This window comes from Streptomyces sp. NPDC001108, from assembly GCF_053598535.1.
Genome location: NZ_JBSFKL010000014.1, coordinates 1 through 180,028, shown reverse-complemented (window position 1 = coordinate 180,028; position 180,028 = coordinate 1). Strand labels below are relative to the sequence as shown.

166 protein-coding genes and 1 pseudogene are annotated in these 180,028 nt (G+C 72.5%); 99 read left to right on the top strand and 68 right to left on the bottom strand.

Annotation, left to right across the window (positions count from 1 at the left end):
• Positions 1-284 (bottom strand): hypothetical protein (locus ACWC97_RS27295; RefSeq protein ID WP_450652101.1); only part of this gene is annotated, 284 nt, incomplete at its 3' end.
• 143 nt (positions 285-427) lie between these two features.
• Here ACWC97_RS27295 and ACWC97_RS27290 point away from each other — a divergent pair.
• The 4 genes from ACWC97_RS27290 to ACWC97_RS27275 all read left to right on the top strand — a co-directional run bounded on the left by ACWC97_RS27290 (position 428) and on the right by ACWC97_RS27275 (position 3,612).
• Positions 428-1,051, top strand: coding sequence for an isochorismatase family protein (locus ACWC97_RS27290; RefSeq protein WP_450652099.1), 624 nt, complete (start codon positions 428-430; stop codon positions 1,049-1,051).
• 143 nt (positions 1,052-1,194) lie between these two features.
• Positions 1,195-1,839, top strand: coding sequence for an LppU/SCO3897 family protein (locus ACWC97_RS27285; protein WP_352275827.1), 645 nt, complete (start codon positions 1,195-1,197; stop codon positions 1,837-1,839).
• A 437-nt stretch (positions 1,840-2,276) separates the two neighbouring features.
• Entirely contained in the window at positions 2,277-2,867 is a 591-nt protein-coding gene (locus tag ACWC97_RS27280; RefSeq protein ID WP_352276152.1) for a TetR/AcrR family transcriptional regulator, read from the top strand.
• 76 nt (positions 2,868-2,943) lie between these two features.
• Positions 2,944-3,612 (top strand): helix-turn-helix domain-containing protein, encoded by a 669-nt coding sequence (locus tag ACWC97_RS27275; protein WP_352275828.1) that lies wholly within the window; start codon positions 2,944-2,946, stop codon positions 3,610-3,612.
• A 34-nt stretch (positions 3,613-3,646) separates the two neighbouring features.
• Here ACWC97_RS27275 and ACWC97_RS27270 read toward each other — a convergent pair whose 3' ends face one another.
• The gene (locus ACWC97_RS27270; RefSeq protein WP_352275830.1) at positions 3,647-4,333 is read right to left on the bottom strand and encodes a GDSL-type esterase/lipase family protein; all 687 of its coding nucleotides are present in this window, start codon (positions 4,331-4,333) and stop codon (positions 3,647-3,649) included.
• Positions 4,334-4,391: 58 nt separating this feature from the next.
• On the opposite strand from ACWC97_RS27270, the gene ACWC97_RS27265 reads away from it, so the two are divergent.
• A complete protein-coding gene (locus ACWC97_RS27265; protein WP_352275831.1) occupies positions 4,392-5,375 on the top strand; it encodes a WD40 repeat domain-containing protein in 984 nt (327 codons plus the stop codon).
• A gap of 142 nt (positions 5,376-5,517) precedes the next feature.
• A complete protein-coding gene (locus ACWC97_RS27260; RefSeq protein WP_352275832.1) occupies positions 5,518-5,928 on the top strand; it encodes a DUF4259 domain-containing protein in 411 nt (136 codons plus the stop codon).
• A 59-nt stretch (positions 5,929-5,987) separates the two neighbouring features.
• Here the strand turns inward: ACWC97_RS27260 and ACWC97_RS27255 are convergent, their stop codons facing one another.
• From ACWC97_RS27255 to ACWC97_RS27220, 8 genes are all read right to left on the bottom strand, one after another.
• A complete protein-coding gene (locus ACWC97_RS27255; protein WP_450652096.1) occupies positions 5,988-6,599 on the bottom strand; it encodes a Uma2 family endonuclease in 612 nt (203 codons plus the stop codon).
• Between the two features lie 147 nt (positions 6,600-6,746).
• Positions 6,747-7,865, bottom strand: a complete 1,119-nt coding sequence (gene serC, locus ACWC97_RS27250) for a phosphoserine transaminase (RefSeq protein WP_352275835.1) — start codon at positions 7,863-7,865, stop codon at positions 6,747-6,749.
• Positions 7,866-7,961: 96 nt separating this feature from the next.
• The gene (locus ACWC97_RS27245; RefSeq protein WP_352275837.1) at positions 7,962-9,170 is read right to left on the bottom strand and encodes a cytochrome P450 family protein; all 1,209 of its coding nucleotides are present in this window, start codon (positions 9,168-9,170) and stop codon (positions 7,962-7,964) included.
• A complete protein-coding gene (locus ACWC97_RS27240) occupies positions 9,167-10,465 on the bottom strand; it encodes a cytochrome P450 (protein WP_352275838.1) in 1,299 nt (432 codons plus the stop codon). Before ACWC97_RS27240 ends, ACWC97_RS27245 begins: the two co-directional genes overlap by 4 nt.
• Positions 10,462-11,127 carry a GTP-binding protein gene (locus tag ACWC97_RS27235; protein WP_385207699.1) on the bottom strand — a complete coding sequence of 222 codons (666 nt, stop codon included), beginning with the start codon at positions 11,125-11,127 and terminating at the stop codon, positions 10,462-10,464. The genes ACWC97_RS27240 and ACWC97_RS27235 overlap by 4 nt, the downstream gene beginning before the upstream one ends.
• On the bottom strand, positions 11,108-11,479 hold the full coding sequence (locus ACWC97_RS27230; protein ID WP_352275841.1) for a DUF742 domain-containing protein: 372 nt from the start codon (positions 11,477-11,479) through the stop codon (positions 11,108-11,110). Before ACWC97_RS27230 ends, ACWC97_RS27235 begins: the two co-directional genes overlap by 20 nt.
• On the bottom strand, positions 11,476-11,907 hold the full coding sequence (locus ACWC97_RS27225) for a roadblock/LC7 domain-containing protein (protein ID WP_352275842.1): 432 nt from the start codon (positions 11,905-11,907) through the stop codon (positions 11,476-11,478). The genes ACWC97_RS27230 and ACWC97_RS27225 overlap by 4 nt, the downstream gene beginning before the upstream one ends.
• Positions 11,904-13,493, bottom strand: a complete 1,590-nt coding sequence (locus ACWC97_RS27220) for an ATP-binding protein (RefSeq protein ID WP_450652092.1) — start codon at positions 13,491-13,493, stop codon at positions 11,904-11,906. The genes ACWC97_RS27225 and ACWC97_RS27220 overlap by 4 nt, the downstream gene beginning before the upstream one ends.
• A 314-nt stretch (positions 13,494-13,807) precedes the next feature.
• Here ACWC97_RS27220 and ACWC97_RS27215 point away from each other — a divergent pair, with 314 nt between their 5' ends.
• The gene (locus tag ACWC97_RS27215; protein ID WP_450652090.1) at positions 13,808-16,642 is read left to right on the top strand and encodes an FAD-binding and (Fe-S)-binding domain-containing protein; all 2,835 of its coding nucleotides are present in this window, start codon (positions 13,808-13,810) and stop codon (positions 16,640-16,642) included.
• A gap of 376 nt (positions 16,643-17,018) precedes the next feature.
• Positions 17,019-17,927, top strand: a pseudogene (locus tag ACWC97_RS27210) (MarR family transcriptional regulator); the annotation flags it as partial.
• Positions 17,928-17,949: 22 nt separating this feature from the next.
• Here the strand turns inward: ACWC97_RS27210 and ACWC97_RS27205 are convergent.
• Positions 17,950-18,378, bottom strand: coding sequence for a RidA family protein (locus tag ACWC97_RS27205; protein ID WP_450652088.1), 429 nt, complete (start codon positions 18,376-18,378; stop codon positions 17,950-17,952).
• 171 nt (positions 18,379-18,549) lie between these two features.
• The gene (locus ACWC97_RS27200; protein ID WP_352275851.1) at positions 18,550-19,455 is read right to left on the bottom strand and encodes a LysR family transcriptional regulator; all 906 of its coding nucleotides are present in this window, start codon (positions 19,453-19,455) and stop codon (positions 18,550-18,552) included.
• A gap of 171 nt (positions 19,456-19,626) precedes the next feature.
• Between ACWC97_RS27200 and ACWC97_RS27195 the strand changes: the two genes are divergently transcribed.
• From ACWC97_RS27195 to ACWC97_RS27150, 10 genes are all read left to right on the top strand, one after another.
• Positions 19,627-20,589, top strand: a complete 963-nt coding sequence (locus tag ACWC97_RS27195) for an EamA family transporter (RefSeq protein ID WP_450652086.1) — start codon at positions 19,627-19,629, stop codon at positions 20,587-20,589.
• Positions 20,590-20,686: 97 nt separating this feature from the next.
• Positions 20,687-21,121 (top strand): DUF3592 domain-containing protein, encoded by a 435-nt coding sequence (locus ACWC97_RS27190; protein WP_352275855.1) that lies wholly within the window; start codon positions 20,687-20,689, stop codon positions 21,119-21,121.
• Between the two features lie 434 nt (positions 21,122-21,555).
• A complete protein-coding gene (locus tag ACWC97_RS27185) occupies positions 21,556-21,777 on the top strand; it encodes a mersacidin/lichenicidin family type 2 lantibiotic (RefSeq protein ID WP_352275857.1) in 222 nt (73 codons plus the stop codon).
• A gap of 32 nt (positions 21,778-21,809) precedes the next feature.
• A complete protein-coding gene (locus ACWC97_RS27180) occupies positions 21,810-22,046 on the top strand; it encodes a mersacidin/lichenicidin family type 2 lantibiotic (protein ID WP_010071700.1) in 237 nt (78 codons plus the stop codon).
• An 88-nt stretch (positions 22,047-22,134) separates the two neighbouring features.
• The gene (locus tag ACWC97_RS27175) at positions 22,135-25,449 is read left to right on the top strand and encodes a type 2 lanthipeptide synthetase LanM family protein (RefSeq protein WP_450652083.1); all 3,315 of its coding nucleotides are present in this window, start codon (positions 22,135-22,137) and stop codon (positions 25,447-25,449) included.
• Positions 25,443-25,952, top strand: coding sequence for a hypothetical protein (locus ACWC97_RS27170; protein WP_352275860.1), 510 nt, complete (start codon positions 25,443-25,445; stop codon positions 25,950-25,952). The genes ACWC97_RS27175 and ACWC97_RS27170 overlap by 7 nt, the downstream gene beginning before the upstream one ends.
• A gap of 23 nt (positions 25,953-25,975) precedes the next feature.
• Complete coding sequence (locus tag ACWC97_RS27165) at positions 25,976-28,096, top strand: peptidase domain-containing ABC transporter (protein ID WP_450652080.1); 2,121 nt, start codon at positions 25,976-25,978, stop codon at positions 28,094-28,096.
• 52 nt (positions 28,097-28,148) lie between these two features.
• A complete protein-coding gene (locus ACWC97_RS27160) occupies positions 28,149-28,661 on the top strand; it encodes a multidrug transporter (RefSeq protein ID WP_450652078.1) in 513 nt (170 codons plus the stop codon).
• Positions 28,662-28,771: 110 nt separating this feature from the next.
• Positions 28,772-29,725 carry an ABC transporter ATP-binding protein gene (locus ACWC97_RS27155; protein WP_352275864.1) on the top strand — a complete coding sequence of 318 codons (954 nt, stop codon included), beginning with the start codon at positions 28,772-28,774 and terminating at the stop codon, positions 29,723-29,725.
• Positions 29,722-30,603 (top strand): ABC transporter permease subunit, encoded by an 882-nt coding sequence (locus ACWC97_RS27150; RefSeq protein WP_450652076.1) that lies wholly within the window; start codon positions 29,722-29,724, stop codon positions 30,601-30,603. Before ACWC97_RS27155 ends, ACWC97_RS27150 begins: the two co-directional genes overlap by 4 nt.
• 48 nt (positions 30,604-30,651) lie before the next feature.
• On the opposite strand, the gene ACWC97_RS27145 is transcribed toward ACWC97_RS27150, so the two are convergent.
• Positions 30,652-31,608, bottom strand: a complete 957-nt coding sequence (locus ACWC97_RS27145; RefSeq protein WP_450652075.1) for an AfsR/SARP family transcriptional regulator — start codon at positions 31,606-31,608, stop codon at positions 30,652-30,654.
• A 468-nt stretch (positions 31,609-32,076) separates the two neighbouring features.
• Between ACWC97_RS27145 and ACWC97_RS27140 the strand changes: the two genes are divergently transcribed.
• The 7 genes from ACWC97_RS27140 to ACWC97_RS27110 all read left to right on the top strand — a co-directional run bounded on the left by ACWC97_RS27140 (position 32,077) and on the right by ACWC97_RS27110 (position 42,801).
• Positions 32,077-32,892, top strand: a complete 816-nt coding sequence (locus tag ACWC97_RS27140; RefSeq protein ID WP_450652073.1) for a TIGR03084 family metal-binding protein — start codon at positions 32,077-32,079, stop codon at positions 32,890-32,892.
• Between the two features lie 59 nt (positions 32,893-32,951).
• A complete protein-coding gene (locus ACWC97_RS27135) occupies positions 32,952-34,706 on the top strand; it encodes an acyclic terpene utilization AtuA family protein (RefSeq protein WP_450652106.1) in 1,755 nt (584 codons plus the stop codon).
• Complete coding sequence (locus ACWC97_RS27130) at positions 34,703-36,301, top strand: acyl-CoA carboxylase subunit beta (protein ID WP_352275870.1); 1,599 nt, start codon at positions 34,703-34,705, stop codon at positions 36,299-36,301. Before ACWC97_RS27135 ends, ACWC97_RS27130 begins: the two co-directional genes overlap by 4 nt.
• 7 nt (positions 36,302-36,308) lie before the next feature.
• Positions 36,309-38,354 (top strand): ATP-binding protein, encoded by a 2,046-nt coding sequence (locus tag ACWC97_RS27125; RefSeq protein WP_450652072.1) that lies wholly within the window; start codon positions 36,309-36,311, stop codon positions 38,352-38,354.
• The gene (locus ACWC97_RS27120; RefSeq protein ID WP_450652070.1) at positions 38,351-39,568 is read left to right on the top strand and encodes an acyl-CoA dehydrogenase family protein; all 1,218 of its coding nucleotides are present in this window, start codon (positions 38,351-38,353) and stop codon (positions 39,566-39,568) included. Before ACWC97_RS27125 ends, ACWC97_RS27120 begins: the two co-directional genes overlap by 4 nt.
• A gap of 44 nt (positions 39,569-39,612) precedes the next feature.
• The gene (locus ACWC97_RS27115) at positions 39,613-41,187 is read left to right on the top strand and encodes a 4-coumarate--CoA ligase family protein (protein ID WP_450652069.1); all 1,575 of its coding nucleotides are present in this window, start codon (positions 39,613-39,615) and stop codon (positions 41,185-41,187) included.
• 255 nt (positions 41,188-41,442) lie between these two features.
• A complete protein-coding gene (locus ACWC97_RS27110; protein ID WP_450652067.1) occupies positions 41,443-42,801 on the top strand; it encodes an FAD-dependent oxidoreductase in 1,359 nt (452 codons plus the stop codon).
• A gap of 149 nt (positions 42,802-42,950) precedes the next feature.
• Here the strand turns inward: ACWC97_RS27110 and ACWC97_RS27105 are convergent, their stop codons facing one another.
• Complete coding sequence (locus tag ACWC97_RS27105) at positions 42,951-44,846, bottom strand: right-handed parallel beta-helix repeat-containing protein (RefSeq protein WP_450652066.1); 1,896 nt, start codon at positions 44,844-44,846, stop codon at positions 42,951-42,953.
• 244 nt (positions 44,847-45,090) lie between these two features.
• The gene (locus ACWC97_RS27100) at positions 45,091-45,756 is read right to left on the bottom strand and encodes a class I SAM-dependent methyltransferase (protein WP_352275879.1); all 666 of its coding nucleotides are present in this window, start codon (positions 45,754-45,756) and stop codon (positions 45,091-45,093) included.
• A gap of 80 nt (positions 45,757-45,836) precedes the next feature.
• On the opposite strand from ACWC97_RS27100, the gene ACWC97_RS27095 reads away from it, so the two are divergent.
• From ACWC97_RS27095 to ACWC97_RS27070, 6 genes are all read left to right on the top strand, one after another.
• Positions 45,837-46,181, top strand: a complete 345-nt coding sequence (locus ACWC97_RS27095; RefSeq protein ID WP_352275881.1) for a hypothetical protein — start codon at positions 45,837-45,839, stop codon at positions 46,179-46,181.
• A 67-nt stretch (positions 46,182-46,248) separates the two neighbouring features.
• A complete protein-coding gene (locus ACWC97_RS27090) occupies positions 46,249-46,566 on the top strand; it encodes a DUF4333 domain-containing protein (RefSeq protein ID WP_352275883.1) in 318 nt (105 codons plus the stop codon).
• A gap of 98 nt (positions 46,567-46,664) precedes the next feature.
• A complete protein-coding gene (locus ACWC97_RS27085) occupies positions 46,665-47,195 on the top strand; it encodes a GNAT family N-acetyltransferase (RefSeq protein WP_450652063.1) in 531 nt (176 codons plus the stop codon).
• A 239-nt stretch (positions 47,196-47,434) separates the two neighbouring features.
• Complete coding sequence (locus ACWC97_RS27080) at positions 47,435-48,175, top strand: enoyl-CoA hydratase family protein (protein ID WP_352275886.1); 741 nt, start codon at positions 47,435-47,437, stop codon at positions 48,173-48,175.
• Positions 48,163-48,801: a TetR/AcrR family transcriptional regulator gene (locus tag ACWC97_RS27075; RefSeq protein WP_450652061.1), complete on the top strand. Its 639-nt coding sequence runs from the start codon at positions 48,163-48,165 to the stop codon at positions 48,799-48,801. The genes ACWC97_RS27080 and ACWC97_RS27075 overlap by 13 nt, the downstream gene beginning before the upstream one ends.
• Positions 48,802-48,886: 85 nt before the next feature.
• A complete protein-coding gene (locus tag ACWC97_RS27070; protein WP_450652059.1) occupies positions 48,887-50,461 on the top strand; it encodes an alpha/beta hydrolase in 1,575 nt (524 codons plus the stop codon).
• A gap of 81 nt (positions 50,462-50,542) precedes the next feature.
• Here ACWC97_RS27070 and ACWC97_RS27065 read toward each other — a convergent pair whose 3' ends face one another.
• Positions 50,543-51,652, bottom strand: a complete 1,110-nt coding sequence (locus ACWC97_RS27065) for a citrate synthase 2 (RefSeq protein ID WP_450652057.1) — start codon at positions 51,650-51,652, stop codon at positions 50,543-50,545.
• Positions 51,653-51,884: 232 nt separating this feature from the next.
• Here ACWC97_RS27065 and pdxH point away from each other — a divergent pair, with 232 nt between their 5' ends.
• Positions 51,885-52,511, top strand: coding sequence for a pyridoxamine 5'-phosphate oxidase (gene pdxH, locus ACWC97_RS27060; RefSeq protein ID WP_385208642.1), 627 nt, complete (start codon positions 51,885-51,887; stop codon positions 52,509-52,511).
• Positions 52,512-52,888: 377 nt separating this feature from the next.
• A complete protein-coding gene (locus tag ACWC97_RS27055) occupies positions 52,889-54,244 on the top strand; it encodes a PAS domain-containing protein (RefSeq protein ID WP_450652055.1) in 1,356 nt (451 codons plus the stop codon).
• A gap of 18 nt (positions 54,245-54,262) precedes the next feature.
• Here ACWC97_RS27055 and ACWC97_RS27050 read toward each other — a convergent pair whose 3' ends face one another.
• Complete coding sequence (locus tag ACWC97_RS27050; protein WP_352275893.1) at positions 54,263-55,018, bottom strand: SIS domain-containing protein; 756 nt, start codon at positions 55,016-55,018, stop codon at positions 54,263-54,265.
• 217 nt (positions 55,019-55,235) lie between these two features.
• Here ACWC97_RS27050 and ACWC97_RS27045 point away from each other — a divergent pair, with 217 nt between their 5' ends.
• Together ACWC97_RS27045 and ACWC97_RS27040 are read left to right on the top strand one after the other, a co-directional pair.
• On the top strand, positions 55,236-55,928 hold the full coding sequence (locus ACWC97_RS27045) for a metal-dependent transcriptional regulator (protein WP_352275894.1): 693 nt from the start codon (positions 55,236-55,238) through the stop codon (positions 55,926-55,928).
• Positions 55,929-56,594: 666 nt separating this feature from the next.
• The gene (locus ACWC97_RS27040; RefSeq protein WP_352275896.1) at positions 56,595-57,488 is read left to right on the top strand and encodes an alpha/beta fold hydrolase; all 894 of its coding nucleotides are present in this window, start codon (positions 56,595-56,597) and stop codon (positions 57,486-57,488) included.
• A 32-nt stretch (positions 57,489-57,520) separates the two neighbouring features.
• Here the strand turns inward: ACWC97_RS27040 and ACWC97_RS27035 are convergent, their stop codons facing one another.
• The 3 genes from ACWC97_RS27035 to ACWC97_RS27025 form a co-directional block, all read right to left on the bottom strand.
• Complete coding sequence (locus ACWC97_RS27035) at positions 57,521-59,185, bottom strand: transporter (RefSeq protein ID WP_450652052.1); 1,665 nt, start codon at positions 59,183-59,185, stop codon at positions 57,521-57,523.
• A complete protein-coding gene (locus ACWC97_RS27030) occupies positions 59,182-60,024 on the bottom strand; it encodes an ABC transporter ATP-binding protein (protein WP_352275898.1) in 843 nt (280 codons plus the stop codon). Before ACWC97_RS27030 ends, ACWC97_RS27035 begins: the two co-directional genes overlap by 4 nt.
• Before the next feature lie 64 nt (positions 60,025-60,088).
• Positions 60,089-60,763, bottom strand: coding sequence for a bifunctional DNA primase/polymerase (locus ACWC97_RS27025; RefSeq protein ID WP_450652050.1), 675 nt, complete (start codon positions 60,761-60,763; stop codon positions 60,089-60,091).
• Between the two features lie 380 nt (positions 60,764-61,143).
• Here ACWC97_RS27025 and ACWC97_RS27020 point away from each other — a divergent pair, with 380 nt between their 5' ends.
• Together ACWC97_RS27020 and ACWC97_RS27015 are read left to right on the top strand one after the other, a co-directional pair.
• Entirely contained in the window at positions 61,144-62,526 is a 1,383-nt protein-coding gene (locus tag ACWC97_RS27020) for a transcriptional regulator (protein WP_352275900.1), read from the top strand.
• A gap of 198 nt (positions 62,527-62,724) precedes the next feature.
• Positions 62,725-64,263: a hypothetical protein gene (locus tag ACWC97_RS27015; RefSeq protein WP_450652048.1), complete on the top strand. Its 1,539-nt coding sequence runs from the start codon at positions 62,725-62,727 to the stop codon at positions 64,261-64,263.
• Positions 64,264-64,356: 93 nt separating this feature from the next.
• Here the strand turns inward: ACWC97_RS27015 and ACWC97_RS27010 are convergent, their stop codons facing one another.
• Positions 64,357-65,445 carry an ABC transporter substrate-binding protein gene (locus tag ACWC97_RS27010; RefSeq protein ID WP_450652046.1) on the bottom strand — a complete coding sequence of 363 codons (1,089 nt, stop codon included), beginning with the start codon at positions 65,443-65,445 and terminating at the stop codon, positions 64,357-64,359.
• Between ACWC97_RS27010 and ACWC97_RS27005 the strand changes: the two genes are divergently transcribed.
• The 3 genes from ACWC97_RS27005 (at position 65,435) to purU (ending at position 67,162) form a co-directional block, all read left to right on the top strand.
• Positions 65,435-65,695 carry a hypothetical protein gene (locus tag ACWC97_RS27005; RefSeq protein ID WP_450652045.1) on the top strand — a complete coding sequence of 87 codons (261 nt, stop codon included), beginning with the start codon at positions 65,435-65,437 and terminating at the stop codon, positions 65,693-65,695. The two genes, ACWC97_RS27010 and ACWC97_RS27005, sit on opposite strands and share 11 nt — an antisense overlap.
• 113 nt (positions 65,696-65,808) lie before the next feature.
• A complete protein-coding gene (locus ACWC97_RS27000) occupies positions 65,809-66,255 on the top strand; it encodes an SCO4402 family protein (protein WP_450652103.1) in 447 nt (148 codons plus the stop codon).
• 28 nt (positions 66,256-66,283) lie between these two features.
• Positions 66,284-67,162 (top strand): formyltetrahydrofolate deformylase, encoded by an 879-nt coding sequence (gene purU, locus ACWC97_RS26995; RefSeq protein WP_352275906.1) that lies wholly within the window; start codon positions 66,284-66,286, stop codon positions 67,160-67,162.
• A gap of 39 nt (positions 67,163-67,201) precedes the next feature.
• On the opposite strand, the gene ACWC97_RS26990 is transcribed toward purU, so the two are convergent.
• Positions 67,202-68,542 (bottom strand): zf-HC2 domain-containing protein, encoded by a 1,341-nt coding sequence (locus ACWC97_RS26990; protein ID WP_450652043.1) that lies wholly within the window; start codon positions 68,540-68,542, stop codon positions 67,202-67,204.
• The gene (locus tag ACWC97_RS26985) at positions 68,539-69,129 is read right to left on the bottom strand and encodes an RNA polymerase sigma factor (protein WP_352275909.1); all 591 of its coding nucleotides are present in this window, start codon (positions 69,127-69,129) and stop codon (positions 68,539-68,541) included. The genes ACWC97_RS26990 and ACWC97_RS26985 overlap by 4 nt, the downstream gene beginning before the upstream one ends.
• A gap of 340 nt (positions 69,130-69,469) precedes the next feature.
• Between ACWC97_RS26985 and ACWC97_RS26980 the strand changes: the two genes are divergently transcribed.
• Positions 69,470-69,844, top strand: coding sequence for an STAS domain-containing protein (locus ACWC97_RS26980; RefSeq protein WP_352275911.1), 375 nt, complete (start codon positions 69,470-69,472; stop codon positions 69,842-69,844).
• A gap of 153 nt (positions 69,845-69,997) precedes the next feature.
• The gene (locus ACWC97_RS26975; protein WP_352275913.1) at positions 69,998-70,168 is read left to right on the top strand and encodes a hypothetical protein; all 171 of its coding nucleotides are present in this window, start codon (positions 69,998-70,000) and stop codon (positions 70,166-70,168) included.
• A 60-nt stretch (positions 70,169-70,228) separates the two neighbouring features.
• Here the strand turns inward: ACWC97_RS26975 and ACWC97_RS26970 are convergent, their stop codons facing one another.
• Positions 70,229-70,774, bottom strand: coding sequence for a Rossmann-fold NAD(P)-binding domain-containing protein (locus tag ACWC97_RS26970; RefSeq protein ID WP_352275914.1), 546 nt, complete (start codon positions 70,772-70,774; stop codon positions 70,229-70,231).
• Between the two features lie 64 nt (positions 70,775-70,838).
• The gene (locus tag ACWC97_RS26965; protein ID WP_450652039.1) at positions 70,839-72,386 is read right to left on the bottom strand and encodes a class I adenylate-forming enzyme family protein; all 1,548 of its coding nucleotides are present in this window, start codon (positions 72,384-72,386) and stop codon (positions 70,839-70,841) included.
• Between the two features lie 147 nt (positions 72,387-72,533).
• Between ACWC97_RS26965 and ACWC97_RS26960 the strand changes: the two genes are divergently transcribed.
• The 4 genes from ACWC97_RS26960 to ACWC97_RS26945 all read left to right on the top strand — a co-directional run bounded on the left by ACWC97_RS26960 (position 72,534) and on the right by ACWC97_RS26945 (position 76,804).
• On the top strand, positions 72,534-73,727 hold the full coding sequence (locus ACWC97_RS26960) for an amidohydrolase family protein (RefSeq protein ID WP_450652038.1): 1,194 nt from the start codon (positions 72,534-72,536) through the stop codon (positions 73,725-73,727).
• A gap of 6 nt (positions 73,728-73,733) precedes the next feature.
• Entirely contained in the window at positions 73,734-74,885 is a 1,152-nt protein-coding gene (locus ACWC97_RS26955) for an acyl-CoA dehydrogenase family protein (RefSeq protein WP_352275920.1), read from the top strand.
• 5 nt (positions 74,886-74,890) lie between these two features.
• Positions 74,891-75,844, top strand: a complete 954-nt coding sequence (locus ACWC97_RS26950) for an acyl-CoA dehydrogenase family protein (protein ID WP_352275922.1) — start codon at positions 74,891-74,893, stop codon at positions 75,842-75,844.
• A gap of 453 nt (positions 75,845-76,297) precedes the next feature.
• Positions 76,298-76,804 carry an ATP-binding protein gene (locus tag ACWC97_RS26945; RefSeq protein WP_352275924.1) on the top strand — a complete coding sequence of 169 codons (507 nt, stop codon included), beginning with the start codon at positions 76,298-76,300 and terminating at the stop codon, positions 76,802-76,804.
• Positions 76,805-76,882: 78 nt separating this feature from the next.
• Here ACWC97_RS26945 and ACWC97_RS26940 read toward each other — a convergent pair whose 3' ends face one another.
• A complete protein-coding gene (locus ACWC97_RS26940; RefSeq protein WP_352275926.1) occupies positions 76,883-77,323 on the bottom strand; it encodes an NUDIX hydrolase in 441 nt (146 codons plus the stop codon).
• 97 nt (positions 77,324-77,420) lie between these two features.
• On the bottom strand, positions 77,421-78,347 hold the full coding sequence (locus ACWC97_RS26935) for a cyclase family protein (protein WP_352275928.1): 927 nt from the start codon (positions 78,345-78,347) through the stop codon (positions 77,421-77,423).
• A gap of 83 nt (positions 78,348-78,430) precedes the next feature.
• On the opposite strand from ACWC97_RS26935, the gene ACWC97_RS26930 reads away from it, so the two are divergent.
• Entirely contained in the window at positions 78,431-79,345 is a 915-nt protein-coding gene (locus ACWC97_RS26930; RefSeq protein WP_352275929.1) for an SDR family oxidoreductase, read from the top strand.
• Positions 79,346-79,418: 73 nt separating this feature from the next.
• Positions 79,419-80,468: a Zn-dependent alcohol dehydrogenase gene (locus ACWC97_RS26925; RefSeq protein WP_352275931.1), complete on the top strand. Its 1,050-nt coding sequence runs from the start codon at positions 79,419-79,421 to the stop codon at positions 80,466-80,468.
• A 48-nt stretch (positions 80,469-80,516) separates the two neighbouring features.
• Here ACWC97_RS26925 and ACWC97_RS26920 read toward each other — a convergent pair whose 3' ends face one another.
• Positions 80,517-81,509 carry a GlxA family transcriptional regulator gene (locus tag ACWC97_RS26920; protein ID WP_352276158.1) on the bottom strand — a complete coding sequence of 331 codons (993 nt, stop codon included), beginning with the start codon at positions 81,507-81,509 and terminating at the stop codon, positions 80,517-80,519.
• Positions 81,510-81,717: 208 nt separating this feature from the next.
• Between ACWC97_RS26920 and ACWC97_RS26915 the strand changes: the two genes are divergently transcribed.
• Genes ACWC97_RS26915 through ACWC97_RS26905 form a run of 3 tightly spaced genes read left to right on the top strand, consistent with a single transcriptional unit; the run spans position 81,718 to position 84,798 of the window.
• A complete protein-coding gene (locus ACWC97_RS26915; RefSeq protein ID WP_385207838.1) occupies positions 81,718-83,004 on the top strand; it encodes an MFS transporter in 1,287 nt (428 codons plus the stop codon).
• Positions 83,001-83,465 (top strand): ribosomal maturation YjgA family protein, encoded by a 465-nt coding sequence (locus ACWC97_RS26910; RefSeq protein WP_450652033.1) that lies wholly within the window; start codon positions 83,001-83,003, stop codon positions 83,463-83,465. Before ACWC97_RS26915 ends, ACWC97_RS26910 begins: the two co-directional genes overlap by 4 nt.
• A gap of 19 nt (positions 83,466-83,484) precedes the next feature.
• Entirely contained in the window at positions 83,485-84,798 is a 1,314-nt protein-coding gene (locus ACWC97_RS26905) for an MFS transporter (RefSeq protein WP_450652031.1), read from the top strand.
• Positions 84,799-84,809: 11 nt separating this feature from the next.
• Here the strand turns inward: ACWC97_RS26905 and ACWC97_RS26900 are convergent, their stop codons facing one another.
• Entirely contained in the window at positions 84,810-85,433 is a 624-nt protein-coding gene (locus ACWC97_RS26900; RefSeq protein ID WP_392280484.1) for a flavin reductase family protein, read from the bottom strand.
• Positions 85,434-85,604: 171 nt separating this feature from the next.
• The gene (locus tag ACWC97_RS26895; protein WP_352275934.1) at positions 85,605-85,973 is read right to left on the bottom strand and encodes an SH3 domain-containing protein; all 369 of its coding nucleotides are present in this window, start codon (positions 85,971-85,973) and stop codon (positions 85,605-85,607) included.
• Between the two features lie 241 nt (positions 85,974-86,214).
• On the opposite strand from ACWC97_RS26895, the gene ACWC97_RS26890 reads away from it, so the two are divergent.
• The gene (locus ACWC97_RS26890; RefSeq protein WP_450652029.1) at positions 86,215-87,204 is read left to right on the top strand and encodes an AraC-like ligand-binding domain-containing protein; all 990 of its coding nucleotides are present in this window, start codon (positions 86,215-86,217) and stop codon (positions 87,202-87,204) included.
• Here ACWC97_RS26890 and ACWC97_RS26885 read toward each other — a convergent pair.
• Genes ACWC97_RS26885 through ACWC97_RS26875 form a run of 3 tightly spaced genes read right to left on the bottom strand, consistent with a single transcriptional unit; the run spans position 87,176 to position 92,279 of the window.
• Positions 87,176-89,083, bottom strand: coding sequence for an SMI1/KNR4 family protein (locus tag ACWC97_RS26885; RefSeq protein ID WP_352275937.1), 1,908 nt, complete (start codon positions 89,081-89,083; stop codon positions 87,176-87,178). The two genes, ACWC97_RS26890 and ACWC97_RS26885, sit on opposite strands and share 29 nt — an antisense overlap.
• A 48-nt stretch (positions 89,084-89,131) precedes the next feature.
• Positions 89,132-89,992 carry an enoyl-CoA hydratase/isomerase family protein gene (locus tag ACWC97_RS26880; RefSeq protein ID WP_450652027.1) on the bottom strand — a complete coding sequence of 287 codons (861 nt, stop codon included), beginning with the start codon at positions 89,990-89,992 and terminating at the stop codon, positions 89,132-89,134.
• Between the two features lie 55 nt (positions 89,993-90,047).
• Positions 90,048-92,279 carry an acetate--CoA ligase family protein gene (locus ACWC97_RS26875; protein WP_392280417.1) on the bottom strand — a complete coding sequence of 744 codons (2,232 nt, stop codon included), beginning with the start codon at positions 92,277-92,279 and terminating at the stop codon, positions 90,048-90,050.
• 298 nt (positions 92,280-92,577) lie between these two features.
• Between ACWC97_RS26875 and ACWC97_RS26870 the strand changes: the two genes are divergently transcribed.
• Entirely contained in the window at positions 92,578-93,942 is a 1,365-nt protein-coding gene (locus ACWC97_RS26870) for a hypothetical protein (RefSeq protein WP_450652025.1), read from the top strand.
• 83 nt (positions 93,943-94,025) lie between these two features.
• On the opposite strand, the gene ACWC97_RS26865 is transcribed toward ACWC97_RS26870, so the two are convergent.
• Positions 94,026-95,225: a flavin-containing monooxygenase gene (locus tag ACWC97_RS26865; RefSeq protein ID WP_352275942.1), complete on the bottom strand. Its 1,200-nt coding sequence runs from the start codon at positions 95,223-95,225 to the stop codon at positions 94,026-94,028.
• 216 nt (positions 95,226-95,441) lie between these two features.
• Between ACWC97_RS26865 and ACWC97_RS26860 the strand changes: the two genes are divergently transcribed.
• Together ACWC97_RS26860 and ACWC97_RS26855 are read left to right on the top strand one after the other, a co-directional pair.
• Positions 95,442-95,894 carry a DoxX family protein gene (locus tag ACWC97_RS26860; RefSeq protein ID WP_352275943.1) on the top strand — a complete coding sequence of 151 codons (453 nt, stop codon included), beginning with the start codon at positions 95,442-95,444 and terminating at the stop codon, positions 95,892-95,894.
• Entirely contained in the window at positions 95,891-96,325 is a 435-nt protein-coding gene (locus tag ACWC97_RS26855) for a Zn-ribbon domain-containing OB-fold protein (RefSeq protein ID WP_352275945.1), read from the top strand. Before ACWC97_RS26860 ends, ACWC97_RS26855 begins: the two co-directional genes overlap by 4 nt.
• Before the next feature lie 71 nt (positions 96,326-96,396).
• On the opposite strand, the gene ACWC97_RS26850 is transcribed toward ACWC97_RS26855, so the two are convergent.
• The 3 genes from ACWC97_RS26850 to htpX form a co-directional block, all read right to left on the bottom strand.
• Complete coding sequence (locus tag ACWC97_RS26850) at positions 96,397-96,990, bottom strand: DUF1707 SHOCT-like domain-containing protein (protein ID WP_352275947.1); 594 nt, start codon at positions 96,988-96,990, stop codon at positions 96,397-96,399.
• Positions 96,991-97,108: 118 nt separating this feature from the next.
• Positions 97,109-97,693 carry a PspA-associated protein PspAB gene (gene pspAB / locus ACWC97_RS26845; protein WP_352275949.1) on the bottom strand — a complete coding sequence of 195 codons (585 nt, stop codon included), beginning with the start codon at positions 97,691-97,693 and terminating at the stop codon, positions 97,109-97,111.
• A gap of 32 nt (positions 97,694-97,725) precedes the next feature.
• Positions 97,726-98,661, bottom strand: a complete 936-nt coding sequence (gene htpX / locus ACWC97_RS26840; protein WP_352275950.1) for a zinc metalloprotease HtpX — start codon at positions 98,659-98,661, stop codon at positions 97,726-97,728.
• Between the two features lie 270 nt (positions 98,662-98,931).
• Between htpX and ACWC97_RS26835 the strand changes: the two genes are divergently transcribed.
• On the top strand, positions 98,932-100,128 hold the full coding sequence (locus tag ACWC97_RS26835) for a cytochrome P450 (protein WP_450652021.1): 1,197 nt from the start codon (positions 98,932-98,934) through the stop codon (positions 100,126-100,128).
• A 120-nt stretch (positions 100,129-100,248) separates the two neighbouring features.
• A complete protein-coding gene (locus ACWC97_RS26830) occupies positions 100,249-100,437 on the top strand; it encodes a ferredoxin (RefSeq protein WP_352275952.1) in 189 nt (62 codons plus the stop codon).
• A 35-nt stretch (positions 100,438-100,472) separates the two neighbouring features.
• Here the strand turns inward: ACWC97_RS26830 and ACWC97_RS26825 are convergent, their stop codons facing one another.
• On the bottom strand, positions 100,473-101,213 hold the full coding sequence (locus ACWC97_RS26825) for a pyridoxine/pyridoxamine 5'-phosphate oxidase (RefSeq protein ID WP_450652019.1): 741 nt from the start codon (positions 101,211-101,213) through the stop codon (positions 100,473-100,475).
• A gap of 36 nt (positions 101,214-101,249) precedes the next feature.
• Positions 101,250-102,419: a thiolase C-terminal domain-containing protein gene (locus ACWC97_RS26820; RefSeq protein WP_352275955.1), complete on the bottom strand. Its 1,170-nt coding sequence runs from the start codon at positions 102,417-102,419 to the stop codon at positions 101,250-101,252.
• 150 nt (positions 102,420-102,569) lie between these two features.
• On the opposite strand from ACWC97_RS26820, the gene ACWC97_RS26815 reads away from it, so the two are divergent.
• Together ACWC97_RS26815 and ACWC97_RS26810 are read left to right on the top strand one after the other, a co-directional pair.
• Positions 102,570-103,835 carry an acyl-CoA dehydrogenase family protein gene (locus tag ACWC97_RS26815; RefSeq protein WP_450652017.1) on the top strand — a complete coding sequence of 422 codons (1,266 nt, stop codon included), beginning with the start codon at positions 102,570-102,572 and terminating at the stop codon, positions 103,833-103,835.
• A complete protein-coding gene (locus ACWC97_RS26810) occupies positions 103,835-104,320 on the top strand; it encodes a nitroreductase family deazaflavin-dependent oxidoreductase (RefSeq protein WP_352275958.1) in 486 nt (161 codons plus the stop codon). Before ACWC97_RS26815 ends, ACWC97_RS26810 begins: the two co-directional genes overlap by 1 nt.
• Positions 104,321-104,488: 168 nt before the next feature.
• On the opposite strand, the gene ACWC97_RS26805 is transcribed toward ACWC97_RS26810, so the two are convergent.
• Positions 104,489-105,136, bottom strand: a complete 648-nt coding sequence (locus ACWC97_RS26805) for a TetR family transcriptional regulator (protein ID WP_352275959.1) — start codon at positions 105,134-105,136, stop codon at positions 104,489-104,491.
• A gap of 331 nt (positions 105,137-105,467) precedes the next feature.
• Here ACWC97_RS26805 and ACWC97_RS26800 point away from each other — a divergent pair, with 331 nt between their 5' ends.
• Together ACWC97_RS26800 and ACWC97_RS26795 are read left to right on the top strand one after the other, a co-directional pair.
• Positions 105,468-106,274, top strand: coding sequence for a VOC family protein (locus ACWC97_RS26800; RefSeq protein WP_450652015.1), 807 nt, complete (start codon positions 105,468-105,470; stop codon positions 106,272-106,274).
• A gap of 154 nt (positions 106,275-106,428) precedes the next feature.
• Positions 106,429-108,777: an outer membrane protein assembly factor BamB family protein gene (locus tag ACWC97_RS26795; protein ID WP_352275961.1), complete on the top strand. Its 2,349-nt coding sequence runs from the start codon at positions 106,429-106,431 to the stop codon at positions 108,775-108,777.
• A 22-nt stretch (positions 108,778-108,799) separates the two neighbouring features.
• Here the strand turns inward: ACWC97_RS26795 and ACWC97_RS26790 are convergent, their stop codons facing one another.
• Positions 108,800-109,438 (bottom strand): hypothetical protein, encoded by a 639-nt coding sequence (locus ACWC97_RS26790; protein ID WP_352275963.1) that lies wholly within the window; start codon positions 109,436-109,438, stop codon positions 108,800-108,802.
• A 177-nt stretch (positions 109,439-109,615) separates the two neighbouring features.
• On the opposite strand from ACWC97_RS26790, the gene ACWC97_RS26785 reads away from it, so the two are divergent.
• Positions 109,616-110,191 carry a hypothetical protein gene (locus tag ACWC97_RS26785; RefSeq protein ID WP_352275964.1) on the top strand — a complete coding sequence of 192 codons (576 nt, stop codon included), beginning with the start codon at positions 109,616-109,618 and terminating at the stop codon, positions 110,189-110,191.
• A gap of 90 nt (positions 110,192-110,281) precedes the next feature.
• Here ACWC97_RS26785 and ACWC97_RS26780 read toward each other — a convergent pair whose 3' ends face one another.
• From ACWC97_RS26780 to ACWC97_RS26770, 3 genes are read right to left on the bottom strand one after another with little or no spacing between them, the layout of a single operon-like run.
• Positions 110,282-111,085, bottom strand: a complete 804-nt coding sequence (locus ACWC97_RS26780; RefSeq protein ID WP_450652012.1) for an enoyl-CoA hydratase/isomerase family protein — start codon at positions 111,083-111,085, stop codon at positions 110,282-110,284.
• Between the two features lie 6 nt (positions 111,086-111,091).
• Positions 111,092-111,544 (bottom strand): Zn-ribbon domain-containing OB-fold protein, encoded by a 453-nt coding sequence (locus tag ACWC97_RS26775; RefSeq protein ID WP_352275968.1) that lies wholly within the window; start codon positions 111,542-111,544, stop codon positions 111,092-111,094.
• Positions 111,545-111,553: 9 nt separating this feature from the next.
• Positions 111,554-112,723: a lipid-transfer protein gene (locus tag ACWC97_RS26770; protein WP_352275970.1), complete on the bottom strand. Its 1,170-nt coding sequence runs from the start codon at positions 112,721-112,723 to the stop codon at positions 111,554-111,556.
• A gap of 71 nt (positions 112,724-112,794) precedes the next feature.
• Between ACWC97_RS26770 and ACWC97_RS26765 the strand changes: the two genes are divergently transcribed.
• The gene (locus ACWC97_RS26765; RefSeq protein WP_450652011.1) at positions 112,795-114,354 is read left to right on the top strand and encodes a FadD3 family acyl-CoA ligase; all 1,560 of its coding nucleotides are present in this window, start codon (positions 112,795-112,797) and stop codon (positions 114,352-114,354) included.
• A gap of 163 nt (positions 114,355-114,517) precedes the next feature.
• On the opposite strand, the gene ACWC97_RS26760 is transcribed toward ACWC97_RS26765, so the two are convergent.
• The gene (locus ACWC97_RS26760; protein WP_352275974.1) at positions 114,518-114,709 is read right to left on the bottom strand and encodes a hypothetical protein; all 192 of its coding nucleotides are present in this window, start codon (positions 114,707-114,709) and stop codon (positions 114,518-114,520) included.
• A 210-nt stretch (positions 114,710-114,919) separates the two neighbouring features.
• On the bottom strand, positions 114,920-117,886 hold the full coding sequence (locus ACWC97_RS26755; RefSeq protein WP_352275976.1) for an AfsR/SARP family transcriptional regulator: 2,967 nt from the start codon (positions 117,884-117,886) through the stop codon (positions 114,920-114,922).
• A 271-nt stretch (positions 117,887-118,157) separates the two neighbouring features.
• Here ACWC97_RS26755 and ACWC97_RS26750 point away from each other — a divergent pair, with 271 nt between their 5' ends.
• Entirely contained in the window at positions 118,158-119,390 is a 1,233-nt protein-coding gene (locus ACWC97_RS26750; protein WP_352275978.1) for an amidohydrolase family protein, read from the top strand.
• Between the two features lie 266 nt (positions 119,391-119,656).
• Positions 119,657-120,523, top strand: coding sequence for a hypothetical protein (locus tag ACWC97_RS26745; RefSeq protein ID WP_450652009.1), 867 nt, complete (start codon positions 119,657-119,659; stop codon positions 120,521-120,523).
• A 59-nt stretch (positions 120,524-120,582) separates the two neighbouring features.
• Here ACWC97_RS26745 and ACWC97_RS26740 read toward each other — a convergent pair whose 3' ends face one another.
• Positions 120,583-121,407 (bottom strand): MerR family transcriptional regulator, encoded by an 825-nt coding sequence (locus tag ACWC97_RS26740; RefSeq protein WP_450652007.1) that lies wholly within the window; start codon positions 121,405-121,407, stop codon positions 120,583-120,585.
• Positions 121,408-121,684: 277 nt separating this feature from the next.
• A complete protein-coding gene (locus ACWC97_RS26735; protein WP_003967102.1) occupies positions 121,685-121,888 on the bottom strand; it encodes a cold-shock protein in 204 nt (67 codons plus the stop codon).
• 376 nt (positions 121,889-122,264) lie between these two features.
• Here ACWC97_RS26735 and ACWC97_RS26730 point away from each other — a divergent pair, with 376 nt between their 5' ends.
• The 4 genes from ACWC97_RS26730 to ACWC97_RS26715 all read left to right on the top strand — a co-directional run bounded on the left by ACWC97_RS26730 (position 122,265) and on the right by ACWC97_RS26715 (position 127,446).
• On the top strand, positions 122,265-123,152 hold the full coding sequence (locus ACWC97_RS26730) for a menaquinone biosynthetic enzyme MqnA/MqnD family protein (protein WP_352275983.1): 888 nt from the start codon (positions 122,265-122,267) through the stop codon (positions 123,150-123,152).
• Between the two features lie 553 nt (positions 123,153-123,705).
• Entirely contained in the window at positions 123,706-125,526 is a 1,821-nt protein-coding gene (locus ACWC97_RS26725) for a serine/threonine-protein kinase (RefSeq protein WP_450652005.1), read from the top strand.
• Between the two features lie 71 nt (positions 125,527-125,597).
• The gene (mqnC, locus tag ACWC97_RS26720; protein ID WP_352275985.1) at positions 125,598-126,797 is read left to right on the top strand and encodes a cyclic dehypoxanthinyl futalosine synthase; all 1,200 of its coding nucleotides are present in this window, start codon (positions 125,598-125,600) and stop codon (positions 126,795-126,797) included.
• A gap of 10 nt (positions 126,798-126,807) precedes the next feature.
• Positions 126,808-127,446 (top strand): imidazolonepropionase-like domain-containing protein, encoded by a 639-nt coding sequence (locus tag ACWC97_RS26715; protein WP_450652004.1) that lies wholly within the window; start codon positions 126,808-126,810, stop codon positions 127,444-127,446.
• A 32-nt stretch (positions 127,447-127,478) separates the two neighbouring features.
• Here ACWC97_RS26715 and ACWC97_RS26710 read toward each other — a convergent pair whose 3' ends face one another.
• Positions 127,479-128,237, bottom strand: a complete 759-nt coding sequence (locus ACWC97_RS26710; protein ID WP_450652002.1) for a DUF3152 domain-containing protein — start codon at positions 128,235-128,237, stop codon at positions 127,479-127,481.
• 150 nt (positions 128,238-128,387) lie between these two features.
• Between ACWC97_RS26710 and ACWC97_RS26705 the strand changes: the two genes are divergently transcribed.
• Positions 128,388-129,080 (top strand): demethylmenaquinone methyltransferase, encoded by a 693-nt coding sequence (locus tag ACWC97_RS26705; protein ID WP_352275988.1) that lies wholly within the window; start codon positions 128,388-128,390, stop codon positions 129,078-129,080.
• 200 nt (positions 129,081-129,280) lie between these two features.
• Here ACWC97_RS26705 and ACWC97_RS26700 read toward each other — a convergent pair whose 3' ends face one another.
• On the bottom strand, positions 129,281-129,814 hold the full coding sequence (locus tag ACWC97_RS26700) for a GNAT family N-acetyltransferase (RefSeq protein ID WP_450652000.1): 534 nt from the start codon (positions 129,812-129,814) through the stop codon (positions 129,281-129,283).
• A gap of 97 nt (positions 129,815-129,911) precedes the next feature.
• Between ACWC97_RS26700 and ACWC97_RS26695 the strand changes: the two genes are divergently transcribed.
• The 4 genes from ACWC97_RS26695 (at position 129,912) to ACWC97_RS26680 (ending at position 134,190) form a co-directional block, all read left to right on the top strand.
• The gene (locus ACWC97_RS26695; protein WP_352275991.1) at positions 129,912-131,198 is read left to right on the top strand and encodes a geranylgeranyl reductase family protein; all 1,287 of its coding nucleotides are present in this window, start codon (positions 129,912-129,914) and stop codon (positions 131,196-131,198) included.
• Between the two features lie 86 nt (positions 131,199-131,284).
• Positions 131,285-131,692, top strand: a complete 408-nt coding sequence (locus ACWC97_RS26690; protein WP_450651998.1) for an amino acid ABC transporter permease — start codon at positions 131,285-131,287, stop codon at positions 131,690-131,692.
• 3 nt (positions 131,693-131,695) lie between these two features.
• Entirely contained in the window at positions 131,696-133,636 is a 1,941-nt protein-coding gene (locus ACWC97_RS26685) for an alpha/beta hydrolase (RefSeq protein WP_450651996.1), read from the top strand.
• The gene (locus ACWC97_RS26680) at positions 133,633-134,190 is read left to right on the top strand and encodes a hypothetical protein (protein ID WP_450651994.1); all 558 of its coding nucleotides are present in this window, start codon (positions 133,633-133,635) and stop codon (positions 134,188-134,190) included. Before ACWC97_RS26685 ends, ACWC97_RS26680 begins: the two co-directional genes overlap by 4 nt.
• A 24-nt stretch (positions 134,191-134,214) precedes the next feature.
• Here the strand turns inward: ACWC97_RS26680 and ACWC97_RS26675 are convergent, their stop codons facing one another.
• The 4 genes from ACWC97_RS26675 to ACWC97_RS26660 form a co-directional block, all read right to left on the bottom strand.
• On the bottom strand, positions 134,215-135,363 hold the full coding sequence (locus ACWC97_RS26675) for an abortive phage infection protein (protein ID WP_450651992.1): 1,149 nt from the start codon (positions 135,361-135,363) through the stop codon (positions 134,215-134,217).
• A 147-nt stretch (positions 135,364-135,510) separates the two neighbouring features.
• Positions 135,511-136,749 carry an MraY family glycosyltransferase gene (locus ACWC97_RS26670; RefSeq protein WP_450651991.1) on the bottom strand — a complete coding sequence of 413 codons (1,239 nt, stop codon included), beginning with the start codon at positions 136,747-136,749 and terminating at the stop codon, positions 135,511-135,513.
• A 99-nt stretch (positions 136,750-136,848) separates the two neighbouring features.
• Complete coding sequence (locus ACWC97_RS26665; protein WP_450651989.1) at positions 136,849-138,261, bottom strand: acyltransferase family protein; 1,413 nt, start codon at positions 138,259-138,261, stop codon at positions 136,849-136,851.
• Between the two features lie 240 nt (positions 138,262-138,501).
• The gene (locus ACWC97_RS26660; protein WP_385207961.1) at positions 138,502-139,323 is read right to left on the bottom strand and encodes a C40 family peptidase; all 822 of its coding nucleotides are present in this window, start codon (positions 139,321-139,323) and stop codon (positions 138,502-138,504) included.
• An 816-nt stretch (positions 139,324-140,139) separates the two neighbouring features.
• Here ACWC97_RS26660 and ACWC97_RS26655 point away from each other — a divergent pair.
• The 15 genes from ACWC97_RS26655 to recQ all read left to right on the top strand — a co-directional run bounded on the left by ACWC97_RS26655 (position 140,140) and on the right by recQ (position 158,343).
• Positions 140,140-140,499, top strand: coding sequence for an NADH-quinone oxidoreductase subunit A (locus ACWC97_RS26655; RefSeq protein WP_352276004.1), 360 nt, complete (start codon positions 140,140-140,142; stop codon positions 140,497-140,499).
• Positions 140,500-140,523: 24 nt separating this feature from the next.
• Positions 140,524-141,078: a NuoB/complex I 20 kDa subunit family protein gene (locus ACWC97_RS26650; protein ID WP_352276005.1), complete on the top strand. Its 555-nt coding sequence runs from the start codon at positions 140,524-140,526 to the stop codon at positions 141,076-141,078.
• Positions 141,075-141,800, top strand: a complete 726-nt coding sequence (locus ACWC97_RS26645; protein WP_352276006.1) for an NADH-quinone oxidoreductase subunit C — start codon at positions 141,075-141,077, stop codon at positions 141,798-141,800. Before ACWC97_RS26650 ends, ACWC97_RS26645 begins: the two co-directional genes overlap by 4 nt.
• Positions 141,800-143,122: an NADH-quinone oxidoreductase subunit D gene (locus ACWC97_RS26640; protein WP_352276008.1), complete on the top strand. Its 1,323-nt coding sequence runs from the start codon at positions 141,800-141,802 to the stop codon at positions 143,120-143,122. The genes ACWC97_RS26645 and ACWC97_RS26640 overlap by 1 nt, the downstream gene beginning before the upstream one ends.
• A gap of 29 nt (positions 143,123-143,151) precedes the next feature.
• Positions 143,152-143,880 (top strand): NADH-quinone oxidoreductase subunit NuoE, encoded by a 729-nt coding sequence (gene nuoE / locus ACWC97_RS26635; RefSeq protein ID WP_352276163.1) that lies wholly within the window; start codon positions 143,152-143,154, stop codon positions 143,878-143,880.
• Positions 143,880-145,256, top strand: a complete 1,377-nt coding sequence (gene nuoF / locus ACWC97_RS26630; protein WP_352276010.1) for an NADH-quinone oxidoreductase subunit NuoF — start codon at positions 143,880-143,882, stop codon at positions 145,254-145,256. The genes nuoE and nuoF overlap by 1 nt, the downstream gene beginning before the upstream one ends.
• Positions 145,253-147,784, top strand: coding sequence for an NADH-quinone oxidoreductase subunit G (locus ACWC97_RS26625; RefSeq protein ID WP_450651985.1), 2,532 nt, complete (start codon positions 145,253-145,255; stop codon positions 147,782-147,784). The genes nuoF and ACWC97_RS26625 overlap by 4 nt, the downstream gene beginning before the upstream one ends.
• Positions 147,781-149,184, top strand: coding sequence for an NADH-quinone oxidoreductase subunit NuoH (gene nuoH / locus ACWC97_RS26620; RefSeq protein ID WP_352276012.1), 1,404 nt, complete (start codon positions 147,781-147,783; stop codon positions 149,182-149,184). Before ACWC97_RS26625 ends, nuoH begins: the two co-directional genes overlap by 4 nt.
• The gene (nuoI, locus tag ACWC97_RS26615) at positions 149,177-149,854 is read left to right on the top strand and encodes an NADH-quinone oxidoreductase subunit NuoI (RefSeq protein WP_352276013.1); all 678 of its coding nucleotides are present in this window, start codon (positions 149,177-149,179) and stop codon (positions 149,852-149,854) included. Before nuoH ends, nuoI begins: the two co-directional genes overlap by 8 nt.
• Positions 149,851-150,678: an NADH-quinone oxidoreductase subunit J gene (locus ACWC97_RS26610; protein ID WP_352276015.1), complete on the top strand. Its 828-nt coding sequence runs from the start codon at positions 149,851-149,853 to the stop codon at positions 150,676-150,678. Before nuoI ends, ACWC97_RS26610 begins: the two co-directional genes overlap by 4 nt.
• Entirely contained in the window at positions 150,675-150,974 is a 300-nt protein-coding gene (gene nuoK, locus ACWC97_RS26605) for an NADH-quinone oxidoreductase subunit NuoK (protein WP_352276016.1), read from the top strand. The genes ACWC97_RS26610 and nuoK overlap by 4 nt, the downstream gene beginning before the upstream one ends.
• Before the next feature lie 14 nt (positions 150,975-150,988).
• Positions 150,989-152,884, top strand: coding sequence for an NADH-quinone oxidoreductase subunit L (gene nuoL / locus ACWC97_RS26600; RefSeq protein WP_352276017.1), 1,896 nt, complete (start codon positions 150,989-150,991; stop codon positions 152,882-152,884).
• 4 nt (positions 152,885-152,888) lie between these two features.
• Positions 152,889-154,499: an NADH-quinone oxidoreductase subunit M gene (locus tag ACWC97_RS26595; protein ID WP_352276018.1), complete on the top strand. Its 1,611-nt coding sequence runs from the start codon at positions 152,889-152,891 to the stop codon at positions 154,497-154,499.
• Positions 154,496-156,160, top strand: a complete 1,665-nt coding sequence (gene nuoN, locus ACWC97_RS26590; protein WP_352276020.1) for an NADH-quinone oxidoreductase subunit NuoN — start codon at positions 154,496-154,498, stop codon at positions 156,158-156,160. Before ACWC97_RS26595 ends, nuoN begins: the two co-directional genes overlap by 4 nt.
• Before the next feature lie 137 nt (positions 156,161-156,297).
• Positions 156,298-158,343 (top strand): DNA helicase RecQ, encoded by a 2,046-nt coding sequence (recQ, locus tag ACWC97_RS26585; protein ID WP_450651981.1) that lies wholly within the window; start codon positions 156,298-156,300, stop codon positions 158,341-158,343.
• Between the two features lie 28 nt (positions 158,344-158,371).
• On the opposite strand, the gene ACWC97_RS26580 is transcribed toward recQ, so the two are convergent.
• The 5 genes from ACWC97_RS26580 to ACWC97_RS26560 form a co-directional block, all read right to left on the bottom strand.
• Positions 158,372-158,977, bottom strand: coding sequence for a Uma2 family endonuclease (locus tag ACWC97_RS26580; RefSeq protein WP_450651979.1), 606 nt, complete (start codon positions 158,975-158,977; stop codon positions 158,372-158,374).
• A 129-nt stretch (positions 158,978-159,106) separates the two neighbouring features.
• Complete coding sequence (locus ACWC97_RS26575) at positions 159,107-159,775, bottom strand: GOLPH3/VPS74 family protein (protein ID WP_352276024.1); 669 nt, start codon at positions 159,773-159,775, stop codon at positions 159,107-159,109.
• Positions 159,772-161,001, bottom strand: coding sequence for a fumarylacetoacetase (fahA, locus tag ACWC97_RS26570; protein ID WP_450651977.1), 1,230 nt, complete (start codon positions 160,999-161,001; stop codon positions 159,772-159,774). Before fahA ends, ACWC97_RS26575 begins: the two co-directional genes overlap by 4 nt.
• 124 nt (positions 161,002-161,125) lie before the next feature.
• Entirely contained in the window at positions 161,126-163,120 is a 1,995-nt protein-coding gene (locus tag ACWC97_RS26565) for a CocE/NonD family hydrolase (protein ID WP_352276027.1), read from the bottom strand.
• Between the two features lie 9 nt (positions 163,121-163,129).
• The gene (locus ACWC97_RS26560; protein WP_352276029.1) at positions 163,130-164,629 is read right to left on the bottom strand and encodes a peptide MFS transporter; all 1,500 of its coding nucleotides are present in this window, start codon (positions 164,627-164,629) and stop codon (positions 163,130-163,132) included.
• A gap of 156 nt (positions 164,630-164,785) precedes the next feature.
• Between ACWC97_RS26560 and ACWC97_RS26555 the strand changes: the two genes are divergently transcribed.
• From ACWC97_RS26555 to ACWC97_RS26530, 6 genes are all read left to right on the top strand, one after another.
• A complete protein-coding gene (locus tag ACWC97_RS26555; protein ID WP_352276031.1) occupies positions 164,786-165,796 on the top strand; it encodes a polyprenyl synthetase family protein in 1,011 nt (336 codons plus the stop codon).
• A gap of 338 nt (positions 165,797-166,134) precedes the next feature.
• The gene (locus tag ACWC97_RS26550; RefSeq protein ID WP_450651975.1) at positions 166,135-167,412 is read left to right on the top strand and encodes a LolA family protein; all 1,278 of its coding nucleotides are present in this window, start codon (positions 166,135-166,137) and stop codon (positions 167,410-167,412) included.
• A gap of 108 nt (positions 167,413-167,520) precedes the next feature.
• Complete coding sequence (locus tag ACWC97_RS26545; protein WP_352276034.1) at positions 167,521-168,486, top strand: ABC transporter ATP-binding protein; 966 nt, start codon at positions 167,521-167,523, stop codon at positions 168,484-168,486.
• Positions 168,473-169,384: an ABC transporter permease gene (locus ACWC97_RS26540; RefSeq protein ID WP_352276036.1), complete on the top strand. Its 912-nt coding sequence runs from the start codon at positions 168,473-168,475 to the stop codon at positions 169,382-169,384. Before ACWC97_RS26545 ends, ACWC97_RS26540 begins: the two co-directional genes overlap by 14 nt.
• A gap of 207 nt (positions 169,385-169,591) precedes the next feature.
• Entirely contained in the window at positions 169,592-170,185 is a 594-nt protein-coding gene (locus tag ACWC97_RS26535) for a TetR/AcrR family transcriptional regulator (protein ID WP_352276037.1), read from the top strand.
• A gap of 61 nt (positions 170,186-170,246) precedes the next feature.
• Positions 170,247-170,693, top strand: a complete 447-nt coding sequence (locus ACWC97_RS26530) for a hypothetical protein (protein ID WP_352276038.1) — start codon at positions 170,247-170,249, stop codon at positions 170,691-170,693.
• A gap of 91 nt (positions 170,694-170,784) precedes the next feature.
• Here ACWC97_RS26530 and ACWC97_RS26525 read toward each other — a convergent pair whose 3' ends face one another.
• Entirely contained in the window at positions 170,785-171,591 is an 807-nt protein-coding gene (locus tag ACWC97_RS26525) for an HAD family hydrolase (RefSeq protein ID WP_450651972.1), read from the bottom strand.
• A 167-nt stretch (positions 171,592-171,758) separates the two neighbouring features.
• Here ACWC97_RS26525 and ACWC97_RS26520 point away from each other — a divergent pair, with 167 nt between their 5' ends.
• Complete coding sequence (locus ACWC97_RS26520; protein WP_352276040.1) at positions 171,759-172,403, top strand: dihydrofolate reductase family protein; 645 nt, start codon at positions 171,759-171,761, stop codon at positions 172,401-172,403.
• 91 nt (positions 172,404-172,494) lie between these two features.
• Complete coding sequence (locus tag ACWC97_RS26515; RefSeq protein ID WP_450651970.1) at positions 172,495-173,022, top strand: RICIN domain-containing protein; 528 nt, start codon at positions 172,495-172,497, stop codon at positions 173,020-173,022.
• A 54-nt stretch (positions 173,023-173,076) separates the two neighbouring features.
• Here ACWC97_RS26515 and ACWC97_RS26510 read toward each other — a convergent pair whose 3' ends face one another.
• The 4 genes from ACWC97_RS26510 to ACWC97_RS26495 all read right to left on the bottom strand — a co-directional run bounded on the left by ACWC97_RS26510 (position 173,077) and on the right by ACWC97_RS26495 (position 175,673).
• Complete coding sequence (locus ACWC97_RS26510; RefSeq protein ID WP_352276044.1) at positions 173,077-173,541, bottom strand: pyridoxamine 5'-phosphate oxidase family protein; 465 nt, start codon at positions 173,539-173,541, stop codon at positions 173,077-173,079.
• Positions 173,542-173,687: 146 nt separating this feature from the next.
• Entirely contained in the window at positions 173,688-174,158 is a 471-nt protein-coding gene (locus ACWC97_RS26505) for an arsenate reductase ArsC (protein ID WP_352276045.1), read from the bottom strand.
• Positions 174,151-175,197: an ACR3 family arsenite efflux transporter gene (gene arsB, locus ACWC97_RS26500; RefSeq protein WP_352276165.1), complete on the bottom strand. Its 1,047-nt coding sequence runs from the start codon at positions 175,195-175,197 to the stop codon at positions 174,151-174,153. The genes ACWC97_RS26505 and arsB overlap by 8 nt, the downstream gene beginning before the upstream one ends.
• Before the next feature lie 86 nt (positions 175,198-175,283).
• Positions 175,284-175,673: an ArsR/SmtB family transcription factor gene (locus ACWC97_RS26495; RefSeq protein ID WP_450651967.1), complete on the bottom strand. Its 390-nt coding sequence runs from the start codon at positions 175,671-175,673 to the stop codon at positions 175,284-175,286.
• A gap of 96 nt (positions 175,674-175,769) precedes the next feature.
• Here ACWC97_RS26495 and arsM point away from each other — a divergent pair, with 96 nt between their 5' ends.
• Both arsM and ACWC97_RS26485 read left to right on the top strand, forming a co-directional pair.
• Positions 175,770-176,603, top strand: coding sequence for an arsenite methyltransferase (gene arsM / locus ACWC97_RS26490; protein WP_450651965.1), 834 nt, complete (start codon positions 175,770-175,772; stop codon positions 176,601-176,603).
• A 205-nt stretch (positions 176,604-176,808) separates the two neighbouring features.
• Positions 176,809-177,321, top strand: coding sequence for a DinB family protein (locus ACWC97_RS26485; protein WP_385208040.1), 513 nt, complete (start codon positions 176,809-176,811; stop codon positions 177,319-177,321).
• A gap of 92 nt (positions 177,322-177,413) precedes the next feature.
• Here ACWC97_RS26485 and ACWC97_RS26480 read toward each other — a convergent pair whose 3' ends face one another.
• The 4 genes from ACWC97_RS26480 to ACWC97_RS26465 form a co-directional block, all read right to left on the bottom strand.
• The gene (locus ACWC97_RS26480; RefSeq protein WP_450651963.1) at positions 177,414-178,208 is read right to left on the bottom strand and encodes an NAD-dependent epimerase/dehydratase family protein; all 795 of its coding nucleotides are present in this window, start codon (positions 178,206-178,208) and stop codon (positions 177,414-177,416) included.
• Between the two features lie 114 nt (positions 178,209-178,322).
• Complete coding sequence (locus ACWC97_RS26475) at positions 178,323-178,538, bottom strand: DUF397 domain-containing protein (RefSeq protein WP_450651961.1); 216 nt, start codon at positions 178,536-178,538, stop codon at positions 178,323-178,325.
• Between the two features lie 164 nt (positions 178,539-178,702).
• The gene (locus ACWC97_RS26470) at positions 178,703-178,915 is read right to left on the bottom strand and encodes a DUF397 domain-containing protein (RefSeq protein WP_450651959.1); all 213 of its coding nucleotides are present in this window, start codon (positions 178,913-178,915) and stop codon (positions 178,703-178,705) included.
• Positions 178,912-179,754, bottom strand: coding sequence for a helix-turn-helix domain-containing protein (locus tag ACWC97_RS26465; protein WP_450651957.1), 843 nt, complete (start codon positions 179,752-179,754; stop codon positions 178,912-178,914). The genes ACWC97_RS26470 and ACWC97_RS26465 overlap by 4 nt, the downstream gene beginning before the upstream one ends.
• Positions 179,755-180,028 lie beyond the last annotated feature (274 nt).

Here is a 180,028-nt window from a genome sequence, read left to right as displayed (position 1 = left end):
TGCCGCGCGTTGTCACCCTGCTCCTGGTCACCCGAACCGAACGCCTGCTCCATCCCGGACTGACCGCCCAGCAGAGCCGACAACGAACCGTTCAATGCCGCCGTGATCTCGTCCGAACGACTCTTGAACGAATCGAACGCCACCCGGCCCGAACCGTGGAACTTCCCTTCCAACGGCGCTGCGGCCTGCACCAGCTGACGGATCAACGTCCCCAGGTCATCACTCGACCCACGCGACTTCGACGACAGCGTCGTCAGAACCTGCGACCCCATGTCGAACTTCATCCAGTCCCCCTGCCAACCCGATCGACAACCGATCAAACAAACGTCCCGACCATCCCTATCAATCCCGCCACGACCGAAGCAATCGGGTACCGGAGGCTGTGGACAGTCTGTGACATATGATCCCGCACCGACATGATGACGGTATGACCGACCATGAGACCCATCCGGTGCCCGCTGCCCCTCCCGCCACCCCGGCATCACCCGTGCACGCGCTGATCGTTGTGGATGTGCAGAAAGACGCCGTCGAGGGGGACCGGGCGGTGCCCGACGCGGCGAGGCTCGTCGACCGGACGGCGGAGCTGATCGCCCGCGCCCGTGCGGGCGGCGCGCTCGTCGTCCACGTACAGAACGACGGGCAGCCCGGGGCCGGGGACGAGCCGGGCACGCCCGGGTGGGCGCTGCACCACCCCGTGACGGAGTCGGCCACGGAGCACGCGATCCGCAAGACCCGGGACGACGGCTTCCACGAGACGCCCCTGCGCCGCCTGTTGACGGACGCCGGGGTGCGGGCGCTCGCCGTGTGCGGGGTGATGTCCGAGATGTGCGTGCAGGCCACCGCCCGTACGGCGTTGGAGCTGGGGTACCGGGTCGTCATGCCGCACGACGCCCACGCCACGCACGACATCCCGGCCGCGCCGGGGATCAGCGGGGTGGTTCCGGCCGCCGCGGTCTCCCGGGTCGCGGAGTGGGCCCTCGGCAGCGATCTGGAGGTCGTGCCGCACGCCGAGGACGTCTCCTTCACCGCCCCGGACGCCCCGGCCGGCTGATTCCGGAACTCCGGGAACCACGCCCCACGCTTATGCCGTCCTTACGCCCGCGCCATCCCGCGCGGCCCGTGCACCGGTGCCCGGTCCGGTGCCGTCCCCAGGGCCGCGCGGACCGCGCCACACCCGAGGAGTTGAGGAGCAGCATGAGAGTGAACGGCAGCACGCGCCCCCACGGCGGCAGCCGGTCCGGTACTGGTTCCGCACCGCGCCGCCGCTCCCGTACGGCTCTGCTGAACGGTTCGAAGGCAGTGCTGGCGGTCGCGCTCGTCCTGGGCGCGGCCAGCGCCTGCGACAAGGGGACGAGCGACGGGACGCATGCGGCCAAGGACTGGAAGGTCGGCGACTGCGCCGGTCCCGACAGCAGCGCGAAGGACGCCTACCAGCCGCTGGACTGCGGCGACTCCAAGGCGACCATCAAGGCCCTGGAGGTCAAGGACGGAGCGGTCTTCGCCGACTCCATCCAGTGCCCGGCCGGCACGGACGAGATCATCTCGGTGAAGGTCTCCTTCGGTTCCGGCGACGCCAAGGGCGGCATCCCCAGCAAGACCATCTGCGGCCGCAACCTGGCCGGTGAACACCCCGGTGACGCCGGTGCGGGCGGCGGCCAGCTGGTGAAGGGCGACTGTGTGACGGATCAGGCCAAGGAAGTGCCCTGCGCCGATGGCGGCGGGAGCAAGGTCCTCGACCTGACGAAGAAGGCGGAGGACTGCCCGTCCGGCAGCACGCCGCTGGAGCTGTTCCCGAGCCCGGGACGCCCGTACGACGCGATCTGCACCGGCAAGGCCTGACCGGCGGCCGGAACACCGCACCCCCGGACGCGCCGCAGGGCGGGTCCGGGGGTGTTTCGTACCCGGTGCGGCGCGGCGTTCCGTGCCCGGCGCCCGGCGCGCCGCGCGGGCGGTCCACCGGGCGCCGGGCAGCGACGCGGGGGCGTGAATGCGCAGGCTGCGCGCCCCCCTGGCGGGTGTTTCTTCGGGCGTCCGGGAGGCAAGGAGGCCCCGGAAGTGATGGAGTGCCAGAGCGCCGCGTGGAACTCCACACCGACAACGGTTCGACACGTCATCGGACATGGCTGGAAGCCACCCCGCGCGCACCGGAACCACGCGTGGCGAACCCACCACCGGCCGGGCGGAGCGGGGAGAGTGGGGGCAGCGGTACGGACGACGAAGGAGGACCGATGACGGGTGTCGTGGCGAGCCGGCGGAACGGGGCGGTCGGGCAGTCCATGGAGCTCCTGGGAGCCAGGGACCGACTGCTGCGCGCGGGGCGGGAGTTGTTCGGCGCGTACGGGTACGCGCATACGAGTGTCGAGGACCTGTGCGCCCGCGCGAAGGTGCCGGTCCACGTCTTCCAGCAGGAGTTCCTCTCCCGGGAGGTCCTGCTGATGGCGTTGTACGACGAGGTGGCGACGCTCGGGCTGCGCGCGGCCGAGAACGCCCTGATGGCGGAGGGCATGGAGGACTGCTCCACGGCGGTGCGGTGCCGGCTGCTCTTCGAGGCGTACGTGAAGGCGGTGACCGAGGACCCGTGCGCGGCGCGGGTGGCCTTCGTCGAGGTTCTCGGGGTCAGTTACGAGGTGGACAACCACCTGACGACCTGGCGGACGATGTGGCTGGAGTTCCTGACCTCGGAGGCCGAGCGCGCGGTGCGCCGGGGCGAGGCGGTGGAGAGCGACCACCAGGTGACCGTCACGGTGCTGACCCACGCGGTGGACGAGCTGATGGCCCACCACGGCCGCCGCCCCCGCCAGGTCGACGCCGAGTGGCTGACCGACGAGCTGACCCGGCTCTCGCTCTCCATGATCCTGTCGACCTGACATGGCCGGGGCCGGGCCGGGGCCGGGCCGGGGCCCGGACCGCGCCGGTTCGTCGGACGAGCCGAATAATGGACGCATGGCAGAAGGCGCGGACCACCCGGACCACCGGGAACGAGCAGGACGAGCGGAACGACCGGAACGACCGGAAGAACCGGGCGACGACGAGATCACGTCGGTCCTGACCGGTGTCGGCCCGCGCCTGCGTGTGCTGCGGCGGCAGCGCGGTACGACCCTCGCCCAGCTCAGCGAGACGACCGGGATCTCCCTCAGCACCCTCTCGCGGCTGGAGTCGGGCGGGCGCAAACCCACGCTCGAACTGCTGCTCCCGCTGGCCAAGGCGTACGGGGTGCAGCTCGACGAGCTGGTCGGAGCCCCCGCCACGGGAGATCCGCGCGTCCACTTCCGCCCCTTCACCCGCGACGGCATGACCTTCGTCCCGCTCACCCGGCACCTCGGCGGCCTCCAGGCGTACAAGCAGATCCTGCCCGGCGGCCGGGGCACCACCGGGCCGCTGGAACAGCGGGTGCACGAGGGGTACGAGTGGCTGTACGTCCTGGCGGGGCGGCTGCGGCTGTTGCTGGGGGAGCACGATCTGGTGCTCACGGCGGGCGAGGCCGCCGAGTTCGACACGCGCACCCCGCACGCCTGGGCCAGTGCCGGGCCGGAACCGGTCGAGTTCCTCAGTCTCTTCGGTCAGCAGGGCGAACGGATGCACGTACGGGCCCGGCCCGCCACGGAGCGGTGAGGGCCCCCACGGAGCGGATGGACCGCCCGGCCGGTCAGGGGCGCGGCACGTACGGGTCGCCCAGGCCCCACGCCTGGTGCATCGCGTCGGCGAAGGCGCCCGCCAGCGCGTGCTCGCCACTGGGGCCGGGGTGCGTGCCGTCGTACGTGTCCTCGTGGATGTCGTAGTCCGGCGGGCGGGAGGCCAGCAGCACCGGGGACGACGGCTCGTCGAGATCGGCCACGGCCTTCGCCAGCAGCTCGTTGAACCGGTCGCACTCGGCGGCGAACGGGGCGTCCGACTCGGCCCGTATGTTCGGGATCACCGGCAGCAGAACCATCCTGACGTGCGGATTCGCGGTGCGCGCCGCCGTGATGAACGCCCGTGCGTTCTCCGCGGTCTGCCCACTGTCGGTGTAGAACCCGAGGTCTATCAGGCCGAGCGAGACGAGCAGCACGTCACTGCGGTACGCGGTCACCACGTCCGCGATCACCGGGGCCATGTGCAGCCAGCCCTCGCCCCATCCGGCCAGGTGGGCGCGGGCCGCGGTGGGGAAGTCCGGCGCGCCGTACGCGTCCGAGACGGGGGCGCCCGCGTCGGTGTCGTACAGCTCGGTACGCGGGCCGACGATCGAGAACGGGCCGTCGAACGTGGCGTCGAGGTGCTGCCACATCCGGTAGCGCCAGGTGAAGTCGCCGCTCCGGCCTATCGTCATCGAATCGCCGACCGGCGTGAATCTCATGGCCTCATCATCGTGGATCGTTCCCACGGGCTGCGACGTGACGATGGACACTTGTCCCATGCCTTCGTACCTGACCGTGCTGCCAGCCGCCGCGCTGCTCCTCCTCGCCGGGGCGGCCCCGGCCGCGGCGGAGGGCGGGGCCGACCGGACCTTCACCATCGAGGACCCGCGGATCACCGAGTCCAGCGGCCTCGCCGCCAGCCGCACCCACCCGGGCATCTACTGGACGCACAACGACAGCGACGACGGCCCGTACGTCTACGCCGTCGACTCCCGGACCGGACGGACGGTGGCGACCATCACCATGAAGGGCGTCGGCAGCCCCCGCGACGTGGAGGCGATCTCGCTGGGCCCGGACGGCAACCTGTACGTCGGCGACATCGGCGACAACCTGAACGGAAGCTGGGACCACGTCTGGATCTACCGCTTCCCGGAGCCGAAGCGGCTGAAGGACGCGACGGTCACCGCCACCCAGTTCGACGTGAAGTACGCCGACGGTCCGCGCAACGCCGAGGCGCTGATGGTCCACCCGAAGACCGGGCGGGTCTACATCGCGTCGAAGAACGAGGGCGGCGGCGGGCTGTACGAGGGCCCGGCGAAGCTGACCACCTCCGCCACCAACGTCTTCCGGCGGGTGGGCGAGGTGCCGTGGGTGACGGACGGGGCGTTCTCCCCGGACGGCAAGGAGCTGGTGCTGCGATCCTACTTCAGCGCCCGCGCCTACGCCTTCGAGAACGGGAGGCTCGGCGCCGACCGCGCGGTCCAGGGACCGCTCCAGCCGCAGGCCGAGTCCGTGACGTTCACGCCGGACGGCTCGGCGCTGATGTTCGGCTCGGAGGGGAAGCGGAGCGAGGTGGTGCGGGTGGACGTGGACGGGGACGGCGGCGGGAAGTCCCCGTCCGGGAAGGGCGGGTCCCCGACCCCGCCCGCCGGGGCCGAGGGGGCCACCGGCGGCGGCAAGGGCCTCGGCACGACCGGCACGCTGGTGCTCCTGGGGGCGGCCGTCCTGGTCTTCCTGGGTGTGCGACGGAAGAAGGGGTGACGGAGGGCCGGGGCGCGGAGCGGGGCGTTGTCAGTGGTGGCTGCCAGAGTGAGGGACGTACGCACCGAATGGGCGTACGCACCGTGGACGGGTGCCTTGGGGCACCCGTGTGCGTGCACGACCTGCGCGAAGGGCAGTTCAGATGGGTACGTGGGACACCGGCCATTTCGACAGCGACAGCGCCGCGGACTTCTCCGGCCAGGTGGACGACACGCCGTGGGCGGAACGGGAAGCGGTGGTCCGCGAGGCGCTGGCTTTCGCGGCCGAAACGTCGGAGTACCTGGACAGTGACGAGGGAGCGGTCGCCGTCGCGGCGGCCGCGCTGGTGGCCGCCCAGTGCCCGGGCGGCGCGGCGGTGACCACCCCGTACGGTCCGAAGGAGGCGCTGCCGGTCTTCGCCCCGGAGCTGCGCCAGCTGGCGGTGCGGGCGCTCGACGCGGTCCTGGGGGAGGACTCGGAGCTGCGCGAGCTGTGGGACGAGTCGGGGGACAAGGCGTGGGCCGCGGGCATAGCCCGGCTGAAGGAGATCCTGACGGCGGCCCCCGCCGGCTGAGGCGGGCAGGGCGGGCGGCAAGCGGTTCGGCCGGACACGGGGGCGGCCGAACCGGATGATCAGGTACGGGGGCGGCCCGCCCTGACGAGCGCGTCGACATCGAGCGTCACGGGGGCGCCGAGGGAGCCGGGCAGCTCGGCCGTCTGACCGGGGGCGTACACCTGGTGGCTGTCGTAGCCGTCGCCCATGGGCTCGGTCAGGACGTGCACCCGGCCGTGCTTGCGGTCGACGATCACATAGACCGGGATCTTGGCCTCGGAGTACGCCGCGACCTTGTTGCGCAGGTCGTTGTTGTAGTTGCTGGAGGTGACCTCCAGCACGAGGCGGAAGACGGCGGGGTCGTAGCAGTTGTTCTCGATCAGGTGCTCGTCGAAGTCGGCGTCGACGAGTGCCAGGTCCGGGATGGCGTAATCCTCGGGGCCACCGGGGAGCCACAGGCCGATTCCCTGGATGATCTCCGTCTCGCCGCCGTCGAGCCCGGCCGCGATGAAGGGGAGCATGATCTTGGTCAGCGCTCGGCCGTGCGGTCCGTCCGGGGGTGGGGCCACGGTGATGACGCCTCCGATGATCTCGACGCGGGAACCCGGGTTCTGCTCCGCGAGCCTGTTGGCCAGCGTGAGCTGTGACTCCGGCTCACCGTCACAGGGGTGCTCGACTGCTGCTGCAGACACTGCGGGCCTCCTGAAGGGGTGTGGTCGAGGACATCATCGTAGGACGGATCGGGCGTTCGCGGACGGATGCGCGTGCGCCACTCGACCGGGTGAACGACGAGGGCCCCGCGCGTCGGCGCGGGGCCCCTCACCGGATGCCTGGTCCGGTTACAGCTTCTCGATCACGTAGTCGATGCAGGCGGTCAGGGCCTCGACGTCCGCCGGGTCGATCGCCGGGAACATCGCCACGCGCAGCTGGTTGCGGCCCAGCTTGCGGTAGGGCTCGGTGTCGACGATGCCGTTGGCGCGCAGCGCCTTGGCGACGGCGGCGGCGTCGATCTCGTCCGCGAAGTCGATCGTGCCGATGACCTGCGAGCGCTTCGCCGGGTCGGTGACGAACGGGGTCGCGTACTTGGACTCCTCGGCCCAGCCGTACAGGTTCCGCGCCGAGGTGGCCGTGCGGCCGGTGGTGAACTCCAGGCCGCCCTGGGTGTTCATCCAGGTCAGCTGCTCGTTGAGCAGGAAGAGCGTGGCCAGGGCGGGGGTGTTGTACGTCTGGTTCTTGAGGGAGTTGTCGATCGCGGTGGGCAGCGAGAAGAACTCCGGGACGTGCCGGCCCGAGGCGTGGACGCGCGCGGCGCGTTCCAGGGCGGCCGGGGAGAAGACGCCGATCCACAGGCCGCCGTCGGAGGCGAAGGACTTCTGCGGGGCGAAGTAGTAGACGTCCGTCTCGGTGATGTCGACGGGCAGGCCGCCCGCGCCGGAGGTGGCGTCCACCAGGACCAGGGCGCCCTCGTCGGCGCCCGCGACACGCCGGACGGGAGCGGCGACGCCGGTGGAGGTCTCGTTGTGGGTGAGCGCGTAGACGTCGACGCCCGCCTCGGCCTGCGGCTCCGGGTGGGTGCCCGGCTCGGAGGCGATCACGGTCGGGTCGTCGAGCCACGGGGCGAGCTTGGCGGCCTTCGCGAACTTCGACGAGAACTCGCCGAAGTTGAGGTGCTGGGACCTGGTCTCGATGAGCCCGTGCGTCGCGACGTCCCAGAAGGCGGTGGAGCCGCCGTTGCCCAGGATCACCTCGTACCCCTCGGGGAGGGAGAAGAGGTCGCGTACGCCCTGGCGCACGGAGCCGACCAGGTTCTTCACCGGGGCCTGGCGGTGCGACGTACCGAGGAGGGACGTGCCGGTGGCGGCCAGCGCGTCGAGCGCCTCCGTGCGCACCTTGGAGGGACCGGCGCCGAAGCGTCCGTCGGCGGGCTTGATGTCAGCGGGAATCTGGATATCGGCCACGAACCGGAGCGTAGTGCCTCACGGACACGGTCGAGCACCGTGTCCGTGAGATGAGATGCGCGCTCCGGTCCGTGGACGGCGGTCCGGCGGCGGGGATCAGCCCAGCGTGACCGGCAGGTCGTACAGGTCGTTCTGGGTGACGATCGGCTTGTTCCGCAGCTCGGAGGCGGGTACGGCGAGCTCCAGTCCGGGGAACCGCTCGTACAGCGCGGGCAGCGCCACGCCGGCCTCCAGCCGGGAGAGCGCCGCGCCCGGACAGACGTGCGGGCCGTGCCCGAACGCGATGTGGCGGTTGGGGGAGCGGGTGACGTCGAACTCGGCGGCGTTCGGCCCGTGCTGCGTCTCGTCGCGGCCGAGCGCGCCGAAGGAGACGATCAGGGCCTCGCCCTTCGGCAGGACCTTCTCGCCGACCTGGACGTCCTCGGTGGCGAACCGGATCAGGACGTGCGAGGTGGGGGAGGACCAGCGCAGGGTCTCCTCGATCACGTTCTCCCACGGCACCTCTCCGCTCAGCACCCGCTCGCGCTGCTCGGGGTGGGTCTGGAGGGCGACGACCGCGTTCACGACCAGGCTGATCGTGGTCTCGTGACCGGCCGCGATGATCAGCTGGAGGGTGTTGACGATCTCCTCGTCGGTGAGCTGGTCGCCGTCCTCGGAGGCGGCGATCAGGGCGCTGGTGAGGTCGTCGCCCGGGTTGTTCCGCTTGCCCTCGACGATCTTCGTGAAGTGCGCGGCGAGGTCCGCCATCATCTGCGGGACCTCCTCCGGCGGGGTCTGCGTCGAGAAGAACTTCTCGAACAGCTCCTTCAGCCGGGGGTGGTCGGCCTTGTCGACGCCCATCAGTTCGCTGATGACGTTCATCGGCAGCGGGTAGGCGAACTCGGCCTTCAGGTCGACCGGCTCGTCCGTGGGCAGGGCGGCCAGCCGGTCCAGGCTCGCGGTGGTCAGGGCCTCGATGCCCTCGCGCAGCCGCTCCACCCGCTTCACCGTGAGCGCCTGCGCGACCAGGGTGCGCAGCCGGCGGTGGTCCGCGCCGTCGACGGTCAGCATGGAGCGGCCCGGGTTGGCGAGGCCGATCAGCGGCCAGTCGAGGGGTATCTCGCCGCGCTGCCAGGCGTTCCAGACGTTGATGTCCTTCACGATCCGGCTGTCGGTGAGCAGCTGGCGGGCCTCGGCGTGGTGGGTGACCGCGTAGCAGTTCACCCCGCCGGGCAGCTCCACCTCGGCGAGCGGGCCGGCGGCCCGCAGCCGGGCGCTCTCGCCGTCGAGGTCGGTGACGAAGGGGTCGAGGGCGATGCGGGTCATCTCTGGCCTCCGGGTTCGGTGTGGTCTCCCGCGGCCGGTCCCGTGACGGGGCCCAGGGCGAGGGTGGGCGTGAAGGTCAACGGCAGGTCGGTCAGGCCCCGCAGCCACGGGGACGGGCGCCGGGTGAGTTCGGCGGCCGGGACGGCGAGGTCGATGTCCGGGAGCCGGTCGAGCAGGACCTCGATGCCGGTACGGGCGATGACCTCGGCGGTCTCCTGGGCCGGGAACGGGCAGCGGTGCTCGCCGTGGCCGAAGGAGAGGAAGGCGTTGTTGCCGCCGGTCATCGCGGAGCCGTCGGTGCGGATCTGCGGGTCGTAGTTGGCGGCGGCGATGCCCAGGAGGAGCAGGTCGCCGGTCTTGATGTGGCGTCCGCCGAGGTGGGTGTCGCGGGAGGCCCAGCGGCCCGCGACGTTCTGGGTCGGGGTGTCCTCCCACAGGACCTCGTTCATGGCCTCGGCGACGCTGTGCCGGCCGCCCGAGAGGGAGGCGGCGAACCGGTCGTCGGTGAGCATCAGCCGCAGCGAGTTGCCGATCCAGTCGGCGGTCGGCTGGTGGCCCGCGGCCATCATGACCATCAGGTCCTGCGCGATTTCCTCGTCGGTGAAGCCGCCGCGGTCGGCGAGCATCCGGGAGGCGACGTCGTCGCCGGGCTCGGCGTGCTTGTCGGCGAGGAGCTGGAACATGGACGTGGCCAGGTGCTGCTGGCCCGCCAGGGCCCGCTCCCGTCCGTCGATCATGTCGTTGAGCGAGCCGACCAGGGCCGCGCCGATGGTGTCGTCGAAGCCGTAGATCCGGGCGAGGACGAGGGCGGGCAGCAGCATCGCGTAGTCGGCGATGATGTCGGTGTTGCCGGTGGTGCAGAAGCGGTCGATGAGTCCGTCGGCGAAGCCCTCCGCGTACCGCTTGAGGGTGAACGGGTCGACGGCCTCCAGCGCGTTGCTGATCATCGCGGCGCGTTCGGTGTGCCGGGGGCCGACCGTGTAGAGGATCGACGGCTGCTTGCGGCCGATCATCGGCAGCAGGGGCCAGTCGTCGGGTATCCGCTCCCACTGGTTCCACAGGTCGGAGTCGCGGCTGAACAGCACCGGGTCGCCGGTGACCTGGTGCAGCTCGCGGTAGCCGAGGACCAGCCAGGCGGGCACGTCCCCGTCGAGGACGACCGGGGCCACGGCGCCGTGGTCGCGCCGCATCTCGCGGTAGAGCCGGGTCGGCTCGCTCTGGAAGCGGGGGCCGGAGAGCGGTACGCGGCCCTGGGACACGGGGCAGCCGGCGGGCGGCGCCGGGGGCTGGGTCACGGGGTGGGCTCCGGGGTCATCTCCGGCGCGGACGCCGGACGGACGGCGGCGGAGGACCGGGCCGGAGCCCCGTTCCCCGAGGACTTCGAGAGGGAGTGCAGGTACTCGACCAGGGTGATCAGCACGTACTTGCTGGACGAGCGGTCCCGCGCGTCGCACTCCACCAGCGGCACGTCGTCCGAGAGGGCGAGCGCCTCGCGTATCTGCTGTTCGGTGTGGAGCGGGCCGCCGAAGTCGTTGCAGGCGACGATGAACGGCGTGCCGTGGTGCTCCAGCCGGTCGATCGCGTACCAGGAGTCGGCGAGCCTGCGGGTGTCGACGAGGACGACGGCGCCGAGGGTGCCGGAGAACAGCCGGTCCCACAGGAACCAGAAGCGCTCCTGGCCGGGGGCGCCGAAGAGGTACAGCACGGACCGTTCGTCGAGCGATATTCGGCCGAAGTCGAAGGCGACCGTCGTGGACGTCTTCGAGTGCACCCCGTCGAGGCTGTCGACGGCCTCGCCCGCGCGGGTCATCGTCTCCTCCGTGTTCAGCGGACGGATCTCGCTGACGGAGCGGACCATGGTGGTCTTGCCGACCCCGAAGCCGCCGACGACGACGATCTTCAGTCCGTTGTCGGCGGTCGCCTGCAGGGCGGCACGGTCAGAGGTTGCGGAGTCCAACGAGCACCTGTTCCAGGATGTCGGGGTCGGGGAGCCGGTCCGCGACACGGGCAGTACGGGGGTGACGGGCGCTGATCCGTCCGGTGTCCAGCAGGTCGGAGAGCATGATGCGGACGATGCTGACGGGCAGTCCGAGGGCCGCGGAGATCTCCACGACCGCGGTGGGGGACTGGCACATCCGCAGGATCGTCACGTGCTCCGACTGCATGCCGGGGGACGGCTCGCACTCGGAGACCACCAGGGTCACCAGGTCGAACGCGTCCGAGTCGGACCGGCTGCGGCCACCGGTGAGGGTGTACAGCCGGTCCGGCGTGTCGTCCCGGCCGGGCCGGAGGGGGCGGGGCCGGTTCATACGGTCGCGTCGGCGTCGGCCGCGTCCGCGCGGGAGCGCGGCGGGGCGCTGAGGTGTTCGCCGAGCTGTTCGACGAGTTCGCTCATGTTGTGGCCGATGAGGCCGACGTCGGAGTCCTCGGAGGCGACGACCGCGAGGTGGGCGCCGTCGCCCGCCTCGACGATGAACAGCACCCCGCCGTAGAACTCGGCCATGGCGGACCGTACGCCGCCGCTTCCGTCACCGAACTCGACGGACGCGCCGTGCGACAGGCTCTGGATGCCGGCCGAGATCGCGGCCAGCTGGTCGGCCTGGTCCACGGAGAGCTCGGGGGTGCGGCACAGCTTGAGGCCGTCCCTGGACAGGACGAGGGCGTGACGAGTGCCGGGGGTGCGCTCCAGGAGCCCCTCCAGCAGCCAGTTGAGCTTCTCGTCGGTGGTGGCGGTCATCGGGTGTTGCCTTCTTCCGGGTGCGGGGAGTTGGAGCGGACGGCCCGGCGGAAGCTGCTGAAGCGGGCTGCCTGTTCCTTCGGGTCGGAGGTACGGGGCCGGGAGGCCGGGGTGCCTTCGGCGTGGGCCTGGGCGGCGCGGGCCTCGGCGGCGGCGAGGGTGCGGCCGCGGGGGCGCCGGGGCAGCCCGCTCTCGCCGAAGCGGGGGAGGCCGCCGGTGGTCTCGGACGCGGTGGCGTCGGTCGCGGCGGCCGGTTCCGGGCGGTCCGGAGTCTCCAGGGCCTCGGGGGTGTGCGCGGCCTCGGTGGTGCCGGTGTTCCGCGCGGTGCCGTGGACGGGCTCGGGCTCGGCCATCGGGGCCGGTGCCTGGGCCGGAACCGGCGCCTGGTTCTGGGTCTGCGTCCGGGACCGGGCCGGGAGCGCCGGGTTCGCGGCCGCCGGGGCCGGTGCGGGGGCGGCGGCCGGGGTCCGGGCGAGGAGCTCCTGCGGGATCATCATCAGGGCGCCGGTGCCGCCGCGCGCGGACGGCCGGAAGGACACGGTCAGCCCGTGCTTGCGGGCCAGCCGGCCGACGACGGCGAGGCCGAGCCGGGTGCCGGACAGGCCGGTCAGGTCCTGGTCGACGGCCGAGACGGCGCGCTCGGCGCGGCGCAGCTGCACATCGCTCATGACCAGGCCGCTGTCCTCGACGGTCAGGACGATGCCGGCCGGCACCTCCTCGACGTACACGTGGACCTCCGCCGTGGGCGGCGAGAAGTTGGCGGCGTTGTCGAGGAGCTCGGCGAGCGCGTGCATGACGCCCTCGGCGGCGTGACCGGCGACCGCGACATCGCTGGTCGAGTGGAGCCGTACGCGCTGGTACCCGCTGATCCGGCCCATCGCGCCGCGCAGGATCGACTCCATCACGATCGGCTTCGCCCAGCGCCGGCCGGAGCGGGCCCCGGTCAGTACGGCGATGGAGTCGGCGAGTCGGCCTGCCTGGGCGGTGCGGTGGTCGAGGTGGAGCAGGTCGCCGAGGACGTCCTCGGCGGAGTGCCGGTGCTCCATCTCGCGCAGGTCGGCGAGCATGCTGGTGGACAGGGCCTGCATCCGGCCGGCGGCGTTGGCGCAGGCGGCGACGGCGGCGGCGCGCTCGGTCTCGCTGCGGGTGGCGCGGGCCTTGAGCCGGGCGATGTCGGCGGTGAGCCGCTCGCTCTCGGCGGCGGCCCGCGCGGTGAGCCGGGCCGTCTCGGCCTCGGCCGCGGCCTTGAGCCGGGCCGTCTCGGCGGCCGCCGCGGCCTTGATCCGGGCGGTCTCGGCGGTGAACCGCTGACCGTCGGCCGCGGAGGCGGACACCAGACGGCTTATCTCACCGGTGAACCGCTGGGTCTCCGAGGCGAGCCGGGCACGCTGCCGCTTCACCTCGGCGCGGGCACGGACGGCGACGGCCACGGCGGTGGACAGCAGCACGGCGGCCCCGCCCAGACCCCAGGCGAGTTCGGTCCGCACCGATTCGGGGGCGGCGAGGACCGCCCACAGGCACAGGGAGCCGGTGACGACCAGCGATATCAGCAGGGCCGCTGCGGTTGGCCGGGATGAGGCGCTCAATGGGGGTCCTTGGGAGCGGACGAGGAACGGGCGGAGGGTGGATGGAACGGGCGGATCGGGTATAACGGGCGGGTCGAACAGCTTACGGGGGGTCAGTCCGGTACGTCAGCCGCAAAAGCGACAACTGGAGCTGACAATTCCAAGCTAAGTCCTGGTCACTATATGAGAATTGACGCTCTCTTTGGGAAGACCTTGTGGCGCTCTCTGTTGTGTATGTGACCACGCATCCGACCTATTCCGACGTATTGACGTACCTGGGGGAAACAGGAAGCGTCGTGGGGCCCAGTGACCCGATCAACGGCATCCTGGGTCCCATGGCCGCAGTACAGAATCCGACGGAACCCGACGAACTCGCACAGGCCCTGCGTGGCGCGATCCGTGGTGAGGTCGAATTCGGCCCCACCGCACGGGCGTTGAACACGATGGACGCATCCAACCACCGCAGGGTGCCGCTCGGCGTCGTCCGACCGTGTGACGCCGACGACGTGTCCGCCGCGCTTGCCGTCTGCCGCGCGCACGGCGCGCCGGTCGTACCGCGCGGCGGCGGCACCTCCATCGCGGGCCAGGCCACCGGCACCGGCGTCGTGGTCGACCTCACCCGCCACCTGGACCGGCTGGTCGCCCTGGACCCGGTGGCCCGCACCGCCGTCGTCCAGCCCGGCCTGGTCCTCGACGAGCTGCGCGCCGCCGCCGCCCCGTACGGCCTCACCTTCGGCCCGGACCCGTCCACCCACAGCCGCTGCACGCTCGGCGGCATGATCGGCAACAACTCCTGCGGCGCCCACTCGGTCGCCTGGGGCACCACCGCCGACCAGGTCCGCGAGCTGACGGTGGCCCGCTACGGCGGCGACGTCCTGCGCCTGGCCCCGGGCGCGGTCCCCGACCCGCTGGACGCCCTCACCGCCCTCGTCCGCGAGAACCTCGCCCTGCTGCGCACCGGCTACCCGGACCTCCCGCGCCGGATCTCCGGATACGCCCTCGACGCCCTGCTGCCCGAGCGCGGCACCGACCCGGCCCGCGCGTTCTGCGGCAGCGAGGGCACGCTCGGCATGGTGACGGAGGCGACCGTACGGCTGGTCGAGGCCCCGGCCGCCCGCGCCCTGGCCGTACTCGGCTACCCGGACGAGTCCGCCGCTGCCGAGGCCGCCCCCGGCCTGCTGCCGCACCACCCGCTCACCGTCGAGGGCATGGCCGCCGACCTCGTACGCGAACCCGCCGGGCTGCCGCGCGGCGCGGCCTGGCTCTTCGTCGAGACGGGCGGCGCCACCCCCGCCGAGGCGCGGGACCACGCCGAACGCGTCGTGCGCGCCGCCGACGCCCTGGATTCCGCCGTCGTCACCGACCCGGCCGCGCAGCGGGCCCTGTGGCGCATCCGGGAGCGCGCGGCGGGCACCGCGACCCGGATGCCCGACGGCACCGAGGCATGGCCCGGCTGGGAGGACTGCGCCGTACCGCCCGCCCGCCTCGGCCCCTACCTGAGCGACTTCCGCGCCCTGCTCGCCGCCCACGGCCTGCGCGGCACCCCGTACGGACACTTCGGCGAGGGCTGCGTCCATGTCCGGATCGACTTCGACCTGCTGGACCCGGCGGGCGTCGCCCGCTACCGCCGCTTCTCCGAGGAGCTGGCGGACCTGGTCGTCGCGCACGGCGGTTCGCTCAGCGGCGAGCACGGCGACGGCCTGGCCCGCGCCGAACTGCTGCCCCGCATGTACGGGGACGAACTGGTCGCCCTCTTCGCCCGCTTCAAGGACGTCTGGGACCCGGACGGCGGCATGAACCCCGGTGTCCTCGCCCGCCCCGCCCGTCTCGACGAGCACCTCCGCTTCGACGTGCTGCCGAAACGCCCGGTGGACGTCGCGTTCGGCTACCCGCACGACGGCGGCGACTTCTCGGCCGCGGTCCGCCGCTGCGTGGGCGTCGCCGCCTGCCGTACGGCGGTGCCGACGGCGGGTCCGGGCGTGATGTGCCCGTCGTTCCGGGTGACCGGCGAGGAGGCCCACTCCACCCGGGGCCGGGCCCGGCTGCTCCACGAGATGCTCGCCGGGGAGGTGATCACCGGCGGCTGGCGGTCGACGGAGGTCCGCGACGCGCTCGACCTCTGCCTGTCCTGCAAGGGCTGCCGGCACGACTGCCCGGTCGGCGTCGACATGGCCACGTACAAGGCGGAGTTCCTCCACCACCACTACCGGGGACGGCTCCGCCCCGCCGCGCACTACGCGATGGGCGGACTGCCCCGGTGGCTGCGGCTCGCCGCCCCCTTCGCACCGGTCCTGAACGCCCTGGCCCGCGTCCGCCCCCTGGCCGCCCTGGCCAAACGGCTGGCCGGGATCGCCCCCGAACGCACGATCCCCGTCCTCCCGCGCCACCCCTTCACCCACGGGCCCGCCCGGCGCGGAGGCGGGCGGACGGAGACCGTCTCCGACGAACGGACCGTCACCCTCTGGCCCGACACCTTCACCACCCACCTCTCGCCCGAGGTGGGCCGGGCGGCGGTCGAGGTCCTGGAAGCGGCGGGCCGTACCGTACTGCTCCCCGGCGGACGGGGCCTGTGCTGCGGCCTCACCTACGTGTCCACGGGCCGGCTCGACCGGGCCCGCGCGGTGATGCGCCGCACCCTGGACCGGATGGGCCCGTCCCTGGGCGACCCGCTCGTCGTCCTCGAACCGAGCTGCGCCGCCACCCTCCGCACCGACCTGCCCGAGCTCCTCCCCGACGACCCCCGGGCCGCCGAACTCGCCGCCTCCGTCAGAACACTGGCCCAGTACCTGGAGGAGTACGCCCTCGACTGGCAGCCGCCCCGTCTGGACCGCCCGGTCGCCGGTCAGACCCACTGCCACCAGCACGCGGTCCTGGGCGACGCGGCCGAACGCCGCCTGCGTGAACGGGCGGGCCTGACCGGCGAGCTGAGCGGCGGATGCTGCGGGCTGGCCGGGAACTTCGGCTTCGAACGCGGCCACTGGGACGTGTCGGTGGCCTGCGCGGAGGAGACCCTGCTCCCCTCGGTACGGGCGGCCGAACCGGGCACGGCCCTCCTCGCGGACGGCTTCTCGTGCCGCACCCAGCTCGCCCAGCTCGGCGGCGTACGCGCCCGCCACCTGGCCGAACTCCTGGCGGAGGCCCTGCGCCAGGAGAGCCTCCGGTCTCCCTGACCCCGCCCCGAATCCCGAGACCCGAGCTTCGGGCGCCGAGCTTCGGGAGGGGCCGGTTCACTCTTTCGTGGGCGCGGGGTGGGTCCTTGGTCCGGGGCTTGAGCTTCGGGATTCGGGGGTCGGGATCCGGGCTTCGGGATTCGAGCGGTGTGTTCCAAGTGGTTGGTTTCTTGGGCGGGTTGGGGAAACCCCGCCCGCCCTCCCGGACCCGTCACGGCCAGCAAGTATGACTAATCGTGATCGAGTTGCGGCGCAGAGTCGCGCCCGCTTACGGTGCGAACGAATCGACCCCGACGCGGTGTTAGAGCACCGGCCGGGGTCTGACCGCAAGATCGCACCCGATTAGAAAGACGATCCCGTGGCTGTTTCCGAGCTTATCTCCGACCCTTGTGCGCCCGCAGCTCCGCGCGTTGCCCCGCCGAAGGCCAGGCCGGGTTACGGGAAGCGTTCCGTCCCGCAGGAACGGCCGCCGTGCGAGGCCGACTTCGCGTCATTGCCAATGCGTGAACGGCACATCGCGGGTTATGTGGAGGCGTTGGCGGAGGGCGCGGCGATGGATATCAAGTCGCTTGCGAAGTCTCTGCCGTTGTACGGGCAGATGGCGGTGGGCAGTGCGTTACGGGCGCTGAGTGTGGCCGGTCATCTTCGTCGGGGGCGTTGCGTGAGCATCGAGGACGGTCAGGTCCGGTGGGTCACCCGGACGTTCTGGTCGCGGGTCGCCCACGACAACGAGTGGTGGAGCGCCTTCCTCGCCGCCGAGAACGACCGAGTCACCCGGCCCGGCCCCCAGGCCCCTGCCCCTGCTTCCGTCCCCGTGCCCGTACCCGCTTCCGTGCCCGCGCCCGCCGCGCAGGTCCCGCAGCAGCGTGTCGCGGAGCCGGAGGTACCGGTTCAGCCGCAGTCGCATGGTGGTGTTCCCTCGCCCGCGTTCGCGGCCCTGGCGCGGCTGGGGCGGGTGGACTCCCGTCTGGCGCTTTCGGCGGCGGACTGTGCGGGGTTGGAGGGGCTGGTGGCCGAGTGGTTCGCCCGGGGCGTGGACGCCGACTACCTGACCCGGGTCCTGACCGCCGGGCTTCCCGACGCGGTCGGCTCTCCCTTCGGCCTGGTCCGCCGCCGCCTTCAGGACAAGCTTCCGCCGAGTCTGCCCGCGACACCCGTCCCGCCCGCACCGGCGGAGACCCCGGTGCGCCGGGTGATGCCGGAGTGCACCGAGTGCGGCGTACCGGGAAGGCCCGAAGCCTTCCGCGACGGACTCTGCCGCCCCTGCCGCGAACCCGACCCCACCCCCTGAGCGAACGACGTGCGTCTCAGTCGTGTGTGGCGGGCGCGTCGGGGAGGGACGCGGTGAGGTCCAGCTCGATGAGCTGCCCGGTGAAGCCCAGTTGGGCGACGCCCAGCAGCGTGCTCGCGGTGGTGAACGCCGGTCCCAGGGCCGATTCGGTCAGGCGCTGCCAGACCGCCCCCAGGGCCGCGTCACCGTCGCTGACGACGTAGATCACCGAACGGACGACGTGTTCCGGCCGGGCGTCCACCGCGTCCAGGGCGGCGACGGAGTTGGCCACCACCTGGTCGATCTGGGCATCGAGATCGCCCGGCCCCACGACCTCCCCCGACGCGTCGAGCGGGCACTGACCCGTCAGGTACGCGGTCCGGCCGGCCTCCACCACGGTGATGTGGTGGTAGCCGGGGGTCGTGTGGAGGTGGGTGGGGTTGATGCGCGTGATCCTGGAATCCATGTGCCGAGTCTGGTGACCCGGCCCGCCGACCGCACTGGTTTTTCGGCGGACCGGATCCGGGCGCGGTCCGGCGGTTCGGCGGTCCGATGGCCTGGTGGCTCGACGGCCTGGCGGCTTGCGGGAGGGGCCGGGTACCAGAACGGAGGCGGGGGGTGCTCCCGGCCCCGTTGCTCAGCCGGTGGTGCCCCGGCCGTGCGCCACCACCTCGTGGGCCAGGGCGAGCAGGTCGGGCAGGGCGGGGTGGCCGGGGGCGTCGCGGCGGGCGAGGAGTACGGGTACGGGCGGGGCGTCGGTCAGCGGGCGGTAGGCGACGCCGGGGTGCGGGTGCATGGAAGCGGTGGAGGCGCCGGAGACCCCGACCCCCCGCCCGGCCGCGATGGCGGCGAGCCAGTCGTCGGTGTTGGCGACCGTCAGTGTCGCGGAGGGCCGCCCGCCCGGGGGCCACAGCTCGACCGTGGTGGTGCCGGACACGGTGTTGAGGACGACCGTCTCGCCCCTCAGATCGGCGAGCCGGAGCGTGGCACGGGCGGCGAGCGGACCGTCCGTGGCGACCGCCGCCACCCGGTCCTCCTCGAACAGCAACTCGGTGACGAGACCGGGCGCCTCGACCGGCCCCCGCAACAGCGCCGCGTCGACCTCTCCACGGGTCAGCCCGGCGGTGCGGTCGTCGATCCGCAGCAGCTCCAGCGGGGTCCGCGGATACCGCTCCTGCCAGCGGCGCAGCAGCGGAGTCGTGTACGGGCCGAACGCCGACCAGGCATGCCCGAGCCGCAGCGGCCACCGGCGCAGCCCGCCCGGATCCAGCGCCTCGTCGAAGGCGGCGACCGCGGCGGCGGCCCTGTCGCGGAAGACGACACCCTCCGGGGTGAGGGCGAGATGGTGGGTGGACCGGTCGACGAGCCGGGTGCCCAGGTGCCGCTCCAGCGCGGCCAGGGTGCGCGAGACCGCCGGCTGGGTGAGGCGCAGGCGGGTGGCGGCACGGGTGACATTGCCCTCGTCCGCCACGGCGAGGAAGGCGCGCAGATGCCGTACCTCGATGCCGCGGCCGGTGCTTTCCCCGGAACGTCCGATGCTCATGCGCGCGGAGCATAACCGGAGCCCTTTCGACATTTCACATGGCACGCGGAGGTACCTACCGTAAGAGGACGTACCGAACCAACGGCGGCCCGGCCGGGGTACGGGAAGGTGCAGTACCTTCGACCGGGTTGTCCACTGGAGTGGACTTCGGACTTGGGAGGGACACCGCAGGTGAACGACCAGCGCAGCGCGGCAGGAGCCGCGGCCGTCGCCGTACCCGAGGCGGTCGCCGCCCCGGTCGGTGCCACGGGCGGTGCTCCGGGCTCCCGGGGGCGGGGCGCGGCGCTAGCCCCGATCGCGTTGGTGGTCGCGAGCGGGCTCTCCGTGCAGTTCGGCTCCGCCGTCGCGGTGCTGCTGATGCCGAGGGCCGGGGCGCTCGGGGTCGTCACGCTGCGACTGGCCGTGGCCGCCGTGGTGATGCTGATCGTCTGCCGGCCGAAGGTGCGCGGCTACTCGCGTGCCGACTGGGGCACCGTCGTCGCCTTCGGCCTGGCCATGGGCGGCATGAACACGCTCTTCTACCAGGCCGTCGACCGCATCCCGCTGGGTGCGGCCGTCACCCTGGAGGTGCTGGGGCCGCTCGTCCTCTCCGTGGTGGCCTCCCGCCGGCTGGTCAACGTGGTGTGGGCGGGGCTCGCGCTGGGCGGTGTGGTGCTGCTGGGCGGCGGCGGGTTCGACCGCCTCGACCCGGTCGGCGCCGCCTGCGCACTGGGCGCGGGCGCCCTGTGGGCGACGTACATCGTCTTCAGTGCCCGTACCGGCCGCCGCTTCCCGCAGGCGGACGGGCTGGCCCTGGCCCTGGCCGTCGCCGCTCTCCTCGTCCTGCCCCTGGGCCTCGTCGAGTCCGGGCCGAAGCTGCTGGTCCCGGCCACGCTGGGGCTCGGCTCGCTGGTGGCGCTGCTGAGCTCGGTGCTCCCGTACACCCTGGAGTTCATGGCGCTGCGCCGGCTGCCCGCCCCCACCTTCGCGATCCTGATGAGCCTGGAGCCGGCGATCGCCGCCCTGGCCGGATTCCTGGTTCTCGACCAGGCCCTGTCGACCACCGACGCACTGGCGATCGCCCTCGTCATCGGGGCGAGCATGGGCGCGGTACGCAGCCAGGCGCGGCGCGTGAAGGCCCGCGAACGCACCTGACGGTCCGTCCGGAGCGGCCCCGGCGGGCCCTTGTCGGGCGCGATCCGCGCACGGGACAATGTCGGCCCGTCCCGCCCGATCCCGCCGGGGGAGCCCCATGGCCGTCGCCATCGCCGCCGTCTACGTCGTCCTTTCCCTCGGCGCGACCCTGATGTTCCGGAAGCAGGCGGACCGCCTCATGGACGGACCCCGGCTCCGGGCCATCTGGGCCGAGGGCCGCACCGCCGAGGCCCGCTGCACCGGCATACGTGTCGAGGAGGGGCAGGACGCCGAGGGCGGCTTCGTCGTCCACCGCCACCCCACCCTGGAGTTCCGTACCGAGGACGGGCGCACCGTCAGCTTCGAGGAGCGGCAGGCGCGCATCTCCCCGGCCGTGGGCGACTCGGTGACCGTCCACTACAGCGCCGCCGACCCGGAGGGCGCGACCACCCGGGGCCCGTCGTTCGCGATACTCCGTCTCAGGGGCCTGATCACCGGGGTGGGGGGCGCCTTCGCCCTGGTGGGGGCAGCCGTCATCGCCGTGGTCGCCTGAGCCGTCGGCCCCTCGCTGTCCGGCCTCCTACCCGGCCTGCCCGCCCGGCCCGCCGGGCCTCGCGTCCGGCGTACCGGCCCCCCTCGACCGTGTCCGCCCCGGCGGGGGCGGCCCGTCGCCGCGTAGAGGAAGTGCCGCTCCGCCGCCGTTACCCACCCGCCGTGCACCGTGTGCGTTCCCGCACCGGTCGCCACCTCGACCGGTGCGGGAACGCACCGGGACCGCCGCCGTCATGAACCCGATGACGGCGGCGGTCGCATGCGGGGCGTGAGGCCGGGCGGCCGTGGCGGAGCAACCCGCTCCGGCGTATGCGCCGGGTATGCGGCCGGGGCCGCCCGGGCGGTATTCCGGCTGCATGACGGCCGCTGAGGATGGCACTCGAACCGGGCCCCCGGGCCCGGTTCCCATCCCCAGCGAAAGGAGGTGACAGACACATGAACCTTGTTCGCGCATGGAAGGACCCCGAGTACCGGGCCACCCTCAGCGAGGCTCCCGCCAACCCGGCCGGCCTCGTCGAGCTGGCCGACGATCAGCTCGACGGCGTCGCGGGCGGGACCACGTGGGTGTGCGCCACGGTCACTCTGACCGTCACGGTGTGCTCCCCGACCGGGACCCTCTGCGGCAGCTGCAGCATGGGCACGCGCGGCTGTTGCTGAGCCTGCCCGATTCCTACAGGGAGTGATGATTCGTGGACATAGTCCGGTCCTGGAAGGACGCCGACTACCGGCTGTCCCTCGGGAGTGAGGCCCCCGCCCATCCGTCGGGCGAAGGCCTCACCGCAATCACCGACGAAGAGCTGACCGAGATCAACGGAGCCGGCTCCGGCGTTCTCGGCACTCTCGGGTGCTGCTCGTGCCTGCCGTGGTACTCGGGCTGGACCGTATGCGGTCTGGCCTGCAACCCCGGTAAGCCCTGCAAGAACTAGCAGCGTACCGAAGAAATGACGTGACCGGCAGGGGCGGGCGACCGTACGCCCCCGCCGGTCATGTTTATGCCCCAGGAGGAAGAGCGGAATGCCTGACGTCGCAAGCGAGCACCCCATCGGCGGGTCGGCGGGGGTCCACCTCCCCTGGCACCGGGCCGCCACCCTGACCGAAAGGCTCGGCGGTACCCCGTCGCGGATCGACCCGGTGCGGGGCGAGAAGCGCCTGGCCATGTGGAGGGAGCTGGCGCCCCTGACCGGTGAACGCGCCACCCTGGACGCACGGCTGGCACCGCTGGGCGTCACGGCCGACGAACTGACCGCCCTGCTCGGGGAGAGCGACGACTCCCTCGTCGCCCGCCTGACGGACGAACCCGACTGGCACCGGACCTTCCGGCGGTGGTGGGCCGAAGGCATGGCCACCACGGACGCCACCCGCCGCCTCGACCCGGACATGGGCCTCCTGGAAGTGATACGCCCGCTCGTGGAAGGCGCCGTCCACGAACTCGACGCGCTCGTCGAGGAACGGGTACGGGGCAGCGACGACCCCGTCCTCGCCGACCTCGGGCACGTTCTCGACGTCGTCCGCGCGACCGCCCCCGCCGCCGACCTCCTCGGCCATGTGCAGCGCACTCTCGTCCTCGAACTCAACATCGCCCGGGTCGAGGACCGCCTCGACGGCGAGACCCCCGAGGAACGCTTCTCCTCCTACGTCGAACTCCTCCGGTCGGAGGCCGACGCACTCGCCCTCTGGGACGAATACCCGGTCCTGGCACGGCTGATCGTGGCCCAGCTCCGGTTCTGGATCGACACCCGGGTCGAGCTGATCGACGCACTCGTGGCCGATCTGCCCGTGCTGCGCGGGAGCCTGCTCGCCGCCCAGGAGCCCCGGCGGCTGGTCCGCCTGGAGTTCGGCGCCGGCGACAAGCACCGGCGGGGCCGCTCCGTCGCCATGGTCGAGTTCGACACCGCCACCCTGGTCTTCAAACCCCGTCCGCTGGCCATGGACACCGCCTTCGACGGACTCCTGGACTGGGTCAACCAGCAGGAGACCCCGCACGACCTGGCCCGGATCGGCATCGTGGACCGGGGCGACCACGGATGGGTCGAACAGGTCGACACCACCGCGACCACCGACGCCGGGGGCGGCGACCGGTACGCCTGGCGGCTCGGCGCCCTGACCTCGCTCCTCTACCTCCTGCACGCCACCGACTTCCACTTCGAGAACGTGCTGGCCGCGGGCGAGTACCCGGTCCTCGTCGACCTGGAGGCGCTGCTGCACAACGACAAGACCGCGGCGGTCGTCAAGATCGACGGTGAGACGGACATCGCCGCGGTCACCCTCGCCGACTCCGTCCAGTCCGTGGGCATCCTCCCCAACCGCCTGCTGGTGCGCGGCGAGGACGGCACCTTCGGCCTCGACGTCAGCGGACTCGCGGGCCACGGCGGGCAGTTGACGCCCATGGCGGTGCCCATCTGGGAGGACAGCGGCACCGACCGCATGCGGCTGGTCAAGCGGCGGATGGAGATGGACGCCGAGCGCAACCACCCGATGACCGCCGACGGGGAGCCGATCGACCTGGTCGGCCGGGTCGACGCGTTCGTCGAGGGCTTCACCCACGTCTACCGGCTCCTGGAAGCGGGGCGGGACGAACTGCTCGCCCCCGGCGGAGCGCTGGCCGCCTTCGGACCCGTACGGACCCGGCTCATCGCCAGGCCGACCCACATCTACGGGCGGCTGCTGCTGGAGAGCACCCACCCGGACTTCATGCGCGACGGCCTCGACCACTCCCGCTCGCTCGCCCGGCTGGCCGGCGGCCACATCGAGATGCCGGAGTCCCGCACCGCGATGGTCCTGGACGAGGTCGCCGAACTCACCCTCGGGGACATCCCCATGTTCACCGTCGACGCGGAGGACGGGACCCTGCGCGGCGGGTTGGACGAGGCACCCATCGGCACCCGCTACCCGCCGCTCACCGCCGTGCGCGAACGCCTCCTCGCCCTCGGCGACGCCGACCTCGCCTTCCAGGAACGCGTCATCCGCTCGTGCGTCGCCGCCACCGCGATGGGGGAGAGCGACGCCCGCTGGCCCAACTGGCACCGGCCCCGCATGGACGGCGCCGCCGACCCCGGCGACTTCGCCGAGGAGGCGCTGCGGCTGGCGCGCCGCCTGTCCGACCTGTGCGTCCGCGACGAACACGGCCTGGGCTGGATCGGGCTGGACCTCGTCGACGAGAAGTACTGGCAGTACGCGCCCGCACCCATCGGCCTCTACACCGGGACCGCCGGCATCGCGCACGCCCTCGACGCCGTCGCGGCCGTCACCGGTGACGAGCGCACCGGCGAGCTGGCCCGAGCCGCCTTCGACCAGGTGGCGAAGCGGTCGCTGCTCATCGCCGAGACGCTGGCGGGACTCGCGAAGAAGCCCGGGGCCAACGAGTTCGGCATCGGCGCGTTCGGCCCGTTCGGCGGCGCCGTCTACGCCCTCGCCCACGCGGCCGTGCGTCACGACCGGCCCGAGTACGCCGAGGCCGCGGCCGCCCTGCTGCCCGCCGTCGACGAACTCGCCGACGACGACGGACTCCTGGACATCGTCTCCGGCTCGGCGGGCGCGATCCTCGCCCTCCTCGCCCTGGAAGCGGCCCGGCCGGGCACCGGAGCGGCCCGGATCGCGGTGCGCTGCGCCGACCGGCTGCTGGCCACCCGGCAGGAACACGGCGACGGATGGGGCTGGGCCACCCCGATCAACCCGGAGGAGCCGCTCGCGGGCTTCTCGCACGGGGCCTCCGGCATCGCGTACGCCCTCGCCCGGCTCGACCGGGTCGCCCCCCGGCCCGAGTACCGGGAGGCCGTCCGGCGCGCGCTCGCGTACGAGCGGACCGTCTTCGACCCGGAGCTGCGCACCTGGCGCGACCTGCGGCCGGCCAACCTCGGCGGGCGCACGGTCATGAACGCCTGGTGCCACGGCGCCCCGGGCATCGCGATGGCCCGCACCGCCCTCCACGGGCTGGGCACCGTCCCGGACCTCGCCGACCTGGTCGAGAACGAGCGGCACACGGCCGTGCTCGCCGCCATCTCGACGGGGCTCGACCTCGACCCGGTGTCCGGTCTCGGCAACCACAGCCTCTGCCACGGGGACATCGGCAACCTGCTCATCATCGACGGGAGCACCAGGGCCGACCAGGAACCCGAGGTGGCCGACCTGCTGCCCCGGGTGTGGAAGACCCTGCTGCACGAGGGGCGGGAGAACGGCTGGCTGTGCGGCGTCCCGAAGGGCGTGGAGACACCCGGCCTCATGACCGGACTGGCCGGCATCGCCTGGGGCCTGGCCCGCAAGGCCGCACCCGGGCAGGTACCGGACCTGCTGACGCTCGCCGCCCCCGAACCCCGGGGGGCGACGTGCTGAACGGCGTGTCCGCCCCCGAGGCCCCGGACGGCACGCTCGCCGACGGTGTCTACCGGCCGAGCATGGTGGCCGCCTACCGCGCCAACCCGCGCGGCGCCGCCCGCACCGGGTTCCACCCCGAACGGATGCGGCCCCGATGGCGCTGGGCCCTGGCCGCGACCCTGCTCCTCGTCCTCACCGCGGCGGCGGGCCTCGTGGTGCGGGTGCCGGTCGGGCCGACCGGCACCCTCGCCGGGGTCAACGGGCGCCAGGGCGTGCTGGCCTTCCCGGGCTTCAGCCCGCCGGCCAAGGGCAGCGACGTCCTGCTGCGGGTCGACGGCCGGGACATGGAGGGCCGGGTGAAGGACTTCCGGACCGGCCAGGGCGGCACCCAGGTCACCATGGTGCTCGTCGAACTCCCCGACGGTGTCGCCGACGGGCTGGAGGAGGGCGCGTCCGTCGTCCTCGACCAGGGCACCCGCCCCCTGCTCCTGGACCTCTGGAACGAAAGGGGCGACCAGTGAGTGCTGTCCGCCGCAGGGTACCCGTGCGACTGCAGTCGACCTCGGTCGAATGCGGTGTCGCCGCCCTCGCCATGGTGCTCGGCCACCACGGCCGCTCCACCACCGTCGCGGAGCTGCGCGACCGGATGGTGCTCTCGCGCGACGGGGCGAGCGCCGCCTCCATCGCCCGGCAGGCACGCGAACTCGGCATGAAGGTCAGGGCGTTCCGGGCGGAGCCGGACGCACTGCGCGGGCTCGCCCTGCCGCTGATCGTGCACTGGGGGATGAACCACTTCGTCGTCGTCGAGCGCTTCACCCGCCGCGGCGTCGACATCGTCGATCCGGCGTCCGGGCGGCGGCGCATCACCTACGCGGAACTCGACGCGTCCTTCACCGGGGTCGCGCTGGAGCTGGAGCCGACCGAGGAACTCGAACGCCGCGACGGCGCCGAGGCGGGGCTGTGGTCCTTCGTCCGGCCCTTCCTGCCCCGTTCCGTGCCCGTCGTCGCCGCGGTCGTCGGGGCCTCGGCCGCGCTCACCCTCCTCGGGCTGCTCCCGGCGTTCCTGACGGCGTACGTCGTCGACCGCGTCCTGCCGGGGCGCGGCGAGGACACCCTGCTCGTCCTGGCGGCCGGTCTCGTCGCGTACACCATCAGCCACGGGCTGATGACGCTGGCGAGGGCCGAACTGCTGCTGTGGCTGCAGACCCGGATGGACTGGTCGATGATGGGGACGTTCCTCAGACATCTGATGTCCCTGCCGTACAAGTTCTTCCAGCTCCGCACCGGGGGCGACCTGCTCGTCCGGGTGTCGAGCATGACGTACGTCCGGGACGCGATCTCCAGCCAGCTCCTGGCGGTCCTGCTCGACGTGGCGCTGCTCGGCGTCTACCTCGTGGTGATCGGCTTCACGTCGCTGCTGTTCGTCGCCGCGATCCTCGCCGTGGCCGCCGTGCAGCTCGCGGTCATGTTCGCCTCGGCCCGGACCGCCCAGCGGCTGACCGAGCGCGAACTCCAGGCGCTCGGGGAGGCGCAGAGCACGCTCCTGGAGGCGGTCACCGGTGCCGAGACGGTCAAGTCCTCCGGTGCCGAACACGTCGTGGTGCAGCGCTGGTCGGGGAAGTTCGCCGAGCAGCTGGAGTCCTCCGTGCGCCGGAGCAGGCTGGACAACACGATCGACGGCGTCCTCGGCATGCTGGGCACCGCGTCCCCGCTGCTCATGCTCGTCCTCGGCGCGTACCTCGTCTTCAGCGACAACATGTCGCTCGGGACGATGCTCGCACTCATCGCCCTGGCAGGCTCCGCGCTCGCCCCGGTGGCCCAACTCGGGCGCGGGATCAAGACGTTCCAGACCATCCGGGTCCACCTCGACCGGTTGCGCGACGTGCTCAACGAACCCCCGGAGTCCGTGGGTCAGGGCACCGGGAAGGTCGATCTGAACGAGCCGATCACCCTGACCGACGTGGGCTTCCGCTACTCCGGGGACGGGCCGGAGGCCCTGTCCGGGATCTCGCTCACCGTCCGGCCGGGCGAGAAGATCGCCATCGTCGGCAGCAGCGGATCGGGGAAGTCGACCCTGGCCCGGCTCATCCTCGGGCTCTACGACCCGACCGACGGGGAGATCACCTACGGGTCCACCCCGCTGACCGAACTGGACCTCGGCCATCTGCGCCGCCAGTGCGGTGTCGTCACCCAGGACGCGGACATCTTCAGCGGATCGGTGCTCACCAACATCGCGCTGGTCATGCCCGACGCCACCCTCGACGACGTCGTCGAGGCGGCCCGCCTCGCCGCCGTCCACGACGACATCACGCACATGCCGATGGGGTACGAGACGATCCTCGGCGAGGGCGGCAACGGCCTCTCCGGCGGGCAGCGGCAGCGGGTGGCGCTGGCCCGCGCCGTCGTGCACCGGCCGAGGGTCCTGCTGCTCGACGAGGCCACCAGCCACCTGGACGCCGCCACCGAGGCGACCGTGCACGAGAACCTCTCGGCACTCGACTGCACCCGCATCGTCATCGCGCACCGCCTGAGCACCGTGCGCGACGCGGACCGCATCCTGGTCATCGACCGCGGCCGGATCGTCGAGGACGGCAACCACGAGGAGCTGGTCGCACGGGGCGGCGCGTACGCGGCGCTCGTCGGACAGCAACTGGTCCATGACTGACCGGTTCTCGCGCACGGGCCCACGGCCCGGCCCCGCACGCGATGCTGGGAGCGTGACCCCTGCGACACGCTCCCGCACCGCGTTGCTGAACCGGCTGCGCACGCTGGCCCTGGTGGAGGCGGCGGATGCCGTACTGATCGGCTGGGTGGTGTTCGCCGCTTTCGGCGCGCCCGCCAACGCCGCGAACACGGTGGGCTTCGCCCTGACGGCCGGACTCCTGCTCACCGGGTCCGCCTACTGGGCGCTGAAACACCGGCAACTGCGGACCGGGGCGGCGCTGCCGCCGGCGATCGGGGCGTTCCGCCCGCTCCGGTCGCTGTGCGCCCTGGCCCTGCTGGCCGGCCCGTTCGTCATCGCGGTCCCGGCCGTCCAGGGCCGGACGCCGTCGCACTGGGCCCCCGGCCTCCTGCTGTACGGCCTGGCCCTGGCGGAGTACGTCAACTACTTCCACCGGCAGCTCATGCACGACACCCGGGCGGACTGGCGCCGGCTGCTGCGCACCCGCCGTCCGCGCCGGTCGCACCTGGCGGCGGATCTGCGCGCCCACCGCGACCGGCGGCGATGACACCCCGTCCCGCCCCGTACGACCTCGACGGCCCGACGACCCCAGCGGCCCCCGAGCGCCGTGCCGGGAGGCCCGGCACGGCCGCCGCGCGCACGTGAGGAGCAGAGTTCATGACCCCGACGGAAGCGGCGAACGCGCCGGACCCGGCAGGAGGCCGGCCCATCGAGTTCCGGGCCCTCTCGAAGCGGTACCGGGACAGATGGGCGGTGCGGGACCTGTCCTTCACCGTCGCGCCGGGACGCGTCACGGGCTTCCTCGGCCCCAACGGCGCGGGCAAGTCGACGACGCTCCGGATACTCCTCGGCCTGACCGCCCCGACGTCCGGCACCGCCACCGTCGGCGGACGGCCGTACCGGGACCTGGAGCAGCCGCTCGCGACGGTCGGGGCGATGCTCGACGAGTCCGGTACGCACCGCAGACGCACGGGCCGTGACCACCTGCGGGTGCAGTGCGCGGCGACGGGCCTGCCGGCCCGGCGGGCGGACGAGGTGCTCGACCGGGTCGGACTGGCCGCGGCCGGCGGTCGCCGCTACGAGGAGTACTCGCTCGGCATGCGCCAACGCCTCAACCTCGCCCAGGCGCTGCTCGGCGACCCGCCCGTCCTCGTGCTGGACGAGCCCGCCAACGGGCTCGACCCGGAGGGGATCGCCTGGATGCGGGCGCTGCTGCGGACCCTGGCGGCCGAGGGCCGCACCGTGCTCGTCTCCAGCCATCTGATCGCCGAGGTCGAGCAGACCGCCGACGACCTCGTGATCATCAGCCGGGGACGGCTGGTGGCGGAGGGGGCGAGCCGGGAGATCGCCGCCCGGGTGCGGGGCGAGGCCCGGGTGCGGGTCCGCGTGGCGCTCCCCGCCGAGCTGGCGTCGGCGCTCGTCCGGGCCGGAGCGTCCGTGGACCGCCCGCCCGCCGAGGAGGGCCTCCTGGTCGTGAGCGGCCTCGGGGCGGGCGCGGTGGCCGCGGCGGCGGCCGCCCACGGCGGGGAACTGTACGAACTGACCGAGGACACACCCGATCTGGAGCAGGCGTTCCTCCAGCTCACCCAGGGAGAGGCGGAGATCCGGTGAGGCGACTGATCGGCAGCGAACTGCTCAAGCTCCGCACGCTGCCCACCTGGTGGGTCACCGGTGCGGCGATGGCCGGTGCGGCGGTGCTCCTCGCGCTGTGGAACAGCTGGCAGGCCCATACGTTCATGCAGCCGTTCGAGGACTACCTGTCCGGGGCGATCCTGACCCCCCGCGAGGAGATGTCCGCCGAACAGGTCGGCACGATGCGGGAGTTGTGGGAGACCCAGAGCGCTCCGGGCCGTATCGCCGCGACCCTCTACACCTCCGGGCAGAGCTTCGGCCTGCTGCTGTCGGGTGTGGTGGCGGTCCTGCTGGTGACCAACGAGTACCACTACCGGACCCTGACGGCCACGTTCCTCGCGGCGCCGCGACGGGGCCGCGTCGTCGTCGCCAAACTCGTCGCGGTCGTGCTCTCCTCGGCCGGGCTGTGGCTGGTGGCGACCCTGGGAAGCGTCCTGGTGGGCGGGGTCTTCCTGACGACGCAAGGGGCCGGCCTCGGGCTCGGGCGCGGGGACGTGCTCGGCGCGGTCCTGATGAACCTGGCCGCCTACATGGTGTGGGGTGTGTTCGGGTTCGGACTCGGGGTGCTCATCCGCAGTCAGACCGCTGCCACCGTCACCGCGGTGGTGCTCTACTTCCTGTCCTCGGTGGTCGTCGCGTTCGCCTTCCAGGTTCTCCACGATCTCGTCCTGGAGAAGGACTGGGTGCTTCAGGCGCAGGTGCTGCTGCCCGGGGTGGCGTCGCAGATCATGACCACGCCCGGCGAGCTGTTCGCCGGGGCTCCGGCCTCCTGGACGGGCGCCGTCGTGCTCGTCGGCTACGGGCTGGTGGGCGGCTTCGCGGGAACGCTGCTCCTGCTCCGGCGGGACGTCGCCTGAGCCCGGTGGTTGGAGGAGGACCACCGGACCCTCATCGGGGCCTCCGCGTCACTGGGAAGGGGGACGCGGAGGTCTTCGGCACGCGCACGGATCGGTGGAGGCCCGGGCCCGGGAGGCGACGAGTCGCACGGCCTCCTCGCGGTCCCAGTTGAGTGCCGCCGTCCGCATCGCCTCGATGCCCGGGGGCAGATCGAGCCCCAGGTCTTCCGCGAACAGCTTCTGGCAGCGGTTGACCGCCGACAGGGTGCTCACGGTGTCGCCGTGCAGGCAGTGCACCGCCGCGAGGAGTTCCCACAGGTGCTGCCGGTAGGGAGCCTCGGCGATCAGGCTCTCGATGCGGTAGGCCAGCATGGTGGTCCGGTCGGCGAGGACGGACGCGGTGAAGAGATCCTGATAGGCGTCCAGCCGGGCGTTGTTGAGCCCGGCGACATGGGCGTTGAACCACCGGGTGGGCGGGAGATCCTGCCCGAAGGGGCCGTTCCAGAGGCTCACGGCCTGCTCCAGGGCGTCGGCCGCCGGCCCGGGCGCCCCGCCCAGCAGCCGTTTCCGGCCGCATTGGACCGCTGCGGTGAACCGCGGCAGATCGAATTCCGCGGCCTCGATCTGCAATCCGTATCCGCACTGGGCGCCCCGGTAGGTGCGCATCCGGTCGCCCAGTCCCGGTTCGATCTCGTCGAGATCCCTGCGTAACGCCGTGACGTGGCTGCGGAGGTTGGCCGTCGCCGACGCGGGCGGGTCGTCCCACAGGATCTCGCTGAACTCCGCGATCCCGATGGGTCTTCCGAACCGGAGGAGGCAGGCGGTGAGGACCGCGCGCCGGACGGGTGAGGTGACCGACATGGTCCTGCCGCGGACCGAGAGCCGCCCGAGGATGCCGAAGCACGGGTCCGGGCGCTCCCCAGGAGGGTCGGGCGCGGCCGCCGGGACGGGGGGCTCCGGCTCGTCGCCCGCTGTGCGGTCGGCGGGGTCGTCGGGGGCGTCCGGTTCCGGGTGACGGGTCAGCAAGTCTCCTCCCGCCCACGTCCGGCGGGGAGGGCGCCGGCCGCTGAAGGAGGGACCCCGGCTGTCCGATTCTCCCCGCCTCGCCAGGCCGGGGAAGAGCCTCTTCGTGCGGACTTCGGCGAGCTGCGACTCAAGCGCGTCATATTGTCTCCTGCTTGGTCAGGGCAGGGGGAATGCGCACAGGAGTTCCCCGTTCGTTCCCCCCGTTGGAACTGCGTTCACGCTCTCAGAGGGAGCGGGATTCGGCTAGCAACATCGGATAATTGATCCAAATTTCATGGCCGATAATCTTCCAGTCTTCGGTACTCGGGCGTAGCATCCGCCGCTTCCGTTCGTGGAGGTCCGACAGTCCCGCTCACTCTGCGCGCGCACGGCCGGGTCCGGACCGAAAAGCATGCAAGCGTGCTTGATTGTTTATGGCCCCGGTGCCATGCTCCTGGACACACCGCCACGCCCCGAGGGGAGCGCACCGTGTCCCAAGTCGCAGCCGTGCTCGGCGATCTGCGCGACGAGAGCGAGGAACTCGACCGGCTGGTCGGCGCCCTGGACCCCGGCAGGTGGTCCGCGCCGACCCCCGCGCCCGGCTGGGACATCGCCCGGCAGATCGCCCACCTCACCTGGACCGACGAGGTCGCGCTGCTGGCCGCGACCGACGCCGACGCCTTCGCCGGGGAGGTGGCCCGGGCCGCGGGGGCGCCCGACACCTTCGTGGACCGGGGCGCCGAGGAGATCGCCGCGGCCCACACCCCGCAGACCCTGCTCGCGCGCTGGCGCGAGGGGCGGGAGCGGCTGGCGGCGGTGCTGCGGGACGCGCCGGAGGGCACCCGCATCCCCTGGTACGGGCCGCCGATGAGCATCGCGTCCATGGCGACCGCCCGGCTCATGGAGACGTGGGCGCACGGCCAGGACATCGCCGACGCACTCGGAACAGTCCGCGCCCCCACCGACCGGCTCCGCCACATCGCCCGGATCGGGGTACGGGCCCGCGACTACGCCTACCTGGTCCGGGGGCTGACGGCGCCCGGCGAGGAGTTCCGCGTCGAACTGGAGGCCCCCGGCGGCGCCACCGTCGCCTTCGGCCCCGAGGACGCGGCGCAGCGCGTTACCGGGCCGCTCCTCGACTTCTGCCTGCTCGTCACGCAACGGGCCCACCGCGACGACCTCGCCGTCCGGGCGGTCGGGCCCGACGCCGACCAGTGGCTCGGCATCGCCCAGGCCTTCGCCGGACCCCCCGGACAGGGCCGGGAGCCCGGACAGGGCCGGACGCGGCGGGAGGGCGGCGCGTGACCGGCACACCGGACCCGGCCTCCGTACGGGACGCGGCCGGGGCACAGGGCGCGGCAGGCATACCGGGCGCGGCCGGGGTCCTGCGGATCGGGAATGCCTCCGGGTTCTACGGGGACCGCTTCGACGCCCTGCGCGAGATGCTCACCGGCGGCCCGCTCGACGTCCTCACCGGCGACTACCTGGCCGAGCTGACCATGCTCATCCTCGCCCGCAGCAGGCTCAAGAACCCCGACCGGGGCTATGCCACCACCTTCCTGCGCCAGCTGGAGGAGGGGCTCGGGCTCGCCCACGAGCGCGGGGTGCGGATCGTCACCAACGCGGGCGGGCTCAACCCGGCCGGACTGGCCACCGCCGTCCGGGAACTCGCGGAGAAGGTCGGCGTCCCGGTGCGCGTCGCCCACGTCGAGGGCGACAGCCTCCCCGTACCGGAGGGCTTCCTCACCGCCAACGCCTACCTCGGCGGCGCCGGGATCGCCGCCTGCCTCGACGCGGGCGCCGACATCGTCGTCACCGGGCGGGTCACCGACGCCGCGCTGGTCACCGGGCCCGCCGCCGCCCGCTTCGGCTGGGGCCCCGACGACCTGGACGCGCTCGCCGGGGCCGTCGTCGCCGGACACGTACTGGAGTGCGGCACCCAGGCCACCGGCGGGAACTACGCCTTCTTCCGGGGCCACGACCTGCGCCGCCCCGGCTTCCCCGTCGCCGAGATCCACGCCGACGGCTCGTCCGTCATCACCAAGCACGACGGCACCGGCGGCGTCGTCGACGTCGGCACCGTCACCGCCCAACTGCTCTACGAGACCGGCGGCGCCCGCTACGCCGGGCCGGACGTCACCGCCCGGCTCGACACCGTACGGCTGGACCAGGACGGGCCCGACCGGGTCAGGATCTCCGGGGTGCGCGGCGAGGCCCCGCCGCCCACCCTCAAGGTCGGGCTGAACCGGCTCGGCGGCTGGCGCAACGAGGTCGTCTTCGTCCTCACCGGCCTCGACATCGAGGAGAAGGCCCGGCTGGTGCGGGAGCAGTTCACCGACGCGCTCGACCGCTCCGGCACCCGCCCCGAGGAGGTGCGCTGGGAACTGGCCCGCACCGACCGGGCCGACGCCGCCACCGAGGAGACCGCCAGCGCCCTGCTCCGGCTCGTCGTCCGCGACCCCGACCCGGAGACCGTCGGCCGGGCCGTCTCCGGCACCGCGATCGAGCTGGCGCTCGGCAGCTACCCCGGCTTCCACGTCACCGCCCCGCCCGGGAAGGGCGCCCCGTACGGGGTGTTCGAGGCCCGGTACGTGCCGGCCGGCGAGGTCCCCCACCTGGCCGTCCTGCCCGACGGGCGGCGCGTGACCGTGCCGCCCCCGGCCACGACCCGGCCGCTGCGGGACGCCGACGAGCCCGCGCTCCCCGCCCCCCTCGCCGACCCCGGCCCCACCCGCCGCGCCCCGCTCGGCCGGATCGCGGGCGCCCGCAGCGGCGACAAGGGCGGCGACGCCAACGTGGGCGTCTGGGCCGTCGACGAGGACGCCTGGCGGTGGCTGGCCCACGAACTGACCGTCGACCGCTTCCGGGTACTCCTTCCGGAGACCGCCCCGCTCACCGTCGTACGCCATGTCCTGCCCCGCCTGCGCGCCCTTAACTTCACCGTGCACGGGCTGCTCGGCGAGGGCGTCGCCGCCCAGCACCGCTTCGACCCGCAGGCCAAGGCGGTGGGGGAGTGGCTGCGCTCCCGGCACCTGCCGATCCCCGTATCGCTGCTGGAAGCCGCCCGGGGACGGGAATCGGACCCGGCCGCCCACGTACCACCGGAGGCGCACGCATGACCGTCCTGCCCACCGCGCTCGACACCACGGGCCCCGAGTACACCGCCAACCGCACGGCGATGCTCGCCCGACTCGACGAACTCGCCGCCGAACACACCAGGGCGCAGGCGGGCGGCGGCGAGAAGTACGTGGCGCGGCACCGCGCCCGGGGCAAACTCCTGGCCCGGGAACGCATCGAGCTGCTGATCGACGAGGACACCCCGTTCCTCGAACTGTCGCCGCTCGCCGCCTGGGGCAGCGACTACGCCGTGGGCGCCTCGCTCGTCACCGGGATCGGGGTGATCGAGGGCGTGGAGTGCCTGATCACCGCCAACGACCCGACCGTACGCGGCGGCGCCTCCAACCCCTGGACCCTGAAGAAGGCGCTGCGCGCCAACGAGATCGCCTTCGCCAACCGGCTGCCCTGCGTCAGCCTCGTCGAGTCCGGCGGCGCCGACCTGCCGTCCCAGAAGGAGATCTTCATCCCCGGCGGGGCCCTCTTCCGCGACCTGACCCGGCTCTCCGCGGCCGGCATCCCCACCGTCGCCGTCGTCTTCGGGAACTCCACCGCGGGCGGCGCGTACGTCCCCGGCATGTCCGACCACACCGTCATGATCAAGGACCGGTCCAAGGTCTTCCTCGGCGGACCGCCCCTGGTCAAGATGGCCACCGGCGAGGAGAGCGACGACGAATCGCTCGGCGGCGCCGAGATGCACGCCCGCACCTCCGGCCTCGCCGACCACTACGCCGTCGACGAGCAGGACGCGCTGCGCCAGGCCCGCCGCATCGTCGCCCGCCTCAACTGGCGCAAGGCCCACCCCGACCCCGGCCCCGCCGCCCCGCCCGAGTACGACGAGGACGAACTCGTCGGCATCGTCCCCGGCGACCTCAAGGTGCCCTTCGACCCCCGCGAGGTCATCGCCCGCCTCGTCGACGGCTCCGACTTCGACGCGTTCAAACCGCTCTACGGGACCAGCCTGGTCACCGGCTGGGCCACCCTCCACGGATACCCGGTCGGCATCCTCGCCAACGCGCAGGGCGTGCTGTTCAGCGAGGAGTCGCAGAAGGCCGCCCAGTTCATCCAGCTCGCCAACCAGCGCGACATCCCGCTGCTCTTCCTCCACAACACCACCGGCTACATGGTCGGCAAGGAGTACGAACAGGGCGGCATCATCAAGCACGGCGCCATGATGATCAACGCGGTGTCCAACTCGAAGGTCCCCCACCTCTCCGTGCTGATGGGCGCCTCCTACGGGGCCGGGCACTACGGCATGTGCGGCCGCGCCTACGACCCGCGGTTCCTCTTCGCCTGGCCCGGCAGCAAGTCCGCCGTCATGGGCCCGCAGCAGCTCGCCGGGGTGCTCTCCATCGTCGCCCGCGCCTCCGCCGCCGCCAAGGGACAGCCCTACGACGACGAGGCCGACGCGGCGCTGCGCGCCATGGTCGAGCAGCAGATCGAGTCCGAGTCCCTGCCGATGTTCCTCTCCGGGCGGCTGTACGACGACGGGGTCATCGACCCCCGCGACACCAGGACCGTCCTCGGGATGTGCCTGTCCGCGATCCACACCGCCCCGGTCGAAGGCGCCCGCGGCGGCTTCGGCGTCTTCCGGATGTGAGGCCCTGATGATCTCCACGCTGCTCGTCGCCAACCGGGGCGAGATCGCCTGCCGGATTTTCCGGACCTGCCGCGAACTCGGCATCGCCACCGTCGCCGTGTACTCCGACGCGGACGCCGACGCCCTCCACGTACGGGAGGCCGACACCGCCGTACGGCTGCCCGGCGCCGCCCCCGCCGACACCTACCTGCGCGGCGGACTCGTCGTGCGCGCCGCGCTCGCCGCCGGGGCCGACGCCGTCCACCCCGGCTACGGCTTCCTCTCCGAGAACGCCGGATTCGCCCGCGACGTCCAGGACGCCGGGCTCCTCTGGGTGGGCCCGCCCCCCAAGGCCATCGAGCTGATGGCCTCCAAGACCCGCGCCAAGGAACTCATGGCCGAAGCCGGGGTGCCGCTGCTCGCCCCCGTCGACCCGGACCGGGCCGCCGCCGAGGACCTGCCCCTGCTCCTCAAGGCGGCGGCGGGCGGCGGCGGCCGGGGCATGCGCATCGTCCGTGAACTGGCCAAATTGCAAGGCGAGTTGACGGCGGCGACGGCCGAGGCGACCGCCGCGTTCGGGGACGGCGAGGTCTTCGCCGAGCCGTACGTCGAACGCGGCCGCCATGTCGAGGTCCAGATCATGGCCGACGCGCACGGCGGGGTCTGGGCGCTCGGCACCCGCGACTGCTCCCTCCAGCGCCGCCACCAGAAGGTCGTCGAGGAAGCTCCCGCCCCCGGCCTCGACGACGCCGTACGCACCCGGCTGCACGACGCCGCCACCGCCGCCGCCCACGCGGTCGGCTACCGGGGCGCGGGCACCGTCGAATTCCTCCTCGCCGCCGACGGGCGCCCGTACTTCCTGGAGATGAACACCCGCCTCCAGGTCGAACACCCCGTCACCGAGGCCGTCTTCGGGATCGACCTCGTCGCCCTGCAACTCCGCGTCGCCGAGGGCGACGCCCTCCCGTCCCCGACGCCCCCGGAGCCGCGCGGCCACGCCGTCGAGGCCCGCCTCTACGCCGAGGACCCGGCCCGCGACTGGCAGCCCCAGACCGGCACCCTGCACACCCTGGACGTACCCGGCGGGCCCGGCGTCCGGCTCGACACCGGGTACACGGACGGCGACACCATCGGCGTCCACTACGACCCGATGATCGCCAAGGTCGTCGCCCACGCCGCCACCCGCGCCGAGGCCGTACGCCTGCTCGCCCGCACCCTGGAACGTGCCCGGGTCCACGGCCCGGTCACCAACCGCGACCTGCTCGTACGGTCCCTGCGCCACCCCGACTTCCGCGCCGCCCGCCTCGACACCGGCTTCTACGACCGCCACCTCACCGCCCTCACGGCGGCCCCCGAAACCGCGGCCCCCGAATCGGAGGCCCCCGAAACCACCGGGCCGGAAGCCGCGGAAGCCGCCCCTCCGGAAGCGCCCCGCACCCCCGTGCACCGCGCCGCCCTCGCCGCCGCCCTCGCCGACGCCGCCGCCCGCCGCGCCGGCCCCGGACCCGGCCCCGTACGCCTGGGCGCCTGGCGGAACCTCCCCGCGCCGCCCCACGTCAAGCGCTACCGCGCCGAACCGGACGGCACCGAGTACGAGGCCGCCTACCGCACCACCCGCACCGGCCCCGTCCCCGTGACCGGCGAACGCGTCGTCGCCACCGCCCCCGACCGCGTCACCCTCGAAACCCCGGACGGCCTCACCCACCACTACGACATCGCCGTCCACCAGGGCACCGCCTACGTGGACACCGCCACCGGCTCGTACACCCTCACCCCCCTGCCCCGCTTCACCGACCCCACCGACCGCACCGAACCCGGCTCCCTGCTCGCCCCCATGCCCGGCACCGTCGTCCGCCTCGCCGACGGCCTGGCCCCCGGCGCCCGGGTCGAGGCCGGGCAGGCCCTCATCTGGCTGGAGGCGATGAAGATGGAACACCGCGTCCTCGCCCCCGCCTCCGGCACCCTCGCCGCCCTCCACGCCACCCCCGGCCGGCAGGTCGAGGTGGGCACCCTGCTCGCAGTCGTCACCGAATCCGCGGACACGCGGTCCGCACAGACTGGGGAGAACGCATGACCGCCGCCAGCAGCACGTCGAGCACCGTCCTCGAAACCGAGGAACAGCAGGCCCTCCGCGCCGCCGTCGCCGCCCTCGGCAAGCGCTACGGACGCGACTACATGACCTCCGTCGTCCGTGACGGCGCCCACCCCCGCGAACTCTGGGCCGACGCAGCCAAGCTCGGCTACCTCGGCGTGAACCTGCCCGAGGAGTACGGCGGCGGGGGCGGCGGAATGGCCGAACTCTCCATAGTCCTCGAAGAGTTGGGAGCGGCCGGAAGTCCGCTGCTCATGATGGTGGTCTCCCCGGCGATCTGCGGCACCGTCATCGCCCGGTTCGGCACCGAGGACCAGAAGCGCGCCTGGCTCCCCGGCCTCGCCGACGGCAGCCTCACCATGGCCTTCGGCATCACCGAACCCGACGCCGGGTCCAACTCCCACCGCATCACCACCACCGCCCGCAGGGACGGCGACGACTGGCTGCTCACCGGCCGCAAGGTCTTCGTCTCCGGCGTCGACATCGCCGATGCCACCCTCATCGTCGGCCGCACCGAGGACGCCCGGACCGGCCGGCTCAAGCCCTGCCTCTTCATCGTCCCGCGCGAGGCCCCCGGCTTCGGCCGCACCCCGATCGACATGGAACTCCAGGCCCCGGAGAAGCAGTTCGAACTCGTCCTGGACGACGTACGCCTGCCCGCCGACGCGCTGGTGGGAGGGGGTATCTCCCGGTCGAGCGAATTCGAGAGTGGGGGAGAGGACGCCGGACTCCTCCAACTCTTCGCCGGACTCAACCCCGAGCGCATCATGACCGCCGCGTTCGGCATCGGCATGGGCCGCTACGCCCTGGACCGGGCCGTCGACTACGCCAGGACCCGCCAGGTCTGGAAGGAGCCCATCGGCGCCCACCAGGCCATCGCCCACCCCCTGGCCCAGGCCCACATCGAGCTGGAGCTGGCCCGCCTGATGATGCAGAAGGCCGCCCGGCTCTACGACGACGGCGACGACATCGGCGCGGGCGAGGCCGCCAACATGGCGAAGTACGCGGCCGGCGAGGCCTGCGTCAAGGCCGTCGACCAGGCCGTCCACACCCTCGGCGGCAACGGCCTCACCCGCGAGTACGGCCTCGCCTCCCTGATCACCGCCGCCCGGGTCGCCCGGATCGCCCCCGTCAGCCGGGAAATGATCCTGAACTACGTCTCCCACCAGTCCCTGGGCCTGCCCAAGTCCTACTGACCCCGCACCCCCGTCGATCCGTCGTCCTCCCGGAAGGGCCCGCCATGGCGCACGTGTTCCGCAGCGACCACCCCGACGTACCGCCGCTCGACCAGCCCCTCCACGACGCGGTCCTGGGCCGGGCCACCGCCGACCACGGCGACACCGTGGCCCTGATCGACGGGACGGACGACACCTCCGCCCTCACCTACCGGCAGCTCGACACCTTCCACCGCCGTATCGCCGCCGGACTCGCCGAGGCCGGACTCCGCAAGGGCGACGTGCTCGCCCTGCACAGCCCCAACACCATCGCCTACCCGGTGGTCTTCCTCGGCGCGACCCGGGCCGGGGCCACCGTCACCACCGTCCACCCGCTCGCCACGGCGGCGGAGTTCGCCAAGCAGCTCGCCGACTCCGCCGCCCGCTGGATCGTCACCGTCTCCCCGCTCCTGCCCACCGCCCTGGACGCCGCTGCCCGCGCCGGGGGCATCGAGCGGATCTACGTCTGCGACCGGGCCGAGGGCCACCCCTCCGTACTCGACCTGCTCACCACCACCGCCCCCGAACCCACCCCCGCCATCGACCCCGCCGAGGACATCGCGGCCCTCCCGTACTCCTCCGGCACCACCGGCGCCCCCAAGGGCGTCATGCTCACCCACCGCTCCATGGCCACCAACCTGGAGCAGCTGCGCCCCTTCATCCCCATGGGCCCGGGCGCCAGAATCCTAGCCGTTCTTCCGTTTTTTCACATTTATGGCCTTACGGCTCTGATGAACGCCCCACTGCGGATGGGCGCCACCGTCGTCGTCCTGCCGCGCTTCGACCTCGACCAGTTCCTCGCCGCCGTGGAGAAGCACCGGATCACCGGCCTCTACGTGGCCCCGCCGATCGTCCTGGCCCTCGCCAAGCACCCCGCCGTCGAGCGGTACGACCTCTCCTCGCTGGAGTACGTCGTCAGCGCCGCCGCCCCGCTCGACGCGGCCCTCGCCGCCGCCTGCTCCGAGCGGCTGGGCCTGCCGCCGGTCCGCCAGGCGTACGGGATGACGGAGCTGTCGCCCGGCACCCACGTCGTCCCGCTCTCCGCCGAGAACCCGCCGCCCGGCGCGGTCGGCAGGCTGCTGCCCAGCACGGAGATGCGCCTCGTCCCGCTCTCCGACCCCTCGGACCCCGCCCCCTGCGCCGAGGGCGAGATCCTCATCCGGGGCCCCCAGGTGATGAAGGGCTACCTGGGCCGCCCCGAGGCCACCGCCGCCATGATCGACGCCGACGGCTGGCTGCACACCGGGGACGTGGGACGCGTCGACGAGGACGGCTGGCTCTTCGTCGTCGACCGGGTGAAGGAACTGATCAAGTACAAGGGTTACCAGGTCGCCCCCGCCGAACTCGAAGCCCTCCTCCTCACCCACCCGTCCATCGCCGACGCCGCCGTCATCGGCGTAACCGACGACGAGGGCAACGAGATCCCCCAGGCGTACGTGGTTCGCCGCCCCGACGCCCCCGGGCTCACCGCCGACGACGTCATGGCCTACGTCGCCGAGCGCGTCGCCCCGTACAAGAAGATCCGCCGCACCGAGTTCATCGACGCCGTCCCCCGCGCCGCCTCCGGCAAGATCCTGCGCCGCGAACTCCGGGCCCCGTGATCCCGATGGGTCACCACTGAGCGGCCAGGGATCCCCGGCGCGATGACCCGACACTTGGGCGTGCAGGGCAACTGCTGCCGATGGAAGCCGGGTTGGCCGATATCCGCGAGGGAGTCGTCGGCATTTCCGCGTGACCACGGCGCCGCTCGGTCGTTGGTCCGCGTGGACCGCGTACCTCGATAGGGGGCCGATGCCGCGCCGCCGACGTGAGGCCCACGGCTGTGCGGCCCGGCCCTGTCGCCACGGGAGGCACAGGTGGAATCAGCTCGAAGCAGCCGAGGCGCGGGAGCGGGCCACGCCGTGGTCGTCGGCGCGGGCGTCGGCGGGCTCTGCGCGGTCCGCGCGCTCAGCGAGTCCTTCACACACGTCACCCTCGTCGAACGGGACACCGTGACAACGAACGGAACCCCCAGGCGCGGGGTGCCGCAGGGAGCGCACGTGCATTCCCTGACGTCCCGCGGCGCCACGGTCCTGGAGGAGTTCTTCCCCGGCTTCATCGACGAGCTCGCCGCGGAGGGAGCCACCGTCGCAGAGGCCCTCGGTGAACTCGACATCGTGTTCTTCGGCTCCCGGCTGCGGCGGGTGCCCCTGGACAGGGTGGTCCAGGTAAGCCGGCCGTTCCTGGAGGACAGGCTGCGCGACAAGGTCCGCGCCCTGCCCAACGTCACCTTCCGGCACGGAATGGAGGCGGTCGGCCCGGTCGCCGGGGACGGCACCCGCGTCACGGGCGTGCGGCTGTCCCGTCCTGGCGTGCCGGAGTCCGGCGAGGTACTCGACGCAGACCTGGTCGTGGATGCCATGGGCCGGGCGGGACGCGGTGCGACCTGGCTCAAGTCCCTCGGTTACCAGAAGCCCTCCGAAACGCGCCTGGGCGTTGACGTCGGCTACGCCAGCCGCCGCTTCCGCGTCGCCGCGGACGCGGTCCGCACGGACAAGGGCGTGCTGATCGGTGCGACCCCCGCCCGCCCGCGGGGCTTGGTCCTCACCCGGCAGGAGAACGACCTGTGGGTGCTGTCCCAGTACGGGTTCGGCAGACGGAACCACCCGCCCGCCACCCATGAGGAGTTCCTCCCTTACGCCCAGGAGCTGCTGCCGGTCGGCGCCTGGGAGACCCTTCAGGACGCCGAGCCGGTCACGGACGTCACCGCTTTCACGTACCCGGCGTCCGTAAGGCGCGACTTCCACCGGCTCCGCGAACTTCCCGACGGGCTCCTCTCCACCGGCGACGCGTTGTGCAGCCTCAACCCGATCTACGGTGCGGGTATGACGGTCGCCGCTCTGGAGGCCGTCGCGCTCCGGGCCTGTCTGGCGGACGGCACGCGGGACCTGCCACGACGTTTCTACAAGGCGGCCGCCCGGGCCTCGTACCTGCCCTGGTTGTTCTCCACCATGGCCGATAGGGCGCTGCCCTTCGTGCCCGGTACCCGCCCGGTCGTAGCCCGTACTCTGGCCGCTTCCTTCCGGGCCACCATGCGGGCCGCCTCAGCCGACGCCCACGTCGCCGCCGCCGTCTGGAACGCCGTCAGCCTGACCGGTTCCCCATCGGCCTTGGCCCGGCCACGCGTTCTGGCCTCGGTACTGCGGGAGTGGTCACCACGGACCGGCAGCAGGTAACCGCGGACGCCGCGGCCCTGACCTGCGCGCCCGAGGGGTGGCGGACCTTCATCGGGAGCGTGGCCGAAGGCGGGCTGTAGGACCTGCCCCGGGTGCTGGGCCTGTCCGGGCCGTACGGGGGACCGTGCGGCCCGGGTGGCGGGTTCGGGTCAGACGCGGTTCTGGCCGGGGACGGTGGTGGAGCCGGTCCAGTCGAGGGCGGCGCCGGAATCGGTGACGGCCAGGGCGGTCGCGGGTGTCCAGGCGTTCCCGCTCAGGTCGTTGCCCGCGATGAGGGCGCCGGTGGCGGTGGTCGCGGTGGTGATCCCGCTCGCCGTCGTCCCGTCGCCTCTGCGGACCTTGTTGTGGGTGACGGTGCAGCGGACCGCGCCGTCCGAGAGCCGGATGCCGGCCGAGGCCGCGCCCACGATCTGGTTGCCGGTGATCAGGGCGTCGCCCAGGGTGCCCACGAAGATCCCGTGGTTGGTCGCCGTGGTGTCGACGCTGTTGCCGCCGACCGTGGCCCCGGTGTGGTTCGAGATGTTGATGCCGTTCGACCCGGTGGACCGGACGGTGTTGTTCGCGACGGTCGCCCCGCTTCCGGCCTGGACGAGGATGCCGGTGCCGCCGGCCGTGTCGACGCTGTTGCCGGTGATGCTCGGGGACGTGCAGGAGGAGACGCGGATGCCGGTGCCGCCCGAGCCCCGTACGACGTTGTCCGCGATCTTGACGCCGGAGACCTGCGCGGTCGGGTAGCCGAGGACGGTGATCCCGGCGTCGGCGGCCGGGGCGTCGATGGTGTTGCCGGTAATGACCAGGGAGTGCGGGGTGAGCGAGAAACCGGCGCCGACCGGATTCGGGTGCGTCAGCCGGATACCGGCCGCGCCCGTACCGCTGATCACGTTGTTCGCGATGACCGCGCGCCGCCAGCCGTACCCGTGGATTCCCTCGGCGGCGGTGCCCTCGATCCGGTTGCCGGTGATCTGGATCCCGTCGAAGTACCGGTCGGGGGCGGCGGCGTGCGAGCCGACCGCGCGGCCGAACGGGCCGAGCCGGTCGGACGGGCCGAAGAAGCAGCCGGACACGACGATGTTGTTCGCCGTGGTGTCGTCGAAGTCGCCGATCGAGCTGGACCCGGGCTTGGCGATGTCGATCTGGATCGCTTCGGACGTGCCCCGGTTCTTCTCGTCCGTCGTGTCCCTGAAGCCGAGGAAGCGGCAGCCGACCGCCCGGCCGCCGTCGACGGAGTTGAACTCCAGCGCGTGCGCCGCGCTGACGTCGGTCACCGTCACGTCCCGCACGGTGATGTCCCGGGCGTGGATGAAGTTCATGACGTCGGTCAGCGCGGTGACGGTGCCGGACGTGCCATCGGCCGCGTTGCCGTCCCAGGTGCCGCCCAGGACGTTGATGTGGGAGTGACCGCCGTAGCCCGCGAACGTCTCGTCGGGCAGGAAGTTGCGCAGGATGCCGGAGTTCCCGATCGCGCGGAGCGTCGCCCCGTAGGCGTAGATCGTGGTGTTGTCGAAGACGACCAGGAACGTGCCGATGCCGTACGTGCGCCCGGCGGGGACGATGACGGTGCCGCCCCCGGCGCTGTGTGCGGCGTCGAGGGCGACCTGGATCGGCAGCCGGTCGTCCGCGACGCCGTCGCCCACCGCCCCCTGGACCACGAACAGCCGGGCGGCGTCGGAGTCGGCCGGCCCGGGGGAGAGGTCCGGCCGCGTCACCGGGGCGCCCGGGTATGGCACGGCGGACTGCGCCGGCACGCCCGCCGCCAGCTCCCTGCCGTCCTGGCGCCACCGCACCGGGTTCCCGGCCGCGTCCGTGTACTCGTACTCGATCGCGGGGACCGCGCAGGCGAACGGGGGGATCGTCCCCGGCGAGGCGTGGCCGGCCGGGTTGCTGCGGAGTTGGCCGAGCGGGGTGACTCCGTCCGACTGGTAGAGCACGGTGACGAGTTCACCTGTATCGGCGATACGGACGAGCAGCGGGTGATCGGGGACGACGTCGCCCGTTCGGGTGGTGAGGACGTCGGTGGGGGCGCCGCCGAAGGTGTACAGGGACATGAGGGACCTCCTGGATCGGGCGGGCGGGGGCAGGCGTTGGCGGCCCGCAGAGTGCCGGTGCCGTCCTGCGGATACCACATACCCGGAGGCGCCCCGGGCCGCTCGTGCCGATCCGGCCGGATTCCCCGCTGCGGGACCGGCCGACAGGGAGGGCTACGACCCAAAGATGCGGACGGCAAGAACCCGGACGCCTGATCGCCTGACCGCCTGACCTCGGCTCCGTGGGCGCGCCCGGCCGGTCTCCTCAGCCCCGCTCGGGCTTACGGGCGAGGAGCGTGGCGTAGCTCCGTTCGGCTCCCTCGGCGGGCTCCTCCACCAGGCGCGCGGTGAGAGTGAGCCCGGCCTGTTGGAGCAGCTCGGCGAGCCGGTCGGGCGGCAGCAGATGGGACTCGTACGAGACCGGGCGGCCGCCGTACGCCTGTGTCGGGCGCAGGTGCTGGCCGTGCCCCACGTGCCCGGCGAGCATCAGCCGGCCGCCGGGCGCCAGGACACGTTGGAACTCTCCGAACACCAGCGGCAGCAGCTCCGGCGGGGTGTGGTGGGTGGAGTAGTAGGCGAGAACGCCTCCAAGGACGCCGCCCCGGACCGGGAGCGCCGTCATCGAGCCGACGCAGAAGCCCAGGTCGGGGAAGGCGCCACGGGCCAGCCCGACCATGGCTGGCGACAGGTCCACGCCGAACATCGGCACCCCTCGCGCCGCGAGGTGGGCGGTGACCTTCCCCGGCCCGCACCCCAGATCGGCCACCGGCCCGATCCCGTCCGCCCGTACCGTCTCCGCGAAGACGTCCAGCATCCCGCGCGACAACGGGTCCAGCTCCGCCGGAGACTTGACTCGTTCGACGTAGGCGGTGGCGACGGTGTCGTACGACTCCCGGACGGCGGCGAGGTGGGAACGGGAGAGGTCGGTCACGCGGGCGTCTCCAAACGATCGCTTCGGTGTCGGCGGGCGAGTCGGCTGTCGGGAAGTGGCCGACGGAGCCGCCGTACTGCGTGACGGTTGTGAGTGCCTCGACCTCCAGCACGGTCGCGGTCGTCACGAAGGCCAGCCGCACCCCCGACGACAACGGGGCGATCCGCTCGACCACTTCGCCCGGGAACTGCGCGCGTGCCGCCGTGGGCAACCGCCAGGGCAACACTCCGGCCCCGGTTCGCTCCACGTCCAGCGTGCTGCGGAACCTCACTGGACCGCTGATGAGCGGGGGTCTCGTGTACTCCGCCGGTCATGTCCGCTCTTCTCGCCGCCGCATCGACGACCAGCCGGACGCCGCCGTCCCGTGCAGCGTACTCATGGGCTGGAGCGCCCAGTGGCGCGGTGTGGTCGAACACCACATGTAGTAACGGTAGTTGGCGCCTGCGAAGACTGCTCTTGCCGCGGCTTCGGCAGGAGCGGTAGGAAACCGTTGTGACTGAACAAGGGAAATTCTTCCGTGCCCTCGTAGGGCTCTCGGCCGTGGTCGTCGCCGTCTGCGCGATCTTCGTGACCGTCAAGGTGGTGGGTAGTGAGCCGCAACGCCTGTTGGATCAGGAAGCGGTGGAGCGGCAGGCGTCAGCGACCGTGCGCTCCGGGAAGATGTCCCGGGACGGCGTGTTCTGCCCTGCGGCGATAGAAGCGAGGAAGGGCAACACATTCGAGTGCGACGTCTATGTGGCGCCCGGTGAGTCCCAGAGCGTCGAGGCCGAGGTCGTCGATGACCAGGGCAAGATCAGAATGTCCTCCTGATCGTTTCGGAACGCGGCCGGGTCGGGGCCGGAGCGGGATGCGAGTCGGGCGCGGGGGCACCGGGGCCACCGGGGACCGTATGTGCCTACTCTTCCACCATGGACGACAACGCGCACGGCATGCGGATCAGACCGGGCGGCCCGGCCGACGCACCCGCCATCCTCACCATGCTCGACTCGGCGGTGGCCTGGATGAACGCCCGTGGAAACACCGAGCAGTGGGGCACGACGCCGTATTCCCGGATACCCGGCGGGGTGGCTCGGATCGACCAGTACACGACCGAGATGTCGCCGTTCGTCGCGGAGTTGGACGGAACGCCGGTCGGAGCTCTGGTGCTGGACACCGGCCCCAGCCCGAAGATGCCGATACCGCCGGCCGACGAACCGGAGCTGTACATCAGGCTGTTGGTCTCGGACCGGGCCCACGCCGGCCTGGGCATCGGTGCGGCGCTGCTGGCCCGTGCCGTGGCGGAGACCCGGCGGGCCGGTGTGGAACTGCTCCGGGTGGACTGCTGGGCGGGCGGCGGCGGCGAACTGGTCGCCTACTACGAGCGCAACGGCTTCACCCCCACCGACCGCTTCCTGTCCGGGACCTGGCCGGGGCAGGTGCTGGCCCGGAGGGCGGGCTGACGGCTGTCGGCGGATCGGCCTGCGGGGACCCGGACGGACGAGCGGATGGAACGCCGTACGACCGGCCCGCCGCGTGACCGTCCGACGGGCCCGCCGCGTGACCACTCTCCGTACGGCCGCCCCGGCACACTACGGGGAGCAAATCATGCAAGCGTGCTTGATTGTTCTCGGTCCCGCTGCCACCCTCGACGCGACGGCCCCGCAGGAGGCGGGGCGGGTCCACAGGAGGAGAGTGACCGATGAGCCGGCTCGCCGCGCCCGTCCACGACCGGGGCATCACCACCCTCGCCCTCGACGCGCCCGCCCACCGCAACGCGCTCTCCGCGGAACTCGTCGACGAGCTCACCGCCGCCCTCGACACCTGCGCGGACGACGAAACCGTACGGGCCGTCGTCCTCACCCACACCGGCAACACCTTCTGCGCGGGCGCCGACCTCACCGCCCCGCCCGAACCGTCGGCCCTCGTCGCCCTGATGCGGCGGATCGTGGCCCTGCCCAAGCCCGTCGTCGCCCGGGTCACCGGCCACGTCCGGGCGGGCGGGCTCGGCCTGCTCGCCGCCTGCGACATCTCCGCCGCCGGGGACGGCGCCTCCTTCGCCCTCACCGAATCCCGGCTCGGGCTCGCCCCCGCCGTGATCTCGCTGCCGCTGCTGCCCCGCACCGATCCGCGCGCCCTCGCCCGCTACTACCTCACCGGCGAGCGCTTCGACGCCGCCGAGGCCGCCCGGATCGGCCTGGTCACCCTCGCCGCCGACGACGACGTGGACCAGGCGCTCGCCCCCGTACTGGACGGGCTGCGCCGGGCCTCCCCGCAGGGGCTGGCGGCGTCGAAGGAGCTGGTCACGGCTACTGTGCTGGAGAGTTTCGACCAGCACGCCGAAGACCTCATCGCCCGCTCGGCGGCCCTCTTCGCCTCCGCCGAGGCCCGGGAGGGGATGACGGCCTTCCTCGAACGACGGGAGCCCGCATGGGTGCTGTGACACCCCCCAACGGACGCGCCCCCAACGGACGCGCCCCCCACGACCGCGTCCCCGCCGACCGAAGCCCCAAGCAGGACCGCAGCCGTGCCACCCGCAAGCGCCTCCTCGAAGCCGCCGTCGCCTGCCTCGCCGAACACGGCTGGGCCGGCTCCACGGTCTCCGTCGTCGCCGAACGCGCCGGAGTCTCGCGCGGCGCGGCCCAGCACCACTTCCCGACCCGCGAGGACCTGTTCACCGCGGCCGTCGAGTACGTCGCCGAGGAACGCTCCGCCGCCCTGCGCGCCCTGCCCGTCCAGGGCCGCGCCGAGGTCGTCGCCGCACTCGTCGACCTGTACACCGGACCGCTCTTCCGCGCCGCGCTCCAGCTCTGGGTCGCCGCCTCCAACGAACCGCAGCTCCGCCCCCGCGTCACCGAACTCGAAGCCCGCGTCGGCCGCGAGACCCACCGCATCGCCGTCGAACTCCTCGCCGCCGACGAGACGAGGCCCGGCGTACGCGAAACGGTCCAGGGCCTCCTGGACATGGCCCGGGGCCTCGGCCTCGCCAACGTCCTCACCGACGACACGGCCCGGCGGCGCGGGGTCGTCGCGCAGTGGGCGGCCCTCCTGGAACGCGAACTGGGCTGAGCGGCGACAAGTAGGGCTGGCACCAACAGGGTTGGGGTGCTGGCCGCAGTGATCACCGACGTGCCGCGCGGCTAGCGTCGACCGCGTGAGACACGGACAGAGCAGAGCGAACAGACCACTCCTCACCCGCACCGCCGTCCTGGCCGCGGCCACGGCCCTGCTGGCCGCGGCCTCCGTACCGGCGTCCGCGAACGCGGCCGCCGCCGGGGCCACCGCCCCCGGCCTCGACCGCTACTACCACCAGCGCCTCGACTGGGGCGGCTGCGCCACCGGCCCCGACGACACCGTCGGCCACGACCTCGACGAGGCCGGGGTCCAGTGCGCGGACGCCACCGTCCCCCTCGACTACGCCGACCCCGGCGGCCGCACCCTCACCGTCGCCGTCTCCCGGCTCCGCGCCACCGACACCCGCCACCGCATCGGCGCCATCCTGCTCAACAACGGCGGCCCCGGCGGCACCGCCGTCGAGTCCCCGCCGCACGTCCGCGACGTCATGAAGGGCGTCGGGGCGCGCTACGACATCATCGGCTTCGACCCCCGCTTCGTCGGCCGCAGCACCCCCCTGGACTGCTCCTGGCCCACCGGCATCTTCTTCCGCTCGGCCGGACCCGACCGGGCCGGCTTCGACCGCCAGGTCGCCTTCCAGAAGAGCCTCGCCGACAAGTGCCGCGCCACCAACGCCGACGTCCTCCCGTACGTCACCACCCGCAACACCGCCCGCGACATGGACGTCATCCGGGGCGCACTCGGCGAACGGAAGATCTCCTACCTTGGCTACTCGTACGGCAGTTACCTGGGCACCGTCTACAGCCAGATGTTCCCCGGCCGCTACGACCGGATGGTGCTCGACGGGGTGATCGACCCCGACGACTACGGCCCCCTGCTGCTGCGGGACGCGGTGCGGGAGAACGAACAGGCGCTCACCGCCTGGGCCGGCTGGGCCGCCGACCGCCACGACACCTACCGCCTCGGCCGCACCCGTGCGCGGGTCCTCGCCACCGTCGACCGCGTCGCGGAGGCCGCCGCCCGCAAGCCGCTGACCCTCGGCACCGGGGCCGACACCTTCCGGGTCGACGCCTCCCACGTACCGCTGCTGCTCTTCATGTCGCTCGCCGACGACCACGACGAGACCCGCGCCGTTCTCGGCGAGACCGTCTCCGCGCTCGCCGAGGCCGCGAAGGGCCGCTCGACCACCCTGTCGCCCGGGTTGGCCGAGGCCCTCCGGTTCACTCTGACCGGCGCGGGCTCGCCGACCGGCAGCGTGCAGCTCGCGATCATCTGCGGCGACCGGGCCGCGCCCCGCGACCCCGAGAGCTACTGGCAGGACATCGAACGCGACCGCGCCGCCCACCCGCTCTTCGCCCCCATGACCGACAGCATCACGCCGTGCTCCTTCTGGGACCGGCCCGCCGAGCCGCCGACCCGGGTCGACAAGGACGCCCCCGCACTCCTCGTCGCCGCCACCGGCGACCCCCGCACCACCTACCGCGGCACGCTCGCCCTGCACGCCAAGCTCCCCGGCTCCCGCCTGGTCACCCTCCCCGGAGCCCTGCGCCACGCCCTCTACGGCGAGTACGGCAACGCCTGCGTCGACGCCCGCGTCAACAGCTACCTCGCCACCGGGAAACTGCCCGCCAAGGACCTGACCTGCGCCAAGTGACGGAGACGGAAAGGGGCGGGAGGTGCCCGGGCACCACCCGCCCCGCCGTCGGTCCGTTGCCGGTCCGCCGTCGGTCCGCCGTCAGTTCCCCAGGTCCGCGAGCTGCTCGTACCCCTCGATCTCACGCGGGTCGCGCGGCCCCGGACCCATGTACCGCGCCGAGGGCCGCACCAGCCGCCCGGTCCGCTTCTGCTCCAGGATGTGCGCCGACCAACCCGCCGTACGGGCACAGGTGAACATCGACGTGAACATGTGCGCCGGGACCTCCGCGAAGTCCAGCACGATCGCCGCCCAGAACTCCACGTTCGTCGCCAGCACCCGGTCCGGGCGCCGCGCGTGCAGCTCCTCCAGCGCGGCCTTCTCCAGCGCCCGCGCCACCTCGTAGCGAGGCGTCCCCAGCTCCTCGGCGGTACGCCGCAGCACCCGCGCCCGGGGGTCCTCCGCCCGGTACACCCGGTGCCCGAAGCCCATCAGCCGCTCGCCCCGGTCCAGGGCCTGCTTCACGTACGCGGTGGCGTCGCCGGTCCGCTCGATCTCCTCGATCATGCCGAGCACCCGCGACGGCGCACCGCCGTGCAGCGGCCCCGACATCGCGCCCACCGCCCCCGACAGCGCGGCGGCCACGTCGGCACCGGTGGAGGCGATGACCCGGGCGGTGAACGTCGAGGCGTTCATCCCGTGCTCGGCGGCGGACGTCCAGTACGCGTCCACGGCCTTCACATGCCGGGGGTCCGGCTCCCCGCGCCACCGGATCATGAACCGCTCGACCACCGAACCGGCCTTGTCGATCTCGCTCTGCGGCACCATCGGCAGCCCCTGCCCGCGCGCCGACTGGGCCACGTACGACAGCGCCATCACGGCGGCCCGCGCCAGGTCGTCGCGGGCGGTCTCCGCGTCGATGTCGAGCAGCGGGCGCAGCCCCCACACCGGTGCGAGCATCGCCAGCGCGGACTGCACGTCCACCCGGATGTCCCCGGAGTGCACCGGGATCGGGAACGGCTCGGCAGGCGGCAGCCCCGGGTTGAACGCCCCGTCCACCAGCAGGCCCCAGACGTTCCCGAAGGACACATGGCCGACCAGATCCTCGATGTCGACGCCCCGGTAGCGGAGCGAACCGCCTTCCTTGTCCGGTTCGGCGATCTCCGTCTCGAACGCGACGACTCCCTCTAGACCCGGTACGAAGTCGGACATGGCGGCTCCCTCGGTCGGCGGCTCTGCGGAGGCCTCAACGGCCTGCCTCAAGATACTGGCGGGATTCCCCCGGTACGGGGAAGCGTGACGTCCGGCACAGGCGTGCGCGAAAGGTGCGCGTGGCACCCTCCTTGCCGGGCCGCGCGGACCACTGCGGCAGGATGACCCCGTGCCCACCGCAGACTCCTCCTCCTCAGACTCCTCCTCCGATTCCACCACCGATCCGGCCGCGATGCGCGAGCAGTACCGTTCCGAGGCCTTCACCGAGGACACGCTGGCCGACGACCCGATGCGGCAGTTCGCCCACTGGTTCCGGCAGGTCGCCGTCGGCGGTCTGCTCCACGAGCCCAACGCCATGGTGGTCTCCACCGCCACCCCGGACGGCCGCCCGTCCTCCCGCACCGTGCTGCTGAAGAAGTACGACCAGCGCGGCTTCGTCTTCTTCACCAACTACGAGTCCCGCAAGGGCCGCGAGCTGACCGCCAACCCCTACGTCTCGCTGCTCTTCCCCTGGCACCCGATGGCCCGCCAGGTCGTCGTCACCGGCCGTGCCGACCGGACCGGCCGGGACGAGACCGTCGCCTACTTCCGCAGCCGCCCGCACGGCTCCCAGCTCGGTGCGTGGGCCAGCGCCCAGTCGACGGTGATCGGCTCCCGGGAGGAGCTGCTCGCCCGCTACGAGGAGCTGGCGGCCCGCTACCCGGAGGGCGAGCAGGTCCCCGCGCCCCCGCACTGGGGCGGTTTCCGCGTCGTCCCCGACACCATCGAGTTCTGGCAGGGCCACGAGAACCGCCTGCACGACCGGCTGCGGTACGTGCGCGAGGGCGAGCAGTGGCGCGTCGAGCGCCTCTGTCCGTGACCGCGGTGCCGGAGAGGGCCGCACACGCAGAAACCCGCAGGCTCTGGTCCCTCCTCACGGAGGGGCCGGCCGGACTTACCGGCGAGCCTGCGGGTCGGTGACTGCTTGGGATTGGCCGACGGACCGGCCTGCACTGCAAAGAGCGCGACGACGGGCGTCAGCCCGCAGCCACCTCACGAGTCCGAGAAGAAATCACTTCTGGAACACCTCCTTTCTTCGCTGGTCCCAGCCTAGGAACCGCCCCCGCACCGCACAAGGGAATTAAATCCGGCGCGCGGCGGCAGCCGATTTCCGGGAAGTCGGTGTGGGCCGGGTCGCCTTCGAGTTCAATGGTCTGACGTGCGGAAATACCGAATGCGTCCTGCGGGGGGTACGGGGTGAACGCGTCCACGAGCAGTGGAACGACCGAGGCGCTCGGGCCCGACGAGCAGCCGGGGCCCGGGGCCGAACTGCTGGCGGCCCTGCTCGACGGGATGGACGCCGCGTTCTGCGCGTTCGACGCGAAGGGCACCATCACCCACTGGAACCGTGAGGCCGTCCGCATCCTGGGCTGGTCCGCCGAGGAGGCCGTGGGGCGGGCCGGTTTCGCCGGGTGGGCGGTGCGGCGGGCGGACGCCGGGGAGGTGCAGGCCCGGCTGATGGCGGCCATGGACGGGGCCGGGCGCCGGGTCCACGAGTTCGCGCTGCTGCGCAAGGACGGCGGGCGGGTGCTCGTGCGGACCCAGGCGGCCGGGGTCCGGGGCGCGGACGGCCGGCCGGCCGGGGTGTACTGCGCGTTCACCGAGGTGCACGCGCAGATCGGCCTGGAGCGGTCCATCGCGCTGAGCGAGGCCCTGTTCGAGGACGCGTCCTGGGGCGTGGTCGTCGTCGACGCGGACCTGCGCCCGGCGGTCGTCAACGCGTACGCGGCCCGCGCGCTGGGCGTCGGCCGTACGACGATGCTGGGGCGCCCGCTGGGCGAGCTGATCGTGCAGGGCGTCGAGGACCTGGAGGGCGCGTTGCAGCACGTGCTCGCCGAGGGCGCGCCACCGGCGCCCGCCGAGCAGTGGGTGACGCTGCGGACGCCGGAGGGGGAGCGGCGCCGGTGCTGGCGCAGCGGTTTCATGCGGCTGGCGTCGCCGCTGGCCGAGGAGCCGGTGCCGCTGGGGGTCGGCTGGGTGTTCCAGGACGTGACGGCGGAGCGGCTGGCGGCGGCGGAGGCGGACCGGACGCGGTTCCGGTCGAACCAGCTGCACCGGGCGTCGCGGGCGGCCTGCGAGTGCGAGGACCCGATGGAGGCGGCGACGTCGTACCTGGACTTCGCGCTCGCGGGCTTCGCCGACCACGCGCTGGTGGACCTGGTGTCGGGGGAGCGGCTGGTGCGGGTGGCGGCGACGCCGTCCGGGGAGCCGGGGCCGTGCCTGCCGGTGGCCGGTGGCGGTGTTCCGCTGCGGTACGCGCCGGGGCATCCGGCGCTCCAGGCGGTGGACCGTACGGGGTCGGTGCGGGCCAGCGCGGGGAGCGGGGCGGAGGCCGCGGCGTGGGCGGCGGACCGGCAGTGGCCCGCGGACGCGGTGCACGCGCTGTGCGCGGTGCTGCGGAGCCGGGGGCGCACGCTGGGCGTGGTGACCTTCCTGCGCTCCGCCCACCGCACCGCCTTCGAACGGCCCGACGCGGTGTACGCGGAGAGCGTGGCGGTGCGGGTGGCGGCGGCGGTCGACCTCCGGCAGGCGCTGGCGGCCCGGGGCGTCTGACCGCGACGGCCCGGCGGGCTACTGGCGGTAGAAGATCCGGTCGCGGTACTCCGTCATGACCCGGCCGTTCCACTCGTGGCCGCCGTCGACGTTCCCCGAGCGCAGCATCGGCGGCTCCACACCGCGCGCCACCAGCTGTTCGGCCGCGGCGGCCATCATGGCCTGCATCAGGGCGCTGGTGACCACGGTGGAGGCGGGGGCGAACGGGGCCTCGATCCCTTCGAGGGTCAGCTCCGCGTCGCCGATGGCGATCTTGCTGTCGAGCACGATGTCGCAGTGGTCGCGGAGGAAGCCGCCGGAGCTGTGCCGGGAGCGGGTGGTGTCGGCGTACGCCACCGAGGTCACGCCGATGACCTTGAGGCCGAGCGCCCGGGCGTTCACCGCCATCTCGATCGGCAGGGCGTTGCGCCCGGAGAGCGAGATGATGACGAGGACGTCGCCGGCCCGGGCGGGGCTGGAGTCCAGCACGGCACCGGCCAGCCCGTCGACCCGTTCCAGCGCGGAGCCGAGCGTCGCGGGCATCACGTCGACCCCGACCGTTCCCGGTACGGCCAGCAGGTTCATCAGGGCGAGGCCGCCCGCCCGGTAGACGACGTCCTGGGCGGCGAGCGAGGAGTGCCCGGCGCCGAAGGCGAAGAGCCGGCCGCCCGCGGCGACGGTGTCGGCGATCGCGGCACCGGCGGCGGCGATGTTGCCGGACTCCTCGTCGCGTACCCGTTCCAGCAGGCCGATCGCTGCGTCGAAGAACTGACCGGCCAGCTTGCTGTCGCTCATCGAGGAGCCCTTTCCGGCGGTGGGGAGGGGGAGGAGACGTTCGGGGTGTCCGTGCCGCCGATCACGTTGCGGTCTGGACCAGTGACCTGTCAATACCGCCCGGGCGGCTCCAGCGCACGGCGTTCGGCAGGGGAGGCACGGTTGTCGGTGGTATGCGTCAGAATTGGTGGCAGGGCCAGCACACGACTTCTTCCTGTCACAGCACCGAGGGGCACGAATGTCCGGACTGATCGACACAACGGAGATGTATCTCCGCACCATCCTCGAACTTGAGGAGGAAGGCGTGGTCCCCATGCGCGCCCGGATCGCGGAGCGGCTCGACCAGAGCGGCCCGACGGTCAGCCAGACGGTGGCGCGCATGGAGCGCGACGGGCTGGTGCAGGTCGCGGGCGACCGGCATCTGGAGCTGACGGACGAGGGGCGCCGCCTCGCGACGCGCGTGATGCGCAAGCACCGGCTCGCGGAGTGCCTGCTCGTCGACGTGATCGGCCTGGAGTGGGAGCAGGTCCACGCCGAGGCGTGCCGCTGGGAGCACGTGATGAGCGAGGCCGTGGAGCGGCGGGTGCTGGAGCTGCTGCGCCACCCGACGGAGTCGCCGTACGGGAATCCGATCCCGGGCCTGGAGGAGCTGGGCGAGAAGGCCGAGGCCGACCCGTTCCTCGACGAGGGCATGGTGAGCCTGTCGGAGCTGGACCCGGGCGCGGACGGCAAGACGGTGGTCGTGCGCCGGATCGGGGAGCCGATCCAGACGGACGCCCAGCTGATGTACACGCTGCGGCGGGCGGGCGTGCAGCCCGGTTCGGTGGTCAGCGTGACGGAGTCGGCCGGCGGGGTGCTGGTCGGCAGCAGTGGTGAGGCCGCCGAGCTGGGGCCCGACATCGCCTCGCACGTCTTCGTGGGCAAGCGCTGATCCCCGTCGGCGCGAGCTGATCCCCGCTCCGGTTCCCGGGGCCGCTCCCGCTCCGGTCCCCGGGGCCCGTTCCCGCTCCGGTCCCCGGGCGGGAGGGACTGTCCCCGGCGTAACCGAGGGTGCCCTTACTGTCCCCTTTTCTTTTTCTCTGTCCCGAACCGCAGCGCTCCGACGGATTGCGTGCCAGGCTGTCGCTGAGGCATACCTGGGGGTGTCGGCCGCTGGGCCGCGCGGTCGGGAGGGGGCACAGGCGCATGCACCCGTCGCAGTCGCACGCGCGTGTCCGGCAGGTCCGGCGCGCGAACGGCGCGCGCGGCCGCAGCGTGCCGCCGCGAGCGGCCTCCCGTACAGCGAAGGGCCCCGGCGCCGTGCGGCGCCGGGGCCTGCCCTCCCCTGCTTCGACCTGGAGCCCCGAGCTCTCTAGGTCGTTCCCAGCGGGCCCTCATCCCCGAGTGGCCCGCCTCCCGCTGAAGATCTCCCCTCCGCCACCGGCATCAATCCCTCGAAGCCGTCACTCGAACGAGCGGTGTTGCGTGGCAGAACCCTATTTTCGAACGTGAGTTCGATACTCTGCGCGGTGTGTACGGCGCGTGCGGTGTGGCCGGGAGCGTGGTGCGGCCCGGTGGTCGAACGGTGATCGAGGACCAGAAGGGGGTGCCAGGACATATGGTGCGACGCACCGACGTGACCGGGACCGGGGGCGTGCGCCTCGCGGCCTGGGAGTTCGCCGAGCCGCCCAAGGGGCGCGCGGAGGGCGACCGCGCCCCCGGCGTCCTCCTGCTCCACGGCCTGATGGGCCGGGCCGCGCACTGGGCCCCGACCGCCCGCTGGCTCGCCGAGCGGCACCGGGCCGTCGCGCTCGACCAGCGCGGCCACGGCCGCAGCGACAAGCCCGCCGACGGCCCCTACACCCGCGAGGTGTACGTCGCCGACGCCGAGGCCGCGATCGAACAGCTCGACCTCGCCCCCGTCACCCTCGTCGGGCATGCGATGGGGGCGCTGATCGCCTGGCAGCTCGCCGCGAAGCGGCCCGACCTCGTGCGGGCCCTGGTCGTCTGCGACATGCGGGCCTCCGCGCTGGGCGCGGCCTCGCAGCGCGAGTGGGACGACTGGTTCCGGACCTGGCCGGTGCCGTTCGCGACGCTCTCCGACGTACGGAAGTGGTTCGGCGAGGACGATCCCTGGGTGGAGCGGCCCAACCCGGCCCGGGGCGAGTACTTCGCCGAGGTGATGGCCGAGCGGGCCGACGGCTGGCGCCCGGTCTTCTCCCGCCGCCAGATGCTCCAGTCCCGCGCCACCTGGGTGTTCGACGCGCACTGGGAGGAGCTGGCGCAGGTCGACTGCCCGACCCTGGTGCTGCGCGGCCTCGACGGCGAGCTGGGCCGGGCCGAGGCCCAGGAGATGGTCCGCGTACTGCCGCGGGGGCAGTACGCGGAGGTGGCCGACGCCGGCCATCTCGTCCACTACGACCAGCCCGAGGGCTGGCGCGCGGCGGTCGAGCCCTTCCTGGAGCAGTTCGCCGAGGAGACCCCCGGCGACCGCGAGGCCGTTCCGACGTAACCGCTCCGGCGCGACCCGGCCCGGCCCGGCGGTCAGCCCTTGCTGACCGCCGCCAGGATCTCCGGGAGCCGGTCCGCCGTGCGCGGCGCCGCGATCCGCAGCCCCGCCCAGACGACCAGCGCCCCGTACACGATCCCGCCGGGCAGCAGCGTCCACAGCCACGGCTGGTGGTCCGCGACGTGCAGCCAGATCGTCACCCCGACCAGGGGCAGGCAGAGCAGCCCCGCCGAGAACATCCCGCCGAACATGGAGATCCAGGCGAGGCCGGCCTGCCCCGGTGCCACGTTCTTGAACGCCCCGTCCTGCGGGATCGAGTACGGGAAGAGCGCCGACGTCACCGCGCCCGTCGCCAGCATCCCGCCGAGGATGCCGATCGACAGCCCCAGCGCCGAGGGCAGCGTCCCCCAGTCACCGAGCACCGCCGCCGTGACCACCGTCACCACGACCGTGTAGGGCAGGGTGACCAGCAGCAGCGTCAGCGCCCGCGCCCGCAGCTCCAGATAGGCGTCCCGGGGGGAGGAGATCGTCAGCGACACCATCCAGAACGCGGAGGTGTCCTGGCCGAACTGGTTGTACATCTGGACGCCGATCATCCCGGCGGCGAAAGTGGCGAAGTAGACCGAGCCGTTGCCCTGGAGCGCGTTGAACAGCGGTACGAGCAGCCCGACCGCCAGCGCCGTGACCCAGGCGGACTTGGTCTTCGGATCGCGGACGATGTACCGCAGACCCCGCTCCATCACCGGGCCCGTGCGCCCCGCGGGCAGCAGCCCGGAGAGCCGGGAGCCGTCCTTACCGGTCTTCTCGCGGGCCGCACCGGCGGCGGCCAGGGTCGACCCGTCCGGCGCCGTCATCAGCTTCACCAGACTCCGCTGCCACAGCCACAACAGCGCCAGCAGCGCCGCCACCGACAGCAGCAGCTGCCCGGCGGCCTGCCCGTACGCGCCGCGCGACGCCGAGTCCACCGCCCCGATCGCGGAGGCGGGCGGCAGCCAGCGCACCACGTCCGCGACCGGGTCGAGCGTGGACAGCCCGCCCGCCTCGCTGAGCCGCTGCGCACCGAAGTTGACCACCTGGAAGCCCACCGCGATCACCAGCCCGCTGAGCACCGCCAGGTCGCGGCCCTTGCGGGAGGTGAGCAGCCGGGTGTTGGCCGTGGCCACCGTACGGGCCAGCGCCACGCACAGCAGCAGCGCGAGCGGCGCGCAGACCACCGCGAAGGCGGCCCCGGCCGCCCCGTACGCCACCGCCGCCACCGAACCGGCCGTCAGGCAGAGCGTGAACAGCGGGCCGATCCCGACCAGCGAGGCGGTCAGCAGCGCCGCGACCAGCGGGCGCGGGCGCAGCGGCAGCATCACCAGCCGGCTCGGGTCCAGGGTCTCGTCACCGCTCGGGAAGAAGAGCGGCATCACGGCCCAGCCGACCGCCAGCACGCCCGTCAGCAGGACGGTGACGGCGGCGACATGGGCGTTGCCGCGCAGCGCGACCAGCCCGATGAGCTGGCCGACGGCGAACAGCAGGGCGAAGACGACGGAGGCGATGTACGCGGCCCGCCGCTTGACCGACTGCCGCAGCCCGTTGCGGAGCAGGGCCAGCTTCAGCCCGACGAAGACGCCGACGAGCCCCTCGCCGCCGGCCGCCGGCGCGGTCGCCCGACCGGGAGCGGGGGCGGTTCCCGCCGGGGTGTCGAGGGCGCTCATCGCCGGCCGCCCAGCCAGTCCAGGGACTCGCCGGTGGCGCGGGTACCGGCCCCGACGAGTTCGAGGAAGGCGTTCTGCAGCGAGGGCGCCCCGCCGCGGACCTGCTCCAGGGTGCCCTGGGCGCGGATCGTCCCGGCGGCCATGACGGCCACCCAGTCGCAGAGGGACTCGACGAGCTCCATCACATGGCTGGAGAAGACGACGGTCGCGCCGGAGCGGGTGTAGCGCTCCAGGACCTCGCGGATGGTCTGCGCCGAGACCGGGTCGACGCCCTCGAACGGCTCGTCGAGGAAGAGCACTTCGGGGTTGTGGAGCAGCGCGGCCGCGAGCCCGATCTTCTTCCGCATGCCGGTCGAGTAGTCGACCACCAGTTTGTGCTGGGCGCCCGCCAGACCGAGCACGTCCAGGAGCTGGGTGGCCCGCTTGTCCACCTCGGCGCCCGGCAGCCCGCGCAACCGGCCGTTGTACGCGAGGAGTTCCCGCCCGGAGAGCCGCTCGAAGAGGCGCAGCCCCTCGGGGAGCACGCCGATCCGGCGCTTGACCTCGACCGGGTCGCTCCATACGTCGTGCCCGGCGACCTCGACGCGCCCCTGGTCGGGCCGGAGGAGCCCGGTGACCATCGACAACGTGGTGGTCTTGCCGGCGCCGTTGGGTCCGACCAGGCCGATGAACCGGCCCGCGGGCAGCTCCAGGTCGATCCCCGCCACCGCGGTCTGTTCCCCGAACCGCTTCCACAGGCCCTGTACGCGGACGGCGGGAGGCGGAGTGGTCGGTCCGCCCGTGCCGTTCGCCGTCGTGCTGCCGGTCCCCGTCTGTTCGGGCCGTTCCCGGTCCGTCATGTCCTGCTGCCTTTCTTGTGGCCCCGTTTACCCCGTTTACGGGACCACCCTACGAAAGGCCGTTCTACCGGGGGCGGTCGCGTGCGTCGGCGGCCTCCCGGGCACAGGCGTACGCGAGCGGACTCAGCAGCTCCTCCGCGTCCGGCAGCCAGCGGTTGGCGGCGGTCGGGCGGCGGACCCACTGGACCGTCCCGTAGCCGCCGATCCGGGTCGGCGGGGCCATGACGTACGTGCCGTCGCCGCGGGCGGTCAGGTCGATGGCCTCGGCCTGCCAGCCCAACTTCCGTACCAGGCCCGTCACCTTGGCGGCGGCGCCGGGCAGGACGAAGAAGTGGATCCGCCGGTCGGGACTGTGGGTGACCGGGCCGAGCGGCAGGCCCATGCGCTCCATCCGGGCCAGCGCCATGAAGCCCGCGGACTCGGGGACGTCGATCGTGTCGAAGGCGTGCCCGGTGGGCAGCAGGATCGACGCCTTCGGCTGCCGGCTCCACATCCGGCGGGCCGCGGCCCCGCTCCCGGTCGCCCGGCCCGCCCAGTCGGCCGCCGTGGGATGGCCGCCGGGGAACGCGCAGGCGGCGTCCCCGCAGGAGCACCGCTCGGCCCCCTCCACCGCCTCCAGCCACGTCCCCGGGCACACGTCCCAGTGCCGTTCCTCCGCGTACCGCACCGCCGCGTCGAGCAGATGCCCCTCCCTCTGCCGGGGGACCTTCGCGGCTTCCCTGACGCCTGCTTCCGTCACTTCCGCTGCTTCCGCCGCCACTCCCGTGACGACGACGGACTCTTCGGTCCGGATGCGCTCTTCCACGCTGAGCACAACTACGGCCAATGACCGGGGTTACGGGGGTGAAAGGTGCGCTCACGGCGCTCGATTCCGCATCCGGGGCGCATGGGTGCATGGGCGGGGGCGCGCAGTAGGCAGGGCGGGGACGAGTGGGTAAGCACTTACGGGCAAACCGGCGGGCGGCCGTCGGGCGGATCCGGAACGGTCGGCCTCTGTCATATGCCGACAGGAATGGCACCAAAGACGACGCCCGTGATGAACACGATGATTCCGTGCATTTTCCGCGTATTCGCCGGGCAGTGATCGGCTCAATCATCACTGCGGCCTCAGGGGGAAACATGGCAGCCAGGCCTCTCGTAGCCCGCCAGCCGAACGAACGGCTCCAGGCACTCATTCAGGAAGCCGGATGCTCCAACGCCGGACTGGCCCGTCGGGTCAACATGGTCGGTGCGGAGCGCGGGCTCGACCTCCGGTACGACAAGACGTCCGTGGCCCGTTGGCTGCGGGGACAGCAACCACGTGGGAGGGCACCGGGGATCATCGCGGAAGCACTCGGCCGCAAGCTCGGCCGTACGGTCACGATCGACGAGATCGGCATGGCCAACGGAAAGAACCTGGCGTCCGGCGTCGGCCTCCAGTTCGCCCCGACCGTGATCGGCGCGATCGAGCAGGTCTGCGAGCTGTGGCGGAGCGACGTGGGCCGGCGGGACTTCCTGTCCGGTTCGGCGGTCGCCTCCTCCGCGCTCGTCGAGCCCAGCCGCGACTGGCTGATCACCGGCGCGGACCCGCAGGTGGCCCGGTCCGCCGGGGCCCGGGTCGGGATGTCGGACGTGGCGGCGGTGCGGTCGATGACGGCCGCGCTGGTCGACCTCGACCACCGCTTCGGCAGCGGGCACGTACGGCCGGTCCTGGTGCACTACCTCAACAGCGTGGTGTCCGGGCTGCTCTCCGGGGCCTACCGGGAATCGGTCGGCCGCCAGTTGTTCGCGGCCGTCGCCCGACTCACCGAACTGGGCGGGTACATGGCGGTGGACACCGGCCAGCCGGGGCTCGCCCAGCGCTACTACATCCAGGCGCTGCGGCTCGCACAGGCCGCGGACGACCGGGCGTACGGCGGTTACGTGCTGGCCGCCTCGATGAGCCACCTCGCCGCCCAGCTCGGCAACCCCCGGGAGATCGCCCAACTCGCCCGCGCCGCGCAGGAGGGCGCGCGCGGACACGTCACACCGCGGGCGGAGGCGATGTTCTACGCGGCGGAGGCGCGCGGCCACGCGCTGCTCGGCGACGCCCGCACCTGCCAGGAGGTCACCGGCCACGCGCTGGCGTGCCTGGAGAAGGCCGAGCCGGAGACGGGCGACGACCCCGACTGGATCGCCCACTTCGACCACGCCTATCTCGCGGACGAACTGGCTCACTGCCACCGCGACCTGGGCCAGGCGGAGGCGGCCGCCCGCAGGGCCAAGGAGGCCCTGGCCGCTCTCCCGGAGTCCCGGGCCCGCCGCCGGGGAATCGGGCTGGTGCTGCTGGCCACGGCCCAGGTCCAGATGCGCGAGGTGGAACAGGCGTGCCACACCGGTACGCAGGCGATGGAGCTGCTGGGCTCGGTGCGCTCCAGCCGGGGCGCGGAGTATCTCGACGATCTCCAGCAGCGGTTGCTGCCGTACGGGGACGAGTCCGCGGTCCGGGAGTTCGGCGCCCGCCTGGAGCTCCAGGCGGCGTAGGACGTGCCGGGGTCGGACACGGCCTGCCCGGAGGGCGGCCGGGGGGTGTCCGACCGTCCCGATTCACCGCGCCGCACGGGCGCGGAGCGTCGCACCGCCTGTGAAGGGGTGGTGAGCGACCACACACGCTTGGCGGACCGCGCCGACCACCCGATAGCGTGAGCCGACGATTCCGTAGGTTTACACGTAGGAGTCCCGGTGACGCAGAGCGGCGGACACGGCGGCGAGCAGCAGTTCCCTGCTGAACGGCCCGCGCACGAAGGTGTCGTGCTGCCCGCGGGCGGCAGCGAGCCCTGGATATCAGGGCCCGCGGATCAGGCCGCTCCGGCGGGCGGACAACCGTGGGGCGGTTCCTGGGGGCCACAGGCCGCGCACCAGCCTCCGCCCCAGCAGCCGGGGCAGGGCCAGGGGCAGGGGCAGTACGGCGGGCAGGCACCGTACGGCCAGGACCAGTACGGCCAGGGTGCGTACGACCCGGGTCGGTACGGCCAGAGCCAGGGGCACGGCCAGGCCTACGCGCAGCCGGGGCAGGGGTACGGATACCCGCCGGCCCAGCAGCCCCCGCACTCCCAGCAGCAGCCGCCGCAGCAGGCCCATCAGCCCCCGCAGGCCCTTCCCCCGCAGCAGCCCCCGCAGTCGTTCGCGCAGCCGTTGCCGCCCGAGGCCGTGCCCGGCGCGGCCCCCGCGGCCGGTGCGGGCGGGGACGCGGACGCCACGCAGTACATCGCACCGGTGCCCGGTGGGCTGCCGCCGGAGAACCCCGCCGAGTCGACCGCGTTCCTCGGCCGCACCGGGGCACAGCCCCCGCAGCAGGCGTACCAGCAGCCCGGTCAGGGCCAGGGCGGGGACGCGGACGCCACCCAGTACATCGCGCCGGTGCCCACCGGGGCCCCGTACGACGTCCGCCCCGGCGCCCCGGGCGACCGGCAGCCGCCCGCCGAGTTCGACAACCTGTTCCGCAGCGACGAGCCGGCCGGCGCCACCCAGCAGATGCCCCAGCTCAATCACGCCCCCGCGTACCAGGGCGCCCCGCCGGCCCACCAGCCTCCGCCCCCGCCCCCGTCCGCGTACCGGCCGGGGGACGAGGAGCCGCCCGCGCGCCGTAAGCGTCCGCACGTCACGCTGATCGCGGCGGTCGTGGCCGGCTGCGCCGTCGTCGGTCTCGGCGCGGGCGCGCTGCTCAGCGGCAACGGCGACGACAAGGCCAAGGACGACAAGCAGCCGATCGCCTCGGCGAGCCGGCCCGCCGAGAAGCCCAGCCAGGAGGCCCCCGCCGACCCGGCGAAACCGCAGGCCGAGGAGCTGGACAAGCTGCTGGCGGACAGCAACAACAGCCGGGCCGCGGTCATCGGCGCCGTCGAGAAGACCAAGAACTGCACCGACCTGGACCAGGCCGTGACGGCCCTGAAGGACGCCGCGAAGCAGCGCCGCGACCTGGTGACCCGGCTCGGCGGCCTCACCGTCGACCAGTTGCCCGAGAACGAGCGGCTGACCGGCGCCCTCACCCGGGCGTGGCAGGCGTCCGCCTCCGCCGACGACCACTACGCGGCCTGGGCCGAGCAGGCCAAGCACGGCCGGAAGGTGTGCAAGCACGGCAAGGCCCGTACGACCTCCGAGACGCAGCAGGCCAACGCGCAGAGCGGCGAGGCGAGCAAGGCGAAGCAGGAGGCGTCGAAGCTCTGGAACTCGATCGCGGCGAAGTACGGCCTGACCCGCCGGGCGGCGACGGAGCTCTGAACCCCGGCCGGTGGTCCGGGCGCTCCGGCGGCCCGGACCGGCCGGAGGCCCGGTCGGCGGTCCGGGCAGGGGGCCGGTCGGCGGTCCGCCCGGTCAGCTCCTGGTGCTGGCGTCCGAGAGCGTCTCCGCGACGTCCACGAACCCCTTCCGGTCCGCGACGAGCCGCCCGCCGCGGACCACCTGGAACGTCACCCTGGTGTTGACGATCCGCGGATAGGCGGTGGAGCCCAGCACGTCGTCGAATCCCCAGCGCAGCACCGGCGTGAGGCCGCCGGTCCCGACCGAGGTGCCGGTGTTGAGGGCGGAGGTGATCCGCCACGGGGTGATCCGCGGGGCGTCGACCGCCTCCACCAGCCCCTTCAGCACGGTGTACGCGATCCAGGTGGTCTGCACCCCGGTGTCGTCCGGGTCGATCCGGTTGTCGCCGAAGGCGTACTTCCGGATCACCTGCCGCATCCCGTCCCAGCGGGTGTCGCCCGAGTCCGGGTACCAGCCGGTGATGTACGCCCCCTCGAACGGGCTGTTGCGGCCGCCGGTGCTGTCGATCAGCGGCTGGTCGACGCTGCCGAGCACCGAGGAGATCCGCACCTTGCCGTACGACGGCTCCATCCTCCGGAACGAGTCGAAGAAGGTCTCCGTCCGCCGGCCGAGCACCGCCGTCGCGCAGCCGCCGGCCGGGCCCGCCGCCCGGAGCGCCGCCCCGGCCGCGTCGTCGTACGAGGTCGCCGTCTCCGGTGCCCGGATGTCGGCCGGCGCGGACCGCCCGGCGGAGGTCAGGCCGGTCCGCAGCAGCCATGCCTGGCCGTCGCCGCCGAGCGTGTCCGGCCGGACCACCGACACCCGCTCGCAGGAGCGGGCCAGCTGCCGGGCGTTGCCCGCGAGCAGGGCGGCCTGGCCGCCGTTGACCGGGAAGGAGAGGTAGCTGGAGAACTCCTCGTCGGTGGCGCCGTAGCCCCCGATGAAGGGGATGTTGGAGCCCTCCAGCACCGGCATGAACGCCGACCCGTGCCGGCTGTACGAGCCGACGACCGCGACCGCCTTCTCCTTGACGGCCCGCCGGGCGCAGCCGGCCGCTCCGGCGGAGGTGTCCTGCTCGTCGCAGGTGAGGACGCGCAGACGGTGGCCGTTCAGACCGCCGTTGTCGTTGACCCAGCGGGCGTAGGCGCGTGCCATGGCGGTCATCCCCGCCATGTTCACCGTGTCCGGCCCGGCGACGCCGCTCGGCGCCCAGGTCATGACGGTGACGGACTCCCTGGAGCCCCCCGTGGCCCCAGGGAGGGCGCCGCAACCGCTGATCAGCGATGCCCCGAGCACCGCGCTCGTCAGGATTCTGGAGAAGCGCGGGGAAATGTGGCGTCGCCATCCGGTCATGGGCATGAACATTTCCGGACTCGGGGTAACGGCGCCGTGTGCACCGGTCAACGCGGAGTGACGTCCGGGTGAATTCCGGGGGCCCGGACGGCGGGCCCGTGAAGGAACGTACGATCGATGACCGTGCAGCAAGGTTCGGAGAACTCTTCCCGTCGCGGCCGTCGCTCCTCCACCATGGGCGGCATGCCGCTGAATGACATGCCGTGGTGGCGCTGGCGCAGCAACGTGCGCTCGGCGCTGCACATGCTCTCCGACCCCGTCTTCCACCATGAGTGCTGGCTGGCCGGCCGGGAGGGGTACGGCGACGTCACCGACGCCGTCTACCGCCTGGTCGAGGACACCTGGCTGGACAACTGGTCCGCCGAGAAATACATAGGCACGATCTTCCGCGACGCGGGCGAGGCGGCCCTCGTCGACGTCGCCGTCCTGCGGGTGCTGCGCATCATGCACCAGGTCGGGGCGGACGCCCCCGTCTCCGCTTACCTGGAGCACCAGGGCTGGCCGGAGGCCGTGCGGGCCGCCCGCGAGGCGCATGTGCTGCTCGCCGGGAACGACGGCGAGGACCCCGACACGCCGCCGCGCTCCCTCGACGTCCTCCACATTCTGACCGGTTCGGCCTGACGGCTCCCCGGTGTGGCACGCTACGGGAATGACCGAGCCGCAGCCCGCCGGGGACGCCCCCGAGCAGTACGTCCTCACCCTGTCCTGCCCCGACAAGCAGGGCATCGTGCACGCCGTGTCGAGCTATCTCTTCATGACCGGCTGCAACATCGAGGACAGCCAGCAGTTCGGTGACCACGACACCGGTCTCTTCTTCATGCGGGTCCACTTCTCGGCGGAGGCCCCGGTGACCGTGGAGAAGCTGCGGGCCAGCTTCGCCGCGGTCGGCGACTCCTTCCGGATGGACTGGCAGATCCACCGCTCCTCGGAGCGGATGCGGATCGTGCTGATGGTCAGCCGGTTCGGGCACTGCCTCAACGACCTGCTGTTCCGCTCGCGGATCGGGGCGCTGCCGGTCGAGATCGCCGCCGTCGTCTCCAACCACACGGACTTCGCCGAGCTGGTCGCCTCGTACAACGTGCCGTTCCGGCACATTCCGGTGACCAGGGAGACCAAGGCCGACGCGGAGGCGCAGCTCCTGGAGCTGGTCCGCGAGGAGAACGTCGAGCTGGTCGTGCTCGCCCGCTACATGCAGGTCCTCTCGGACGATCTGTGCAAGCAGCTCAGCGGCCGGATCATCAACATCCACCACTCCTTCCTGCCGAGCTTCAAGGGCGCGAAGCCGTACCACCAGGCGCACGCCCGCGGGGTCAAGCTGATCGGCGCCACGGCGCACTACGTGACGGCCGATCTCGACGAGGGGCCGATCATCGAGCAGGAGGTCGAGCGGGTGGGCCACGGCGTCACCCCCGACCAGCTGGTCGCCGTCGGGCGCGACGTGGAGTGCCAGGCGCTGGCGCGGGCCGTGAAGTGGCACGCGGAGCACCGCATCCTGCTCAACGGCCACCGCACGGTCGTCTTCGCCTGACGCCCGGCGGCGGCCTGGGGCCCCGCCCGGTCCCGGTTCCTACAGGCGGCTCAGCGAGGCCGCGGCGAAGAGGACGTCCCGGATGGCCTCGCGGTCGCCCTGCTGACCGGCCGCGGCCTCCTCCGGCGAGACGTGCCCGGCGACCAGCCGGCAGAACTCCACCCCGTCCAGCGCGACCTGCGCCACGGTGTGCGCGGGCGAGCCGAGCGCGGCCGGCGAGTCCAGCGGCACGTACCAGTCGCCGCCGCCCGAACCCTCGACCTCCAGGTGGAGCGAACGGCCCGGTGAACCGGCCGTCACCAGATGCCGGGCGGGTCCGGCCAGCCCGGACCGGCGGCGTGCGGCGAGGGTGGCGGGCAGCAGCCGGGCCGCCAGGTCGATCATCCGGTTGAGATGCGGGGCGGACGGGGTCTCGTACGGGTAGTCCACCGCGTCCGCGATGTCGCCGCCGTGCATCCAGCACTCGAAGGCCCGGTCCAGCAGCGCGTCGTGCATCGGCAGGGCGAAGTCCCCGTACGAAACGGACAGCTCCGAGACCCTGCGGCCGACGAGGGACACCGTGCGGATGAGGGTGTGGGTCTGGGCCCGCCACGGCTCGTGGACCTCCCGGGTGGGCGGCAGCCGGGACGCCGACCAGTACGCCTCGGTGCGCGCGGTGGGGGAGAGCGGCCAGTCGGCGCCGGGCCCGAAGCGGTGGTCGCCGAGCGGTACGTCGAGATCGAGGGCGGTGCCGATCAGTCCGTCGACGGCCGTCAGATGGCCGATGACGCCCGCGACGGTGGTCCGGCGGCCGGTCTCCTGCTCGTCCTCGAACCACTTCAGCCGCACCGGGGCGTGCCACTCCGCGCTGCCGATGTCCCGGAGCAGCGCGTCGAGCCGGGCGGTCTCCGCCTCGTACGGCGCGGCCCAGTCCGGCACCGGGATGGCGGCCGGGCGGCGGCTCAGGCAGGCGTCGATCACCCGGCCGCGCAGCGTCGGGTCGAGGTCCAGGCTGCAGTCGGTGTGCAGCAGCCCGACCGCGTCCCGCAGCCGCAGCGCCTCGTCCGCGCAGGCGGCGCACTCGGTCAGATGCGCCTCGACCGCCTCGGTCTCCTCCGTGGAGCAGGCGGACAGGGCCCAGGCGCCGAGCAGCGCCCGCAGGAGCCGGTGCGGTGGTTCCGGTGGGGCCACGGTGGTTTCCGGTTCCGGTCGGGGCATCGGTGGGGGAGGGCCCGGGGACGGCTCCCCGGTCGGTGGGACGGGGTCGGGCGGCGGAGTGGGGGCGGGAGCGAGGTCGTCGGCCGCGGGCCGCTGCGCCGGTATCCGCCGGATGTCCCGGAGCCTGTCGGGACGTCCGGCGGCGGGCCCTCCGTTCTCGGGCCCGTTCGCGTCGTCGGTCACCGGGAGGTCCCGTATCCGGGCGGCGAGGCCCCGTCCAGGGGGCGGGAGTGGGCGCTGGAGAGGAGCTGGAGCCCGAGCCGGAGACGGCGGCGGGCCTCGTCCTCGGTCACCCCGAGATCGGCCGCGGCCTGCCGGTAGTCCCGGCGCTGTACGTACGCGAGCTCCAGTGCGGCCCACAGCGGGGCGGGCATGGACTCGACGATGTAATCGGCCCGCGCGGCGGCCGTGGCCCGGCTCACCCGCTCCTCCAGCGCGTCGAGCCCTTCGGCCTCCGCCCCGTCCGCCCCGCCCGCGCCGTCCGTACCCGCCTCGCGGAGCCTGCGCACCGCGTGGCGGTGGGCGAGCCGGGCCACCCAGGCCCGCATCGGCCCCTGCCGGGGGTCGTACGCGTCCGGGTTCTCCCACATGTAGCCGAAGACCTCGCGGGTCACGTGGTCGGCGGCGGTGTCGTCGTCGAGTATCCGCTGGGCCTGGCTGTGCACCAGGGCGGCGAAGCGGTCGTAGAGCTCACCGAGCGCGGCCTCCTCGCCGCGTGCCAGTCGCTGCTGCATCCTGCGGTCCCAGCGGGGTGGTGCGTTTTTAGCCATGCGTCCCCCAGCCACTTCCCCTCGTGGGACCGAATGTAGTCGCCGCTGTCGATGATGTACGTACCTTTCGGGCAAGTGCGCCCCTGAAACGGCCCGGGGTGGTAGGGGGTGTCCGGTGCCGCGGGATGGCGGAATCCGACCCTGGGTGATCGTTTCGGTCGGGATGCTGTGACGTTCTGGCGGAGCGGCCGGTGTTTCGAGGGGCTGTGACGGGGCAGCGGCGAGAAGGAGGGAAAACTTCCGGATCGTCGGAATATCCGGAATCAGCCGAAGCATTGGAATCCCTGGGATCCCTGAAGCCCTGGAATCCCTGGAGTTCCCGGAACGAGAGGCCCGTCGCGTGACACTCACTGTGGCCGAGACCGTGCAGGCCGAATGGACCGTGCTGCGTATCCGCGGCGAGCTGGACCTGCTGACGTCGTCCTCCGTGCGCCAGTCCGTGCACGACGCGGTCGCCGCCGGCCGTCACGACGTGGTGCTCGACCTCTCCGGGGTGCTGTTCTGCGACTCCAGCGGTGTCGGCGTACTGATAGCCGCCCGCCGTCTGATGCGCTCCTGCGGCGGCCGCCTGCGCCTGGTCCTCCCGGCGCGGGGCGCGGAGGAGGGCTCCCATGTGAACCGGGTCCTCGCCGCCCTCGGAGTGCGCCGCCTCTTCGACGTCTACCCGGACCCGGCCACCGCCGTCGCCCCCGAGACCCGCCCGCTCTCCGCCTGAGCGGCGGCCGGGGGCCGGGTCGGCGCCGATCCACAAGCCGCCCGGCACGGATTCCGAAGCCGCCGCCCGCCCCCGGTGGGACCGTGAGCCGTACCGTGCGGCGCGCCCTGTCGGGCGTCCCTCCGGTCTTGAGGCAGAGGGCGAGGGGGAGCCATGTCCTGGTACGGCGGCAAGGAGCGGGAAGCCTACGAACGGGGCCGGAGCGACGAGCGCGACCGGATCCGACGCGCGGTCGACGGTGACGACGAGGGCTGCGGCGCCCTCGGCTGTCTGATCTTCCTCATCTTCGTGTTGCCCTGGATCCTGCATTCCTGCCGGGGCTGACGGGCGGGGGCGTCCCGGATGCCCGTGCCGCCCGCCCGCGTGACCGGGGCCGGAACGGGGTCACGGCCGGTCGTGCCAGGGGCGCACGCGGCCGATGACCCGGGCCGGTCCGTCGTCGGTGGCGCTGGTGGCGGCCGGTGCGGGGGCGCGCGCCGCGGCCAGGACGCCGTCGGCGATCTCCTGATGGGTGAGCCAGCGGGTGCCGTCCGGGCCGTCGGCGAAGCCGAGGACGACCGGGCGGTGGTCGCAGCCGGCCAGGTCCGGTGGCGGCAGCGGCCGGGCGCGGCCCGGGGCGGCGGCCGCGCTGCCGCGTACGTCGACGACGACCGCGCCGGCCGCCAGTACGTCCGCGACGACGGGGAGGGCGGTGTCGCGGCTGGGGGTGCGGATCCACAGGACGACCGTCCGGAACGGGCCCAGTTCGTCGCGGGCCCGTTCCAGCGCCGAGCGGAACCCCCTGGTGTCGGTGTAGTCCGTGGCCAGGGCCAGCGTCCTGGCGGGGTGGGCGGTGCTCCGTACCAGCGCGCGGAGGGCCGCCTCGCCCCGGGCGGCGACGGCGGTGCGCAGCCCGTCGGCCACCAGTCCGCGGACGGTGCCGGAGAGCATGCCCGTACCGCCCACGACGAGCGCCGGTCCCGCGGCCCGTACCGGCCCGGCCGCCGGCCCGGCCTCAGGCGAACTGCTCCCGGAGGCGGTACTTGAGGACCTTGCGGAGGGTGTCGTTGCGGGGAAGGGCATCCAGGACCTCCAGGCGTTCGGGGAGCTTGTGCACGGCGAGGCCCTCGGCGCGGAGGTGGCCGGTGATCCCGGCCAGGGTCAGCGGGGCGGCGCCGGGCGGCTGTTCGACGACCGCGCAGACCAGTTCGCCGCGCTCCGGGTCGGGGAGGCCGATCACCGCCGCGTCGGCGACGTCCGGGTGGCGGTGGAGCAGGTCCTCTATCTCCTTGGCGGAGATGTTCTCACCCTTGCGGATGATGATGTCCTTGAGGCGCCCGGTGAGCACCAGATGGCCGCTCTCGCGGAGATGGCCGACGTCGCCGGTGATCAGGAAGCCCTCGGCGTCGAAGGCCGCGGCGGAGGCCGCCGGGTCCAGATAGCCCGCGCAGACGGCCTCGCCGCGCAGCCTGACCTCGCCGTCGGTGCCGTACGGCAGGGGCTCGCCCCGCTCGTCGGTGATCCGGATCTCCATGCCCCCGGGCGGGCGGCCCTCCGTCCCGGCCAGGTGCTCCGGGGTGTCGTCGGGGTCGCCCATGGTGATCATCGGGACCTCGGTCATGCCGTACCCGTGGGTGAGCTGGACGCCCATCTCCCGCACCACCGCGTGGTAGAGCTCCGGCGGCTTGGGGGCGCCGCCGCCCGCCAGCAGCCGGAGGGTGGGGACGGGCCGGGTGTCCGGGGCCTTGCGCTGTTCGGCCAGGAACATCGAGTAGAACGCGGTGGACCCGCCCGCGACCGTCACCCCGTGGCGCCGGTACTCCGCCAGCGCGTCCGGCAGCGCGAAGTGCTCGAACAGCACCGCGGGGAACCCGTACAGCAGCAGCATCACCGAGTAGTCCGGCCCGGCGACATGGGCGAACGGGAAGGCCATCGAGCCGACGTCGTCCGGGGTCAGCCGCAGCGCGTGGGCCAGGCAGGCGCCCGCCGAGATCAGGGACCGGTCGGTGTGCAGGACGCCCTTCGGGTCGGAGGTGGTGCCCGAGGTCCAGTAGATCCAGCGCACCGCCGTACCGTCGGCAGGCGGCGGCGGCAGCACCGCCGGGTCGCCGTCCGGGAGCGTGTCGTACGCCTCGAAGACCTCCGGCGCCCGCCGTCCGGCCTCCCCGGCCAGCCGCTTGGCCATCGCCGTGTGGTCGAACCCCCGCCAGGTGCCCGGCACGGCGAAGAACTCCGCCCGCGACTCGCGCAGCGCGAACCCCGTCTCGCGGTCCCGGTAGAAGGGGATGACGGGCGACTGGACGGCCCCGATCCGGGCCAGTGCGAAGGAGAGCAGCACCGTCTCGATCCGGGTCGGGAGCTGCCAGGCGACGACGGTCCCGGGGCGCACCCCCGTCCCCCACAGCCCGGCCGCCACCCGCTCGCCGCGTTCCCGCAGTCCGCCGAAGGTCAGGACGCGGTCGCCCTGGAGGAGGAAGGGGCGGTCCGGGGTCAGGGCGGCCCGGCGTTCGACGAGTTCCCAGAAGGTGCGCGAGGCGTCCAGGGCGTGCGCGGTCCCCATCATGGCCGACCCCTCTCCGAAGCTGACGGATAGTCAGATAGTGCGGAGAGCGTAGAGCGCCGCGCCTTGTCGGTCCAGGGGTGCGGGGCTAGCCTGAGGGCGACATCGATCTGACGGGTCATCAGAAATGCGTTCGCCGGAGGGGACACCATGACGGAACTGCCTCGGATCGTCAGCGTCGACGACCATGTGATCGAGCCGCCGCACCTCTTCTCGACCTGGCTGCCCGCGAAGTACCGCGAACGCGGCCCGCAGCCGCTCACCGCGGGCATCGGCGAGCTGGCGTACACCGGCGGCAAGTACGTCATCACGATGGACCCGGACGGGCCGCCCACCGACTGGTGGATCTACGAAGACCTGAAGTTCCCGTACAAGCGGAACATCGCCGCCGTCGGCTTCGACCGCGACGAGATGACGCTGGAGGGCATCACCCGCGCCGAGATGCGGCCCGGCTGCTGGGACCCGGCCGAGCGGCTCAAGGACATGGACCTCAACCACGTCGAGGCCAGCCTCTGCTTCCCGACCTTCCCGCGCTTCTGCGGCCAGACCTTCGCGGAGGCGCGGGACAAGGAGGTCGCGCTCGCCTGCGTCCGCGCCTACAACGACTGGATGGTCGAGGAGTGGTGCGGCCACAGCGGCGGCCGGCTGATCCCGCTCTGCATCATCCCGCTCTGGGACATCGACCTGGCCGTCGCCGAGATCCGGCGGAACGCGGCACGCGGGGTGCGGGCGGTGACTTTCTCGGAGATCCCCACCCACCTCGGGCTCCCCTCCATCCACACCGGCTACTGGGACCCCTTCTTCGCCGTCTGCGAGGAGACCGGCACGGTCGTCAACATGCACATCGGGTCCAGCTCGCAGATGCCCGCCGCCTCCCCGGACGCCCCGCCCGCCGTGCAGGCCAGCCTCTCCTTCAACAACGCCATGGCCTCGATGATGGACTTCCTCTTCAGCGGGGTCCTGGTGCGGTTCCCGCGGCTCAAGCTCGCCTACAGCGAGGGCCAGATGGGCTGGATCCCGTACGCCCTGGAGCGCGCCGACGACGTCTGGGAGGAGCACCGCGCCTGGGGTGGGGTGCGCGATCTGATCCCCGAGCCGCCGTCCACGTACTACTACCGGCAGATCTTCTGCTGCTTCTTCCGCGACAAGCACGGCATCGCCTCGCTCGACGTCGTCGGCCGCGACAACGCCACCTTCGAGACCGACTACCCGCACGTGGACTCGACCTTCCCGCACACCAAGGAGGTCGCCCTCGAACACGTCAAGGGACTGGACGACGAGACCATCTACAAACTGATGCGCGGAAACGCCATCCGGATGCTCGATCTGGACCTGGACAAGTAGGCGGCCGTGGACCTCGCGTACACGGAGGAGGAAGAGGAGTTCCGGGCGCGGCTGCGGGCCTGGCTGGCCGCCGCGCTCCCGTCGCTGCCCGCGAAACCCGCCCCCGAGGACTGGCCGGGACGGCGCGCGTACGACACGGCCTGGCAGCGGGCGCTGTACGACGCCGGGTACGCCGGTCTGCACTGGCCGCTCGACGCGGGCGGCCGGGGCGCCACCCCGACCCAGCACCTGATCTTCCTGGAGGAGACCGAGCTGGCCGGGGCCCCGTACGTCGGCGCCAACTTCGTCGGGCTGCTGCACGCCGGACCGACCATCGCCGCCGAGGGCACCGCCGAGCAGCGGGCCCGCTGGCTGCCGCCGGTGCTGCGCGGCGACGAGATCTGGTGCCAGGGGTTCAGCGAGCCCGACGCCGGATCGGACCTCGCCGCGCTGCGGACCCGGGCGGTGCGCGACGGGGACGACTACGTGGTCAGCGGCAGCAAGATCTGGACCTCGCACGCCGAGGTCGCCGACTGGTGCGAACTGCTGGTCCGCACCGACCCGGCGGCCCCCCGGCACCGCGGCATCACCTGGCTCGCCCTGGCGATGGACGCCCCCGGCGTCACCGTCCGCCCGCTGCGCACCCTCGCCGGATCGACCGAGTTCGCCGAGGTCTTCCTCGACGAGGTACGGGTGCCGGCCGTCAACCGGGTCGGCGCCGAGAACGACGGCTGGCGGGTCACCATGGTCACCCTCTCCTTCGAGCGCGGCACCGCCTTCGTCGGCGAGGTCGTCGCCTGCCGCCGCACCCTGGCCGCGCTCGCCGCCGAGGCCCGGCGCCGGGGCTCCTGGGACGATCCGGTGCTCCGCCGCCGGCTCGGCAGGCTCAACGCCGAGTTCCGGGCGCTGTGGCGGCTCACCCAGTGGAACGTCAGCGAGGCCGGGCGGGGCGGTGTCGTCGGCACCGGCGGCTCCGTCTTCAAGCTGCGCTACTCGCACGCCCGCCAGGAGCTGTACGAGGCGGCGGCCGAGGTGCTCGGCGCCGACGCCGCCGACCTGGACCGGGAGTGGGTGCTCGACCGGCTCTCCTCCCTCTCGTACACCATCGCCGCGGGCACCTCGCAGATCCAGCGGAACATCGTCGCCGAACGCGTGCTCGGCCTGCCGAAGGGGCGCTGACGCTCATGGACTTCCAGCTCTCGGACGACCAACGGGCCCTGCGGGCAGGGGTACGGGACCTGCTCGCCGGGCGGTTCGACAGGGACCGGATGCGGGCCGCGCTGGAGAACGGCACGGCCGTGGACCCGGCCCTGTGGCGGGAGCTCGGCGACGCCGGGTTCTTCGCGCTGCGGCTGCCCGAGGCGGAGGGCGGCGTCGGCCTGGGACTGCCCGAGGCCGTCCTGCTCTTCGAGGAGGCGGGCCGGGTGCTGCTGCCCGGCCCGCTCGTCGCCACCCACCTCGCCGCCGGGGCCGTGAAGGGCGCGGCGCGGGGCGAGGCGGTGGTGGCGGTGGCCGAGGCGGGGCAGCCGGTGGCCCACCTGGGCGGGGCCGACGCGCTCCTGGTCCTCGGCCCCGGGGACCTCCCCGGCGGCCTGGTCCGGGACGCCGGTCCGGTGCGGGAGGCGGCCGCGCCGATACGCTCCACCGACCCGTTCACCCCGCTGTGGCGCCCCGCGCGACCGGTGACCGCCGACGAACCGCTGCCGCTGCCGCCCGGCGCCCGGCACCTCCGCGACGAGGGGGCCCTGCTCACCGCAGCAGAACAGCTCGGCAGCGCCGCCCGCACCACCGAGCTGGCCGTCGAGTACGCCGGTACGCGCGAGCAGTTCGGCGCCCCGATCGGCTCCTTCCAGGCGGTCAAACACCTGTGCGCCGGGATGCTGGTCCGCGCCGAACTGGCCCGCTGCGCGGTCTACGCGGCGGCCGTGACCGGGGACCGGGTCGAGATCGCGGGCGCCAAGCTCCTGGCCGACGACGCGGCGGTCCGCAACGCGCGCGACTGCCTCCAGGTCCACGGCGGCATGGGCTTCACCTGGGAGTCCGACGTCCACCTGCACCTCAAGCGGGCCTGGCTGCGCGCCGGGTGGTGGCAGACCGCGGCGGCGGCCGAGGAGAGGCTCGCGGCGGACCTGCGCTGACGCCCGGCACGTCCCGGACCGCCGACCGCCCACCCCACGGAATCACGCAACGTGAGGCAGCGGCCCCGGGCCCCGATCCGTGTCCGGCACATCTTTCGTCACGGGGCGGAGTCGGCTCCCGGCTCGGGTACGCTCCGTGGAGTGCGACAGGAACTGGAACCGGGCAGTCCGGTGATGGCCGGTGCGGTGGCTCCGGCCCGCAAGCGGTTTCCTGCTCGCGGTCCAGGCAGCGGCGCCGGGCGCGCCCGGGAAGCGGTCCGCGCGGGCCGCTGTTCGACTCCCCGCGAAGTGCGTCGCACAGTATGGAGTACAGGTACTCCTTCGCGCTGGAGTATGCCCGAAGCGCTTGTTGCGGTGACTGTACGTCAACCATGCTGTCTCGTAGGGGAATCACGTTCCGTGACCCCGAGGAGGCGCGAGGCGATGTGTCCGCCGGTTCGGATGGTGTGAGCGGTGCAGGTGCTTCAGGTTCAGCTGGAAGTCGGGGCCGACCCCGCGGAGGTCGGCCGGGCCCGTAGATGGGCGCGATCGAGGCTGGTCGGGTCCGGGATAAGTGACGACGAGCCCCTGGCCGAGACGCTGATCCTGCTGATTTCGGAGCTGGTCACCAACGCGGTGGTGCACACCGGCTGCCCGGCCGTGCTGCGCATGCTGTTCGGCCCGACCGGCGTCTCCGGCTGCCCCGGGACGGTCCGGGTCGAGGTGGCCGACGCCAGCTGCCGTCCGCCCCTCCAACGGCACGCGGCGGGCGAGGACACCAACGGCCGCGGCCTGGAGCTGGTGGACGGCCTCGCCGACCGCTGGGGCTGGCAGCCGGAGGGCGCGGGCAAGCGGATCTGGTGCGAGGTCGACCGGAGCGCCCCACTGATCCAGCTCCCACCGCACCCCGGCGCGACGGGCACGCCCGTACCGGACCTCGTGAAGCACCCGGTGTCGCGGGCCGTCACACATCTCGCGTGAGGCCTCGGCTCCTCGGGAATCTGCATAAAGGTTAAAGCAGTTGGACCGGGCTGCCCCGGTCCGGCCGTCCCCGGACGGTCAGAGCCTGTCGGCGAGGAAGAGCGCGAGGGGTCCGGCCGGGAGGAGGAAGCGTCCGTTCCCGGCGGCTGCCAGGGCGTCGGCCATCCGCCACCAGGACAGCGTGAAGTCCGTCTCCGTCGCGGTCGGTTCCTGGGGCCCGAGGGCCAGGCCGCGGGCCTCGTAGAGATGGATGCGGGCGGTGGAGTCCAGCGTGATCGCGTACGCACCGAGCGGGCGCCAGCGGTCGGCGGTGATCCCGGCCTCCTCGCGAAGCTCGCGCCGTGCGCATTCCTCCGGGGTCTCACCGTCCTCCCGCCGTCCGCCGGGGAGGAACAGGTGCTCACCGTCGTGGCGGGGGAAGTCGGCGGACAGCAGCGCGACCATGCCGTCGGCGTCGCGGGCCACGACGACGGACGCGTCCCGGACCGGTCCGCGCGCGGGTGCCTGGTTTCCGGTCATGGCGGCCGAGCATAGCCACGGGTCCTGCCGTGTTCGGGCGGCACCGGGCACGTTCACCACATCGGGGTTCGCCGCAGCCGAGTAGCCGCCCCGCCCCTCAGAGCACCGCGACCGGGGCGACCGGGGTGCCGGTGGCGCCGGTGAAGGGTTCGGGCATCGCGGAGAGCAGGAAGGCGTAGCGGTTCTCCTGCGCACAGGCTGTGGACAGCGCCTCCAGGTTCCAGTTCTGGCCCTGGAGCATGCCCATCTCGACCAGGTCCAGCGCGTGCACGCCCAGCCACAGGTTCTCGATCTCCGGCGGGAAGATCTCGAAGGTCAGGGTGTCGTTGGCGACCGCCGCGACGTCGCGGGCGTGGAACCACTCGGGCGTCCGGACCGAGAGTCCGGGCGAGGGGTAGGCGTACGCGTGGGTGTCGCCCGCCAGGTACACCTGTATCTGCCCGGTCCGTACGAGGACGATGTCGCCGGAGCGGACCCGTACCCCTGCCAGTTCCTCGGCGGCTTCCAGGTCCTCGGGGGTGACGGCGTGGTCGCCGGGCAGCCGGTCCGTGCCGAGCGCGCGGGCCACATCGAGGAGTACCCCGCGCGAGACGAGGTGCGGGACCTTGTCGATGCCGCTGAACTGCGCGCCGCCGTGGGCGGTGATCGTGGCGGCGGGGCGGCCGTTGTAGATGCGTCCCGAGTGCGAGGCGTGGGTGAGGGCGTCCCAGTGGGTGGCCGTCTGGAGGCTCAGTACGGCCATGTCGTCGCTGGTGGCGACGGTGCCGGGGCCGAACAACTCCTGGTTGATCTGGACCATGGTGTGCGTCGGGTTGATCCGCCCGGGGACCAGCCCGCTCTGGACGCCGTCCTGCCGCAGGGGCAGCGCCAGTGGGACGCGCAGCCCGCTGCGCACGGTCGCGGCGGCCTCGCGGACCACGGCGTCGGTGATCAGGTTGAGGGTGCCGATCTCGTCGTCGGCGCCCCAACGGCCCCAGTTGTTGACCCGCTTCGCGATGTCGTGGAACTCGGCCGGCAGTGACATGGCGCCTCCCGGGGCTTGTGCTCGTGGACCTGATGGCCCATAAAATCTAACGGTCCGTCAGAAACCGCGGGAAGGGGCCGGGCATGGGGAACTTCTTGGCAGGCAAGGTGGTGGCCGTGACCGGTGCCGGACGCGGCATCGGCCGGGCGGTGGCGCTCGCGGCGGCCGCCGAGGGCGCGAAGGTCGTCGTCAACGACTACGGGGTCTCCATCGAGGGCGGCGAGCCGAGCAGCGAGGTCGCCGAGTCGGTCGTCAAGGAGATCGAGGCGGCGGGCGGCGAGGCGGTGGCGGTCGCCGACGACATCTCCACGATGGCGGGCGGACAGCGCATCGTCGACACGGCGCTCGCCCGGTTCGGCCGGATCGACGGGGTGGTCTGCGTGGCGGGCATCCTGCGCGAGCGGATGCTCTTCAACATGTCCGAGGAGGAGTGGGACCCGGTGGTCGCCACCCACCTGAAGGGCACGTTCACCGTCTTCCGGGCCGCCTCGGCGGTGATGCGGAAGCAGGACGGCGGCGGCACCCTGATCGGCTTCACCAGCGGCAACCACCAGGGCAGCGTCGCCCAGGCCAACTACAGCGCGGCGAAGGGCGGCATCATCTCGCTGGTCCGGAGCGCGGCGCTCGGCCTGCACAAGTACGGCGTCACGGCCAACGCGGTCGCCCCGGTGGCCCGTACCCGGATGTCCGCCAATGTGCCGATGGAGCTGAAGGAGATCGGCGAACCCGAGGACGTGGCGGCGCTCGTGGTCTACCTGCTTAGCGAGCGGGCCCGCGCCGAGGGGATCACCGGCCAGGTGTACACCGTCGCGGGGCCGAAGATCGCGGTCTGGGCCCAGCCGAGGGAGCTGCGGGCCGGATACGTCGAGGGGGCGTGGACGCCCGAGCGGATCGCGGACTTCCTGCCGGGGACGGTGGGCACCGACCCGATGCCGATGCTGGCGAGGCTGGAGGAGATGGCGGCCGCCGCGGCGGCGAAGGCCCGGCCGAACGCGTAACCCTTCCGTCTCGGACGGATCGGATCATCTTCGCCGGGCGGCCGAGACCGTCCGGCCTACCGAGGGAGACGGGATGAGAGGCGTCGTCTTCGACGGCGAGCGTACCGAGGTCGTCGACGATCTGGAGATCCGTGATCCGGGGCCGGGCGAGGTGCTGGTGCGGGTGGCCGCGGCCGGGCTGTGCCACAGCGACCTCTCGGTGATCGACGGGACGATTCCGTTCCCGGCGCCGGTGGTACTCGGGCACGAGGGCGCGGGCGTGGTGGAGGCGGTCGGGGCGGGCGTCGGCCATGTGGCGCCCGGCGACCACGTCGCGCTGTCCACGCTGGCCAACTGCGGGGCGTGCGCCCAGTGCGACCGGGGGCGCCCCACGATGTGCCGCAAGGCGATCGGGATGCCCAGGAAGCCGTTCAGCCGGCGCGGTGAGCGGCTGTACCAGTTCGCCGCCAACTCGGCCTTCGCCGAGCGGACGCTGGTCAAGGCCGTGCAGGCGGTGAAGATCCCGGCGGACGTCCCGCTGACCTCGGCGGCCCTGATCGGCTGCGGGGTGCTGACGGGTGTCGGGGCCGTCCTCAACCGGGCGAAGGTCGACCGCGGCGACACCGTCGTGGTCATCGGCACCGGCGGCATCGGGCTCAACGTCATCCAGGGCGCCCGGATCGCGGGCGCGCTGACGATCGTCGCGGTGGACGCCAACCCGGCGAAGGAGGCCGTGGCCCGGCGGTTCGGCGCGACCCACTTCCTGACCTCGGCGGACGGGGTGCGCGGCATCCTGCCGGACGGCGCCGACCACGCCTTCGAGTGCGTGGGCCGCACCGAGCTGATCCGTACCGCGATCGACCTGCTGGACCGGCACGGCCAGGCGGTCCTGCTGGGCGTCCCGCCCGCGTCGGCGGAGGCGTCGTTCCGGGTCTCGACGATGTACCTGGACAAGTCGATCCTGGGCTGCCGGTACGGCTCCTCGCGCCCGCAGCGGGACATCGCGCTCTACGCGGAGCTGTACCGGGAGGGCCGGCTGCTGCTCGACGAACTCGTCACCGCCACCTACCCGGTGGAGGACTTCGCCAAGGCCGCCGAGGACGCGCACCAGGGCCGGGTGGCCCGCGGGGTGCTGGTGTTCTGAGCCGGGCACGGGGGCGGCTCCTCGGCGCCGTGCGGTGCTGGGGGTTCCTCAGCCCACCGACGGCCTACCGGCGCGGAAGGTGCGCCGGTAGGCCGTCGGGGAGACCCCCAGCGCCGCCTGGAGGTGCTGGCGCAGTGACGTGGGCGTGCCGAAGCCCGCGTCCCGGGCCACCTGGTCGACCGACAGGTCCGTAGTCTCCAGCAGGTGCCGGGCCCGCTCGATCCGCTGCTGGGTCAGCCACTGCACCGGGCTGACCCCGACCTCCTCCCGGAACCGCCGGGTGAAGGTCCGTACGCTCATCGACTCCTGCTGCGCCATGTCGCGCAGCAGGATCGGCCGCTCCAGCCTTCCCAGCGCCCAGGTCCGCGCGGTCGTCGTGGCCGCGAGCCGGGACTCCGGCACCGGGCGCCGGATGTACTGCGCCTGCCCGCCGTCCCTGTGCGGCGGCACCACCGTGCGGCGGGCGACGTCGTTGGCGACGGCGGTGCCGTGGTCGCGGCGCACGATGTGCAGGCAGAGGTCGATCCCGGCGGCCACCCCGGCCGAGGTCAGCACGTCCCCGTCGTCGATGAACAGGACGTCCGGGTCGACCCGGACGGCGGGGAACAGCCGCTGGAAGTGGTCGGCGTGCCACCAGTGGGTGGTGGCGGGGCGCCCGTCCAGCCGGCCGGACGCGGCCAGTACGTAACTGCCCGTGCAGATCGAGACCATCCGGGTGCCCGGCCTGATCAGGGCGAAGGCGGCGGCCAGTTCGCCGGTGAGCCGTCCCTCGGAGTGGACCGGGCCCAGCTCGTAACTGGCCGGGATCACCACCGTGTCGGCCGTGGCCAGCGCCTCGGGGCCGTGCTCGACACCGATCGTGAAGTCCGCGTCGGTGCGGACCGGGCCCGGCGGGCGGACCGAACAGGTCACGACTTGGTAGAGGCGGCGGCCCGCGTTGTGCGCCTCGACGCCGAACGCGCGGCCGAAAATCCGCTGGGGGATGCCGAGTTCGAAGGGGAGCAGCCCGTCGAGGGCCAGGACGACGACCCGGTGCGGCACACGTGGCATACGCAGGACTCCCTTCACCTCAGGGGGTGACTCACACATGCCTGCGGCGTCGCGGGGTCCGGCACGCACGCTCGCGGCGTTGCCGAACCGCCCACGTGGCTCCGCCACGCGGACGCCCCGGACCCCGCTCCTTCTCCCGCACTCATGTGTGAGTCACCCCCTAGTGGTATAGACCTCAACCCTGATACATGTCACTCCCGTGAAGGCAAAGTCAGCGCGGCCCCCGCGCATTCCCGCCGTGGAGGGCGAGGGCGCGCGGTCCCTCCCGTCCCTCCCGTCCGACCCGTCCCTGGGCGAAGGGCTGTGGAACCGTAACTTCCGGCTCTTCTTCGTCGCCCGTACCGCCGCCCTCTTCGGGGACGGCATGATTCCGGTGGCGCTCACCGCCGGGCTGCTCGGGGCCGGCCGGCCGCACTCCTCCGTGGGGTACGCGCTGGCCGCCTGGATGGGGCCGCTGGCGCTCTTCGTGCTCTTCGGCGGCGTGCTCGCGGACCGGTTCACGCCCCGCCGGATGATGGTCGTGGCGGACGCGCTGCGGCTGGTCGGCGCCTCGGTGCTGGCCGTCACCTTCGCCACCGGGAACCCGCCGCTGTGGGCGGTGTACGTGCTCAGCTCGGTGGCCGGGGTGGGTGCCGCGCTCTTCCAGCCGGGCGTCGCCTCGACCGTGCCCCGGGTCGCCCCGGACGTCCAGCGGGCCAACGCGGTGCTCCGGGTCTCCGAGGCGCTGATGACCATGGCGGGCCCTGCCTTCGCGGGCATGCTCGTCGGGCTGGCCAGCGCCGGGGCGGTCTACGCGGCGAACGCCTCGACGTTCCTGGTCTCCGGGATCTGCCTCTTCCTGATGCGGCTCGCCCCGGCCGCCGGGGACGACGCCGTGCGCGGCGGATTCGTCGCCGAACTGGTCGACGGCTGGCGGGAGTTCCGGGCCCGCAGCTGGCTGTGGGGGGTGATCGCGATCTGGACGGTCTACGGCTTCACCGTGCTCGGCCCGATGCTGCCGCTCACCGCGATCGAGGTCACCGAGGCGCACGGCTCGGGAACGTACGGCGTGATGATGGCGGTGAACGGCGCGGGCAGCGTCGTCGGCGGGCTGCTCGCCCTGCGGCTGCGGCCCCGCCGTCCGCTCGCGGCGGGGGCGGTCGCGCTCACCGGGGTCTGCGTGAACCTGGTGGCGCTGGGGCTCGGGCTGCCGGTGCCCGCGCTCGCGGCCGGGCAGCTCGTGGCGGGCGCGGCGTTCGCGTTCTGGCTGGTCATGTGGTCGACGACGGTGCAGACCCATGTGCCGCCCGAGGCGCTGAACCGGCTGCACGCCTACGACGTGGCGGGCTCGCTGCTGATGCTGGCGGCGGGCCGGGCCCTGGCCGGTCCGGTCGCGGACCGGTTGGGTGCGCCGGAGGTACTGCTCGCCGGAGCGGTGATCAACCTGCTGGTGGTGGCGGTCCTGCTGGTGGCCCGGCCGATCAGCCGGCTGGAGCGGATCGCGTGACAGGACGGGGCGGGTGCGGCGGGTGCGGCGGGGGCTTCACGGCCTCCGGGCGGCGCGCCCGCGCGGTCGCGGCCGGGGCCGCCGTGGTGACCGTGCTCGCCGGGCTCGGCGTCCGGGCGGTCCTGGACGGCGACCTGGCCAAGTACGCCGGGGACGCGCTCTACACCGTACTGATCTGCGCGCTGGTCGCCGTGGTCGCGCCCGGGTCCCGGCCGGCCGTCGTGGCCGGGACCGGGCTGGCGGTCAGCTGGGCGGTGGAGCTGCTGCAACTGACCGGGGTGCCCGCCGATCTCGCCCGGCACAGCACGGTGGCGCGGCTGGTGCTCGGCTCGACCTTCAACGCCCCCGACCTGCTCTGGTACGCGGTGGGGGCGGGGTGCGCGTGGGCGGCGGCGGCCCGGTGGCACCGGGTGCGGCGGTGGCCCGATTCCTGCGAAGGGTGTCCCTCCGGCCACTCGTGAGGAGGCGCGCCCCGCTCCGATGCTGGGTGACGTGACCCAGACAACCGACACCGCCACCCGGGGTGCGTCCGAGGCTCCCGGACGGCCGTCCCGCCCCCGCGTCCGGCGCGTCCACCGCGCCTGGATCGTCGCCGCCGTCACCTTCGTGACGATCATCGGCGGCGCCGCCTTCAACTCGCTGCCCGGCCTCCTCATCGACCCGCTCAACCGGGAGTTCGGCTGGTCGCGCGGGGAGATCGGACTCGCCGTCTCCGTCGACATGGCGCTGTACGGGCTGACCGCGCCGTTCGCCGCCGCGCTGATGGACCGCTTCGGGATCCGCCGGGTCGTCGCCGTCGCCCTCGGCGCGGTGGCGGCCGGGGCGCTGGGCAGCGTATGGATGACCGCGTCCTGGCAGCTGATGATCTACTGGGGCGTGCTCGTCGGCCTCGGCACCGGCTCCATGGCGCTGGCCTTCTCCGCCACGGTCACCAACCGCTGGTTCGTCGCCCGGCGCGGCCTGGTCACCGGCATCCTCACGGCCGCGGGCGCCTCCGGCCAGCTGGTCTTCCTGCCGCTCTGCGCCTGGATCGTCGCCCACCACGGCTGGCGCCCCGCCTCGGTGACGGTGGCGCTCGCGGCCCTGGCCGTCGTCCCGTTCGTCTGGTTCCTGCTCCGCGACCACCCGGCCGACGTGGGCCTCACCCCGTACGGCGGCACGTACGAGGAGAAGCCCGCGCCCGCGCGCGGGGCGGCGCGGCGGACCCTGCGGGTGCTCGCCGACGCGGCGCGCACCGGGCCGTTCTGGCTGCTGGCCGGCACGTTCGCGATCTGCGGGGCCTCCACCAACGGCCTGATCCGCACGCACTTCGTGCCCTCGGCCCACGACCACGGCATGCCGATCACCGCCGCGGCCTCGCTGCTCGCCGTCATCGGGGTCTTCGACATCATCGGCACCGTCTTCTCCGGCTGGCTCACCGACCGCTTCGACGCCCGCCGGCTCCTCGCCGCCTACTACGCGCTGCGCGGCGTCTCGCTGCTCTTCCTGCCGATGCTGATGGCCCCCGAGGTCCACCCGCCGATGGTGTTCTTCATCGTCTTCTACGGCCTGGACTGGGTGGCCACCGTCCCGCCGACGCTGGCCCTGTGCCGCGAGCACTACGGCGACGACAGCGCCATCGTCTTCGGCTGGGTGCTCGCCTCCCACCAGGTGGGCGCGGCCCTGGTCGCCTTCCTGGGCGGCGTGGCGCGCGACACCTTCGGCACGTACGACGTGGTCTGGTACGCCTCGGGCGCCCTGTGCGCGACGGCGGCCCTGATGGCCCTGGTCATCCGCCGGGTCCGCACGCCCTGAAGGCGCGGCGGTCAGCCGTCGAGGGGGGCGAAGCGGCCGAAGGCGCCCCGGTGGAACAGGAGCGGAACGGCCCCGTCCGTCGCACCCAGGGCCGCCACCCGGCCGACCACGATCAGATGGTCGCCCCCGGTGTGGACGGCCTGGATGTGGCAGTCGATCCAGGCGGCCACCGAGTCGAGCCGGGGCGAACCGGTCACCGGGGCGGGCCCGTACGCCACCCCCGCGAACTTGTCCGCGCCGCTCACCGCGAAGCCCCGGCACAGCGCGCCCTGGTCCGCGCCGAGCACATTGACGCAGAAGGCCCCGGCGCGGGCGATCCGCGGCCAGGTCGTCGACGTACGCGCCACCATGAACGTGACCAGCGGCGGATCCAGCGAGAGCGAGGCGAACGACTGGCAGGCGAAGCCCGCCGGGCCCGCCGGGTCGTCCGGATCGTGGGCCGTGACGATCGTGACGCCGCTGGCGAAGCTCCCCAGCACCCGGCGGAACTCGCCCGGTTCGACCGGCGGCCGCTCCCCTTCCGCGACGGCGCGCAGATGCGGGCGCGGCAGCGGCTCGACCGGCGCCTCCTGTGCGTCGGCGGCGGTGGTGGCGGTGCCGACGGACCCGAGGTACCGGACGGCTATGGCGGCCATGCCTGCGTGTCCCATCACCCTTCGATTAGAACTGACACCTCATCAGATGGGAAGGCGCGCGGACCGGCAGCTTGCAAGTGCCGGTCGGGCCCCGCCCCGGCGGTCGTCGGGGCGGGGCCCTTCGCCCGGCCCTGCTCGCGGGTACCCGCAGGGCGGGCACCCGCGCCCCCGTCAGCAGGTCTTGCTGGTCCCCTTCGGGCTGAGGTTCTCGTTGTAGATCCAGCCGCCCTCGGCGCCGGGGATGCGTACCCAGGTCCACTTGCTGCCCAGGTCGTTCGTGGTCGTGCAGTGGTAGACGAGCGTGACGCTGTCGGCCACGTACCCGTCGATCGAGCAGTCCGCGTAGGGGCCCGCGCTGCGGAGCGGGACGCTGGACTTGGACGGCTTGCCGCGGGTCACGTTGTCCTTGGCCGAGTGGGCGTGGGCCCGGCAGTTCCCGGCCTTGGCCGCCGGGGCGGTCGCCTGGGCGGTGGCCGGGACCGTCAGGCCCGCGGCGGTGACCCCGGCGGCGAGCAGTACGCCCAGGTAGCGCTTGTTCATCGATCGGCTCCTCTGGCTGGTGTCCGGTTCGTGATGACGGCCCCAGCATGTCGAGTTGGCCGGCCGAAGTCCTTGACGATGCCCGCACGCCCCTTGCCGGTCCGCGCACGGCCAGGCAAGGGGCGTGCGGGCCGGGGCATCCCGTCCGCGAGGAAACGGCCGGTCTCCCTCTCGCCCTCCGCCCGCCCGTCCGGGCACGCTCGGACCGGGCGTGCGCCGGGGCGACGTGGCTGGGGGCGGGATGCTGGTGTCGGAGTTCACGACGGAGACGGTGGCCGCTCCCGAGCGGTTCGCCCTGTGGGAGGAGATCGCGTGCCGTTCCCATCTGCGCAATGTGCTGCGCAGCGAGATGCGGGACGACTTCAGGGCCAGGATGCGGCTGCTGGCCCTGGGCGAGGCCCAGATCTCCGCCCTCGCCCTGCCGCACCTGGACGTGGTGCGCACCCCGCGGCTGATCCGGAGCTACGACCCGGAGGTCTACCAGGTGCAGTACGTGATCTCCGGGACCGGGCGGCTCACGCACGCCGACGGCGTCCGCGCGTACGGTCCCGGCCACCTCGTGCTGGCGGACAGCAGCCGGCCCCTCGACGTCACCATCCGGGCCAGCCCGGACACATGGTCCTCCGTCGTCGCCACGGTTCCCCGCACCCTGCTGCCGCTGCCGGAGCGACTCGTGCGCCCACTGATCGGCGTGCCGATTCCCGGTGGCACGGGCCTGGAGGCCGTCCTCGGCCGCTGGATCACCGATCTGCACCGCCGCGCACACGAGTTCACCCCCCGGGACGTGCCCACCCTGGCGTCGGTCACGACCGATCTCCTGACCTCCGTGATCGGCCGCTGCCTGGACGCCGAACGCGCCGTGCCGCCGGAGACCCGCAACAGCACCCTGCGCATGGAGATCCGCACGTTCGTGGAGCGGAACCTCGCCGACACCCGGCTGACCCCGCAGGCCGTCGCGGACGCCCACCACATCTCGCTGCGCCTGCTCCAGCAGCTGTTCGCGCGGGACGGCACCTCGCCCGCCGCCTGGATACGCCACCGACGCCTCGAACGCTGCCGCGCGGACCTGACCGACCCGCGCCTGGCCGACTGCTCGATCCAGACGATCGCCGCCCGCCGGGGGCTCGCCGCGCCCGCCCACTTCAGCCGGCTGTTCCGTGCCGCGTACGGGATGACGCCGAGCGACTACCGGCACGCGTCGGTCAGTACGGGGCCTCCCGGCGGAGCCTGATCACGGCGTATCCCTCCCCTTCCCCCGGCGGGCGCGTCCACGAGCGGGTGGTGAAGGTGTGCAGCCGCCCGGTCGTGAGCGCGTGACGGGGCAGCCGGACGCCGAACTCCTCGGACACGGCCTCCAGCAGCGCCCGCTCCCCGGCGGTGCCGCTTCCGGGGCCGAAGAGCCGGTCGGGGTCCAGGGAGCGGGGTATCTCCCCGGTGCGGTGCGTCTCCCCGTCCGCGTGGGTGAAGGCGTACTGCTCGACGCCGTCCCGGGCCACGGACAGGTGGAGGAACGGCTCCCCGTGTCCGGGGCGCGGGGAGCCGCACCACACGACCACCGCGCGGGTGCCGGTGCTCGCGGCGACGGCCGGGGAGACGAACCGGTCCGTGTCGAACCGCGCGGGGTCGCCGTCGAAGGCGAAGCTCCAGAGGTCCCCGGCCCGGCCGACCGCCACGAGGGCCCGGTCGTCGTAGGACGAGAACTCCCACCTTCCGTGGAACGCGTGCCGACGCGTCTCGGCGGACGTCATGGGGGCCTCCAGGCCCGCTCCCTCCCCGTCCGCGAGGCGCCCCGGGAGATCCGCCGGCGCCACGCCCTCCAGCAGGACGAACCGGTAGGAGGACGGACGGTCGTGGGAGTCCGGGTCCGCGAGCCAGGCCAGGCCCTCCGGGTCGAGGCCGGCGGTCCGGGCCGGGGACGCGCCCCGCTGACCGCCCCGGGGCGTGGACAGCAGCTCGCGGCCCCGCTCCGGAGTCAGCAGGGGGCCGAGCAGGGGATCGGCCAGCCACCCCAGCGGCGCCAGGTGGTCCGGGCCCAGCGGCAGCCAGTCCGGCAGGGCGTCCGCCAGCGTCCGCCACGCGGCGTCGCAGTCGCCCCACCGCGCCAGCTCCCGCGCCCGCCCGACCGCCGCCCCGAACGGCCCGGCCGGCGCGTACCGGTAGGTGCCGGCCCGCATCTCCTCCAGCATCGCGCGGGCCGAGGCCACCACCTCCTCACCGGCGCCCCGCATGTGGAACGTCAGCGTGGAGTCGTTCCGGAGAGGGTGCGCCGCGTGCTCGGCGACCAGTGCGGGCAGCAGGTCCGGTGCGTACCGGAGGTCGGCCGCCACGTCGTCGAGACGTACCGTGCCGGTCTCCCCGAGCAGGCGGCGTATCTGGTCGCCCAGGCAGACCGCCCGCGGCCTGCCGTACTCCTTCGCCTCGTCCAGCAGCGGCAGCGCCCCTTCCCAGTCGCCGCGCAGCGCCGCCTGCCGGGCCCGCTCCATCCGGGCGTCCTGCTCCCGTGTGGTGTCGTTGACGAACTCCGGCTCCCCGTCGGCCGGATGTGCCCGCAGGCTGTGGAACTCCCGGTGCATCTCCCGCATGAACGCGGCGAAGTCCGCGTAGCGTTCGGGCGGCGCGGCCCGCCAGCTCGCCCAGCTGTACACGGCCCATTCGCCGTTCTCGTCCACGTCCTCCGGGTCCAGGACGACGTACATGGCGTCGGCCTCGACGTCGATCCGGAGCCCGCGCCGCCAGACGCCCGCCTCCCGCCACTCCTCGGGATCGGAGTCCTCGTCCAGGTACTCCTCGAAGATGTCCGCGAGCCCGGACTCGTCGTCGTGCCAGTGGACCTCGGCGCTTCCCGCCAGCAGCCAGACGAAACCGCCCGCGTGCTGCCATCCGTCGCTGACCTGCAGGAACTCCCGGTACGACGGAGGCAGTCGGCGGCCGAGGCGCTTCTCCACGGCCGCGATCCGCTCCTCGGACGCGGGTGGGAACCCGAGCCACCGCGCCCGCCGCGCGGCTTCGTCGTCCGCGCTCCGCGTCTCGTCGTCGGTCAGGGAGTCCGCCCACTCCGCACTCCACCTGAGCAGGAACGGCTGCCAGTCGAACGGTGTCGTCTCCGTCATGGGCCCGATGCTGCCACCCGCCACTGACAGCGCCCGGTCTTGGAAGCGCTACCGTCCCCGGAACTCCGGCTTCCGGCGCTCGACGAAGCTCGCCACCCCCTCCTGGGCGTCCCGCGTCGTCATGTTGATCTCCTGGGCGGCCGCCTCGGCGGCGAAGGCGGTCGCGCGGTCGGCGTCCAGGGAGGCGTTGACGAGCTGTTTGGCGAGGACGATCGCCCGGGTCGGGCCCTCGGCCAGCCGCCGCGCCCACTCCGTCGCCGTCGCCGCCAGCTCCGCGTCCGGCACGACACGGTTGACCAGCCCGAGCCGTTCCGCCTCCGCCGCCGGGAGCGCGTCGCCGAAGAACATCAGCTCCTTCGCGCGCTGCGGGCCGATCAGCCGGGGCAGCAGATACGCCCCGCCGCCGTCCGGGACCAGACCGCGGCGCACGAACACCTCGATGAACCGGGCCGATTCGGCGGCCAGCACCAGATCGCAGGCGAACGCGAGATGGGCGCCGATCCCGGCCGCCGTGCCGTTGACCGCCGCGATCACCGGCTTCTCGCAGTCCAGGACCGCGCCGATCAGCCGCTGCGCGCCGAGCCGGATCGTCCGGGCCACGTCGCCCGGCACCCGCTCGCCGGAGGCCGGGGACGAGCCGCGCAGATCGGCGCCCGCGCAGAAGCCGCGCCCGGTGGCGGTGAGGACGACGGCCCGTACGGCCGGGTCGGCCGAGGCGTCCGCGAGCAGGGCGATCACACGTTCCCGCTGCTCCCAGGTGACGGCGTTCATCGCCTCGGGCCGGTTGAGGGTGATCCGCAGGACGCCGTTGTCAGTGGTGTGCAGTACCAAGGGAGCGAGCGGATCGGCGGGGCCCGTGGCCCGGGTGGATCCGGTGGACTCGGTGGTGTCTTCGGGGGAGGACGGCATGGGCGGGCTCCTGGGTGGAGGTCGGTGGTTCGCGCGGCGGGGCGGCGGTGGTCGGTCAGCGGCAGACGGCGAGCGCGTCGAGCGCCACCGCGCCCTGCCCCCGCCCCAGCACCATCAGCGGGTTGATGTCCAGCTCGGTGAGGTCGTCGCCCAGTTCCAGCGCCATCCGCTGCACCCGCAGCACGACCTCGACGAGCGCGTCCACGTCCACCGGCGGCCCGCCCCGGACGCCCTCCAGCAGGGCCCGGCCGCGCAGTTCGGCCAGCATCGAGCGGGCCTGGTCCTCACCGAAGGGCGGCACCCGCACCGCCGTGTCGTGCAGCACCTCGACCAGGACGCCGCCGAGCCCGACCGTCACCGTCGGGCCGAACAGCGCGTCCTGGGTGACGCCGACCATCATCTCGACGCCCCGCTCCACCATCTGGCAGACCAGGATCCCGTCGAGCTCGATGCCCTCGTACCGGGCGATGTCGGTCAGCTCGCGGTAGGCGTCGCGCACCTGGCTCGCGGAGGTGAGCCCGACCTTGACCAGACCCAGTTCGGTCTTGTGGGCGAGCTGCGCGCCCGACGCCTTCATGACCACCGGGTAGCCGACCAGCCCCGCGGCCCGGACGGACGCCGCGGCGCTGGTCACCAACTGCTCGCGCGGTACGCGGATGCCGTACGCCCGCAGCAGCTGCTTCGCCGCGTGCTCGCTCAGCCGGCGGCCCGGCCGCATCAGGGCCTGCGCCTTGCGGAAGGACGGCGAGGGGGTGCGGGGCGCCTCGTCGAAGGGGGAGCGGTACGACGCGGTGAACCGGTGGTGGTCCAGGTACGCCTTCACGGCGGTGACGCAGTTGCCGAAGGTGCGGAAGGTGGCGACGCGGGACGAGCCCAGCAGCGTCGTGCGGTAGGCGTCCTCCGTACCGACGGGCGAGCCCCACACCACGCACACCAGCTTGTCCGTGGTCTCCGCCGCGTCCACCAGGTCCTGGGCGAGCTTGTCGCTCATCGGCGGGAACGGGCCGGTGATCGGACAGATCAGCACGCCGACCGCGGGGTCGGCGAGGATCGCGTCGATGATCTTCCGGCCGCGCCAGTCGCCGACCGGATGGCCGCCGTTGTCGACCGGGTTCGCCACGTTCAGGTACGCGGGAATCCACTCGTGCAGTTCGCGCTGCTTCGCCTCGGACAGGGTGGGCAGGTCCAGCCCGGCGCCGGTCGCCAGGTCCGCGAAGTGCGCCCCGGTGCCGCCCGAGATCGAGTAGACGACGACGCCCTCGGCCCGGGGCGCGCGGGCGCGGGCGAGGAGGGTCGCGGTGTCCTGGAGTTCGTCGAGCCCGTCCACCCGGATCACGCCGAACTGCCGCATCGCCGCGTCCACCACCTGGTCGGCGCCGGTCAGCTTGCCGGTGTGCGAGGCGGCCGTGCGGGCCCCGGTCTCCGTGCGCCCCACCTTGACCGCCACCACGGGCACCCCGGCCCGCGCCGCCCGGTCCGCTGCCAGCAGGAAGGACCGCCCGTCCTTCAGCCCCTCCACGTAGCAGGCGATGGCCCCGACCTCCGGGTGCTGCGAGAAGTACGCGATGAAGTCGGCGGTCTCCAGATCGGCCTCGTTGCCCGTGGGCGCCCAGTGCGAGAGCCGTACGCCCAGCTCCTGGAGGGTGAACAGGGGGCGGCCCTGGTGACCGGACTGGGTGATCAGCGCGATGGCCGGGCCCTCCAGGTCGTCCCGGAACCGCTCGAAGGCGTTGAGGTTGGTGTTCGGTCCGAGCAGCCGCAGCCCGGACCGCTCCACCGCCTCGGCCAGCCGGGCCTGCGCGGCGGCACCCTCCTCGCCGGTCTCGGCGAACCCGGAGGCGAAGGCGACGGCGAACCGTACCTTGGCCTGCGCCAGTTCCTCGATCACCGGGAGCGGGTCGGCGACCAGGAGCACGGCCAGATCGACCTGCTCCGGCAGCTCCCCGACCGACGGCGAGCAGGCCAGCCCGAACACCGACTTTCGCGTCGGATGCACCGGATACAGCCGCGCCCCGACCCGCTCGGCCCAGCCGATCAGCTGCCGGGTGATGCCGGTGTTGGGGCGGCCCTCGGCGTCGGAGGCGCCGATGACGGCCACGGACTCGGGCCGGAAGAAGCGGTCCAGGTCCGGCACGGGAGCGTACAGCGGCCGGCCGCTGACGTCCGGTACGCGTTCCTCGGTGGCCTCGACCGTCACGCTGTGGACGGCCGCGTGCGGCTCCTCGCCGCAGGCCACCACCCTGGCGCGGAAGTCGGTGGTGAAGGTGCCGTGAGTCGATCCAAGCATCGTTCGCCCACTCCTGCCTGAGGTCCGTCGGGGTTCCTGTACGGCCAACAAAAGCTGACACTCTGTCAGGTTACTGAACTGACGGCTCGTCAGGAATGGTCGTGCAGGCAAAGACCGGCGGGAATCCGGGCCGTGGCGGAGCGCGGGGCGGAGCCGTACGGGCTCCAGGGGGCGCGCGGGGTGCCGTACAACCTCCTGATGATCTTGGGTGTCCAACGGTCGGCCGGGCCCGCCCGCCGGCCGTCGTCCGAGGTCCAGGGGGTCTGCCGGCCCCCGGGCCCACTTCGTTGGGGGAAACATGAGATCCACCTCCGTCCGGCGCACCGCGCGCCTCGGAGCCCGCGCCACCGCTGGCGTCGCCGGTCTGCTGACCGCCGGTCTGGCGGTCCCCGCCGCGGCGCAGGACCTGCCGCAGACCGACCGGCTCTGGATCCAGGCGCCCTCCGGGCAGAGCCTTCCGCTCGGGGCCGACCTGCCGGACCGCCCGCTCGACATCGGGCTCCACCACGACAACGACAACTTCGCGGTCACCGACGGACTGCTCTCGGTCGACGCCTCCGGCCTGGCCGGGGTGGCGCAGGTGCAGTGGCCCTCGAACTGCGCCCCGAGCGGGGCCACGGCCGTGTGCGCCGTCGACGAGGTCCCGGTCGGCGGTGACGACTACAGCCCCCAGGTGCGGCTCGGGCTCAAGGCCGCCGCCGGTGCCGGCGTCGGCGCCCATGGCCGGATCAGCTACGAGGCCGTCGCCACCGGTGGTCCGGACGGCACTTTGGAGGCCCCGCACGGTTCCTTCGAAACCGAGGTCACCGTCGGCGCGGGCCCGGACCTGGCGGTCAGCGGGCTCAACCCGGTGAAGGGCGCCCGGCCGGGCGACGTGCTGACGGTGCCGTTCACGGTGACGAACCGGGGCGGCGAGCGCTCCGAGGGCCTGCGCGCGGTCGTCACCACCACGTACGGGGTCACGTTCCCCGAGGAGTACGCCGAGTGCGTGTACGGGACGACGACGGGCGGTGACGACGTCCCGATGCACACGGCCACGTGCGACTTCGACCAGGTCGTCGAGGCGGGCGGCACGTTCACGCTGCCCCGGCCGCTGCGGGTGGCCCTCGCCGGCCACGCCTACCGCGAGCGGGTGGAGGTCGTGGTCCGGCCCGGCAACGGCGCCACCGACCTCGCGGAGGAGGACAACTACGACGCCGCCGGTATCCAGGCGGAGAACACGGCGGACTTCGAGGCGCGCGGGGCCCGGGTCGAGGGCGCGGCCGGGGAGACGGTCGCCGCCGCGCTCGCCTTCCGCAACAATGGGCCCGCCTGGATCGGCAACCTCGGCTCCGGCGACTCCGTCGCCGCCGTCGACCTCACTGTTCCCGAGGGCGTCACCGTCACCTCCGCCCCGGCCGGCTGCGAGCCGCGCACCTTGAGCGGCGGCTACCACCCGAACCCGGTCGGCGCCCCGCGCTACAGCTGCGAGATGCCGATCTGGACCCTGCCGGACACCGAGCGCGCCTTCCCGTTCGAGCTGCGCATCGACCGGGTGGTCCCGGACGCGGCCGGGCGCGTGGTGCTCACCACCGGCGGCGCCAACCCGGTGACCTTCCCGTTCGATCCGCAGCCCGCCAACAACACGGCGTGGCTGGTGGTCAACCCCACGTCCGCGTCCTGACCGGACCCGACGAGGGAGCGGGGCGCGGCCGGATCCCCGGTCGCGCCCCGCGCCTCCCGGCCAGGGGGAGTGCGGACAGGCCGTCAGCGGGAGGTGTGGTGGCGGCGGGCGATGCGCTTGGCTATCTTCCGCGCGTCCAGGGCCAGTTCGCGGAGCATGCCGCTGATCGGGTTGGTGAATCCGGTGAAGTGGAGGCCGGGGGCCTGCTTGGGGGAGCGGGCGCCGTGGACCGTCGGGCGGCCCCGGGCGTCCAGCACCCCGAGGTGGCCGACCAGCCCCTCCAGCCCCCGCCGGTAGCCGGTCGCCGCGATCACCGCGTCCGGGGTGATCCGCTCGCCGTCGGCCAGCACCACCGCGTCCCCGTCGAACGACTCGACGGCCGCCACCGGCACCACGAGGCCGCGCTTCACGGCGTCGATCAGCCCCACGTCCTGCACCGGGATGGCCCCGTCCCTGACCCGCGAGTACAGCCCCGTGTCCGGGCGCGGCAGCCCGTACGCGGCGAGGTCCGGCACGGAGATCCGACCCATCAGCCGCGCGGCCCGGTCCACCAGCCGCACCGGCAGCCTGCGCACCAGTACGGCGGTCGACTGCGCGGGCCAGCCGGCCGTGGAGCGGCGCACGATGTGCGGCACGGTGCGCACCGCGATCCGGACCCGCTCCGCCCCGCCCTCGACGAGGTCGACCGCGATCTCCGCCCCCGTGTTGCCGATGCCGACGACCAGGACGTCCTTGCCCGCGTACGGGGCCGGGTCGCGGTACTCCGAGGCGTGGATCAGGTCGCCGTCGAAGGTGTCGAGGCCGGGCCATTCCGGAACGCGCGGCGTGTGGTTGAAGCCGGTGGCGACGACGACGGCCCGGCCGGTCAGCACCCGGCCGCCGGTCGCGGTGAGCTGCCAGTCGCGGCCGTCCGGGGCGCGGTCGATCCGGGACACCTCGACTCCCGTCACGACTTCCAGCTCGTGGTGGTCGGCGTATTTGTCCAGGTAGCGCACCATGTCGTCCCGGGACACCCAACGCCCGAACCGGCGCGGCATCGCGAGCCCCGGCAGCGCGGACCGGCGCCGGGTGGTGTGGAGGTGGAGCCGGTCGTAGTGGCCCCGCCAGGAGGAACCCACCCGGCCGGCCTTCTCCAGCACGACCGCCCGTACGCCCAGTTCGCGAAGGGACGCCGCGACGGCGAGACCACCCGGCCCGCCGCCGACGACGTAGACGGGGCGGTCCTCGGTGAGGTCGGTCCGTGCGGAGCGGGAGCTTCCGGCGGTACCTGCGCTGTCGGACATGGTTCGGAGCGTAATCGCGCACCTGGTTGATGGGTCTCGGTCAAGACCGGAATCGATTGCGAATTGATCACGGGGGTGCGGGCGATGCGCGGGTGCGCCCGCGCATCGCCCCTGAACCGCCCGTGAGTTGTCCGTGCGCTTCCGCATGCCTCTTGCGGGAGTCGCCCGCCATCAGGTGAACTGACGTACCGTCAGATTTTTTGAGTGGGAGGCACCGTGCAGACGATCTGGCTCGGCGGAGCCGAGTGGCTCGCCGTACTGCGGATAGGGCTCGGCCTGTGGTGGCTGGAGAGCTGGCGGCACAAGGACAAGAAGGGCTGGTTCGAGCGCGGTACGGGCATCGCCTGGGCCGCCGACGTGGCGGAGAAGCACCGCTGGGCCGCCGTGCGCACCGGCTTCCGCCGGATCGTCGCCCCGCGTCCCCGGCTGATGGCCCACATCGTCGTCTACGCCGAACTGGCCCTGGGGCTCGGTCTGGTGGTCGGCCTGCTCACCCCGGTGGCACTGGTCGGGGGTCTCCTGCTCAACCTTCTCTACCTCGTGCTGATGATCCACGACTGGGCCGAGCAGGGGCAGAACGCGATGATGGCGCTGATCTCGCTGGTCGCGCTCTTCGCGATGGCCTGGCAGACCTGGTCCCTCGACGCGCAGATCGGACTCTTCCCGTGACCTCGGCCGCCGTACGCTTCGACCTGCCCGAGCCCGACGCCTTCACCCGCCCGTACTGGGACGCCGCCGCCGAGGGGCGCCTGCTACTGCGCCGCTGCCGCGCCTGCGGGCGCGCCCATCACTACCCGCGCGAGTTCTGCCCGCACTGCTGGAGCGAGGACGTCGACTGGGAGACGGCGAGCGGCGACGCCACGCTCTACACCTGGTCCGTCGTCCACCGCAACGACCTGCCGCCGTTCGGCACCCGCGTCCCGTACGTCGCCGCCGTGGTCGAGCTGGCCGAGGGGCCGCGGATGATGACGGAGGTGGTGGAGTGCGCGGAGTCCGCGCTCGCCGTCGGCATGGCGCTGCGGGTCGCCTTCCGGCGCGAGGGGGGCGAGGAAGGTGCGGAGGGCGCGGAGGCCGTCGCGGTCTTCCGGCCGGGGGACTGACGGAGCCGCCGGGGACTGGCGGGGCCGGCTCGGGCACTGACGGGGCCGGGCGGGGGCCCGAGGAGTGCCGGTCAGGATTCGAGGGCGCGCAGCTTGCGGCGCTCGATGAAGTTCGGGTGGCGCAGGTACACCCCGCCCATGCCGCTGGAGCCCGTCAGGCGCAGCACCGGGGCGCCGGGGGTCCGCTCGTGCGTGGTCCGGTCCTTCAGCGCGCCGAGGCCCTGGTCCACCCGGTCGACGTCGACGCCCCAGCCCTCCGGGACCACGATCCGTACGCCGCCCATCTCGCCGCGCACCTCCACCTCGACCTCGCGCAGCCGGCACTCGGCGCGGGTGAAGTCGATCCGCACGCCGCCCATGCCGCCCTGCGCGACGATCACCGCCGGCACCTTCCAGGCACCCGCGCGCTTCGCGCCGTACATCCCGCCCTTGAGGACCAGCGGTTCGCCCGCGGCCACCTCGATCGGGACCAGGTCCTCGGTGAGGGGAGCCAGGTCGGCGTAGGTCTTGGCCGCGAGCGCCTGCCCGAGCCGGGTGTCCAGCTCGTCCAGGTCGATCCGGCCCTCGGCGGCCGCCTCCCGCAACTGCTCGACCACCGCCTCCCGGTCGGCGTCCGAGGCGCGCATGCGGGCGGCGGAGGCGGGACGGGGCGGCTCGGCAGTCATGGCAGTGATCATACGGGCGTACGAGCACCGAATCCCAGTGCCGGAAGGGCGTCCGGGACGGCTTCCGGAAGAGTCCTGGATCGGGCCCCGGGCCCCGGTGCTCGCGCTGCCCTCCCCGTCACAGCCCCGGGGCGCCCCACACCGGGAACCATCGGGCCAGGTCCTGTTCCATCCGGAGGTCGTCCCCGAGCACCGCCCGCACCTCCAGCTCCAGCTGGTTGTCCCGCTTCTCGGCGCCGCCGGGCACCGGGGCGAACGGGTAGAAGGTGCCGCGCTTGTAGAGGTAGACCAGGGCCAGCGGGCGGCCCCGCCCGTCGCGGAAGCCGATCAGCGAGCAGAGGAGCTGCGGCCCGAAGCCGCCGTCCTGGAGCAGGGTATTGACCGCGTGCAGGTCGTTGACCAGGGTCGCGGTGTCGTCGGCGGGGTGGCGGGAGAGCAGCCAGGTGTACCCGTAACCGTCCTGGTGGAACTCCACGGGGATGCCGCCGCGCCCGGTGTCGGCGTCGAGCAGTTCGCGTACGTCCTCCTGGAGCCGGGCGAAGGCGCCGCCCTCGACCCCCGCGAAGCAGACCGAGCCGAGGCCGGTCGGCGCGAAGCCCGCGCCCGCCTCCAGGGTGAGGGCGGCGGAGGGGACGGCGAAGAGCGCGTCGAGATCGGGGCGGACCGGCTTGCTCCGGCCCAGGATCGCGTCGAGCAGACCCATGGACGGTCACCTCCGGGCGGTGGGGCGGGGGCTCACGGGCGGCCGAGCTCGGCGGAGATACGGGCCAGTTGGTCGAGCCGCTTCTCCAGCGTCGGGTGCGAGGAGAGCAGCCGGCTCAGGCTCTCCCTGGACGAGAACGCGGGCACGAAGTAGAAGGCGTTGTACGGCTCCGCCTTCCGCAGGTCCTCGGTCGGGATGCGGGCCATCTGGCCGCTCACCTTGGTGAGCGCCGAGGCCAGCGCGGAGGGGCGGCCGGTGAGCAGGGCGGCGGCGCGGTCGGCGGAGAGCTCGCGGTACCGGGAGAGCAGCCGGGTCAGCAGGAAGCTCAGGCAGTACACCCCCGCGCTGATCAGCGGGATCAGCATGATCGCGACGCCCACCGGGTCGTTGCTCCGGGAGCCCCGGGAGAGCCCGCCCCACAGCGCGACCCGGGTGATGATCCCGGCGAGCACGCCGAGGAAGGAGGCGATCGTCATGACGGCGACGTCCCGGTGCGCCACGTGCGACATCTCGTGCGCGAGCACCCCCTCCAGCTCCCCCGGCTCCAGTCTGCGCAGCAGTCCGGTGGTGGCACAGACGAGCGCCGTCTTCTCGCTGCGGCCGGTCGCGAAGGCGTTCGGCACGTCGCTCTGCGCGATGGCCACGCGCGGTTTCGGCATATCCGCAAGAGCGCAGATCCGGTCGATCGCACCGTGCAGTTCGGGTGCCTGCTCCGGGGTGACCTCGCGGGCGCCCATGCTGAACGCCGCGATCCGGTCGCTGAACCAGAACTGCGCGACGAACATGCCGCCGACGAGGATCAGGATGATCGGCCAGGCGCCGCGCAACACGGCGAGCAGCACCCCGACCAGCACCACGTACAGCAGGCCGATCAGGAACATGGTGCCGACCATGCGGGTCGTCAACCCGTTGTCCGGGGCGTAGCGGGAACGGGGACGGGCGCGGGATCGGGTACGGGTTCGGCTCATCGTCGCCTCCGCATTCCATCTTGCTCCTCGCTCCTCGTGGACGGAAAACGAGGAGCCCCGCTTCCCGCGGGCGGGCCGAGCGCCTCTGAACGGGGTGTTCCGGTACGGCGGCGGGGAAAACGCGGCCGGGCGTGCCCGGGCGGTGCCGGCGGCGGACAATGGAGAACACCGAGGACAAATGGCCGAACATCACCTGGACCCATTAGGTGCCTGAGGCATCTAGTGGGCGGAGATCGGTAGGACACCCCCCTCTCTTCTGCGAGGTCCGCCATGGCAGACGCCGAGACCATCTCCTTTCCCCAGAACCGCACCTGCCCCTACGACCCGCCCGCCGGATACCGGGGCACCGCACCGGAACGGCGCCCCGTGGCCCCGGCCCGCCTCTACGACGGCCGTACGGTGTGGCTGGTCACCGGGCACGCCGAGGCGCGCGCCCTCCTGACCGACCAGCGGCTCTCGTCGAACCGGGAGAACCCGGAGTTCCCGCTCTTCGCCCGGCGACTGGCCGAGACCTCGGTGCGCCGTGTCGAACTGCTCGGCGTCGACGACCCGGAACACAACGTCCAGCGCCGGATGCTGATCCCGAGCTTCACGGTCCGGCGGACCGCCGCGCTCCGGCCGCGCATCCAGGAGATCGTGGACGGCCTGCTCGACGCGATGGTGCGGCAGGGCCCGCCGACCGACCTCATCGAGGCGTTCGCCCTGCCCGTGCCCTCCATGGTCATCTGCGCGCTGCTCGGGGTGCCCTACGAGGACCACGAGTTCTTCGAGGCGCAGTCCCGCAGGCTGCTGCGCGGCCCGGAGGCGTCGGACGTCGAGGAGGCGCGGGAGGCGCTCGACGCGTACTTCCGCGAACTGATCGCCCGGAAGCGGGCCACCCCCGGCGACGGGCTGCTCGACGAGCTCATCGCCGACCGGTTGGAGACCGGGGAGATCGACGGCGAGCAGTTGGTGCGGCTGGCGGAGATCCTGCTCGTCGCCGGACACGAGACGACCGCGAACATGATCTCGCTCGGCACCTTCACCCTGCTCCGCCACCCCGACCAGCTCGCCCGGCTGCGCGGCTCGAAGGGGCTGGTGCCCTCGGCGGTCGAGGAGCTGCTCCGCTTCCTGTCGATCGCGGACGGGATCTCCCGGGTGGCCGTGGAGGACATCGAGGTGGCGGGGGTGACGATCCGGGCGGGGGACGGCGTCGTGCTGTCCGTCGCGACGAGCAACCGGGACGAGGCCGCCTACCCCTCGCCCGACGAGCTGGACCTCGGCCGGAACGCGCGCAACCACGTCGCGTTCGGCTTCGGCATCCACCAGTGCCTGGGCCAGAACCTCGCCCGCGCCGAGATGGAGATCGCGCTGCCCGCGCTCTTCGACCGGCTCCCCGGGCTGCGGCTCGCGGTGCCCGCCGAGGAGATCCCCTTCAAGCCCGGCGACACCATCCAGGGGCTGCTCGAACTGCCCGTGGCCTGGTGAACCGGTGACCGCCCGCCCGGCCGACCGGCCGGGTCGGGGGCGGCGCGTACGGCGACGGCACAGCAACGGCACAGTGATCGGAACGTGGTGATCGACATGCGACCGGAAGGATCTGCCGGAATGCGGATCAGTATCGACCAGGGCCGGTGCATCGGCGCGGGCCAGTGCGCGCTGACCGCGCCGAAGGTCTTCACCCAGGACGACGACGGGTTCAGCGAGCTGCTGCCCGACTACGAGGAGGCGCTGGACGGACCCACGGTGCGGGAAGCCGCCCGGGTCTGCCCGGTACAGGCGATCAGCGTCGACTGACCGGCCTCGGGCGACGGCACTTCGAAGGACGGGACCTACGGCCAGAGGAGGTCCCGCTCCCACCCCGCGTCCCGCCGCCGGTACCGCAGCCGAACGTGCCGGCGGCGGGCGTCGCCCTGGAAGAACTCGGCCTCCCGGGCCTCCACCACGTACCGCGTCCAGCTCGCGACCTCCGTGTCCGGCGCGGTGCGGGCCCGCTCCCAGGCGGCGTCGGACGCCCGCTCCAGTTCCTCCGACGAGCCCAGCACCTCGCTCTGCGCCCCGGTGAGCGCCGCCGCGAGCGCCCCCGTGGACCGGGCGCGCAGATCGGCCCGGCTCTCGGCGGTCGGGCAGACGGCGACCGGGCCCCGCAGCCGCACCTGGCGGCCCTGCGCCGGCCAGTAGAAGCCGAGCGCCGCGTACGGGCGGGCGGCGAGCTGGCGGCCCTTCGCGCTGGTGCGGTGGGTGGCGAAGTGCCAGCCGCGCCCGTCCGCGTCGTGGAGCATCACCGTCCGTACGTCGGGGTGGCCGTCCGCGTCCGTGGTGGCCAGCGACATCGTGTGCGGCTCGGGCTGTCCGGCGGCCACCGCCTCGGCGAACCAGCGGTGGAAGAGCGCCAGCGGGTCCGGGGGAGCGGCGGCCGGGTCGAAGGAGGGCAGCTCCACGTCCCAGACGCGCTGGGCGTGCAGCAGGCCGAGGAAGCTCCGGTGCGCCTCGTGCGCGTCGTACGGCTCCGGGGAGCCGGGTGCGCCGGGTGCTTCGTGGGCGTCCTGCGGGCCGTGTGCGTCGGTCGTCATGGACCCATTGCACCGCACGCCCGGCTCGTTTCCCCGTCACCCCCGCCCCAGCACCACCGTCCCCGAGGAGCAGAACCAGCCACCCGTGCCCGAGGCCACCGCCAGCTCCGGAAGCGCGCCGTCCGCCCGGCGGACCTGGCGTTCGCCCGCCTCGCCGCGCAGTTGGCGCACCGCCTCCACCAGCAGGAACAGCCCGCGCATCCCGGGGTGGCAGGCGGACAGGCCGCCGCCGTCCGTGTTGACCGGCAGTTCGCCCCGCAGCCCGGTCCGGCCCTTCTCCACGAACGGGCCGCCCTCGCCCTTCGCGCAGAACCCCAGGTCCTCCAGGGTCACCAGGGTCATGTACGTGAACGCGTCGTAGATCTCGGCGAGATCGATCTCCTCGGGCCGCACCCCGGCCCGTTCGAAGGCCAGCCGCCCGGAGACCGCCGCCGGGGAGACCGTGAAGTCCTCCCACTCGGACATCGTGGAGTGCGAGACGTGCTCGCCCGTGCCCAGGATCCACACCGGGTCCGTGGCGGTGTCCGGTACGTACTCCTCGGCGGCCAGCAGCACCGCGCAGCCGCCGTCGCTGCGGATGCAGCAGTGCAGCTTGGTGAACGGGTCCGCGATCATCGGCCCGGACAGCACGTCGTCGACCGTGATCGGCTCCCGGAACATCGCGTCCGGATTGGCCGCCGCGTTGGCCCGCGCCCGCACCGCCACCTCGGCGAGCTGCTCCAGCGTGGTGCCGTACTCGTGCATGTGGCGGCGGGCTGCCATCGCGTACTTGGCGATCAGCGAATGCCCGTACGGCACCTCGAACTGGAGCGGGCCGCGCGCCCCGAAGGAGAGGTTGGAGGTCCGCCGCCCCGCCCGGATGTCCGCCCGCGCCGTCGACCCGTACACCAGCAGGACGGCGTTGGCGCGCCCCGCGGCGATGGCGTCCGCCGCGTGGGCCGCCATCACCTCCCAGGTCGAGCCGCCGACCGAGGTGGAGTCCACCCAGGTCGGCTTCAGGCCCAGGTACTCGGCGACCTCGACCGGGGCGAGCGTGCCGAGCCCGGCGGAGCCGAACCCGTCGACGACGGACCGGTCCAGCCCCGAGTCGGCCAGCGCCCGGCGGGCGGCCTGGGCGTGCAGGGCGTACGGCGTGGCCGTGTCGACCCGCCCGCAGTCGGCGAGGGATATCCCGACGACGGCGACCTTGCGCTGGGAGGAATCCATGGATCTGACGGTACATCAGATCCGGGGTGCGGGGCAGACCCCCGCCCCCGGCCCCTTCCGTGCGCGACCCTGTGCATCTCGCTGATCCCCACCTAATATGACGCTCCGTCAGATGAGGGGTTACGGACCCCTCGGCGGAAGGAGCCCGAGATGGATGCCGCCTTCACCGCGGAACAGGACGGGATACGCCGCGCCCTCGCCGGACTCCCGGCCGCGCGCCCCGCACCCGGCACCGGCACCGGCACCGGCGCCGGAGACGATGACGACGACACCGCCCCACCGCCCGTCGACGGCTACGACCCCGGCGTGTGGCGGCGGCTCGCCCGCGACCCCGGTCTGCCCGGACTGGCCCTGCCGACGGAGTACGGCGGCACCGGCCACGGACCCACCGGGCTCGCCGTCGCCTGCGAGGAGACCGGCCGCGTCCTGCTGCCCTCGCCCCTGATCGCGACCGCCGTGCTGGCCGCGCCGCTCGTCGCCGCGCTCGGCACCGACGCCCAGCGCACCGCGCTGCTGCCGCGCATCGCGTCCGGCGAGCTGACCGCGACCCTCGCCGTCCCCGGCGGATCGCTCGCCACCGCCCTCGGCCTCACCGGCGACCCGGCGGGCGCCACCTGGTCGGGCGGCGGCCGGGCGGGCGGCATCCAGGCCAGGCCCGCCGCCGACGACGGCCCGGACCGCTGGCGGCTGTACGGGGAGGCCGACCGGGTCCTCGACGGGCACACCGCCGACGTGCTGCTGGTCGCGGCCCACACCGGCGGCTTCCCGCGCAGCCGTACGCTCCTCTTCCTCGTCCGGCCGGACGGGGCGACCGGACTCGTCCGCGCCGCCCGCACCCCGCTGGACCGGACCCGCCCGCAGGCCCGGCTCGAACTCCGGGACACCGGGGCCGAACTCCTCGGCGCCGACCCCGCCACCGACGTGACCGGCGCCCTCGCCGAGGCCGGGCGGACCGCCGCCGCGCTGCTCGCCGCGGAGGCGGTGGGCTCGGCGGCGGGCGCGCTGGAACGGACGCTCGGCCGGCTCCGTGCACCGGGCGCCCACCGCGCGACGGCGGACGGGCGCGGGGCCGCCGAACACCGCCTCGCCGACCTCTACGTACGGGTGCAGGAGGCCCGCTCCGCGGCGTACTGCGCGGCCTGGAACCCGGCCGCGGCCGGCGGGCTCGCCCTCGCCCAGGCCCTGGAGGCGCTGCGGACCACCGCCGCCGAGGCCGTGCAGCTGCCCGGCGGGGGCGGCCCCGGCCGGGAGCGCGAGGCGCGGCTGTACTTCGGGCGGGCGGCCGCCGCCGAACTGCTCTTCGGCCCCGTGCACCGGCTCCGCGACCACGCGGCACGGCGCGCCGGGCTGCTCGCCGAAGGGGTGCCGGGAGCGGCGACGGGGCCGGGGCCGGCCGAGCGGGTGGGGGCGGTCTGATGGCACCCGGCGTCCGGCTCGTCCAGAAGGTCTCCGCCACCCGTACGTTCGCGAGGATCGCCCCGCACGTGGTGCCCGCCATGGACCGCGCGGTGCACCGGCTCACCCGGGGCCGGGTGCTGCTCAGCTCCCGGATGCTGCCGGGGCTGGTGCTCACGGTGCCGGGGGCGCGCAGCGGAGTGCCGAGGACCACCCCGCTGGCCTGCATGCCGGAGGGCGGCGAGCGGAGCTGGATCCTGGTCGGCAGCAACTTCGGCCGCACCGGGCATCCGGCCTGGACCGCGAACCTGCTGGCCGGTCCGGACCGCGCGGTGGTCAACTGGCGGGGCCGGGACATCCCGGTGCACGCCACGCTGCTGAAGGGCGCCGAGCGCGAAGAGGCGTGGGCGGCCGCGCTGAGGTTCTGGCCGCCGTACGCGGCGTACCAGGCGAGGATCGACCGGGAGATCCGGCTCTTCCGGCTGCGTCCCCGCGAGGACTCCTGAGCCGCGGCTGCGGGGGCTCCTGAAATCCCGGAGGGCCGGGAGGCGGGGCGGCCCCGGGTGCACCGACGGCGGACCACATGCGTGGCCCGCCGCCGGTGTGACAGGACCTGGAGTGCGCCCGGGGCGGCCGCACGCTCCCCGGTGGGGAGGGGGCCGTCGGCGCCGGGGCTACTTCGGGGGCTTCTTGCCGGTGATGCCCAGATGCACCAACAGCGCGAGGTTCGGCTTCAGTTCGGCCTGCTTCACGCCCCAGGTGGTGAACCCCTTCTGGTGCGAGGCGACGGCGGCCAGCATCGCCACCAGCGAACCGGCCATCGCGGCGGCGCTGACCTCCTGGTCGACCCTGCCCTTGGCCTGGAGCTCCTTGACCGAATCGGTGAGGGAGTTGGTGACCGAATTCAGGATCTTCATACGGATCTTGTAGAACCGCTTGTCGCCCTCGGCGGCACCCAGGTCGACCACGCGGAGGATCGCGTCATGGCGGCGCCAGAAGTCCAGGAACCCGTCGACGAGTTCCTCGGCGGTCTGGCGGCCGGCCTTGCCGACCCAGGACCGCCCGGCGACCAGTTCGGTCAACCCGGCGCCCTCCTTGGCCATTTCCTCCGCGATTTCGAGGACCGCGCCCTCGACGTCGGGGAAGTACTGGTAGAACGTCGCGGGGGAAGTCCCCGCCTTCCGGGCCACGTCGATGACTTTGACGTCCCGGTACGGCGAGGAGCTGAGCATCTCGCTGAGGCAGTCGAGCAGTTTCTGCCGCGTCGCCTGCCCGCGCCGACCAGCCACGCGGCCGTCGACGGTACGCACTTGTCCTGTCATGCCGTCAGCTTACCGAGGGGTGATCGGAGCGCGATTCGGCCGACTGCAAATGGGGTTCGCCGCAGTTGTGGCGGGGGGAGTGGCCGGATTTCGCCGGATGCGCACCACGGAGTGACAAGTCTTATCAACAGCCTGTGGATAACTTCCGTGGATAACTTTCCGTGACGGTGTGGGCGGGGATCCCTTTCGGCGAGGGTATGCCGGGCATTTTCGAAGATATGTCCGATGTGGCCAGGTCGGTGCGCGCGCCACGCGCACTCCCGCTACGTTGACTGTGACGAGCGTCACTGGTGCGCGTCGCGCGTGACGGATCACGGAAGGACCCGGACCCATGGCCGTATTCGCACCATCCGTGCCCTGCTGGGTGGATGCGCGCCTTCCCGACCTGGAGGCGGGCAAGCGCTTCTACGGCGAGCTGTTCGGCTGGACCTTCCGGGCGGGCGAGGGCCCGTACGCGGACGCCTACAGCGGCGGCCGGCTCGTCGGCGCGCTCTCCGCCAAGCGGGACGGGCGGATGCCGACCGGCTGGGAGATCTACTTCGCCACCGACGACATCGCGGCCGACACCGCCCGGATCAGGGCGGCGGGCGGCCAGATGGTCACCGAGCCCGTCCCGGCGGGCCGGGCCGGGGTGCTCGCCCAGGCGGCCGACCCCGGCGGCGCGGTCTTCGGGCTCTGGCAGGCCGGTGACCGCGCGGGCTTCGAGAAGCGGAACGAGCCCGGCTCCTTCTGCTGGACCGAGGTCTACACCCGCCGCAGGGACGAGGTGGACGCCTTCTACGAGTCCGTCTTCGGCTACCGGGGTACGGATATGGACGACCCCGGAACGGCCGAATCGGGTCTCGACTTCCGCATGTGGTCCCCGGCAGGCACCGAACCCGGCCCGGACACCGCGATCGGCGGCCGCAGCGTCATCACCGACGCCTTCCCCGCGGAGATGCCCAGCTACTTCCTCACCTACTTCGCCGTCGAGGACTGCAACCGCACGGCCGGGCACACCGTCCGTCTCGGTGGCCGGATCTCCGCGCCGCCCTTCGACATCCCGCACGGGCGGACGGCGGTGCTCCAGGACGACCAGGGGGCTGTTTTCGCCGTACTTCAGCCCCCTGTGTCCGAGAAGGGGCAGAGTGAGCTGTGACACCCCGATCCGCCCCCGGGTTCGCAACCACGGCCTCAGCCAGGAAGAATCGGGGGAGCGCACCGCCGGGTGGTGCCCAGTGGTGAGACGCCGTACAGGGCGGGTGTTCGCGGGCTTCTTCACTTGAGGCCCGTACGGGGAGGTGGCAGGGCAAGTGGTGGAGCAGCTGACGCAGCACGACCCGAGGCGGATCGGCCCGTTCGAGGTGCTGGGCCGGCTCGGTGCCGGCGGCATGGGCCTGGTCTATCTCGCCCGCTCGGCTTCCGGCCGACGGGTGGCGATCAAGACGGTCCGCACCGAGCTCGCCGAGGACCAGCTGTTCCGGGTCCGGTTCACGCGCGAGGTGGAGGCCGCCCGCGCCGTCAGCGGTTTCTACACGGCCGCGGTCGTGGACGCCGACCCGCGCGCCGCCGTGCCGTGGCTGGCCACCGCCTACGTACCGGCGCCCTCGCTGGAAGAGATAGTGACCGAGTGCGGCCCCATGCCCGCCCAGGCGGTCCGCTGGCTGGCCGCCGGGATCGCCGAGGCCCTCCAGTCGATCCACGGCGCCGGGCTCGTCCACCGCGACATGAAGCCGTCGAACGTGCTCGTCGTCGAGGACGGCCCCCGGGTGATCGACTTCGGGATCGCCTCCGGCGTCTCCAACACCCGGCTGACCATGACCAACGTCGCCGTGGGCACCCCCGCCTACATGTCGCCCGAACAGGCCAGGGACTCGCGCAGCGTCACCGGCGCCAGCGACATCTTCTCGCTCGGCTCCACGCTCGCCTTCGCCGCCACCGGCCACGCCCCGTACCACGGCGGCAACCCCGTCGAGACGGTCTTCATGCTGCTGCGCGAGGGCCCCGACCTGACGGGGCTGCCCGAGGAGCTGCGGCCCCTCATCGAGTCCTGCATGCAGATGGACGCCGGGCTGCGCCCCACCCCCGCCGACCTCCAGGCCCAGCTGGCCCCGCACCTCTTCGCCGCCGGCGGCGACGACAGCGGCACGGCCTCGGCCTGGCTGCCGGGCTCCGCCACGGCGATGATCGAGCAGCGCCGGGGCGGCCGGAAGCCCGCCCCGCCGGCCCCGCCCGCGGCGCCCGCCCCGGTCCCGCCGCCGCCCCAGGCGCCGCCGCGCGTCGACCCGCGCCCCTCCGTCGCCGTCGCGGCGCACCGCCCCGATCCGGGCGGCCCGGTCCGGCTGCCCGGCGCCAAGGTGCCGATCGGCCCCGGCCCGCGCGCCCAGGACGTCCGGGCCGCCGCCCCCGGCGAGGCGGGGCACGCGACCGGCTGGGTCCGCCCGCCCGCCGGGGTGACGGCCGCCGCCCCGGCCGCCGCCCCCGTGCCCGCCCCCGGCCGTCCGGTCGAGCCCCCGCCGGGCCCGGACCGCTGGCGCCCCTGGCGGTTCCGGATGTCCAACGACGTCTGGGGCACCCCGGTCGTCTCCGGCGACCTCCTCTACGTCACGTCCTTCGAGGTGCACGCCCTGGACGTCGGCAACGGGCGGCGCCAGTTCAAGACCCGGGACGTGGCCTGGGTGATGGCCGTCGAGGGCGGCCGCATCCACGCCTCCGACGGGCCCTCGCTCTACGCCCTGGACGCGGCGACCGGCACCGAGCGCTGGCGGCTCCAGACGGACGCCTGGGTCTACGCCCTCAAGGCCGACCGGGGCACCGTCGTCACCGGCACCCGGGGCGGCGGCGTCCAGGCATGGGAGGCCGCCACCGGCGAGAAGCTGTGGGAGGCCACCGGCGTACAGACCGACTTCGAGACGCCCGAGGCCGGGCCGGTCATCCACGACGGCACGGTCTTCCTCTGGCAGGATGCCCGACTGCGCGCCGTCGACGCCCGCACCGGCATCGAGCGCTGGTCCTACCCGATCGGCGACGCCGCCTCCTGCGGCGGGGTGCCGGTCCGGCTGACCCCGGCGCCGGACGGTTTCGTCTACGTCAGCGCGGGGGCCCGGGTCCTCGCCGTGGACACCGTCTCCGGGCATGTGCGCTGGCACTTCGAGTCGCCCGCGGTCTTCCTCTCGCCGCCCGCGTTCGCCCCCGGACCGGCCGTCACCGGCGGTGGCGTCTACCTCGCCGACTACCTGGGCACGGTGTACGCGCTCGACGCCTCGACCGGCAAGGACCGCTGGCGGATCGCCACGGAGGCCCGCCAGTCGGCCGAGCCGGTCCTGGTCGCCGCCGGGAACGTCCACGTCGGCAGCGGCAGCGCCCTCTACACCCTCGACGCGGTCACCGGCACCCCGAAGTGGCGGTTCGCGGCGGGCGGCGAGGTGGTCGGCTCCCCGGTGGTCGCCGACGGCCGGGTCCACTTCGGCTCCGCCGACCACGTCCTCTACACCCTGGACGCGGTGGGCGGCCAGCTCCGCTGGAAACTGGCGACCGGCGGCGAGATCACCGGCTCGCCCGTGGCACAGGGCGGTGTCGTGTACGCGTGCAGCAAGGACCGCTGCGTGTACGCGCTGGACGCGCTGAAGGGCACGGGCACCGGCAACCGGGCCAGGGTGTGACACCACCTCCCGGGGCGTGCTCCTACGCCCCGGGACGGCGCTCGTCCTCCGGGCCCGGGGTCTCCGGCCCGTCGTCCGGTGGGGTGCGGGGCCCGTCCCGCGGGTCCGGCCCCGTGTACGGCTCCGGCTCGGGCTCCGGCAGCGTGCTCGTCTGCACCGAGGGCCCCGGCTCCTGCGTCGGCGGCCAGGTGTCCGGATGTCGCGCGTCCGGCGCCGTGAACGGCTTCCCGGCCACCGCACCCGCAGACCTCCGCCGCCCCGGCATCACCACCGCTCCCACCACCATCAACACCCCGCCCACCAGCGCCCCGGCCACGCCCCACCCCAGCCCCGAGCCGTCCCCCGCGACCGCGAGACTGCCCGCCGCCTGCCCCTGACGCACCATCCACAGCACGGTGAACCCCAGCACCAGGATCCCCGCCGCACCCACCGTCCATCGCGAGCGCACCGCCACCCCCAGTACCGCCAGCAGAGCGGCGCAGAGGAACACGAGCAGCATCGACCCCAGCGGCTCCGGCCGCCCGGCGGTGACATGGGTGAACAGCTCGCCGACCCGGTAGTCCCGCCCGGGGCGACCGTCGTACCAGTCACGGAAGGGGCTCAGCACGGCGGCCGCCGCTCCGGCGAGAGCGATGAGCGGGCCGAGGACTGCGCGGATCATCTCGGCCTCCCGAGGGCACGGACCGGTGCCACGTCTGCACGGACCGGTGTCACGACACTGCACCGCTCTCGGCACGACGCTACGCCCGCCCGCCCCACCCCGCCACCGTGCGCTAGCGTGACGCACGGTCGTTCGACAAGTGCACATCAGGGCAACAGCGCAAGGGGGGCTGCATCGATGATGCGGCATGTCAAGCTGTCCGCGGTACTCATCGCGGTCGTACTCGCACTCACCGGTTTCTCCACGTCCGGCCACGGACGCGGCGGTTCGGGGAAGAGCAAGAGCAAGAGCCATGGTTCGAGCAGCAGTGGTGGCGGCTGCTCCAACTCCAAGAAGAGCAACAACGGCTACCGCAGCGGCTACGACGACGATGACGACTACGGATCGTCGAGCGGGTCCTCGGACAACACCGGCTACGCGACGGAGACCCCGAGCCCCACCACCACCGACGAACCCCTGGTCTCCGTCGTCCGCTGCGCCGGCCCCGGCAAGAGCGGGGGCAGGAGCAAGCGCAAGGGCAAGGGCAAGGCGGTCACCTTCTCCACCGTCAGTCTCACGGCCGGCACCACCGGTTCGCACAGCTACGAGATCGAGGTGGAGTTCCTCGACGCCGGGGGCCGGATCGTCGACACCGGCACCGCGTACCAGGACGCCCAGGGCGGCGACGTCGTCGAGATCGACGTACGGATGGACCACCCGGGCAAGGCCGCCCAGGTGAGGAAGTGCCGGGCCGACGCCGAGATGACGTACTGATCCGTCGGCCCGGTCCGTTCACGGCCCCGGCTCGTTCCGTCCCCGCCCGGTCAGCGGGGGCGGGACGGGCCTTCGCCGTCGCGGCCCCGGTCAGCGGATCCGGAACGGACCGGTGCCCCGGCCCTCACCGCGCTCCCGGCCCCGGTCCCGGCCCCGGAAGAGCTCGGCCTGCCGGTCCGGCGGCAGGTTCCCGAGCGCGATCAGGTGCGGGGCGTGCGCCATGGCCTGCGTCCGGGCCGCCTCCCGCGCGGACCACACCGCCCGCACCGTCCCCTGCACCGCCTCCGTCGGGTACCCGGCGATCACCCCGGCCGCCCGCAGCGCCGCCTCCACCGCGCCGCCCGGCTCCGTCACCTCGCTGACCAGCCCGGTCTCGTACGCCCGCCGGGCCGAGACCCGTTCGGCCGTCCCCATCAGCGCCATCCGGGCCACCTCCCCGAACGGCATCCGCTGCGCCATCGCGATCGACTCGTACGCGCTGACCATGCCGTACGCGGTGTGCGGGTCGAAGAACGTCGCGTCCTGCGAGGCGATCACGAACTCCGCCTCGCCCAGCAGGTAGAACGCCCCGCCGCAGGCCATCCCCTCCACCGCCGCGACCACCGGCTTCCACAGGTCGTTCGCCTTCGGCCCGACCGTCAGCAGCGGATCGTCGATCGTGTACGGGGAGGAGGGCTGTGGCACCTCGGTGTCCCGGTCGATCCCGGTGCAGAAGGCCCGGCCGCCCGCCCCGGTCAGGACCACCGCCCGCACCGTGTCGTCGTGCCGGAAGGCCCGCCAGGTCGCGGCCAGCTCACCCGCCGTGGCCAGGTCGATCGCGTTCAGCCGCTCCGGCCGGTCCAGGGTGACGAGCGCGACCCCGGTCGCCTTGTCCGTCTCGGTGCGCAGCGCCATCGACGCTCACCGCTCCAGCAGCCAGCGCACCAGCGTCCGGCCGGAGGCGTCCGGGCAGAACACCGCCCGCACCGTCGCGCCGATCCGCAGCCGCGTCGGGTCGACCGAGTCCAGCGGGGCGTCCGGCCCGCTCACCACGTTCCCGACCAGCCGGATCGACGGGGCCTCCGCCAGCTCCACCACCACCGCGTTGTACGGGGCCTGGGCCGCGTAGGCGGGCAGCAGCGGCGGATGCGGCAGCACGTACGACCAGATCCGGCCCCGCCCGCTCATCCGCCGCCACTCGCTGTCGAAGGACTGGCAGTGCGGGCAACAGGGCCGGGGCGGGAACCGGAGCTTGCGGCACCCCTCTTCGGCACAGGCCTGCACCCGCAGCTCGCTGCGGGCCGCGTACTCCCAGAACGGCGCGCCGTCCTCGTCCACCACGGGCGTCAGCAGCCCGTCCGTCTCCGTTGCCATGACGACTCCTCAGCTCCTCAGCAGTACGGCGGAGGTGGGCACACCCTCACCGGCGGTGACCAGGCACGTCCCGGCGTCCGGGACCTGGGCGGTGGAGACGCCGCGCAGCTGCTTCACGCCCTCGGTGATCAGGTTGAAGCCGTGCACGTACGCCTCGCTCAGCCCGCCGCCCCCGGTGTTGATGGGCAGCCGCCCGCCGCTCTCCAGCGCCCCGCCTTCGGTGAACGCCGCGCCCTCGCCGCGCCCGCAGAAGCCGTACCCCTCCAGGGAGAGCGGGATGAGCGGGGTGAACGCGTCGTAGATCTGCGCCACGTCCACGTCCCCGGGCCCGAAGTCGGCCTGCTTCCACAGCTGCCGGGCGGCCGTCCAGGCGGGGCCGGAGAGCGGGTCGTCGTTCCAGTAGTTGACCATCCCGTGGTGCTGGGCGGGCAGCCCCTGCGCGACGGAGTGGATGTACACGGGCTTCTGCCGGCAGTCCCGGGCCCGCTCGGCCGAGACGATCACGCAGGCCAGCGCGCCGTCCGTCTCCAGACAGTTGTCGAAGAGGCAGAGCGGCTCACTGATCCAGCGCGAGGTCATATACATGTCGCGGGTCAGCGGCCGTTCGTACATCATCGCGGCCGGGTTCTGGTTGGCGCGGTTGCGGCAGGCGAGGGCGACGTTGAAGAGGTGGTCGCGGGTGGCCCCGTACTCGTGCATGTACCGGCGGGCCAGCATCCCGATCTCGTCAGCCGGCCGCAGCAGCCCGTACGGGCGGGTCCACTGCGCCGGGGTGGGCAGTTGCGCGGTGGTGTTCTTCCAGGGCCGGGGCCCCGAGCCCCGCTTCCTCGACCGCCAGGCGACGCCCACGCTCGCCTGCCCGGTCGCCACCGCGGCGGCCAGATGGGCGATGGTCGCGCAGGAGCCGCCGCCCCCGTACCCCACCTTGCTGAAGAAGGTCACGTCGCCGGCGCCGATGGCCTTGGCGATCTCGACCTCGTCGGTCTCCTCCATCGTGTACGAGGCGAACCCGTCCACCTCGGACGCGGGGATGCCCGCGTCGTCGAGCGCCGCGACGATGGCCCTGCAGGCCAAGGTCTTCTCGGATTCCGGCAGTTGTTTCGCGAAGGCCGTCTGCCCTATTCCGGCTATCGCCGTCGCGTCCTTGAGCGCCGCCACCGCCACCTCCCAGGCCGTCATGACTGCTGACAGCGGCAGAGGCTACAGCTAATCTGACGGATAGTCAGCTACTGCGTCAGGGAGGGCGAGCGATGCGCGGCGACGAGGAGTGGGGCACCATCCCGGAGCTGGTTCGGGCGGCGGCGCGCCGGTACGGGGACCGGGAGGCGGTCGTCGAGGGCCGCGTCCGGGTCTCCTACGCCGAACTGGGCGAGCGGGTGGAGCGGGCCGCCGCCGCGTGCCTGGCCTCGGGCGTCGAGCCGGGGGACCGGGTCGCGATCTGGGCCCCCAACACCCTGGACTGGATCGTCTCCGCGCTCGGCGCCGTCACCGCGGGCGCGGTCCTCGTCCCCCTCAACACCCGCTTCAAGGGCACGGAGGCGGCGTACGTCCTCGACCGCAGCCGGGCGAAGCTCCTCTTCGTCACGGGCACCTTCCTCGGCACCTCGTACGTGGCCTCACTGCGCCGGGCCGAGGCCGAACTCCCGCACCTGGAGAAGGTGGTGGTGCTGGCCGACACCGCCCCCGACGACTACCTCACCTGGAAGGACTTCCTGGCCGCGGGGGAGTCCGTGCCGACCGGGGCGGTCCGGGCCAGGGCCGCGAGCCTCGCACCCTCGGACCTCTCCGACATCATCTACACCTCGGGCACCACGGGCCGCCCCAAGGGCGCGGCCATCACCCACGCCCAGACGCTCCGCTGCTACGCGATCTGGAGCGAACTGGCGGGCCTGCGCGAGGGCGACCGCTATCTGATCGTGAACCCCTTCTTCCACACCTTCGGCTACAAGGCGGGCGTCCTCGCCTGCCTGATGCGGGGCGCCACGATGGTCCCGCAGCCGGTGTTCAACGTGGACACCGCCCTGGCCAACATCGCCGCCGAACGGATCTCGGTGCTGCCCGGCCCGCCCACCCTCCACCAGTCGCTGCTGGACCACCCGGCCCGGGACGCGCACGACCTCTCCGCCCTCCGCCTGGTGGTGACGGGCGCGGCGGTCGTCCCGCTGCGGCTGGTGGAACGGCTCCGCACGGAGCTGCGGGTCTCCACGGTCCTCACCGCGTACGGCCTCTCCGAGGCGAGCGGCATCGTCACCATGTGCCGGCGCGGCGACCCGGCGGAGACCATCGCCGCCACCTCGGGCCGGGCGATCCCGGGCACGGAGGTCCGGGTACTGGCCGAACCGGGCCGACCCGGCGAGATCCTGGTCCGGGGCTTCCACGTGATGGGCGGCTACTTCGAGGACCCGGAGACCACGGCCGCCGCGATCACCCCGGACGGCTGGCTGCGCACCGGCGACGTCGGCGTGCTCGACGAGCACGGCAACCTGAGGATCACCGACCGGATCAAGGACATGTTCATCGTCGGCGGCTTCAACGCGTACCCGGCCGAGATCGAGCAGCTCCTCGGCCTCCACCCGGACGTGGCCGACGTCGCCGTCATCGGCGTCCCGGACCCCCGCCTGGGCGAGGTCGGCAAGGCGTACGCGGTCCGCCGGCCCGGCGCCACGCTCACCGCCGACGACCTGATCGCCTGGTCCCGCCGCGAGATGGCGAACTACAAGGTCCCGCGCGCCGTCGAGTTCGTCCCCGACCTCCCCCGCAACGCCAGCGGCAAGGTCCTGAAGGGCGAACTCCGCGCGCGCCGCGCCTGAACCGGGCGGCCCGTGCGAAGAGGGGTACGGGCCCCCCAGCCCGTACCCCTCTTCCGGTGCGCGGTGCGCCCACGTCCCCCGTGGCGCGCCCGCGCTGTGCGGCGATCGCGACGGCTCCCCCTCCGCGCCGCCGCGGCCGCTCCCCCGTGCCCCTGAAGTGGCTCTAGTTGGCCGGCTCGCTCGTGGCGTGGGTGTCCATCAGCTTCATTTCGCCGCCGGTGGCGTGGGTGTCCGCGAGCTTGATGTCGCCGCCGGTGGCGTGCGTGTCCTGGGTCGTCACGGATCCGGTCTCCGCGCCGGTGGCGTGGGTGTCCTGAGGCTTGACGATCGGGTCGGTCTTCTTCTTCTCGCCCATGAAGGTCATCTCCGTTGTGGCTGGGGTGCTGCGTTGGAGGGCCTCGCCCGGCTGTTCCCCCGTGGACTGCCGGGCGGGGCCCTGTCAGGGCCGTTCACCCTAATGGTTCGGCCGCTCGTCGCCCCGTCTGCCCCCCGACGCGACGGATCGACAGGCCCGAGCTTGCCGCCCGGCGATAAACGAACGATGAACGACCGGGCGGAGCCGGTGTCAGGCCTGACCGGAGGAGACCCGCACGAGGAGGTCACGAACCCCCGCCGCCTCGTCGGAGCCGAGGTCGTCGTAGATCGTGAGAGCCTCGCGCCAGCAGACGAGGGCACGTCCCGACTGGCCTATCCCGTCGAGGGCGTGCCCGAGGACGGTGAGGACATTGCCCCGGCGCCATTCCCCGCCGATGCCACGCAGGACGGTCAGCGCCATTTCCGCCTTGGAGGCGGCCTGGGCCGGGTTGTCCCCCGCCAGATCGGTCTCCGCGAGGCGGAACAGGGTCATGCCTTCCCAGAGCCGTTGGCGGCTGTCCCGGAAGACCGTCAAGGCTTCCAGGAAACTGTCGGTCGCCTCCGTCAGCTCTCCGCTCCGGGTCAACGCGATCCCCAGGGCGTACCGGGCGTTGGCTCCCCGGAGGGAGTGCCCCATGCTGTCGTAGATCCCGATCCCCTTGCGGGCCAGTGCGACAGCGCTCGCCGTCCGGCCCATGGCCAGGTGGACCCGGGACAGGTTGCACAGTGCGGACGCCTCTCCCGGGAGGTTCTCGCCACTGCGGAAGTCCTCTATCGCCCGAGTCAGGTACTTTTCGCCGTCCTCGTGGCGGCTTTGATAGATGGCGATTACTCCGAGGTGGTTGAGCGCCCAGCAGTTGGGAAGCGGATCGCGCTCGTCGTGCGAGAGCTCCACCACGTGGAGGGCCTCCTGATCGGCCTGGTCGAATCGGCCGGCGACCAGGTGTGCATTGCTGAGAGTGACCAGGGCGCGCCGTTCGGCATGGACATCGCCGCAGGTCCGGGCAGCACCGAGGAGGAATGACGCGGCTGCTTCGTACTGCTTGGAGTTCGCACCGGACTCGGCGAGATCCAGAGCGGCCCACAGCAGGTCGATCGCCCGACGAAGCACGTCCGGTCCGGAGGACTGGCGTACGCATGCCAACAACGGGCCGGCTTCCGAGTAGAGCCAGTCCTGGGCGTCGTGCCGGTCGCTGAACGTCAGGCCCTCGTGCCCCGTCGGCTCCAGGTGGTCCACCAGCCGGTCACCCGGCCGCTCCAGCGCGTACACGCCCGTCGCCGTCGCCAGGTAGAAGTCCAGCAGCCGGGAGAGCGCCGACTCGCGCTCGTCCGGGCCCTGTTCGTCCCGTTCCGCGCAGGAGCGCGCGTAGAGGCGCACCAGGTCGTGGTAGCGGTACCGGCCCGGTGCCGCGGACTCCAGGAGGCTGGTGTCGACCAGGGCCTCCAGGAGGTCCTCCGTGGTGTGGGGCTCCAGGTCGAGCAGGGCGGCCGCGGCGGCCAGCGAGATGTCCGGGCCGTCCGCCAGGCCCAGGAGCCGGAAGGCGCGGGCCTGGGCGGGCTCCAGCTGGCCGTAGCCCAGCTCGAAGGTGGCCTTCACCGCGAGGTCGCCCGCCTGGAGTTCGTCCAGGCGGCGCCGCTCGTCCGCGAGCTTGGCGGCCAGCACGGAGACCGTCCAGGTGCGGCGGGCGGCCAGGCGGGAGGCGGCGATGCGGATGGCCAGCGGGAGGAAGCCGCAGGCGGCGACCACGTCGAGGGCGGCCTCGCGCTCCGAGGTGATGCGCTCCTCGCCCACGATCCGGGTGAAGAGCTGGAGCGCCTCCTCCGGTGACATCACGTCCAGGTCGACCAGATGCGAACCGGCCAGGTCGACCATCCGCACCCGGCTGGTGATCAGCGCCGCGCACCCCGCGGTACCCGGCAGCAGCGGGCGGACCTGGGCCGCGTCGTGCGCGTTGTCGAGGAGGATCAGGACGCGGCGGCCGTCGAGCGTGGAGCGGTACAGCGCGGCGCGCTCGTCCAGCGAGTCGGGGATCGCCGAGTCCGCGGTGCCCAGGGCGCGCAGGAACGCGCCGAGCACGGTCTCCGGCTCTGCGGCCCGCGCCCCGGCGCCCTGGAGGTCCACGTACAGCTGGCCGTCCGGGAAGTGCTGGCGGGCCTGGTGGGCGACGTGCACGGCGAGGGTCGTCTTGCCGACGCCCCCGATGCCGGCCAGCGCCGAGACGGCCATCACGGAGCCCTCGGCGGTCGCCAGCCGGTCTCCCAGTTCGCGGACGAACGAGGCCCGGCCGGTGAAGTCCGGCACGGTGGCCGGGAGCTGGGCGGGCCGCACCGGCGCGCCGGCCGGGGCCGGTGCGGCGGCGGAGCGGGCCAGCTCCTCGTCGGCGCGCAGGATGCGCTGCTGGAGCTGGGCCAGCTCGGGGCGCGGGTCCACGCCCAGTTCCTCGGAGAGCAGTCGCCGGGTGTCGGCGTAGACGGCGAGGGCCTCGGCCTGCCGGCCGCTGCGGTACAGGGCGATCATCAGGAGCTCGCGCAGCCGCTCCCGCAGCGGGTGCGCGGCCGTCAGCGCGGTCAGCTCGGAGACCGCCTCCGCGTGGTGGCCGACCTCCAGGTCCAGGTCCAGGCGGGTCTCGGTGAGCTGGAGCCGCCACTCCTCCAGCCGGGTGCGCTGGTTCTCCGCGTACGGGCCGGGCACGGAGGCGAGCGCCTCGCCGTCCCACAGCCCGAGCGCCTTGTCGAGCAGGGCCCGGGCCCCGTCGCGGTCCCCGCCCGCGGCGGCCTTCTCCGCCTCGGCCGCCAGGTCGCGCACGACGTCGACGTCGAGACCGTCCCGACCGGCCCGGATCGCGTACCCGCCGGCATCACTGATCAGCGTCTCCGGGTCGAGGACCTTGCGGAGCCGGGAGGCGTACGTCCGTATCGCGGCGAGCGCCTGCGAGGGCGGCTCCTCGCCCCAGATCGCGTCGATCAGCTCGGCGGCGGTGGCCGTGCGGCCGCCGCGCAGCAGCAGCGCCGCCAGCAGGGCCCGCTGCTGCGGCGAACCCGAGGACAGGGCCTCGCCGCCGCGCCAGGCCCGTACCGGACCGAGCACGGCGAACCGCAGACCGGCGCCGCGCGCCTCCCGCTGTTGCGGAACGCGTTGTTCCGGAACACGCGTGTGCGGTTCGTTGTCACGGTCCATTGCCGCCCCCTGCCCTGCTCGCCCCGCCGGTGCTGCCCTTCGCGCTGACGCGGTCCGCCTGGATGTGCCCGCCCGTGCGCCGGTCGGGGGCGGGTGGATCCGGATTGGCCGGTACCGCTGGTATCGCGCTCAACAGTCTGCCTTGTCCGGGGCGGGCGCGTCAGCAGTGGGTGGCTCTCTGCACAAGCCCTACAAGCCCTCGGCGACGTTTCCGGACGGGGTCCGGTCCAGGGAGCTGACGGTTCGTCAGATCAACGCTACCGTGGAAAGCATGGAGACCTTCCCGAAGATCATCTCGGTGGACGACCACACGGTGGAGCCCGCTCATGTCTGGCGGGACCGGCTCCCGTCCAAGTACCTCGACCGCGGTCCGCGGATCGTTCGTGCCCCGCTGAAGGAAATGACCTTCATGGGCGGAAAGTTCGCGCCCGTGATGGGGGAGAAGGGCGACGACGGGCCGGTCGGCGACTGGTGGGTGTACGAGGACCTGCACCGCCCGCTCACCCGCCTCGACACCGCGGTCGGCTACGACCGGGACGAGATCAAGCTGGAGATCATCACCTACGAGCAGATGCGTCCCGGTTCGTTCTCGGTGCCGGAGCGGCTCGCCGACATGGACGTCAACCACGTGCAGTCCGCGCTCTGTTTCCCCACCTTCCCGCGCTTCTGCGGCCAGACCTTCACCGAAGCGAACGACCGCGAGCTGGGGCTGCTCGGGGTGCGGGCGTACAACGACTGGATGGTCGAGGAGTGGTGCGGCCCCGAGGCGCGGGGCCGGCTGATCCCGCTCACCCTGATCCCGCTCTGGGACGCGGAGCTGGCCGCCGCGGAGGTCCGGCGCAACGCGGCACGGGGGGTGCGCGCCGTGGCGTTCTCCGAGATACCCCCGCATCTGGGGCTCCCGTCGATTCACACGGACGAGTGGGACCCCTTCCTGCGGGCCTGTGACGAGACGGGGACGGTGATCGCGATGCACATCGGCTCGTCCTCGAAGATGCCGTCCACCTCGGCCGACGCCCCGCCCGCGGTCGGTTCCACGATCACCTTCGCCAACTGCTGCTTCTCCATGGTCGACTGGCTGATGAGCGGCAAGTTCGAACGGTTCCCCAACCTCCGGATCATGTACGCGGAAGGACAGATCGGCTGGATCCCGTACATCCTGGAACGCGCCGACGTGGTCTGGGAGGAGAACCGGGGCTGGGGCGGCGTCGCCGACAAGGTGCACCGTCCGCCGTCGGAGCTGTTCGCCGACCACGTCTACGGATGTTTCTTCGACGACGCCTTCGGGCTGCGGAACCTGGACGCGATCGGCGTCGGCAACGTCCTGTACGAGACGGACTACCCGCACTCCGACTCCACCTGGCCCAAGTCGCGCGAGGTGGGCGAGGCGCAGATGGGGCACCTGGACGCGGACGTGGTCGACCGGATCGTCCGGCGGAACGCGATCGACCTGCTGGGACTCACGGACGACGGTCTGTGGCCGGGCCCCGGCGGCGGGCGGTAGCGGGGCAGAGGCAGGGGGAAAGATGTGACACTTTCAGGGGAAGTGTCACATCTTTTTTCCGGTACACCCTCCCGGCCGCCCGCCGGGAGCCCGGTGAGGCACCTGGCCGTCAACTCTTCCGACGGGATCATCGGTTCGGGTGAATTCCGCCCGTCGCCGCCGACGCCGATGTCCGAACGGACGACCGCGTCCCACCCCCTCGGCGGCGCCCCGGACCCGGTTCCGGGACGGCCCGACGCCGCGTCGGCTCTGACAGGATCCCGGGCATGCCCCACCACCAGCCCCCGACAGCCGGCCCCGACGACGCTCCGTGGAGCGCCCTGTACGAGCAAGCCGCCGACCGGTACAGCGACCTCGTCACGGAGGTGCGCGACACGGTCGAGCACGGTGTGCACGACCCCGAAGGATCGACGGAGATGGCCTGCGCGGCCGCCGAGACCGCCGGAGCCGCGGTCCGGGCCCTGTCGGATCCCTGGTCCCTCTACACCACGCGGGACGCCGCGACGGTCGCCTCGGCACTCTTCGTCCAGCTCCGGCACGGCGCCGACGCGCTCCGGGAACTCGCCCTCGCCACCGGCCGGATCGCCGAACGCGGCGAGGCCGGACCGTCGGCGGACCTGGACGACGCCTTGGAAGCGCTGCGGTCGGCGTCCGAGACGGTCCACGGACTGGTCGCCCGGCACGCCGCCACCACGGTGCGCGCCCTGCACGCGACTCCCTGCTCGGCCCCGGTGCCCGCCGACGTCCACCGGACCGTGGTCGCCGTGGCGGCCCTGCTCGACGCAGGGCACGACGGGGCCGTGACGCTGAACACCCGCCACGAGGACGGCGCGTACGACCCGGACGACGACGAGGGGTTCGGGTGCGGTTGCGACATCGCGATCGTCGCCGACCACGACACGTACACCTTCCACCGCGGCGACTCGGAGTGGTCGGTCGTCAAGGAGTCGGACGGTGTGGCGGGCCCGGGAGGATCCGTCCACTACTCCACCTGGATCGGCCTGAGCACGCGCCTGGAGACCGCCCACCCGCAGCAGCTCGCCGACGAGATCCTGAGCATCGTCGCGTACGACCGCGACGAGGCCCGGAGCACCGACGGCGCTCCGGTCCCCGCCCCGGCCGGCACCTTTTAGAACAGTGCCCGGCGGTACGGGGCGGAAGGGAAAGCGGCCCCCCGCCCCGACCCTCCGCGTCACGCCCCGGTGATCGGCTCCTGGAGCTCCGTCACCCACTTGCTCCGGTCCTCGGGGCACTCCAGGCTGACCTCCCGGCTGTACCCCCGGGACCGGTAACCGTTCGCGTCGATCCAGTGGGCCAGGGCCTGGGAGGTCGGCAGCACGCCGTCCATCGAGCCGTGGTGGACGATGGTCGCCGCCTCGATCGCGGGCAGCTCGACCACCGTGATCCCGGTGTCGCCCACCGGGCCCACCGGGGCGGACACCGTGACCCCCGCGTGGACGACGACCGCGCCGCCCTCCGGGGCGTCCTCGTAGTACGCGATCCCCGGACCGCTCGGGCGGACGCCCGAGCCGCCGAGCAGCGGGAACAGCCGCTCGTACAGCGGCCCGATCACGGGCGTGATGTGCTCCGGCCCGTAGCTCGCCGCGATGCCGGACAACTCGGCGACCCGTACCGCCGGAACCTGCTTGACGACGACGTCGTTCGTGGACATGCGTCCCTCGCTCTCGATCGACCGGAGCCTCGCCTCGACCTGCGCCAGCCGTGCGGCCGCCGCCCGCATGGCCTCCTCCAACTCGGCCCGGCGCAGCCGCAGCATCCCGCGCAGCTCCTCCGGCCCCACCTGCTCGTCGAGGATGGCCTGCACCTGCTGAAGGGTGAAGCCGAGATCCTTGAGAGCGATGACGCGATTGAGGCGCGAGAGCTGGCCGGCTCCGTAGAAGCGGTAGCCGGTGGCGGGGTCGGTGCGGTCGGGGTGCAGCAGCCCGATGGCGTCGTAATGACGCAGCATCCGGGCCGATACCCGCCCGTACCTGGCGAAGTCTCCGATGGTGAACATGACGTCTCCGAGTCCACCGCTTCACACGGTGTCAAGGTCAAGCACCGCCCTCGCACGCCCGGCGGCGGAAGAAAGGAACGCGGTGGAAAGGGGGCGGAGAAAGGCGCACGGAACGCCGGCCGGTCGACGCGTGAACGGCGGGAGAAATGCGCCGGGAAGGCGGGAGGGCGGGCGGTGGAACTGGGCGGGAAAAGGCAGGAGCCCCGTTCCCCGCCGAAGCGGAGGAGCGGGGCTCCTTGGGTACTACTAGCCGGCCGCGATCGGCCGACCCGGGCAACTAGGCCGGGGTGACGTTCTCAGCCTGCGGACCCTTGGGTCCCTGAGTGACGTCGAAGTTCACGACCTGGTTCTCCTCGAGGGAGCGGAACCCGGACGCGTTGATCGCGGAGTAGTGGACGAAGACATCCGGGCCGCCGCCGTCCTGGGCGATGAAGCCGAAGCCCTTTTCAGCGTTGAACCACTTGACGGTTCCGGTAGCCATAAGCCCTCCTTGGGCCAAAGGGTTGCCCTGCTCCAGAACCTGCATAGAAGTCTGAAAACTACAAAAGCCTGCGGGTTACATGCTCCGCAGGCTCTGTACTGCAAGGGAAACCAAACTGCAACTTGCGTCGAGCCTAGCACGCAGCGTGTATCGAACGGTAGAGGGAAAGATCACTTCACCCGGATGTTTGATTGGCCCCTCCATCCGCCACTTGAAGTGGGCGTACGGGAGGGTGTCGCACGGGTTACTTCGCGGCGTACGAAGTGCCCCTTCCGGGTGGCTTCCGGCCGGTCCCGGAACGTCTTCGGGGGTGGTGCGGGGCGCGTCCCGAGCCCCCGGTGGCGTCGGTTTCGGGTCACAGGTCTAGCCTCGCGATGTGGACAATTCAACCGTCTCAACCGTCTCGGCCGTCGAAGGCGACGACCGCCGCAGCCGGCCGCGCGTCGGCCACATCCAGTTCCTGAACTGCCTTCCCCTCTACTGGGGCCTGGCGCGGACCGGAACCCTGCTCGACCTGGAGCTGTCGAAGGACACCCCGGAGAAGCTCAGCGAGCAGCTGGTCAAGGGCGATCTGGACATCGGCCCCGTCACGCTGGTCGAGTTCCTGCGCAACGCCGACGACCTGGTCGCCTTCCCCGACATCGCGGTGGGCTGCGACGGGCCCGTCATGTCGTGCGTGATCGTGTCGCAGGTGCCGCTGGACCAGCTGGACCGGGCCCGGGTGGCGCTCGGCTCGACGTCGCGGACCTCCGTGCGCCTGGCCCAGCTGCTGCTGGCCGAGCGGTACGGGGTCACCCCCGACTACTACACCTGCCCGCCGGACCTCGGCCTGATGATGCAGGAGGCGGACGCCGCGGTGCTCATCGGCGACGCCGCGCTGCGCGCCAATCTGCACGACGCGCCCCGGCTCGGCCTCCAGGTCCACGACCTGGGCCAGATGTGGAAGGACTGGACGGGGCTGCCGTTCGTCTTCGCGGTCTGGGCGGCCCGCAAGGACTTCCTGGCGCGCGAGCCCGAGCAGGTGGCCAAGGTGCACGAGGCGTTCCTGGCCTCGCGGGACCTCTCGCTGGAGGAGGTCACCAAGGTCGCGGAGCAGGCGGCGCGCTGGGAGGCGTTCGACTCCGAGGTGCTGGAGCGGTACTTCACCACCCTCGACTTCCGCTTCGGCCCGGACCAGCTGGCGGGCGTGCGGGAGTTCGCCCGCCGGGTCGGCCCCACGACCGGCTTCCCGGCCGATGTGAACGTGGAGCTGCTCGGCGGCTGACCCGGCGCGGAGCGCGCGCCGCGCGCCGCGCGCTGCGCGCCCCCGCCATGGGCCCCTGCCCGGGCCGGTCCCGTTCCGGTCCGGCCGGGACAGGGGGCCCCGAGGCATGCCTCCGGGCAGGGGTCCGGGGCATGCCCCAAAGGCGCGGCATGGATGAATGTCGTACTTTCCCGGCCGCTTATCCGGGGCCGTCCTTCCGGTGTTCTCCCGGGCGTTCTTCCCGGTGTTCTCCCCGGCGTTCCTTCTGCCGCCCGCCCGGTCGTCCGGTGTTCCTTCCGTCGCGCCCCGCGCTCCGCGGTGTTCCTTCCGTCGGTCCGCCTGGATTCGGACGAATAAGCGATGAATAACCGATTCCCGGACGGGTCTGGACCAGGTCCGGACCCTGGCTCGGAATCGCTCGGGTGAACGACTCATTCGCGCCTTTTGTTGTGCCGAAAGTTGTTCTTCGTTCCCTTGGGGGCGAAATAGGCGGATGGTTTCCCCTGGGACCTGATGACCTTCGCCCCCTAGGCTTCGGTCGGAGGTCGGGCCGGTACAGCAGGGGAGTCCACATATGCAGCCGCTGGAAGCCGGCGAACCGCTGACCGTCGGTTCCTACCGATTGCTCGGCAGACTCGGTGCGGGCGGCATGGGACGGGTCTATCTGGGGCGCAGCGCGGGCGGACGCACCGTCGCGGTCAAGGTCGTGCACCCGCATTTCGCGCTCGACGAGCAGTTCCGCGCCCGGTTCCGGCGCGAGGTGGACGCGGCGCGGCGGATCGGTGCGCAGTGGACGGCCCCCGTGCTGGACGCGGACCCGGACGCGCCCATCCCGTGGGTCGCCACCGGCTACGTGGCGGGTCCGCCGCTCTCCGACGCGATCCAGGAGCACGGCCCGCTGCCCGAGAGCGCGGTGCGGACCCTGGGGGCGGGGCTCGGCGAGGCGCTGGCCGCCGTCCACGAGCAGGGCGTCATCCACCGCGACGTGAAGCCGTCCAACGTACTGCTGGCCGTGGACGGGCCCCGGCTGATCGACTTCGGGATCGCCCGCGCGCTCGATGCCACCGCCTCGCTCACCTCGACCGGGGTCTCGGTCGGCTCGCCCGGCTACATGGCGCCGGAACAGATCCGGGGCACCGACATCTCGGGCGCGGCCGACGTCTTCTCGCTCGGCGCGGTACTCGCGTACGCGGCGACCGGCAGCGCCCCCTTCCTCGGCGACTCCTCGGCGGTGCTCCTCTACAAGGTGGTGCACGAGGAGCCGGAGCTGGGGGAGCTGACCGGGGACCTGCTGGAGGTCGTCGCCGGGTGCCTGGAGAAGGAGCCCGGGGACCGGCCCACGCCCCGGGAGCTGGCCCGGCGGCTGGCGCCGGACGGCGCCGCCGCGCTGGTGACGGCGGGCTGGCTGCCCGGCCCGGTGGAGCGCGAGGTCAGCCGGACCGCGGTGGCGCTGCTGAACCTGGAGCCGCAGGACACGCCGGAGCAGTCGGGGCCGGTGCCGTTCAGCGGCGCGGCCTGGGGGCCGGGCACCACGCAGGGCGACGCGGGCGGAGCGACCGGGACCAGCGGTGTGGGCGGCGGGTTCGGCTCGCCTGCCAGGCCGTTCCCCACCCACGACCCGACCCGGCTGACCCACCCGGGCGTGCTCCCCTCATGGCCGGCGGAGCCCGGCACGGGCGGCGGGCCGGGCGGGACGACGAGCGGCTACGGCACGTCGGGGAGCCTCCGCGCTGCGCCGCGCGGCGGTGCGTCCGGGTTGCCCGGACCGCGCGGGCGCGAGGTCCACGGCGCCCTCACCGCCGGGGTGGGCCGGGACCGGGACGGGGACGGGGGCCCGGACCGGCGCCGGAGGGTGAGCTGCACCGTCGCCCTCGCCGTGGCGGGCGCGCTCGCGGCGGTGACCGTGGGCGGCGCGTTCCTCCTCGACCTGTTCCCGGGCGGCACCACCCACTCCGACGCGGGGCACGGCGGGGAGGCCGCCAGCCCGCCCGCCGCGACCGCGGGCCCGGAGGAGATCGACGAGCTGCCGAAGGAGTTCGTCGGCACCTGGAAGGGGCCGGTCACCGAGAAGACCACCGGTCAGGCGCACGGCACGCTCACCGCCGTCTTCACCGCGGGGAAGCGGGGCACGGACGTGGTCCGCATGACCACCGAGATCAGCAGCCTCGGCCTCACGGTCCGCTGCAACAGCGTCGCCAGCCTCACCTCCGGCACCGCCCGGGAGCTGAAGCTCCGCGAGCGCGTCGACCCGGACCGGCCCAGCACCCCGGCCCTGTGCACCGCCACCACCACCGACGTCCACTTCACCCGGGCCGCCGACGGCACCCTGCGCTTCCAGTCCGACGAACGCGACGCCGGACTCCCGTACGCCACGCTCAGCAGGTCCGACGACTGAGCCCGAAGACGGCTGGCGTACGCTGACCCGGTCCGTGGATCCGCTCAAAAACCGCCGAAAGGTGACGCCCGGTGACCGAGAAGGCCGACCTCCAGCCCATCCTCGACCGAGCCGCCGAGGGCGGCCGGATCACCCCCGAGGAGGCGCTCGACCTCTACCGCTCGGCGCCGCTGCACGCGCTGGGCGCGGCCGCCGACGCCGTGCGCCGCCGCCGCTACGCCGGTACGGAGCACATCGCGACGTACATCATCGAGCGCAACATCAACTACACGAACGTGTGCGTCACGGCCTGCAAGTTCTGCGCCTTCTATGCCGCGCCGAAGGACACCGCCAAGGGCTGGACCCGCGACCTGGACGACATCCTGCGCCGCTGCGCGGAGACCGTCGAGCTGGGCGGCACGCAGATCATGTTCCAGGGCGGACACCACCCGGACTACGGCGTCGAGTACTACGAGAAGCACTTCTCCGCGATCAAGAAGGCGTTCCCGCAGCTGGTGATCCACTCGCTGGGCGCCTCCGAGGTCGAGCACATGGCCCGGATCTCCAAGGTCTCCGTCGAGGAGGCCGTCCAGCGGATCCACGCCGCCGGCCTCGACTCCTTCGCCGGTGCCGGTGCCGAGCTGCTGCCCGCCCGGCCGCGCACCGCGATCGCCCCGCTGAAGGAGTCCGGCGAGCGCTGGCTGGAGATCATGGAGATCGCCCACCGGCTCGGTGTCGAGTCCACCTCCACCATGCTCATGGGCACCGGCGAGACCAACGCCGAACGCATCGAGCACCTGCGGATGATCCGCGACGTGCAGGACCGCACCGGCGGCTTCCGCGCCTTCATCCCGTACACGTACCAGCCGGAGAACAACAAGCTGAAGGGGCAGACGCAGGCCACGCTCTTCGAGTACCTGCGGATGATCGCCATCGCCCGGATCTTCCTGGACAACGTCGCCCACATCCAGGGCTCCTGGCTGACCACCGGCAAGGAGGTCGGCCAGCTGTCGCTGCACTACGGCGCCGACGACCTCGGCTCGATCATGCTGGAGGAGAACGTCGTCTCCTCCGCCGGGGCCAAGCACCGCTCCAACCGGCTGGAGATCATCGACCTGATCCGCCGGGCGGACCGCGTCCCGGCCCAGCGCGCCACCACGTACGAGCACCTCGTCGTGCACGACGACCCGGCCAACGACCCGGTCGACGACCGGGTGGTCTCGCACATCTCCTCCACCGCGCTGGAGGGCGGCACCGCCCACCCGGAGCTGAAGCTCCTCGACGCCAACTGAGGCGGCGGCCGTGCTGACGGTGCACGCCGCCGACGCGGTGCACGGCGGGCCGGGCGGCGACGTACCGGCGGACGCGGACGCCGTGGTCGTGGAGGGCTCCGCGGTCCTGGCCGTCGGCACGTTCCGGGAGCTGACCGCCGCGCACCCGGGGGCCCGGGTCCGGCGGTGGTCCGGACTGATCACCCCGGGGCTGCTCAACGCGGCCGCCCCGGCGCTGCTGGAGGCCGCCTACCACCCCGACCCGCGCGAGGCCGGTGAACTCGGCACCGAACCGATCACCGGCACCGCCCTCGCCGCGCTCGGGATGGACGACAACCGCTGGGGTGCCAGTGCCCGGCGCGGCCTGCAACGGATGCTGCGGCACGGCACGACCGCCGTGCGCGGCCCCTTCACCCGCCCCGCCGTGCGCACCGCAGTCGCCCGCTCGGGGCTGCGCACGTACCCGCCCGGTCCGGCCGCCGCACCGGCCCTCCTCGACCCGCTGGCCGCCGGTACGGGGGACGAGGTCTTCGCGTCGGGCCTCACCGCGGGCGGCCCCGCCGACCTCGCGGTGTTCGGCGTACCGGACCTGGCCGCGCTGTACGCCGGGGGCGCCGGGAGCTGTGTGGCGACGGTGCTCGGCGGGCGGCTGGTCTTCCGCCGGGGCTGACACCCCGGGTGCGTCCGGCTCCGGCCCGCCGACTACGGAACTGCGGGGCCGCCGAGGTACCGGCCGTCGGCACCGTACGGCCAGGCGTTGGCGACGCACCCCTTCAGCCCGTAGATCTGCTGCATCATCGCGGGGGCGGGGCGTCCGGGGCCCGGGCACGTCTCGTGGCCGTGGCCCAGCCAGTGGCCGACCTCGTGGTTGACGATCAGCGCCCGGTACTCGGCGAGCGGCCCGTGGAACTCGGGCGAACCCTGCCGCCAGCGCTTCAGGTTGACCATGACGTCGGTGCCGACCCGGCAGTTGACCTCGCCGTGGGTGTCGAGGCCGCTCTTCCCGCAGACGGCGTCGGTGGTCGCCGGGGTGGCGATGCGGATGACGAGCCCGGCCGGGCCCGAGGAGACCCGGTGGAAGCGGTGCTCGCCGTGGTGCGCCCAGCCCCGGGGCGCGGCCAGGATCCCGGCGATCTCGGCGGCGGCCCCGTCCGGGTCCACGCCCGAACCGTCCTCCACCTCGACCCGGTACGCCTTGCTCCCGCGCCCGCCGGAGCCGTCCGGGCCGCCCCGGGCGACGGTGAACGTACCGGTGGCCGCCGGGCCCGCGGACGAGGGGGGCGCCGCGGACGCGCCCGACGCGCCGGAGGCCGCCGCCCGGTCGTCGGCGTCCGTGTTCCACCGGGGACCCAGCAGGACGGCGGCACAGATCACCGCGACCGGCACGGCGGCACCCAGCAGCCGTCGTCGACGTCCACCCGGCCCCTGCCCGGCCCCCGTGCGTGCACCTCGTGCGGACATCTGGGCTCCCCCCGGCTCCGGGCGGCGGCGCGCCCCCCTGCCTGTACTGACCGTCGGCGCGGGCGATCGGTTCAGTCCGCCCGGGTACCGGTCCGGGCCGGACCCACCACCGGGGCCGGGCGCCGGGGAGCGGGCTGCTTGAATGGGTGGGTGACCCGAGCTTCCCTGGACAAGCAGCCGCACGAAGTCGCCGAGATGTTCGACGGCGTGGCGGCGAACTACGACCTGACCAACGACGTGCTGTCCCTCGGCCAGGCCAGGCTGTGGCGCAAGGAGGTCGCGAAGGCGGTGCACGCCCGCCCCGCGGAGAAGATCCTCGACCTGGCCGCGGGCACGGCCACCTCCTCGCTGCCCTTCGCCGCGACGGGCGCGTACGTCGTGCCCTGCGACTTCTCCCTCGGCATGCTCCAGGAGGGCAAGAAGCGCAACTCCTGGCTGCCGTTCACCGCGGGCGACGCGACCCGGCTGCCGTTCCGCGACGAGACCTTCGACGCGGTGACGATCTCCTTCGGGCTGCGCAACGTCCAGGACACCGAGGCGGCGCTGCGCGAGCTGTACCGGGTGACCAGGCCGGGCGGACGGGTGGTGATCTGCGAGTTCTCGCAGCCGACCTGGGCGCCGTTCCGCACCGTCTACACCGAGTACCTGATGCGGGCGCTGCCGCCGGTCGCGCGCGCCGTGTCGTCCAACCCGGACGCGTACGTCTACCTCGCCGAGTCCATCCGCGCCTGGCCCGACCAGCCGGGGCTCGCGGCCGCGCTCCAGCGGGCCGGCTGGTCGAAGGTCGCCTGGCGCAACCTCACCGGCGGCGTGGTGGCCCTGCACCGGGGCGTACGCCCCTGAGGCACAGGTCCGGCGGCTTCCGCCGCGCGGAACCGGACGGCCGGAAGGACGGGTCGGTGGAGCAGCACGGGCTCCACCGACCGTCGCGGACACAGGCCCGCTCCGGCTCCCGCCACCCAAGCGAAGTCCGGAAGGCCGCACGAAGGCCGTAGGAAGGCTTCGTACAAAGGCTGGGCGAAGCCGGCTGACGCCGTGAACGCCTAAGCCCCTGCCTCGTCCGTCAACGTCAGCCGGTAGCAGACCGCTTCCTGGCCCGGCCGCGCCGTGGCGAAGGTTTCCGCCCGCTCCATGCCCAGGCGCCGGGCCACCGCGATCGACCGCTCGTTGGCCACGTCGATCACCGCCACCACCCGCTCCACCCCGGCCGCCCGCAGCCGCTCCAGCGTGAGGCGGGCCGCGGCGGTGGCGTACCCCCGGCCCCAGGCGGAGCGGGCCAGCCGCCAGCCGATCTCGATCTCGCCGACCGGGCCGAAGTCCCGGGGCCAGGGCTGGGCACCGGCGAACCCGGCGACCTCCCCGTCCTCGCCCAGGACCGTCCACAGGCAGTAGCCGAGTTCGGCGTCGAAGCGGCGCTGCCGGGCCGTCAACTCCTCGTACAGCGAGATCTCCTCCGGTACACCGCCGAAGAACTTCATCACCTCGGGGTCGTCGAAGGCACGGTGCCAGGCCAGCGCGTCCTCGTCGGTCGGGACACGCAGTTGCAGGGCGGGAGCGCCGGGAAGCACGGTCGACATCGGGGAGCCCTTCGGGAAGTCGATCAGCCAACCCCCCTAGACTGCATGGGACAGGTGCCGCGCGGCACGCGATTTCGAGTCTTCGGGAGATCCGACCGTGACCGAGCAGCTCCTCTCCGAGCACAGCGCGGATGTGATCGTCGTCGGTGCGGGCCCGGCCGGCTCCACCACGGCGTACTACCTCGCCAAGGCCGGGCTGGACGTCCTCCTCCTGGAGAAGACGGCCTTCCCCCGCGAAAAGGTCTGCGGCGACGGCCTCACCCCGCGCGCCACCAAGCAGCTCGTGTCGATGGGCATCGACATCTCCGAGGAAGCCGGCTGGCTGCGCAACCGGGGCCTGCGCATCATCGGCGGCGGCGTCCGCCTCGAACTGGACTGGCCCGACCTCGCCGCGTACCCCAACTACGGACTGGTCCGCAAGCGCGACGACTTCGACGAGCAGCTGGCCCGCCAGGCGCAGAAGGCGGGCGCCCGGCTGTACGAGCGCTGCAACGTCGGCGCCCCCGTCGTCGACGACCGCACCGGCCGCATCACCGGCGTCCACGCCAAGCTCGGCGAGGAGAAGACCCCGGTCACCTTCCACGCCCCGCTCGTCGTCGCCGCCGACGGCAACTCCACCCGGCTGTCCCTCGCCATGGGCCTGCACCGCCGTGAGGACCGCCCGATGGGCGTGGCCGTGCGTACGTACTTCACCTCGCCCCGCCACGACGACGACTACCTGGAGTCCTGGCTGGAGCTGTGGGACCGCCGCGGCCCCCAGGACCGCCTGCTGCCCGGCTACGGCTGGATCTTCCCGATGGGCGACGGCACGTCCAACGTCGGCCTCGGCATCCTCAACTCCTCCTCCGCGTTCAAGGAGCTGGACTGGCGCGAGGTCCTCAAGGCGTGGTGCGCCTCGATGCCGGAGGACTGGGGCTACACCCCGGAGAACATGACGCAGCCGATCCGCGGCGCCGCCCTCCCGATGGCCTTCAACCGCCAGCCGCACTACACCCGGGGCCTGCTGCTCGTCGGCGACGCGGGCGGCATGGTCAACCCGTTCAACGGCGAAGGCATCGCATACGCCATGGAGTCGGGCCAGATCGCCGCCGACGTCATCGTCCAGGCGCACGCCCGCTCCACCCCCGCCCAGCGAGAACTGGCGCTGAACAACTACCCGAAGGTCCTCAAGGAGACCTACGGCGGCTACTACACGATGGGCCGCGCCTTCGTGAAGCTGATCGGCAACCCGAAGGTGATGAAGATCGCCACCCAGCGCGGGCTCACGCACCCCCTCCTGATGAAGTTCACCCTCAAGATGCTCGCCAACCTCACCGACCCCACCGGCGGCGACGCGATGGACCGCATCATCAACGGCCTCTCCAAGGTCGCCCCGAGGGCCTGAACCGACCCACCCGCCCGAACCCTCCGCGACGCGGCGCACCTGTTCCGTAACGTACGGTAGTGACGGTACGAACGGGGGAGGCCCTTATGGCATGGGACGAGTGGGAGCGGCTGAAGTCGGAGGCCGCCGCACGGCGCACGGATCCACCCGGCGGCGGCGGCGACGGCGGCGGCGCAACGCTGAGGCACACGCGTGGCCCGTGGACGAAGGCGGCCGCCACCGCCGACGAACTCCAGACCCGCACGATCACGGCCGGGACCGATCTGCGAGGGGCCCACGACGGCACGGCGGACGGCCTGGCCGGGCTGTCCTGCCGGCGGACGCTCGGCACCGTTCTCACCTCGTGGGACGAGCGTCTCGGCCGGGTCCGCGACGAGTGCGGGAGCCTGGAGCCGAAACTGCGGCGGGTGGCCGTGGAGCTCGGCGAGGCGGACGCGGAGGCGGGCAGGAGCGTCGGGGCCGTCGTGGTGCCGGGTACGAGGAGGGGCGAGTAGCCCATGACTACCGCACCCGGGCTGAGCTGGCAGCAGCTCCGCGACCTCGAACTGACCCGGCTCACCGGCGCCGCCGACGGCTGGCGTGCCGCCTCCGCGTTCGCCGACGACGCCCGTGAGCGCGTCGACAGGGACATGGCCGGCAGGCTCGCCGGGACCCAGGACAGCGAATCCGCCCGCGCGGCGGTCGAGCGGTTGAAGCGGCTGAGCGAGAACTACCACTACGTCCACACCGAAACCGCCCTGGTCCGGGGTGTCCTGGACGGCCTCGCCGGTGAACTCGGCGCCCCACAGCGCCGATTACGCGACGCGCTCGCGGACGCCGCCTCCCTCGGATACTCCGTCAACGACAACGGAAGCGTCGGCTTCCCGGCCGGCGGCCGGAACGAGCTGACCGGAGATCCGCTGCCCGGCGGCTCGGCCGTGGGTGACAACGGGCTGATCGGCGCCGGGAACCCCGGGCTGTACTTCGACGCCAACGGGATGTACGACCCGGCCAGGGCATCGGGCGCACCGGCCCTGAAGAGCCCCAACCCGCACCGCGCCAAGGCCCAGGACATCGCGGACCGCGTCGCCCACGCGTTACGGGAGGCGCGCGAGATCGACGCGCGGTACGACACCGCCCTCGCCAGGCTCAAGGCGACCCCCGGCCTCACGGTGGACACCGGAACGTGGGCGGACGCGGCGGCGGACGCCGACTCGGTGAGCGGCGCCGCCCAGCAGTACCTGGAGAAGAACATTCCGCTCGACGCCTCGCCCGCGGAGCGCAAGGACTGGTGGGACCGCCTCGGCGAGCAACAGCGCGAGGAGTACATCTCCGCCTTTCCCGGGCTGATCGGGAACCTGGACGGAATTCCGGCGCTGGCACGGGACGAGGCGAACCGGGAGAACCTCCACCTCCTCATCGGAGAACTCGGCGCGAGGCACGACGAAGCCTCCCGGGACATGCTGGGCGGCCTGAAGGGCATCCAGGAGAAGCTGGAACAGGGCGGCGAACCGCCGATGTACCTGCTGGGCATCGGCGACGAGGGCAACGGCCGGGCGATCATCGCCTACGGCAACCCCGACACCGCCGACAACGTCTCGGCGTACGTACCCGGCCTCGGCACCAAGTTGGACGCGGATTTCGCCGACGGAACGGTGAACCGCGCGCTGCAGACGGCTCTTGGCGCCAGCCGCTTCGATCCGTTCCACACGACCTCGTCGATCGTCTGGCTCGGCTACGACGCGCCGCAGCTGACACCGGGCGATCTGACCAGTGGCAAAAGCGTGATGTTCGCCCACGATGCCGTGGCGGGAGCCCCCGACTACAACACCTTCATGGAGGGGATCTCCGCCACGCACGAAGGACAATCACCCCACGTCACGGCGATCGGCCATTCCTACGGGTCCCTCACCGTGGGGCTGGAGGCTCAGGCGGAAGGGGGAATTCCCGGTGCCGACGACATCATCCTGGTCGGAAGCCCCGGCACCGGCGCGGACAACGTCGGGGAGCTCAACGTGGGCAAGGGGCATGTGTTCGTGGGTGCGGCTGACAACGACGTCGTCACCAAGCTCCCGAGTCATGCGGAAGCGACCGGAATGGCCTCGGGCGCGGTCGGCGGGGGATCGACGGGGCTCGTTCTGGGTGCGGGTATCGCAGGGCCGCCCGGAGCTTTGATCGGCGGCGCTTCCGGAGCCGTCGTAGGAGGCGTGAGCGGCTACATGGCGCAGGACGCGCAGACCGACCCCAGTGAGCGCTGGTTCGGCACCGACCCCGCGAGCAGGGATTTCGGCGCGACACGGTTCCTGGTCTCGGACGGGGCAACTGTTTTGGAGGACCGCGGGGCAATGTCGGCACACTCGAATTACTTCGACCCGGCCAAGGATCAGAAATCGGCTGACAACATCGCCAGGATCGTCGTCGGCAAGTCGGGGCAGGTCGTCCCGGAGGTGCCTCGATGAGGATCTTCAAATATGCGATTCTGGTTGTGTCTGTTCTTTTGATGACCGGGTGCGGAGTACTGGATCGCTCTCATCAAGCAGAGGTGAAGATGGACATGCAGGGGGCGGCGGACAGGGCGGACGAGATCCTCGATGGGACTTTCGCCGCGATCGAGCCACCGGTGCACTGGACCCATGAGCGGGCGACCGAAGGCAGCTGCGACGTGCAAAGAAGTCGAGCGGTCATGACGATCATCTCCAAGGAACGGCGGGGCAGCTTCTTGGGAGTGATCGAGCGCTATTGGAAGGGGCAGGGGTACAAGCTGCTCTCCGTGAATACGTCGGACATGCCTGCCATGTATTACAGGACGCCTGACCAATTCAATGTGCGGGTGCTCATCGGCGGCGCGGGCCAGGCGTTCTTCGAAGTCGCCTCGCCTTGTGTGAACCGTTCCAAGGTCGCGTTGCCGAAGGCGAAGACAGTGGGGCCGAACTATGCCGAGGGAAAGACCCCCATCCCGAATGTCGAGTCGGACTTCTGGTCCGCGAAGAGCCCGCTTCCTTCACGGACCTGACCCAAGAGGCGTCCGGCGCGCTCGTCAGTGGCGGCTTGCTCGGGCGTAGCAGCGGGACAGGGCGTGGAACGCCTGCTTCGGCTCCCAGTGCCAGTCGGAAGCCGGGTCGTCGAACCGGTTCTTGACCGGCTTCACCACGGCGTAGCTCGCCATGTCCAGGTCGTAGCGCGGGTCGGGGGAGTACGGGGCGTCCGGGGTGAGGAACTCGAAGGCCATCGCGGCGTAGAGGCCCAGCTCCTCGAAGACGCCGAGGAGTTCGGTGAGGTAGGCGGCCTGGGTGCGTTCGCTGCGGACCAGGTCGCCCTTGATCTCGGGCGGCTGCTTCGTGTAGTCGACGGTGTCCCAGCCCATGCCGCCCAGTTCGGGCGCTCCCCGGTACGCGCACGTGCCGAACTCGGTGATCGCCAGCGGCTTGCCCCAGCGCAGGTAGCGGCGGAGTTCGCGGGCGTACTGGGCCCGTTCGGGGAAGTACGAGTAGTAGTCGATGCCGACGATGTCGAAGAGGTTCCAGTCCACTTCGTCGTCCTGGGCGGCCGCGTACGACAGCTTGCCGCCGAAGACCGACCGGCCGACCGCCGCGGCCCGTTCCGTGAACGCGGCCAGGCGCCGCATCATCAGCTCCGGGTCGAAGTTCCCGTCCATCAGGTTGCGGATGCGTTCCTGCGCGTTGTCGCCGGGCACGATGCCCGGTACGAAGAGCCAGAACTCGCATCCCACGCTCAGGTCGGCGCGCGCCCCCTGGCGGCGGAGCCGTTCCAGGTGGCGGCCGGTCTCCGCGAGGTGGTCGAGGATCTCCTCGGCGGGACGGTCGCCCAGGGTCGGCTGGAGCCAGATGTGGAGGCCGAGCTCGGCGGCTTCGGACGCGGTGGCGTTGAGGCGGTCGACGCCGTCGCCGGTCACCTCGATCGACGTTGCGTGCAGGTCCTCCTTGATGGCGCGGAGGTCCGCGCGCATACGGGTGGTGCTCCAGGCGGTGCCGGGGGTCTCGCCGGCGCCGATCGTGTAGCAGACCCCGCGATGGGTGAGGCCTCGACCGGTCTTCGGGGCCGGGATCGCCGCGGCGGGGGCGCTGGTCAGGAGGGGGCCGGCGGCCACGGCGGCTCCGATCGCCCCGGCCCCGGCCAGGAACCCGGCTCGGCTGATCCCCGCGTTGGGCTTGCTGTGGTGACGCACTTCGGCTCCCGGATGGTCGGCTGCTCGGGCGGTACCGTCAGCATGCCGAGCGGGTCCGGGCGGGGGCGTCCGCCGAAAGTCCACGAGGGCCCGACCAAAGGATGAACCGGCCGCATGGGGGAAGCGGCCCCGGGGCCGCCGGGCCCGTCAGGCGGCTCGGTGCCCGGTGTCCACGGAGGCGCGGGGGGCGTCGGCCGGGGTGCTGCCACCGGCGATGACGCGGCCCTTGCGGCGGCGGGCGAACAGGCGCCTGGGGAACCGGCCGCGGGGGAACAGACGGCGGGTGAGGCGGGCCTCGTAACGCGGCTGGAGCAGCAGGAACAGGCCCAGCGCGCAGACGCCCGCGATCCCGTACAGCATCCAGGACTTGGCGCCCCGCGCCGAGTAGGCCACGATCCCGAACGAGAAGAGCGCCGACCAGAAGTACATGAGCAGCACGGCCCGGCGGTGCGAGTGGCCGAGCTGGAGCAGCCGGTGGTGGAGGTGGCCCTTGTCGGCGGCGAACGGGGACATCCCGTTCCAGGTGCGCCGGACGACGGCCAGCACCAGGTCCGCGACGGGCAGCGCGATGACGGAGAGCGGAAGCAGCAGCGGAATGTAGACCGGCACCATCGCGGCCGAGCCGGACGTGCCGTCCACCGACTGGTTGAGGAGGCTCGGGTCGACGTCCCCGGTGACGGAGACGGCGCATCCGGCGATGAGCAGGCCGAGCAGCATGGAGCCCGAGTCGCCCATGAAGATGCGCGCCGGGTGGGAGTTGTGGATGAGGAAGCCGAGGCACATGCCCGCGAGAATCGCGGAGACGAGCGTGGTGGACGCGGCGGCCTCGATCCCGTAGCCGTACCAGAGCCGGTACGCGTACAGGAAGAACGCCGTCGCCGCGATGCCCATCGTGCCCGCGGCCAGTCCGTCGAGTCCGTCGACGAAGTTGACCGCGTTGATGGAGACGACGACGAGTCCGACGGTCAGCAGGGTGCTCTGCCAGTCGGAGAGGTAGATGCCGTCCGTGCCCGGCACCGGGAGCCAGGGGATGGTCAGACCCTGGAAGACCATCACTCCGGCGGCGAGGACCTGCCCGCCGAGCTTGACCAGCGCGTCGACGCCCCATTTGTCGTCGAGCACACCGAGGAGGCAGATCAGCGTCGCCCCGGACAGCAGGGCCCGGGGCGTGGAGCTCTGGGTGAAGATCTCTTCCAGCTGCGGGAGGTGCGAGGCGACCAGCAGTCCGGCCAGCAGTCCGCCGAACATGGCCATGCCGCCCAGGCGCGGGGTGGGCTCGCGGTGCACGTCACGCGCCCGGACCTCGGGGACCACCCCGATCGCGATGGCGAACTTCCGTACCGGCGCGGTCAGGAGATGCGTCACCGCAGCCGTGACGAACAGCATCAGCACATAGTCCCGCACGGGCCGCCTCACATCCTGGCCCAACAGGCCGGTACCTGCACAGGCGCCCGGTCCGGGGCCCCTGATCGCACCCCGGCGAGCCTAGCTCATACGGATTCCCGCGCTGCGGGGAGCGGGGAGCGGGGCGGTCAGGGCGGGCTTCCTGGGCACGGCCTTCCCGGGTACGGGGTTCTCGCGTACGGGCTTCCCGGGCACGGGCCTCTCGGCCACGCGCCTCTCGGCCACGCGCCTCTCCTGCGCGGCGAACAGGGCCGCCAGCACCAGCAGCACCCACAGCACCGGAGTCGGTGTCCCGTCGGGGGCGACGAAACCCTGGGCGGCGAGGCCGAGGAGACCGGCGGCGGCGAGCACCGCGGCGGCGGCGACCCGGCCGGGGCCCGTCCGTACCACCGCACCGGAACCGGCGGAACGGCGCCGGAATTCGAAGCGGCCGAATATCCGGGTGAAACACACCAGGAAGAATCCCGCGGTGGAGATCCAAATCGGTACCATCGCGAACCACAACGCGCTGCCGGGGGCCGGAGTGGCGAAACCGAATCCGACGACGAATATTCCGGCCGTCATGACAAGAGCGGGCATGTGCCAGAGATACAGGGTCATGAACCGGGCCCCGCACCAGCCCAGTACGGCCGTGACACGGGGGCGTCCCGCACATCGGACGATCAGCGGCTTGAGCGTCAGCCAGAGGCCGAGTTGTCCCGCCGTCAGCGTGAGCATCACCGCGGTCGGCGGGCTCATGTTGGAGACCGGTGCCCCGGGCATTCCGATCATCGACGCCGGATACGGGCCGAGGACCACGGCGACGGCGGTGAGTCCGAAACCGGCAACGGCCAGGGCCGGGGCCGTCCAGCCGCTCCGCATGCGCAGCCCGCCGTCGGCGTAGTGGAAGCCGAGCTGATGGGCGGCCAGCCAGACGAACAGGGCGTTCAGGAAGCCGACCGCCGGGCCGATCTGGAACCGCAGCACGTCGATGACCAGGGCGGACGCGGCGAGCACGCCGAGCACCCGCCAGCCGTGGCGGCGGTACCACCGGTACATCAGCGGGGTGACCGCGACGACGAGCACGTACACCGCGAGGAACCAGAGCAGTTGTCCCGCGATCTTCCCCGCCATCAGCACCGGCTGCCGGGGCACGCCCGCGCCGATCAGGAGGTGGGGCAGCAGCAGCCATACGCCGGCCAGGGGCACGACCGGCACCAGGAGACGCGCGATCCTGCCCCGGAGCCATTCGGGAACCGAATCCACCGAACGGAACGAGAAGAAATTCGCCGCGCCACCGGCGAAGAAGACCATCGGCATCACCTGGGTCAGCCAGGTGACGATCCACCAACCGGGACTGGCGAGTGCGTTCCCGGTATTCAGCCGGCCGTTCTCATAGGTCAGTACCGGCATGAGCCAGTGCTGGGAAATGACCGCCAGAACGCACAGGGCTCTGATGATGTCTATGAAGGGATCACGGGCGCGACCGGGTGAATGCGCGGGCGTTGACTGCATGTATTCATCGTGCTGTCGGCAGTCGGAACAGGCAGTAAAGCGGCCCCCCGAATAGTTCGGGGGGCCAGCACCGAGCCCATGGTGGGGGCAGCACCACCCCGGCCGGGAACGGCGAAGGGCCGTCGCTCCCGAGCGGGGGAGGCGACGGCCCTTCCACGGCGTACGGCCAGTCGGCGTCGGCGTACCGACGTATCGGCCAACGGACGCGCCGACGTACCGGCGTGCCGGTGCGCCGGTGGATCAGAGAACGCGGACCGCGCCCGACGGCGGGTCGTAGGAGAGCGGACGCTGGACCACACCGGTGCTGGAGTTCTGCGCACCGACGAACTGGCCGCCGCCCACGTAGACGCCGACGTGGTACGCGCTGCCCGCGCCGCCCCAGTACAGGATGTCGCCCGGCTGGAGGTTGCTCAGCGAGACCTGGGTGCCCGCGGTGGACTGGGCCTGAGAGACGCGCGGCAGGTCGACGCCGACCGTACGGAACGCGGCCTGGACCAGACCGGAGCAGTCCCACGAGTTGGGGCCGGTGCCGCCGGACACGTACGCGTCGCCGACCTGGGCCTTCACGAAGGCGATGACGGACGCGGCGGAGCCGGTCGCGTTCGACGAGACGGACGGGGCGCCGGCGGTGCTCGTGGAGCCGGCGGACGCGCTGAGCGTCGTACGCGTGGCGGTGCGGGAGGCGCGCTCGGCGGCCTCGGCCTTCGCCTTGGCGGCGGCCTCCGCCTTCTTCTTGGCCTCGGCCTTGCGGACCGCCTCGGCCTTGGCCTTCTTGGCGGCCTTCGCCGCGGTGGTCGCGGCGGCGTCCTGCTGGGCCTGCGTCTGCAGGTCCTGGGCGACCTGCTGGGTGGCCTCGGCGGACGCGGCGACGGCGGTGGAGAGCCCGGAGGTGAGGGTGGGCATCTCGATGGTCTGGGTCACCGGCTCGGCCTGGGCCGAACCGGCGGTGCCCGCCACGGCGATGGTGCTGAGGACGCCACCGGCAACTCCGGCACGCAGCGCCGTCTTCGGGGCGTTCCGGCGGGGCTTCCGGTGGCTGGGTATGTGAGCGGTGTGGGACATGGGTACTAGCGCTATCAGGGCTCCGGGCCTCCCATCAAGAAACGTGTGTTGCGACACAGTTACGTTCGGAATCTGCGAATCCGCTTCCTGGAGGGCTTTATTGACGCCGTAACGGGCAAAACGGGCATGCCTGATCACCGCTGTGATCACGGACTTTCGGTAATACGCCCGAATTGCCCGGCGCTTACCATCCGCCCACGCTGATGGCCAAGCCCGCTTTTGCCGCGCCCCTTGGTGAGTGACGCAGGTCACAGCGTGATCGGCGCACGAGGGGCGGTTATGCGCCATGCGCCCAAGGTGGCGCCTCGCGGGGGGGATGCTCCATTCGTCCGTAAAGGCGCACATGTTCGCATGGGTCCACTTTGCTCTCCGGGCTGCCACGCGCGGGTGAGTTCCAGTGGCGCGGGCGGAGGGGGCGCCGCCCTCGGGGTGCGGCCGGGGCGTCCGGGGGCCGGGTTCGGGGCGGGGGTCTCTATCACCCCGTGACGTCCATCGCCAATTTGCTTGGTAGGGCCATCTCTTGATAGGGCGACAGCCGTTTGACCAGCGGTAACAACCTCGGATGTCACGTCTCGTGATCACTCGACCGCTTCACGTGTGAAGATCACCGCTCATCCGACTTCATGATCCTTCGTCAGGTGGTGGAGATCACAAAGACGTTGCTGCACCCCGTGTCGCAGATCACAGGATGGCGGGCATAGGATGCGGGGCAGTCGGGCTTGTGAACTGCCTCACATGAGCACGATCTTGGTGAGGCGGTGAGCCGGTCGCCCGATGCGGTCCAACGGTCAAGGACGACTGGAAGGAGCGAGGAGCGTGAATGCCTACGCGCCCATCCTCGTGCTCGGCGCCCTCGGGGCAGGGTTTGCGATCTTCTCCGTGGTCATGGCCACGCTTATCGGCCCCAAGCGGTACAACCGGGCAAAGCTCGAAGCGTACGAGTGCGGGATCGAACCCACCCCCACTCCGGCCGGAGGCGGCCGCTTTCCCATCAAGTACTACCTGACGGCGATGCTCTTCATCGTCTTCGACATCGAGATCGTCTTCCTCTATCCCTGGGCCGTCTCCTTCGACGCCCTGGGGATCTTCGGGCTCGTGGAGATGCTGCTCTTCGTGCTCACCGTCTTTGTCGCCTACGCCTATGTGTGGCGTCGCGGCGGCCTGGACTGGGACTGAGGACTAGGGGCTGAGGAGCACACCATGGGACTCGAAGAGAAGCTGCCCAGCGGCTTCGTACTGACCACTGTCGAACAGGCCGCCGGCTGGGTGCGGAAGTCCTCCGTCTTCCCCGCCACCTTCGGCCTCGCCTGTTGCGCCATCGAGATGATGACGACCGGGGCCGGGCGGTACGACCTGGCCCGGTTCGGGATGGAGGTCTTCCGTGGATCGCCGCGGCAGGCGGATCTGATGATCGTCGCAGGACGGGTCAGCCAGAAGATGGCTCCCGTCCTGCGGCAGGTCTACGACCAGATGCCCAATCCCAAGTGGGTCATCTCGATGGGCGTTTGCGCGTCATCGGGCGGAATGTTCAACAATTACGCCATTGTTCAGGGTGTTGATCATATTGTCCCGGTCGATATCTATCTGCCGGGCTGTCCGCCCCGGCCCGAGATGCTGATGGACGCGATCCTCAAGCTCCACCAGAAGATCCAGGGCTCCAAGCTCGGGGTCAACGCGCAGGAGGCCGCCCGCGAGGCGGAGGACGCCGCGCTCAAGGCACTGCCCCTGATCGAGATGAAGGGGCTGCTGCGGTGAGCGAGAGCCGTAACCAGGACGAGCAGAACCCGAACGCCGTGCCCGCCCCCCGCGCGGACACCGGCGAGGTCATCGGCGTACGCAAGGGCATGTTCGGCGCCGAGAACGGCGGCGACACCTCCGGCTACGGCGGCCTCGTCCGCACCGTGACCCTGCCCGGCGCGGCCTCCCGCCCCTACGGCGGCTGGTTCGACGAGGTCGCCGACGAACTCGAAGGCGCCCTGGAGGAGCAGGACCTCCTCCCGGAGAACGCCATCGAGAAGACCGTCGTCGACCGGGGCGAGCTCACCTTCCACATCGCCCGCGAACACCTGCCCCGGGTCGCCCGCACCCTGCGCGACGACCCGGCGCTGCGCTTCGAGCTCTGCACGGGGGTGAGCGGTGTCCACTTCCCCGGCGACAAGGGCCGCGAGCTGCACGCCGTCTACCACCTGCGCTCGCTCACGCACGGCCGGCTGATCCGCCTGGAGGTGTCGGCCCCGGACGAGGACCCGCACATCCCGTCCCTCGTCGCGGTCTACCCGACCAACGACTGGCACGAGCGCGAGGTCTACGACTTCTTCGGGCTGGTCTTCGACGGGCACCCCGCCCTCACCCGGATCATGATGCCGGACGACTGGCAGGGCTTCCCGCAGCGCAAGGACTACCCGCTCGGCGGCATCGCCGTCGAGTACAAGGGCGCCCAGATTCCGGCTCCGGACCAGCGGAGGTCGTACTCCTGATGACCACTCCCCACGCAACCCCGCGCGCGACGACCGAGGGCACCGTATACACGGTCACCGGCGGCGACTGGGACGAGGTCGTCGACTCCGCGGTCAAGTCCGACGACGAGCGCATCATCGTCAACATGGGCCCCCAGCACCCCTCCACCCACGGCGTGCTGCGGCTGATCCTGGAGATCGACGGCGAGACCGTCACCGAGGCCCGCTGCGGCATCGGCTACCTCCACACCGGCATCGAGAAGAACCTCGAATACCGGAGCTGGACCCAGGGCACCACCTTCGTCACGCGCATGGACTACCTGACGCCGTTCTTCAACGAGACGGCGTACTGCCTCGGCGTCGAGAAGCTCCTCGGCATCGAGGACCAGATCCCCGACCGGGCCAGCGTCCTGCGCGTGCTCCTGATGGAGCTCAACCGGCTCTCCTCGCATCTGGTGTGCATCGCCACCGGCGGCATGGAGCTCGGCGCCACCACGATCATGATCTACGGATTCCGCGACCGTGAGCTGGTGCTCGACCTCTTCGAGCTGATCACCGGCCTGCGCATGAACCACGCGTTCGTCCGCCCCGGCGGGCTCGCCCAGGACCTGCCGCCCGGCGCGGTCGACCAGCTCCGCGAGTTCGTGAAGACCATGAAGAAGAACCTGCCGGAGTACGACAAGCTCGCCACCGGCAACCCCATCTTCAAGGCCCGCATGCAGGACGTCGGCTACCTCGACCTGACCGGCTGCATGGCGCTGGGCGCCACCGGCCCGATCCTGCGCTCCGCCGGGCTCCCGCACGACCTGCGCAAGACCGACCCGTACTGCGGGTACGAGACCTACGACTTCGACGTCCCGACCGCCGACAGCTGCGACGCCTACGGCCGCTTCCTCGTCCGCCTGGAAGAGATGCGCCAGTCGCTGCGGATCATCGAGCAGTGCATCGACCGGCTCGCCCCCGGACCGGTGATGGTCGCCGACAAGAAGATCGCCTGGCCGGCCCAGCTCGCGCTCGGACCGGACGGACTGGGCAACTCGCTCGACCACATCAAGAAGATCATGGGCACCTCCATGGAGGCCCTGATCCACCACTTCAAGCTGGTGACCGAGGGCTTCCGGGTCCCGGCCGGGCAGGCGTACACCGCCGTCGAATCGCCCAAGGGCGAGCTCGGCGTGCACGTCGTCTCGGACGGCGGCACCCGCCCCTACCGGGTCCACTTCCGCGACCCCTCCTTCACCAACCTCCAGGCCATGGCGGCGATGTGCGAGGGCGGCCAGGTCGCCGACGTCATCGTCGCCGTCGCGTCCATCGACCCCGTGATGGGAGGCGTCGACCGGTGACCGAAGCACCCAAGGAAGTCAGTCTGGGGATGCCGCAGCTCCCCGCCCCCGCCTACCCGGCCGAGGTGCGCGCCAGGCTCGAAGCGGACGCGAAGGAGGTGATCGCCCGCTACCCCGGCAGCCGCTCCGCCCTGCTGCCCCTGCTCCACCTGGTGCAGTCCGAGGAGGGCTACGTCTCCCGCACCGGCATGGCGTTCTGCGCCGACATGCTCGGCCTCACCACCGCCGAGGTCACCGCCGTCGCCACCTTCTACACGATGTACCGGCGCCGCCCCAGCGGCGACTACCAGGTCGGCGTCTGCACCAACACGCTGTGCGCGGTGATGGGCGGCGACGCCATCTTCGAACGGCTCCAGGAACACCTCGGCGTCGGCAACGACGGTACGGACATGACCACGGTCGACGGGAAGATCACCCTCGAACACATCGAGTGCAACGCGGCCTGCGACTTCGCCCCCGTGGTGATGGTCAACTGGGAGTTCTTCGACAACCAGACGCCCGAGAGCGCGACCCGACTGGTCGACGACCTCATCGCCGGGCGCACCGTCGAACCCACCCGCGGCGCCCCGCTCTGCTCGTACAAGGAGACCGCCCGCATCCTGGCCGGATTCCCCGACGAGCGACCCGGCGCCGTCGAGGCAACCGGCGGCGCGGGCCCCGCCTCGCTGGTCGGCCTCCGGCTCGCCAAGGGCGAGGAGCCGCACGCGCGCGTCGTCGCCCCGCGCGGTGAACGCCCGACCGACGAGGAGGGGGAGTGATGACGTTGACGACCGAACTCGACGACAACGGAGGCGGGAACGGGGACAGCCCCGAGAAGCTCCTCTCCCCCGTCCTCTCCGCGTTCTGGGACGCACCGGAGTCCTGGACGCTGGAGACCTACCGGCGCCACGACGGGTACGAGGGGCTGCGCAAGGCCCTCGCCATGACGCCGGACGACCTCATCGCCTACGTCAAGGACTCCGGCCTGCGCGGCCGGGGCGGCGCGGGCTTCCCCACCGGGATGAAGTGGCAGTTCATCCCCCAGGGCGACGGCAAGCCGCACTACCTGGTGGTCAACGCCGACGAGTCGGAGCCGGGCACCTGCAAGGACATCCCGCTCCTCTTCGCCAACCCGCACAGCCTCATCGAGGGCATCGTGATCGCCTGCTACGCGATCCGCTCCTCGCACGCCTTCATCTACCTGCGCGGCGAGGTCGTCCCCGTACTGCGCAGGCTCCACGAAGCCGTGCGCGAGGCGTACGAGGCGGGCTACCTCGGCAAGGACGTCCTGGGCTCCGGGCTCGACCTGGAACTCACCGTGCACGCGGGCGCCGGCGCGTACATCTGCGGTGAGGAGACCGCACTGCTCGACTCGCTGGAAGGACGACGCGGCCAGCCCCGGCTGCGGCCCCCCTTCCCCGCCGTCGAGGGCCTGTACGCCTGCCCCACCGTGGTGAACAACGTCGAGTCCATCGCCTCGGTTCCCGCGATCCTGAACCGGGGCAAGGACTGGTTCCGGTCGATGGGCAGCGAGAAGTCCCCCGGCTTCACCCTGTACTCGCTCAGCGGGCACGTCGCGACCCCCGGCCAGTACGAGGCGCCGCTCGGCATCACGCTGCGCCAGCTGCTCGACATGAGCGGCGGCATGCGCCCCGGCCACCGGCTGAAGTTCTGGACCCCGGGCGGCTCGTCCACCCCGATGTTCACCGACGAACACCTCGACGTGCCGCTCGACTACGAGGGCGTCGGCGCCGCCGGATCCATGCTCGGCACCAAGGCGCTCCAGTGCTTCGACGAGACCACCTGCGTCGTACGCGCCGTCACCCGCTGGACCGAGTTCTACGCCCACGAGTCCTGCGGCAAGTGCACACCCTGCCGCGAGGGCACGTACTGGCTCGTCCAGCTGCTCCGCGACATCGAGGCGGGCAAGGGGCGGATGTCCGACCTCGACAAGCTCAACGACATCGCCGACAACATCAACGGCAAGTCCTTCTGCGCCCTCGGCGACGGCGCCGCCTCGCCGATCTTCTCCTCGCTGAAGTACTTCCGCGAGGAGTACGAGCAGCACATCACGGGCAAGGGCTGCCCCTTCGATCCCGCCCGGTCCACCGCCTGGGCCGACGACAAGAACGCTCACCAGGGGGTGAACGCATGACAGTCACCACGAGTGCGCCCTCCGGGGGCGGCGAGGCGGCGATCCCGCCCGAGGACCTGGTCACGCTGACCATCGACGGCATCGAGATCAGCGTGCCCAAGGGCACCCTGGTCATCCGGGCCGCCGAACTCCTCGGCATCGAGATCCCACGCTTCTGCGACCACCCGCTCCTCGACCCGGTCGGTGCCTGCCGCCAGTGCATCGTCGAGGTCGAGGGCCAGCGCAAGCCGATGGCCTCCTGCACCATCACCTGCACCGAGGGCATGGTGGTCAGGTCGCAGCTCACCTCGCCCGTCGCCGAGAAGGCCCAGAAGGGTGTGATGGAGCTGCTGCTCATCAACCACCCGCTGGACTGCCCGGTCTGCGACAAGGGCGGCGAGTGCCCGCTGCAGAACCAGGCGATGTCGCACGGCGAGGCCGACTCCCGCTTCGAGGGGAAGAAGCGGACGTACGAGAAGCCCGTCCCGATCTCCACCCAGGTCCTGCTGGACCGCGAACGGTGCGTGCTCTGCGCGCGCTGCACCCGGTTCTCCAACCAGGTGGCGGGCGACCCGATGATCGAGCTGGTCGAGCGCGGCGCGCTCCAGCAGGTCGGCACCGGCGAGGGCGACCCCTTCGAGTCGTACTTCTCCGGGAACACCATCCAGATCTGCCCGGTCGGCGCGCTGACCTCGTCGGCGTACCGGTTCCGCTCCCGCCCCTTCGACCTGGTCTCCTCGCCGTCGGTCTGCGAGCACTGCTCGGGCGGCTGCGCCACCCGTACCGACCACCGGCGCGGCAAGGTCATGCGGCGGCTCGCCGCCAACGACCCCGAGGTCAACGAGGAGTGGGTCTGCGACAAGGGCCGCTTCGGCTTCCGCTACGCCCAGCAGCGCGACCGGCTCACCACCCCGCTGGTCCGCAACGCCGAGGGCGTCCTGGAACCGGCGAGCTGGCCCGAGGCGCTGGCCGCCGCCGCGACCGGACTGGCCGCCGCGCGCGGCCGCACGGGCGTGCTCACCGGCGGTCGGCTGACCGTCGAGGACGCCTACGCGTACAGCAAGTTCGCCCGGGTCGCCCTGGACACCAACGACATCGACTTCCGGGCCCGCGTGCACAGCGGCGAGGAGGCCGACTTCCTGGCCGCCCGGGTCGCCGGCCGCGGCCGGGACCTCGACAACACGGGCGTCACGTACGGCTCGCTGGAGAAGGCGCCGACGGTGCTGCTGGTCGGCTTCGAGTCGGAGGAGGAGGCCCCCGGCGTCTTCCTGCGGCTGCGCAAGGCCCACCGCAAGCACAAGCAGCGCACGTACGCGGTCGCCTCGCACGCCACCCGGGGCCTCACCAAGGCCGGCGGCACGCTGCTGCCCGCCGCCCCCGGCACCGAGACCGAGTGGCTGGACGCCCTCGCGGGCGGCGTCGGACTCGACGGCGAGGGCGCGGCGGCCGCCGAGGCCCTGCGCGCCGAGGGCTCCGTGATCATGGTCGGCGAGCGGCTGGCCGGAGTGCCGGGCGGGTTCACCGCCGCGCTGCGGACGGCCACCGCGACCGGGGCGGCGCTGGTGTGGATCCCGCGCCGGGCCGGGGAACGCGGTGCGGTGGAGGCGGGCGCGCTCCCGTCGCTGCTGCCCGGCGGCCGTCCGGCGACCGACCCGCGGGCCCGCGGCGAGGTGGCCTCCATCTGGGGCGTCGGCGAACTCCCCGGCCGCTTCGGCCGCGACACCGGCCAGATCATCGAGGCCGCCGCCACCGGCGAACTGGCAGCGCTGCTGGTCGCCGGGGTCGGGACCGAGGACCTGCCGGACCCGGCCCGCGCCCTGGAGGCCCTGGACCGGGTCGGATTCCTGGTCTCGCTGGAGCTGCGGCCGAGCGAGGTCACCGACCGCGCCGACGTGGTGCTCCCGGTCGCCGCGGTGGCCGAGAAGCCCGGCACGTTCCTCAACTGGGAGGGCCGGGTGCGGATGTTCGACGCCGCGCTGAAGCCCGAGCAGATGACCCGCACGCTCGCCCCGGCCGACGCCCGGGTGCTGCACATGCTGGCCGACGCCATGGCCCGTACCGGGAACGTGACGGCCGCCGCCCGCTTCGCGCTGCCCGACCTGAAGTCCGTACGCCGCGAACTGGACCGGTTCGGCGGCTGGACCGGGGCGCACGGCGCCGAGCCGAACGAGGCGGCGCGCCCGCTGCCCCGGCCCGGCGACGGCGAGGCCGTCCTCGCGGGCCACCGGATGCTGCTCGACCTGGGCCGGCTCCAGGAGGGCGACGAGGCGCTGGCCGGCACCCGGCACGCCGCGGTCGCCCGGCTCTCCCCGGCCACCGCCGCCGAGACCGGTGTGAAGGACGGCGACCTGCTGGCCGTCACCGGCCCCACGGGCAGCGTCACCTTCCCGCTGCGGGTCACCGACATGCCGGACCGGGTGGTCTGGGTGCCGCTGAACTCCGCCGGGCGGGGCGTGCCGGCCGACACCGGTGCCCTCCCCGGCGGCCTGGTCCGGATCGGCCCCGCCACGCCGGGGACCCCCGACGTCACACCGGAGGTGGGGGCGTGAGCGCCTTCGCGCAACTGGCCGCGGCACCGCACAGCGTCGTGCTCGCCGCCGAGGACCTGTCGATGTTCGGCACCGACCCGTGGTGGCTCGTCGTCATCAAGGCGGTGTTCTGCTTCGCGTTCCTGATGGTGACCGTGCTCTTCTCGATCGTGTGGGAGCGCAAGGTCGTCGCCTGGATGCAGCTGCGCATCGGCCCCAACCGGCACGGTCCCTGGGGCATGCTCCAGTCGCTCGCCGACGGCATCAAGCTGATGCTGAAGGAGGACGTGATCGTCAAGCGCGCGGACAAGGTGGTCTACGTCCTCGCGCCGATCATCGCCGCCATCCCGGCGTTCATGGCGATCGCGGTCATCCCCTTCGGCCCGTCCGGCAACGAGGTCTCGATCTTCGGGCACCGCACCACGATGCAGCTCACCGACCTGCCGATCGCGATGCTCTACATCCTCGCCGTCGCCTCGGTCGGGATCTACGGCATCGTCCTGGCCGGCTGGTCGTCCGGATCGACGTACCCGCTCCTGGGCGGTCTGCGCTCCTGCGCCCAGATGATCAGCTACGAGATCGCGATGGGCGCCGCGTTCGCCTCGGTCTTCCTCTACTCCGGGTCGATGTCGACCTCGAAGATCGTGGAGGCGCAGCAGGACCGGTGGTTCATCCTCCTGCTGCCGGTCTCGTTCATCATCTACATCGTCACGATGGTCGGTGAGACCAACCGGGCCCCGTTCGACATGCCGGAGTCCGAGGGCGACCTGGTCGGCGGCTTCAACACCGAGTACTCGTCCATCAAGTTCGCGATGTTCATGCTCGCCGAGTACGTCAACATGGTCACCGTCTCCGCCGTCTCCACGACCCTGTTCCTGGGCGGCTGGCGGGCCCCGTACCCGATCAGCACCTTCTGGGAGGGCGCGAACCACGGCTGGTGGCCGATGCTCTGGTTCGTCATCAAGGTCCAGTTGCTCCTCTTCTTCTTCATCTGGCTGCGCGGCACGCTGCCCCGGGTCCGCTACGACCAGCTGATGAAGCTCGGCTGGAAGGTCCTCATCCCGGTCTCGGTGGTCTGGCTGATGCTGGTCGCCACCGTGCGGGCGCTGCGCAACGAGGGGTACGACTTCTCGGGGATCGTGCTGTACGTGGCCGGGGCGGTGCTCGCGATCCTGCTGCTCTCCTTCGTCGCCGACCTCTTCCGCGACAAGAAGGAGCGGGCCGCCGACGCGGCCGCCGGACCGGAGCCGGCCTTCGACCCGATGGCGGGCGGATTCCCGGTGCCGCCCCTGCCCGGACAGACCCTGCCGCCGGTGCCGCGCCGCAGGCCGCGGGGCGAGCGGGAGCTCGTTGTCAGTGGCGGGGCGGATACTCAGAGTGACGGAAACGCGAGTGACGGAAAGGAGGCCGACGGTGTCTGAGTCGCCCAACTCCCCGGGGACTCCGGGGTCCGAGGGATCCTCGGGATCTTCCGGATCCTCCGGAGAGAAGTTCCTGAACCCCGTCGCCGGCTTCGGCGTGACCTTCAAGGCCATGTTCAAGAAGCGGCTGACCGAGCAGTATCCGGAGACGCCGAAGGTGACGGCGCCGCGCTTCCACGGCCGGCACCAGCTCAACCGCCACCCGGACGGGCTGGAGAAGTGCGTCGGCTGCGAGCTGTGCGCCTGGGCCTGCCCGGCCGACGCGATCTACGTCGAGGGCGCGGACAACACCGACGAGGAGCGCTACTCCCCGGGCGAGCGCTACGGCCGCGTCTACCAGATCAACTACGCCCGCTGCATCCTGTGCGGACTGTGCATCGAGGCCTGCCCGACCCGGGCGCTGACGATGACCAACGAGTTCGAGCTGGCCAACACCACCCGCGAAAGCCTCATCTACACCAAGGACGAGCTGCTCGCGGGCCTGGAGGAGGGCATGGTCGACACCCCGCACGCGATCTTCCCGGGGATGGACGAGCAGGACTACTACCGGGGTCTGGTCACCGAGGCCGCCCCCGGCACGGAGCGCCAGACCGCCGTCTCCAAGGGCGAGAAGCCGGACGACGACGCCCACCACGAGAACAACGGCTCGGCGCAGGGGGTGGGCGCATGACCGCCCTGGCCGCCGCGGCCTCCCAGACCTCGACCGGCGAGGCCGTCCAGTTCTGGGTGCTCGCCGTCGTCGCCGTGATCGGCGCGCTGTCCACCATCCTCATGAAGAAGGCCGTGCACAGTGCGCTGAGCCTCGCCGGGACCATGATCGTCCTGGCGGTGTTCTACCTCGCCAACGGCGCGTACTTCCTGGGCATCGTCCAGATCGTCGTCTACACCGGCGCGATCATGATGCTCTTCCTCTTCGTGGTCATGCTGGTCGGCGTCACCGCGGCCGACTCGCTGAAGGAGACCCTGAAGGGCCAGCGCTGGCTGGCCGCAGGCTGCGGCCTCGGCTTCGGGGTCCTGCTGATCGCGGGCATCGGCAACGCCTCGCTGAGCAGCTTCAACGGGCTCGGTACCGCCAACACCGAGCACGGCGGAAACGTGGAGGGGCTGGCCAGCCTCATCTTCACCAAGTACGTCTTCGCCTTCGAGATCACCGGCGCCCTGCTGATCACCGCGACGGTCGGCGCGATGGTGCTCACCCACCGGGAGCGCACCGAGCGCGCGAAGACCCAGCGCGAGCTGTCCGAGGAGCGGGTGCGCGGTACGCAGCTCCCGCCGCTGCCCGCCCCCGGCGTCTACGCCCGGCACAACGCGGTGGACATCCCGGGCCTGCTCCCCGACGGCACGCCCTCCGAGCTCACCGTCATGGGCACCCTGCGCGACCGCGGCCAGATCCGCGACGTCTCGCACGAATCGCTGGACCGGCTCCGGGCGCTGGAGCAGCGCTCCGAGGAGCGGCTCGGCCGGGACAACGAAGAAGAGGAGGTCGCCAAGTGAATCCGGTCAACTACCTCTATCTCGCTGCCCTGCTGTTCACCATCGGTGCGGCCGGTGTGCTGATCCGGCGGAACGCGATCGTGCTGTTCATGTGTGTGGAGCTGATGCTCAACGCCTGCAACCTCGCGTTCGTGACCTTCTCCCGGATGCACGGCAATCTCGACGGCCAGATCATCGCCTTCTTCACGATGGTCGTCGCCGCCGCGGAGGTCGTGGTCGGGCTCGCGATCATCGTGTCGGTGTTCCGTTCCCGCCACTCGGCCTCGGTCGACGACGCCAGCCTGATGAAGCTGTAAGGGGACGTTGAATCGTGGAGAACCTGATCGCGCTGCTCGTGGCGGCGCCCCTGCTCGGAGCGGCGGTCCTGCTCTGCGGCGGACGACGGCTGGACCGCGCCGGGCACTGGCTCGGCACCCTGCTCGCCGCCGCCTCCTTCGTCATCGGCGTCGTGCTCTTCCTCGACATGCTGGGGAAGGGCGCGGAGGACCGGGCCCTGCACCAGAAGCTGTTCAGCTGGGTACCGGTCGAGGGCTTCCAGGCCGACGTGGCCTTCCAGCTCGACCAGCTGTCGATGACGTTCGTCCTGCTGATCACCGGTGTGGGCACCCTGATCCACATCTACTCGATCGGCTACATGGAGCACGACGAACGCCGCCGTCGCTTCTTCGCCTATCTGAACCTGTTCCTCGCGGCGATGCTCCTGCTGGTCCTCGCCGACAACTACCTGCTGCTGTACGCCGGGTGGGAGGGCGTCGGCCTGGCGTCGTACCTGCTCATCGGCTTCTGGCAGCACAAGCCCAGCGCGGCCACCGCCGCCAAGAAGGCGTTCCTGGTCAACCGGGTCGGCGACATGGGCCTGTCGATCGCGATCATGCTGATGTTCACCACCTTCGGCACCTTCGCCTTCGGCCCGGTCCTCGAAGCGACCGGGGAGACGAGCGAGGGCAAGCTGACGGCGATCGGCCTGATGCTGCTCCTCGCGGCCTGCGGCAAGTCGGCCCAGGTGCCGCTCCAGTCCTGGCTCGGTGACGCGATGGAGGGTCCGACCCCGGTCTCGGCCCTCATCCACGCCGCGACCATGGTCACCGCGGGCGTCTACCTCATCGTCCGCTCCGGCGCGATCTTCAACGGGGCGCCGGACGCCCAGCTGGTCGTCGTGGTCGTCGGCGCGGTCACCCTGCTCTTCGGGGCGATCGTCGGTTGCGCGAAGGACGACATCAAGAAGGCCCTCGCCGGTTCGACGATGTCGCAGATCGGCTACATGATCCTGGCCGCCGGGCTCGGCCCGATCGGCTACGTCTTCGCGATCATGCACCTGGTGACGCACGGCTTCTTCAAGGCCGGGCTCTTCCTCGGCGCCGGTTCGGTCATGCACGGCATGAACGACGAGGTCGACATGCGGAAGTTCGGCGGCCTGCGGAAGTACATGCCGGTCACCTTCATCACCTTCGGCCTCGGCTATCTGGCTATCATCGGATTCCCCGGACTGTCCGGCTTCTTCTCCAAGGACAAGATCATCGAGGCGGCGTTCGCCAAGGGCGGCACCGAGGGCTGGATCCTCGGCTCCGTGGCCCTGCTGGGCGCCGCGATCACCGCGTTCTACATGACGCGCGTGATGCTGATGACGTTCTTCGGCGAGAAGCGCTGGCAGCCCGACGCGGACGGCAACGAGCCGCACCCGCACGAGTCCCCGAAGTCGATGACCATCCCCATGATCGTCCTCGCCTTCGGCTCGGTCTTCGCCGGCGGGCTGTTCTCCATCGGCGACCGCTTCCTGAACTGGCTGGAGCCGGTCACCCAGCACAGCCACGGACACGCGCCCGTCAGCGCCACGACGGTCACCGCCGCCACCATGGTGGTCCTCGTCGTCGGCGTCGCCCTCGCCTGGGCGATGTACGGACGCAAGCCCGTGCCGGTCACCGCCCCGCGCGGCTCGCTGCTCACCCGGGCCGCCCGCCGCGACCTCCTCCAGGACGACTTCAACCACGTGGTCCTGGTCCGCGGCGGCGAGCACCTCACCCGCTCCCTGGTCTACGTCGACCACACCCTGGTCGACGGCGTCGTCAACGGCACGGCGGCCTCGATGGGCGGTCTCTCCGGCCGGCTGCGCAAGCTGCAGAACGGCTACGCCCGCTCCTACGCGGTCTCGATGTTCGGCGGTACGGCGGTCCTCATCGCCGTGACCCTGCTGATGAGGGCGGTCTGATCACATGTCCTTTCCCCTCCTGACAGCGACCGCGGCGCTCCCGGCGATCGGGGCGGTCGCCACCGCCGCCGTCCCGGCCGCGAAGCGCACCGCCGCGAAATGGACGGCGCTGGTCTTCTCGCTGGCCACGCTCGTCCTGGCGGGCCTCGCGCTCGCCCGCTTCGAGCCCGGCGGCGAGCGCTACCAGCTCACCGAATCGCACGCCTGGATCAAGGACTTCGGCGTCCGCTACGAACTGGGCGTGGACGGCATCGGCGTCGCGCTCATGGCGCTCACCGCCCTGCTGATCCCCTTCGTCATCCTGGCCGGCTGGAACGACGCCGATCCGTCCCCAAGCTCTCAACTCCGTTCGAGCGGGGGAGGCCCCAACGAGACGAAGCCGTATCGATGGCGCCCGACCCAGGGCTTCTTCGCCCTGATCCTCATGGTCGAGGCGATGGTGATCCTCTCCTTCGAGGCCACCGACGTCTTCCTCTTCTACATCCTCTTCGAAGCCATGCTCATCCCGATGTACTTCCTCATCGGCGGCTTCGGGGACCGGGCGCACTCCGGGAGCGACGAGAACGCGGCGGCGCAGCGCTCGTACGCCGCGGTCAAGTTCCTCCTCTACAACCTGGCCGGCGGGCTCATCATGCTGGCCGCCGTGATCGGCCTCTACGTCGTCGCGGGGACGTTCTCGCTCTCCGAGATCGCCGAGGCCCGCGCCAACGGCTCGCTCTCCATGGCGACCGGCACCGAGCGCTGGCTCTTCCTCGGGTTCTTCTTCGCCTTCGCGGTGAAGGCCCCGCTGTGGCCGCTGCACACCTGGCTGCCCAACGCGATGGGCGAGGCGACCTCCCCGGTGGCCGTCCTGATCACCGCGGTCGTCGACAAGGTCGGCACCTTCGCGATGCTCCGCTTCTGCCTCCAGCTCTTCCCGGAGGCCAGCAAGTGGGCGACGCCGGTGATCGTCGTCCTGGCGCTGATCAGCATCGTCTACGGGGCGCTGCTCGCCGTCGGCCAGCGCGACATCAAGCGCCTGATCGCCTACGCGTCGATCTCGCACTTCGGCTTCATCATCCTGGGCATCTTCGCGATGACCAGCCAGGGCCAGTCCGGCGCCACGCTCTACATGGTCAACCACGGGATCTCGACCGCCGCCCTGATGCTGGTGGCGGGCTTCCTGATCACCCGGCGCGGCTCCCGGCTCATCGCCGACTACGGCGGGGTCCAGAAGGTGGCGCCGATCCTGGCCGGCACCTTCCTGATCGGCGGTCTGGCGACCCTGTCGCTGCCCGGGCTCGCCCCGTTCGTCAGCGAGTTCCTGGTCCTGGTCGGCGCGTTCAGCGCCTACCCGGCGGCGGGCATCGTCGCCACCACCGGCATCGTGCTCGCCGCGCTCTACGTGCTCGTCCTCTACCAGCGGACGATGACGGGCCCGGTGAAGGCCGAGGTCCAGGGCATGGCGGACCTCAAGGTCCGGGAGCTGGCGGTGGTCGTCCCGCTGATCGCGCTGCTGCTCTTCCTGGGCGTCTATCCGAAACCGCTGACCGAGATCGTCAACCCGGCGGTGCAGCACACCATGTCGGACGTCCAGAAGAAGGACCCCCAGCCTGAGGTGGAGGCCGCCAAGTGAGCGCAACAGCTGTCCACGGTCTGTGGACGACGGCGGGCGGGGTGACGGCGGCCGCCCCCGTCGAGAGGTTCAAGGCGCCGGTCATCGAGTACACCCAGCTCATGCCGGTCCTCATCGTGATCGGTGTCGCCGTGGTGGGCGTGCTCGTCGAGGCGTTCGTGCCGCGCCGGGCCCGCTACTACACGCAGGTCTTCCTCACGGTCGTCGCGCTGGCCGCCGCGTTCGCCTCGGTGGTCGGCCTGGCGGCCAGCGGCTACGCGACGACGAAGGCGCACATCGCCGCGATGGGCGCCATCGCGATCGACGGGCCGACGCTCTTCCTGCAGGGCACCATCCTGCTGACCTCGCTGGTCGCCGTCTTCACCTTCGCCGAGCGCAGGCTCGACCCCGCCTCGCACGGCAACCACGTCGACTCCTTCGCCGCCCAGGCCGCCTCGGTCCCCGGCAGCGACAGCGAGAAGGCCGCGGTCAAGGCCGGGTTCACCACCACCGAGGTCTTCCCTCTGGTGCTGTTCTCGGTGGCCGGGATGCTGGTCTTCCCGGCCGCCAACGACCTGCTGACGCTCTTCGTGGCCCTGGAGGTCTTCTCCCTCCCGCTCTACCTGCTCTGCGCCGTCGCCCGCCGCAAGCGGCTGATGTCGCAGGAGGCCGCGGTGAAGTACTTCCTGCTCGGCGCGTTCTCCTCGGCCTTCCTGCTCTTCGGGATCGCCCTGCTCTACGGGTACGCGGGCTCCGTCTCGTACGCCCGGATCGCCCAGGTCGTCGACGGCTCGGTCACCCAGATCGACCCGGCGCTCGCCGCCACCATGGGCAACGACGCGCTGCTGCTGATCGGCGGCGCGATGATCCTCACCGGCCTGCTCTTCAAGGTCGGCGCCGTGCCCTTCCACATGTGGACCCCGGACGTCTACCAGGGCGCCCCGACCCCGGTCACGGGCTTCATGGCCGCGGCCACCAAGGTCGCCGCGTTCGGCGCGCTGCTGCGGCTGCTGTACGTGGTGCTGCCGGGCCTCGCCTGGGACTGGCGCCCGGTGATGTGGGCCGTCGCGATCGTCACGATGCTGGGCGGGGCGATCGTCGCGATCACCCAGACCGACATCAAGCGGCTGCTGGCCTACTCCTCGATCGCGCACGCCGGGTTCATCCTCGCCGGTGTGATCGCGACGACCCCGGACGGCATCTCGTCGGTCCTCTTCTACCTCGGCGCGTACTCCTTCGTGACGGTCGGCGCCTTCGCCGTCGTCACCCTGGTGCGCGACGCGGGCGGCGAGGCCACGCACCTGTCGAAGTGGGCCGGGCTCGGCCGCCGCTCGCCGCTGGTCGCCGCGGTCTTCGCGGTGTTCCTGCTGGCCTTCGCCGGTATCCCGCTCACCTCCGGCTTCTCCGGGAAGTTCGCCGTGTTCAAGGCGGCGGCGGACGGCGGCGCGGGCGGACTGGTCGTGGTCGGTGTGATCTCCTCCGCGATCGCCGCGTTCTTCTACATCCGGGTCATCGTGCTGATGTTCTTCAGCGAGCCGAAGGCGGACGGCCCCACGGTCGCCGTCCCGTCGCCGCTGACGATGACGACGATCGGGGTGGGCGTCGCGGTCACGCTGGTGCTGGGCCTGGCCCCGCAGTACTTCCTGGACCTGGCGAGCCAGGCGGGGATCTTCGTGCGGTAGCCCACCGCGCACGTCACGAACAGCGCCGGACGGGGCCTTGCCGAGTCAAGCCCGTCCGGCGCTGTCGTATGCGGCGCCTATCGTGGCAGGGAGACGGCAACACGGAGCAGGGCAGAGCGATGGGCGCGGGCGGAACGATGGATGTGACCGAGAGCGACGCACGGCGGACGCTGCACAAGGTGTTCGGCTACGAGGCGTTCCGCGGTGAGCAGGAAGCGATCGTCGACCATGTGGTGGCCGGCGGCGACGCCGTCGTGCTCATGCCCACGGGCGGCGGAAAGTCCCTCTGCTACCAGATCCCGGCCCTGGTCAGAGCCGGTACGGGCGTAGTGGTCTCCCCGCTGATCGCCCTCATGCAGGACCAGGTCGACGCGTTGCGGGCGCTCGGCGTGCGCGCCGGGTTCGTCAACTCGACGCAGGACTTCGACGAGCGCCGCTCGATGGAGGCGCAGTTCCTCGCCGGTGAGCTCGATCTGCTCTACCTGGCCCCGGAGCGGCTCCGGCTCGACTCCACGCTCGACCTGCTCGCGCGCGGCGAAATCTCCGTCTTCGCGATCGACGAGGCGCACTGCGTCGCCCAGTGGGGCCACGACTTCCGCCCCGACTACCTGGCCCTCTCGGTCCTCGGCGAGCGCTGGCCCGACGTACCGCGCATCGCGCTGACCGCGACCGCCACCGACGCCACGCACCAGGAGATCACCCGGCGCCTCGGCATGCCCGACGCCAAGCACTTCGTCGCCAGCTTCGACCGCCCCAACATCCAGTACCGGATCGTGTCCAAGGCCGACCCGAAGAAGCAGCTCCTCACCTTCCTCAAGGAGGAGCACGCCGGGGACGCGGGCATCGTCTACTGCCTCTCGCGCAATTCGACGGAGAAGACCGCCGAGTACCTCTCCCGCAACGGCATCGAGGCCGTCCCGTACCACGCGGGGCTCGACGCGGGCACCCGCGCCGCCCACCAGTCCCGGTTCCTGCGCGAGGAGGGGCTGGTCGTCGTCGCGACGATCGCCTTTGGCATGGGCATCGACAAGCCGGACGTACGGTTCGTCGCCCACCTCGACCTGCCGAAGTCGGTCGAGGGCTACTACCAGGAGACCGGCCGCGCCGGCCGCGACGGGCAGCCGTCCACGGCCTGGATGGCGTACGGCCTCCAGGACGTGGTCCAGCAGCGCAAGCTCATCCAGGGCGGCGAGGGCGACGAGGCGTTCCGCCGCCGCGCCGCCTCCCACCTCGACGCGATGCTGGCCCTGTGCGAGACGGTCCGCTGCCGCCGGGCGCAGCTCCTGACGTACTTCGGCCAGGTGCCCACCACGACGGACTGCGGCAACTGCGACACCTGCCTGACCCCGCCGGAGAGCTGGGACGGCACGGTGGCCGCGCAGAAGCTGCTGTCGACGGTGGTGCGGCTGAAGCGGGAGCGCGGGCAGAAGTTCGGCGCGGGCCAGATCATCGACATCCTGCTCGGCCGCCGCACCGCGAAGGTCATCCAGTTCGACCACGACCAGCTCTCCGTCTTCGGCATCGGCGAGGAGCTGAGCGAGGCCGAATGGCGCGGTGCCGTAAGGCAGTTGCTCGCGCAGGGGCTGCTCGCCGTCGAGGGCGAGTACGGGACGCTGGTGCTGACCGAGGAGAGCGGCTCGGTCCTCGGGCGGCAGCGCGAGGTCCACCTGCGCAAGGAGGCGCCGAAGCCCGCGTCCCGGTCCACCAAGGCCGAGCGCAGGACGAAGTCGCAGGCGGCCGCCGCCGAGCTGCCCCCGGAGGCCGTTCCGGTCTTCGAGGCGCTGCGGGCCTGGCGCGCCGCACAGGCGAAGGAGCAGGGCGTCCCGGCGTACGTCATCTTCCACGACGCGACCCTGCGCGAGATCGCCGCGGCCCGGCCGGACTCGGTCGCCGCGCTCGGCGGCATCAGCGGCCTGGGCGAGAAGAAGCTGGCGACGTACGGGGAGGGCGTGCTGGAAGTCCTGGCGGAGCTCGCCGAGGGGGCGCCCCTGGAGTCCCCGGCGCCCCAGGAGTCCTTGGCGGCTCCGGAGCCCCGGACGGCTCCGGAGCCCCGGGCGCCCGAGGCGACCCCGGCGGCCCAGGAACCCGCCAAGTCCCCGGCGCCCCGCGCCCAGGCCCAGGCCCCGGCGCCCTACGACGACGCGGAGTTCGGCTGGGACGAGGAGCCGCCCGAGTACGCGTGAGCGCGCGGGCCGGGCGCCGGGCGGTCCGCTACCGCTCCGCCGCCCGGCGCCGCGCGGTGATCTCCGTGAGGTCGAGATCGACGGGGAAGGGGACGGAGACCTTCATCCGGTCGTGGAAGATCCCGGTGGAGGTGTAGGCCCCGGTCGACGGCTCCAGCTCGAAGACGTAGACCACGGCCCGGTCGTCGTGGTTCTCCACCCGCCAGTAGTGCGGGATCCTCGCCCGCGCGTACTTCACGGGCTTGGTCTCGCGGTCCCGGGTGAGGGACTCCGGGGAGGCGACCTCGATGGCCAGGAGCACGGACCCGGCGGGGAAGCGGGTCTGGCTGGCCTCATGGACGACCTCGCCGTCCACGACGATCACATCGGGCTCGGGCCGGTTGTAGCGGTCGATGTCGATGGTGAACTCGCGCACGACCTCAAGGTCAGGAGGCAGCAGTGACTGCAACCGCCACTCGAAGAAACTCACTGCCCTTGAGTGGAACAAGGTCTGCGGACTCACGAAAACGAGGCTCCCGTCGATCAGCTCCGTGTGTGGAGGCAGATTCGGGAGTGTGTCCAGGTCATCGGCGGTCCAGCCGCCCACGGGCGGAACCGCCCACCGCGGCTCGTTGGCCTCGGGTCCGACGCTCATCAGTGCTCCCATGACGTGGAGTCTCGCGGGGGCTTTTCAGCGTATCCGCCGGGAACGGGACATGGCTCCCCCGAACGCGTGAACGCCTGGTGCGTGGCTGACCAGGAGTTTCCAGGGGAGCCGGGTCCGTCAGTCGTCGCCGGAGGAGGTCTTCGAGGTGAAGGACGGGGCGCGGTGGGACGACCGGTCCCGGCGGACGTTGTGGTGGACGGCGCGGGCGGCCCAGTCGTCGTCGATCAGGCCGTGCATCGTCCAGCTGGACCGCAGCCCGCCCCGCCCCACCTCCGACGCCAGGCCGACCGCCGCGACCAGGGCGGCCAGCGCCCGGCCGCGCGGTTCCGGGAAGCCCGCGGCCTGTGCGGCGGCGAAGCGGTCGCGGACCGCGAGCGGCAGGCCCGGGTCCTCGGCCAGATGGCGGTGGAACGGCAGCAGGCCCAGCAGGCGGCCGGTCTCCCGGCGCAGCACCGCGCGGCGCACCAGGTGCTCCAGGCAGAGTTCCCCGGTGTACTGCCCGGCCTGCCGCACCCAGCCCCGCGCGCCGAGTCCGCGCGCCCGCGGGGTCGCCAGGCTCTCCAGCACCTGCCCGAGGAAGGGGTCCGGGGGAGCGGGCAGGCCGGTCACCCCGACCCGGCCGCGCTCCTCGGTGATCCGCCCCTGGAGCTCCAGCTCCCGCAGGGCCGCGCCGGCCGTCCCGTACTCCAGGGACCGGGCGCGGCACAGCGGCCGGCCGCGCAGCGGGTGGTGTGCGAGCAGCAGCAGTTCCTCGGGGAGCGTGAGCTCCGGGGCGGGCTGGGTCATGACGCGGGGACGATCCGGCCGGTGACCTCGCCGATGCCGATCCGGGTGGAGTCCGGCCCCGGCGCCCAGGCGGTCAGCGTCACCGTGTCGCCGTCCTCCAGGAAGGTGCGCTTGCCGTCCGCGAGTTCCAGCGGCTCGGTGCCGTTCCAGGTCAGCTCCAGCAGGGAGCCGCGCTGTCCGGGCTCGGCGCCGCTGACGGTGCCGGAGCCGTACAGGTCGCCGGTGCGCAGCGAGGCGCCGTTCACCGTCATCTGGGCCAGCATCTGGGCGGCGGTCCAGTACATGGTGGAGAACGGCGGCTCCGCGACCGTCTCGCCGTTGATCGCGACGGAGATCCGCAGGTCGAGGCCGCCGGGCTCGTCCGCGTCGGCGTCGTCCAGGTAGGGCAGGAGCGGGAAGGCGCGGGCCGGGGGTGCGATCCGGGCCGCCTCCAGGGCCTCCAGCGGGGTCACCCAGGCCGACACGGAGGTGGCGAAGGACTTGCCGAGGAACGGGCCGAGCGGGACGTACTCCCACGCCTGGATGTCCCGCGCCGACCAGTCGTTGAGCAGGCAGAGCCCGAAGACGTGGTCCCGGAAGGAGCCCAGCGGGACCGGGGTGCCCTGCGCGGAGCCGACGCCGACGACGAAGCCGACCTCGGCCTCGATGTCCAGCTTGACGGAGGGGCCGAAGACCGGGGCCGGGTCGGCCGGGGCCTTGCGCTGGCCGGACGGGCGGACCACGTCCGTGCCGGAGACGACGACGGTGCCGGAGCGGCCGTGGTAACCGATCGGCAGGTGCTTCCAGTTGGGCGTCAGCGCCTCGGCGTTCGGGCGGAAGATCTTCCCGACGTTGGTGGCGTGGTTCTCGCTCGCGTAGAAGTCGACGTAGTCGCCCACCTGGTACGGCAGGTGGAGCGTCACGGCGTCCAGCGGGTGGAGCAGCGGCTCGATGTCCGCGCGGTGCGCCGGGACGGTGACCCAGGCGGTGAGGGCCCGCCGGACGTCCCGCCAGGCGGTGCGGCCCGCCGCCAGCAGGGCGGTCAGGTCGGGCTGGGCGAGGAGGCGCGCGTAGGGCGAGCCCAGCGCGTGCGCCGCGGCCCCGGCGTCCAGGACGTGGTCGCCGATGCGGACGCCGACCCGGCGGTCCTCGGGGTGGTCGGGGGTGGAGAACACACCGTAGGGAAGGTTGTGCGGGCCGAAGGGGTCGCCCTCGGCCAGATCGAGCGGGCTGCTCTGCTCGGGCATGTGTTGCTGCCTCGCTTTCCAGGTCGCTTGGGGGACACGTTACGTCGGCGCCGCCCCGTCGCGGGAGTGTCCCAACTGGGGCCGATGCCCGGAAAGTTCCATGGTGTCCGGGCACCGGCCCGGCTCACCCCGCCGTGCGCGGGATGCGCCGCTCCCAGGTGCGGTGGAAGACGACCTCGCCGCCCTCCGTGCAGACGACCTCGTCGGAGGTGACGAAGTCGTCCGCGTCCGCGGTGATCTCCGAGCGGGTCGTGATCCGCACGTCCCAGGCCAGTTCGGGCCGGTGCAGCCGGACCGTCCAGTCGGAGCGGGTGCGGGCGGAGAGCGGGTCGTCCTCCTGGATCGTGTACGTCTCCAGGGCGTCCTCGGTGAACTCCAGGCCGTCCGGGTAGACCCGGGTGCCGCCGTAGCGGGGGTCGACCTCCAGCCGCCACTCGCCCTTGGCGACGTCCCGGACCACCAGCCGCTCCGGGCGCTGCTCGTCGAGGGTCGCCGGGTACACCACGCCGAGCGGCTCCGACTGCTCCGGTTCCTCGAACCGGATCTCCGGCTCCGCGGCGGCGCGGCGCACCGGCAGCTCGACCCGGCTGCCGTCGGCGTCGAGGGTGAAGCCCACCGAGCCGGCCTGCGGCCAGATCCACGGCCAGTACGCGGAGGAGACCGCGAGCCGGATGCGGTGGCCGGGCGGGAAGGTGTGCCCGATCCCGTTCAGCTCGAAGGTGACGTCCTCGGTGGCGCCGGGCGGCCACTCCACCACCCGGTCGCGGCCGTGCCGGGCGGAGAGGTTCAGCGCGCCGCGGGTGACCAGGGTGGAGGAGCCGTCCGGGGCCACGTCGCAGAGCCGGGCGATCGCCTGGCCGCGCGGTACGTCCATCCGGATGCGCAGCGTCACCCGGGGGCGGCCGAGGATCTCGATCGGGGCGCCCTCGACCGGGAACTCGAAGCAGACCGACTTGGCGTCCTCGTCGCGCTGGTCGGGCGGCAGGTCGGCGTCGTTGCCGAACGGGAAGAAGCGCCCGGCGTCCAGCCCGGTGCGCTGCGGCGAATCGACGGTCTGCGGGCCGCCGCCCAGCGCGTACGCGACGGGGGAGACGTTCGGGGACGGCCAGGCGTCGTCCCCGACCCAGCGCCCCGGCAGCGTCTCGTAGACCGTGGCGGGGCGGTGCGAGGCGCTGATCCAGGACCGCAGCAGCGGCTCGGCCATCACGCCGGTGTCCTCGTCCTTCAGATGCTGGTCCCACCAGCGCAGCGTCTCCTGGAGGAAGCCGATCGACGGCCCCGGCGGCAGCCCCCGGTCCGGGTACTGGTGCGACCAGGGCCCGATCAGCCCGCGCACCCGGTCCGCCGGGAGGTGCTCGACGAGCCGGAGCACGGTGTCGCGGTACGGGTCGTGCCAGCCGCCCACCGCGAGGACCTTCGCCCGGATCGCGGAGTAGTCCTCGCAGACGCTGCCGTGCTTCCAGTACGCGTCGCGGGTCTGGTGGGCCAGCCAGGTGTGGATGAACGGCTCGACCTTCTCCAGCCGCTCCAGCCACATGTCCTTCCAGCCCGCGCCGACGTGCGCCGGGTCCGGTGGGCGGGAGACGAAGGCCAGCATGGTGGCCGCCCAGGCGTGCATGTCGACGCCGAGGACCGAGCCGCCCATGTAGTGGACGTCGTTGTCGTAGCGGTCGTCGGTGGAGCAGACGGTGACGACCGCCTTCAGCGGCTCGGGGGCCAGCGCGGCGATCTGGAGCGAGTTGAAGCCGCCCCAGGAGATGCCGAACATGCCGACCCGGCCCGAGCACCACTCCTGCTCGGCCAGCCAGTGGACGACGGCGACGCCGTCCGCCAGTTCCGTCGCGTCGTACTCGTCGCCCGGCATCCCCTCGCTGTTGCCGTGGCCGCGCACGTCGACGCGGACGGAGGCGTAGCCGTGGCCGGCGTACCAGGGGTGGCGCTGCCAGTCGCGCGGAGCCGTCCAGTCGGTCAGCCGGTACGGCAGGTACTCCAGGAGCGCGGGCACCGGCTCCTCGGTGACCGGGCGCCAGACCCGGGCGTACAGCAGGGTGCCGTCCGGCAGCGGGATGCGGACGTCCTCGCGGACGGTCTCGTACGGGAACGTGGTGCGGATGTGCATGGTGGTACCTCAGTGGACGGGGTGCATGGTGCGCCTGAGCCAGGGGGCGGCGGCGACGACGGCCAGGCCGCCCACCACCGCGATCGCGCCGTTGATGCCGAAGTAGAGGGGGTTGGAGACCTCGCCGTAGACCTTCACGACCTGGGCCTGGATGCCGTTGGCGAGCGCCAGCGAGAGGAACCAGAGCGCCATCGTCTGGCTGGTGAACGCCTTGGGGGCGAGCTTGGTGGTCGCGGACATGCCGGAGGTCTCCAGCAGGATGTCGCCGAGGCCGAGCAGCAGGTAGGAGCCGACGATCCACCAGGCGGCCATCTTGTACGTGTCGCCGGTGTGGCCCGAGGTGGGCAGGACCATCAGCAGGAACGACAGCCCGCCGAGGATCACCCCGATCGCGATCTTGTTGGAGGCGTGCGGCTGGCGCGGCCCCATCCGTGCCCAGACGGCGGCGACCACCGGGGCGAGCGCCACCTCGAAGGCGCCGAGCGCGGAGGCGTACCAGCTAGCCGGGAAGTGGAAACCGAGGATCTCGGTGCGGGCGTTGGTCGACGCGAGCAGCATCATCGTCGAGTACGCCTGGAACAGGATGAAGTTGAACACCACCGAGGCCAGGAAGAGCACCACGTACGGGCGCAGCCTGCCGCGTTCCTCGGCCGTGACCCGGGGGCTGCGGAACATCACCGCGAAGTACACCACCGGCGCGATCACCGAGATCAGGGTGAGCAGGTCGACGAGGCGGCCCATGGTGAGCCACCCCGCCAGGGACAGGGCGGTGGCGAGGACGGCGACGACCACGGCCCCGGCCACGATGAGCCGTACGGCCCGCCGCATCGCCTCCGGGGCGAGGGCGAATTCGGCCGAGTGCTTTCGCCCGGCCAGGTGACGGCGGCCCAGTACGTACTGGATCAGGCCGAGGGTCATGCCGAAGGCGGCGGCCGAGAAGCCCCAGTGCCAGCTCGCGTGGTCGCCGAGCCAGCCGGTGACCAGCGGGCCGAGGAACGCGCCGATGTTGATGCCCATGTAGTAGAGCGCGAATCCGGCGTCCCGGCGCTCGTCGTCGGTGCGGTAGAGCTTGCCGACCATGGTGGCCACATTGGGCTTGAGCAGGCCCGTTCCCGCGCTGATCAGCCCGAGGCCGGTCCAGGTCATCGCGTCGGTGGGCACCGCCATGGCGTAGTGCCCGCAGGCGATGAGGACGCCGCCGTAGAGCACCGCGCGGTACGAGCCGAGCATCCGGTCGGCGAGCCAGCCGCCCGCGACGGACACCAGGTAGACGAGTGTGCCGTAGGCGGCCGAGACCGAGGCGGCGGTGCCGGGCGACATGCCCATGCCGCCGCGGGACACCGTGTCGGCGAAGTAGAGGACCAGAATCGCCTGCATGCCCAGGAACGAGAACCGCTCCCAGACCTCCAGGCCCGACAGGGTCATCAGACCCCGTGGCTGGCCGAAAAAGGCATGGTCGTCCGTGCGGGGCGGTTTGGTCGGCTGGGTGTCGGAGGCCGTGGGGGACAAAGGGAGAACTCCTGATCGTATGAGCTGATCCCGAACATACCGGCGGTGGCGGGAAGGCGCCCACGGTGATCCAAAGGGGACCGGATACGCTGACTTGAGTGATGGCAGCGACACATCGACATTCCGTGTGATCGACAGCAGACAGGAGAACCCCTCGTGACCGTCGTCGGGCCGTTCGGGCTGAGCGTGCGGGACCAGGCGCTTGAGGCCGGTGTCCAGGCCGGGTTGGCCGCTGTCGAGTCCGGGCTGCTCGATGCCACCAAGAGCAGCGTGCCCTTCATCACGGAGGCCGCGCAGCATCTGGTCCGTGCCGGGGGCAAGCGCTTCCGGCCGCTGCTCGGGATACTGGCCGCCCAGTTCGGTGACCCGGACGCGCCGGGCGTGGTGCCCGCCGCCGTCGTCGTCGAGCTGACGCACCTCGCGACGCTGTACCACGACGACGTGATGGACGAGGCGGAGGTGCGCCGCGGCGTGCCCAGCGCCAACACCCGCTGGAGCAACTCGGTGGCCGTGCTGACCGGCGACTTCCTCTTCTCCCGGGCCTCGCACATACTGGCCGACCTCGGCCCGGAGGCCGTGCGCGTCCAGGCGGAGGCGTTCGAGCGGCTGGTCACCGGCCAGATCCTGGAGACCGCCGGCCCGGCCGAGGGCGCCGACCCGGTGGAGCACTACCTGGAGGTGCTGCGCGGCAAGACCGGCTCGCTGATCGCGGTGGCCTGCCGCTTCGGCGCGATGACGGCCGGCGCGGACGATGCGGCGGTCGACGTGCTGACCCAGTACGGGGAGCGGCTCGGCGTCGCCTTCCAGCTCGCCGACGACGTGCTCGACATCGCCTCCGACTCCCACGAGTCCGGGAAGACCCCGGGCACCGACCTCCGCGAGGGCATCCCGACGCTCCCCGTGCTCCATCTGCGGGCCCGGGCCGCGGCCGAGGGCAGGCCCGAGGACGTGGAGCTCGTCGAGCTGCTCGACGGCGACCTCGGCGACGACGCCCGGCACGCCGAGGCGCTGCGCAGGCTGCGCGCCCACCCGGCGCTGGAGCAGGCCCGGCGGGACACCGTGCGGTACGCGGAGGAGGCGCGCGCCACGCTGGCGCCGCTGCCCGACGGCTACGCGAAGGCCGCGCTGTACGAGCTGTGCGACGCGGTGGTCCACCGCGCGGGCTGAGAGCCTGTCGGGCGGCCTCCGGCCGAGCCGCCACGTCCTGTCCGCCCATCGGCCGAAGGCCACCCGGCACAGGCCCTGAGCCCCTGTCACCCCCTTGCGGGGCCCCTGCGGCCGGTGGGGTGTCAGGGACATCCCCGACGCGGTTCGCGGTACGGCGGGGCGCGGTGTCATCCCGTAGAGGTAGGCGGAGTTGCTTCCGCGGGCTGACGTTCCGGGGCCGCCGATTTGGTCAGATGGAGAACAACCACTCCTGACCGAACCGGGTGAGAATGGCGGCGCGGAGTGGGCACGGAACGGGCAACCGGACGGAAGCCGCCGACCACGGAGGTAGGGCACAGATGGCACCGAACGACAGCGCAGCGACCGGCACCACGGCCGACGGCGGCGTCGGACGCCGCAAGGCGGCGCGCTACATCGTCCCGGTCGCGGTGGCCGGGGTGGCCGCCGCGACGATCGGGCTCGTCCCGGCGCTCGCGAGCTCCGGCGACCCCGAACTGCCGAAGATCGGCGCGCAGGAACTCATCGAGAAGATCGCCGCCTCGGACACGCAGCGGCTCTCCGGCACGATGCGGATCAGCACGGACCTCGGCATCCCCTCGCTCGGCGGCCTGGCCGGCGCCTTCACCGGCGGCGAGGACGGGCCGGGCGGCCGGGGCGGCGCGAGCGCCGACCCGAAGGACCGGATGACGGAGCTGGTGTCGGGCACGCACACGCTCCGGCTGGCCGCCGACGGCCCCGACAAGCAGCGGCTGTCCATCCTGGACGACGCCGCCGAGTACAGCCTGATCCGCAACGGCGACCAGGTCTGGGCGTACGACAGCAAGTCCGACACGGCCTACCACGCCACCGCGGACGAGGCGGGGAAGGACGCCGGGCACCGCGCCGGGAAGCGGTCCGTGCCCGAGGGCGTGCCCACCACCCCGCAGGCCCTGGCCGAGCAGGTGCTGGAGGCCGCCGGACCGACCACCTCGGTGACGGTCGACGGCACCGCGCGGGTCGCCGGGCGCGACGCGTACCGGCTGGTGGTCAAGCCGAAGCAGAGCGGCTCCACGATCGGCTCGGCCACCATCGCGGTCGACGCGGAGAACGGCGTACCGCTCAAGTTCACCCTGCTGCCGAGCTCGGGCGGCAAGGCGATCGTCGACGCCGGGTTCACCAAGGTGGACTTCGCGAAGCCGGACGCCTCCCTGTTCACCTTCACCCCGGCCAAGGGCACCGAGGTGACCGAGGCCCAGGAGGACGAGGGCGGCGGGAAGGCCGGCCGGTCCGACGCGAAGGGGCTGGAGGGCCTGGAGGGCCTGGTCCCGGGCGCCGGGCAGCTCGGCGCGGGGGACCAGGGTGTGAAGGGGGCCCGGGTCATCGGCGAGGGCTGGAGCGCCGTCGCCGAGTTCAAGGTCCCGGGCGCCGCCGGGCTCCCCGACAAGGCGTCGCAGGAGGCCCCGGCCGAGGCCCGGCAGTTCCTGGATGCGCTGGGTGACAAGGTCAGCGGGAAGTTCGGCTCGGGCACCGTCTTCCAGACCCGCGTCGTCAACACGCTGATGACCGACGACGGCCGCGTCTACGTCGGCGCCGTCACCAAGGAGAAGCTGGTCGAGGTCGCGAACGGCGCCTCCTGACGGTACGGGCGCGGGCCCGTACAGCGCACCGCACCACGCACCGCCCGGCCGCCCCGTCGTACGCTCCGTACGGCGGGGCGGTCCCGTCCGACCCCTGGGGGAGTACGTATGACACAGCCCGCGACGGCCGCCGCCCCCGGCCCCGTGATCGAGACCCGGGGCCTCACCAAGCGGTACCGGGGCGGCCAGCTCGCCGTCGACGGCCTCGACCTCACGGTCCCCGGCGGCAGCGTCTTCGGCTTCCTCGGCCCCAACGGCTCGGGCAAGACCACCACCATCCGGATGCTGATGGGCCTGATCACCCCGACCTCCGGCACCGCACGGCTCCTCGGCCACCCGGTGCCCGACGCCGCCCGCACCGTGCTCCCGCAGGTCGGCACGTTGATCGAGGGCCCCGCCCCGTACGGCTTCCTCAGCGGCCGGGACAACCTCCTGCGGTACGACTCCGCCGACCCGACCGCCGATCCGCGCACCCGCCGGGCCCGGGTGGCCGAGGCCCTGGACCGGGTCGGCCTCGCCGCCGCGTCCGGGAAGAAGGCCAAGGCGTACTCGCTCGGCATGAAGCAGCGCCTCGGCCTCGCCGCCGCCCTGCTCCGCCCGCGCCGCCTGCTGGTCCTCGACGAACCGACCAACGGCCTGGACCCGCAGGGCATGCGGGAGATCCGCACCCTGGTCCGGGAGCTGGCGGCGGACGGCACCACGGTCTTCCTCTCCTCGCACCTCCTCGACGAGATCGAGCAGGTCTGCACGCACGCGGCGGTGATGGCCCGGGGCCGCCTCCTCACCCAGGGCCCGGTCGCCGAGCTGGCGGCGGGCGCCCGGGGCCGGCTGGCCGTCACCACCCCCGACCCGGGCGACGCCGCCCGCGTCCTGGGGGAGCTGGGCGTCACCGGGATCACCGTCGACGGCGACCGGGTCGACGCCGAGGCCCCGCCACCCGGCACCGAACTCGCCGACCTCAGCGCCGCCCTGGTCCACGCCGGCGTACGCCTGCGGTCCTTCGGGATCGAACGGGCCTCGCTGGAGGACGCCTTCGTCGCACTCACCGGAGAGGGTTTCGATGTCGCAGGCTGAAACCGCCCCTTCCCCCGCCCCCGCCTCCGTTTCCGGGCGGGTGTCCCGCAACCCGCTGTGGACCTTCGGCATCCTCCGCTCCGAGCTGTCCCTGACCCTCCGCCGCTGGCGCACCCTGGCCCTGCTCGGGCTGCTGGCCGCGGTGCCCGTGCTGATCGGCATCGCGGTACGGATCGAGACCGGGCACGGCTCCTCGCCCGGCCCGGACGGGGGAGGCGACGCGGCGGGACCGGCCTTCCTCTCCCAGGTCACCAACAACGGCCTCTTCCTGGTCTTCGCCGCCCTCGCCGTCACCCTCCCGATCTTCCTGCCGATGGCCGTCGGGGTCGTCGCGGGCGACGCGGTCGCGGGCGAGGCCGCGGCCGGAACGCTGCGCTACCTGCTGGTAGCCCCGGCCGGCCGGACCCGGCTGCTGCTGACGAAGTACGCCTCGGTGCTGGTGTTCTGCCTGCTCGCCACCCTGGTCGTGGCGGTGTCGGCCCTGGCCGTGGGCCTGCTGCTCTTCCCGGCCGGCGACGTCACCACCATCTCGGGCACCCGGATCGGCTTCGGCGAGGGACTGCTGCGGGCCGGACTGATCGCGGTCGTCGTCGCGGCCTCGCTGGTCGGCTTCGCCGCCGTCGGCCTGTTCGTCTCGACGCTCACCGGCAGCGGCGTCGCCGCCATGGCCGCCACCGTCGGCCTGCTGATCACCGTGCAGATCGTCGACGGCATCCCGCAGCTGAGCGCGGTCCACCCCTACCTCTTCCCGCACTACTGGATGTCGTACGCGGACCTGCTGCGCGCCCCCGTCTACTGGGACGAGGTGGTCAAGAACCTCGGGCTCCAGGGGCTGTACGCGGCGGTGTTCGGCTCGGCGGCCTGGGCCCGGTTCACGGCGAAGGACATCACCGCGTGAACGGCGGTGGCGGGCGGGGCACCTGCCCGTCGCACCGTCGGCCGGGCGAGCCGTCCCCCGATCGGCTCGTCGCGGCACGAACGGCACGAACGGTGCGGATCACCGGAACGACACGACACGGCACGTTCCGTTTCCGCCTCGATATTGTTCGACCTGTGACGACAGGCTGTCAACAAGGCCCTGTTCAAACACCCCTATGCTCACCGAATGATCACATCGCCGTTTTCAGAGCGCCGTAGCGAGCGATCACGGAGGGCCACGCTGACGGCGGCCCTCGAACTGTGCACGGAGAAGGGGTACGGCCGGGTCACCGTCGAGGCCATCGCGGCCCGGGCCGGTGTCAGCAAGAAGACGATCTACCGCTGGTGGCCGTCGAAGAGCGCGGTGCTCCTCGAAGCGTTCGCCGAGGGCCTGGTCGACACGATGACGTACCAGGACACCGGGGACGTCGTCGCCGATCTCCGGGCCACGCTGGAGAGCGCGTCCCGGCTGGTCTCCACCCCGCCGCTGGGCCCCGCGTTCGCCGGAATCCTCTCCGAGATGCACCACGACGAGGAACTCACCCGCACGGTCCGCGGCAAGCTGCTCGACCCCCGCTTCGAAGAGGCGGTCGACCGGCTGCGACGGGCCCAGGAGCAGGGCCAGATACCGCCGGACGCCGATCTGCGACTGGCGGTGGAGATGCTGATCGGACCGCTGTACTTCCGCCATGTGCTGCGCAGACCGATGCAGGACGAGAAGGAGATCGCCGACCTGGTCGCGCATGTGCTCCGCTCGATCGGGGCGACACCCACCCCCTGAGCCGGGGCCCATGCACCGCCGGACCGGACGGATTGTCAGACCCGCGTGCCAGCATGCGGGCATGGGGATCTTCTACGACTACTTCAGCGCGCCGGACGACGCGGCGGCGCTGGCCGCCTTCGAGCGCGGCATCGAGGAGTCCGGCCACCCGCTGCTCCCGGTCAAGGGGATCGAACCGTACGTGCAGCTGGGCCAGGCCGAGAGCGGGCTGACCGGCACGCCGTACGAGGACGTCAGGTCGCTCCCGCGCTTCAACCGGCTCCTCAGCTCCCCGGAGGACGACTCCCGCTGGCTGGTCACGCTCACCGACGAGCTGCGCGACGCGCTCACGGCGGCGAGACCCGGCGGCTTCGCGGCGGTGGCCGAGGCGTGGTCGGGGATCGAGGAGTTCGGGGGAGACGCCGAGCCCGAGGAGCTGGCCGGCTTCCTGGACGATCTGGCGGAGCTGGCCGAGGAGGCACGGGCCCACCCCGAGCCGCACCGGCTCTACTGCGTCATGACGCTCTGACGGCCGGCGCGCCCGTGTCGCCCCCGTCGCCCGTGCCTTCGCCGTCCGGGCCCCCGTCGCCCGTTTCCTCGTCGCCCCTCGGGCCCGCCCGTCAGCCGTACAGCCGCTCCAGCACCTGCGCGACCCCGTCCCGGTCGTTCGACCCGGTCACCTCGTCCGCGGCGGCCCGCAGCTCCGGATGGGCGTCGGCCATGGCCACGCCGTGCCCGGCGGTGCGGAACAGCGGCAGGTCGTTGGGCATGTCCCCGAACGCGATCGAGGCCCCGGGGTCCACGCCGAGATACGCGGCGGCCAGCGCCAGCCCGGTGCCCTTGTCGACGCCGTACGGCTGGAGTTCGACCGTGCCGGGGCCGGAGAGGGTGACGGTGGCGAGTTCGCCGACGGCCGCGCGGGCCGCCGCGGCCAGCGCGTCGTCGGTGAGCCTCGGATGACGGACGAGCACCTTCAGTACGGGAGCGGACCACAACTCGGCCCGCTTCTCGATCCGTTGGGCGGGGAGCCTCGGATGGGGCATCCGGAAGCCCGGCTCGATCAGGGTCCGCCCCTCGGTCCCTTCCTGGTCCACGGCGGCGAAGACCGGCCCCACCTGGGCCTCGATCTTGCCCAGTGCCGTCTCGGCCGCCTCCCGGTCCAGGGTGAGCGCGTGCAGCAGCCGCCCGGACCCGGCGTCGTACAGCTGGGCCCCCTGCCCGCACACGGCGGGCCCCCGGTAGCCGAGCCCGTCCAGGAGTCCGCGTATCGCGGGCACCGGCCGTCCCGTCACCACGATATGCCGGGTGCCCGCGCGCGCGGCCAGCGCGAGCGCCGCCCGGGTCCGGAGGCTCACGGTGTCGTCGCTGCGCAGCAGGGTGCCGTCCAGGTCGGTGGCGACGAGGGCGTACGCGGAAGGGCTGACCATGGCGATAAGCGTAGGAGACCGCTCCGGTTATCGGTCCTGGGGCGCGGGCCGCGTCCCAGGACCCGATGAGTTCTCCGGCTCGGAACAGTCCTCACCTGCACGGAAGATCCACAGTCCGAACCGGTGCGGCAGGCCTGCCGCACCGGGCCACACATGGGAAGAGAGACATGGGACAGCTGCTGAAGGTCCAGAACTTCTGCGTGTCGAGCGACGGTTTCGGGGCGGGGGAGGGCCAGAGCCTGGAGACGCCCTTCGGGCACGCCGACCCCGGGGCCCTGGTCTCCTGGGCCGGGGCCACCGCGAGCTGGCCGAACCGGACCGACCCCGGCGGCAGCCGGGGCCTCGACGACTACCTCACCCGGGACTTCCACCACAACATCGGCGCGGAGATCATGGGCCGCCGCAAGTTCGGCCCCCAGGTGGGCCCTTGGCAGAATCACGACTGGCTCGGCTGGTGGGGCGACACGCCCCCGTTCCACACCCCGGTGTTCGTGATGACGCACCACCCGCGCCCGTCGTTCACGCTCTCCGACACCACGTTCCACTTCGTCGACGACACCCCGGCGGCGGTGCTCGAACGGGCGAAGGAGGCGGCGCGGGGCAAGGACGTGCGCCTGGGCGGCGGGGCCACCCTCATCCGGGCGTTCCTCGAAGCCGACCTGGTGGACACGTTGCACGTGGCGGTGGCGCCGGTGGAGCTGGGGGCCGGTTCGCGGCTCTGGGAGTCCCCGGACGAGCTGCGCGACCGCTTCCACCTGGATGTCGTCCCCAGCCCGAGCGGAGTGACGCACCACCTGTTCTGGCGGAAGTGACCCGGCGCACGCGCCGCCCCGCGCCCCGTTCCGCGTCCCCCGGATCGCGTACCGGGGCGTGACCCGGGCCGGAGGCGTTCGTTCCTCCGGCATGAAGACGATTCCGGCCGCCGCGGCGGCGCTCGCCGTGCTGAGCCTCACCGCCACCGTGCCCACCCATGCGGCGACCCCCGCCGCCCCGGCCCCGGCCGCCCCCGTCCCGGGCGTCTACGTGATCCACAACGTGGCCTCCGAGCCGGGGTCCGGCCTGGGCATCGGCCCCGTCCCGATGATCTATCCACCGATCGACGTTCCGCTGCGGTACTTCGGCGGCCGGCTCGTCGAGAAGTGGACGGTGGAGGAGGTCGCCCCCGACCGGTACACGATCAGCGCGGGCCCGGCCCGGTTCGGCCACTACGCCTTCGTCCCTCGGGAGGACGCGGTCTCCCTCTCGGCGACGAAGAAGCCCGGCGAGTGGACCATCGAGTCGGCGGGCAACCGCAGGTTCACCATCGGGCTCCCCGGCGCCGACCGGATCGCCACGCTGGACCGGGACGACGTCCCGCAGGTCAAGCTGGACGGGCGCAGTGGATCGCCCACCCAGCTGTGGGAGTTCGACCGCGTCGACATCGACGACTGATCCGGCGCTCCGACGCGCGAGTGGGGAGCCCCGCCGCCCCGGGGCGGGAGCGCCCTACTCCACCCACGCCCCGCCGCGCATGACGACCCGGCCGCGCAGTTCGGGCACGCCGCGCCAGGCGCGTACGGTCCGGGGCGCGACACGCACGTACAGGTGGGAAGCCTCCTCCGTCCGCGGGTCCCAGCCGAACTTCGCGGTGTACGCGTCCGCCACCTCCCCCGGCACCTCCCGGTCCGAGAAGCACTCCGCCTCGCCCTGGAGGAGCACCACGTCCATGGTGTCCTGGAGCGCCAGCCGTACGCGGGGCTCCGCCCGGACGTTCCGCGCGGTCGCGGAGGCGGCGGTGGTGCACATCCAGACGGCCTGCCCGTCCCACAGGAACCACAGGGGCACCTGATGCGGCCCGTGCTCGGGGTGCGCCGTCGACACCCAGATGTCGCGTTCACCGCCGAGCCGCTCCAGCGTGTCGCGCCTGCGTTCTTCCGTCCGGCGCCGGACGTTCCCGGTGGTCGTCTCCATGAGCGCCGACCCTAGAGCCCGGCCCCCGTGGCGCGCATGGGGCGCGGGCCCTACTCCCCGTGACCGACCCCGGCCTCCACCTCGATGGACCGGGCGGCCTTCGTCCGGGGCCGCACGCTGATCCACCGGGGATTGCGGGACAGCCCTCAGGGCGATTCTTCGGCCTGGGCGGCGCGGACGGCCGGTTCCCCGCCGCCGGCAGGCACGAGTTCGGCGATCAGCTCCTCCACCAGGGCCCTGATCCGGTCCCGGACGGCGCGGACGGTGTCGATGCCCTGGCCCGCCGGGTCGTCGAGCACCCAGTCCAGGTAGCGCTTGCCCGGGAAGACGGGGCAGGTGTCCCCGCAGCCCATCGTGACGACGGCGTCGGCGGCGCGGACGGCGTCGGTGGTCAGGACCTTGGGCACTTCGGCGGAGATGTCGACCCCGGCCTCGGCCATGGCGGCGACGGCGACCGGGTTGACGGCCCCGGCCGGCGCGGAGCCGGCGGAGCGGACCTCGATCCGGTCCCCGGCGAGGTGGCTGAGCCAGGCCGCGGCCATCTGCGAACGGCCCGCGTTGTGGACGCAGACGAACAGCACCGAGGGCTTCCGCCCGGCGCCGGGGGCCTCAGTCACGTACGGTCCCTTCGGGGGTGCCGGCCGGGAAGAACCGGCGGGCGGCGAGAGCGACATGGACCAGCCCGATGAGGACCGGCACTTCGATGAGCGGGCCGACCACTCCGGCGAGCGCCTGGCCCGACGAGGCGCCGAAGGTGGCGATGGCGACCGCGATGGCCAGCTCGAAGTTGTTGCCCGCCGCGGTGAACGCGAGGGTCGTGGCACGCGGGTGGTCCAGGCCGACCAAGCGCCCCAGCGCCATGGAACCCGTCCACATGACCGCGAAGTACACCAGCAGCGGCAGCGCGATCCGGGCCACGTCGAGCGGCCGGGAGGTGATGGCGTCGCCCTGGAGCGCGAAGAGCACCACGATGGTGAACAGCAGCCCGTACAGGGCGAACGGCCCGATCCGAGGGATCAGCTTCGACTCGTACCAGGTGCGGCCCCGGGCCCGTTCGCCCAGGCGGCGGGTGAGGAACCCGGCGAGCAGCGGGATGCCGAGGAAGATCAGTACGGAGCGGGCGATCTCCCACACCGACACGTCCAGCACGGTCTGCTCCAGCCCGAGCCACCCCGGCAGGACGGACAGGTAGAACCAGCCGAGACCGGCGAAGGCGATGACTTGGAAGACGCTGTTGAGCGCGACCAGCACGGCGGCGGCCTCCCGGTCCCCGCACGCCAGGTCGTTCCAGATGATGACCATGGCGATGCAGCGGGCGAGGCCCACGATGATCAGCCCGGTCCGGTACTCGGGCAGGTCCGGCAGGAGGAGCCAGGCCAGCGCGAACATCAGCGCCGGGCCGACGATCCAGTTCAGCAGCAGCGAGGGCAGCAGCAGGCGCCGGTCGCGGGTGACGGTGCCCACCCGGTCGTAGCGGACCTTCGCGAGCACCGGATACATCATCACCAGCAGGCCGAGCGCGATCGGCAGCGAGACGCCCGTGACGGTCACCTTCGCGAGCGCGTCACCCAGCCCCGGCACCAGCCGTCCCAGGCCGAGTCCGGCCCCCATCGCCACCAGGATCCACACGGCGAGGAACCGGTCGACGAACGACAGCCGCCCCGCGACCCGACCCGCCCCGGGCTCCGAAGCCGACGCCGAAGCCGACCCCGATGCGGACGCGGATGCGGTCTCCGTCCCGGTCACGAGGCGTCCGCCACGGTCTCGTCCGGCCGGGCCAGTGCGGCGGCGAGCCGGTCGGTGGTCTCGGGGACGAGCCGGTAGTAGACCCAGGTGCCCCGGCGCTCGGAGGCGATCAGCCCGGCCTGCTTCAGCAGCTTCAGGTGGTGGGAGACGGTCGGCTGCGACAGGTCGAAGGCCGGGGTCAGGTCGCAGACGCAGATCTCGCCGCCGGCCCGCGAGGCGATCATCGACAGCAGCCGCAGCCGGACCGGGTCGCCGAGTGCCTTGAACAGCTTCGCGAGCTCGGTGGCCCGGTCCTCGTCCATGGGGGCGGTCAGCAGCGTCGGACAGCAGCCCTCGGAGCCCGTTTCCTCGTCCTGGCCGAGCACGACCAGTTCTTGATTCGACATCCTTCTATGTTGACGAACTTCGATCCAGAGCGCAAGCTTGCATCGATGAACGTCAATGCAGAGCATGTGTCCCGTGCGACGAACCGAGGAGCGGCCATGACCGACCCCACCGAACTCCGTGAGACCGTCCGCCGCCGTTACGCGGCCTCCGCGCTCCAGGTCACCGAGGGTGCCGGGGGCGCCGAGGGTGCGGAGGGCGTCGGCGCGGGCTGTTGCGGCGCCGAGCCGGTGGAGGTCGACGAGAACTTCGGCTCGGCCCTGTACGCCGACGACGAGCGCGGGGCGCTGCCCACCGAGGCCGTCGCCGCCTCCCTCGGCTGCGGCAACCCCACCGCCGTCGCCGATCTCCGCGAGGGCGAGCGGGTCCTGGACCTCGGGTCCGGCGGCGGTATCGACGTTCTGCTGTCCGCCCGCCGCGTCGGCCCCACCGGCAAGGCGTACGGGCTCGACATGACCGAGGAGATGCTGGCGCTGGCCCTCGCCAACGCGGCGAAGGCGGGTGCGCGGAACGTCGAATTCCTCAAGGGCACGATCGAGGCTGTCCCGCTTCCGGCGGCCACGATCGACGTCGTCATCTCCAACTGCGTGATCAATCTGTCCACCGACAAGCCGGCCGTGTTCGCCGAGATGCTCCGCGTTCTGCGGCCGGGGGGCCGGATCGGGATCTCCGACGTCGTTGCCGACGATGCCCTCACCCCCGCCCAGCGGGCCGAGCGCGGCGACTACGTGGGATGCATCGCCGGGGCCCTCTCGTTCGCCGAGTACCGGTCCGGTCTGGCGGCCGCCGGGTTCACGGACATCGAGATCGTGCCCACCCACGCGGTGGCCGACGGCATGCACGCGGCGATCGTCCGCGCCGTCAAGCCGTCCACGGCGCCGGCCCCGGCCCCGGCGGCGGCCGCGTCGGGGGCCGGGGGCTGCTGCGGCTGAGGCGCGTCCCGGGAATGCCGCGTCGGCGAGCGGCCGTGCTCGCCGGCGCGACGGACGGAGGGGGAAGGCGGCATGCCGGAGACCTGCGTCGGGGGGTGCTCGGAAAAGAATGTGACGATCGACCGGTGAAGGGGTGTCACATCTTTTTCCAGGGGGTACAGGTCCTGCCCGCGGGCGGGGTTCGGACACTGGCGATAATCGACCGATGAGCGCCATCGACCGACCCATGCCGCCCCTGAACGCCGACGAGCGCACGACGCTCGAAGGCTGGCTCGACTTCCACCGCACCACCCTGGCCATGAAGTGCGAGGGACTGGACGACGAGCAGGCCGCCACGGCCTCCGTACCACCGTCCGGCTTCACGCTGACCGGCCTGGTCCAGCACATGGCGGAGGTCGAACGGAACTGGTTCCGCCGCGTCTTCGCCGGTGAGCAGGCCCCGCCCATCCACGACCCGCAGGCCGACCCGGACGGCCCCGACGGAGGCTTCGACGTGGCCGCCGACGCCACCCTGGGCGCCGCCCTCGCCACCTGGCACGCGGAGATCGCCCACGCCCGCGAGCACTGCGCCGGGCGCCCACTGACCGACACCGGCCGCTTCATGGGGCAGGAGGTCAGCCTCCGCTGGATCTACGTCCACATGATCGAGGAGTACGCCCGCCACAACGGCCACGCCGACCTGGTCCGCGAACGCGTCGACGGCGCCACCGGCGTGTAGCCGCCCCCGGGCCGACGTCCCTTCGGTGCGGAGGAGGAGCACAGCGATCGGACGCGGTGGCTGGCCTGCCTGGCCACCGCGTTCAGCCGGCTTCACACATGCCGAAGCGTGTACTCCGCATCGGCATAGGCGCCGCCCTGCAAGCTGCTCGCCGCGTCCCCGCCCGGTGGGAGACCCGGCGCATGCGCTTCCGCGTCGTCCATGGGCACGTATCCCAAGGCCGCTCCGGCTTCGATGTCCCAGAACCGGCGGGCATTGGCGGAAACGGCATAGACGGTCTCGAAGTGGACGTCGCGGGCGTGGAGGGCTGCACGAATGAAACCGAGGCAGTCGCGGGGGCTCAGCCACGTCGCCAGGTGACGATGCTCGGTTGGTACGTCCTCGAAGCTCCCGATGCGCAGACACACCACGGACAGGCCGAACTTGTCCGCATACAGGCGTCCCAGGGCCTCGACCGCGACCTTGCTCACCCCATAGAGACCATCCGGTCGTGGAGGCATCTCGGCAGTCACTGTCTGCGACGCCGAATAGAAGCCGGTGAGACGGTTGCTGCTGGCGAGCAGCACCCGCCCGACCCCTTGCCGCCGTGCCCCCTCCAGCACGTTGTGCGTCCCCAGAACGTTGCCGTCCAGCAGGTCCGGCAAGGGCGCTTCATCCGGGACCCCGCCCAGATGCACCACCGCGTCGGCACCCGCCAAAGCCGCCGTCACCGCCTCGGCGTCACGCAGGTCGAACTGCCGCACATCCTCGACCGCGTCCTGCACGGCGAGACCAACACGATCGACAAGCACCAGGCGCTCGACGTCACCGCGCAAGCCGACCCGCACCGCCGACCCAACTCGCCCGGCCGCACCGGTGATTACCACAGTCCCCAGACTTGTTCCCATACGGCCACTCTGCCGCACTCCACCGTCAGCCCGAGCACGAAAACCCGCATCGGCCTGTCTGCCCCGATCTGCTGGGCTTTGTGGCGACCGCTGAATCCGAGAGCCCGCCAGTACCTAGGCCGGGCTCCCGCCGAAGTCTCCGCTCTTGACGCCTGTGACGAAGGCGGTGAAGGCGGTGGGGGTGGTGCGGAGTACGGGTCCGTGCGGGTTCTTGGAGTCGCGTACGGGGACGATGCCGTGCGGGGCGGCGAGGTTGGTGGCGACCTCGACGCAGGAGCCGCCACCGCCGCTGTAGGAGGACGTGAACCAGAGGGGGGCCTTGACCGACATGGGAACCCTTTCGTGTCTGTCCGGGGTGCGAACGCGAAAGCCGTGCCGCGTTCCAGGTGCCCTTCGGGCCGAGGGGGCAAACAGGCGGGAACGGAGAGCGCGAAGGCCCCACCGTGCAGCGCACGGTGGGGCCTTGCGGATGAGAAGTGCGGGATGCCCGTTGGTCAGGCGGCTCCGAACTCTCCGCTCTTGACGTTTGCGACGAAGGTCGCGAAGGCGGTGGAAGAGGCGTGCAGCACGGGGCCACCCGGGTTCTTGGAGTCGCGTACGGGGACGACGCCGGTGGTGGGCACCTGGGCCGGGGCCCACTCGACGCAGGTCCCGCCGTTGCCGCTGTAAGAGGACTTGATCCAGAGGGGGGAGGGGGAATCAGTCATCGGGGGGTGCCCTTTCGTGCCTCGTCGAACATGGCCACGGAGGCCGCCTGGGAGTGCGCCTCGGCTTGAAGCTGATGGTAGTACCTCACCAACGGCAGCACAGACGTCAATTCCCTGTCCAAGTACCCGTTGGTTTCGGACTCCACGTAGGACATCACCGAGCGGTCGGGCATGGTCAGCAGGTTCACCTGTCGGCCGAACGGGCGGCGCTCGCCCATGGTGAAGGGGGCCACCTGGATCATGGTGTTGGGTCGTTCGGCGAACTCGATCAGATGGGTCATCTGGCGCTCCATGACAGCGGGGCTGCCGATCACGCGGCGGATGCAGCTCTCGTCCAGCACCACGATCAGGATCGGCGGGTTGCGCCGCGTCAGAATGGACTGTCGGTCCATCAGTGCCTCGACCCGCTCGGCGGCCTGGTCCGGAGTGATGGTGCCCCGTCGCACGTTGCCCTCTTCCAGGACCGTTGCGTACTCCGGCGTCTGGAGCAACCCCGGCACCACGCCGATGTCGAACAATCGGATCTCAGCCGCGCGGTTCTCCTGGCTCAGGTACTCGGGGAAGCCCTCCAGCAGGCTGCCGTTCCGCAGCTCTGTCCACGCGCGTTCGAACGATTCGGCGGTACTGGTGAATCCGAAGACAGTATCCATGCTCCGCGAGAACGGGAGCGTTGGCGGTTTGCGGCCAGTTTCCACCGCAGAGATGTGCCTGCCCGAGTACCCTCCCAGGCCAGCGAGTTCATCCTGCGTCCAGCCGCGCGACTCGCGCGAACTGCGTAAGCGGGCCCCATAAGCGGCCCTCGGGCTTGCTTCCGGGTTCAACGGCTTGATGTTGACCAACGTGCCCTCCCTTTCCGGAACGTTGAAGACGGCCCGACTCTAGGCCACTCTGAAGCCTCTTGGTAGTGGGACAACTACGGAGCGGAGTTGACGTGTGCGAGAACGCGGGTGTGCCGAACGGTCAGGGGCCCTCGGAGAGGTGCTCGGAGGGGCCTTCGGGTGAGCCCGAAGTGCCGCCTCCTGGGGCGTTGTTCCGGGATGAGGGGCGTGGGGGTCGGGTGGGGGAGTTTCGTGGGGTGGTGGGGCCGTACTGGTCGTTGCGGCCGGTGGGGGG

Excerpts from the sequence above, each read along its gene's own strand:
- ACWC97_RS27065 (WP_450652057.1), bottom strand. The coding sequence starts at position 51,652 with ATGTCCGACTTCGTACCGGGTCTAGAGGGAGTCGTCGCGTTCGAGACG.
- ACWC97_RS26510 (WP_352276044.1), bottom strand. The coding sequence starts at position 173,541 with ATGGAGACGACCACCGGGAACGTCCGGCGCCGGACGGAAGAACGCAGG.
- ACWC97_RS27265 (WP_352275831.1), top strand. The coding sequence starts at position 4,392 with ATGCCTTCGTACCTGACCGTGCTGCCAGCCGCCGCGCTGCTCCTCCTC.
- ACWC97_RS26540 (WP_352276036.1), top strand. The coding sequence starts at position 168,473 with ATGTCGCAGGCTGAAACCGCCCCTTCCCCCGCCCCCGCCTCCGTTTCC.
- ACWC97_RS26710 (WP_450652002.1), bottom strand. The coding sequence starts at position 128,237 with ATGTCCGCACGAGGTGCACGCACGGGGGCCGGGCAGGGGCCGGGTGGA.
- ACWC97_RS26750 (WP_352275978.1), top strand. The coding sequence starts at position 118,158 with ATGGAGACCTTCCCGAAGATCATCTCGGTGGACGACCACACGGTGGAG.
- ACWC97_RS26475 (WP_450651961.1), bottom strand. The coding sequence starts at position 178,538 with ATGTCGGTCAAGGCCCCCCTCTGGTTCACGTCCTCCTACAGCGGCGGT.
- ACWC97_RS26480 (WP_450651963.1), bottom strand. The coding sequence starts at position 178,208 with ATGGGAACAAGTCTGGGGACTGTGGTAATCACCGGTGCGGCCGGGCGA.
- ACWC97_RS27230 (WP_352275841.1), bottom strand. The coding sequence starts at position 11,479 with ATGAACCGGCCCCGCCCCCTCCGGCCCGGCCGGGACGACACGCCGGAC.
- ACWC97_RS26685 (WP_450651996.1), top strand. The coding sequence starts at position 131,696 with ATGACTACCGCACCCGGGCTGAGCTGGCAGCAGCTCCGCGACCTCGAA.
- ACWC97_RS26550 (WP_450651975.1), top strand. The coding sequence starts at position 166,135 with ATGGCACCGAACGACAGCGCAGCGACCGGCACCACGGCCGACGGCGGC.
- ACWC97_RS27120 (WP_450652070.1), top strand. The coding sequence starts at position 38,351 with ATGACCGCCGCCAGCAGCACGTCGAGCACCGTCCTCGAAACCGAGGAA.
- ACWC97_RS26520 (WP_352276040.1), top strand. The coding sequence starts at position 171,759 with ATGGGACAGCTGCTGAAGGTCCAGAACTTCTGCGTGTCGAGCGACGGT.
- ACWC97_RS27035 (WP_450652052.1), bottom strand. The coding sequence starts at position 59,185 with ATGAGCGCCCTCGACACCCCGGCGGGAACCGCCCCCGCTCCCGGTCGG.
- ACWC97_RS26950 (WP_352275922.1), top strand. The coding sequence starts at position 74,891 with ATGGACTTCCAGCTCTCGGACGACCAACGGGCCCTGCGGGCAGGGGTA.
- ACWC97_RS26765 (WP_450652011.1), top strand. The coding sequence starts at position 112,795 with ATGCGCGGCGACGAGGAGTGGGGCACCATCCCGGAGCTGGTTCGGGCG.
- ACWC97_RS26935 (WP_352275928.1), bottom strand. The coding sequence starts at position 78,347 with ATGTCACTGCCGGCCGAGTTCCACGACATCGCGAAGCGGGTCAACAAC.
- ACWC97_RS26760 (WP_352275974.1), bottom strand. The coding sequence starts at position 114,709 with ATGGGCGAGAAGAAGAAGACCGACCCGATCGTCAAGCCTCAGGACACC.
- ACWC97_RS26815 (WP_450652017.1), top strand. The coding sequence starts at position 102,570 with ATGGATGCCGCCTTCACCGCGGAACAGGACGGGATACGCCGCGCCCTC.
- ACWC97_RS27075 (WP_450652061.1), top strand. The coding sequence starts at position 48,163 with ATGGGTGCTGTGACACCCCCCAACGGACGCGCCCCCAACGGACGCGCC.
- ACWC97_RS26880 (WP_450652027.1), bottom strand. The coding sequence starts at position 89,992 with ATGCCGTCCTCCCCCGAAGACACCACCGAGTCCACCGGATCCACCCGG.
- ACWC97_RS26940 (WP_352275926.1), bottom strand. The coding sequence starts at position 77,323 with ATGACCGGAAACCAGGCACCCGCGCGCGGACCGGTCCGGGACGCGTCC.
- ACWC97_RS26690 (WP_450651998.1), top strand. The coding sequence starts at position 131,285 with ATGGCATGGGACGAGTGGGAGCGGCTGAAGTCGGAGGCCGCCGCACGG.
- ACWC97_RS27085 (WP_450652063.1), top strand. The coding sequence starts at position 46,665 with ATGGACGACAACGCGCACGGCATGCGGATCAGACCGGGCGGCCCGGCC.
- ACWC97_RS26745 (WP_450652009.1), top strand. The coding sequence starts at position 119,657 with ATGCCCCACCACCAGCCCCCGACAGCCGGCCCCGACGACGCTCCGTGG.
- ACWC97_RS26565 (WP_352276027.1), bottom strand. The coding sequence starts at position 163,120 with ATGCACATCCGCACCACGTTCCCGTACGAGACCGTCCGCGAGGACGTC.
- ACWC97_RS27030 (WP_352275898.1), bottom strand. The coding sequence starts at position 60,024 with ATGACGGACCGGGAACGGCCCGAACAGACGGGGACCGGCAGCACGACG.
- pspAB (WP_352275949.1), bottom strand. The coding sequence starts at position 97,693 with ATGGGTCTGCTCGACGCGATCCTGGGCCGGAGCAAGCCGGTCCGCCCC.
- ACWC97_RS27010 (WP_450652046.1), bottom strand. The coding sequence starts at position 65,445 with ATGACCGCCATGGCACGCGCCTACGCCCGCTGGGTCAACGACAACGGC.
- ACWC97_RS26770 (WP_352275970.1), bottom strand. The coding sequence starts at position 112,723 with ATGACGGCCTGGGAGGTGGCGGTGGCGGCGCTCAAGGACGCGACGGCG.
- ACWC97_RS26535 (WP_352276037.1), top strand. The coding sequence starts at position 169,592 with ATGATCACATCGCCGTTTTCAGAGCGCCGTAGCGAGCGATCACGGAGG.
- ACWC97_RS27215 (WP_450652090.1), top strand. The coding sequence starts at position 13,808 with ATGGCCGCAGTACAGAATCCGACGGAACCCGACGAACTCGCACAGGCC.
- ACWC97_RS26665 (WP_450651989.1), bottom strand. The coding sequence starts at position 138,261 with ATGCAGTCAACGCCCGCGCATTCACCCGGTCGCGCCCGTGATCCCTTC.
- ACWC97_RS26470 (WP_450651959.1), bottom strand. The coding sequence starts at position 178,915 with ATGACTGATTCCCCCTCCCCCCTCTGGATCAAGTCCTCTTACAGCGGC.
- ACWC97_RS26825 (WP_450652019.1), bottom strand. The coding sequence starts at position 101,213 with ATGACGACCGACGCACACGGCCCGCAGGACGCCCACGAAGCACCCGGC.
- ACWC97_RS26925 (WP_352275931.1), top strand. The coding sequence starts at position 79,419 with ATGAGAGGCGTCGTCTTCGACGGCGAGCGTACCGAGGTCGTCGACGAT.
- ACWC97_RS27125 (WP_450652072.1), top strand. The coding sequence starts at position 36,309 with ATGATCTCCACGCTGCTCGTCGCCAACCGGGGCGAGATCGCCTGCCGG.
- nuoE (WP_352276163.1), top strand. The coding sequence starts at position 143,152 with ATGCCGCAGCTCCCCGCCCCCGCCTACCCGGCCGAGGTGCGCGCCAGG.
- ACWC97_RS27005 (WP_450652045.1), top strand. The coding sequence starts at position 65,435 with ATGGCGGTCATCCCCGCCATGTTCACCGTGTCCGGCCCGGCGACGCCG.
- fahA (WP_450651977.1), bottom strand. The coding sequence starts at position 161,001 with ATGCCCGAGCAGAGCAGCCCGCTCGATCTGGCCGAGGGCGACCCCTTC.
- ACWC97_RS26545 (WP_352276034.1), top strand. The coding sequence starts at position 167,521 with ATGACACAGCCCGCGACGGCCGCCGCCCCCGGCCCCGTGATCGAGACC.
- ACWC97_RS27175 (WP_450652083.1), top strand. The coding sequence starts at position 22,135 with ATGCCTGACGTCGCAAGCGAGCACCCCATCGGCGGGTCGGCGGGGGTC.
- ACWC97_RS26755 (WP_352275976.1), bottom strand. The coding sequence starts at position 117,886 with ATGGACCGTGACAACGAACCGCACACGCGTGTTCCGGAACAACGCGTT.
- arsM (WP_450651965.1), top strand. The coding sequence starts at position 175,770 with ATGACCGACCCCACCGAACTCCGTGAGACCGTCCGCCGCCGTTACGCG.
- ACWC97_RS26735 (WP_003967102.1), bottom strand. The coding sequence starts at position 121,888 with ATGGCTACCGGAACCGTCAAGTGGTTCAACGCTGAAAAGGGCTTCGGC.
- ACWC97_RS26830 (WP_352275952.1), top strand. The coding sequence starts at position 100,249 with ATGCGGATCAGTATCGACCAGGGCCGGTGCATCGGCGCGGGCCAGTGC.
- ACWC97_RS26975 (WP_352275913.1), top strand. The coding sequence starts at position 69,998 with ATGTCCTGGTACGGCGGCAAGGAGCGGGAAGCCTACGAACGGGGCCGG.
- ACWC97_RS27020 (WP_352275900.1), top strand. The coding sequence starts at position 61,144 with ATGGCAGCCAGGCCTCTCGTAGCCCGCCAGCCGAACGAACGGCTCCAG.
- ACWC97_RS26640 (WP_352276008.1), top strand. The coding sequence starts at position 141,800 with ATGACCACTCCCCACGCAACCCCGCGCGCGACGACCGAGGGCACCGTA.
- ACWC97_RS26810 (WP_352275958.1), top strand. The coding sequence starts at position 103,835 with ATGGCACCCGGCGTCCGGCTCGTCCAGAAGGTCTCCGCCACCCGTACG.
- ACWC97_RS27200 (WP_352275851.1), bottom strand. The coding sequence starts at position 19,455 with ATGAGCATCGGACGTTCCGGGGAAAGCACCGGCCGCGGCATCGAGGTA.
- ACWC97_RS26530 (WP_352276038.1), top strand. The coding sequence starts at position 170,247 with ATGGGGATCTTCTACGACTACTTCAGCGCGCCGGACGACGCGGCGGCG.
- ACWC97_RS26960 (WP_450652038.1), top strand. The coding sequence starts at position 72,534 with ATGACGGAACTGCCTCGGATCGTCAGCGTCGACGACCATGTGATCGAG.
- ACWC97_RS27115 (WP_450652069.1), top strand. The coding sequence starts at position 39,613 with ATGGCGCACGTGTTCCGCAGCGACCACCCCGACGTACCGCCGCTCGAC.
- ACWC97_RS26740 (WP_450652007.1), bottom strand. The coding sequence starts at position 121,407 with ATGTTCACCATCGGAGACTTCGCCAGGTACGGGCGGGTATCGGCCCGG.
- ACWC97_RS26905 (WP_450652031.1), top strand. The coding sequence starts at position 83,485 with ATGCTGGGTGACGTGACCCAGACAACCGACACCGCCACCCGGGGTGCG.
- purU (WP_352275906.1), top strand. The coding sequence starts at position 66,284 with ATGACCGAGCCGCAGCCCGCCGGGGACGCCCCCGAGCAGTACGTCCTC.
- ACWC97_RS27225 (WP_352275842.1), bottom strand. The coding sequence starts at position 11,907 with ATGACCGCCACCACCGACGAGAAGCTCAACTGGCTGCTGGAGGGGCTC.
- ACWC97_RS26970 (WP_352275914.1), bottom strand. The coding sequence starts at position 70,774 with ATGCTCTCCGGCACCGTCCGCGGACTGGTGGCCGACGGGCTGCGCACC.
- ACWC97_RS26930 (WP_352275929.1), top strand. The coding sequence starts at position 78,431 with ATGGGGAACTTCTTGGCAGGCAAGGTGGTGGCCGTGACCGGTGCCGGA.
- ACWC97_RS27130 (WP_352275870.1), top strand. The coding sequence starts at position 34,703 with ATGACCGTCCTGCCCACCGCGCTCGACACCACGGGCCCCGAGTACACC.
- ACWC97_RS26850 (WP_352275947.1), bottom strand. The coding sequence starts at position 96,990 with ATGACTGCCGAGCCGCCCCGTCCCGCCTCCGCCGCCCGCATGCGCGCC.
- recQ (WP_450651981.1), top strand. The coding sequence starts at position 156,298 with ATGGATGTGACCGAGAGCGACGCACGGCGGACGCTGCACAAGGTGTTC.
- ACWC97_RS26660 (WP_385207961.1), bottom strand. The coding sequence starts at position 139,323 with ATGTCCCACACCGCTCACATACCCAGCCACCGGAAGCCCCGCCGGAAC.
- ACWC97_RS26890 (WP_450652029.1), top strand. The coding sequence starts at position 86,215 with ATGCTGGTGTCGGAGTTCACGACGGAGACGGTGGCCGCTCCCGAGCGG.
- ACWC97_RS26525 (WP_450651972.1), bottom strand. The coding sequence starts at position 171,591 with ATGGTCAGCCCTTCCGCGTACGCCCTCGTCGCCACCGACCTGGACGGC.
- nuoF (WP_352276010.1), top strand. The coding sequence starts at position 143,880 with ATGACGTTGACGACCGAACTCGACGACAACGGAGGCGGGAACGGGGAC.
- ACWC97_RS27260 (WP_352275832.1), top strand. The coding sequence starts at position 5,518 with ATGGGTACGTGGGACACCGGCCATTTCGACAGCGACAGCGCCGCGGAC.
- ACWC97_RS27155 (WP_352275864.1), top strand. The coding sequence starts at position 28,772 with ATGACCCCGACGGAAGCGGCGAACGCGCCGGACCCGGCAGGAGGCCGG.
- ACWC97_RS26725 (WP_450652005.1), top strand. The coding sequence starts at position 123,706 with ATGCAGCCGCTGGAAGCCGGCGAACCGCTGACCGTCGGTTCCTACCGA.
- ACWC97_RS27080 (WP_352275886.1), top strand. The coding sequence starts at position 47,435 with ATGAGCCGGCTCGCCGCGCCCGTCCACGACCGGGGCATCACCACCCTC.
- ACWC97_RS26985 (WP_352275909.1), bottom strand. The coding sequence starts at position 69,129 with ATGGCTAAAAACGCACCACCCCGCTGGGACCGCAGGATGCAGCAGCGA.
- ACWC97_RS26495 (WP_450651967.1), bottom strand. The coding sequence starts at position 175,673 with ATGTCGAATCAAGAACTGGTCGTGCTCGGCCAGGACGAGGAAACGGGC.
- ACWC97_RS26670 (WP_450651991.1), bottom strand. The coding sequence starts at position 136,749 with ATGCTGTTCGTCACGGCTGCGGTGACGCATCTCCTGACCGCGCCGGTA.
- ACWC97_RS27105 (WP_450652066.1), bottom strand. The coding sequence starts at position 44,846 with ATGTCCCTGTACACCTTCGGCGGCGCCCCCACCGACGTCCTCACCACC.
- ACWC97_RS26785 (WP_352275964.1), top strand. The coding sequence starts at position 109,616 with ATGATGCGGCATGTCAAGCTGTCCGCGGTACTCATCGCGGTCGTACTC.
- ACWC97_RS26485 (WP_385208040.1), top strand. The coding sequence starts at position 176,809 with ATGAGCGCCATCGACCGACCCATGCCGCCCCTGAACGCCGACGAGCGC.
- ACWC97_RS26625 (WP_450651985.1), top strand. The coding sequence starts at position 145,253 with ATGACAGTCACCACGAGTGCGCCCTCCGGGGGCGGCGAGGCGGCGATC.
- ACWC97_RS26805 (WP_352275959.1), bottom strand. The coding sequence starts at position 105,136 with ATGACAGGACAAGTGCGTACCGTCGACGGCCGCGTGGCTGGTCGGCGC.
- ACWC97_RS26650 (WP_352276005.1), top strand. The coding sequence starts at position 140,524 with ATGGGACTCGAAGAGAAGCTGCCCAGCGGCTTCGTACTGACCACTGTC.
- ACWC97_RS26700 (WP_450652000.1), bottom strand. The coding sequence starts at position 129,814 with ATGTCGACCGTGCTTCCCGGCGCTCCCGCCCTGCAACTGCGTGTCCCG.
- ACWC97_RS26900 (WP_392280484.1), bottom strand. The coding sequence starts at position 85,433 with ATGGCCGCCATAGCCGTCCGGTACCTCGGGTCCGTCGGCACCGCCACC.
- ACWC97_RS27000 (WP_450652103.1), top strand. The coding sequence starts at position 65,809 with ATGGGCGGCATGCCGCTGAATGACATGCCGTGGTGGCGCTGGCGCAGC.
- ACWC97_RS26895 (WP_352275934.1), bottom strand. The coding sequence starts at position 85,973 with ATGAACAAGCGCTACCTGGGCGTACTGCTCGCCGCCGGGGTCACCGCC.
- ACWC97_RS27050 (WP_352275893.1), bottom strand. The coding sequence starts at position 55,018 with ATGAGCGACAGCAAGCTGGCCGGTCAGTTCTTCGACGCAGCGATCGGC.
- ACWC97_RS26575 (WP_352276024.1), bottom strand. The coding sequence starts at position 159,775 with ATGACCCAGCCCGCCCCGGAGCTCACGCTCCCCGAGGAACTGCTGCTG.
- ACWC97_RS26515 (WP_450651970.1), top strand. The coding sequence starts at position 172,495 with ATGAAGACGATTCCGGCCGCCGCGGCGGCGCTCGCCGTGCTGAGCCTC.
- pdxH (WP_385208642.1), top strand. The coding sequence starts at position 51,885 with ATGCGCGAGCAGTACCGTTCCGAGGCCTTCACCGAGGACACGCTGGCC.
- ACWC97_RS26865 (WP_352275942.1), bottom strand. The coding sequence starts at position 95,225 with ATGTCCGACAGCGCAGGTACCGCCGGAAGCTCCCGCTCCGCACGGACC.
- ACWC97_RS27245 (WP_352275837.1), bottom strand. The coding sequence starts at position 9,170 with ATGACCCGCATCGCCCTCGACCCCTTCGTCACCGACCTCGACGGCGAG.
- ACWC97_RS27205 (WP_450652088.1), bottom strand. The coding sequence starts at position 18,378 with ATGGATTCCAGGATCACGCGCATCAACCCCACCCACCTCCACACGACC.
- ACWC97_RS26965 (WP_450652039.1), bottom strand. The coding sequence starts at position 72,386 with ATGATGGGGACCGCGCACGCCCTGGACGCCTCGCGCACCTTCTGGGAA.
- ACWC97_RS26820 (WP_352275955.1), bottom strand. The coding sequence starts at position 102,419 with ATGGATTCCTCCCAGCGCAAGGTCGCCGTCGTCGGGATATCCCTCGCC.
- ACWC97_RS26800 (WP_450652015.1), top strand. The coding sequence starts at position 105,468 with ATGGCCGTATTCGCACCATCCGTGCCCTGCTGGGTGGATGCGCGCCTT.
- ACWC97_RS27185 (WP_352275857.1), top strand. The coding sequence starts at position 21,556 with ATGAACCTTGTTCGCGCATGGAAGGACCCCGAGTACCGGGCCACCCTC.
- ACWC97_RS26885 (WP_352275937.1), bottom strand. The coding sequence starts at position 89,083 with ATGACGGAGACGACACCGTTCGACTGGCAGCCGTTCCTGCTCAGGTGG.
- ACWC97_RS26870 (WP_450652025.1), top strand. The coding sequence starts at position 92,578 with ATGAGATCCACCTCCGTCCGGCGCACCGCGCGCCTCGGAGCCCGCGCC.
- ACWC97_RS27280 (WP_352276152.1), top strand. The coding sequence starts at position 2,277 with ATGGAGCTCCTGGGAGCCAGGGACCGACTGCTGCGCGCGGGGCGGGAG.
- ACWC97_RS27040 (WP_352275896.1), top strand. The coding sequence starts at position 56,595 with ATGGTGCGACGCACCGACGTGACCGGGACCGGGGGCGTGCGCCTCGCG.
- ACWC97_RS27190 (WP_352275855.1), top strand. The coding sequence starts at position 20,687 with ATGGCCGTCGCCATCGCCGCCGTCTACGTCGTCCTTTCCCTCGGCGCG.
- ACWC97_RS26780 (WP_450652012.1), bottom strand. The coding sequence starts at position 111,085 with ATGGCGCTGCGCACCGAGACGGACAAGGCGACCGGGGTCGCGCTCGTC.
- ACWC97_RS27290 (WP_450652099.1), top strand. The coding sequence starts at position 428 with ATGACCGACCATGAGACCCATCCGGTGCCCGCTGCCCCTCCCGCCACC.
- ACWC97_RS26610 (WP_352276015.1), top strand. The coding sequence starts at position 149,851 with ATGACCGCCCTGGCCGCCGCGGCCTCCCAGACCTCGACCGGCGAGGCC.
- ACWC97_RS27285 (WP_352275827.1), top strand. The coding sequence starts at position 1,195 with ATGAGAGTGAACGGCAGCACGCGCCCCCACGGCGGCAGCCGGTCCGGT.
- ACWC97_RS26595 (WP_352276018.1), top strand. The coding sequence starts at position 152,889 with ATGTCCTTTCCCCTCCTGACAGCGACCGCGGCGCTCCCGGCGATCGGG.
- ACWC97_RS26680 (WP_450651994.1), top strand. The coding sequence starts at position 133,633 with ATGAGGATCTTCAAATATGCGATTCTGGTTGTGTCTGTTCTTTTGATG.
- ACWC97_RS26775 (WP_352275968.1), bottom strand. The coding sequence starts at position 111,544 with ATGGCAACGGAGACGGACGGGCTGCTGACGCCCGTGGTGGACGAGGAC.
- ACWC97_RS27275 (WP_352275828.1), top strand. The coding sequence starts at position 2,944 with ATGGCAGAAGGCGCGGACCACCCGGACCACCGGGAACGAGCAGGACGA.
- ACWC97_RS27270 (WP_352275830.1), bottom strand. The coding sequence starts at position 4,333 with ATGAGATTCACGCCGGTCGGCGATTCGATGACGATAGGCCGGAGCGGC.
- ACWC97_RS26835 (WP_450652021.1), top strand. The coding sequence starts at position 98,932 with ATGGCAGACGCCGAGACCATCTCCTTTCCCCAGAACCGCACCTGCCCC.
- htpX (WP_352275950.1), bottom strand. The coding sequence starts at position 98,661 with ATGAGCCGAACCCGTACCCGATCCCGCGCCCGTCCCCGTTCCCGCTAC.
- ACWC97_RS26790 (WP_352275963.1), bottom strand. The coding sequence starts at position 109,438 with ATGATCCGCGCAGTCCTCGGCCCGCTCATCGCTCTCGCCGGAGCGGCG.
- ACWC97_RS27045 (WP_352275894.1), top strand. The coding sequence starts at position 55,236 with ATGTCCGGACTGATCGACACAACGGAGATGTATCTCCGCACCATCCTC.
- ACWC97_RS26580 (WP_450651979.1), bottom strand. The coding sequence starts at position 158,977 with ATGAGCGTCGGACCCGAGGCCAACGAGCCGCGGTGGGCGGTTCCGCCC.
- ACWC97_RS26875 (WP_392280417.1), bottom strand. The coding sequence starts at position 92,279 with ATGCTTGGATCGACTCACGGCACCTTCACCACCGACTTCCGCGCCAGG.